This is a genomic window from Bradyrhizobium sp. OAE829 (assembly GCF_040546575.1).
GTDB lineage: Bacteria > Pseudomonadota > Alphaproteobacteria > Rhizobiales > Xanthobacteraceae > Bradyrhizobium.
In genome coordinates this window covers 7952552-8176374 of record NZ_JBEPOE010000001.1, presented here as the reverse complement: position 1 = coordinate 8176374, position 223823 = coordinate 7952552, and the positions used below count along the sequence as shown (strand labels likewise).

Genomic DNA, 223823 nt, shown 5'->3' with positions numbered 1-223823 from the left:
TGTCCTCCTGCGGAAAGAAGCCCTTCGGCACGATCATATAGAGGTAGACGGTGCCGCCCAGCGTCGCCAGCGTCACGGCCAGCATCAGCGCCTTGCGCGCCAGCACCCAGTCGAGCGTCCATTCATAGGCACGCAGCCAGGATTCGAACATCGCCTCGAAACCGCGAAGCACGATGTTCGGCTTCTTGTTCGGGTCGTGCGCCCGCAACACGCGCGCGCACAGCATCGGCGTCAAGGTCAGCGAAACGAATCCCGACACGATGATCGCGACCGATACCGTCACCGCGAATTCGCGGAATACCCGGCCGACGATGCCGCCCATCAGGAGCACCGGGATGAACACGGCGATCAGCGAGAAAGTGATCGAAATGATCGTGAATCCGATCTCGCGCGCGCCCTTCAGCGCCGCCTCGAACGGCCGCATCCCATGCTCGATATGGCGGACGATGTTCTCCAGCATGACGATGGCGTCGTCGACCACGAACCCGACTGACAGGGTCAGCGCCAGCAGCGTCATGTTGTTGATCGAATAGTCGAGCGCGTACATCACCGCGCAGGTGCCGAACAGCGAGATTGGAACCGCCAGCGCCGGAATGAAGGTCGCCGACGCCGAGCGCAGGAACAGGAAAATGACGAGGATGACCAGCACGATCGCGATCAGCAGCGTCTCCTCGACGTCGGCGACCGCCTGACGGATGGATACCGAGCGATCCATCAGCACGTTGATCGACACCGATGGCGGGATCTGGGCCCGCAGCACCGGCAATTTAGCCAGGATGCCATCGACCACCGCCACCGTGTTGGCGTCCGGCTGTTTCTGGATGCCGAGCACGATCGAGCGCTCGTCGTTCAGCCAGGTTGCGATCCGCTCGTTCTCGACGCTGTCGTAGATCTTTGCGACCTCGTCGAGCTTGACCGGCGAACCGTTGCGCCAGGCCACCACGATCTTGCTGTAGTCAGCCGCCTTGTCCATCTGGCCGGAGGCCTGCAGCGCCACGTCCTGCTTCGGGCCGTTCAGCGTGCCGACCGGGGTCGACGAATTGGCGGCCGAAACCGCGGCGCGGATGTCTTCGAGCGACAATCCGCGCGCCGCGGCGGCTTCCGGATCGGCCTGGACGCGAACGGCGAACTTCTGCGCGCCGTAGACACTGACCTGCGCGACGCCCGGTATCTGCGACAAGGTCTGGCCGATGGTGATTTCACCATATTCGTTGACCGCCGACAGCGGCAGCGTCGGTGAACCAAGCACCACGAACAGGATCGCGAAATCGGCCGGGTTCACTTTTCGGAAACTCGGCGGGATGCGCATCTCGATCGGCAACCGCCGTTGCGCGATGGTCAGCGCCGTCTGCACGTCGAGCGCAGCGGAATCGATGTTGCGGTTGAGATCGAACTGGATCGTGATCGAGCTGGTGCCCTGCGAGGAATTCGACGACATCGAAGAGATGCCGGCGATGGTCGAGAGCTGGCGCTCGATGACGCCGGCCACAGATGATGCCATCGTCTCCGCGCTCGCGCCCGGCAAGGTCGCGGTCACGGCAATGGTCGGGAAGTCGACCCGCGGCAGCGCCGATACCGGCAGCAGGCGGAAGCCGAAGATGCCGAATGCAATGATCGACGCCGTGATCAGCGTCGTCATGACCGGCCGGCGGATGCAGAGCTCCGAGAGCGTCATCGGCTACGCCCCCGCCTTCTTTGTCCGCGGTTCGACCCGCGTTCCGTCCGAGAGCAGCAATTGTCCGTCGACCACCACGCTTTCGTCGCCGGCGAGCCCTTCTGAGATCACCGACATGCCCTGCGAGGTACGATCGACCGTGACCGATTGAACCTTCGCTGTGCCGTCCTTGACGACGAAGACGAAATTGCCGCTCTGGCTGCGCTGCACGGCGACCGTCGGAACCACGATCGCATCTTCGCTGCGGATCGTCAGCCGGGTCGCGACCAGGGTGCCCGGCCACAAGGTCTCGTTCTCGTTGTTCATGATGCCGCGCACGGTGACCATGCCGGTGGTGGCATCCACCGTGTTCTCGACCATCGCAACCTTGCCGCTTTCCGAGCGCTGATGACCCGGGATCGTCGCGGTCACCCCGGATGCCCCCTTCGCCATCGACTCACGCAGATCGACCAGCACGCGCTGGGGGACGGCGAAAGTCACGTAGACCGGCGCCATCTGGTTGATGACGGCGAGCGCCGCGAGATCGGCCGGCCGCACGAAATTGCCGACCTTGACGTTGGCGGCACCGACCCGGCCCGAGAACGGTGCGCGGATCGTGGTGTAGCTTTTCTGGACCTTCAGATTGTCGAGCGCCGCCTGGTCGGCCTTGATGGTTCCGGCCAGGATGTCGGCCGTCGTCTTGGCGTTGTCGAGATTGACCTGCGTGGTGGCGCCCTTGCCGATCAGTTCGCTGTAGCGCCGGACATCGCGCAGCGCGCCTTCGAGCTGGGCCTGGTCCTTCGCCAGCACCCCCTCGGCCTGCTCGATCTGGGCGTCGATCTGGCGCGCATCGAGCGTGAACAGCAGGTCGCCTTCGTTGACCTTGGCGCCGTCCTGGAAATGGACCGATACGATGGTGGTTTCCAGCCGCGACTTCAGCGCCACGCTGGAGATCGGCGTGACGGTTCCGTTGGCGTCGACATCGACGGGCACGGACTTGCGCTCTGCCTTCGCCAATTCGACCGAGACCATCCGCGGGCGCTGCGGCCCCTGCGCGCTGGCATTGCTCCCCATCCACGAAGAGCGCGTTGTGTAGGCCGCGACGGCGACGATGCCGATAATGCCGGCAAAAAGTATCCAGTTACGCTTTTTCATAATTTTTCACGTCCGCCGGTCCGCAAAGGGCGGGACAGCTGCTCCCGACCCCCTTGACGGCGACTTTTACGCCTTATTTCTAGATAGTTATCACAGCCTCGCGGCACATGGTATGCCACTGCAGCGAAAATGTGTGATTACAATCCGGGCTTTTGCAATGCGTATTGCTACGTGGAACGTCAATTCGGTTCGGCAACGGATCGACCATCTGCTGACCTGGCTGAAGGACTGCGCGCCTGACGTCGTCTGCCTGCAGGAAATCAAATGCATCGATGACGCCTTTCCGCGGCTCGAGATCGAGGCGCTCGGCTACAACGTCGTCACCCACGGTCAGAAGACCTTCAACGGCGTCGCGCTGTTGTCGAAGCTGCCGTTCGAGGAGACCAAATCTGGCCTAGCCGGCGACGACGAGGACGCCCATGCCCGGTTCCTGGAAGGCGTGATTCCCCTGAAAAAGGGCGTGCTGCGCATCGCCTGTCTTTATTTACCCAACGGCAACCCGCCAGATACGGACAAATATCCCTACAAACTCAAATGGATGTCGCGGCTTCTTGAATACTCTAGGGAGCGACTTAAGGCGGAAGAGCCGCTGATCCTGGCGGGCGATTTTAACGTCATTCCGGCGGCAGCCGACGTCTACAATCCCTCCGCCTGGGCCAAGGACGCCTTGTTCTTGCCGGCGACCCGCGAGGCCTTTCAATCCCTCCTCGGCCTCGGCCTGACCGACGCGCTGCGCGCCGTGAACGACGCTCCCGGGCAATACACGTTCTGGGACTATCAGGCCGGGGCCTGGCAGAAGAACTGGGGCATTCGGATCGACCATTTGCTGCTGTCGCCGCAGGCCAGCGACCGGCTCACCAATGTCGGCGTCGATAGCTACGTGCGTGCCTGGGAGAAGCCGTCGGACCATGTCCCGGTCTGGGCCGATCTCGATCTCGAAACCGCCTGAGCGAATAAGCGCCGCCCAATGCAGGAAGCCGCGGGGAATCAGTCCCGGCGGCCCTGCACCCAGTGCTCGAGCATCTGCAGCGCCATGGCGCGGTCGTCGCCGGAGGCTTTCGACATCGCCCGGGTGTAGCTTTCCTTGATCCAGGCCTCGTCCGGCGTCGCACTCTCGCTCGCCAGGGTCAGCCACATCAGCCCCCGCGCGCGCTGCGGCGGCAGCCGGTCGCCGTTGAACAGCATCTGGCCGAGCAGCGCCTGCGCCTGATGCTGGCCTTTCTGGGCGGCCAGACCAAGCCAGCGGGCGCCATAGCGGAAATCTTCCCGCGAAGCATCCGGGGTCTTCAGATAGAGCCGCGCCAGGTCGTACTGGGCGTCGGCATTGCCGAAATAGGACGCGGCATAGGAGAACATCTCCCGCGCCCGCTCCCGGTCGACCTTGACCTTCGAATTGGGAATGCCGTTGAGGTAGTACCGCCCCAACGCCACGAACGCGTTCGCCACAATCGTCGCCTGAGGCGCCGACGGGCTATCCTCGGCGTGCTGGTTGGCAATGCGGCTGAAATATTCGAACGCCCGCAGGTCGTCCTGGGTGACGCCATCGCCGTTGGCATACATCCGGCCGAGCTTCCACTGGGCCACGGGATGACCGCCTTCAGCGGCGTATTGCAGGGAGGTGAGTGACGGCGCGGTGGCGGCAGCCGCCGCGGTTGCCGGCGGAATCGCCTTTTTTGCGCCTGGAATACCCAAGGCCTGGGCGTTCAACGCCTGGGCGGCGGGCTGGGAAACCACGGGAAGAGCGGCATCTTTGGGATTTACCGGCGCACCATCGAACGCGAATCCGGAGCCTGCCACCGGCGCGGCCCCTAACATCAACGCAAGAATGATACGCCTAGATGTCCGCATAACACTGTTTCTCGTGCGCACCGTCTGGATGGGAAACAGCGCCACCCATCGCCTGCCCGGTCCTTTGGGCGTCCTTCCACAGCGCAGCCGATTTGAGGTTAGTCGCTCGGGACTGCCGTTTGGTCTCATGTTCAGGGGCGTCGGCGCCGGTCAACTTTACGTTAAGACTCGCCGCGGCGTTCTCTTCGCGGTCCAAGCCGCGGACAGAACTTGAAAATTCAGAACCTGGAAATTTCGGCTTCGACATGCCCGCGACCTTCACGACCGCACCTTCCTGCGCAAAATCTTTTTGGCCAACGATACCGCCCCTGGCGGCCATCGGCTTTACGCTCTTGAGGTTTTCGGCGATCGTCCGGCCCGTGGCGGTAAGGCAATTCCCGCGCAGCTGGCCGTTGTCGAGCAGCGTCTTCATCAGAAGCGATATGCTCCCAATTTCCTGTATGTCTTTGGCAACATAACGGCCGCTCGGCTGCAAACCCGCGGCATACGGAGTCTTTTTGAAGATTTCCCCCGCGAAGATTTTGGCGCCGTCGATCAAGTCGAATCTGGTGCGGCAGTGATTGGCGATCACCGGCAGGTGCGGTGCAGCATTGCCGGCACCGAAGGAAGCCGCGATGACGGCGGCATAGGGTTGCGGCGCGCGCGCGGGACCCGCCGTCACATGACAGCTCGGCAGCCTGTCCTTGATGTTGCTCCTTGCGTCCATCGCGAACCTGTTTCCCCAGCCGACTCGTCTTGGCGAGCGCTGTGGCCATCAGCCTATGAAGGCATGATTTCATGCAGGGGTGTGGCTAAATAGCGGCGCAGGCAATAGCTGGCTGCTTTGACGGTTAAATGTTCAGGAACTGTTGCGGCCACGCAACAATCGTGGCAAGTGGGCAACGATCGACGGCACAACCCGCACAGGCTGTGGAGCAAAATTCTCGCTACCCTTGTTTGGCGCCACCCGGGCCGCTTGTTTGCCTGATCGCCACCACCGGCAGCCGATCGATCGCGCGCAGGCCGGGCCGCTTGCGCCATTTGATTTCGGATGGATCGACCGCCAGCGTCAGCTCGGGCCAGCGCCGGAACAGCGATTTGAGCGCGCATCGACCTTCGATCCGCGCCAGCTGATGGCCGAGGCAAAAATGGATTCCGGTGCCGAACGCGATGTGCCGGTTGGGTCTGCGCTGCAGGTCGAGCCGCTCGGGATGCGGATTGGCTTGCGGGTCCATGTTGGCGGCGGCGAGCATCGCCATGACCTTTTCGCCCTTCCTCACCTGCACGCCGCCAAGATCGACATTCCGGCGCACATAGCGCGGCTTGGTGAATTGCACCGGCGTGATGAAGCGCAGAAATTCCTCGACCGCCAGATCGAGCCGGCTTTCGTCCCCACGCAGCCAGTCGCGCAATCCGGGATTCTTCAGAAGCTCGAACGCCGATCCGCTGATCAGATGCGTCGTGGTCTCGTGGCCGGCGAACAGCAGCAGGAACACCATCGACACGATCTCCTCACGGCTGATCTTCCCGCCGTCCTTTTCGACGCGCACGATCTCGGCGATCAACCCCTGCCCGCCTTGCCGGCGAACGGTTTCGAGATGCTGCTCGACATAGCGTCGCATGGCAAAAATCTTCGGCATCATGCCGAGGAAGCCGAGCGCACCGGTGAAGCGGGTAAAGCCGCTGGCCCAGGCAGTGAATTTGGCGCGGTCGGCGAGCGGCAGCCCGAGCAGTTCGCAGATCACCGACAGCGGCAGCCGGCGCGCAAAACGTTCGACGAGATCAGCCGGACTGCCATCGGCGAACAGTTCATCGGCAAGCTGGTCGCCGATCGCCTGGATATGCGGCTCCATGTCGAGCACGGCACGGCGGCGGAACGCTTCATCGACGATGTCGCGCAACCGCTTGTGATCGGGCTCGTCCATCGACAGCATACTGTTGGCGAGCGTGCGCACGATGCCCGGCATCCACCATTGCAGCCCGGCGACATTGCCATCGTCGCGGCGGATGGTGAAGGTCCCGGTATCCTTGAGCACCTGATCGGCAAGCGCTTGCGTGGTCGTGGCCCACACCTTGCCGATGATCGGAAAGTGCACTTCCACCACAGGCCCGGTGGTGCGCAGCTTCTCGATCGCGGCGGCGGGATCGCGAAAGAACTCCTGGCTGGTGAAGTCGGCCTGTAAATTCATGCGCGTTTCCTTCGACGAAGTCCGACGTCGGATATGCGAGCTCGGCGTAATATTTCCAGACCCAATGAGTAACGTCATTGCGAGGAGCGATAGCGACGAAGCAATCCACTCTTTCTTCCCGCGGAACGACAGATTGCTTCGCTGCGCTCGCAATGACGGCGACGGAGCGGCTCCGCACAATGCTGTCATCCCCGTGCAGGCGGGGATCCAGTACGCCGCAGCCTCTCGGTTCAATCATTGGCGTCTCTGGGATACTGGGTCGCCCGGTCAAGGCCGGGCGATGACACCGAATATGGGTTAGCGATCTCGCGACGCATTGCGCCCGAGCTTTGCTGGAAATTTCCTTGCCCTCGAAAACAGAGGGCGCAGGGAAGACCGGGTGCGCGCTGCACCCGCGGTCCCGTGTGCGGTTTGCACTAAGTAGGCTGCACACGAGCATACAGGGCAGCGGAGAACACCCGGCCTTCCCTGCGCAATGGCTTTACGGCTTATGCCGTGATCTCCCCGGAGACGAGTTCTTGGTTGACTCCGTCACCGCCGGTTCAGCTCACGCTTAGCCGACGGCTTGACGCCGGCAACGGGCGCCAGGACCACACGGTTTTGCCGTACGCTTATCCACGCCATCGTCTCGGCGTAAATCAGCGTCCACCGCAACCCGTCCAACGTCCGTGACGACGGCCGACGCCCTTCTGAGTAGGACGGGATGGCCAAAGATGCGCACTGATTTGGGTCGGCTGACAACAGAAATATTTTTGATTTACGGAATTTTTCTACTTGACACAATTTCCGTAAATCAGAATTGATTTGCCCGTCGGGTTGATTTGTCGCACATCACCTGCCGTCAGCGCGATATGGCACAGCGCCACGCGTGGTAATGAACTTTCGAATGTTCAGCGCAGGCCGGATCATCCGGCACGCCACATCTGATCACAATTTGTGAAGCTCGGTCTCGCCCGAAAGGCGATCGCCCGCGATCCCCGTGGCGAGCGGGCCATCGGCCCATTTGGCCGCCTCCATCCTCAGCGGATCAAGTTTATCGCAGAACACGCATTTCAGTTCGACCCTGCCGCTCAAGCCGGAGGTGCGGACCATTCTTTTTCCGCAGCCCAAACACCGCGTCACCCGATCCATCTTCTGACTCCTGTTGCACGGTAATTGCACTGGGGAACTTTTGTTCCAATCGGAGGTTCCCTTTCTGGGGCGTATTGGAGAGTGCCATGCAAACGGCCATTGACCGCGTGATGAAGACCTACGGAATGATGGTCAATCTCACTTCGGAGCAGGAACGGCAGGCCAGGGACGAAGTCGCCAGATTTCTCGAAGGCAAGCGCTTCGATGAACGCACGCTGGCCGTTGAAGGCCTCAAATATCTGAAGGGCCGTCCCTCAAGGCGGCGGGAGCCGATCTAGTTCAGGACGGCATCGAGTAGCTCGTCCGGCAGATAGGGTTTCATCAGGAAGCGCGTATCCTGCGGAATGTAAGGTGGGCCGCGTCCGGACACCATCACCACGTTCAAAAGGGGGAACTTGCGTTTGGCGTACTGCGCCAGCGCGACGCCGGACATTTCGCCCGCGAGATTTACGTCCGTCACCAGCGCCCGCAGTTCAGTGCCGGTCGCAACCAGCACGAGTTCGGCAGCCTCCGCGCTCGCGCACTCGACCACTTCGAGGCCTTGCTCCTTCAGCAGGTCAGCCAAATACGCCCGCTGCAACGGGTCGTCTTCCACAACAAGAGCAATGAAGTTCATCATGGCGGCCTCCTGGATTACCCAATCCCGGAAAGCCGTTATTGTTCAACCGGCCCTCGCCTGGCCACGATCGTGCTGGCTTAAGGATTTCCCGATGTATCGCGGTTTTGTTCGACCGCCCTTATCGCCACGTTGGTAAGCCGCATGCGACTGCGCACACCTGCGCGCCAGGCGTCCGCGATGGCGTTTGCGGCCACGGCCTGCGTCTCCCGGAATTCGACGGCCTGCTCCGTGCGAATGAGATAGTCCATCGCGATGTTGAGCGCGTCGTCCATCACATTGTCGAATTCGCCAAACCGCCAAGGGTACATGGGACGCCCCTGAACCGGAGATGATCTCATCCTTGAAGGTCACCACGCGTCGTGCCGGACGCCGAGCGGTCGATCTTCTCCAGCCTCTCGGCGTCGGCGTCGTACTGTTTGGACAAGTCTTTCAATTTCACGGAGGCCTCAAGGTCGCTGATCGTCAGCGCGAGGCGGCCTGCTCGTCGGGCCTGTTCTCTGAGATCTTCGCTTTGCTTGCTCATCTGAGCTTACCCCGAGAGTCCGCTAACCGACACAAGTGTCATTCGTTCCGGGGCGGCCGCATCTTCTGCTTTGGGGAGCGAAAGCCGGTAAAGGAAGCGGCCCCAGTGGGAGGGGGCTAAATGGCTGGGGCCGCCATTCCGCATCGGACGCAAATCAGCGGTAATCGCCCGATGGACTAAACCAAGTTCCCAAGGAAATGTTGGTTCCAAATCACGGCGGCTTGTTCTGGTTCCGGGAACACCACCCGGCCCCATCCGGTTTTATTCGTGGGGCAGCAAGATTGGTGTGCTGCCATGTGGACCTCGCTCCTGGCGCTCTCCGTCGCCGCCATTGTCCTCGCGGCAATCGTGGTCGGTGGCCTGTTCCGCCTTGCGGCTTTGAAGCGGCCCGACGACCTGAAGGCCCCGTCCCAAGCGGACGAATGGGCCTCCTCGCACGAACTGCAGACGCCCAAATAGGTCAGCCGCGCTGCTGGATTCCAGCGATCTTCGGGTTCCATTTGGCGCGCGGTTTCCCGCGCGCTGTTGCACCGATGCGACAATTGATTAATCGATCTCATGCTACCTCTCGGACGGCTCGGGCCGCACGCGACGTGCGATTCTTGGTTTGTGACTCTTGGTTTGTGACTCATGGGGAGCACCATGGAATGAACCGTTGCTTGCGCTCACTGTCCTGTCTTCTCGCCGCAACAGCGCTCGCCCTGTTCGCGCCCGAGGCGACGGCGCGGACCAATCCCAAACAGCAACCCGCCAAAAAAACGCACGATGCGAAGAAGCCGCACGATGCAAAGAAAACGCTCGACGCGAAAAAGGATGCCGGTCCGCAACGCAACGCCGCGGTCGAAAAGCGCCGCCACGCGAAACTTGCGAAGAACGCGAAACATGCCGATGCGAAGAAGAAGTCAAAGCGTGCAAAGGACGCCCTTGCTCCCAATGAAACCAAAGAGGCAGCTCCGGCACTGACCGGCGATCTTGCGCTGGTGAAGGAAGCGATCAATCTCGCGCGCAAGGCCAAGACCGACGAGGCGACCGCGACGCGCAACAGGATCGCCGATCCGGCCGCCCAGAAGCTCGTCGAATGGTTCATCCTGCGCCACTCCGAGACCACGGCGAATTTCGGCCGCTATGCCGCCTTCATCGCCGCCAATCCGGAATGGCCGAGCGCGGCGCAGCTGCGCCGGCGGGCCGAAGCGCGGCTGTGGCAGGAGCGCGCCGACGGCGCCAAGGTTCGCGGCTTCACGGGTGAGGTGCCGATCAGCGCCAGGGGCAAACTGGCGCTCGCGCGCGTCAAGCTCAGTGAAGGCGATCGCGACGGCGCGGGCCGGCTGGTGCGCGACGCGTGGCGGTCGGACGAATTGTCGGAGCGCGTCGAACCCGACGTGCTGGAGCTGTTCCGCGACCTGCTCACCCGCGACGACCACCGCGCGCGCATGGACAAGCGCATCGGCGCCAAGGATCTCGCAGGCGCGAAGCGTGCCGCAAAACTCCTCGGCGACGACGACCTGGCGATCGTAAAGGCCTGTGCCGCGGTCAGGGGCAAATCGAACAAGGCCAAGGATGCGCTCGACGACGTCCCGGTCGAGGCGCGCGCCGATCTTGGCTACACGCTGTGCCGGATCCAGTGGATGCTCGCCGAGAAGCGCATCGACGACGCGGCCCGCCTGATGCTGGCGGCGCGGCCTGAGACGATGGCGCTGCAGGACACCGATCAATGGTGGCGCGAGCGGCGCTCGCTCGCCCGCAAGCTGCTCGACGAAGGCAAATTCCTGACCGCCTACCAGGTCATCCAGCCCGCGGCGCTGGCGGCCAACGAGTACTACCGGTCCGACTACCACTTCATGTGCGGCTGGATCGCCCTGCGCTATCTCGATGAACCCATTAGCGCACGCGAGCATTTCGCCCGCATCGACGAGGGCCAGGCCAATCCCACCGTGCTGTCGCGGGCGAATTACTGGCGCGGGCGGGCCGCCGAAACCCTTGGCAACAACGACATGATGCGCGCAAGCTATGAAGCAGCCGCACGCTACCCGACCGCCTATTACGGTCAGCTCGCGCACGCAAAACTTGGCCGCGACAAGATCGAATTGCGCCCGCCCTCGCCGGCTCTCGCCTCGGCCGACGCTTCGAGCATCGACGAACGCGTTCGCGCCGCCGACATGCTGTACGAAATCGGCGAGCGCGACGTCGTGCTCTATTTCGTCACCGATCTCGGCGAACAGAGCTCCGACGTCACCGTGCTCGAAGCGCTCGGCGAACTCACCGGCCGCCGCAACGATGCCCGCGCGATGTTGCAGATCGGAAAACCCTCGCTCGGCCGCGGGCTGGCGCTCGACCATTACGCGTTCCCGACCATCGGCATTCCGCCGCACAAGCAGATCGCGCCCGAGATCGAGCACGGCATGATCTATTCGGTGGCGCGCACCGAGAGCGCGTTCGACCAGCGCGACAAGTCTCACGCCAACGCGGTCGGACTGATGCAGATCACCCCGGAGGCCGGACGCGACACCGCCAAGCGCTTTGGCGTCAAATATGATTGGGACCGGATGGTTTCCGATCCCGTCTACAACACCCAAATGGGCGCCGGCGAGCTCAGCGCGCTGCTCAGCGAATACAAGGGCTCGCACATCATGACCTTCGCCGGCTACAACGCCGGTCGTGGCCGGGTCCGGGACTGGATCAAGGCGTATGGCGACCCGCGCGATCCCAAGGTCGATCCGGTCGACTGGGTCGAGCGCATTCCGTTTTCCGAGACGCGAAACTATGTCCAGCGCGTGATCGAGAATCTGGCGGTCTACCGCGTCCGCTTCGACAGCGGCACGGCGATGGCGACGAAGAGCGGCGAGCGCGTCGCGACGCAGGAGAGCAATGCGGCGCCGCTATCTCCGGCGCAATAAAACGATGACCGTCGTCCCGGCCTTGAGCACAGATGCGCAATTGCGCATCGGGGGACTCATACGCCGCGGCGATCATTTTGCGAAAGGTGCTAACGCCAGTGTCTCCACCGATGGGCCGCGGCGTATGGGTCCCGGCGTTCGCCGGGACGACAGCAAGCCTTAATCCACCTTCACATTCGCGGCCTTGATCATCGGCCACCACTTTTGGATTTCCGCCTTCTGCCACTCACCAAGCGCTTCGGGCGTCAGCTTGTCCTTCGGCGTCATCTGCAGGCCGAGGTTTTCGAGCTGTTTGCGTACCGACGGATCGTTCAGCGCCTCGACAGCGGCGGCGTTCAGCCTGGTGACGATTTCCTTCGGCGTACCCTTCGGCACCCACAGGCCCGACCACAGCGTCATGTGAAATCCGCCCAGGCCCGCCTCTTCTGCGGTCGGGATGTCGGAGGCGGATTCCGAGCGCTTGGTATCGGTGACGGCATAGCCGCGGATGTTTCCGGCGCGTACCTGGTTGATCGAATTGGAGAGCTGATCGACGATCATATCGATCTGTCCGGCCACGAGATCGTTCATGGCCGGCCCGGTGCCGCGATACGGCACATATTGCAGCTTGATGCCGGTGACGTTCTCGAAATAGAGCCCGGCGATGTGACTGCCCGATCCGGCGCCGGCGGTGCCGGTCGCCGCCGGCTCGGGCCTCGCCTTCAGCCACGCCAGCAATTCGCCCAGCGATTTAGCCGGCACCGCGTTCTTGCTGACGACGATCATCGTGTTGCTCGGCAGCAGCACCACCGGCTCGAGATCGGTGACGAGGTCGTAGCCGAGCTTGTTGTAGATCGCACCATTGGCCACGTGGGTGCCGAGATGGCCGAAGCTGATCGTGTAGCCGTCCGGCGGTGACCGCACTGCGCGGCCGACGCCGATCGATCCGGCGGCGCCGGTGACATTCTCGATCTGGACGACCTCGCCGAGCGTCGTCTTCATGCGCTCGGCCAGGATTCGCGCCATCACGTCCGACGGGCCGCCGGCGGAGAACGGCACGATGATGGTGATGGGACGCGAAGGAAAATTCTGCGCGACCGCGGCGCCGCCGAACGCCAATATTGCAAGTGCCGCCAGAAATAATCTTCGCATCATAAGGCTCCCATCAAAAATGGCGCCGCGCGATAATCAGAATTGCGCGTAGTCGATCGGCTGATGACGATCGAGCGTGCGCGTGACCGGCGGCAACGGATACTTAAGCCCTGTCGCACAATTGAACAGCATCACGCGATCATTTTTCGTGACGCGGCCGTCGGCAAGGCTTTGCTGGTAGGCAGCATAGGTCGCAGCACCCTCCGGACACAACAAAAAGCCTTCCTCGCGCGCGACTTCATTGAGTGCAGCAGAAATCTTCTCGTCATCGACCGCAATGGCGAAACCCTTGCTCTCGCGGACCGCGCGCAGGATCAGAAAATCTCCGACCGCCTGCGGCACGCGAATGCCGGACGCGATAGTGTGGGCATCCTCCCAGCGCGGCGCGTGCTCGGTGCCGTTCTCGAAGGCGCGCACCATCGGCGCACAGCCCGAGGCCTGCACCGCCACCATCCGCGGACGTTTTGAACCTATGAAGCCGATGGCCTCGAGCTCGGCAAACGCCTTCCACATCCCAATCAGGCCGGTGCCGCCGCCGGTCGGATAGAAGATCACGTCGGGCACCTCCCAGCCGAGCTGCTCGGCGAGCTCCAGCCCCATCGTCTTCTTGCCTTCGATCCGGTACGGCTCCTTCAGGGTCGATGTGTCGAACCAGCCCGCCTTGGCCTTGCCTTCACCGACGATCTTGCCGCAGTCATCGATCAGGCCGTTGACGCGGTAAACCGTCGCGCCCTGCAGTTCGATCTCGCTGACATTCACTTCCGGCGTATCGGCGGGGCAGAAGATCGTGGTCTTGATGCCGCTGGAGGTGGCGTAGGCGGCGAGCGCCGCGCCGGCATTGCCGTTGGTCGGCATCGCCATGTGCTTGATGCCGAGCGCCTTGCCCATCGACACCGCCATCACGAGGCCGCGGGCCTTGAACGAACCCGTGGGGAGACGGCCCTCATCCTTGACGATGATCTCGCCGCCGCCGAGCTTCTTGCCGAGCTTCGGCAGCCGGATCAGCGGCGTCGTCACCTCGCCGAGGCTGACGATATCGCTGACCTTGCGCACCGGGAGCATCTCGCGGTAGCGCCACATGTCCGCCGGCCGCTGCGCCAGCGCTTCCTTGGTCAGCGCCTTCTTCACGCCAGCAAGATCGTAGCGCACCAGCAGCGGCTTGTTCGCCTTGGAGAGATTGTGGATCTGGTCGGCGGGATAATGATCGCCCTCCATCGCGCATTCGAGATGGGTCACGAACGTCGGACGTTCGATGGTCAGGTTGTCGTTGTCTTTCACGGGCTTGTTCTTTCTTGTTTTTCGGCTGAATTCTTCTCATGCTTCAGTGAAATTGGCGATTGAGCCACGGCACACGCTGTCGTGCCTCGGTCTCGGCCGTATCTGCTGAGTCATAAATTCCGCAATCGGGGCCTGGCCGTCCCCACCCTTCTTCTACCTCGTCTGTATTTGACGAATCTCCGATTGGACCGTCGGGGTGTGGCGCATTCGAAGCTCGCAAAACAGCTAAGGCTGCGGAACGCCATTGCATCCGGAAGGTATAACGGCCGTCCGATCGCTGCGAAATCAGCACGCGCTCATTGCCGTCAGGGCTCTCGAGCGTTTTGATGCACATAGCGTTCTACATGTTCAATACGCGGCCATAGGCATCGAGCACCGCTTCCTTCATCATTTCAGACAGCGTCGGATGCGGGAAGATGGTGTGCATCAGCTCTTCTTCCGTCGTCTCCAGATTCATCGCCACGACGTAGCCCTGGATCAGTTCGGTGACCTCGGCGCCGATCATGTGAGCGCCGAGCAATTGGCCGGTCTTCTTGTCGAAGATCACCTTGACCAGGCCCTGGTCCTCGCCGAGCGCGATCGCCTTGCCGTTGCCGACGAACGGGAAACGCCCGATGCGGATTTCGCGGCCGCCCTCTTTCGCCTTGGCCTCGGTGAGGCCGACCGAGGCGACCTGCGGATGGCAATAGGTGCAGCCGGGAATGAGGTTCTTGTCCATGGCGTGCGGATGCAGGCCCTTGATCGCCTCGATGCAGACCACGCCCTCATGCTCGGCCTTGTGCGCCAGCATCGGGGGGCCGGCGACGTCGCCGATGGCGTAGATGCCGGGAACGTTGGTCTTGCCGTAACCGTCGATCACCACGCAGCCGCGATCGGTTTTGACGCCGAGTTTTTCCAGCCCGAGGTTTTCGATATTGCCGACGACGCCGACGGCTGAGATCACCCGGTCGACCTCGATGCTCTGCGTCTTGCCCTTGCCGTCGTCGATGGTGGCGATGACGCTGTCGCTCTTCTTCTCAAGTTTCGTCACTTTGGTATTGGTGAGGAGCTTGATGCCCTGCTTCTCGAACGCCTTGTGGGCGAACTTCGATATTTCGGCGTCTTCCACCGGCAGGATCTGCGGCAGCACTTCGACGACAGTCACTTCGGAGCCCATGGTGCGGAAGAACGAAGCGAACTCCATGCCGATCGCGCCGGAGCCGACCACCAGCAGCGACTTCGGCATCTTGTCCGGCACCATCGCCTCGAAATAGGTCCAGACCAGCTTCTTGTCGGGCTCAAGCCCCGGCAGCACGCGCGGCCGCGCGCCGGTGGCAAGGATGATGTGCTTGGCCTGATAGGCGCCCTCACCCAAGGTACCCTTCGGGGCCTCGACCGCGGATTTCTTCACCGTGACCTTGCCCGGCGCGTCGATCGAGGCGTCGCCCCAGATGATCGAAACCTCGTTCTTCTTCATCAGGAAACCGACGCCGTCATTGAGGCGCTTCGAGACCCCGCGCGAGCGCTGCACCACCGCCTTCGGGTCGTAGGACACTTTTTCCGCCGACAGCCCGTAATCCTTGGCGTGCTGCATGTAGTGGTAGATTTCCGCCGAACGTAAGAGCGCCTTGGTCGGGATGCAGCCCCAGTTCAGGCAGATGCCGCCGAGGTATGATTTCTCGACGATCGCGGTCTTGAAGCCGAGCTGCGCCGCGCGGATCGCGGTGACGTAGCCGCCGGGGCCGGAGCCGATGATGATGACGTCAAAGGAGGTGTCGGCCATGCGCTCATTCTCATCATTCAACCGGACTATTCGCTTCCGTCATTGCGAGGAGCACTTGCGACGAAGCAATCCATGTTTCCGGCGGTGAAATGGATTGTTTCGCTACGCTCGCAATGACAGCTGTCACACCATCATCATGACGGGGTTTTCGATCAGCCGCCTGAAGGCGCCGATCAACTCGGCGCCGAGCGCGCCGTCGATGGCGCGGTGGTCGCAGGACAGTGTCGCGCTCATCACGTGCGCGGCCTCGATCTTGCCGTTGCGCACCACCGCCCGCTCTTCGCTGGCGCCGACCGCGAGGATCGTCGACTGCGGCGGATTGATCACGGCCGTGAAATGACTGATGCCGAACATGCCGAGGTTGGAAACGGACGACGTACCGCCCTGATATTCCTGGGGCTTGAGTTTTCGCGTCCGCGCGCGGGCTGCGAGGTCCTTCATCTCGTTCGAAATGGTCGACAGCGACTTGCTCTCCGCATTGCGGATGATCGGCGTGATCAGGCCGCCGGGCATTGCCACGGCGACACCGACGTCGGAATGCTCGTGCTTGACCATGCCGGCTTCGGTCCAGCTGACATTGCAGTCCGGCACCTGCTGGAGCGCGACGGCGAGTGCCTTGATGACGAAGTCGTTGACCGAGAGCTTGTAGAGCGGCTTCTTCTCCTTGTCCTTGGGAGCAGCCGCATTGATCTGCTCGCGCGCCTCGAGCAGCCGTCCGATGTCGCAGTCGATGGTGAGGTAAAAGGTCGGAATGCTCTGCGTGGCCGCGGTCAGGCGCTGGGCAATGGTACGGCGCATGCCGTCATGCGGCACGATTTGGTAGGAGCCTTCCTCGAACAGCGCGAGGATCTGCTTGTCCGACATCGCGGGCGCGATGCTCGGAGCGACGCCAGGCGCAGCCGCTGGCGCCTTGAGGCCCTTGCCGGATTTGGCTCCTTCGACGTCGCGCGCGACGATGCGGCCGTGCGGGCCCGAGCCGTTGATGCGCCCGAGTTCGATGCCGGCTTCCTTGGCGAGGCGCCGGGCAAGCGGTGACGAGAACACGCGGGCGTGGCCATTGGCTTGAGGAGTTGCGGCTTGCGGGGCGGAAGCCGCCGCCTGCGGCGCGGCAGCCTGCGTCGGCCCGGCTGCGGCAGGCTTCGGCGCAGGCGCGGCGGCAGCAGGCGCCGGCGCGGCAGGTGCTGCGGCGGGCGCGGGTGCAGCTTTTGCAGCCGGTGTTGGCGCGGCTCCCGCCGCCTTCACGTCCTCGCCATCCCCGGCCAGGACCGCGATGATGTCATTGACGGGAACGTCCTGCGTGCCTTCAGGCACCAGGATCCTGGCGATCGTGCCCTCGTCGACGGCTTCGACTTCCATCGTCGCCTTGTCGGTCTCGATCTCAGCGATCACGTCGCCGGACTTGACCTTGTCGCCCTCTTTCTTGAGCCACTTGGCAAGGTTGCCCTTTTCCATCGTCGGCGACAGCGCGGGCATCAAAATGTTGATCGGCATTGTCAGTGACCCTGTTGCGACCGCAACGTGGTGTTACCCACGTCAGTCGGCCGATTTATCTCGGCTTCGAACATTTCGACGATACGCGCCAGCGCCTCGTCCTCGGTGTGGCCGCTTTCGCGCGCATAGGCCCTCGCCGCATGGCGCGCGATATCGACCAGCAGCAGGCCCCACATATCCGGCTCCTCGAACGCCCGCTGGAACGCGATCGAGAGCCCGCCATCGACCACGAAGGCGCGCAGCACCTCGATCGCGTCATCGCGACCGATGACATCGGGCGGTAAGGGTTGCTCCTTGGGACCGGCCATCGGAGTTTACCGGTATGAAACGGCTTTGGCGGCGGCGACCACCTCGGCGACATTGGGCAATGCGAGCTTTTCCAAATTCGCCGCATAGGGCATCGGCACGTCCTTGCCCGACACCCGCGCCACCGGCGCATCCAGATAGTCGAAGGCGTGCTCCATGATGCGGGCGGCGATCTCGGCGCCGACGCCGCTCTGCTGCCAGCCCTCCTCCACCGTGACCGCGCGGCCGGTCTTCTTGACCGAGGCGATGATGGTGTCGGTGTCCATCGGGCGCAGCGTGCGCAGGTCGATCACCTCGGCCTCGATGCCTTCTTTTGCCAACTCATCGGCGGCCTTGAGCGCGTAGCTCATGCCGTTCGACCAGGAAATCAGCGTGACGTGGCTGCCGGAGCGGACGATGCGCGCCTTGCCGATCGGGATCACGTAGTCGTCGAGTTTCGGGACTTCGCCGGTGTGGCCGTACAGCATCTCGTTTTCGAGGAAGATCACCGGGTTGGGATCGCGGATCGCAGCTTTCAGCAAGCCCTTGTAGTCAGCGGCCGAGAACGGCGCGACCACTTTCAATCCCGGAATCTGCGAGTACCAGGCCGAATAGTCCTGACTATGCTGGGCGGCGACGCGGGACGCGGCGCCGTTGGGGCCGCGGAACACGATCGAGCAGCCCATCTGGCCGCCGGACATGTACAGCGTCTTGGCCGCCGAATTGATGATCTGGTCGATCGCCTGCATCGCGAAGTTGAACGTCATGAATTCGACGATCGGCTTCAGGCCGGACATCGCCGCGCCAACGCCGACGCCGGCAAAACCATGCTCGGTGATCGGCGTATCGATCACGCGCTTGGCGCCGAATTCCTGCAGCAGGCCCTGCGTCACCTTGTAGGCGCCCTGATATTCGGCGACCTCCTCGCCCATGATGAACACGTCGGGGTCGCGCCGCATCTCTTCGGCCATGGCGTCACGCAGCGCTTCGCGGATGGTCTGGGAAATCATCTCGGTGCCCTCAGGCACTTCCGGATCGGGCTCGGCCACGGCAGCCGGTGCCGCGGTCGCCTTCGGCGCCGAGATCATCGGCTTGCCTTCGCCGACCGGCGAACGGGACTCCTCGACTTCCTTGGCGACACTCGGCGCGGGAGCCGGTGCTGCGGCCTTCCCGAGATCGGCGGCGCTTTCGCCGTCAGCCAAAATGGTCGCGATCGGCGTGTTGACCGCGACGTCGTTGGTACCTTCCGGGATCAATATCTTGCCGAGCGTGCCCTCATCGGTCGCCTCGACTTCCATCGTCGCCTTATCGGTTTCGATCTCGGCGATGACATCGCCCGACTTGATTGTCTCGCCTTCCTTCTTCAGCCATTTGGCAAGGTTGCCCTTCTCCATGGTTGGCGAAAGCGCAGGCATCAATACTTGAATGGGCATATCAGCTCCCGGGATCACTCTTTAGTTTTGTTCTGCGCTACGTCGTTGGACGCGTATCAACGATAGACGTCGGTCCAGAGTTCGGACGCATCGGGCTCGGGATCGCGCTGGGCGAAATCCGCCGACTCGTTGACGATCTCGCGCACTTCGGCGTCGATGGCCTTCAATTCCTGCTCGGTGACCTTGGCCGCCAGCAGGCGATTGCGCACCTGCTCGATCGGATCCTGGTCGTGGCGGACCTTTTCGACCTCCTCGCGGGTCCGGTACTTCGCCGGATCCGACATCGAATGGCCGCGGTAGCGGTAGGTCTGCATTTCCAGGATGAACGGCCCCTTGCCGGCGCGGCAATGCGCCACCGCCTTGTCGCCGGCGGCCTTCACCGCACGCACGTCCATGCCATCGACCTGCTCGCCGGGGATGTTGAAGGAAATGCCGCGCTTGGAGAAATCGGTCTGGGCGGACGAGCGCGTCACCGACGTTCCCATGGCGTAGCGGTTGTTCTCGATGATGTAGATCACCGGCAGCTTCCACAGCTCCGCCATGTTGAAGCTCTCATAGACCTGCCCCTGGTTGGAGGCGCCGTCGCCGAAATAAGCGAGGCTGACGAAATCATTGCCGCGGTAGCGGTTGGCGAAGGCCAAACCCGTCCCGAGCGAAACCTGGGCGCCGACGATGCCGTGGCCGCCGTAGAAATTCTGCTCCTTGCTGAACATGTGCATGGAGCCGCCCTTGCCCTTGGAATAGCCGCCCTGGCGTCCGGTCAGTTCGGCCATCACGCCCTTGGCTTCCATGCCGCAGGCCAGCATATGCCCGTGGTCGCGGTATCCAGTTATGACCTGATCGCCCTTTTTCAGGGCCATCTGCATGCCGACGACGATGGCTTCCTGGCCGATATAGAGATGGCAGAAGCCGCCGATCGCGCCCATGCCGTAGAGCTGGCCGGCCTTTTCCTCGAAACGGCGGATCAGCAGCATATCCCGAAGGGCTGCCAGTTCCTGCGCCTTGGTGAATTCCGGTGGGGCGCCGAAGCCCTTCTGTTGACCTTTCTCTTTCCCATTTTCCTGCCCTGCTTCCTTGGTGACGGTTTTTTTGGGTACGGCCATGGCAATTCCGGATGAGAGAGAAGATCAGCCTCTCTAACCCAACTCAAACCGCCGTGAAAGGATTGCGTGCGCTGGAGAAAATATTGCTATGCCGCAGTGCAACGCGGCGCGACATTTTTGTAATCGATATCGCGAGATTTTGAAATTTGCGGAATCCGGTCGGCCGTCATCCCGGCGTAACAGTCGGGGCGCGCGAGCGGCTGAAAGCTAATTCGGCTTGAGGACCTTGATCAGGTCGCGTGGGTTGGCGTAGTCGAGCTGGAAGCGTGCGCGCTCGTCCAGCATGTCAGGGTCGACCCGGTCTGAGCGGAGCAGCGAAACGCGCTGCTCGCCCTGGGCCCGTTCCCGCTTCAGCCGCGCCAATTCGGACGTCAGCGCGATGATCTCCTGATCGAGCTCCTGCCGCGCGTTGAGCCCGTATTTGCCGGTATAGGCGTTGACGCCGAAATAGCCGACCATCAGCGCCGCCATCGTGTAGAGGGCGAGCCCGGTCAGTATCGATTTCAGTCGGGTGCGGGAGACCATGACGCCAAGATGCGACGGTCAGGTTAATGGAATCCTAAAATGACGGACTCGGGGCACAAATCATGCCCCCGTCATGCCTGCGACAAACGCGCAGGGTTTACGCAAGGGAGCGAAAGCGACGAAGCAATCCATTCTTCCTTTTTGGGGCTATGGATTGCTTCGCTTCGCTCGCAATGACGGCGAAACCGCTTAGCGGTTCTGCTTCTCGATAAAGGCCGCGAATGCATCGATGTATTGCTGCAGCGTCTTCTGCAGCGTTTCCTTGGTGAGCGCGCCCTTGTCGTCGAAGGCATCGCCGACGCCATTCAGGTAGATCTCGGGCTGGCCCAGAATCGGACCCGTGATGCCCGGCAGGATGTTCTGCAGATGCTTGGCCGCGCTGACGCCGCCGAGCGCGCCCGGCGAGTTGCTGACGATGCCGACCGGCTTGCCGAGGAACGAACTCTTGCCATAGGGGCGCGAGCCGACGTCGATGGCGTTCTTCAGGACGCCCGGGATCGAACGGTTGTATTCCGGCGTCACGAACAGCACGCCGTTCGACTTCTGCAGTTTTTCGCGGAACGCCAGCCAATCGGCCGGCGGGGCGGCTTCCAGATCCTGGTTGAAGAAGGAAATCCCGTCCAGCGTCGTGACGTCGAGCTTCAGCGAGGCCGGCGCGAGCTTGGCCAGGGCATTGGCGATCTTGAGAGAAAAGCTCTCCTTGCGGAGCGAGCCGACGATGGTGACGATGGTGTGAGCCATTGGAATTCCCTTTTGAAGCTGAAGCGCCGGCGCTCACTTACGCCACATCGACACAAGGATGCAAGTGCATGAAATGAGCAATTCTGGAAACGCAGCGTTTGCGCAATGCTTGTGGATCAAGAAAAAGTGCTTGAGCCAACGCTGAAGAGCATCCGCCCGGGGCACACATCTTGCGGATCGGCGCGGAGGAACCAACTTGGCCGACGAGCCTTATGAATGGAATCTCAGCGCCGATGGCCCCGTCGGCTTCGGAGTAAATTCATGCCCTCGCGTTTTTTCCAGGCGGCTATCGTCGTCCTGATCGTGCTGCTCGCCGCTCTGGTCGGACAGCCTTATCTCGACCGGCTGCTGTTCGCGGCCACCACCCCGCGGCCCGTGACGGCGAGAAGTGATCTTGCGGAAGCCGAGCGTGCGACCGTCAGCCTGTTCGAGCGGGTATCGCCATCGGTCGTTCAAGTCGTCGGCGCCGCGCCCGGTGCCAGTTCGACGGATCTCGAGGGCGAAGCCGGACGCGAGCAGAGCGGCACCGGCTTCGTCTGGGACGGCGCCGGACATATCGTGACGAACAATCACGTGGTTGCCGGAACCAGGGATGTTGCGATCCGCTTCGCCAGCGGCGAAGTCGTCGGCGCCTCGATCGTGGGGACAGCGCCGAACTACGATCTTGCGGTCGTCAGGGTGCGGAGCACCCGCAACCTGCCCAGTCCGATCACGGTCGGCAGTTCGGCCGACCTGAAGGTCGGCCAAGCCGCCTTCGCCATCGGCAACCCGTTCGGCCTTGACCAGTCGCTCACGACGGGCGTGATCAGCGCCTTGAAGCGGCGGCTGCCGACAAGCGCGGGGCGGGAAATCGGCAACATGATTCAGACCGACGCCGCGGTTAATCCCGGCAATTCCGGTGGCCCGCTGCTCGATTCCGCAGGGCGCCTGATCGGCGTCACCACGGCAATCATTTCTCCGTCCGGCTCCAACGCCGGCATCGGATTCGCCATTCCGGTAGACACCGTGAATCGGGTCGTGCCTGAACTTATCCAGAAGGGACGCGTTCCGACTCCGGGCATCGGGATCGTCGCCGCCAACGAGGCCGTGGCAACCCGGCTCGGCATTGAAGGCGTCGTGGTGGTGCGGACAATGCCGGGCTCACCCGCCGCGACAGCCGGATTGCGCGGCATCGACCAGGTCGCGGGTGAACTCGGCGACATCATCACCAGCGCCAACGGAAAGCCGACCAGGCGGCTGTCCGATTTGATCGAGCAGCTCGAGGCCGTGGGCGTCGGGCGGGAAATCGAACTTTCGATCAAGCGCGGCGATCGAACGACGTCCGTTCGGGTCAAACTGGAAGACGTCGGACGTTCGGGCTAGGCCGCCAACAGGCGGCCTGCCCTGTGATTTTCCCGTGGCACGACGCCACCAGCTCGCGTCGTCAGCCCTTGCTCGGATTGATCAGGAATTTCTCACCGGTGGCGCGCTTGTTGTAGACGTCGATATTGGCGAGATCGAGCGTCTCCTGCAGCGACACCACCTTGGTGTAGTGACTGGCAAACGTGGTCTTGAGTTCGGAGGCGACGCGCTGGCGCAATTTGCCGATGTCGGCCGGGCCGATCTTCTGCAGGAACGGCGTCAGCAGCCAGCCACCGACCGCCCACGTCAAGCCGAACGCGCGGGTCAACTCGGTCGGGCCGGTGTTGAGGCTGCCGTAGATATAGACCTGCTTGAATACGTTCGAACCATAGCGGCTGTATTCCTTGGCGGTCTTGTTGGCCGCGACCTCCATGCTTGTGAGGATTTGGCTCGCCAGCTTGCCGCCGCCGATCGCATCGAAGGCGATCGTGGCGCCGGTCTCCACCAGCGCGTTGGTGAGATTGTCCATGAAGCCGTCGGCGGTGGAATCGACGACGTATTTGGCGCCGATCTTGTGCAGGATATCGGCCTGCTCCTTGCTGCGAACGATGTTGACGAGGCCGATGCCGTCCTTGATGCAGATCTTGTTGAGCATCTGGCCGAGGTTCGACGCGGCTGCCGTATGCACCAGCGCCTTGTGATTTTCGCGCCGCATGGTCTCGGTCATGCCGAGCGCGGTCAGCGGATTGACGAACCAGGACGCGCCGTCGGCAGCGGTGGTGCCGGCGGGCAGCTCCATCACGTCCCTCACCTTCATGGTGCGGAATTGCGAATACATCGCGCCGCCGATGATCGAGACCGTCTTGCCCATCAGCGCCTTGGCGGCATCGGATGATCCGCTCCGGATCACGGTGCCGGCGCCCTCATTGCCGACCGGCAGCGACTGGTCGAGCCGCGCCCCCATCATCCGCATCACGGCTTCCGGCATCTTCGCCGTGACCACGGGCTGCACCTTGGTGCCGGAGACCTTGGCCGTCGACATGTCGGCGGGGCCGATCAGAAGCCCGAGGTCGGACGGATTGATTGGCGAGGCCTCGACGCGGACCACGACTTCATCGTCGGCCGGTTCTGGAGTCGGGACGCTGGCCAGCGATAGCTCGAGTTCGCCGCTCTTCTTCAATAGCGAACGCAGTTGCAGCCCGGTCTTGCCGTCACTCATGCTTACTTCCTCCCTGCCGGCGGTTCGGCGTCGCCGATCCGCGCTTTGTGTCAGCGATATGGTCGCGGCCAGCGGTGATGTCCACCGGTATCAGCAATTTCAATCAAATTGCGCGCCCGAACCAGGGTCCGCCGACGCGTTGCACTCCGGCAACAGTTCCCGGAAACCGTGCTGTAACAACCCTTTCCGCCCTTGCACGCCCACATTGTGAGCCGAAACATTGGCGGTGTCGCGTGCTTAGCTGTGAACTGACTCGAGCCTTGGAGGCTGGAATCATGAACCCGCGTCGGCTTGCCACCGAGATGTGGCCCACGCTCGTTTTCACGGGCGGACTTGTGGTGTGGTTTGCCGTCGTCGGTTTGACCGGCAACCAGAACGTCAGCGCGGCGCGCGTCGTGGACCGCCTCGCACCATCTCTTGCCGCCAACGCCACCCTGGTGGCCGCACCGCGGGCATCCGCGATGGGTCATCCAGCCGTTACGGCAGGCAATCCGATCATCAAGAGTGCTGACGTGGCAAAGGCCGCCGAACTTCTGGCGGAGGTGGCGATCGACGCCGCAGTTGCCCCGGACAAACAGCAAACCATCGTCGTGGCCGCGCTGGGCGATCCGGCGGAAATTCTGTCGCCGATAGTCCCAACCGTCCAGCGACCAACCGCAAGCACGGCCAATCCGGAGGTGGCCGTCGCCGACACAGCCGCGCCGGACAAGCAGCAAACCATCGTCGTGGCCGCGCTGAGCGATCCGGCGGAAATTCTGCCGCCGGTAGTCCCAACCATCCAGGGGCCAGCCGCAAGCACGGCCAATCCGGAAGTGGCCATCGCAGCCACAGCCGCCCCGCAGCAAACCATCGTCGTCGCCGCGCTCAGCGATCCGGCGGAAATTCTGCCGCCGGAAATCTCAACCATCCCGGCGCCAACCGCAGGCATGGCCGCCGCCGCAACGACGCCCGGCCGCGTCGAGCTTGTCGGCGAATGCCAGGTGGCAGAGGCCTGCATCGACCAGTTTCTGTGGGCGCTTTACCAGCGGACGCCCAAGGAGGACACCACCAAGGAGCGTGAGCTCAGGAAAGTGACGATCAAGAGGAAGGGCAAACTGGTGACGGTCACCAGAAGCTTTACCAAGCTCGTCGACAACGATTTCACCTGGAAGGATCCCAAGGCGGCGGAACGAGTCGGCATGCCGATGATGGACTACGTGATCGGCGGCATGGATCGCAGCTTCAAGATGAAGCTGTTTCATACGCTTTACGCCGCCGAGGCCGCCGGACTGAAACCCGGTATCACCAGCGCCTTCCGCGACGACTACCGTCAATCGATCGCAAGCGGCCTGAAGGCGGCGGCCAACCGGTCGTTTCACGGCGGCAGTCTCCGCGGCGGCTATGGCCGCGGGCTTGCCGCCGATATCGTAAGCGTCAATGGCGTCAATCGCGCGCAGCGATGGGCGTCAACCGAAACGCTGTGGAAATGGGTCGATGCGAACGGAAAACAGTTCGGGATCGGCCGACCGTATCTCGCCTTCGATCCACCGCATGTCGGCCCGATCGACGGCCCGGAATATGCGTCCCGCCGCGGCGGAACGAAGGTAGCGGCCGCCAATGTGAAGAAGCGGCAGAAACAGGTCGTTCAGGCCAAGGCCAGCACGGCCAAGCGCCAGGTCGCCGCGAAACCGCCGAGCAGCAAGCCGGCCAGCCGGCTTGCTGCAGCGCGCTAGCTTACGCCAGCGCCTTCAGCGCCGCCCGCCCCGCGTATTTCGCCTGTGCGCCCAATTGCTGCTCGATGCGCAGCAACTGGTTGTACTTGGCGGTGCGGTCGGAGCGCGCCAGCGATCCGGTTTTGATCTGGCCGCAATTGGTGGCGACCGCGAGGTCGGCGATGGTGGAATCCTCGGTCTCGCCGGAACGGTGCGACATGACAGAGGTGTAGCCGTATTTGTGCGCCAGTTCGACGGCGGACAGCGTTTCGGTCAACGTGCCGATCTGGTTGACCTTGATCAGGATCGAATTGGCGCGGCCGTTCTTGATGCCGTCGGCGAGCCTTGTGACGTTGGTGACGAACAGGTCGTCGCCGACCAGCTGGCACTTCTTGCCGACGAGGTCGGTCAATTCCTTCCAACCGTCCATGTCGTCTTCCGACATGCCGTCCTCGATCGTGACGATCGGGTAGCGCGCGACGAGATCGGCGAGATATTTCGCCTGCTCGGAGCGCGAGCGGGTCTTGTTCTCGCCGCCATAGACGTAATTGCCGTCCTTGAAGAACTCGGTCGCGGCGCAATCGAGGCCGAGCATGACGTCGCTGCCCGCGCTATAGCCGGCCTTGCCGATCGCGCTGACGACGAATTCGAGCGCGGCATCCGCCGACGGCAGGTTCGGCGCGAAACCGCCCTCGTCGCCGACATTGGTGTTGTGGCCGGCCTTCTTCAGTTCGCCCTTCAGCGTGTGGAAGATTTCAGCGCCACAGCGCAGCGCCTCGGCGAAACTCGCCGCCCCAACCGGCAGGATCATGAATTCCTGGAAGTCGATCGGGTTGTCGGCGTGCACGCCGCCATTGATGATGTTCATCATCGGCACCGGCAGAGTGCGCGCCGAGGTGCCGCCGACATAGCGATAGAGCGGCATGTCGAAGGATTCCGCGGCCGCCTTGGCGCAGGCCAGGGAAACGCCGAGGATGGCGTTGGCACCTAACCGGCTCTTGTTGGGCGTGCCGTCGAGATCGATCATGATCTGGTCGATCTGGACCTGTTCCTCGACCGGACGGTCAGCGAGCGCCTCGAAGATTTCGCCGTTGATAGCCTCGACCGCCTTCTGCACGCCCTTGCCGAGATAGCGCTTCTTGTCGCCGTCCCGCAGTTCCACCGCCTCATGGGCGCCGGTGGAAGCACCAGAGGGCACTGCGGCGCGGCCGATCGAGCCGTCTTCCAGCACCACATCGACTTCAACGGTGGGATTGCCACGGCTATCGAGGATTTCGCGGCCGATGATGTCGATGATGGCGGTCATGTCTTGCACTTTCCTGGATGGTTCCGGGGCTGGATTTGGGCGCGTCTTACACGGCGCGCAAGCAAATGTGAACGCTTAGAGCCGGCTCTGTTCCGATTGAATCGGAACGGAGCCTAGCTTCTTGATTTGACGCGTTTTCTTCACGCGAACCGGCGTCCACTTCGCTGGAAAACGCTCTTCCAGCTTCGCCTGACGGGGCAATGTGGTAAGACTATGCTGATCCAGGGTTGATCTTCGCGTCCAAACCTTCTCGTTCAAGAACCGGGGTAACGCAATGAATCGCCGCCAGTTTCTCAAAACTTCCGCTGCCGGAATTTTAGCCACGCCTGCGCTTGCGCGCTTTGCGGATGCCCAGGAGAGCCCGTTCCGGGTCAAATATTATCCGGTCGCCGCAGGCATGGGCTCGCGCGACGTCACGCCGGCACCCGATGGCACGATGTGGTTCTGCGGCCAGCGCAACGGCACGCTGGGGCGGCTCGATCCGCGCGACGGCTCATACAAGCTGGTCGACCTCGGCAAGGGCGCCGCTCCCCATGGCGTCATCATCGGCCCCGATGGCGCGCCCTGGGTCACCGAAGGCGGGCAGAACGCGATCGCCCGCGTCGACCCCGGCGATCACAAGGTGACGCTGTTTCGCCTGCCCGAGAACGAGGCCTATGCCAACCTCAACACCGCCGTGTTCGACAAGAACGGCATCTACTGGTTCACCGGCCAGTCCGGCATCTATGGCCGGCTCGACCCGAAATCGGGCGACATGACGGTCTTCAAGTCGCCGCGCGGCCGCGGCACCTATGGCATGACCATCACGCCGAAAGGCGACATCTGGTACGCCTCGCTCGCCGGCAATCACATCGCGAAAATCGATCCCGCAACCGGCAACGCCACCGTGGTGGACCCGCCGACGCCGAACCAGGGCGCGCGCCGGGTGTGGTCGGATTCGAAGGGCCGGATCTGGGTCAGCGAATGGAACAGCGGCAACGTGTCGATGCACGATCCTTCTGATGGCTCCTGGAAAGCCTGGAAGCTGCCCGGCGACAACCCGCGCACCTATGCGGTGTATGTCGACGACAAGGACAAGGTGTGGCTCACCGATTTCGGCGCCAACGCGATCGTGCGCTTCGATCCCGTGACCGAGAAATTCAACGCGTTCCCGAGCGACAAGGCCGGCGCGAATGTGCGGCAGCTCGACGGCAAGCCCGGCGAGACCTGGGGCGGCGAGTCCGGCACCAACCGCCTGGTCGTGATCCAGACGGTCGCGCCTGCGTGAAATGGTTCGCGTTCCTGTTGCTGCTGCCGATGCTGGCCGCTGCCCCCGCCTCGGCGGACGAAAACGGCGCGCGGCTGTTCGCGCCATGCCGGGCCTGCCACAGCCTTGATCCCACCGAGCGCGGCCTGCCCGGCCCCAATCTTGCCGGCGTGGCCGGACGTGTTGTCGCCGGCGATCCGGCGTTCGACTATTCGCCGGTGCTGCGCAAGGCGCGCGATGATGGTTTGCGCTGGGATACGCCGCGTCTGGAAAGCTTCCTGGCCGATCCCGCCGAGATGTTTCCGGGGCTGTGGATGTCGATGCGCGGGATCGAGGATGCCGCCGAGCGAACGGCGCTGGCGCGCTTTCTCTCGGATCCCGCGTCGCGCTGACGGTTGACGGCCACGCCTGATGCGTCCATGTCAGCGGTCGCAACAGGACGATCATCATGGCGAAAAAATCATTGCAGCTCGGCCGCGCCGTGGAATGGCCCGACACCCCCGAAAAGGCGACGCTGGACCGGGTGCCCAATCCGCAAAAGGACACCAATTATCTGGTGCGGTTCACGGCGCCCGAATTCACTTCGCTCTGCCCGATCACCGGACAGCCGGATTTCGCCCATCTGATGATTGATTACGTGCCGGGCCAATGGCTGTTGGAGTCCAAGTCGCTAAAACTCTATGTCGCGAGCTTTCGCAATCACGGCGCGTTCCATGAGGACTGCACGGTTTCGATCGGCAAGCGGATCGCGACCGAGATCAAGCCGAAATGGCTGCGCATCGGCGGCTACTGGTATCCGCGCGGCGGCATCCCGATCGACGTGTTCTGGCAGACCGGCAAGCTACCCAAGGGCGTGTGGGTCCCCGACCAGGGCGTCACGCCCTATCGCGGCCGGGGTTGAACCTAACGGCCGGTTATCCCGACAACCGCCCATGCAAAAGCCATTCGCCGCCATCATCCGACTTGCCGCCGCTTCGTGCATGCTCGGGACCATTGCAAGCGCCAACGCCGCACCTGCCGCACCAGAGGACCGCTACATCGCGGCCCGCGACGCCGCGATCGCGAAAATCACGAAGATGTACGCGGACAAGAAGGACGACGAGGCCTTCAAGCTGACGGAATCGCTGCGCGCCGATCTCTTGGCAAAGCTCGCGCCGATCGTCGCCGAATCCGCTCGCAAGGGATTTGGAGCGGCCAAGCTTAATCTCGACGCATTATCCAAGGGCGACATGGGCTTTGGCCTGCTCGACGGCGTGCGTTTCGACTCCGAGTTGGGCGACAACGGCGAGAAGGCCGGCCAGAATGGCCGCGACGGCCAATATGTCGAGCCGAAGTCTCATATCATCGTAACGACGCAGCCGCTGTTCGAGCGCTGGCTGCGCGCGCACAAGGACTGGTGGGGCAACAAACTCAAGAACGTGCCGCAACAGATCGGCGCCGCGCTCAAGGACGAAAGCTTCTACACCCAGGCGATCTCGACGGATGCGGCGGTCGTGAACTTCAACGAATTGCCGATCGTCAAACCCGCCTCCGCCACGTCAGCCTTTGCGATGCTGGCCGGGCGCACCCAGGACGCCGTGCCTGAGGCCGCGGACGAAGTGTTCGTTTCAGCTCTGGCCAACGGCAAGGTCTATGTCGCCTATGGATCGATCAAGCCCAAGGTGGAGGTCCCGGCCTGCGTTGCGATCAAGGCGGATTACGACAAGAAGGCCGACAAGGCTGCCGACGATCTGCAGACCAAGCGGATCGACAGGAAGGCCTACGACAAGCTCGGCGATCTCAGGCAAAAGGGCGAAGACGCCTACAAGAAGTGCTTTACCGAGCGCGCGCCGCAGCAGCCGTCATTTGCCGAAGCGACCAGGCAGGCGCAGGCCTTGCTGGCCGAGGCGATGGGAAACTAGCGCGAGGCGACACAGCCAGGGCGTGAACCAATTGATCCTGAGCCGTCGCACGTGCACTCCGGCGTGCATTGCGCCCTCGAGTCAGACAGCAAGCCATGCACCTTGTGCAACAAGAGACGTTGCCTCGACACCTATCTCACTCACATCCATATGATGTAGCCTGCCTGCAGGAAGCGCCGCGCATCTCAGACGCTGGCCCTGTTGAGGAAACGACATCATGAAATATCTATTCCGCGCTCTTGCAGCGTTCGCGCTTCTGCTGAGCTGCGCAGGCGGCGCTGGGGCACAAGGCTGGCCGAACCGGTCGATCCGCATGGTCGTCCCCTACACGCCGGGCGGCTACACCGATCTGATGGCCCGCCTGGTCGGACAAAAAATCTCCGAGGCGCTCGGCCAGCCCATCGTCTTCGAGAACAAGCCCGGCGCCAACGCCATCATCGGCACCGACGTCGTCGCCAAGGCCGCGCCCGACGGCTACACGTTCGGCACCGTGATCGCGGCGCATGCGGCAAACGCCACGCTCAATCCAAAGCTGCCCTACGACACGCTGAAGGACTTCAGCTACGTCTCGCTGATGAGCGTCGCACCGCTGATCATGATCGCGCACCCTTCCGTGCCGGCGAACAATTTGAAAGAGCTGATCGCGCTCGCCAAGGCCAAGCCGGGCGAGCTCAATTTTGCGTCGAGCGGCATCGGCGCCGCGGCACATCTCACCATGGAGATGTTCATGAGCCGCACCGGCATCAAAATGCAGCACATTCCCTACAAGGGCACGGCCGGCGCACTGCAGGATACCGTCGGCGGGCAGATCAACGTGATGTTCGACATCGTTGGTCCTCTGATGCCGCAGGTGCGCTCCGGGAACGCCAAGGCGATCGTCGTCACCGCGAAAGAACGCATTCCGGCGGCGCCCGACGTGCCGACGATGGCGGAACAGGGCGTGCCGGATTTCGTGTCCGGCACCTGGGCCGGAATCATCGCGCCGGCGGGCACGCCAAAGGAGATCGTCGACCGCGTCTCCGCCGAGGCCAGGAAGGCGCTCGCCGACCCCGCATTGCAGGCAAAACTGGTCGAACAGGGGATTGTCCCGATGGGCACCAGCCCGGACGAATTCCGCGGCTTCGTCACTGAAGAGATCGCGCGCTGGCGCAAGGTGATCACCGACGCCGGAATCAAGATGGAATAGCGAGGGCCCGATACGAAGCTAGCCCGGCCGCGCGTCCGCCGGCCGGGTCTGCTTCAACAGCCGCGCGCAGGCAATTCCGAGCGCGACCATGATGGCCGCGGCGGTGAGCAAGGTCGGCACCTTGCCGGCGTGCTGGATGCCGAAGCCGTAGGCGATGGGGCCGAGCGTCTGGCCCATGAAAAAGAAGAACGAGTGCAGCGACAGCGCCGTCGCGCGCGCTTCCACCGACAGCTCGCTGGCAAATACCTGCAGGCAGCCGTGGATCATGTAGAAGCCCCAGCCCATCAACAGCAGGCTCAAGGCCTGGGCCGTTGCGCCCGGACCGAACGCCGCGACGGTGAGTTGTGACGCCACCAACGTCGCGCCCGCGATCATCATGCCGTTGACCCCAAGCCGCGGCAGGAATCGCGAAATCGTCAACGTGTAGATCAGCCCGCCGACCGCGAAGCCCGCGATCACGATGCCGGCGACCGACAGGCGGGTTTCCCCCAATTCAAACAGGAACGATGCAATGAAGGGGAACAGTCCCAGCACGCAGCAGCCTTCGATAAACACCGCCGCATAACAGAACGCGTTGGGATTGGAAAAGATGGTGCGGTAACCGTGCCTGAGTGCCGACAGGTTCGTCTTGGGGGGGCGCGTCAGCGCAGCGCCGCGAAACCCGGCAGCCACCGCAACCGAAGCCACGATGACCAGAATGCCGAGCACGGCAAGCACGCCGCGCCAGCCCAGGAAATCACCGATCAGGCCTGAAACGGATGCGCCCAAGAGGTTGCCGGTCATGGAGCCCATAAGCGTGCGGCCGATCGCAAGCTGCCTTTTCTCGGGGCCGACCAGATCGCTGGTCAGACTGAGCGCCACCGGAAATACGCCGCCGGAGCCGATGCCGGCGAGGATTCGCGAGGCGAACAGCAGCCAGAACGACGTCGCCAACGCGCCGAGGATGTTCGCAATGCCAAGCAGTACCAGACAGACGACCATCAAACGCGCCTTGCCAAACAGATCGGCTGCCGCGCCGAGCACCGGCTGGATGACTGCAAATGTGAAGGCGAACACGGCGGCAAAACCGGCGGCGGTAGCGATGCTGACGCTGAAATCCTCCGCGACATGCGGCAACACCGGATCGAGAGCTCGCGCCGACAGGCTGGCCGCAAAGGTCGCAAGCGTGATGATGTTGAGGGCCGGCGGCAGGCGGGTGGTTGCTGCGGTCACGGCATGGCCCGCGCCATCAGCGCGCCGTGCTGTTGGCAGTTAGGCTTTTGGCGAGCGCGTCGAACCCCATCAGGGTCTTCACCAGCGCTTCGAACTCGCGCAGCGGCACCATGTTGGGTCCGTCCGACGGCGCGTTGTCAGGGTCGGGATGGGTCTCGATGAACACGCCGGCCACCCCGACCGCGACCGCGGCGCGGGCCAGCACCGGCACGAATTCGCGCTCACCGCCGGATGAAGTGCCCTTCCCGCCCGGCTGCTGCACCGAATGGGTGGCGTCGAAAATCACGGGCGCGCCGGTGCTGCGCGCCATGATCGGCAGCGCGCGCATATCAGACACCAGGGTGTTGTAGCCAAAGGACGCGCCGCGTTCGGTGACCAGCACGTTCGGATTGCCGCCAGATGTGATCTTGCTGACGACGTTGGCCATGTCCCACGGCGCCAGAAACTGCCCCTTCTTGACGTTGACGATTTTGCCGGTCGCGGCCGCCGCCGTCAGCAAATCGGTCTGCCGGCACAGGAAGGCCGGGATCTGCAGCACGTCCACCGCCTGCGCCACCTCGGCGCATTGCGAGGCCTCGTGGACGTCTGTCAGCACGGGCAGTCCGAGCGAGGAACGTATCTCGGCGAAGATCGGCAGCGCCTGCGCAAGCCCGATGCCGCGCGCGGCCGAAACGCTGGTGCGGTTGGCCTTGTCGAACGAGGTCTTGTAGACGAGCCCGACGCCGAGGCGGCCCGCGATCTCCTTCAGCGCCGACGCCACCTCAAGCGCATGGCTGCGGCTTTCGAGCTGGCATGGCCCGGCGATGATCGAAATCGGCAAGTGGTTGCCGAATTTGACCGGACCAGCCGTCACCACCGGTGCTGCAGAGATGTTCGCGCTCAAGGGATTTTCCTTTGCTCAGCGCGGACCATGCCGGTCCGCGCCATCAGGATCAACCCTGTTTAACCCCGGAATATCAGGGTTGCACGCAAGGTTACTTCACCGAAGAGAACGCCGTCGGGACCAGCAATTGACTGACGATGTTGTCGATGATCTGGCCGTCCTCTTCGCTCTTGGCGCGGCCGGCGATCCAATCGGGATCGGACTGAAATGCCGTCCATTTCTTTTCGCGGTCCGCGAGCGAGTCCCAGGCGACGAAATAGGTCAGTTCCTGGTTGGAGGTTCCGATCAGCGTGGTGTAGAAGCCGGCCTGCTTGATGCCGTGCTTGTCCCACAATTTCAGCGTCAGCGTATCGAAGCGCTTCATCAGCGCCGGCAGACGGCCCGGCAAACAGCGATAGACACGCATTTCCATAATCATCGGCTTCACTCCCCTGATTGTTGTTCTTGCAGGTAACGGAAGCGGTTTGTCGCAACAATTGGCGCGTTCGTCAAAGGCTGGTGGCCACTACACCAGCCGCGACTGCACCACCGCGGCCTGAATGAACGACGCGAACAGGGGATGCGGCTCGAACGGGCGTGATTTCAGTTCGGGATGGAATTGCACGCCGATGAACCAGGGATGGTCCTCATATTCGACGATCTCCGGCAGCACGCCGTCGGGCGACAGGCCCGAAAAGCGGAGGCCGTGCTGTTCGAGGCGGTCCTTGTAGGCGGTGTTGACCTCGTAGCGGTGACGGTGGCGCTCCGAAATCTCGGTGGCCCCGCCATAGACTTCGGATACCCGGCTGCCGCGGGTAAGCGCCGCGGGATAGGCGCCGAGCCGCATGGTGCCGCCGAGATCACCCGCCTTCGACCGCTTCTCAAGTTCGTTGCCGCGCAGCCATTCCGTCATCAGGCCGACCAGCGGCTCCCTGGTCGGACCGAACTCGGTGGAGTTGGCGTCCTCGATGCCGACGAGATTGCGCGCGGCTTCGATCACAGCCATCTGCATGCCGAAGCAAATGCCGAAATACGGGACGTCGCGGACGCGAGCGAACTGCGCCGCGCGGATCTTGCCTTCGGCGCCGCGCTGGCCGAAGCCGCCGGGCACCAGGATGCCGTTGACGTGCTCGAGGAACGGCGCCGGATCCTCGTGCTCGAACACTTCGCTCTCGATCCAGTCGAGATTGACCTTCACCTTGTTGGCGATGCCGCCATGCGACAGCGCCTCGATCAGCGATTTATACGCATCCTTCATGCCGGTGTATTTGCCGACGATGGCGATGGTGACCGCGCCTTCGGGGTTGCGCACCCGCTCGTTGATGTCGTTCCAACTTTGCATCGCGGGAGGAATCTTCGGCGCGATGCCGAACGCAGCCAGCACTTCGTCGTCGAGGCCGGCCTCGTGGTAGGCTTGCGGCACCGCGTAGATGTTGTCGACGTCCCTCGCCTCGATCACGGCACTTTCGCGCACGTTGCAGAACAGACCGAGCTTGCGCCGCTCTTCCTTCGGAATCTCGCGGTCGGTGCGGCACAGCAGGATATCCGGCTGGATGCCGATCGAACGCAGTTCCTTCACCGAATGCTGGGTCGGTTTGGTCTTCAACTCGCCGGCGCTCGGGATGAACGGCAGCAGCGTCAGATGAATGTAAACCGCGTGCTCCCGCGGCAATTCGTTCTTGAGCTGACGGATGGCTTCAAAGAACGGCAGCCCCTCGATGTCACCGACGGTGCCGCCGATCTCCACCAGCACGAAATCATATTCGTCGTTGCCGGAGAGGACGAATTCCTTGATCGCGTTGGTGACGTGCGGCACCACCTGGATGGTCGCGCCCAGATAATCGCCGCGGCGTTCCTTGGTGATGATGTCCTGATAGATGCGCCCGGTGGTGATGTTGTCGGCCTTGGTGGCCGGACGCCCGGTGAAGCGCTCGTAATGGCCGAGATCGAGATCGGTCTCGGCGCCGTCGTCGGTCACGAACACTTCGCCGTGCTGATACGGCGACATCGTTCCGGGATCGAGGTTGAGATAGGGGTCGAGTTTGCGGAGACGGACCTTGTACCCGCGGGCCTGCAACAGCGCACCGAGTGCTGCTGAAGCCAGACCTTTGCCGAGCGAAGAAACCACGCCGCCGGTGATGAATATGTACCGCGCCATGGGACTCAACCTTTAAGGCCACTGCTCCGATTCGCCAAAACGAATCGCTCGCCAGAGCGAACATTTTGCTGGGCTGTGGGTGACGTGAAAATTAAAGCGATTTCAGAGCATTGATGGGAAGTTCTGATGCAGGACGCTAGTCGCCGTCCTGCATAGCCACCCTGCTTTATTGCGAACGCGGAGCTTGCGGGCCCGACGGCGCCGGCGGGCTCTGCTGTTCGTCGACCTTCTTCAGCGTATCCAGAACGCCGCCGCTGGTCGGCGGCGCGATCGGGGTCCCTCCGGGCTGGGACGGCGTCGCCGGGCCCGTGAGAATCGAGCTGGGCTTGCGATCGAGGCCTGCAGACCAGGCCAAATACAGGCTGGTGACAAAGAAGCCTGCCGCTAGAATCGCGGTCATCCGCGTCAACAGATTGGAGGTTCCGCGGCTCGACATGAAGCCGGCGCCGCCGCCCATGCCAAGGCCGCCGCCTTCGGATTTCTGCAGCAATACCGCGCCGATCAGCACGGCGACGATCATGAGGTGAACGACAATAACGACGGCCTGCATTTCTAACCTTCCGTCACAAGCGATGAGCGCCGGGCTTCGGCTGCACTATTGAGCTTGCGGGTTTTCCTGAAGTTGCGCGGTGTTACACGATCGGACGGGGCATTGTCACCCCCAACAGCTGCTCCGGAGATAATTGCCGCAGGCTTTCCAACAAGCTGCGAAGCAACACGAAGTCGCGACATTTCCAGCTTGCGAATGTCGACCCACTTCTCTTATAGTAGACATATGGATACTATTGTAGACGATTTGAGCAACCGGCTGGCGCAGCGCCTGCGTCTCGAGCGCGACAGCCGCGGCTGGTCGCTGGCCGATCTCGCCGAACGATCGGGGGTCTCCAAGGCCACTATCAGCAAGATCGAGCGTGCCGAAGTCAGCCCGACCGCCGTGGTGCTGGTCCGCCTCGCAAGCGCCTTCGACCTCACGCTTGCCGGCCTGATGTTGCGCGCCGAGGGCCAGGGCGAGCGCCTTTCACGTGCCAGCGAACAGCCGGTCTGGCGCGATCCCGAGACCGGCTACCTGCGCACACAGGTATTCAATCGCCCCGATCATCCGCTCGAAGTCATCAGGGTCGAATTGCCGGCACGGCAGCGCGTGACGCTGCCGGCCTCATCCTACGCCCATATCCGTCAGGTAGTCTGGGTGCAGGCCGGCGCACTCGTGATCATCGAGGCCGGCGAACGGTATCTCCTCGGCACCGGCGATTGCCTCGGATTCGGTCCCCCCGCGGAGACGACCTTCGCCAACGAGAGCGCCGCACCCTGCACCTATGTCGTAGCGCTGGCCCGGAGCTAGCAACGATGCCGGAGGTCGCCCTCAAAAGCACCGCGATCGAACAGGCACTCCCCGACAGCGATATCGCGGCCGGCCACAATGGCGGCCCACCACTCGAGGATGCGCACCGGCCGGAATGGGGTGATGGAGGAATCGGAAATTACTTCTACTGGAAGGCCGCGCACCGCAGGGCGTGGCACAACCCCTCACCCGGCATCGTCGCCTTTCGCATTCAAAAGGCCGAACGGCTCGGGCTCACTTATGAAGAGTACACGTTGGAAATTCTCGAACGCGGCCGACATCTCCAGATCGAGGACGTCGAGCGGATTGCAGAGATCAAGCAGGCCCGTGCGGCCAGGAAACGAGGCTGAACGACATGCCTGATATCGAAATCAAACCCCTGAGCCCATCGCCCGATATCCGCGCGAGCCTCAGCGAGATACTGATCGAGGCGGTGGCCCATGGCGGCTCGGTCAGCTTCATGCATCCGCTGCATCAGGAGGTCGCAAATGCCTTCTGGGGGAAATCGCTGGCTGCGGCGGCGCGCGGAGAACGGATCATTCTGGGCGCCTTTGACGGCGACCAACTGGTCGGAACGGTAACGCTGGTGCTTGACCTTGCGCTCAACCAGCCGCACCGGGCGGAAATCGTCAAGATGATCACGCGGGTCAGCCACCGCGGCCGCGGCGTCGCGAAGGCGCTGCTGTACGCTGCCGAACGCGTGGCGATCGATCACGGACGCTGGCTGCTGGTGCTCGACACCGCCGACGACGAAGGCGCGTCCGGATTATACGAGCGCGTCGGCTTCAAGTTGGCCGGGATCATTCCGGACTACGCCTACAAGCCCCTCGGCGGCATGACGGGCACGATGTTCTACTGGAAGCGCCTAAAGGACGCCGCGCCCATTTGAGCTCAGCACCCCGCGGCGATCGCCAAAAAGTCGGCCGCCTTCAGGCTGGCGCCGCCGACCAGTGCGCCGTTGACGTTGGCGACCGCCATCAGCTCGGCCGCATTCGATGGCTTGACCGAACCACCATAGAGAATCCGGATCTTGCTTCCCTCGGCCTTAAATCGGTCGGTGAGAACACCCCGGATAAACGCATGAACTTGCTCGACATCTTTTGCCGTCGGGGTCAGCCCGGTGCCGATCGCCCAGACCGGCTCATAGGCCACCACCAGATTGGCTGACGTCGATCCGTCCGGCAGCGAGCCTTTGAGCTGGCCACCGCAGACCTCCAGCGTCTGCCCGGCGTCGCGCTGGGCCTGGGTCTCGCCGATGCAGACGATGGCGGTAAGCCCCGCCCGCCAGGCGGCTTCCGCCTTCTGCCGGACCAGGGCATCGGTCTCGCCATGGTCGGCACGTCGCTCGGAATGGCCGACAATGATGGCGCTGGCGCCGGCATCGGCCAGCATTTCAGCCGAAAGGTCGCCGGTATGGGCGCCCGAGGCCTTCGGGTGGCAATCCTGGGCGCCGACGGCGAGTTTTGAGCCCTTTGCCTTGTCGGCCAGGGTGGCGATCAGGGAGGCCGGCGGGCAGACCAGCAGGTCGGCCTTGGCGGCCACCGCTGCGGCACCTTCGCGCATCGCTTCAAATTCAGCCAGGGAGGACTTGAGGCCGTTCATTTTCCAGTTGCCGGCGATCAGGTGCCGAATGGCGTCGGGCATGTCGATTTTCTCTCGAATATGGGGTCCCATCCGCTAGCAGAGGCGCGCGACCAGTTCCAGATACCGCTTCAAATGATCTCTGAGCCGTTAACCGCTTCAATAGGCCCGTGCAGAGATCCTTAAGCTGATTCCGAAATTTTTAATAAATGCGGACCAGCCTCCGTTCCCGACAGGAGGTGGGCCATGCGTGATCATGACTTCGTGTCCGGCGGATTCCTCGCGCTAATCATAACTGCCCTTGTGATGTTGTGCTCAAGTTGGCTCGTTCTTGCGTTCAGCTAGTCGGGCGGAGTGCCTCGTCGGATTCAACTGATCAGAGCGTCCGGCGGAATTTATGGCTGACCGTGGGCTTGCCACCATTGGAATGGGCGCCCGAGTTGAATGAGCGCGAAACAGCAGCGCGAAGCGGTGGGCCGATCTGACCTGGGTCTGTACCGGCATAGCGCACGCGTGCATCGGCCGGCCAGAGATGCCAAGAGCCGACATCATGATCTCGGGAAAGGCGTCGGTAATTACGACCTACTTGTAGTATCCGACCACGCATATGTAGCCAGCCACCTTCGTCACGAGGCCTACTTTCTCAACCGGTCTCTTATCCTCGCCGGGGCGCGGGTACATGTATGTTACCTCCGTGATCTTATCTTCAACGGCAGAGGCAAATTCCGCCCCGTAGGGTTTGCCCGCGACATCCTTGATGTCCTTCTGCACGAGGCCAATACGCGCGGGATCGGGATGGGCGATGTTCTTGCCGTCAGGGCCTGCGCAAGTCGGATAAAGGTCACGGTCGCGAAAGCCTCCTTCCCCCTTGTTGATTTGACCGACGGTTTTTGCCGGGTCGGCTTTCATGCCGATAACGACCTTCTCAAGCATGGCCTTCGCCTCGGCGGGCGTGCCGAAACTGGCGTTCTGAGCATACGCCGCCGTCGATGCGATTGCGGCTATTGTTATGATGCTGATCGTCCGCTGAAGAAGCATGGTTTCCTCCCATAGCGCTCACAGTCCGGCCTGTATGGTACGGAATTAGCCTGCTGCACTGGCTGCTTGGAGAATGACGCAGTTGCCAAAATCACCCGACGACGTCATCGGGTCTTGCAGGCAGCAGTATTCCCCCAACCCTAGCTCAATTTGACCGAGCTGTGAATCGTTTCAAAATCAACGTGAAGTGAAACTCCGCCAGACAATGGGTGAACCAAGCTCCCTCCAGTTCACGCCTGCCGTGGGTCAAGCCGACATCGCCGTGCGGGCGCCGCATATCCGCTCTCCGCAAAGAACAAGTTTGTTGTGTGACTCCTGACACATTCAAATTTGAACAGACGGCTAGCCTACCGACATGACAAGCGACCGCCACCATGGAGAGGGACCGTGCCTGAAATTCGCGAACTGAACATGGACGAGCTCGGGACCGTTAGCGGCGGCGGCGATGACTTCACAATGGCCGCGGCCCTTCAACTTGACGCAGCCGTAAAGGAAAGCGCAGCGCCGTCGAAGCCCGTGATTAGGCAAACATCGGGGGCCGCCGTCGCTAGAATTGTTCACCAGACCAGGATAGCGGATGCGGTTCTGCGGTAACAACGCCGCGTCTCGGCGCGATAAATGAAACCGTGAAGCGCGTATCAATCGAACTGCCTCTGCCGACGCAATTGACGGACCCTGCGCGAGCTCGCACCTCCCTACGCAGTTTGCGCCAGAACCGGCCGTGGTGCTCGGTACTATTACCAAATTTTCCCAATCCTCTTTTCCGCGACGGAGCTGGCTGTTAGCTTTCTGCCTAGCGCTCTCGCAGAGCGCCTGGGTTTGTTCGATCTTGCGCTAGGACTCAATGAAGAGACAGCAGCATGCCCGACGTCGATCGGTTGTGGGCAACCATTCCAATCAGTGAAGACAATGCAGAGGGCGCCACTGAGATTTGGATGCGCTATGAACTTGGGGCGCACGCAACAACGCATCACAAGTTGAACCGGTTAACCGCCGAGGGACGTATCAAGCGAATATCCCGCCTCATGCCAAACGGCGGCGAAGTGCATTTGTATTATCGAGCCGAATGATACGGATGCGGCTGCAGCCGGAAGTCTCAACGCAGGACTTGGTCACGACGTAGTCGCGGACCACCGCGTCGCCCCGACAATCAGGATCGATTCATAGCCGAGGCCGAATAGGCCCACCGGAGTTCGTGCGGCCTACCGGTGCGTCGAACCGTCATCTCGATCGACAAAGACCGGCATGCGAGTCGAGTTGCCGCTGCCGCAGCCGGAGCCTACGCTCGAGGCTGGCCCCACCGGCGCCATGGACCATGGGCGCGCCGGGGACCGAATTCGTGGCGTCGGCCAGACAGATCTGGCGGGTGAGGCCGGAAATCGGTTCACGGCATGCGCAAGGCCGCGGTGACCCTGGGCGGCCGGAAACGGGGCGACCGAGCGCGAACTGGAGGCCGTTTTTCGGCTGGTCTGGGGGACGGATGGCGACGCTGTACGCCAAAAGCGCAAACCGCGGCAGGCTTGCCGCGGGGGCCATCGGCAAGTTAGACCGTGCCGAGACCGAAAAAAGAACATCTATTCCCGCACCTATGGCTGAGGTGCGGGCGGGAAACCGAAAAATTTAATGAAATCAGCCTCTTAGTTTTAGATAGAAGACGGACCAATGCTTCGAGGAATACGCAAAGCCTCATCAAACTGGCTCGGCAAGGCCGTCATGAGCGTCGTGATGGGCGTGCTGATTCTCAGCTTTGCTGTTTGGGGCATCGCCGACATCTTCAAGGGCTTTGGGCAGTCGACGCTGGCCAAGATCGGCAAGACCGAAATCTCGACCGAGCAATTCCGCCAGATCTACACCGACAAGCTCCAGGCATTCGGCCGTCAGTTCGGCCGTCCGCTGACCCAGGAGCAAGCCCGTTTATTTGGGCTTGATCGTCAGGTGCTGCAGCAGACCATCGCGGAAGCCGCCCTCGACGAGGAGGCGCGGCGCATGGGCCTTGCACAGTCGGATGCCGAGGCCATGCGGATCATCTACAACGATCCCGCGTTCAAGGGAATCGGCGGCAATTTCGATCCGGCGCGCTTCCAGGCCACGATCCGCCAGTACGGGTACACCGAGCAGCGCTACCTCGCCGAGCGGCGGCGGCTGGGCTTGCGGCGCCAGATCGCGGACACCGTTACGGCCGGGCTCGAGCCGCCGAAGCTCATGATCGATGCCTTGACCCGGTACCAGAACGAGCAGCGCTCGGTCGACTACATCAAACTCGACGCCGCGCAGGCCGGCACCATCGACACGCCCTCGCCCGAGACGCTCGCCGCCTATTTCGAAGACCACAAGACCCAGTTCCGCGCACCCGAATTTCGCAAACTATCGTTCATCGTGGTCAGCCCCGAGGAACTCGGCAAATGGTCCGAAGTCTCCGACGAGGATGCGAAGAAGGTATTCGAGCAGAGCCGCAACCGGATCGGTACGCCCGAGAAGCGCGAAGTGCAGCAGATGGTGTTTCAAAACGCCGAGGAAGCCCTCACTGCGCGCAGCCGCATCACCTCCGGAATGTCGTTCGACGACGTCGCCAAGGAACACAACGCCAATCTCGTTGACCTCGGCATGACGGCAAAATCCGCCATCATCGATCCGGCCATCGCCGACGCGGCGTTCGCGCTGCCCTCCGGCGAGGTTAGCCAGCCGATAAAAGGCCAGTTCGTCGTGGCGCTGGTCAAGGTCGGCAAGATCGAACCGGCGACGACGCCTTCCTATGAAAGCGTCGCGGCGCAGATAAAAAAGGAAATCGCGACCGAGCGGGCGCGCAGCAAGGTCGCCGAACTCCACAACAAGATGGAAGACGAGCGTGGCGGCGGCGCCAGCGTGGTCGAAGCCGCCCAGAAGCTCGGACTGACGGCAGTCACCATCGAGGCCGTCGACCGCTCCGGCCGCGGCCCTGACGGCCAGCCGGTCGGCAATATTCCGCGCGGTCTCGAAGTGGTCTCGCAGGCCTTCGCAAGCAATGTCGGCGTCGACAACGATCCGATCCAGTTTGCCGGCGGTTATGTCTGGTACGACGTTCTCGGCGTTACGCCGTCGCGTGAACGCACTCTCGATGAGGTCCGCGCCCAGGTCGAAGCCAAATGGCGCGAAGACCAGATCTCGAGCAAGCTGCGTGCGAAGGCGACCGAGATGGTCGGCAAGCTCGAGCGTGGTGCCACCTTGGCCGAAGAAGCCGCGTCGATCGGCTCGAAGGTCGAAACCGCAACCGGCTTCCGGCGCGACGCCGCTCCATCCGGCGTGCCCTCGAGTCTCATCACCGCGGCGTTTCGCACCGCCAAGGATGGCGTCGGACAAACCGCCGGCGCGGGTGGCAGCGAGTGGATCGTGTACCGCGTCACCGATGTCAGCATGCCCTCGGTCAACGTCGCTGCCGACGAGGTCAAGAAAATGAAGGAGACGTTGCTGCGGGGCCTCACCGACGAACAGGTCGCGCAGTACGTCACGAAGATCGAGTCAGAGATCGGCACGACAATCAACCAGGCGGCCTTCGCACAGGTGACGGGCGCGAACAGCAACTGAGCATGATCCGGGACGTGGGCACCGGTTTTCCCTCGACAAACGCGTAGCGTTTGCTCGAAGGTCATGCTCAAGAGATAAAGACGTCCCAATCCTGAAAGCAACGCGATGGACGACCTCAAATCTATCATCGGAAAAGTCGCCACCGGTGCGACGCTGTCGCGTGAGGAGGCCGCCTCCGCCTTCGACAGCATGATGTCCGGCGAGGCCACGCCCTCGCAGATGGGCGGACTACTGATGGCGCTGCGGGTGCGCGGCGAGACGGTCGACGAGATCACCGGCGCGGTGTCGGCGATGCGCGGCAAGATGCTGCGGGTCAAGGCGCCGGCGGAGGCCGTCGACGTAGTCGGCACCGGCGGCGACGGGTCCGGGTCGGTGAACGTGTCGACCTGCGCCTCCTTCATCGTCGCGGGCGCCGGCGTGCCCGTCGCCAAACACGGCAACCGTGCGCTGTCTTCGCGGTCGGGAGCGGCCGACGTATTGGCCTCGCTCGGTGTCAGGATCGATCTTTCGCCCGACCAGGTCGGCCGTTGCGTGCGCGAAGCCGGCATCGGATTCATGTTCGCGCCCGCACACCATCCGGCCATGAAGAACGTCGGCCCGACCCGGGTCGAACTCGCCACTCGCACGATCTTCAACCTGCTCGGACCGCTGTCCAACCCGGCCGGCGTCAAGCGGCAAATGGTCGGCGTATTCTCGAGGCACTGGGTGCTGCCGCTGGCGCAGGTGCTGAAGAACCTCGGCTCCGAGTCGGTCTGGGTGGTGCACGGCTCCGACGGTCTCGACGAAATTACCCTCACCGGCCCGAGTTTTGTCGCGAGCCTCGAGAACGGCAATGTCCGCACCTTCGAGGTGACGCCGGAAGAGGCCGGCCTCGCCCGCGTCGGCGGCGAAGCGTTGAAGGGCGGCGATGCCGACGCCAACGCGGTGGCGCTGCAAGGCGTGCTCAACGGCAAGCCGAGCGCGTATCGCGACGTCGCTCTCCTGAACGCCGCGGCGGCGCTGATCGTCGCCGGCCGCGCCAGGGATTTGAAGGAAGGCGTCGCGCTGGGCACCAAATCGCTCGACGGCGGTGCTGCCGCTGCAAAACTCAAGCATTTGATCGCGGTGTCCAACGGCTGACCGCGGGAGCGCCTGACATGTCCGACATCCTGAGCAAGATCGAGACTTACAAGCGCGAGGAGATCGCCGCCGCCAAGCGGACGCATCCGCTGGCAAGCCTGGAAGCGCTGGCCAAAACCGCGCCGCCGCCGCGCGGCTTCTTGCATGCGATCCGTGAAAAGCTTGATCGCGGTGACTATGCGCTGATCGCGGAGGTGAAAAAGGCTTCGCCCTCCAAGGGGCTGATCCGAGCCGATTTCGATCCGCCGGCATTGGCAAAAGCCTATGAAGCCGGCGGTGCGGCGTGTCTGTCGATCCTGACCGATACGCCGTCGTTCCAGGGCCACCTCGATTTCATGGTCGCGGCGCGCGCGGCGACCAATTTGCCGGTGCTGCGCAAGGATTTCCTGTTCGACACCTATCAGGTGGTCGAGGCCCGCGCCCATGGCGCCGACTGCATCCTGATCATCATGGCCGCACTTGATGACGGCACGGCCAGAGATCTGGAAGATGCCGCCATCGCGCATGGCATGGACGTGCTGATCGAAATCCACGACCGCGCCGAGCTCGATCGCGCGCTAAAGCTTCGCTCGCCGATGATCGGCGTCAATAACCGCAATTTGCGTACCTTCGAGACCACGCTGGTGACCAGCGAGGCGCTCGCGCCGCTGATCCCTGGGGATCGCCTGATGGTCGGTGAAAGCGGCATCTTTACGCCGGCAGACCTTGCGCGCCTCGCGCGCGTCGGCATGGCGACCTTCCTGGTCGGCGAAAGCCTGATGCGCCAGGCCGACGTCACTGCGGCCACGCGGGCGTTACTGGCCCGTACCGACGTGCCGCGCGCCACCGGGACGCGCTAGGCGATGGCGCGGAAGGCTTCCAAAGGCGGCGCCCTCACCCACATCGATGCATCGGGCGAAGCGCGGATGGTCGACGTGTCGGCCAAGCCCGCCACCGAACGCGTAGCCGTTGCTGAAGGCCGCGTGATCATGAGCAAGGCGACGCTCGAACTGATCGTCTCCGGCAACGCCAAAAAGGGCGACGTGCTGGGCACCGCCCGCATTGCCGGCATCATGGCGGCCAAGCGTACGTCGGATTTGATTCCGCTGTGCCATCCGCTGGCGCTGTCGAAGGTCACGCTCGACATCACGCCCGACAAGAAATTGCCCGGCTGCGTCGTCCGCGCCACCGTGAAGGTCACCGGGCCGACCGGCGTCGAGATGGAAGCGCTGACGGCGGTGTCGGTCGCCTGCCTGACGATCTACGACATGATCAAGGCCGTCGAGCGCGGTGTACGGATCGAAGGCATTCATCTGGTCGAGAAAAAGGGCGGCAAGTCCGGACATTACCGCGCCGGGGACTGATCGGCGAGAGACACCGTTCAGTCCGCCGGTCGTGACCGAGTCACGGGTCACAGTGATTTATCCGGCGTTGCGTTGCCGCTCGCGATAGCTGCGTGTCTTCATCCGGTTCCCGCACAGCGATGACATGCACCAGCGCCGCGTCGATGGTTTCGAGCGGTCGAAGAACACCCGGCGGCATTCGTCAGACGCGCACATTTTAAGCCGATCCAGCGTTCCATTTCTGGAGCCGTCATAGAGTTCTGCGACAATCGGCGACAGTCCCGCGAGCGCATCTTCGCGCGCCGCCCGCAGCACCATGCCGTCATCCCCTGCGGCCACGACCAGCGGAAAATACTTCAGCGCTTTGCTCAGCGCGCGAACCGCATCCTTGTTTGCGTGCCGCTCCAGCGGATCGCACTGCAGATAGTCGCGCACCAACGTCCGCAGTTCGATCGCGGTTGCAAACATCGCCGGCGTGAGCTTCGCGCTGGTGGGCGCCAGCCCGCGTTGCGACATCCAGCTCGCGAGCTCTCGCGCGCTGGTCAGTTCATCGCCTTGCGGATGCGGCACGCCGTGATGCGTGAAGTGCCTGACGTCGAGCGTATTGGCGAAATCATAGAGATTGGCCAGCTCGTCCGGAACGCCGAACTTTTTTGATTCCCGCGACATAAACACCAGTAAAGCAGATTTACCGGTTGACAGCAATAGACACCAGTATAACTAATATACAGGTGTCGGACGCATGATCCGATTCCGACCGTATCGATGACGGAGACAGAGAATGGATGCCACCGCGGATTTGCATTACCTTGAGCTCACGCAGATTGCGGCGCGCATCAGGACGCGCCGGATTTCGTCGCTGGAAGTCACGCGCGCGCACCTCGACCGCATCGCCGCCTTGGACGGTGAACTCGCCAGCTACGTCCAGGTGATGGCCGATGCCGCGATGGCCCAAGCCGAAACGGCCGACGCCGAAATTGCTGCCGGACATTATCGCGGGCCGCTGCATGGCGTCCCGATTGCGCTCAAGGACCTGTTCTGGACCAAAGGTGTTCCGACGGCGGCCGGCACCGCCGTCCATCGCGATTTCCGTCCCGATCAAGACGCAAGCGTGGTGCGCCGCCTGAAGGAAGCCGGCGCGGTGGTGCTGGGCAAGCTGCAGCTTACCGAAGGTGCCTATTCCGACCACCACCCGTCAGTGACACCACCAAAGAATCCATGGAATGCCGATTACTGGCCGGGCATTTCGTCGAGCGGCTCGGCGGTCGCAACCGCGGCAGGGCTTTGTTACGGCTCGCTCGCCTCCGATACCGGTGGCTCGATCCGATGGCCGTGCGCCGCCAATGGCCTGACCGGGTTGAAGCCAAGCTGGGGACGCGTCAGCCGCCACGGCGTGTTCGAACTCGCAGCGACCCTGGACCATATCGGGACCATCACCCGGAGCGCGGCGGATGCCGGCGCGATGCTCGGCGTCATCGCCGGACCCGACCGCGCCGATCCAACGGCCGTCCCCGATCCCGTGCCCGACTATCTCGCCGCGGCCGAGCAGGATGTGCGCGGCCTGCGGATTGGGTTCGACGCGAAATGGAGCATCGACGGCGTGGACCTTGCAACCCAGCGGGTGCTGGGGGAAGCGATGGAGGTCATGCGTGCGCAGGGTGCTGGTATCGTCGACCTGCCGTTTCCCGACGTGAAGCAAGCCGTCGCCGATTGGGTTCCGAACTGCGCCGTGGAAGCCGCGGTCGCGCACGAAGCAACCTATCCGGCGCGCAAGCATGAATATGGTCCCGTTCTCGCCTCCGTCGTCGAGACAGGTCGCGCGCTATCTGGGCTGGAGTACCAGAAAATACTGCTGCGGCGACTGGAATTGCGCGGCCGGGTCACATCGCTGTTCGAGACCGTCGATGTGCTGCTAATTCCGGTGCACCCATTTCCGCCCCTGACCCTCGCCATGATCAAGACGCTCGGCGAGCAGCCGGACCTGATTGCCAGGCTGCAGGAATACACCTGCCCCTTCAACATGACCGGGCATCCCACCATCACGCTGCCCGGCGGCTTCTCCGCAAACGGATTGCCGATCGCATTTCAGCTTGTGGCGGCGCATCTGGACGAAGCCACGCTGATACGCGCCGGCGCAGCCTTCCAGAGGATCACATCCTGGCACCGTCGCCATCCCGCTCCGAGCCCGTGGAGGCAATCGTGACTATCCAATCCGCGCTGCCCAACTCCCGCATTTTCTACGGCTGGTTCGTCGTGGCCGCCGCGTTCGCCGTAACCCTTGTCGGCTTCGGCTGCGCCTATACGTTCAGCGCGTTCCTGGAATCGCTGCAGCGCGATTTCGGCGCCTCGCGCGGCTCGGTCTCACTGGTGTTTTCGCTCGCGGGCTTTCTCTATTTTGCCCTCGGCATCGTCAGCGGCCCCCTCGCCGACCGCTACGGCTCCCGCCGCCTCGCGCTGGCAGGCATGCTGCTGATCGGCTTCGGGCTCGCCGCGGCGGCTGCCGCACGCAATTTGCTCGAGGTCTATGCCGCTTACGGGCTCGGTGTCGGACTTGGCATCGGCTGCGCCTATGTGCCCGCGGTCGGGGCGGTGCAGCGGTGGTTCGTACGGCGGCGCGGCTTTGCCTCCGGTCTTGCCGTGAGCGGCATCGGCGTTGGCACACTGGTGATGCCGCCGCTGGCGACGCTCCTGATCGAGACGCTGGGATGGCGCGGCGCTTACCTGGCGCTCGGCGCCATCGCCGCTATCGTTGGCGGCGGGATGGCGCTGCTGCTGGAGAACGATCCTCGCGCACGGGGTCTCAACCCCGACGGCGATCCGGTCCTGCCGGGCGCGATCCCGGCGCAGGCGCAGGGCGCCACGGTCAGCGAGGCGATCCGCTCACCACACTTCGTTGCGCTTTATGCCGCCTGCCTGATCTGCTCGTTCGGCCTGTTCGTGCCGTTCGTGCACCTCGTTCCCTATGCCGGGGATCACGGCGTTGCGGCCTCCTCCGCGGTGCTGCTGCTCGGTGTCATCGGCATCGGTTCTACCGCCGGCCGCTTCTTCCTCGGCGGGCTCGCCGACCGGATCGGCCGCCCGACCGCCCTGCTGCTGCTCTTCATCGGCATGGCAGGCGCGCTGGCGATCTGGCTGGTCTCGACGAATTTCTGGCAGCTTGCCGGATTCGCCTTCGTCTACGGCATGATCTACGGCGCCTGGGTCGCAGTGCTTCCGGCCGTGGTGATGGATTATTTCGGCGGACGCAACGTCAGCGGCATCATCGGCATCCTCTACACCAGCGTCGCGTTCGGCACCCTGATCGGTCCCAGCACCGCCGGCTACGCATTCGATCTCACGGGCGATTACACGTTGCCGATCCTGGCCGGCGTCGCCGCCAACATCATCGCCGCCGCCATCGTCGCAATCATGTTCCGCCCGACCCGCGCACCCCTTTGGAACTAGGCCCTGCCGAGGTTGTCATGGGCCGCATTCGCTACCTGGCTAACGTTTCGTTAACCAGACTTGCTAACGTCAATTCCATATCGGCGCGGTAGCAAAGTCACGGGCCGGGAGTACGCAACACTGCTTCCGGGATTCATTCCTGGCAGCGATCTCGTTCAATGGGTTCAATCAACACCGCCTTATTCAAGATCAAGCCGATCTTTCGCGGCGGTCCGATCCGATGGCTGATCCTGGGCGGCGTGCTGCTGATCGCCGCGATCGCGATCGGCGCGACCATCATGGCCGGCAATTTCCGCGAACGCGCGCTGCGCAACAGCGAGCGCGAGCTGGAAAACACCGTGCTGCTGCTGGCCCGCCATTTCGACCAGCAACTCGAGGATTTGGAGGTGGTCCAGAAGGACCTGATCAGCTTCATCCGATCCAGCTTGATCACAACGACGGAACATTTCCGGCGCCGGATGTCGAGCGAGGAAATCCATCTGATGCTGAAGTCCAAGATCGAGGCGGTGTCCTATGTCGGCGGTGTCAACGTCTTCGACGTCGAGGGCAGACTGATCAATTCGTCGGCGGCCTGGCCCGCCCCGCCCGTCAACGTCGCGGACCGGGCCTATTTCAAGACCTTCAAGTCCGGGCCGGAATCGCCGACCGTGGTGATCGAGCCGGTCTACAGCCGTGTCACCGGCGTCTGGACCACAGTGATCGCGCGCAAGGTCACGGGGCCGAACGGCGAATTCCTCGGCGCCATCGGCCGCGGCATCGAACCCGCCAATTTCGAGAAATTCTTCGCTTCGGTGGCGCTCGGATCGGATGCCGCGATCGCCATGCACCACCGCGACGGCACGCTGCTCGCCCGTTATCCGCATGTCGCCGAGATGATCGGCAAGAACTTCAAGTCCGGCCCGGCCAGCCAGCGGCTTGTGTTCGAGCGCGCCAATACCACCTCCCGTCTGACCAGCCCGCTCGACGGCGAGCACCGGGTGATCTCCTCGCGCGCGCTGAGCAAATTTCCGATCGTGATCGTCGCAGCGACGACCACCGCGGCGGCGCTGGCCGACTGGCGCGCGCAAATCTCCATCCTGATCGCGGTGGCTGGATTGTCCGTGGCGGCGATCGCCATCCTGCTGTTCCTGGTTGTGCGCAAGCTCTTGCAGCAGCATCGCGCGTCGCAGCAGCGGCTGACGCTGGAAAAACAGCGGCTCGACACCGCCGTCAACAACATGACGCAAGGCCTGCTGCTGTTCGATTCCTCGCAGCGCCTCGTCATCTGCAACCAGCGCTATCTCGACATGTACGGCCTGTCGGCCGAGATCGTGAAGCCGGGCTGCAGTTTCCGCGACGTGATCGCGCATCGAAAGCAGACCGGATCGTTCACCGGCGACGTCGACCGCTATGTCGTGCGGGTGCTGCGCGACGTCGGGCAGCGCAACGCGATGATCATCACGACCCCGGACGGACGTTCGGTCCAGGTCGTCAACGAACCGCTGGCGGACGGCGGTTGGGTGGCGACCCATGAAGACGTTACCGAACAACGCCAGGCCGAGGAACGCATCACCCACCTCGCCCATTACGACGCGCTCACCGACCTGCCGAACCGCACCCTGTTCCACGAACAACTGAAGCAGGAATTGCCTCACGTCGCGGCCAACCGGCAGCTTGCCGTGCTGTATATCGACATCGACGAGTTCAAGAGCATCAACGACTCGCTCGGACACATGATCGGTGACGAGTTGCTCAAGGCCCTCGCGGTCAGCCTCCGTGCTTGCGTGCGCGAGACCGATTTCGTGGCGAGGCTCGGCGGCGACGAATTTGCCATCGTGCAGACCGGGGTGACGGGCGCCGACGAGGTCACCGAACTCGTCCACCGCATCTACGATGCGATCCGCGCTCCTTACGAATGCCTCGGCCATCACGTGACCACCGACGCCTCGATCGGCATCGCACTGGCGCCGCAGGACGGTTCCGACGTCGACCAGATCCTGAAGAACGCGGACCTGGCGATGTACGCCGCCAAGGCCGCCGGCCGCCGCACCCATCGTTTCTTCCGGCCGGAAATGGACGCCCAGGTGCGCGCCCGCCGTGTGCTGGAAATGGACCTGCGACAGGCCATCGTCGACGGCGGCTTCGAGGTCTATTACCAGCCGTGTCTGGACCTGCGGGACGGCAGGATCACCGGCTGCGAAGCGCTGGTGCGCTGGCGCCATCCGCAGCGCGGCATCATCTCGCCGGCCGACTTCGTGCCGATCGCCGAAGAGACCGGCCTGATCAATCAGCTCGGCGAGTGGGTGCTGACCACGGCGTGCGCCGAGGCCGCGACCTGGCCGGACGATGTCCGTCTTGCGGTCAACGTCTCGCCGGTACAGTTCAAGAGCGGCACGCTGGCGCTGAAGGTGATGGCAGCCCTTGGGGCGTCGGGCCTGGCCGCGGGCCGGCTGGAGCTCGAGATCACCGAAGCGGTGCTGATCCGCGACGACGAAGCGGCGCTTGCCATCCTGCACCAGCTTCGCGCCATCGGGGTCAGGATAGCGCTCGACGATTTCGGGACCGGCTATTCCTCGCTGAGCTATCTGAAGCGCTTCCCGTTCGACAAGATCAAGATCGACCGCTGCTTCGTCACCGATATCGGCGAGCCGGAAGGGTCGGCCAGCATTGTCGAGGCGGTGGTGAACATCGCCGCCGCGCGCCACATGACGACGACGGCGGAAGGCGTCGAGACCGAGCAGCAGCGTGAATTGCTGCGCGCGCTCGGCTGTTCGGAGATGCAGGGCTATCTGTTCAGCCCACCACGCCCCGGCGCCGACATCAAGCCCCTGCTGCTCGCGCACCGGCCGATGCCTGCAGCCGCGACCCCGGTGCGTTCCCGCAGGCGCAAGCCTGCGGCCTGAAAACTCAGTTCGGCACCGCCCGCTTCGACGACGCAACCGCCGGTGCATTGGCGTTAACGGTGACGCCGCGCAGCAGATTGTAGGCGGCACCGAGCGCCTTGTCGTCCTTTTCGGACGGCGGCACGTAGGATTGCGAACCGGTCTGCTCGGCGCCGTCGCCTGCCAAATGGCCGCGCATCGACGCTTCGCCCTTCAGTTCGGCACGGTTCTTCAATTCGTCCGGCACGTCCTGCAGCACCTCGATGTCAGGCGTGACACCCTGGGCCTGGATCGATTTTCCGGACGGCGTGAAATAGCGCGCGGTCGTCAGTGCCAGCGCGCCGTTGGACTTGCCGAGCGGAATAATCGTCTGCACCGAGCCCTTGCCGAACGAACGCGTGCCGATGATGGTGGCGCGCTTGTGGTCGCGCAAGGCGCCGGCCACGATCTCGGACGCCGATGCCGATCCGCCGTTGATCAACACGACGAGCGGTTTGCCTTTGGTCAGATCGCCGCCGCGCGCGACGAAACGCTGGGTTTCCTCCGGCGTGCGGCCGCGGGTCGAGACCACCTCGCCGCGCCCCATGAAGGCGCTCGACACCGACACCGCCTGGTCGAGCAAGCCGCCCGGATTGTTGCGCAGATCGATGACGTAGCCGACGAGCTTGTCGGACGGGATCGCCTTTGTGATATCCGCGATCGCCTTGCGCAGGCCGTCGGTGGTCTGCTCGTTGAAGCTGGTAATTCTGATATAGCCGATATCGCCGCCCTCGGTGCGGAAGCGCACCGGGCGCACCCGGATGATTTCGCGCACGATCGCGACCTCGACCGGCGTATCCGCGCCCTTGCGAACGATCTTCAGGCGGATCTTGCTGTTGGCCGGCCCCTTCATCTTGCTGACGGCCTGATCGAGCGTCATGCCCTGAATGGAATCATCGTCGATCTGCGTGATCAGATCGCCCGACATGATGCCGGCCTTGGCGGCGGGCGTGTCGTCGATCGGCGCCACCACCTTGACGAGGCCGTCATCCATCGTGACCTCGATGCCGAGCCCACCAAATTCGCCATGCGTGGTCTCCTGCATGTCGTTCCAGCCCTTCGCATTCATGTAGCGCGAATGCGGATCGAGCGAGGAGATCATGCCGTTGATGGCGCCCTCCATCAGCTTGGAATCGTCGGGCTTCTCGACATAGCTGGCGCGAATGCGCTCGAACACGTCACCGAACAGATTGAGCTGCGAATAGGTTCCGTCGGTGCGAGCCGCAGCCTTGGCGGCCGCAACCAGATGCGCCCCCTGCGGTCCGGCGACCAGAAAGGTCAAACAGGCGCCGGTGACCGTGCCGAGGAGAAAGGTGAGATTCCTGCGCATTTGCGATCCTTCTCGCTATCATCAGCCAAATTCAGGTGAATCGGCGTCCCGGGCTCCGGCACGGCCAACCAACAACGGCTTTTTGGTCGGATCAAGGCGGTTTCGGCCCGGGCCATTACGGGTTTGTTAAGTATGGGGTTTTGGGCGGAATCCGCCGGGTTTTAGGGGCAGTATCGCAGCCTCCTCCAATGTCATCCCCGCGCACCAGTACGCCGCGGCCTATCGGCTCAATCATGAGGGCCTCTGGAATACTGGATCACCCGCCTGCGCGGGTGATGACAGTTGAATGTGTGTTCGCGATCTCGCGGCGCATTGCGCCCGAGCTTTGCCAGAAACTTCCCGCCCTCTCGTAAGAGGGCGCAGGGAAGACCGGGTGCGCGCTGCACCCGCGGTCTCGTGTGCGGTTTGCACTAAGTAGGCTGCACACGAGCATACAGGGCAGCGGTGAACACCCGGCCTTCCCTGCGCAATGGCTTTACGGCTTATGCCGTGCTCTCCCCGGAGACGAGTTCTGGGTTGACTCCGTAACCGCCGGTTCAGCTTGCGCCTAGCCGACGGCTTGACGCCTGCAACGGGCGCCAGGACCACACGGTTTTGCCGTACGCTTATCCACGCCGTCGTCTCTGCGTAAACTAGCGTCCACCGCAACCCGTCCAACGTCCGTGACGACGGCCGACGCCCTTCTGAGTAGGACGGGATGGGCAAAGATATGCACCTGATTTGCGTTCTGTAAAAGCGAAATATTTTTTATTTCGGGGCTTGACATGACTTCCGTAAATCAGAAGTGATTTGCCCGTCGGGCTAGATGTAGTGGCCCGTACCCGGATGAGCGGAGCGATATCCGGGTCTGCCTCGCACAGATCCCGCATGTCGCTAAGCTCATGCGGGCTACTCGCTTGCTGCGACATTCGAGCGTTTGACGGGGCCGACAAGCGTTAGATCGAGAACACGCCTGGTATGTTCACTGGTATGATGCGCAAGTGCTGCCCTGCCACCGCACACACCTGCGGACAGCCCGGCGGGTCTGGCGGACGGTCGTCCGTGCCACGCATACGCCGCTGACTCTCGTTCTACCTGGCCCGCAGCCGACGGCAACTCGCGTTACCATAGCGTCCACCTGGGGAGGCGGCGCAGGTGTCATGGCTTGTACAGATGTTGCAACGAACAAGGCGAAGCCGGCCGTAGCGATCAATCTGAGCATTGTTGTTCTCCCTTAGGGTCCATGAATATACCGAGGCGGCTTAGGGCCGCCCCGGTTGCGTTCCGGAAACTCATTGGCAGACGTGCATGAGGCCGTCATCGAGCTTGACCATGGTACCGGGCGTGCAACTGATCGCGTCGTTTCATGGTCTTCTCCATGGTGCATGGAACACGGCAGCAAATGCATATCGTTGCGTTTCGGAGCGCCCGATCTTGATTCAGATCAAAGGTATTGGAACGGCAATGACTTCGGATTTTCCGTCCATCAGCGTCAATTGCCCGTGGGGACATTGACCATTGGGACAATAGTCCGGGCAGCGCGCTTGTCGTAAACATGTGACAATGATTTCTCCCTCAGGCAGGGGGCCAATGACTGATCAGTTGGAGTTTGACCTGCGCGCTACGCTATGCAGGCGGCTCGCCGAGCGAGAACCGGAAAATCGAATTCTTTGGATGGCCGAGGCCGAGAACTGGTCCCGGCTGTCGAAACAGAGAAGCCGCGGCGCTGCCGAAGAAAAACCGATCCCGGCATCACGGCGAGTTGGCGGGAGAAGTCGGACCCGACTTCTTGATTCCCGGCGTAGTTGAGAATCGTTCAATCGGAGATCCCGACGTTCCCGGCGATATCACACGCCAGTTGTACGATCCTCGCGCACCGCATTCCGATCGCTACCGAACTGAAGCATGGCGGGGAAATCTTGATCCAGAACAACGCACCCCATCCGGGCTCGTTGCTCGCGGATATCTGACCATCCCTGCCTTGGTGATGTTGGCCGTCATAAGGTTGGCGCGCCGCGCGGATGGACTTGGCAACGGCAGTGATCTTTGAGGTATTGCGCATGAGCTTGCTGGCGAGCGGCGATGCGGGAGCGCGCGAAGCGAGGATGGCCCCAAGTAGCGGCCACACACAACATTCGCACAATTGATCTATATCAAGCCGGCCGAATGGACCGTGGTCAGTCTTGCAGCGGCACTGGCTGCCCCTTGAGAGGGCTGCATCGAAGCTGGTGCCTCAGACTCAGGGAAAACACCATGAAACTCTCGATCACATTGTCGGCATTGCTGATTGCCGGCCTCATGGCTGCAACGACCAAACCGGCCAGCGCCGTCATATACTGCCAATACGTCGACTATCCAGCAGGCTGCACCGTAAGGGCAGGCGTCGTGCTGCGCCCGCGGCCGGTCGCGCGTGCGGTGGCGACGCCTGGCGTCGGCCGTGTCGGCACCCCCACCAACCGCGGCGGCCCGGTGGATCGCATTGGCCGGCGCTGATCGGACCTTTCCTGCCGCAACAGCACCTCGTTACGTCGCGGATTGCTCGACGTCGAGGTGAAGGCGGCTCTTGCCAACACACGACCGCACCCGAATCGGCCTCGAAGCGGACGCGGCGCCGTGGCGGAGTAGCTTATGCCCCTGGCGCGATACTTCCTGTATGTCGGCGGAGTATTGCTCACTCTGGTGTTCATTCTGGACGCATGCCTGACCAGACTGCCGGTCATGCAGAGTTCACACGTCGACGCGCCCGTTATCCGCATTCATTCCGACCGAAAATGGCCGGAGCGCATCGTCTTCGACACCAACCTTCCGACGATCGTTCCCGCACAGGCTGCGATCGCGGAACACGGCATCGCCAGTCCTGCGCCGGTCACCGACGTTTCATTAAAGGAGCGGGAACGCGAGGCGTTTGCGTTGATGCAGCCATCCGATGCGAAGCGGATACAACCGTCCGACCTGGGAAAGCGAGAACTGAGGCAGCAACGGCCACGCAAAATCGTGAAGCGGCACGCCCCGCCCCGCTCGCTCCTCGTCGCGCGGCAGCCGCAATTCGGCTGGTTTGGCAACACCGCCATCTGGTGACGGCAGCCGCAATCCTGTCGTGGGCTCGTACCTTATCCAGAGCGGTTTCTCGACGAAGGAGGTGCTCATGCGCTGGATCTACCTCGGCGTCATTATTCTGTTCGCCGCAGCGACGATCATTTTCGCGCTGCAGAATTTCGAGATCATCACAATGTCGGTGTTTGGCTTCGATGCTCGCGTACCGCTCGCGGTTTTGGTCGCTGTCGTCTACCTTCTTGGCGCAGCGACGGGCGGCAGCCTCTTCGCGCTGCTGCGCCGATCCTACCAAGGTTCAAGACGCAGGGTGGTGGGCGCGCCATAGCGTGCCGGCTGCCGAGGCGTGGGCTCGCAGCAAGGGCGCGACTGAGGCAGAAATTCAGACTGCTCGGCGTTGTATTAGGCCGTGTACCTATAAACCCGACGGCGTCATGTGACTGGTGACTACGTCCGCTTTGCTCCTATAGCGACCAAGTTCGTGCGAAAGCGCGGTATGTGGCGATGGGCCACTAGGCGACATCAATGACGAGCCGACAATATCTTAGAAGCGTCATGCGGAGCGTGGGAGGCGCAGCCGACCAACATCGGCTGACGATTTTTGCATGGGGCCCGAAGTTTCTCTGATTGGACTATTCGAGCGGCACGGTAAGTTTTTTAATTGTGGTCCTGGTGTCAGGACGGAGGCCACGCCACCACACAAACGCCTCCGCCGCCTGCTCGACCAGCATACCGACCCCGTCCGCAAGCCGCTTCACGCCGGCGTTCCGCGCCAGCCGGAGGAATGGCGTAAGGCCCTTTCCGTATAGCAACTCATAGGCAAGGCAGTCGTCGCCAAAGACCTCTGGGCTCATCGGCGGAAGCTCGCCGCGCAGGCTGGCAGAGGTTGCGTTCACGACTAGATCGAACCGGCCAAGTTTTTTGTCGGCGAGGGCCGAATAGCCGATGGCAGTAATCGGCCCATATTGCTTAAACTGACGCCCAAGCTCTTCCGCCTTAGTTGCGGTGCGGTTTACTATGACCAGCTCCGCCGGTCTCTGCTCGAGGAACGGCAGCACAACGCCGCGTGCTGCGCCTCCCGCGCCGAGCAGCGCCACCCGGCGCCCCTTCATCAAGCGGCCGAGATTGCGTGTGATATCGTTGGTAAGGCCGACGCCGTCGAAGTTCTCTCCGGTCACCCGATCTACCTCGAACTTCATCGCGTTGACGGCACCAGCGAGCCGGGCGCGCTCGTTAAGATCGGTGCAATACGCGAACGCGTCCAGTTTGAACGGCGCGGTGATGTTGAGACCTAGCCCCCCTGTGCGCCGAAACTTGGCCACCACTTCGTTGAAGCCGCCGATAGGAGCCTCAATCGCGACATAGTCGATATCCTGCCCCGTCTCTTTGGCGAAGCTGAGATGGATCAGCGGCGATTTGGTGTGGTCGATCGGATTGCCGACCACGGCATATTTGTCAGACATAAGTTGCTCCCTCACGCCTTTATCTCGTCGACGGCAGGCTCGGCGTACAGCACGCCTTCGCTGACCATTGTGTCGCTCTCCGCGCCTGCATACCTCTTCAAGTTCTACCGCCGCAATGTCCGCCTCGGGTCATTTTCGACGGTTTAAGCGGAGATTGTCGGCTGGCTGATTTCCGCTTCTAACCCATAAACGCTCAACTGGGACCTCGAATCATGCGGTACGAACTCGCCGATTATGAGTGGATTGTTATCAAGCCCATGCTGCCGAACAAGCCGCGTGGCATTCCTCGGGTTAATGACCATCGTGTCCTCAATGGCATCTTCTGGGTCTTGCGCTCTGCAGCACCTTGGCGTGATCTGCCCGAGATGTTTGGTCCGTACACCACATGCTACAACCGCTTCGTCCGTTGGCGGCGGGCTGGTGTTTGGGGCCGCATCATAGACGCACTTGCCGCTGCCCACGATGACGCTGTCCAAATGATCGACACCTCGATTGTCCGCGTGCATCAGCATGGAGCCTGCATCACTAGGAATCGGCGCCAATCGATGGGGAGATCCCGCGGCGGCTTGACGAGTAAAATCCACGCAGTGGTCGATAGGAATGGTTTGCCGGTACGGTTAGAGTTGAGTCCCGGCGAAGCACACGACGTTCGACTTGCTGGAAAACTGCTCTCGCGCCTGAAAGCCGGGTCAATGCTGCTTGCTGACCGTGGCTATGACGCCGACTGGATCAGAGAACTCGCTATGAAGAAGGGCGCCTGGGCCAACATCCCGCCAAAAAGCAATCGCACCGATCCGATCTGTTTCAGCCCCTATCTCTACCGGGCTCGCAACTAGGTCGAGCGGTTCTTCAACAGGATCAAACAATGTCGTCGTGTGGCGACGCGCTACGACAGGCTTGCGGGAAACTACCTTGCATTCGTCCAACTCGCATCTATTCGGCTCTGGCTAGCCGCGCGTTATGAGTCCACGTCCTAATCCTCAACAGACCGTCCGTCTTGGCCAGGCAGCCGCATAGCAAACAATGAGGAAAGTCAGTAGCCTCATTGGTCATTTCGTCAGCTTCGGGCCAAATGCACGAGGTGCGGACGCTACAAGCATGACAAATCAATCGTTCAAAGTAGCAGTAGTGTGGCGACGCAGAGGATGAGAATTGCCTGCCAGCCGGCCTTGACGGTTCGATTTGTCTTGCGAGAAGATCCGATACCAATTCTTGCCGGCGGGTGGTTGTCGTTGGCGGGAGGCCTGCCCGCTTGAAACAGTGCATAAGGGGTCTGAGGCGACCGACACATAGGCATGACGATGTCCTCCGGCGAGCATTCCGCTTTTGGAGTCTTGCCGTCAACCAGCCCCACGCCGATCCAGGGTGCGGTGATACAAATCAATTGGTAAGCAGCACTGATCAACTGTGTCGGGGCGGTTTGTTACCAGGCAGAATGAGCCGCCAACCAATTGTACAACGGTAACCGCTCGTTTCCTCACTTTGGGATGCAGAGCGTCCTAAGCGTCTCGTCAGAGCTTCGGGCCTTCGCGTACTCTATCAATGCCTGCCGGGCCGCGTCGCACCGCTCTGCACTGTTAAATTCCTGTGTCGTAATAACCGCGCCGTTCGCAACGCCAAGCCAACTAACGATGATTAGAACCTGGGGCATAGTATCCTCCTCACCGGGACAATGGATGCCGACGACGGACAGCAGATAGGCTATCCGGGCAGGACGCATCGTTGATGCGTCCGGCGCGTTGATCTGGGTCAAGCGCCGTTGACGGCCTTTTGTGGGACTCGCCAGGCAGCGGCAGCACCCATTCGCACTCAAAAAAAAGCCCCGGCAAGGTGCCGGGGCCAAGGCTTGCTGAAGACAAGCCCTTGATCAGTAGCGGGCCGCGACCGGCGCTCCGTAACCGCCGAAGCGGTAGTTGATGCGCAGGGTGACCATATCCACGTCCTGGGTGATCCGGTTGAGCGCTCCGGCAACAATCGGATTGGCGACCGAGAACGAATTGTTGGCATCGCCCATGAACAAATGGTCGTATTCAACACCGAACGACCAGTTCGGTGCGAAGCCATACTCGAGTCCAACACCCACGACGCCGCCCCACCGGGTCGCGCTGGCTGAGGCCAGTTCCGCGCCGGTAACCGTGCTCAGGATGCTGAAGCGGTTGCTCGTCACTGCCGCACCGCCCTTTACGTACAGCAGCGCGGCGTTCCAGGCGTAGCCGATCTGGCCGGTAAATAGGCCGATACCATCGGTCGAGGTACGGGTGGAGAACAGAGGATTGAGGATGCTGACGCGCTGGTTGCTGAGATCCGCCCAATCGCCCTGAGCTTCCAGGCCAAACACCCACTGATTGGCTTGCCAGCGATAGCCGATCTGGCCGCCGATCAGGCCCCCCGAGCGCTCGCGACAGCCATCGGCGAAGACGACGCCTGCCACATCAACGAAATCCCAACAATTGCGGCTCTGGCCCCAGCCGCCATTGGCGCCGATGTAAAAGCCGGTCCAGTCGTAAATCGGAACGATTACCGGCGCGGGTGGCCGTGCCTTGACGGCCATATCCGCAGCGGATGCGGGGGCGGCCATGCCGACCAAGGCTACAAGACCAACGGAAGCCAACAGAAAATTCTTCATTTTTCTCTCCATTTCCGTCGGCTTCTAATTTGTCCCCGCCAACGGTGGTTTGCTGCATTGATTCCAACTTGCACGTGAATCCTACGTACGTTGGGCCTAAGTGCCCGTGCCAAAATGGCAACACTCAAGGGCAATTGGCGCGCGGCACTTGACAGATTTTCGACTGGATTTCGCCGCAATTCATGTCGTGTGTTGATCATCGTGCATACGGCAAACGACATGAGTTCTGCTGGAGCTTGCGGTCATTCGATCTTCCCTGACTGCGTGTCAGGGGTTTGCGACGCGTCGCCGCTGCCTTGCTCCCGTCCTTCGTCAAGCCAGGACGGAATGTTTCCCGACGCGATAGCGCGTCTCGGCAAATGAGGAATGATCGTTCCGGCAGTCACGACCAAACCCTCGTCGAACTTGGCACGTGCGAAGCTCTTAGCTTCCATTTCGGTCTCGAATGTCTCCGTCGATCGAGACCGCCGGCTTCGGACCGCTGTACCTTTCCATGGGATTTCGAACGTCACATACCAAGCATGCTTCTTCATCTGGTAATTCCGACGAATCTGCCACCAAGCCTTCTCGAGGACAGAGCTTTTGCCGTCGACCTCGATCTTTCGTTTGCCCTCCTCGACCATGGCCGACGCCTGTCGGCGTTAGAGCGCCTCCCAGGCCACAGCCGCCAGCCCGAATGCGTTCCGCGAAGGCGAATAGTTTTCATTGCCGATGATGGAGAGCTCTGACTTTCTTTGCCTGACCAGTTCGTCCAGCAGGCGTTTCGGCGTCCTCACCCCCATGCCCCCACTGACCAACACGGTCGCGCCGTTGGGTATCCTCAGTTGTGCTTGCAGGCGCGTGACCGAGGGTAGAGCGGAGCCGGCATGAGGCCTTGATCTGTATCAAGCTTCCGCGTTGGGATAGGCATCGTCGCTTATTGGTCGTTGCGGCGTTCTACGCCAATCGACGACAGCATATCGTCCGACAGCTTGTGCACCTGCTCGTGGCGGCTCTCGACGGCCGAAGGTGTGACAGCGCCCGGGATACCGTTTCGAGCGGCAGTCGGGGCCGGGACTGCCCGAACAAGATGCATCGCAATCCGTTACGAACGCTGATCATCTTCCGAGTTGCTGCCAAACTCGCTACGAGCAAGTACGCCTCCGAGCGTTTAGCGGCACCTATCACGGGGTCATTGTTTAGCTGGTAAAGTGAACCCAACACCGGATTGAAGCGGGCCTCGAGCATTCGCAGTTTGAGGTTTGCTTCTCGCCCATCGGCGCGCGTCGCCCTGTTGATCCAGCACCAGACCTATCGAGTCAGGCTTGTGGCGGAGAACGAAGCTCAGGAATTTGCTGAGTTGGGTGGGATTAGAAGACATGGCGACGGGATATATCAAGCTGCCCGGATGAGCCAATGGTCGGCGCAGCGACGCTGATCAAGGGCTCCGCGAAATCCGCGCGCCGTTCCCGCATACTGCTGAACGCGCGGGCACAATGTCGAACTCATCCGATATTCGTCGAAGAAAGCTCTGGTACGGGTCTGCCAAATCCCGTCCCGACGGATGGAACGCAGGCAGGCTGGCGTTGACAGCCAAGATGCCGGACGGATGGATCGCTGCGAACAACGGCAAACACCTCAAGCGCATGATCGTAACCCTTGATCAGCTGCTTTCCGATCGAGGCCAGCGGGATGCGATCCCTCACCTGTTCGGTGATGACAGGGTCGACCAGTATCTCGGCGTCGTCAGCCAGACTGCAAAGCCGTGACGCCAGATTGACGACGTTTCCGATCGCCGTGTAGTCGAGGCGCCCGTGATAGCCGAGGGTGCCGACGGTCGCGGGTCCCATCGCGATGCCCACGCCGAAGCCCACGGTGCAGCCACCGGCGGACCAGTTGTTGGCAAGGGATTGCACCGCAGCCTGCATGTCGATCGCAAGCCTGATGCCGCAATGCGCCGGGTCCTCGCACCTGACCGGCGCGTTGACGAGAACCATCACGCCGTCACCGGCGAAGCGGATCAGCGTGGCGGCATGGCGGGCCGTGACGGCGCCAATGGCTTCATAATATTCCCTCAGCACGGCCAGAATGGCCTCGGGCTCGGCGCGGGCGGAAAACGCGGTGAAGCCGCGCAGATCGCCGAAAATCGCAACCACGTCACGGCGCTGTCCATCGAGCAGCCGCGGATCGGAGTGCTCCACCAGTTCGGCGACCTGTGGGGCAAGGAATTGCTTCAGGCGATTGATGCGCTCGGATTTCTGCTGTGATGCTCCCAGCTCTTCCGCCATCTGGTTGAATCGGACCGCCAATTGCTCAAGTTCGTCGCGGCTTTCGATCGCGATGCGATGATCGAGCTGTCCCATTCCGATCCGTTCCGCCCCCTCCTCGAGCTTGCGGATCGGCACCCACATCCGGGATGCACGCCAATAGGCGAGCACAAACGCAAAAACGGTTCCGACGGCGATGAACAGGAGGCAACGCCACAGCGTCGCGCGCATGGATTCAAACGCCTCTACGATCGGCTGCTGGGCAATCACGGTCCAACCCACATTCGCGGCAGGTACCGAGAGCGCGACAAAATCTCTTCCGTCATCGCCTGTGGTGACGACCGCCGATCCATTGGCAGCCGACACAACCGATTTGAGCCGGCTGAACTCGCCTGACCCCGCGCCACTGCGCAGCACCAGGCTGATGTCCGGGTGAGCAATCAGGCGCCCTGCGTCATCGACGACAAGGGCGTGGCCGGTGCTGCCGATCTTGATCGCCGCGATGACATCCCAGATCAGTTTCAAATTGATGTCGGCAACGACAACTCCGGCGGCCGCGCGGTTTCCCGCGACGGCGATCCGCATGTAGGGCTCTGAATCGCGCTGATATCGCACAGGACCGTACCAGACCCGGTTCGCGCGCGCCCCCACCACCGCGGGATCATCAGACATGTCCGTACCTCGACCGGTCCGGTTCAGACTCATCCTGGATACGAACACGCGTTCGGTGCCGGTCGGGTCAACCAGCGACACCGAAACGATCGCCGGCACCTGCTGCAGCAGCCGCAGCCCGTCGACCCTGCGCCGGTCGTCCTCGCCCTGGGTCCAGGGAAACTGCACGAGCCAGCCGAGCTGATCCCGTATGCCGTCGGTAAAGGTCTGGATCCGGTCGGCTGCAGCGCGGGCCTCGATCTGAAGCACTTCGTTGAGATGAAGGCGATGGTCGCGAAAGGCGAACCATGCCTGGATCACCGAGCCAAGTGTGAGCGGCACCACCACTGCGACAAACAGTGTGACGAAGTATTTGACGAACAGGGAGCGCCGCGGCCGGGTCACGCGGATGACGCCCGGCAACTGGAGCTCCACTTCACGATGCGATGTGCCGGCCTCATTCGATCACCTTGTTGGCGCGAAACAGGATGGAGGATTTGTCCAGGTCGATACCGAGCAGTTCAGCCGTCCGGAGATTGACGACCAGCTCGAATTTGGTGGGTTGCACAACAGGAAGCGTGGCGGGGCTTTCGCCGCGCAGGATCCGGTCGGCGTAGGTCGCAAGCGCGAAATAGGTCGCGCGCTGGTTCGCGCCATAGCTGATGAGCCCGCCAGCATCGCAATACTCGCTCCATCCGAACATCGAAGGCAGCCGATGCTTGATGGCGAGCTGGGCGATCTTGGCGCGGTGCACCAGCGTCAGAACATCCGGAAAAACAAGCAACCCATCCGGATGCGCGTCTCCCACCAGTCCAAGCGCGTGGTCCAGCTCGTTCGCGCCGGCAAAGGGAACATAGAGCAGCGTGATGCCGAGTTGCCGGGCGGCGTCCTGGGTCGCGCGCCACTCCGATTGTTCTCCCGGATGAAGACTGTTCGACAGGACCGCCAGGGTGCGCAGGGTCGGAAAGATTTCCTTCAGCAGCTCCACCCGCTTCCCCGCCACGTCAAGCGACAGGAAGGTCGAGCCGGTGAAATTGCCGCCGGGTTCTCCGAGGCTCTTGACGAGGCCGAGTGCCACCGGGTCGCCGCTCAGCGCAAACAGGACCGGAACATCCGTTACCTCCGTCAGCGCGCGGGTCGCCGGGCCGCTCGACACGGCAAGGTCGACGTTGCCGCGCCGGACGTTCGATACCACCTCGCGCAGTGCCTGCGGATTGCCGGGCGCGTAGTGTAATTCCAGGGCCACGTTCTTGCCCTCGACATAGCCCCGTGCGCGCAATCCTTCGCGGAACCCGTCGAGGAACGGGTCGGGCTGGGACCCGGTGGAAACCCAGAAAATGCGATAGACCCTTGTCGGATCATGAGCCAGTGCCGCGACCGGCCAAGCCATCGCAGCACCGACAAGCGTTATGAAATCTCTTCGTTTCATGCTGGCCACCATGGCCCAAACCGGCCTTCGAAGCTTCGAGCCGGCATTCAGATGAGCTGCAGATAACCTTGATTTTTCCCTTTTTTGGGCGGATCGGGGTACCGGGATGCGTCCTCGGCGAGCTTCCAAGCTGCGTCGTCCCTACTCCACGCCATAGTGCGTGAAGTGATCGCCGATGCTGGCCTGGATTGTCCTGGCCGCCGAGATATCGCCATCGCTGCCGGCCTTGTCGCCCTTCCTGAGCTTGGCAAGCCCGCGCCCATAGAGCGCGCTCGCCAGCTTCGGCTCGGTTCGCAGCGCAGAATCATAATCCACGATCGCCGCGTCGAGCTGGCCCATCTTCAGATGGACCAGCCCCCGCGAGTCGTACGTTTCGGCAATGTTGGGTCCCGCCTGAAGCGCCTTGTTGCAGTCCGCCAGCGCGGTTTCCAACGGCCCGAGGACAGCACGTGTCCAGCACCGCCCGCTCCATCCGGCCGCCAGATCGGGCTGAAGGCGAACCGCCTCGTCATAGTCCCGCGCCGCGCGATCGTACTCGTGCTTCTTCAGGTAGATTCCCGCACGGTTGACGAAGGCTCTGCCGTAGTTGGCATTGAGCTTGATCGCCTGATCGAGAGATTGGATGGCGAGGTCGTATTCGCCCTTTTTCAGGTACATTGCACCCCGGTTGTTGAACGGGCGGGCATCGCCTGGGTTGAGCTTGATCGCTTCATCGAAATTGGGGATGGCGCGGTCGTAGTCGCCCTTTGAGGCATAGGCATTGCCACGATTGTTGTGGGCGACAGCCAACGAGGCCGTCGTGAGTTGACCCGATCCGATAAGCGCCGTGCAAGCATTGATCCGGTGCTCAAGCGAGGCGCGGTGCGAACCGTTGCACAGCTCGAGATTCCCGAGATAGGTGTTGTTCTTCGGGTTCTGTGCCGCCGCCGGTGATCCGAACAGCAGCAAGGCGAGGATCGGCGCCAGGCCGAGGACAATGCGTCCGCTTGCGCTGGATTCCATGTCAGGCTTCCGGGTCCTGGAATAAGGGAATGTGCGGCCGACCGCCTAGCACCCCCGACAGATTTTCAGATTTGACCCGGGAGCCATTGGTTCGGATGGCGCCGCCGCCGGTCTCCCCGGGCTTTCGCACGACCTTGCTCTTGCCTTCTTCAATGAGTGTGGAAAACTTGAATGTCCCGTCGTCCGACATTTCGACGTGTGGCGTGGTGCCACGAATCCCCATTGTCGCGACCGGGGTATCGACCTTCATATCGCCGGTCTTCGCGACCTGGCCCGCAACAAACGTGAAGGTTCCCTTGGTCAGACTGAGCAAGGTCTTGTTGGACTTCCCGTTTGGGTCATACACGAACTCGCTCAAGGCCATGCGCGCGTTGCTCGACAGATTGAACGCGGTGCCATCCGTAAAGGTGATGCCGACCCGGCCGTCGGCGCCGGTCGCGACCACATCGCCCTCATAGACGATATCACCAACCTTCGCCTGACTGGCCAGGGCGTCGGCGCGAACCTGAATGACGGTCGCACCGGCGCGTTCGATGGTGACGGAACCTGTCGCGACGACGACTTTTCCAATCGGTTTGGATGCGACCTCCTGGACCGCGGGCGTCGCAGAACCGCGTTGCGCCTGAGCCGGGCCTGGGAAAGATCCGCCGATCGCCAGTGCGAAGCCCGTCAGCAAAACGGCAAGTGTGTGGTTGCACATGATCCGCCCTTCCCGAGCAAATTTCGTTCGTGTGGCCAACCGGTTCCTTGAACCGCTGGCCAGGGCAACAATGGATGCGATTAAATATTATGCCGGACCGGGTCGCTCCGCGCCACCTCCCCCAAAAGGAGTACCCCTTTTGCGCCGCGGGCCTTGTGCTGACTTTCCTAATCTCTCCAAAATGTTTGCGCTACTTTGGCACACAAGATTTCGACGGTCGGTCTTTGGCTGACCGCGCCAAATGTTTTCACCTGATTGCGCAACTGGTAGCGGCAGACCGGGGCGGAACTCATGCTCGCAGGGTCCCACGCCAAAACCGGGGACGATCGTGACGCGGCAGCGGAGCGGCTTCCCCGCGTCATCGGCAATGTTCAGACCGAAGCCCATGGCCGCCTCCCCGGCCAGGGGGCAACGAGCGATTGCCCGCATGCCGACAGGCCCTTTCCTGGCATTTCGGGCCGCACGCACGCCCGTTTCGGCATCCTGTGGCTCACAGCGCTGACCTTCTCCATGATGAAGGAAGCCGGAGCCGCGGACCCGAATGTCGTTTTCCTGGACGACGGCAACATAACCTACAAGGATCTGGAGCACGGAACCTTCGAGCTTGTGACCAAAGAGGCTATCCCGCGGCACTTCTTCGTTGAGGATCCCGGCGAAACAATCGTCCTGCGCCTCGAAGGATCCTCGCTCAATGTCAGCAAGGTCACAAATTCATCCTCGCGAATGGCGGAGTTGCAGGCAGCGCAGCAGGAAGCGCTCGCCACCCTTGCGAAAGGCATGGAGTCATCCGGGTCGAGCACACCTCCTTTGGTCGATCGGCTGCCGGTGCAACCGATCAACTTTATCGAGACTGACGTCCCCTCCCCCGCGGGGGGTTCGTTCCAGCCGCTGCCGGTGCCCAGCTTCCCTTCCACCCAAATTATTATCGCAGCCCGGCCGCCTGACCCACCGACGCTGAATGCCGTGACAGGGCCGACCGAAATCGACACCTCGGCGTTTGACACCTTCACTGCGACGAGCGGCACTTTCGTTGCCAGCAGTAGCAACGGCGCCACACTGACTTACGGCATCAGCGGCGGGACCGCCGGCAGCACGGTACTGGATGGGGAGACATTCGATGTCTCGCAGACGGGCCCTTTCGGCACGCTTTACGTCAACAGCACGACCGGCGATTACACTTTCGTTCCGGACAGTCACGCGATCAATGCGCTGACGCAGCCCACGACCACGAGCTTCACCGTCACGGTGTCTGAGGGCGCGCTCGCAGCCAGCCAGACCTTCACGATCAACATCAACGGCGCGAACGACGCGGCCATCATTTCAGGTGCCGCGACCGGTTCAACGGTCGAGGCCAGTGGCGTCGCCAACCGCGCGCTGGGCACGCCGACCGTGACCGGCACGCTCACCAACACCGACGTCGACAATCCACACGATACCTTCACGGCGATCGAGACGCCCACTGCAAGCGCGGGCGGCTACGGCAGCTTCGCCATAACGGCGAATGGCGAGTGGACCTACACGCTCGACGAGACCAACAGCGCGGTGCAGGCGCTGAATGTCGGCGGCACACTGACCGACACCTTCACCGTGACCACCGTCGACGGCACCGCCAAATTGGTCACGGTCACCATCCAGGGCGCCAACGACGCGGCCGTCATTTCCGGCGCCACGGCCGGCGCGGTCATCGAGGCGGGCAGCGCCGGGCGCGGCACGCCGAGCGCGACCGGCACGCTGACGGCCGCCGATGTCGACAACACGCCGAACAGCTTCACGCCGGTCGACTCGCCGACCGAGAGCACGGGCGGCCATGGCACCTACACATTGACCGCGGACGGCGTGTGGACCTACGCAGTCGACGATTGCGACCACGCGGTGCAGGCGCTCAACGTCGGGAAGACGCTGATCGACACTTTCACCGTGACCACCATCGACGGCACACCGCAGGTGGTGACGGTCGAGATCCAGGGAGCGAACGACGCGGCCGTCATCTACGGCACCACTACCGGGTCGGTGACCGAGGCCGGGCACCATGAACACGGGAAATCGACCGCGTGCGGCACACTCACCAACACCGACATCGACAATACGCCCAATACCTTTACGGCCGTCGGCGAGCCGACCGTGAGCGCGGGGGGCTATGGCACCTTCACCATGACGACGGATGGCAAGTGGACCTACACGGTCGACGACACCAACGGCGCGGTGCAGGCGCTCAATAGCTGCGACACGCTCTGCGACAGCTTCACGGTCACAACCATCGACGGTACCTCCCAGGTGGTGAAGGTCACCATCCAGGGCGCCAACGACCCGGCCGTCATTTCCGGCGCCACAGCCGGAAGCGTGGTCGAGGCTGCTTGTCATGACCACGGCACGCCGGTCGCCTGCGGCACGCTCACCAGCACCGACGTCGACAATACGCCCAATGCCTTCACGCCGGTTTGCTGGCCGGAGGCGAGCGCGGGCGGCTACGGCAGCTTCACCATGACGGCGGCAGGGGTGTGGACCTACACGCTCGACAATTCGAACTGTACCGTGCAGGCGCTCAACAGCTGCGACACCCTTTGCGACAGCTTTACCGTCACAACCATCGACGGTACCGCCCAGGTGGTGAAGGTCACCATCCAGGGCGCCAACGACCCGGCCGTCATCTACGGCACCACCGCCGGGTGTGTGGTCGAGGCTGCTTGTGATGATCAAGGCAAGCCGGTCGCCTGCGGCACGCTCGAGAACACCGACGTCGACAATGCGCCAAATGCCTTCACGCCGGTTTGCTGGCCGGAGGCGAGCGCTGGCGGCTATGGCAGCTTCACAATGACGGCGGCCGGCGTGTGGACCTACACGCTCGACAACGCCAACTGCACCGTGGACGCGCTCAATAGCTGCGACACCCTTTGCGACAGCTTCACGGTCACCACCATCGACGGCACCGCCCAGGTGGTGAAGATCACCATCCAGGGCGCCAACGACGGTTTCGAATTCAAGGCTTCGGCCGCCGGCGACTCATTCCAGTTCAACGACGGGATTTCCGGCGTCGGCGGCTCAAGCATCATCGATCCCTTTGATGTGGATTTTGCCCAAGCGGCAATCAGCCCGAGCGAAGATGTCGCAGGAACCAGCAGTTTCGCTCTCGAACCGTTGGCGAGCGCCGTCGCTTTTCATGCGCCGCACGACCTGATGGTGTGACGGCTTTCGAAACCGTGGCGCCCGAGGGCGCGAAACAAACAGTCAGCAAACACTTATCCCGTATATCGCTGCGCTGATGCAGGCAGCTCGCTGCGTGCGCCTTCCGAAGAAACCAACGTCTCCGAAAGGCGCTGCAGGACTTTTACTTGGTGACCTTGTCGACCACCGCATCGATGCCCATGCGGATCGCGGTGCCGGTGGCGAAGGCAACCACGACGACCGGGATCCAGATGAATCCGCCCGAGACGGAGTCGAGTTCGGCAGCATTCAGTTCGCGCGCTTCAGGGTTCAGCTTGGTCATATCAGTCGCTCCCGTTATCGGTGGAAGGACTGTCCCCGCCACTCGTAAGAGATTGATAATCCGCGGCGCGCCAGGCCGCTGTGTCGGACGTCACACTCAAGTCGGTGCGTGGAACGGGTGTCGGGCGCGGCCCGATCGAACCGGAATCCGTGATGCTGTTGCACCATCTTGATCCCGCGCAGGCCTTGGCACCAGCGAGGGACGCAATCTGTTTTGGCGCAAGCGCCACAGAATCGTGAAGCCGCTACGGATTGCGGCGGTGCGGCCCGCGCATTACCTGACGCAATACGGCTTGCTGGAGCAAATATAATGCGCGCTGTTTTGGCCTTGGGCCTCTTGATCGCCCTCTGTGCTTCTGCCAACGCAGCAAAGGTGCAGCACTCCAAACCGCATGCGGGCCAGTCACGCTCGACCCAACCCGTTGCTGCCACCAGGGGCTATGCTGTTCCCGGTTGGACCGACGCACAGACGCGGTATTGGATGGACAGCTTTCACGGCGGAACGGATTGACGCCAAGCGGCACTATATTTTTTCCCCGCCGGAGTCCGCGACCCCAAAAGCCGACTTGACTATCCGCGTATCACCGCATTGGCCTTCTCGGCGGCGGCGGTCATGGCAGCCTTCGCCGATTTCGCTCCCGAGACGACTTCATTCACGCCGATCATGAAGGCGTCCATGATGGGTCTCGATTGCGGATGGAAAAGTATAGCCTTCGCACGGTCGACGTCGGCATTTTGCAAGTTGGTCAGCGCCGCTGCGGCGGCCTGCGGGCCGAACGCCTTCTTGAAGTCCTCGCTCGACCAGGCCGACAGGCGTGTCGTCGCGAGCCCCGCCGCGGCGGTCTGCAGCGAGGTCGCCTTGCTTGTCGCCCACATCAGAAACAGGAAGGCGGCCCGCTTGTTTCGCGATTTGGAATTAATGCACGCCTGCCAGTGCGACATGAAGGGGACGGATGCGTGCCCGGCGGCATGCGGAAAGGCCGCAAACTCGGCCTGCTTCGTCACGCGGCTCTTGGCGGGATTGGAGATGTCGGTCGCGAAATTGCTGCTGTCGATGGCCATTGCCGTCCTTCCTTGAAGGAAGTCGTCCAGCACGTGGTACCATTCATAGCTGCCCACGCCCACCGGCCCGGCTTGACTGAGCAGCTGTCCGAACATCTCGACGGCCGCGATGGCCTCGGGGCTCGCGAAAGCGGCCTTGTTGTCCTTTACCATGTGTCCGCCGTAAGAGAACACGAAGCTCATGGCCGGCACCGACGAATTGCCGCCGGCCTGCGCGCGCATGGCAATCCCGGACATCGCGCTGGTCTTGACCGCCTTGGCGGTGGCAAGCAGCGCTTCGAAGGTCTGGGGAATCGGCAGGTTCCTGGCCGTTCGCGCATCGCTGTTGACGAACAAGGTCACCGCCTCGGAGGTGATCGGGACGGCGTAGCGTTCGCGGTCCGACCACAGCGGAAAGGCGCGGGCCGTCTTGAGAAGGTCGCTCTCGTCGTACCAGCCGAGATCGGTCAGCGACTTGTCGGAATAATAGGCGTTCAGCGGCTCGAGCCATCCTGCCGAGATGCCCTGACCATACGTCGTCCACATGAAGACGTCGGGGGTGCTGCTGCCACGGTTGAGCTGTATCGGCAGCGCGCCCAGATAGGCGGTCTCCAACCGGAAGTCGGTGGAGACGGTGATACCGGTGAGCTTGGTGAAGTCCCACAAAAGCGGAGTGATCGCGTTCGACCAGGGATGGATTGCGCCCGCGAGCGTGATCGTCTGCCCGGCAAATTGCTTCCAATCAATCGCAGCCTTGGCATAGCTCGCGGCGGCATCCTCCGCAAAACCCCACCGCGGCAGCATGGCGAGGGCCGGCAATGTCGCCCCCGCCGCGCCCAATCCTTTGACGAAGCTCCGCCGGCTGGCCGAGCTTGGTTGACTGCCCGGAAACTTTTCACCTGGACCCATGTGGTTTGGAGCCATGTGGTTGCTCCTGCCGGGGATCGGCCTTCACAACAAGCGGGCGGGCCTTACCCGTGACGTGCTGGCCCCTTGCGTGTAATCTGCACGGTGGAGCTTGCCGGTTCCCGTCGCATCCCGCGGACCGCGGCTATATTTTCATTATACTAGCAATGTTCTGTGTCAGCATCAGAAAATAATCGCTCACGCGAGCATCGAAGACCAGGCCAATGTCAGTCACTCTGAGCCAGTCCTCTCGGTGGTTTGCTCGTCCGCTGGCGCTGGTGGTCGCGGTTCTTCTAACTGTGGTTGTCGCGACCGGGTTTCTCGGCTTCAGATATTGGCAGGAACGACAAGCGGCAGATCTCCTGTTCGAGCGTGGTCGCCAGGTGCTCGAGACGCTGGATCGGCTGCGGACAGTCATCGCCGACGTGGAGGCCCAAAGGCGCGGGTATCTGCTAACCCTCGACCCGTCATATCTCAAGGCCTACGGCGTCTCCGACGAAAGCGTGCGCCGGGACGCCCAGTCGCTACAGGCTCTGGTAGCGAGCGATCCATTGCAGAACCATCGTGCCGGACATCTGGCGCTGACCGTTGCAGCCAAGCTCCGCGAGATCGACGACATCGTCAACACAGCCCGAACCAGCTCCGGGCCGGCGGCGCTGGCGATGATCCGCAGCCTGGACGAGATCCGGTCGCAAATCGACCAGATGGTGGACCACGAGCGATTCCTGCGCGTGGATCAGGAGAAGCGCGCCAAGGCACTCGAACAACGCAAAGCCTGGCTGATCGCGACCGCTGTCGTCGTTGTCGCGGTCCTGGCAGCGGCCGCGCTGGCGCTCGCACGGTTCGAAGCGAGACGGCGGCGAAAAGCGACCGAGGAGAATGTCCAGCTCCAGAGCGATATCGAAGAGCGCGACAGGAAGATCCGGCGTCTGGTCGACTCCAACATCATCGGGATCATCATCTGGGAAGTCGAGGGGCGCATCCTTGAGGCCAACGATGAGTTTCTCCGCATGGTGGGATACGACCGGGAGGATCTAATCTCGGGTCGCCTGCACCGGACAATGCTGACGCCGCTGGAATGGCGCGAGCGCGACGCGCGTACCGTTGCGGAGCTCAGTCGGATCGGGACTGCGCAACCCTTCGAGAAAGAGTACGTGCGCAAAGACGGAAGCCGCGTTCCGGTGCTGATCGGCGCGACGATGTTCGAGGGAGCTACAAATCAAGGTGTTGGCTTCGCCCTCGATTTGACCGAGCGCAAGCAGGCGGTCGAGGCGCTGCGGCAGAGCGAGGAGCGCTTTCGCACCCTCGTGCAATTCTCATTCGATGTGTACTGGGAGACCGACACGCAGCATCGCTTTACGCACCAGGAGTTCGCGGAGAGCCTTACCGATGCACCGGCGTGGGGCGCCGAGATCGGAAAGACGCGCTGGGAAGTGCCCTACCTGGAGCCCGACGCAGAGGCCTGGCGCAAGCACCGGCAGACGCTCGATGCCCACCTGCCGTTCCGTGATTTTGAACTCGCGCGCCCTGCCCCCGACGGCAGCAAGCGTTACGTATCCGTCTCGGGGCTGCCGATGTTTGACGAGTCTGGGCGCTTCGTCGGCTACCGCGGCGTCGGGCGGCACATCACCGAACGCAAGCGGGCCGAAGAGGCCTTGCGCTCCGCGCAGGCAGAACTCACCCACGCCAATCGCGTCGCCACGATGGGGCAGCTGACGGCCTCGGTCGCCCATGAAGTCAGCCAGCCGATCGCCGCGACCGTGCTCAACGCCCAGGCCGCCGTGCGCTGGCTAGCCACTCAGCCACCGAACCTCGGCGAGGTTCGGCAGATCCTCAGTCAGATCACGGAGGACGGCAAGCGTGCCGGCGACGTCATCGGCTGGATCCGGGCCCTCATCAAGAAAGCTCCCCCGCGGAAGGAGCGCCTGGAGATCAACCAGGCGATCCTCGAGGTCATAGCCCTGACCCGCGGCGAAGCGGTGCAGAACGGCGTCTGGGTGCGGACGCAACTCGCAGAGGGCCTGCCGCTCATTCAGGCCGATCGGGTCCAGCTGCAACAGGTGATACTCAACCTGATCATCAACGCCATCGAAGCGATGAACGGCGCCGGCGAAGGGACGCGGGAGTTGCTGATCAGCACCGCCGCAGATGCCCCGAACGGCGTGCTCGTCAGCTTGCAGGATACCGGTCCAGGACTGGATCCGGCGATCCTCGAGCACCTCTTCGACGCATTCTACACGACCAAGTCCAGTGGCCTCGGCATGGGACTAAGCATCTGCCGTTCGATCATCGAAGCGCAGGGCGGACGGATCTGGGCCGACGCCAACGAACCGCGCGGCGCCGCCTTTCATTTCACCCTGCCCTTGGAGCGCGAAGCGACCGCTGCTGCCGAGCACGCCGGCCCAATGCAGGCGGTATGAAGTGTTGGTCCGGGGAGCTGCCCGTCCTCGGCGGCGAATGCGCCTGATCGCGGGCGTTAGCGGAAGCAGCGCGTTTCCCTCGTCCGTTTCCTTACCGAGTTCTCATTCCGCATACCGCTGCGCTGGTGCGGGCTACTCGCTATCCTCGTTTGAACTCTATCTTGTTCGCTTTGATGGCTTCCATGCGCGTGTCGATGAAAACGCCATTGCCCATCGGCTTCTCCCATGGGAACGGACCGTTCCACCAAGGCAATTTGCGTTCGATACCCGTCGTAGTCGGCTGCCCCGTAATACCGAACGCATTGAGCGGCCAAACCCCGGCAGGGACGATCTCCAGCGTGGCGCGAACCAGCTTGGCATCTGCGCCGAAACGCTCCCCGATGTTGAGCGGACTGACTCGCTCCACTGTCATCGCATCGTTCAGATCGCGAAACCGGACTAGCATGGGAAGACTGTCCAGCGGCAGTTCGCGCTTGCCCGAGAGGCGCCGAAGCTGCTTCTGGCCTTCTTCGACGGACGGTCCCGGGAACGCGCCGCCGTCAAAATTGTACGCGCGCAGAATGATAGACTCCGGGATAGATCGGCTATCGGTGTCTGCCGCGAGCAACGCGAACAACATGCCGCGGGAGCCGAGATCGAGCACGACCGCTTCACCCCTGACGTCAATCGAGAGGTCCGTCGTGGCCCAGACCCGAACAACCTTGCTGTAGGTGACTTCGATAACACCCGATCCGATCCTGGGCTCGTCGCCAACCTGCGCCTCAAGCGTCAGTCGGTATCGCAGTGTCAGGCTCGGATAGGCCGTCACGTAGAACACGACTGCGCCGGCGATCAGAGCTAAGGCGATGCCGAGCCGCTTCATTCGGACAAACCCCATGAGACGAGCGCGAGCACTCACCCTTCAATGCCCTACATGGCGCAGCTTCATTGACAAATCGCTTCGCCCCAAAGTTGCATTCGCCCCCGCCCCGTTAACCCCACTTCTTAAGCGCCCGTCCACCATTGCCGGACGGACCCGGCGCTTAACCATTTCGATTAACATCCCCTCAATCCACTCCCGACAATTCTAACGACCGTACTGGGGAGAGATTGCCGTGGACGGGTTTTCGCTGAACCTCTTTGCCATCGAATTCATCGGGCTGATGATGGTAGCGCTCTGCCTCGTCGTGCTCGCTCTGCCCTCAGGGCGCCGGCCGTCGAAACACGCCCGCTACGAGTAATTCTTTCCGGCCGGCCGGGCTTCGAACCGGCATCCTAGGCCGGAACCAAGGTTTGCAGGGCACGTCCCAAGCGCGTCCTGCCGCAAAGCGCACGCAGAAAGCGGTGCTTTGCCTCCTTTCCAGGGCCAAATTTTGCCCGAAGACCCTTGACATACCTGCGCTTTCGGCAGAACGCCTGTCGGAAGCGTCATGGACTGTTCATGGATCTGATTACCACCACTTCCGACCTCGCGGCTGCCTGCGATCGCCTCTCCAAGCACCCGGTCATCACCGTCGACACGGAGTTCCTCCGCGAGACGACCTATTACCCCCTGCTCTGCGTCGTCCAAATGGCGAGCGCGGACGAAGCCGTCGTGATCGACACGCTGGCCGAGGGCATCGACCTCAAGCCGTTCTTCGAATTGATGGGCAATGAGGCGGTCCTGAAGGTGTTCCATGCCGCGCGGCAGGACATCGAGATCGTCTGGCACCAGTCCGGCACCATTCCGCACCCGATCTTCGACACCCAGGTGGCGGCGATGGTGCTCGGCTATGGCGACAGCATCGCCTACGACGCGCTGGTCGAGCGCATCACCGGCCACCGGCCGGACAAGACGCATCGCTTCACCGACTGGTCGCGCCGGCCGCTGACATCAGACCAGATGCATTACGCGGTCTCCGACGTCACCCATCTGCGCGACGTGTTCGCGGCGCTGGATGCCGATTTGAAGAAGCGCGGCCGCAACGAATGGGTCAGCGAGGAGATGGAAGTCCTGACCTCGCCGAAGACCTATGATTTTCATCCCGAGCGCGCCTGGGAGCGGCTGAAGACGCGGGTGCGCAAGCCCAAGGAATTGGCCGTGCTGATGGAAGTCGCAGCCTGGCGCGAACAGGAAGCGCAGAGCCGCGACGTGCCGCGCAGCCGCGTGATGAAGGACGACGCGGTCGGCGACATCGCCACCCATGCGCCGACCTCGCTGGAGCGTCTCGCCAATTTGCGCTCGCTGCCGAAGGGTTTCGACCGCTCCAAATGGGGTAGCGACATCGTCGCCGCCGTACAGCGCGGCATCGCGCGCGATCCTGCGACCTTGCCGAAGCTCGAAAAGCCGCGCGGCAACTCGAATGGCGCTGCGATCGTCGAGCTCCTGAAGGTGTTGCTGCGAATGACCTCGGAGCGTCATGCGGTGGCCAGCAAGGTGATCGCAACCGTCGACGACCTCGAACAGATCGCGGCCGACGACAAGGCCGACGTCGCCGCCCTGCACGGCTGGCGCCGCGAATTGTTCGGCGAGGCGGCACTGTCGCTGAAGCACGGCAGGCTGGCGCTCGCGATTGAAAAAGGCCGCGTGGTCAGGGTCGATCGGGATACGGCGGTTTGACGTAGCCCGTCTCTGACGCCGGTGGCCTCGTGGTTCGAGACGCCCGGCGTTGCCGTGCTCCTCACCATGAGGGTCTAAGATTTCATCCGACGCTCAAGCGTTCGCCTTGACGCCCTACCCTCATCCTGAGGAGCGGCGCCTTCGCCGCGTCTCGAAGGATGAAAGCCCCACTACCATTTCAACTCGAGGCCGAACGTGCCCTGGTGCGACTGCATCGCGGCGCGGAATTTGGCGTCGTAGTTGATGTAGAGGCGCGCGGTGTTGGTCAGGCTCAGCGAGGCCGAGGCGCCGGCATCCGCGCCGTACTGGCTTTCGCCGATGCCCTGGAAGGTCACGCTCTGGGCGCCGAGGCTGACCGTCGTGTCGGAGAAATTCTGCACGACGTTGTTGACGAACTTGCCGTAGGCCGACAGGTCCAAAATCTTCTGGTCGAAGATCCAGTAATGCCCGACCTCGGCACCAACCAGCACGCGGAAGCGCTGCACGCTCGCGCCCGTTGCCGTCACCGGATCGAGGCCACCGAACTCCTGGAACGCGCCGGTCTGGGCGCGGACATATTCCACCGCGCCCTTGGGCACGATGCGGTACTGGTCCTTGGACCAGTAATAGCTGATCTCGCTCAGCACGCCGTCGAGCCTGGCGTTGTAGCCGGCGGTCGCGAAACCCAAACCGGTATCGCGGCGCGAATTGATGTTGCCAAAACCGTGCACGATCACGCTGGCCCAGGTCCACGGCCCGGCATCCACGGAGGCGTTGAAGCCGAACTGGGTCAGGTCGATCCCGGCTGACTGGAGCGCCAGCGGCACATCGATGTCGGTGCGGCTCTGGTCGACGGAGAAGCCGACATTGACGCCGGTTGCGATGCGCGCGCCGATGCCGGCGACGCCGCCCCAGGTCTTGCGCTTGTCGCCGACGAAAAACCCGAGCGGACCGTTGTTGGCTGAAATGCCATAGCCCTCGAACCAGGTCCGGTAGCGCGGCGTTTCCGCAGCCTCGGAGGCGCCGCCGCCGCCGGGGTTGGTCCGCATCATGCGGCTGAAGCCGCTGGTGGTGCCGAACCGTTCCAGGAAACTGCTGCCGAGATTGGTGATGGTTGATGTCGACGACACCGCTGAGTTGATCATCTGCGGCGTCGGGGACGGTGTGGGCGTTGGCGTCGGCGAGGCCGTCGGTGTTGGCGTGGGGGTCGGTGTCGGCGTCAGCTGTGCCTGCGCGGAAGTCACGCCGAACGCCAGCACGAACACGATCGCCGCCAGTCGCGCCAAAGCGCGACCGCCCCCGATCCTCTCCGCTCGCGATGCGCAGCGCATCAATTTCAGTCCCGAAAAAAGCGCCCGCTCGAAAAATGCGCGACAAGCCGGTCGGCAAGCCCGGATTTGCGCCCAGTTCGTGCGGAGCGTCAATCGCTTACGGGCCTCACCGGGGACTGAATAGGAGCCGCTGTTGTTCGGCGGCCACAGCTCTTGGATTGGGTGGCACTGGCCTAGGGCCGATCGACATTCATTGCCCCCAAATCATTGCTGCGGCGAGGTGGATGAAGCCGGCAAAGTGGGAAGATCGTCTGTCGTAGCGTGTGGCCAAGCGCCGGAAGTGCTTGAGGCGACAGAAGCAGCGCTCGATGCGATTGCGCTGTTTGTAGGCCATGGTGTCGTGCGGGATGATGATCCTGCGGGTTCGGTTGGACGGGATGACCGCTGTTGCGCCCATATCAGCGATGATCGCGCGCATGGCGTTGCTGTCATAGGCTTTGTCGGCGAGCACGGCATCGCCGTTCTGACCGTGAAGTAAGGCAGGCGCCTGGGTGACGTCGCCAGTCTGGCCGGCCGTAATGACGAAGCGGAGCGGGCGACCGAGCGCGTCGGCCAGCATGTGGATCTTCGTCGTCAGTCCACCTCGGGAGCGCCCCAGCGCCTGATCTTTGGCCCCCCTTTTCCGCTCGCTGCCTGCTGATGGGCACGAACGATGGTGCTGTCGATCATCAGATACTGATTGTCACGGTCCGCCGTCAGGGCTGTGAACACACGTTCCCAGACGCCCGCATGGCACCAGCGGCTGAACCGCCGGTGCACCGATTTCCACTTGCCGTACCGCTCCGGCAGGTCGCACCAATGCGCCCCAGAGCGCAGAACCCACAAACATCCGTTCACGAACAGACGGTTATCCGCGGCCGTCCGGCCAGGGTCGCCACCCTTGCCCGGCAGCAGTGGTGAAATCTTTACCCACTGCGCCTCGTTCAGCTCGTATCTTCTCGTCGCCATCATCCGCTCCGTGCAAATCACGGAACCCTATGAATCAGCGATTACACCTCTTGGGAATCCTGAATGTCGATCGGCCCTAGTCCTGGAGGGGCCAAATCAGGGTTCCGTCCGGCGCGGCCTGCCCCGAAATCCGGCAGACGTCGCCTTCGAGGCGGACCTTGCCGCTGGCGAGCAGCCGCAGCGCCGCGGGATAGATGCGGTGCTCGATGCCGAGGATGCGCTGCGCCAGCGTCTCGGCGGTGTCGCCATCGGCGACCGCGACCGCGCCCTGCATCACGATCGGCCCGGCGTCGGTTTCCGGGATCACGAAATGCACGGTGGCGCCTGAAATCTTCACGCCGGTCGCGAGCGCCTGGCCGTGCGGATCGAGGCCCGGAAAGGACGGCAGCAGCGAGGGGTGGATGTTGAGCATCTTGCCGTACCAGCGTTTGACGAATTCGGCGGTGAACAGCCGCATGAACCCGCCAAGGCAAATCAGCTCGACATTCTTTTCATCGAGCGCCCGCTGCAGCACCGCCTCGAAGCCGGCGCGGTCCTTGCCGAACGGCTTGCTCTCGATGACAGTCGTGGGAATGCCGCTCGCAGCTGCCTTTTCCAGGCCGCCGGCATCGGCGCGGTTGGAAATCACGGTGACGATTTCCGCCGGGAAATCCGCAAGCTTCGCCGCGTCGATCAGCGCGGCCATGTTCGATCCGCGCCCGGAGATCAGAATGGCGACGCGGCGCTTCACGGCGTCACCGCGACAGGTCCAGATGACCGTTATAGACCACGCGATGCTCGCCTTGCGCCGCGATCACTTCGCCGAGCAGGGCGACAGTCTCGCCGCCCTCGGTGAAGATTTCGGTGACCCTGTCGATCGCATCCGGCTTGACGATCGCGACCATGCCGATGCCGCAGTTGAAGGTGCGCAACAATTCGAGTTCGGCGATGCCGCCCTGCTCGGCCAGCCACTTGAAGACCGGCAATACCGGCAGCCGCGCCAGATCGATGCCGACCCCGAGATGCTTGGGCAGCACGCGCGGAATGTTGTCGGTGAAGCCGCCGCCGGTGATGTGGGCGAGGCCCTTGATGGCGCCGGTTTCGCGGATCGCGCGCAGGCAGGATTTCACATAGAGCCGCGTCGGTATCAGCAGCGCGCCGCCGAGCGTCATGACGGGCGAGAACGGCGCCGGCGCGTCAAAGGCAAGGCCGGCGTTTTCGACGATTTTCCGAACCAGCGAGAAACCGTTGGAATGCACGCCCGAGGAGGCAAGACCGATCACGGCGTCGCCGATCGCAATGTCCGAACTCGGCAGCAGCGTGCCGCGCTCGGCAGCCCCGACCGCAAAGCCCGCGAGGTCGTAATCGCCGTCCTTGTAGAGGCCGGGCATTTCCGCGGTCTCGCCGCCGATCAGGGCGCAGCCGGACTCCCGGCAGCCCTCGGCGATGCCGGCCACGATAGCCGCCGTGGCTTCCGGATCGAGCTTGCCGCAGGCGAAATAGTCGAGGAAGAACAGCGGTTCGGCGCCCTGCACCACGAGGTCGTTGACCGACATCGCCACCAGGTCGATGCCGATGCCGCCATGCAGGCCGGTTTCGATCGCGATCTTGACCTTGGTGCCGACCCCGTCGGTCGCGGCCACCAGCACCGGGTCCGTGAAGCCTGCCGCCTTGAGGTCGAACAGCCCGCCAAAGCCGCCGATTTCGGCGTCGGCGCCGGCGCGGGCGGTGGCACGCACCATCGGCTTGATGAGATCGACGAGGCGATTGCCCGCATCGATATCGACGCCCGAATCGGCGTAAGTGAGCCCGTTTTTGCGGTCGATCATGCTCAATTCCCGTCAGAAGACGGCTGGTTACGAGGATTTCGGCCATCCTGCAATGGCTCGCAAGCGGCAGGTCGATATACTATGTAGATAACAACCGGCCTGCCCCGCAAAGGGCCGGATCTGTTACGTAATCAGGGCCGGTGGCCAGGTAGCCGGGAAGCGACCGAGTTGAATATTCCGAATATCATTACGCTGGGTCGCATCATCCTGGTGCCCATTATCGTCTGGGCGATCGCCTCAAGACAGATGGAGATAGCATTCGCGATCTTCGTGATTGCCGGTGTCAGCGACGCCGTCGACGGTTTCCTCGCCAAGCGCTTCAATATGACCAGCGAGCTCGGCGCCCTGCTCGACCCGCTCGCCGACAAGGCGCTTCTGGTCTCGATCTACGTCTCGCTCGGAATCTGGGGCGCGGTGCCGCTGTGGATCGTGATCCTGGTGGTGTCGCGCGACATCATGATCGTCACCGCCGTGATCGTGTCATGGTTGTTCGACAAGCCTATCCCGATGAAACCCTTGATGGTCTCGAAGCTCAACACGGTGGCGCAGGTGGCGTTCGCCGCCCTGGTGCTGGCGTCGCTCGGCTTCAACTTCAAGCCGACGCCATACGACCTGATCCTGATGGGTTTTGTTACGGTCTTTACTTTGGTTTCCGTCTCCCTCTATCTCGTGGAGTGGGTGCGGCACATGAGTACGATTGAGGCCAAATAGGCCGCCTTCCTGAAGCGTTTTGTTTGACGCGTTTTCTTCACGCGAACCGGTACCCGCTTCGCTTGAAAACGCTATGGTTCCGGAGATCTGCGTGGCAGTTCGCGTTCAACCCCGTCAACTTGCCTTTGCGCTGCCGCACGCAGAAAGCCTGACCCGCGACAATTTTCTGGAAGGGCCGGCCAATGAGGCGGGCCTGACGCTAATTGAAAGCTGGCCCGACTGGCCCAACCGCATCATGCTGCTGGTAGGCCCGGAAGGCTCCGGCAAGAGCCATCTCGCCGCGATCTGGGCCGAACAGGCCGGCGCCCGCTCGATATCTGCACACGCTCTGACGCCCACCGCCGTACCCGGCGCGCTTGCGACCGGGGCGCTGGTGGTCGAGGACCTGAAACCAGGGGATTTCGACGAGCGCGCGATGTTCCACCTGATGAATCTGGGGCGGGAAGACGAAGCCTCCATTCTGATGACGGCGCGGATTGCGCCATCGGCCTTCGAGGTCGAACTTCGCGATCTGCGGTCGCGGCTGCGCGCGGTGCCGACGGTGCCGCTATTGCCGCCCGACGATTTGCTGTTCCGCGGCCTGATCGTCAAATTTTGCGCCGACCGTCAGTTGAGCATCGACGAGACGGTCGTGAGCTATCTCGCCAGCCGGATCGAGCGGTCCTATGCGGCTGCGCGCCAGGCCATCGACCTCTTGGATAGCGAGGCGCTGCGGCTCGGCCGGCCGGTGACCCGGGCGCTGGCAGCCGAATTGCTGCGCAACGCCTGACGGGCGCGGCTGGCGCTGCGCGCCATGTCACGCCCCCGCCGCCTTGACGGCGGCGGCCGGCGGAACATCAATGTCATCGAAACGTCATCCAACTATCACATGGTGCGCACGGCATCCGCCTAGATTGGCGCTGCGCTCCAACTGAGATGGATCGAAACTTCATGGACTCGGCACAAGTTGTTGAAATAAAAGAAAAAGACGTAGTTGCCGAAGCGCCGCTGGCGATCGCCACCAGCCCGGAGCGGTTCATCAATCGCGAGCTGTCCTGGCTGCATTTCAATCGCCGGGTGCTTGAGGAAGCCGTCAATCCCGGCCATCCCACGCTGGAGCGGGTCCGGTTCCTGTCGATTTCAGCCAATAACCTTGATGAATTCTTCATGGTCCGTGTCGCCGGTATCAAGGCGCAGGTCCGCGAAGGTATTGCCGAACGCAGCCCGGATGGCCTGACCCCCTCCGAGCAGCTTGTCCGCATCAACCAGACGGTTTCGGAACTCGCCTCCGACCAGCAGGCGATCTGGAGCGATCTGCGCACCATTCTGTCCCAGACCGGCATCATTCTGGTCGACAGCCACGACGTCACCAAGGCCGAGCGGACCTGGATCGAGGATCACTTCCTCCACAACATCTTCCCGCTGCTGACGCCGCTCGCCATCGATCCGGCGCACCCCTTCCCGTTCATCCCGAGCCTTGGTTTCACGATCGCGCTGCATTTGTCGCGGGTCGCCGACGGCAAGCCGATGAACGCGCTGATCCGCATGCCCGGCAAGATCGACCGCTTTATCCGCATGCCCGCGGGCAAGGACGGCGCGGTACGCCTGATCACGCTGGAACAGGCCACCGGCCTGTTCATCGGCCGCCTGTTCCCCGGCTACACCGTCAAGGGCCAGGGTGCCTTCCGCATCATCCGCGACTCCGAACTGGAAATCGAGGAAGAGGCCGAGGATCTGGTGCGCCTGTTCGAGACCGCGCTGAAGCGGCGGCGACGCGGATCGGTGATCCGGCTCGAGATCGAAGCCAAGATGCCGGAAGAGCTTCGCGCCTTCGTGCAGCAGGCGCTGTCCACAGCCGACGATGAGATTTTCCTGGTCGACGGCGTGCTGGCGATGAACGAACTGTCGCAACTGACGCGGCTCGACCGGCCCGACCTCGAATTCGTGCCCTATGTGCCGCGCCATCCCGAGCGCGTGCGCGACCATGGCGGCGATATTTTCGCCGCTATCCGGCAGAAGGATCTGGTGGTCCATCACCCCTATGAATCCTTCGACGTCGTCGTGCAATTCCTGCAACAAGCCGCCCGCGACCCCGACGTGGTCGCCATCAAGCAGACGCTCTACCGCACCTCGAACAACTCGCCGATCGTGCGCGCGCTGGCCGAAGCCGCCGAAGCCGGCAAGTCGGTGACCGCCTTGATCGAACTGAAGGCGCGGTTCGACGAAGAAGCCAATATCCGCTGGGCGCGCGACCTCGAACGCGCCGGCGTGCAGGTGGTGTACGGGTTCATCGAACTGAAGACCCACGCCAAATTGTCGATGGTGGTGCGCCGCGAGGGCGGCAACCTCACCACCTATGTCCACACCGGCACCGGCAATTATCATCCGGTCACCGCGCGCATCTATACTGACCTGTCCTACTTCACCTCGGACCCGATCATCGGGCGCGATGCAGCGCGGGTGTTCAACTACATCACCGGCTACGCCGAACCCAGCGACATCGAGCGCATGGCGGTGTCGCCGCTGACGCTGCGCAACCGCATCATCGAACACATCAAGGGCGAATCCAATTACGCCCGCCACGGCAAGCCCGGCGCGATCTGGATGAAGATGAACTCGCTGGTCGATCCTGATATCATCGATGCGCTGTATGAGGCCTCGCAGGCCGGCGTTTCGATCGAGCTCGTGGTGCGCGGCATCTGCTGCCTGCGGCCCGGGCTGCCCGGACTTTCCGAGAACATCCGCGTCAAATCCATCATCGGCCGGTTCCTCGAACACGGCCGAATCTACTGCTTCGGCATGGGTCAAGGCCTGCCGAGCACAAAAGCTGCTGTGTATATCTCGTCCGCCGACATGATGCCGCGGAACCTGGACCGCCGCGTCGAGGTGCTCTGCCCGCTGCAAAATCCTACGGTGCATCAGCAGGTTCTCGAACAGATCATGGTCGCGAACCTGAAGGATACCGAGCAAAGCTGGCAATTGTTGCCGGACGGGTCTTCAACGCGTATGAAGGCCGCGAAAGGCGAAGAGCCGTTCAATCTGCACAATTACTTCATGACGAATCCGAGTCTGTCAGGCCGTGGAAAGTCTCTCAAGGAATCTTCGCCGCGCCGCCTCACGCGCCGTAATGAGCGTCAGCATTCGTCCTAGCGGGTTGCGTCATATGGGGGATTGGCGGTGAAGCGGCCGCGCAAGCGCTCGACCAGCGTCGCCGTCATCGATATCGGTTCGAACTCGGTTCGTCTCGTCGTCTATGAAACGATGGCGCGCAGCCTCGTCACGATCTTCAACGAGAAGGCGCTGTGCGGGCTCGGCCGCGAAGTCCAGACCACCGGGCTGCTGGCTACCGACGCCGTCGCCAAGGCGTTGACCGCGCTGCGGCGGTTTCGCGCGTTGTGCAAGATCCAGAAGGTCGGCCGCGTCTATGCGATCGCCACGGCGGCCTGCCGCGACGCCTCCAACGGCCCCGATTTCATCGCCAAGGCCGAGCGCATCTGCGGCGCCCGCATTCAAATCCTGTCGGGACCGCGCGAGGCCAAATTGTCGGCGCTCGGCGTCGTCTCCGGCGTGCATGATCCCGACGGCATCGTCGGCGATCTCGGCGGCGGATCGCTCGAACTGATCGACGTGCACCGCAACCGCGTCCGCAGCGGCGTCACGCTGCCGCTCGGAAGCCTGGCGCTGCAGGACCTGTCGGACAAATCGCTGAAACGCGCCGAGCGGATCGTCTCCGACGAACTGTCCGACGTCGCCCAGCTCAAGGCCGGCCGCGGCCGCACCTTCTATGCGGTCGGCGGCACCTGGCGCGCGCTGGCGCGCATCCACATCATCCAGAGCGACTACCCGCTGCGGGTGATGCACGGCTATTCGATCCCGGCGGCGGAAGCGCTCGACTTCGCGCAGCGGCTGAGGCGGCTGGCCGCGGCCAACATGCTGGCCAATATCGAGATGATCTCCGACGCGCGGCGGCCGCTGCTGACCTACGCGGCGCTGGTGCTCGAACACATCATTCGCGTTGCCAGGCCCAAGACCATCGTGTTCTCGACCTTCGGCGTGCGCGAGGGGTTATTGTACGAAAAGCTGCCGCCATCCGAACGCGCCCTCGATGGATTCATCTGCGCCGCGCAGACGCTGAACCAGCTGTTGTCGCGCTCCGCCCGCCATGCCGAAGAACTGGTCTCGTGGACCGATCGTCTGGTCAGGGTCGTCAAGCTGCGCGAAACGCCGGAGGAACGCCGGCTGCGCCACGCCGCATGCCTGCTGTCCGACATCGGCTGGCGGGTGCATCCGGACCATCGCGGCGAAGAGACGCTGAGCCTGATCACCAACGGCAATTTCGGCTCGATCAGCCACCAGGGCCGCGCCTTTGTCGCGCTGTCGGTGTTTTACCGCTACGCCGGTCTCAGCGAGGAAAACGAACCGCCGGCGCGGATCCGCGAGTTGGTGCCTCCGGCGATGGACGAACGCGCCAGAATGCTGGGCGCGGCGTTCCGCGTTGCGCATCTGATCTCGGCGGCGCGAACCGGCGTGCTGCCCGCGACGCATTTCCGCAGCCAGGGCCGCAAGCTGATGCTGGTGTTCGAGCACCGGATGGTCGATCTGGTTGCCGACCGTGTCGGCAGCCGTTTCAAGCAACTGGCCCGGCTGGTCGGACGCTCCGGATCGATCGTGCGGCGGTAAAGACAGAACTCATCCCTGTCTCATCGCACAACGGCCCCAAGCATGGATGCGAGGGGTCGCCGAGAACTCAAGCTCACACAAAAAACGCCCGGGAGATTCCCGGGCGTTACCGTTTCGCGATGCGAGCCGTTCGCTACGCAATCCGCTGTCTGAACACCTACGCCGCCTTGGCGGCGTGCTCGGCGGCGTGTTTCTGCTGCGCGGTCTTGCGCCACATCGAACCGATCACCAGCACGATCGCGATGCCGATCAGGCCGCAAACCACTTCGGCACCATGACCGCCATTGGCGAAGTGCAAGCCGATCGGGCTGAAAACGCGGTCGAGCGAAACGCCGATCGGCCCATCGGAAAGCGCACGCAAATACGGAACGACGGCAGGATCGGTGGCCATCACCTCGCCGGCGACCCAGCCGAGCAGGCCTGCACCGGCCCACACCAGAGCCGGCATGCGCGTCAGCAGCGCCATGATCAGCGCCGCACCGGCAACGATCAGGGGAACGCTGATCGCAAGGCCGATCACCAGCAACGGAATGCTGCCATTGGCGGCCGCTGCGCGCCAAGGCCGATCACCAGCAACGGAATGCTGCCATTGGCGGCCGCTGCGACCGCGATCACGTTGTCGAGGCTCATCACGATGTCTGCGATCGCCACGATCCGCACGGCCGCCCACAGATGCGCCGCCGCGTGAACGTCGCCCTCACCTTCATCTTCGGGCACCAGCAGCTTGGCCGCGATGTAGAGCAGCGCCAGGCCGCCGACCAGCTTGAGGAAAGGCAGCGCCATCAGCGACACGACGATGCCGGTGAAGATGATGCGCAGCCCGACGGCGACGCCGGCGCCGAGGATCATGCCCCAGAACCGCTGGCGCGGCGGCAGCCCGCGGCACGCCATCGCGATGACGAGCGCATTGTCGCCCGACAGCAGGATGTTGATCCACATGATCTTGCCGAGCGCGACCCAGAAGGCGGGCTGCTGCATTTCGGCCTGAAACTGCGTGAAGAAAGTCGAGATCGTCGCCGGATCGAAAATTTGCAGCACCCAGTTCACAGCATGCTCCCCCCGGCGCTCGGCCGTCCTGGGCGGCGCTCGCGCGCCGCTTGTTTTGAATTAACCGACGATTTCGTTGCCGGAAAAGAACTGCGCGATTTCGATCGCGGCCGTTTCCGTCGCGTCCGAACCATGCACCGAGTTCTCGCCGATCGACTTGGCGTGAACCTTGCGGATCGTGCCCTCGGCCGCCTTCGACGGATCGGTGGCGCCCATCACGTCGCGATATTTCAGTACCGCACCCTCGCCCTGCAACACCTGCACCACGACCGGGCCCGACGTCATGAAGTCGACCAGTTCGCCGAAGAACGGACGCGCCTTGTGGACCGCGTAAAAGGTTTCGGCCTGATCGCGCGTCATGCGAATGCGCTTCTGGGCCACGATCCGAAGACCCGCCTTCTCGATCAACGCGTTGACGGCGCCGGTCAGATTGCGCTCGGTCGCGTCGGGTTTGATGATCGAGAAAGTGCGTTCCATCGCCATAGTTACGTCCTTGCAAACACTGATTGGGAGTTGGGGGCTTATATCGGCGCAGTCCTGCGACGGCAAGCGACCCAATGCCGCGCTATCGCGCAGTTTTGACGCGTTTTCCTTGGCCGGACCGCTGCCGCTCCCGGATCGCGCCAAGGCGGGCTTTCGGCCGAAAACGCTTCGAGCCCTTGATTGCAGCCATTTCACGCCGGTCCGAAGGCGTTCAGCACGTTGGGCTTTCAGGCAGTCGGACGTCTTGTGGGCCGACCAGAAGCGACTTCACGGACGGCGCGTTTTCCGTGCCGAAACCACGAAGAGACGATCACGCTTCGCGATCGGATGATCGCGTTTCGCAATCGATCGCCTTGCATTGCCCGAGCTTTGCCGGGAATGGGCCCGCAACCGCTTCGGCGGGCCCCGCTATTGCCCCCGGCCATTCGGGGAACCTGCGGGACTGTGCCTTTCCGGCTCGCTTCAGACGCACGCATAGGAGTTCTGCAACCGGAAACAAATCGCAGCCTCGTGACTTGATCCTGCAGCAACTTACTCAGACTTACTCAAAAGCAATGCTGGAACTCGCCATGGATAGCCGAATCAATCCCGCTTTCGAGCAGATCGATCACCGGCCTTCGCGATCGATCTGCGATGCCGTCGGCGAACGGTTGCAGCAGTTTATGCGTCCGGAAACCGAACTCTCGCCCCGTTTGCAGCAATTGATCAATGAGCTCCGCCGGCGTGAAAACGAGCGGCATTAACCTGTATCGGGAGCCTCAGGAGCGCCTGTTCGTCACATAATTCGGTTGCGTTTGGCAGCCGGTCCGGTGACAAGGCCGCATGCTTTCAATCACAGATATCTCGATCCGGATTGCCGGACGGCTTTTGATCGAGGACAGCTCGGTACAGATCGTGCCCGGCGCGCGCGTCGGCTTCGTCGGCCGCAACGGCGTCGGCAAATCGACGCTGTTTCACGCGATTCGCGGTGATCTGCCGACCGAATCCGGCAGCATCTCGATACCTCCGCGCTGGCGCATCGGCAGCCTTGCGCAGGAAGCCCCCGACGGGCCGGAAAGCCTCATCAACGTCGTGCTGAAGGCCGACCTGGAACGCGACGCGTTGCTGCAGGAAGCCGAGACTGCCGACGATCCGCACCGGATCGCCGAGATTCAGACCCGGCTGGTCGATATCGATGCACATTCGGCGCCCGCTCGGGCTGCTGCGATCCTCTCGGGTCTCGGCTTCTCGACCGCGGATCAGGCCCGCCCCTGTTCGGAATTCTCCGGCGGCTGGCGCATGCGCGTCGCACTCGCCGCGACGCTGTTCGCGGCGCCCGATTTGCTGCTGCTCGACGAGCCCACCAACTATCTCGACCTCGAAGGCACGCTCTGGCTGGAAGAGCATCTGGCGAATTATCCGCGCACGGTGATCGTGATCAGCCATGACCGCGATTTGCTGGACACGTCGGTCGACCAGATCCTGCATCTCGATCGCGGCAAGCTGACGCTCTACAAGGGCACCTATTCGTCGTTCGAGGAGCAACGCGCCACGCGCGAGATGCTCGACGCCAAGCACGCCAAGCGGCAGATGGACGAGCGCAAGCGGCTGCAGGCGTTCGTCGACCGTTTCAAGGCGAAAGCGTCCAAGGCGCGTCAGGCCCAGTCGCGCGTGAAAATGCTGGAGCGGATGAAACCGGTCACGGCCCTGGTGACGCAGGACGTGCGCGAGATTTCATTCCCGACGCCTGAAAAAATGCTGTCGCCGCCAATCATCGCGGTCGATGACGTTTCGGTCGGCTACGATCCCAAAAAACCCGTGCTCAACCGCGTCACGCTGCGCATCGACACCGAGGACCGCATCGCGCTCCTGGGATCGAACGGCAACGGCAAATCGACACTTGTAAAACTGCTCGCGAACAAGCTGCCGCCATTCTCCGGGCGGATCACGCGCGCGGAAAAACTGTCGGTCGGCTATTTCGCGCAGCATCAGGTCGACGAACTCAACCTGGATGGCTCGCCCTACGACCATGTCCGCAAGCTGATGCCCGAGACGCCCGAGAGCAAGGTGCGGGCGCGGGTCGGCGCCATCGGATTTTCCGGCAAGGCCGGCGACACCCTGGTGAAAAGCCTGTCGGGCGGCGAGAAGGCGCGGCTGCTGCTCGGCCTCGCGACGTTCTACGGCCCCAACATGATCATCCTGGACGAGCCGACCAACCATCTGGACATCGACAGCCGCGCCGCCCTGGCCGAAGCGATCAATGAATTTCCGGGCGCCGTCATCATGGTCTCGCATGACCGCTATCTGATCGAAGCCTGCGCCGATCAATTATGGGTGGTCGCCAACCAGACCGTGACGACCTATGACGGCGATCTCGACGAGTACCGGCGGATGGTGCTGTCGATCCGCGATGTCAGACCCTCTTCGCGCGACCGTGGCAATGAGCGCGCGAAAGAAAACTCAAAACCCGAGCGCGGCAAGAGCGAAAAGCGCACGCCGCTGCGGCAGAAAATCGCCGAGGCCGAGGCCGAGATCGCGCGCATCAACGGCATCATCGCCAAGATCGACACCGCCCTCGCGCTGCCGGACCTGTTCACGCGCGATCCGAAGCAGGCCGCCCAGCTCAGCAAGGCCCGCGCCGGTGCCGCAACCGCACTGCAGCGCGCTGAGGAAGACTGGCTGGAAGCAAGTTCGCAATATGACGAGGCGACCGGCTGAAAGCGATCCTGGGCAAACCGCCCCGCACCTGCGGAGCCGAGAATGGCGCAGAATATCTACGACAATCCCGAGTTTTTTGCCGGCTACAGCAATTTGCGCCGCTCAGTGTACGGGCTCGACGGCGCCCCTGAATGGCCCGCGATACGCACGCGCCTTCCGAATTTGGGCGGCAAGCGGATCGTCGATCTCGGCTGCGGTTTCGGCTGGTTCGCCCGATGGGCGAAGATGCAAGGCGCAGCACATATCCTCGCGCTGGATATTTCCGAGAACATGATTGCTCGAGCCACAGCCGATACAAGCGATCCGGACATCGAATATGCGATCGCTGACCTCGATCATCTCGATCTACCCGAAGCCTCGTTCGATCTGGCTTATAGTTCGCTTGCGTTTCACTACGTACGGGATTTCGAAAGGCTGGTTCGGACGGTGCATCGCTCGCTCACGTCAGGCGCGCACCTCGTCTTCACTATCGAGCATCCAATATACATGGCGCCGACCCGTCCGGGCTGGTCGGTTGATGGTGATGGCCGCAGGACGTGGCCGGTCAATCAATATTCCGTCGAAGGTCCCGAAGGACAGATTGGCTCGCGAAAGACGTGCTGAAATATCACCGGACGATCGGCACAACGCTAAACACCCTGATCGGTGCCCACTTCACGATCCGACATGTTCAGGAGTGGAGTCCTGCAGACGATGAGATTGCCAGCAACCCTGATCTGGCCGAAGAACTGGAGCGGCCGATGATGTTGTTGGTGATCGCTCAACGCTGATCGGATGCTACCTCCCCGGCGGGTTGGTGATCCAAACTTCCACCGATCCGGCTTACGTCGCCGCCGGCTTTCGCTTCGGCTTGGCGCCCCTCGGCTGTTGCACCGGCTCGGGCCCGCGTTCGATCGACGACAGACGTCCGGCGGTGAAGGTGTAGATGCCGGCGCGCTGGCCGCGCGAATAGGTGACGACAGCAACGCGGTCGCCGCGGGGATTATTCGAGAAATTGACGCTGTCGGGCGGGCCGATGCCGCGGACCACGTCGCATTCGGTATGGCCGAGCGCGACGCTACCGGTCGTCGAGGGCGGCGTGCCGGCCTGCGCATTGGCGTCGGCCGCACCTGATGGCGGCGCCATTCCCGGACAGGCGCCGTCGGCGGAGACGATATCTTCCGCCGTGACCGGCTTGTCCGGGGTCAGCGGCGGCGTCTCGATCGAAATGTTTTTGACGAAGACGCGGCCGGGACGCGAGAACCAGTCGGCATCCTTCGAAAGCAGGTCGGGCGCGCCGCTGCAGCCCGCGATCACGGGACCGAGCAGAAGCAACGCCAGCAATGGCTTTCGATTGAACGTTCCGTCTCGCACGCTAGACCCAGGCTCCCCCGCCCTTGATATGTAACTACTTGTCCCAACATCACTTTGCGGCACGACCATGGCTACCCACAAGCCCGCCGGAAGAAAGTTCAAATTATCATTAATTGTCTTATATCGCTATTGCCGGCGCTGCCAGCGGCCCCGCTCGTCGGCCTGCCAATAGGTCACCTCGAAGCCGCGGGCCTTGCAATCGGTCCAGACGCCGCGCGCCGCGGTCAGCGCGTCGGAATCGTCGCCGTTGAAAACCAGCACCAGGCGCTCGTAGCTGTCGGAATCGGTAGGCAGCGCGGCATTGTCGATCAGGAACCTGACATTGGCGCGGTTCGGATTGCCCTCCTCAGTCGAAAGGATGATGGGCTGATCCGGCGCGTCGGCGGCGCGCCAGGTGGCGTGCGGCAGGAACGAATCGTCACTGTAGGTCCACAGATGCGCATCGAGCGCATCGGTGCGTTCCTGCGATGTCGATTGCACGACCACGCGCCAGCCGCGCTCCAGCGACTTTTCCAGGAGCGGCGGCAGGACGCTTTCGAGCGACATGTTCTGCAAATGGTAGAACAGGACTTCCGTCATGCAGTTCTCAGCTCTTCCGCTGCTATTGCGCTGCTATTTTTTGGCTTCGTAATATTCCGAGACCAGCCGGTCGAGCAGACGAACGCCGTAGCCGGAACCCCAGCTGTGATTGATCTCGGTTTTCGGCGCGCCCATCGCGGTTCCCGCGATGTCGAGATGCGCCCACGGCGTATCGTCGACGAAACGCTGCAGGAACTGGGCGGCGGTGATCGAGCCGCCGTACCGTGCACCGGCATTCTTCATGTCGGCAAACTGCGAATCCATAAGCTTGTCGTATTCCGGACCGAGCGGCAGACGCCAGACTTTCTCACCAGTCTCAAGGCCCGCCTTCCTCAGCCGTTCCGACAACTCGTCATTGTTGGAGAACAGGCCGGCATGCTCGGTGCCGAGCGCGACCATGATCGCGCCGGTCAGCGTGGCCAGGTCGACCATGAATTTCGGCTTGAACTTCTTGTTGACGTGCCAGAGCATGTCGGCCAGCACGAGCCGGCCTTCGGCATCGGTGTTGATGATCTCGATGGTCTGCCCCGACATCGAGGTCACGATGTCGCCGGGACGCTGGGCATTGCCGTCAGGCATGTTCTCGACGAGGCCGATGGCGCCGACGACGTTGATCTTGGCCTTGCGCGCCGCCAGCGCATGCATCAGGCCGACGACGCAGGCAGCTCCCCCCATGTCGCCTTTCATGTCTTCCATGCTGGCGGCGCCTTTGATGGAAATGCCGCCGGTGTCGAAACAGACGCCCTTGCCGATGAAGGCAACCGGCTGCTCGCCCTTTTTGCCGCCGTTCCAGCGCATGATCACGGTGCGGCTGGGCTGCGTCGAACCCTGGCCGACGCCGAGCAGCGCACCCATGCCGAGCTTGGTCATCGCCTTGACGTCGAGCACCTCGACATTGACGCCGACCTTCTTGAGCTGACTGGCTCGGCGCGCGAACTCGATCGGGAAAAGCACGTTCGGCGGCTCGTTGACGAGCTCGCGCGCGATGATCACGCCGTCGACGACGTGCGATTCCGGCGCGAAGGCTTTGCGAGCGGCGGCAACGTCAGCCACCGCAATCGAAACGTCTGATCGCAAGGCGCCGTTTTCGTCCTTTTTCTTGGTCTTGTAGCGGTCGAATTTATAGGCGCGCAGCCGGACGCCCGCCGCGACGGCGGCGGCCTGATCAGACTGCATCGCACCATCGGGCAGTTCGGCGATGATGGTGACGGCGTCGCTGGCGGCATTGAGCTTGCCGGCGGTAACGCCGCCGAATTTGAGAAAATCCTTCTCCTTCAGCGCCGACGGTTTGCCGAGACCGACGACGATCAGCCGCGGCGCCTTGATTCCCTCCGGCGCCAGAATATCCAGCGCCGCGCCGCTTTTGCCCTTGAACTGGTTGGCCGCCGCCGCCCGCTTGACGGTGTCGGCCGCCGACCCCAGCGCCTTGCGGGTCGCCGCGCCGAACTTCAGCGCATCGTCGCAAAACACCACCAGAATGCCGCGAACCGCCGCGGAAAACGGGACAAAGCCGACCTTGACGGCGTCGGACATAGGCAATTCCTCCAGAATTCAGGGCTGATTGCGGGACCGGAAACGGTCCCAAGGATACACGGAGCGGTATTCAGAATGGTCTCTTGGCGGCGGTCCCGATCAGCCGGGACCTTGATTTGCCACACTATGGCCTGTCAGCCGCGGCGCTGCCAAGCGCCTGCGTGGCCCCAAGGCCACAGGCGCCGAATAATTAACCATATCCTAAGGGTGCCACGGCCCGGCCATTTTGTTGACGGATCAAAGGGATGGTAGTGAGAGTGGAGACGGCTGAAAGGCTGGCGGCGCGACCTTGGGGATCCCGGTTTCGGGATTGGTCGCAAGCCGCTCTTTTGGCACGCTAGGTGGGATCGTGCGGTAAACGATGGGGTCTATCGACAAGTATATCTTCCGCACGACGCTTGCGTCGTTTGCGCTGGTCCTGGTCAGCCTGACGGGCGTGATCTGGATTACGCAGGCGTTGCGCGGAATCGACCTGATGACCAGCCAGGGTCAGACCATCATCACCTTCCTCGGCATCACCAGCCTGGTGATTCCCGCGCTGGTTCTGATCATCGCGCCGATCGCGCTGATGATCGCGGTCTCGCACACGCTGAACAAGCTCGCCACCGATTCCGAGATCATCGTGATGAACGCCGCCGGCTTCTCGCCGTTCCGGCTGTTCCGTCCCTTCTTCTACGCCACCTGCGTGGTGGCGCTGATGGTCGCCTTTATCGGCGCCTATCTCGCTCCCGACGGCATGCGCCGGATCAAGCAATGGGACGCCGAGATCACCGCGGACGTGCTGACCAACATCCTGCAGCCCGGTCGCTTCGCCCAGCTCGACCAGAACCTGACGATTCGCATCCGCGAACGCCTGCCGGGCGGCGTGCTCGCCGGCATCTTCGTCGACGATCGCCGCGATCCGAAAGAACGCGTCACCATCATCGCCGATCACGGCACGGTGCTGAAGAACGAGAACGGCTCCTACCTGGTGCTGGAAGACGGCAATCTCGAACGATTCGAGGCGGGCAAACGCGACCCCGCGCTGGTGGCGTTCGGGCGCTACGCATTCGACATGTCGAAATTCTCCAATCAGCGCGACGCGGTGCTGGGGATTCGCGAACGCTACCTCTGGGAACTGGTTTCGCCCGATGAAAACGATCCGGTGTTCAAGAGATTGGGCGGGCAATTCTACGCCGAATTGCACGACCGCTTGATGGCGCCGGTGTATCCGTTCGCGTTCGCGGTCCTGACGTTCGCGTTCCTGGGCACGCCACGCACCACGCGGCAGAGCCGCAACTTTTCGATCGGCGGTTCGATTATCGCGGTGTTCGGCCTGCGCATGGCCGGATTTGCCTGCTCCGTCATGGCGGTGAAAAATCCCACCGCCGCGCTGGTCCAGTACTTGATGCTGTTCGCATCGATCGGCGTCGGGTTGTGGATGATTGTCGGCGGCGTGGTGGTGGAACCGCCGGCCGCACTGATCGAGGCGATCAACAAATCGAATGCGCGCCTGGCGCGGCTCTTTGGACGGCCGGCCACAGCATGAGCATGTTGACCAATACGCTCGGGCGATACTTCGCCGGCCGCTTCCTGGTCGCGGCGGTGGGCGTGTTTGCGAGCATCTTCGTACTGCTGGTGCTGGTCGATTACATCGAGATGGTGCGCAAGACCTCGGGGCTGGCGTCGGCGTCGGCGATCACGGTCGCGCAGACGTCGCTGTACCGCGTGCCGCAGCTGCTCGAAAAGCTGATGCCGTTCTGCGTCCTGATCGGCGCGATGACCTGCTACCTCGCGCTGTCGCGGCGGCTCGAACTCGTGGTGGCGCGCGCCGCCGGCGTCTCCGCCTGGCAATTCATCGCCCCCGCGCTGGCCAGCGCGATCATCCTCGGGACCATCGCCACGGTCGCCTACAACCCGATGTCGGCCAACCTGCGCGAACTTTCCAAGCGGATGGAAGCGGAGCTGTTCGGCTCCGCACCCGGCGGCGGCATCCAGGACGCTGCCGGATTCTGGCTGAACCAGATCAACAGCGAGGGCCAGACCATCATCAACGCCGCCCGCAGCGAGCGTCAGGGCGTGCGGCTGACCGGTCTCACGGTGTTCCGGTTCGATACAAACCTGCAGTTCAAGGAACGAATCGAGGCCCGCGAGGCGGCTCTGGAAGAAGGCCGCTGGGCGTTCAAATCAGTGCGCCGATACTCCCTCGACAAGCCGCCGATCGAACAGGAAAACCTGTACATCACGACCACCCTGACGCCGGCCCAGATTCGCAACAGTTTCTCGACCCCGGAAACTGTGTCCTTTTGGCAACTCCCCGGCTATATCCGATCTTCGGAGAGCTCGGGATTTGCGACCGCCGGCTACCGTTTGCAGTATCACAAGCTCATCGCACAGCCGTTTTTGCTGGCTGCAATGGTGATGTTGGCGGCGTCGGTCAGTCTTCGCTTCTTCCGGATGGGCGGCGTGCAAAAGATGGTTTTGAGTGGCGTGGGTGCGGGCTTTCTGCTCTACGTTCTGTCGAAAGTAACTGAGGATTTGAGCAAGGCTGAGTTGATGCATCCCATCGCTGCGGCGTGGTTGCCCGTCTGCGTGGGCGGCCTCACCGGTTTTTTGGCCTTGCTGTACCAGGAGGACGGGTAGTGGCCGTTGTCGCCGCCCGCCAGTTGAGGTCGCCTGCGTTCAGGCGGCGCAGCCCGCTGCGCCGCTATCGGAGCCGCTTGGCCACCGTTGGCGTCCCAATGATCGCCCTGCTCGCCGGCTTGGCGCTCGCAGGCGTGATGGTGCTTGCCTGGACGGCACCCGCCTCGGCGCAAGGCTTCACCTACAATCCGCGGCCGCCCAAAGCGCCGCCCCGGCCCGCCAACAACAACGGGCAAATGCTCGTGCAGGCCGTCGAGGTCGATTACGACTACAACAACCAGCGTGTGTCCGCGGTCGGCAACGTGCAGATGTTCTACAACGGCACCAGCGTCGAGGCCGACAAGGTCATCTACGACCAGAAGACCAAGCGCCTGCACGCCGAGGGCAACATCCGCCTGACGGACGCCGAAGGCAAAGTCACCTACGCCAACATCATGGATCTGAGCGACGACTACCGTGACGGCTTCGTCGATTCGCTGCGCGTCGACACCGAGGATGCGACGCGGATGGCGGCAACCCGTGCCGACCGGACCAGCGGCAATTACACCGTGTTCGAAAACGGCGTGTATACCGCCTGCGCGCCCTGCAAGGACGATCCGAAGAAGCCGCCTTTGTGGCAGGTCAAGGGTGCACGCATCATCCACGACCAGACCGAGAAGATGCTGTATTTCGAGAACGCGCAGCTCGAATTCTTCGGTGTGCCGATGGCGTATCTGCCGTATTTTTCGACGCCCGATCCCACCGTAAAGCGCAAGACCGGCTTCCTGATGCCGTTCCTCAGCTCGTACACGCCCTACGGCTACGGCATGGAAACGCCGTTCTATTGGGCGATTGCGCCGGACTACGACGCGACCTTCAATCCGCGTATCACGACCCGGCAAGGCGTGCTGTTTCAGGGCGAATTCCGCCAGCGCCTGATGAACGGCTCGTACGCGATCCGCGCCTATGGCATCAACCAGCTCGATCGCAGCGCCTTCACTGGCCAGCCCGGCGACCGCGACCTCCGCGGCGGCGTCGAAACCAAGGGCCAGTTCGCCATCAACGACAAATGGACCTGGGGTTGGGACGGCGTGCTGCTGTCCGACTACTTCTTCATGTCCGACTACCGGCTGGCCCAGTACAGGGATACGTTGGGATCGTTCCTGAGCCTGCCGACCGAAGCGATCTCGCAGCTCTATCTGACCGGCGTCGGCAATCGCAGCTTCTTCGACGCGCGCACGATCTACTACCTCAGCTTCTCCGGCAGCCAGGAGAAGGTTCCGGTCATCCATCCGGTGGTCGACTATTCCAACGTGATCAACAGCCCGATCTTCGGCGGTGAGGTCAGCTACAAGACCAACTTCACCAGCCTGTCGCGCTCGACCGCGGCGTTCGACCCGATCACGACGCTGGCCAACACCAACGCGCTCTGCACCACCGCGTCCGCCGATCCGCTCGCGCGGCTACCTTCGCAATGCCTGCTGCGCGGCATCCCCGGCACCTACACAAGGTTCACCGCGGAAGCGCAGTGGCGGCGGTCGTACACCGACCCCTATGGCCAAATCTGGACGCCGTTCGCGATCGCCCGCGTCGACGCCGTCGATGCCTCGATTTCGAATCAGCCAGGCGTCTCGAATTTCCTGCCCGTCGGCGACACCACCGCGCTGCGCGTGATGCCGACCGTCGGCCTCGAATATCGCTATCCCTTCATCAACGTTCAGCCCTGGGGCACCACCACGATCGAGCCGATCGCGCAGGTCATCATCCGCCCCAACGAGACCTTTGCCGGCAGGCTGCCCAACGAAGACGCGCAGAGCATGGTGTTCGACGCCAGCAATTTGTTCGCGGTGGACAAGTTCTCGGGCTACGACCGCATCGAGGGCGGCGGCCGCGCCAATGTCGGCGTGCAGGCGACCACGCAATTCGACCGCGGTGGCAGCATCAACGTGCTGTTCGGACAATCCTATCAGCTGTTCGGCATGAACTCGTTCGCAGTCGCCGACCTGACCAATACCGGTGTCGATTCCGGCCTGCAGAACACACGTTCCGACTATGTCGCCCGCGTCAATTATTCGCCCAACCGGACCTATACGTTCAGCGTGCGTGGGCGCATGGACGAAGCGACGCTCAACCTCAACCGTTTCGAGGCTGAGGGCCGCGCGTCATTCGACCGCTGGTCGGTCAGCCTGCTGTACGGCAATTACGCGGAGCAGCCAGCCCTCGGATACCTGACCCGGCGCGAGGGCCTGCTCGGTAGCGCATCGGTCAAGCTGGCGACGAACTGGGTAGTGTCGGGTTCAGCACGGTGGGATCTTGAAGCCAACAAGCTCAATCAATACATCATCGGCGCAGGCTATGTGGATGACTGCTTCGTGCTCGCTGCCAATTATGTGACTTCCTATACCTATTCCGCCGGCACCACGCCGCCGGTCCTTAGCCACGGGTTCATGCTTCAGATCGGCCTGCGGACCATCGCGAATTCGTCCACGTCGGCCACCGGCGCCGGCGGCCTTCAGTAGCGTGGGCGAAGCCTTGAACGTGGGAAGCCTTGAACGTAGGAAGCCTTGCAGTTCCCGGCGTATTGCGGATCGAATTGGTTGATGCGCCTGACATGAGCATGAAGACCATCAAGCCTCGACATCATCGCCTCCGGTTCCGGATCGCAGGCTGCTCGGTTGCACTAGCCATGCTCACCAGCAGCGGCACTCACCTGCACGCGCAATCGATCGCCTGCATGGTCACGGGCGAGCCCATCACCAACCTCGATATCGAGCAGCGCACCAAGCTGAACTTCCTGACGACCCGCAAGCAGATGCCCCGCCAGGAAGTGATCGACCAGCTGATCGACGAAAAGGTGAAGATCCGGGAAGCCAAAAAATTCGGTGTCGACCCCACAGCCACTGATATCGATCAGTCCTACGCCCAGATGGGTTCGCGAATGCGGCTCTCGGCTGAGCAGCTGACAAAATCACTGGAAAGCCAGGGCATCCGGCCGGAGACCCTGAAGGCCCGCCTCAAGGCCGAGATGGTTTGGACCAGCCTGGTGCGCGGCCGCTACAAGGAGAGCCTCCAGGTCGGCGAAAAGGAAGTCAACGCCGCCGCCCAGGAAGGCGGCGAGGCAACGAAGGTCGAAGCCTTCGAATACAAGATGCAGCCGATCGTGCTGCTGGTGCCGCGGGGCGCCCCGGCGGGCGCGATCGAAGCGCGGAAAAAGGAAGCCGAAGTGCTGCGCGAGCGCGTCCAGAGCTGCGAGGCGGCCAATTCCTACTTCAAGGCGATGCAGAACGGCACGATCCGCGATTCGGTCACGAAAACATCGGCCGAGCTTGCTCCCCCGTTGCGCGAGATGCTCGACAAGACTCCGATCGGCCATCTGACCCCGCCTGAGATCACCAAACAGGGCGTGGAAATGGTCGCCCTGTGCAGCAGGAAGCCCACCACTGTCGATTCGCCGAAGAAGCGGGAAATCCGCGAAAAGATGTATACCGAGAAGTACGAGGCGAAGCAGAAAGCCTATCTGGCCGAGATCCGCAAAGCCGCAATGATCGAATGTCGTTGATGCATGGCAAAGCCCCTCGCGCTGACATCCGGCGAGCCTGCGGGCATCGGTCCCGACATCGCCATCGCAGCGTGGCTCCGGCGTAACGAACTGGGCCTCCCGCCGTTCTATCTGCTCGGCGATCGCACCTGCTTCGCCGAGCGGGCGAAGGTTCTCGGATTAAAAATCGAACTTGCGGACACCAGTCCGGAGGATGCGGCCACAGCTTTTGCGCGCGCATTGCCTGTCGTGGCGACCGGCGAAGCGGCAACCGCGCCGCCGGGCCAGCCGGATACCACCAGCGCAAGCGCCGCGCTCGCTTCCATCCGCCAGGCGGTTGACTATGTGCGGGCCGGACGGGCCAGCGCTGTGGTCACCAACCCGATCGCCAAGAGCGTGCTGTACCGCGCCGGCTTCCGGCATCCCGGCCATACCGAATTTCTCGCCGAGCTCGCCGCCAATGGCGGGGCGGCACCGCAGCCGGTGATGATGCTGTGGTCGCCGGCGCTCGCGGTGGTGCCGGTGACGATCCATCTATCGGTGCGCGACGCGCTCGCGCAACTCTCGACCGATCTGATCGTGACGACAGCCCGCATCGCGGTGGCCGACCTGAAGGCCCGCTTTGGCCTCGCCAGCCCGCGCCTGGCCGTATCAGGCCTCAATCCGCATGCCGGCGAAGATGGCTCGCTCGGCATGGAAGACATCGAGGTGGTGGCGCCGGCCGTCGACATCCTGCGGCGCGACGGCATCGAGGTCCGGGGGCCGTTGCCCGCCGACACCATGTTCCACGAAGCCGCGCGAAAAACCTACGACTGCGCGATCTGCATGTATCACGATCAGGCGCTGATCCCGATCAAGACCATCGCGTTCGAGGACGCCGTCAACGTCACGCTGGGATTGCCGTTCATCCGCACCTCACCCGATCACGGCACCGCGTTCGACCTCGCCGGCACCGGCCGCGCCAACCCGTCGAGCCTCGTCGCGGCGTTGCGGCTCGCCGCGCGCATGGCGGCGGCCACACCTGAATGAGCGCGATCGACGATCTGCCGCCGCTGCGCGACGTCATCCGCGAACACTCCCTGTCGGCCCGCAAATCACTCGGCCAAAATTTTCTGCTCGACCTCAACCTCACGGCACGGATCGCGCGCGCCGCAGGTCCGCTCGAGGGCGCAACCGTCATCGAGGTCGGCCCCGGCCCCGGCGGGCTGACGCGCGCGTTGCTGGCGCTGGGCGCGCGGCGCGTCATCGCCGTTGAGCGCGACGAACGCGCGCTGGCGCCGCTCGACTATATCGCCAAGCGCTACCCGGGACGGCTCGAGATCGTGCATGCCGACGCGCAGCATTTCGATCCCCGCCCCCTGCTCGGCGGCGAGCCTGCCAAGATCGTCGCCAACCTGCCCTACAACATCGCTACGCAATTATTGGTGGACTGGCTCTCGATCGAACCATGGCCGCCCTGGTACGACATGATGGTGCTGATGTTTCAGCGCGAGGTCGCCGAGCGGATCGTCGCGAAAGAAGACGACGAGGCCTATGGACGGCTCGCCGTGCTCGCCAACTGGCGCGCCGAGACCAAAATCCTGTTCGACATATCGCCGGCCGCCTTCGTGCCGCAGCCCAAGGTTACGTCGTCGGTGGTGCGGCTGGTGCCGCGCAGCGCGCCGGAGCCGTGTGACCGCCGCGCGCTCGAGCAGGTGGCGGCTGCAGCCTTCGGCCAGCGCCGGAAAATGCTGCGTCAGAGCCTCAAATCGCTGTCGGTCGATCCGGCCCGGCTGGCCGCCGCCGCCGGCGTCGATGCAACCCGGCGCGCCGAGACGATCCCGGTTTCCGGCTTTGTTGCCATGGCCCGTGAATTGACCAATATACGAACCACAAAATCAAACGTTCCCTGAGGAGAAAATGCCATGGCGCTGATGCGTCGCCAATCGCTGGTCAAATTCGATGCGCCCCTGTGCGAAACCATCGTCGACACGCCCAAGCCTCAAGGTAACGAAGTCCTGGTCCGCATCGAACGTTGCGGGCTGTGCCACTCCGACCTGCACATCCAGGACGGCTACGCCGATCTCGGCGGCGGCAAGAAGCTCGACACCACGCGCGGCATGACGCTGCCGTTCACGCTCGGCCATGAGATCGCGGGCGTGGTCGAGGAAGTCGGCCCCGATGCGCCGAAGGACCTGATCGGAAAGAAGCAGGCGGTATTCCCCTGGATCGGTTGCGGCCAGTGCCGCGACTGCGCGAACGGCGACGAGAACCTCTGCGTCAAGCAGCGCTTCCTCGGCGTCTCCATCGACGGCGGCTTCGCCAGCCACGTGCTGGTGCCCGACGCTAAATATTTGCTGGATTACGATCCGCTGCCGGTCAACCAGGCCGCGACGTTGATGTGCTCCGGCGTCACCGCCTATGGCGCGCTCAAGCGCCTGGTCGATCGTCCGCGGCAGCGCAATCTGCTGCTGATCGGGCTCGGCGGCGTCGGCATGATGGGGCTGTCATTCGCGCAGGCCATGTTCACGCAGAAGATCGCGGTGGCGGACCTAAGCCCGGCCGCGCGCGAGAGCGCCCTGAAGAACGGCGCCGCGGTTGCTTACGACCCGTCGGAGCCCGACGTGGTCAAGCGCATGATCAAGGAGACCGAGGGCGGCTTCGACGAGATCGTCGACTTTGCCGGCAACGAAAAATCGATGGCCTTTGCGGTCTCGGTCGTGGCGCGTGGCGGCAAGATCGTGGTCTCTGGCCTGATGGGCGGCAATTTCAGCCTGCCGATGGTGCAATGGGTCTACAAGCGCATGACCATCGAAGGCTTCATGGTGGGCACGCTGGCCGAGGCCAAGGAACTGATGGCGCTGGCGCGCGCCGGCAAGATCAAGCCGACGCCGATGAAGGAAGAACCGATGGCCGACGTCCAGAAATGGATCGACGAGTTGCGGGCCGGCAAGGTGGTCGGACGTATCGTGCTGAAGAACTGAGGCGATGCAGGCGCGCAGCGTTGCCATGAATTGCGGCAACAGCGACGCTGTCGCGTCTTCCGAGGCAATACCGGTAAGTTAGATGCACCGTCACCGTAGTTCCACGGAATCGTTGGCGGTGTTTGCTCCTGATCTTTCTTCCACTATTCAACCAGCCAAAGCGAATCTTGTCCGGTCGTTGAATAACAGGCTTGAGGTCAAGCAAGGTATCCTGGGCCGCTTGCGCTTGCCATCGCTTGAAGGTGCGGCGCGTTTTTCGAATCGAGATCGATCTTCTTGCAGCATGCTGCAGCCGAGCGACCCGCAGGTGCCTCGTCGATGTGCACGCGATGATGCGGTCGCGATACCGAAACGCAACAGGCGACCGCAATCAGATGTCGCGCGCGGAATTGTAATGAAGGAACCAAACAGACTCAGGTTAGATTCCATGCAGTTGGAATTTGGCAGGGGGATCTAATGCCATACTTCAATTTTGATCTCGTCGTCGGCGCTGAGTTTAAAAACCAGGGCGGCATGATCCTCGAGAACACAGATTACGCGATCGATAAAGCTGATAGCCTCGCGAACGAGCTTTGCATCGTTCGTCCCGAGCTGTGTTCGACAGGATGTGCCGTGCGCGTTACTGACGGGGACAGCAACGAGCTCTACCGCACTCCGCTCGAGACTATCGGCCGCGGATGAAATCGTCCGGTCCTGCACGATGAGCGCATGATCTTGCGAATTGCTGCTCAATTGAGTGGGGGTGGTGGCGCGCGACGGCAAGATGGTCGGGCGCATTGTTCTGAAGAACTGAAGCGAGCCTGCTCGACACAATACGGTGCGAAATGACGACTGACGGAGAAGCCGTCACGCGCCGGCGAGCTGAATCAACTTGCGGCCGATCGGTTTGGGTTGCTCGCTGCGCAGGACCAGCGACGTCGTTACAGAGCCGTGTTTGGCAACAGCGTCCACGATCGTTTCAAGCTGTTGCGGAGACGGCACGAAAACCTTGAGAATGAAACAATCCTCTCCGGTCAGTCGCAGCACCTCCAGGACGTGAGGCATTTCGGAGAACTGCTTCAGGCAGGATTGAATATGTTCGTGGGTGGTGCGCACGCGGATCACGGCCATCATTCGGAGGCCCAGCGCGGCAGGGTTAATTCGAGCGCCATAGCCGGTGATGACGCCTCGCTCCTCCAGTCGCTTGACCCGTTCGGACGTCGCGGGCTGAGAGAGTCCGATTTTCCGGCCAAGCTCTGACATCGCGATACGTCCATCCTCCTGCATGGCTTCGATGATCGCGATGTCTGTGGGATCGAGGGCTACGACGTTGTTTTCTCGGGATGACATGGGGTGAACCTTAAATCCATCGGTGCGCGCGCTTCTTTTCCGATCATTTCCCATTCCCGATCGCAACGGAAGACGTCAACTTTGGCCCGTCACAAGGGATAACGGAGCAGACATGGTTGAGATCATTATGGTGCCGGGGATCGGAGGATCGGGTGAGTTGCACTGGCAAACCCGCTGGGAAGACGCAAACCCGCAATGGCACCGCCTTCAACCCACGGACTGGAATCAGCCCGAACTCGATGACTGGATCGCGGCGCTTGATCGCGCGATCGGTGCAGCCCGGCAGGCGCCCCTCCTCGTCGCTCACAGCCTGGGGTGCCTCTTGGTGGCGCATTGGCAGCAAGTTTCGACGGCGCCAGTGGCTGGCGCATTCCTCGTGGCGGTTCCGAACCCGGAAGCTCGGGCCTTCCCCGTCGAGGCCGCCAGTTTTGCCAATCCGCCGCGGACGGAATTCAGGTTTCCTTCACTCATCGTCGCGAGCGCGGACGACCCCTATGGCACGGTCGAATATGCCCGAGAGAGGGCGAACCAGTGGGGAGGCGGTATCGTCGAGGTTGGAGAACTCGGACATATCAACGAGGCCAGCAAGCTTGAGAACTGGCCGCAGGGCAAGGCATTGTTCGCGGCTTTCGCCGCCGGAACCGCGAACTGATGGCGAGGCAGTTAGGGCACCCGCCTTCAGATCGGATCGAGATTTCTCGCTCGCCTCACCGCGCGCAGACGAAGCTGGCTGCGCTTTTCGAATCGCCCGCCTTGTATTGCGGCCAGGCCGGCCACTGGCACAGCGGCAGTGAGCGTTCGACGGTGATCGGCAGCGCGGGCTGCTGTTCGACTACGACGAGATCGCCAGGTGCGCGGCCTTTTTCGACCCAGTCGACGAGGACCGACAGCATGTCGACGCTCGACGGTGCGCCGCTGCCGACGTGGTCGACGCCGGGCGCGGCATAGAGGCGGGCGAATTCGGCGGTCGCCGCCTCGCCCATCCGCTTCTGCACCTGTTCGAAATAACCGATCCCCGCGTAGGGGCTCTGCGCATAGTCGGCCATGTATTCAAGCATGATGAGCTTGCCGCCACGGGCCTTGAACGCGCTGAGGTCAGGATTGGTCGAATCCATCAGCGCGGAAACCTCGCGCACCCGCTCGGCAAAATCCTCCACCCGGTATTTGCGGACGTCGAAATTCGGATCGCGCGCGAAGATATGCGCGATGCCGCCCGCACCGTAGACCCAGGCGATGCCGTTGGCGGGCAGCGGCGGCAGCGCCGGAGGTGCGGAGCCCAGCCACCACGCGCTCCATCCGCCGGTCGGACCAAAGGATTTCGTCCCCTCACCGGAAACGCCCCAGCCCGGATATTCGGTGACGCCGTTGGCGAGCGCGAACGGGAATTTATAGGGTGAAAGCAGCGTGCGAATGGCGTTGACCTGCGCTTCGCTGAGGCACGCGTCGCCGCTCGTGCCGCTGGCGCAGAGCAGTTTCGCCGGATCGAAGCGCGCCTTGCAGCCGACTGCATCTTCCACCAGGGCGTCGGCGACGCCGTCCTGCGCATCGCAGGCGGCGAGCACCGCATCGTGCACGAGCTTGACCTGCGCCGGGCGAATCCACCCCTCCCCCCAGGTCGCGAGGCCCGCACGGGTGCCGGCGTGCTGCAGACCGACCCAATTGATCACGGGGACGCGGGCGAAGATGCCATCGAAATCGGCAGGGTAACGCTGCGCCATGGTCAGGCCCTCGCGCCCGCCTTCCGAACTGCCGACGAAATACATCCGCTCGGGCTTCGCGCCGTAAGCGCGCTCCATCAGCATGGCGGCAGCGTCGCGCACTTTCTTGTAGGAGGCATGCGCAAAATTGACGAAGGCCTCGTCGTTCGCGGCAAACAGCTGCGGCGGTTCGCCCGGCTTGGTCTCGTGACCGGAGTCAGTGCCGTAGGTCGCAAAGCCCCGCGCCAGCGGCGAGGCGCTGTCGAAGGGGGCGGCCGGCGGCAGGCTGAGCCCTGTGATCAACACGCCGTTGAATCCGCCGCCGCCATACTGCACCGAGCGGCCATTCCACTGCAGCGGCAGATTGAGCTGAAAGCGGATCGGCGGCGCCTTCGGATCGATCGGATCGATATGACCCAGCACCCGGCAGAATTGCGGGGTCGCGGGACTGATGCGGGCGGCTGGGGTTGGTCCGCCCGGCGCGACGGTTAGCGGCTTCGGCTCGGTCAGCGCGGCCGTATCGACCTTGATCGCACCGCTGCCTGCACTGGACAATGCGGCGCATACCGCGACCGGGTCTGCACCGAGAGGCCGCTCGGCCGCAACGGCCAGGGCCGGCAGCGCGAACAGGCCGCATAGAAATACCGTCGTCGTGATTGCCCGCGATACGGCAAACTTCGTGCTCATGCGATCCTCCCGCGGACCGCTCTTTTTGGGTCCTGTCAGGCGAAAACTGCCACAAAGCCCGACCGGCGTCACGCCTCGGCCTTGCAGCGACGCACCGCACCGCGCAGCGAACTGTCGAAGCATTAGGCCGCACCGATCGGACATCCGGCCCGCTTTTCGCGGGCTGCGCAGGCTGGTATCCTGCCGCCATATTGCGGGGAATTATTGGAAATGCGCGGGGCTTTCAGCGGCAAGGTCTGGACGTTTGCAGCGTGGGCGTTGCTGCTGTCGCTGGTGTCGACCGCGCCCGCCGCCGCCGAGAAACGTATCGCGCTGGTGGTGGGCAACTCCGCCTATCAAAACGTTCCCCGGCTCGACAATCCCCGCAACGACGCGGCGCTGATGGCCAACACGCTCGCCGGCCTCGGTTTTACCCTGGTCGGCGGCCGCGCCCAGCTCGATCTCGACAAATCGGCCATGGACACCGCCGTGCAGAATTTCGGCCGCCAGGTCCAGGGCGCCGATGTCGCGCTGTTCTACTACGCCGGCCACGGCGTTCAGGTCGCGGGTTCGAACTATCTGGTTCCGGTCGGCGCCAATCCGACGCGCGAGGCCGATGTCGATTTCCAGATGGTGGACGTCAACCTCGTGCTGCGCCAGATGCAGGGCTCGGGCACGCGGCTCAACATGGTGATCCTCGATGCCTGCCGTAACAATCCGTTCGGCGCACGCGGCCTGCGCGCCTCCGACGGCGGCCTCGCGCAGATGCGCGCGCCGGAAGGCACGCTGATCTCCTACGCGACGCAGCCCGGCAACGTCGCGCAGGACGGCACCGGCGGCAACAGCCCCTACACCAAGGCGCTGGCGGCGACGATCAAGCAATCCGGGCTCGATATTTTCCAGACCTTCAACCAGGTCGGCCTCGCGGTGAAGCGCGAGACCGGCGGCGCGCAGCAGCCCTGGGTATCGTCTTCGCCGATCGACGGCACGTTCTACTTTGTCGCGCCGAGTTCGCCCGCCTCGCCGCAGGTCGCGGTCGCGCCGCAGCCGGCGCCGCAGCTCTCCAGCACGCTGCGCCCTGATCCCGACCGGATCCCGATCAAGGATGTCACGCTGCTCAGGGAATTGAGCGACCGGCTCTACGAGCACAATTTCGATCCGGAGCCGCTCGACAGCAAGAACGGCATGCGGCTGGCGATCAGCCAGTTCCAGGCCAAGAGCAGCATGACGCCGACCGGCGAGGCCACCGAGGGCGTGCTGACGCGGCTGCGCAAGATGGACGATCTCAAGCCCTGGGGCTCGATCGTCTACGGGCCCGACAGCAACAAATGGGGCATCTCCTGGAATCACGCTTCGCGGCGCGCGGCGGTCGACGATGCGCTCAAGAATTGCGGATCGAGCAAATGTCCGCTCGAGCTGAGCTTTTATGGATCGCGGTGCGGCGCGTTTGCGATCTCGGGGAATTCCTACTCGCTGGTTCAGCGCGACACGGTCCAGCGCGCCAAGGAGGCCGCGCTTGACGAGTGCAACAAGGCTGGCAAGTCCTGCCGCGTCATCGGTGCGGTCTGCGCCGACGGATCCGGCCGCTAGATTTTAGATTCGAGACATTGAAAGCACCGGTTTATGCAAAACGCTGTTCAACGTTCGATCAAGGTTGGTCTGCTCTGCCTTCTGATGTCGGTTGGGTTCGGAACGACCAGCTTCGCGCAATCCGGCAGCGCCGGCGGCAGCATCGGCAATGACGAGAAATCGCTGTCGGGATCGCGCACGACGCCGCGCGCGGTTGAGACCGAGAAGCCCGCACGACGCAGCAAGCCCAGGCCCGAGCCCGACGAACCTCGTCGCGCTTCGAGGAAGAGCGGCGGTGGTGGCGGCAATTTCGACGGCACGTGGGTTGCCCAATCCCAGGGCTGCGGCAACAGCACCGAGCGGTTCGTGATCAGCGGCGGCAGGATCTCGGGCGAATTGAGTTCCGGTCAGGTCAGTTCAAGTGGCTCTACGACGTCAGGCGGATCCGTCTCGGGTTTGAGTTGGAGCAGCTCCGGCCGTTTCTCGGGCCGCAGCGGCTCCGGAACGTTCAGGCGTTCGGACGGCTGTTCCGGAACGTGGACGGCGTCGAAACAGTAGCGCGTCGCAGATGAAGCCGACCTTACATTCGAGAAATTGAAGGCCCTGTTTATGCAAAACGCCGCTGTTCAACGCTCGCTCAGGATCGCTCTGTTCAGCCTGTTGATGTCAGCCGCATTCGGAGTAAGCGCCAGCTTGGCGCAATCCGGCAGCGCCGGCGGCAGCATCGGCAATGACGAGAAATCGCTGTCGGGATCTCGCGCCACGCCGCGCGCAATTGAGACGGAGAAGCCCGCACGGCGCAGCAGGCCCGAAGCCGAGAGCCCACGCCGCGCCTCGCGCAGTGGTGGCGGCGGCAATTTCGACGGCGCGTGGATGGTCACATCCGTCGGCTGCGGCGGCACCACGACTGGCGCGGTGGTCGTGACCAGCGGCAGGATCATCACCCAGGGCGTCAGTGGCAGCGTCAGCGGCAACGGTTCCGCCCGCACGGTCGGCAATTTCAACGGCGTCACGGTCACCAGTTCCGGCCGTCTCTCCGGCCGCAGCGGTTCCGGAACGTTCCGGCAATCGACCGGTTGCGGTGGAACGTGGACGGCCAGCAAACAGTAGCTTTCGTGCCTGTTTTCCAGAGCGTTATCCAGCCAAGTGGCTATCGGTTCGCGTCAAGAAAACGCGTCAAATCAAGAAGCTAGAGCCCCCGTTCCGATTCAATCGGAACGGAAAAGGCTCCAGGCTCCCGCCCGCCTCTCAGATGCGGCCGGCGAGCCCCAATTATGCCCTACCCGCTCCGAAATTGCGGCCCATTACGACCCAAGTCTTTAACGAAAACTTGAGACGTAAGTGTCGCGTATCATCATCGGGGATGGCCATGTCAAAGCGTTCAGCGAAATTCATCTCGGCGTTCTTCGCCAGTATTCTGGCGGGAACCAGTTTCGCTGCCGTTGCACAGGATGCCGCCAAAGAGAACAGCGCGAACAAGGAGAACAGCGCAAAAACGGCGGACACCTGCCTGACGCGTCCAAAAGGGGCTTTGCCGGCAGGTGGCCATTGGTATTACCGGATCGATCACGCCACCAAACGCAATTGCTGGTACATCGGCGAAGCGAAGAACAAGACCGCGCGCGCCGCACCGAAGGAATCTTCATCCACGCCTGCAGCATCGGATTCCGCATCGGCGGAGGCGACCAATGCCGTTTCGCCGCAGCAGAGCATCAATGCACGTAAATCGATCGCCAACGCGCGCGCCGAACTGACCGCGCCGCAGGCGCGCGTCGAGGATTTGATCGAGCCGCAGAGCACGGGTGCGGTGCCCGTTTCTAGAATCGCAAATAACCAAATTGCGGCCGCACCGGACTCGCAACCGCCATCGTCCATCGCATCGCGCTGGCCGGAATCTTCGGGCGTCAGCCCATCGAACGGTCCGCGCCTTGCCGCGGCCGAGCCAGCGCAGAGCCTGCAGACTCAAAACCCGCAGGCCCAAAGCCTTCAAGCCCAGAGCCTTCAAACCAATCCGACAGCGGCGCCGCAGCCCGCCATCCCCCCGGTTGCACTCGCTGCCGCTGACACATCGCAGGAAAGGCGGTCGGCATCGATGCAGATGCTGCTGCTGGTAATGGCTGGTGCACTGGCGCTGGCAGGAATTACCGCAAGTCTGGTTTACCGGTTCGGCCGCGCGCAGGCGATCCCGCTGGAAGCGCGCAGTGATCGCCGAGCGATCTGGGATGCGATCCCGACCGAACGGAACTCGCCATCGATGTTCCCGGACGAGACGCCGGTCTGGCGCAGCAATACTCCCCGCGATATTGCCCCCCGCGACGTTCCCCGCGATCCGCGCGCGCCCGACGATCCCGAGCGGCGGGTAACGGAGATGCTGGCGCGATTGGCGCGTAGTGCGCATACCTAAGGCTACGCGCAACGTACTGCGGGCATAGACTCGGCTTGCGACCGCCGTCGGGATTATTTTTCGAGCTGGCGCTGCAGGCCGCGAACGAATTCCGTCAGTCCGGTGCGGCGCTCGCGCTTGAGCCGCTCGGCCTTGAGGATCGACTGCACCTCGGCGAAGGCATGGTCGACGTCCTGGTTGATGACGATGTAGTCGTATTCCGCCCAATGGCTCAGTTCGTGGGTGGCGCGGTCCATCCTTCCGCGAATGACCTCGTCTGAATCCTGGGCGCGGGTGTGCAGGCGTTTTTCGAGGTCGGCGGCCGACGGCGGCAGGATGAACACGCTGACCACGTCGGCGCGGGCTTTCTCGCGCAATTGTTGCGTGCCCTGCCAGTCGATATCGAACAGTACGTCCTGCCCGGCCGACAGCGCGGCCTCGACCGGCGCGCGCGGCGTTCCATAGCGATTGTCGAACACGGTGGCCCATTCGAGCAATTCGCCCTTCTTGGCCATTGCTTCGAATTTCGGTTTGTCGACGAAGAAATAGTCGCGCCCGTCGACCTCTCCCGGCCGCATCGGCCGCGTGGTCGCCGACACCGACATCTTCAGGCCAGGCATCTTGTCGATCAGCATCCGCGACAGCGTGGTCTTGCCCGCGCCGGATGGCGAGGACAGCACGAACATCAGTCCGCGCCGCTCAACCCCGTCGAAACCACCAGCCGTCATCGCTCACTCCAGATTCTGGACCTGCTCGCGGAACTGCTCCACCACGTTTTTCATCTCGAGCCCGGTATTGGTCAACTCCAGATCGTTCGATTTCGAGCAGCAGGTGTTGACCTCGCGGTTGAACTCCTGGGCGAGAAAATCCAGCCGGCGCCCCACCGGACCACCCTTGCCGATCATCTCGCGGGCCTGGGCGATGTGGGAAGCGATGCGGTCGAGTTCCTCGCGGATGTCGGCCCTGGCCGCGATCATGATCGCTTCCTGATTGAGCCGGTCAGGATCGAAACGATCTGACGTTTCCAGCAGCGCTGCGACCTGTTCGGCCAAACGCGCCCTGATCGCCTCGGGCTTGCGGCCGGGCGCAGCCTCCGCCCTCTTCGCGAGCTTCTCGATCTCATCCATGCGCTGGTTGAGGATCTGTCCGAGCGTGCCCCCCTCGCGGCGGCGCATCTCGACCAGATTGGCCAGCGCCTGCTCGAAGGCCAGGGCCGCGGCGTCTTTCGCCGCCTTGTCTTCGGCCTCATCGCTTTCGGGCTCGACGACCTCGATGACGCCCTTGATGCCGAGCAGACCATCGATGCTGGGCGCCACCGCGTCGATCTTGCTGGCGAGCACGCCAGCCACCTTTACGATCGAGTTGAGCACGTCCTCATTGATGCGGATGGTCGAGACCGCGTTGGCGCGCTTGACGTTGAGATTGGCGTAGACCGTGCCCCGCGACAGCACCTCGCCGGCGCGCTTCTTGGCGAAAGCCTCGAGTTCGTCCCATCCGGGCGGCAGCCGCAACCGCAGGTCAAAGCCCTTGGCGTTGACCGACTTCAGTTCCCACTCGAACGTGTACGGACCGCTGGCGCCGTTGCTCCGGGCAAAACCGGTCATGCTCGATAGCGCCATCGCGTAAAACTTTCCGAAACAGGGAGGTGCGAGACTCGGGGTGCGGCGCGAGCTTAAAACGATTTCACGCCAAGTGGAATTGCGTTAGCGCTGAACCACCGGCGCCGTGGTGGTCGATTGCGCCGCGCCCTGGCGGGCGCCCGGGGCGGCCGCAGGCGCCGCCGGACGTGCAGGCTGCCTCTTCGTTCCCGTGGGCTTCGGAGTCGTCGCCGTCGGGTTGGTGTCGGCCGGCGCGCCTGCCGCCGCAGGTGGTGCGGCCTCTTCGGCCGGTTCGACGGTGTCGTTCTGGATCTGCTTTTCCAGCACCCGCAGCTTGGCGACGTTCTTTTGATGCTGGTCGTAGGTTTCGGTGAAGGTATGTCCGCCGCTGCCATCGGCGACGAAGAACAGGTCGCGGGTCCGCGCCGGGTTGGCGACCGCCTCGAGCGAGGCGCGGCCGGGATTGGCGATCGGGCCCGGCGGCAAGCCCTCGATCACATAGGTGTTGTAGGGCGACGGCTGAGTGATCTCGGAGCGCTTGATCGGGCGGCCCAGCGTACCCTTGCCGCCCACCAGCCCGTAGATGATGGTCGGATCGGACTGCAGCTTCATCTTCTGGCGCAGCCGGTTGGTGAAGACAGCGGCGACCCGGCTGCGCTCGTCGGCCCGGCCGGTCTCCTTCTCGACGATCGAAGCAAGCGTAATCAACGCCTCCGGCGACTTGACCGGAATGTCCGGATTGCGGCGTTCCCAGACTTCCGCAAGCATCCGCTTCTGGGTCTGCTGCATGCGCTGGACCACCTGCTCGCGGCTGGTGCCGCGCGGGAATTTATAGGTTTCCGGCAGCAGCGTGCCCTCGCGCGGCATTTCCTTCAGCGAGCCCGAGAACAGGTCGTTGTCGGTGAGGCGCGCCACGATCTGTTCGGAGGTCAGGCCTTCGGGAATGGTGACGCTGTGCTGCACCACCTTGCCTTCGACGATGGTGGCGATGACATCGCGCAGGCTGGCGCGCTTCTGGAACGAATATTCGCCGGGCTTGAGGTCGGAACTCGCCTTCAGCGCAAACACGCTGCCGATGAACAGCCACGGATTGACGTTGATCACGCCCTCGCGCTGCAGCGCGTCGGCGATGTCCCTTTTGCCGGCGCGCGCCGGAATGTTGACGATCTTGTCTTCCTGCAGCGGACCCGGCGTCTCCAAAAGCTGGCGGCCGTAATAATACGCAGTCCCCGCGCCGATCATCAAAATGATCAGAATGGTGATGATGGCGTTGCCGATCACGACAAACGGATTGCGGGCGCGCTCGGACCGCTTCGGCGGCGGCGGTACCTGCTCGGGCTCCAGCGCGGCGCGCGGGCTCCGGGGGGAAATGGGCGGCCTTTCACTCATCGATGCAACCTGAATCCTGCCGGTTCAATCGTGGCCTGACAAACCCCTGCCCGGCCAATAGCATACGCCCACGTCTAGGAGTCATCGCCGAATACGGCAAAACGGTGGAGTCGCTCTAAACACTTGCTAACTAACTACGCGCCGAACGATGACGGAGGCGTTGGTACCTCCGAAACCGAAAGAATTCGACAACGCGACGTTGATCTCGCGTTGGCGCGCCGTTTGAGGCACGAGATCGATCGCCGTCTCCACCGACGGATTTTCCAGATTGATGGTGGGCGGGGCGATGTTGTCGCGAATCGCAAGGATGCTGAAAATCGCCTCGATCGCGCCGGCCGCGCCGAGCAGATGCCCGGTCGACGACTTGGTCGACGACATCGACACCTTGGACGTTGCATTGCCGAGCAACCGCTCCACCGCGCCGAGCTCGATCTCGTCGCCGATCTGCGTCGAGGTGCCGTGCGCGTTGATGTAGTCGATATCGGAAGCGCTGATCCCAGCGCGCTTCAACGCCGCACTCATGCTGCGGAACGCACCATCGCCGTCCGGCGCCGGCGAGGTGATGTGATAGGCGTCACCGGACAGGCCGTAGCCGATCACCTCGGCGTAGATTTTCGCGCCGCGCTTTTTGGCGTGCTCATATTCCTCGAGCACCACGATGCCGGCGCCCTCGCCCATCACGAAGCCGTCGCGATCCTTGTCGTAGGGACGCGAAGCCCGTTCCGGCGTGTCGTTGAAGGCGGTCGAGAGCGCACGCGCCGCGCAGAAGCCTGCCATCGCCAGCCGGCAGATCGGCGATTCGGTTCCGCCCGCCACCATCACCTCGGCATCGCCGAGCGCGATCAGACGGCTGGCGTCGCCGATCGCGTGCGCGCCGGTCGAACACGCGGTGACGACGGAATGGTTGGGTCCCTTGAGGCCATGCTCGATCGAGACGTAACCGGAAGCGAGATTGATCAGCCGCCCTGGAATGAAGAACGGCGAGACCTTGCGCGGCCCGCGCTCCTTGAGCAGCAGCGCGGTATCGGCGATGCCGGACAGGCCGCCGATTCCGGACCCGATCAGGGTGCCGGTCGCGCACTTGTCTTCTTCGCTCTCGGGATGCCAATCGGCGTCGTCGAGCGCCTGGCGCGCGGCGGCCATCGCAAAGATGATGAAATCATCGACCTTGCGCTGGTCCTTTGGCTCCATCCACTGGTCCGGATTGAAAGTGCCGCCGCTGCCGTCGCCGCGTGGAATCACGCAGGCGATCTGGCTGGAGAGATCGGCAACTTCGAAGGTCTCGATTCGCCTGGCGCCGCTCCGGCCGGCGACGATACGCGTCCACGTTGCGTCAACGCCGCAGCCGAGTGGCGTAACCATGCCCAGCCCCGTGACGACAACCCGCCTCATATCAAAAACTCCGGCCCGTAACTGGCGGTCCATAACAAGAAACCGGGGGACCGTTCGACAACGGCCCGTCCGGCTCTATGCGCACCGCGCGGGGGCGTCAGCTTTTCGCGTTCTTTTCGAGAAATTTTGTCGCGTCGCCGACGGTCAGAATCGTTTCCGCGGCGTCATCAGGAATCTCGCAACCGAACTCTTCTTCAAATGCCATCACAAGCTCGACGGTGTCGAGGCTGTCAGCGCCAAGGTCATCGATGAAACTTGCCGCATCGACCACCTTCTCGGGTTCAACACCGAGGTGCTCGACCACAATCTTCTTAACCCGCTCGCCAATCTCACTCATCGTTCAACCTCGTGCTTGTTCCATTGGACCCGACCCCAAGATACCGCAAGACGATACGAGCCATCGTGGTCGTTAAACTTCCTTCGCAATCGCGCATAGTCTTGATTCGGCACGGTGGTAGCCGATAAAGGCCCGGCGAACGGCAGGCGTCGCCACGCCAATATACAGGGTTTCAAAATCCTGCAATGGCCTTGTTTGCCCATCCGTCCGTGGTTCGGTTATCATACTTCCCTACCGTTGACTACAAGCCCTCGGCCGGCCGCCCGAAACGGCCCTTCGCCGCATCGATCGGGCCGTAACCGGCTCAAATCATGGCCATTCCGCCGTTGACGTGGATGGTTTGCCCGGTGACGTAAGCCGCCTCGTTCGAACTGAGATAGACCGCCGCCGCGGCGATGTCCTCGGGCGTTCCCAGCCGTGCTGCAGGAACCTTCGACAGGATGGTCTCGCGCTGCTTGTCGTTCAGCGCATCCGTCATCGGCGTCTTGATGAATCCGGGCGCGATGCAATTGGCGGTCACGTTGCGCTTGGCGTATTCGCCGCCCAGCGTCTTGATCAGGCCAATGATTCCCGCCTTCGACGCGGTGTAATTGGCCTGTCCGGGATTGCCGGTCACGCCGACGATCGAGGTGATGGCAATGATGCGGCCGAAGCGCTTGCGCATCATCAATTTGGTCGCGGCGCGCGCCAGGCGGAAGGTCGCCGTCAGGTTGACGTTGATGACGTCGTCCCAATCCTCGTCGCGCAATTGCACGAACAAATTGTCGCGGGTGATGCCGGCGTTGGCGATCAGGATATCGACCTGCCCCATCGCCGCTTCCGCCGCGGGCACCAGGGCCTCGACTTCCGCGCTGTCGGAAAGATTGCACGGCAGCACGTGAACGCGCTCGCCGAGCTTGGTGGCGAAGGCATCCAGCACTTCGCGGCGCGTGCCCGAGATCGCCACCGTCGCGCCCTGCGCATGCAGTGCCTGCGCGATGGCGTTGCCAATGCCGCCGGTCGCGCCGGTCACCAGCGCCGTCCTGCCCGTCAAATCGAACATCGAAATCTCCTTGTTCGGCAAGCTTACTTCGAAGCCGCCAATGCATCCTTGGCGGCGGCAATATCGCCGGGCCCGCCGACGGAAACGCCAACCGCACCGTCGGCGATGCGCTTGACCAGCCCGCTCAGCACCTTGCCGGCGCCGATCTCGAAAAAGCGCGTCACGCCCTGGGACGCCATGTAGGCGACCGACTCGCGCCACCGCACGGTGCCGGTGACCTGCTCGATCAGGCGGCGCCTGATCTCATCGGGATCGGTGATCGGGGCGGCCAGCACGTTCGACACCAGCGGCGAGGCCAGCGCCTTGATCGTCACGTCGGCCAGCGCCTTCGCCATTGCGTCGGCCGCGGGCTGCATCAGCTTGCAATGGAACGGCGCGGACACCGGCAGCAGCATCGCGCGCTTGGCACCCTTGGTCTTGGCAATTTCAAGCGCGCGTTCGACCGCGGCCTTGTCGCCGGAGACCACCACCTGCCCGCCGCCATTGTCATTGGCGGCCTGGCAGACCTGGCCTTGCGCAGCTTCAGCCGCCACAGCCACCGCCGCCTCGTAGTCCAGACCAAGCAGCGCGGCCATGGCGCCGACGCCGACCGGCACGGCCTTTTGCATCGCAAGGCCGCGGGTGCGGAGCAGACGCGCGGTATCGCTGATACTGAGGCTGCCGGCCGCGGCCAGCGCCGAATATTCGCCGAGCGAGTGACCGGCCACGAAGGCAGCGTCCCGCCCGACCGAGAAGCCGGCCTCGGTCTCCAGCACGCGCAAGGTCGCGATCGACACTGCCATCAGCGCCGGCTGGGCATTTTCGGTGAGCTGGAGGGTTTCGGCAGGCCCCTCCCAGATGATCGCGGTCAGCTTTTCGCCGAGCGCCGCATCGACCTCGTCGAATACCGCCCGCGCGGCCGGAAAGGCGTCCGCCAGGGCCTTGCCCATGCCCACGGCCTGCGACCCCTGGCCCGGAAAGGTGAATGCTGCGGTCATTTTGACTGAAAACTCCTTCAAGTGCAGCCGTAAGACACCGGCTTTCGCCGCCCTGTCAAGCCGGACAGCGGGTGCATCGCACAAGCAATCGCTAGGCCTGGAACCTCGCCGCGGCGCTTGCCGGGATCATCGCAGATATCGATCAACCCAGCTATTCGGCACCGGAGCCGCTCCGGCTGTCTTGAGCGCCCTGCAACAAGCGTGTAACGGCGCGAGCGGAAACGGATACCGCGCCAGCCCCGCAATCGCCAAGCCCGGTCAAGTCTTACCCAGGTGATCTCTTGAGTCCTGAACCCTCTGCGAAACCCGTGGCGTCCAGCTCGTTCGCGGCCATGAAGTCGCGGCCCTATCGGGCCCAGTTCATCGCCTACGTACTGGCCATGATGGCCGACAATGTCGAGCACGTGATCAGCTATTGGGTGGTGTTTCAGAAATTCCATTCACCGGCACTGGCGGGCTTCGCGGTGCTGTCGCACTGGCTGCCGTTTCTGCTGTTTTCCGTCGCCGTCGGCGGGCTGGCCGACCGGTTCGATCCACGCCGCATCATCCAGTGCGGGATGCTGCTTTTCATCGTGGCTTCGGCGGGATGGGGCATTTGCTTCATCACCGACACGCTTCAGATGTGGCACGCGATGCTGCTCCTGGTCATCCACGGCTGCGCCGGCGTGCTGTGGCAGACGCCGAACCAGCTGCTGCTTTACGACATCGTCGGCCCCGCCGATCTGCCGAGCGCGGTACGGCTGAACGCGATGGCGCGCTATTTGGGAATCCTGGTCGGTCCGGCCGCGGGCGGCGTGATCATGCTGGCGCTCGGCCCCTCTTACGGCATCATTCTCAACACGGTGTTCTATCTGCCGATGCTGCTCTGGCTGTTCTGGGCGCCGATCAGCGCCCAGGGCGCCGTGGCAAAGCGCCTCGCCGTCCGCGGCCTTGCCGACATCGTGCAGACCATCCGCGTCATCGGCACCTATCCTGTCCTGATCTCGATGACGCTGCTCGCCGGGCTGACCTCCTTCATGATCGGCAACGCCTACCACGCCCAGATGCCGGGCTTTGCCGTTGATCTCGGCCACGGCGACCCCGGCGTGGCCTACAGCGTGCTGCTGGCGGCCGACGCCGCCGGCGCGCTGCTCGCGGGCATCGCGCTCGAAGCGTGGGGACGGCTCAGAGCAACGCCTCGGACGGCCATCGTCCTTGCCATTCTATGGGCGCTGTCGCTACTCGCGTTCGCATCGGTCGGGATCTACTCGCTTGCGATCGCGCTGCTGTTCGCCGCGGGATTCTTCGAGTTGTCGTTCAACACGATGGCGCAGACCATGGTCCAGTTGAATGCCCCCGCCGACATTCGCGGCCGCGTCGTCGGCCTGTTCAACATGGCCGGGCTCGGCATGCGCGCCTTCAGCGGCATCACCGTGGGCCTGTTCGGCGCAGCGATCGGCATTCACTGGTCGCTCGCCCTGTCGGCCGCGGTGCTATTGGCGTTTCTGTTCGTGCTGCTTCGCCGCGCCAATGAACAAGCCGGCCGAACACGCGTTAGCGGCGGCTAAAGCGGGATGGGGTTAGGTTGAATCGATTTGGGATTCCCAAATCAGTGGGTTTCTGATTCACCATGATGGCTGGACGGAGGCCAGCATGGATGGGCAAGCCTTATTCTCTGGATCTTCGCAAGCGTGTCGTGTCCGCGATCGAGGGCGGGATGTCCCGCAATCAGGCAGCCAAGCAGTTTGGGGTCGCGATCAGCACAGCGATCGGTTGGATGCAGCGGGTCGAGGATACTGGCAGCGTTGCTCCGGGCCAGATGGGTGGTCATAAGCCGAAGGCAGTTTCGGGAGACCATGCGGTTTGGCTGTCGCAACGGATCAAAGACGGCGATTTCACCATACGAGGGCTCGTTGCCGAGCTTGCCGGACGCGGCCTGAAGGTCGACTACCACTCGGTGTGGGACTTCGTGCATGCCGAGAAGCTCAGCTTCAAAAAAAAGCGTGGCGGCTGACGAACGCGATCGACCCGACGTGGCGCGGCGGCGCCTCCAATGGACAAAGTATCAAGGTCGCGTCGAAGCTGAGCGACTGGTCTTCATCGACGAGACCTGGACGCGGACCGATATGGCTCCCTTGCGGGGATGGGCGCCGCGCGGGCGCAGGCTTCACGCCAAGGTTCCCCACGGCCGCTGGAAGACCATGACCTTCCTGGCGGCCCTGCGCCATGACCGGATCGATGCGCCATGGTTTATCGAGGGGCCGATCGATGGCGTGAGCTTTCGCACCTATGTCGAGAAGGTTCTTCTGCCCATCCTTCGACCCGGCGATATCGTCGTTTTGGATAACCTCGGCAGCCACAAGAGCAAAGCAGTTCGCCAGCTCATCCGTTCGGTCGGCGCCAAACTCTTCTTCCTGCCAAAATACTCGCCTGACCTGAACCCGATCGAGCAGGTCTTTGCCAAGCTCAAGCATCTGGTCCGCAAAGCTGCCGCGCGAACCGTCGACGCGGTCTGCGCCGCAATCGGCTACGCACTCGATGCCTTCACCTCAGAGGAATGTGCCAACTACCTCAAAAATTCAGGCTATCGAACTTAATGCCATCACGCTTTAGAAACCACCGGCTTTCTGATCGCCGCCGACCTCGGCCCCGGCCCGCGCACGGCGCGCGCTGCTCACGAGCTGGCCCGGGCGATCCTGCTGGTTGGGCTTTGCGGTCGCAAGGCGCAGTACGGCAGCATAGTTCAGCTGCACCTCCATGCGGTCGGCATGCCGGCTTTGGCTGAGAATGCGGTGAACGCGCGGCAGGTTGTAGCAGGGCACGTAGAACAGCAGATGATGCTCGAGGTGATAGTTCACGTAATAGGGCGCGATGAACAGCCGCTCGAGGAAACCGGCATGGGTGGTGCGGGTGTTGCGCAAGGGATCGCTGCTGTCCGGCACCACGGCATGCTCGGCGATGTTGCGGATGCGGGTGATCACCATCTGCCAGGTGAAGAGCGGCAGCAGCCATAACAGCGGATAGGCCCACCACACGCCGGCAGCGGCAAGGCTAGCGAACATCACCACGTTGACCGCGAATTGCGGACCGAGCTTTTCCCAGAAATGGGCTGATCGCTTCGACAGCGGCCAATCCGCCGGGCCGAGCGCGTTGAGCAATTGCGCCTTGCGCTGCTGATAGCCAGTCTGCCCGGTGATATCGCGCAGGAATTTGCGGCGATAGCTCACCTTCGTGATCGGAAACGGCGCCGACAGAATAAGGTCGGGATCATCCTCCTGCTGGGTGCGCGCATGATGCTGCAGATGATAGCGGCGATAGGCGCGGGTCTCGGCAAACACCGGATAGGCGCAGAACCACTGGCTCAGGGTCAGATTGGTTTTCTCGTCGGCCGACAGGCAGCCATGCGCGCCGTCATGCATCAGGATCGCAAGCCCGAGCTGTCGCGAGCCGATGATGCCGACGGCCAGCAGAAACGTCAGCGGATTGGGCCACCACGCCACCAGCGCGATCGAGCCAATGATCAATGCCCAGGCATGAGCGATCAGGGCAACGCCTTTCCATGTCGAGCGCCGGCGCACGGCGATCAATTCATCCTCGGACAGGAAATCACGGGCACGCATGCGAAGCGCGGTCATGACGACGTCTCCCCTTCGGATGAATCGGAAGCTGATGCGGGATTTCCGACGAGGCGCAGGCGGGTGCTGTCGCCGGCCGAAGTCGTCGCCTGCTCGCCGAGCGAGCGCAGCAACTCGCCGCGCATCTGCTCGGCCGCGCGGCCCATGGCGTAGCCCTCCACGATCACGCCGATCGCAACGGCCCAGAACCTGCGCGAGCTTTCTTCCGGCGCGCGCAGCGATCGCCAGCCGTGCCGCTCGACCTGGCTGGCATAGGCCCGTGCGCCTTCGCTGTGCAGCCGCTCGATGGTGCGCTCGACCAGCGGCGCGAGATCCTGGCGGCGGCGTGTCAGCGTCAACGCTTCGGCGAAGAAGGCTACCGAGTCCGTTGCCGTCACCGTCTCGGCCAGCGCGTGGGTGTAGTCGCGCGGTGTATGCGCCTGCAGCGCCGCCTGCTCGGTCGCGCGCGCCAGATAGAGCATGTCGCGGCAGGCGGTTTCGACGAACAGCGCTTCCTTGGTGCGGAAGTAATAGGTGATCTGGCTCGGAAACGCGTCGGCAGCGGCGGCGATATCCGAAATCGAGGTGCCGGAAAGGCCACGTTCCTTGAACAGGCGGCTGGCGCCATCCAGCAGGCGGGAGCGCATCTGGCGTCCGGCCGAACGCGTGGCGCGGACGGCGTGCTTGGGGTCGCCGGCCAGTGCCTGAGCGGTTTCGGCGGACTCGGAAACCATTTTGGGAGCCATTTTGCCCTCTCGTCCGTTATTTGTATGATATACAAACAAATATGTCAATTTGGCCCTTGGAGGCGGCGGTCGGCCAGGGCATCAACCGGCCAAATCCCCGCATCAACGCTTGCCAGCGGGCTCAAAATCTCTATAAACCGCGCATCCGTGGATCCCGGCCGGGAGCTGAACGGACGGTCTCAGCAATCTCACCTTTCGGCGATTTTGATGTGGCAGGGCCAGTTGGCCCGTCGTCCCGTGCTTCCGCCTTCTGAGCATTATCGAGTCCTTTCCGAAGGTCTCGAAGGGCTTGCCGCCGGGAACCGCGCCAACACAGGAAAGGACACCCATGCCTCTTTATGAGCATGTTTTTCTCGCGCGTCAGGATGCGAGCACCCAGCAGGTCGAAGAGCTGACCACCCAGATGACGGGCATCGTCGAAGGGCTCGGCGGCAAGATCACCAAGACCGAGAACTGGGGCGTACGCTCCCTCACCTATCGCATGAACAAGAATCGCAAAGCACATTTCGTGCTGATGAACATCGATGCGCCCTCCGCTGCGGTCACCGAGATCGAGCGCCAGGAGCGGATCTCTGAAGACGTCATCCGCTATCTCACCGTCCGCGTCGAAGAGCACGAGGAAGGTCCGTCAGCCATGATGCGCAAGGCCGATCGCGATCGCGAACGCGACGACCGTGGTGGTGGTTTCCGTGGTGACCGCGAAGGCGGCTTCCGTGGCGACCGTGAAGGCGGCGGCTTCCGTGGCGACCGTGGCCCGCGCCGTCCGCGCGATGAAGACGCAGCGGTTGAGGAGTAAGAATCATGGCTGAAGCTGGTGCACGCCGTCCGTTTTTCCGTCGCCGCAAGACCTGCCCGTTCACGGGTCCGAATGCGCCGAAGATCGACTACAAGGATTCCAAGCTGCTGATGCGTTACGTTTCCGAGCGCGGCAAGATCGTGCCGAGCCGCATCACCGCCGTCTCCGCCAAGAAGCAGCGTGAACTCGCCCGCGCCATCAAGCGCTCGCGGTTCCTCGGCTTGCTGCCCTACGTTATTCGCTAAGACGATTTCGGTCGGTGGCATCCGTGCCGCCGACCAGCGACTTTTCATAAGGCTTCCGGGTCGTCCGGTCGCCGATGGTTGGGGTCGAAAGACCTCTAACCGCTCGAAAGGGGCGGGACAGCTGATGATCGTGATCATACTCATTGCGCTTGCGGCCGGCTCTGCGTCGGCGCTGATGTTCGCCTCGATCATCTCGGGCGCGCTGATCTCATTGCTGCTGTTCTATCTGGCCCCGCTGCCGCTGATGGTGGCCGCCCTTGGATGGGGACCGCTTGCGGCGACGATCGGCGGCATCGCCGCGGCTTCGGGCCTCGGGCTGATGTTCGGCCTGCCCTACTGCATCGCCTTTGTCGTCACCGTCGCCCTGCCCGCCTGGTGGCTCGGCCATCTCGCGCTGCTCGGACGGCCGCTGCCCGCCGAGGAAGCAGGCAACGGCGCCCCGCCTGCCGCGCCTGCCATGGAATGGTATCCGGTCGGCCGCATCCTGCTGTGGATTGCAGGCTTTGCGATGCTGACCACGATCACCGCCATGCTGACGCTCGGCAGCGACGCCGAGGCGATTACGGCGTCACTGAAACGCGGCCTGATGCGAATCCTGACACCTCGCAATGCTGCGCCATCAGGCGACACCGAGCGGTGGGTCAGCGCGCTCGCAATCATCGCGCCGCCGGCCGCCGCGATCGTCGCCATGATGACGCTGACCCTCAATCTCTGGCTCGCCGGCAAGATCACCGCGACCTCCGGCCGCCTGCACCGGCCGTGGCCGGACCTGAAGAGCGCGGAGCTGCCGCCGATGACGCTGGTCGCGTTGTCGGTCGCACTGGCGTTCTGTTTCGTCGGCGGGCTTCCCGCATTGTTCGCGCAGATCACAGCGACGGCACTGCTGATGGCTTACGCCATCATCGGCTTTGCCGTGCTCCATACGTTGACACTGGCGCTGAACGGCCGCGCATTCTGGCTGTCCTGCGCCTATGCCGTCGTCGTGGTGTTCGGCTGGCCGGTATTGGCGATGGTCGTGCTTGGCCTCGCCGACGCGGTATTCGGATTTCGCCAACGCTTCATGCGCGGCAGACCGCCGCCGGTGCCTGCAGCCTAACCATTCCACCCATCCACTCAATCGGATCATCACCACTTCAAAAGGAGAACGAATATGGAAGTCATTTTGCTGGAACGCGTCGCCAAGCTCGGTCAGATGGGCGAAGTCGTCAAAGTCAGGGACGGATTTGCCCGCAACTTTCTGCTCAAGCGCGGCAAGGCGCTGCGCGCAACGTCGGACAATCGCGCCAAGTTCGACGGCATGAAGGCCGAGCTCGAGGCCAACAACCTCAAGGCCAAGGGCGAAGCCACCAAGGTCGCGGAGAAGATCAACGACCGCAACGTCGTCGTGCTGCGCCAGGCCTCCGAAACCGGCCAATTGTTCGGTTCGGTCAGCGTGCGCGACATCATCGCTTCCTTCGAGGCCGACGGCGTCATCATCAGCCGCAGCCAGGTCATGCTGGACGCGCCGATCAAGACCATCGGCAAGCACTCGATCGCCATCGCCGTGCACCCCGAAGTCGAAGTCAGCGTCAGCGTCACAGTTGCACGCAGCGCCGATGAAGCCGAGCGCATCAACCGCGGCGAAGACATCTCGAGCCGTCAGGAAGATCAGGACGCCGCCGCCGAGGCGCTGGCCGCCGCCGGCGAGTTCTTCGATCCGGAAGCCCACCACGACGACGAAGCGCCGGCCCCGGCTGCGACCGAGAAGTAACGCGCGGCCTCTCTTTATCGCGCGTCTGTTTATGTGAGAACCAAGCCCGGCCGATCAGGCCGGGCTTGGGATTCGTGCCGCCGCTTTCTCGTCGAGCATCGCGATCGAGGCGAGCGCCGTTGCGGTGTGCTTTTCGACGCCGTCGGTGAGGCAATAGACATCGGCCGCGACCACCGCGACCTGACGTCCGGGCTTGATCACCCGCGCCCGGCAGATTAGCCGCTCGCCCACCGCCGGCGACAGCAAGTTCAATTTATATTCCGCCGTGAGCGCCGGCTGGCCGCGCGAGGTCGCCGCCGCGATGGTGGTTGCGTTGTCGACCAGGAACGCCGTGACACCGCCGTGGAACAGGCCGTGCTGCTGCAACAGCTCCGGCCGGCGGTCGACTGCAAGCGTGCACCCGCCGCGCGTCAGTTCGGACAGTTCGGCGCCGATATGGTTCATAAAACCCTGGCGGCCGACATTGTCGCGGATGCGGGTCGCGATCGGCGCGAACTCCGGATCGGTATTGGCGATCATGGGGTCTCTCCTGTTCTGTGGCCGGCATCAATGGCGACCACCGCACGGGTGGCGCAGGCGATCAGGATGTCGGTCTGTTCCCTGGGATCGGCGCGGTCGCGGCCGGACAGCCAGGCGCGACAGAAGATCTGCGCAGGTCCGATGATCTGGCTGAAGAACAAGGTCGCCGTCATCGGCAGCAATTCGCCTCGCGCGATCAGCGGCGCGCGCCAGCGCTCGACGGCCTCGGCGAGACGCGAATTCTGCGCGCGCTGCGCACCACGGATTTCTTCGGTCCATTCGCTGCGCGAAATCTCGAACAGATAGCGCGCCTCGCGCCGGTTGTTCACGACCCAGTCAAGATGCGTATGGATCAAGCGCGCCACGCCTTGCCGGGCGCCGCAGGATTCGTCGATCGCAGCGAGTACCGCGGCGTGATAGCGGCCGAGGATTTCCAGGAACAGCGTGCCGGCCAGCTCCTTCTTCGATCCGAAGAAATGGAAGAAGCTGCCGTTGGACGCCCGCGCCCGGGTTCGAATGGCGGCCACGGTTGCGCCCTCGAAGCCGTCGCGGTCGAACACCGCCAATCCCGCCGCCAGTAGATCCTCTCGCGCCGTGGTCACCACGCCAAACCTCGCCGGTTAGATCATTGCTCTAGAGTAACACTCTAGAGGCGATTGAGCAAGTCCGCTCGCGAGCCTTCCGTCGCGAACGTTACCGGCGTGCGTTGTTGGAACGCGGCGTTACTGGGAGATGGGCGGTGCGGGCGGCCCCGCCGGCGCAACCGGCGCTGGAGGCGGCGCAGATGCCGTCACCTCGGACGGAGTGGCCGGCGCAGTTGCTGCGGCGGGCGCCGACAGACTCGGGATGGCGGCTGGCTCTCTCGGGATCGCGGCTGATTCTGATGTACCGCTGGGGGGCGGTGCGGCGGCCGCCGGCGCGGGCGTGACCGGCGGGACTGGATCAGGCCGCAGCGGCGTTGGTTCGCTGCCGCCGGTTTCCCTGGGCGCATCGACCTTGGCGGTCTCGGACTTGGCTGATTCAGGCTTTCCTGCTTCAGATTTGCCTGTTTCAGACTTGCCTGTTTCAGACTTGCTCGAGTCAGAGGTCCCCTCTCCGGCCGGCTTGGCGGCTTCAGGCTTTTCGCCGGCATCCACCTTGGCGGTTTCGCGCTTGGCTTCTTCCTTGGCCGCCTCGTCCGGTTTCGGCGGCTCTTCCGTAGGCTTGCCGCGCTTGCCGAGCTTCTGCTTGGCGCCCGTTTTGCTGTCGGTCGCGGCCTGCGGCGTCTGGCCATCGGCGGGCCTTGCGGCATCGGGCGGCTGGCCCGGCCGCCGCTTGCCGTCGCGTCCAGGGCCTTGCGGCGTGAGCCCGTCGGCGTCGGGCCGGGACGCCTCTTGCGTGGCGGCGGGATGTTGCCGACGGCCGAATCGGTCGGGCTGATCCGGCCTGGCAGCCTCTTGCTTGGCGCCCTTTGCCGCATCGGTCTTCGGCTGATCCTTGCTCTGAAATCGTGCGTCGGCCGCGCCGTTCGAGATCAGGAACGAGGCCAGCACCCCGGCCATCTCGCTGCTGGTGGTGTAGTGCTGGCGCAGGAAGCCGGGCAGCGACGACGGCGACACGCTCTTCAAAAGGCCGCGAGGGCTCTTGTGGCAGGCGTTGCAGGTACCCGAGAAGATCTGGGAAGGGGTCTTGCCGGCCTCCAGGTTTTCAGCCCGGGCCGTGAGACAGCCAACCAGAAGCATCACCGTCGCCAGACTGAGCGCTCGGCTCAACATTCCCTGCTTCTCCAATTGGAATCGCTTCCAGCGTCGCGCAACACGGCCGACGGCGGTCACCTTTTAGCCGATTATCCTGCGAATGGAAGCTCACTTGTGACGCAACTGCGTGATCTCCACATTTGGGAATATCCGCTTTGACTACAACGCCCTAGCCCGTCGGGCTGATGAGGATTATGATCTGCTTGACGCACATTGGAACCTTCGTTCCCGTGCGTCGGTTGTAACGGGCCGGTCGTTCCATTGGTGCTTTGATGGATCGTTTGTTGCGTTATTTCCTGGGACAGTTCATCCGCCGCGGCACGATGACATTCACGGCCGCGAGCGGGACCACTTTTACCTGCGGCGACGGCACCGGGCGGCCGGTATCGGCCAGGTTCCTGAGCCCGCGCACCGAACGGCGGATCCTGCTCAATCCCGAACTGGCGCTGGGCGAAGCCTTTATGGACGGCACGTTCGTGGTCGAAAGCGGTTCGATCGCCGACGCGCTGGCGATCCTGCTCGATCAACCGGCCATGGTGCCGCAATGGGCCCGGCTGCAATGGTGGATGCGCTATCTCGCCCGGCACATCAGTCAGTTCAACTGGCGCGGCCGGTCACGAAACAATGTCGCGCATCATTATGACCTCGACGGGCGGCTCTATTCGCTCTTCCTGGACGCCGACAAGCAATATAGCTGCGCCTATTTCGAGACGCCGGATGCCACGCTCGATGATGCCCAGTTGGCCAAGAAGCGCCACCTCGCCGCCAAGCTCCGAATCGGGCGCGGCGACCGCGTGCTCGACATCGGCTCGGGCTGGGGCGGGCTTGGGCTCTATCTGGCCGAGATGACCGGCGCCGATGTTACCGGCATTACGCTCTCGACCGAGCAATTACAGGTCGCGAACGCCCGTGCCGGGGAGAAAAAGCTGGGCCATCAGGCGAAATTCCTGCTCAGCGACTACCGCGACATTCCCGGTCCGTTCGACCGGATCGTGTCGGTCGGGATGTTCGAGCATGTCGGCGTCGGGTTTTATGAAACCTTCTTCAAGCGATGCGCCGAGTTGCTCAGCGACGACGGGATCATGGTGCTGCATTCCATCGGCCGCTCGACGGGCCCCGACGTAACCAGCCCCTGGATCACCAAGTATATTTTCCCGGGTGGTTACATCCCCGCGATGTCCGAAGTGGCGCCGGCGATCGAGAGTGCCGGGCTTCTGGTCTGCGACATCGAAATCCTTCGGCTGCACTATGCGGAGACGCTGAAAGCCTGGCGCGAGCGTTTCATGGCGCGGCGCGAAGAGGCCGTGCGGCTTTACGACGAACGATTCGCCCGAATGTGGGAATTCTACCTGGCGGCGTCGGAGATGTCGTTCCGCAAGCAGAACCTGATGAATTTCCAGATCCAGCTCGCCAAGCGCCAGGGCATCGTCCCGATGACGCGCGACTACATCGCGCGTGAAGAGGCGCGGCTGCGCGGGATCGAAACGGGCAAGCCGCCGCGGCTGCAAATCGCGGGCGAGTAGTCGGATTTTGAGCTGAATGTCTTAGTTTCGGAAGCTGTAGTCCGAGCCGTAGGCTATTCCGGCAGTTGCCGGGCGAGCGAGTTGCGCGCGCAGAGCATCCAATACCTTTATATCGCAGGGCACCGCACGCGATTCCGGGCGCGCGACGAGTTCCATGGTGTCGATCAGCATCGACAACCAAGCGCGCTGGTCGCCTCCTGATCGCCATGTACCGAGCTGCTGACCCATCGTCTTTTCCTTGATCCCGTCTCTTAACCAACCCGAAAGCCTAAAACCCGTTCCCGAATTCCTCGACCAGGATGCCGGCCAGAACCCCCCTCGGATGTGATCTGGTTCACAGAGTTCGCCGGCTGATTGCCGTAAAACTACTGAATGGCCCAGAAAACCTACTCAACCTCGCTCGTTCCTCGCGCCGATCTCATCGTCGATTACGCCTTGATCGCGACTGGCATCGGCTCGGCCTTGATCGCGTTGATCTTTCTCATCCTGGCTTGATCAATCGCTAACATCGCGGCCGGATGACCTCCGCAACCTGGTTAGGTCTGTCCAACTGGCGAGAAGGTTCAGGCGGCCCTAACAGCTTTCCAAACATTTTCGTGAATGCGGCGGTACCGAGCGGCCGTCGCACGGCTTTGGCCAAAATCCGTCAAGTGCAACGCCGCAACGACCGACGGGGATTCACATCTCGCTTGTGTGAATCGGGCATAAGGCATGTAGGTACTTCCGCTCGGCACAAGGGGAGCGCTTTATCGCCACCCCAAATCCGGCATCCCAAATACCGACCCAAATCCGAAGAACAATTCCGAGCATGGCGCTGACTGATTCGAACGTTCTGAAACTTGCCCCCGACGCGGGAACTCCGGCCTATCGGAGTGCGCCGCACAATATCGAAGCCGAACAGAGTCTGCTGGGCGCGATCCTGGTGAACAACGACGCGTTCTATCGGGTTTCGGACTTCCTCGAGCCAAAACACTTCTTCGAACCGATCCATCAGGCGATCTACGAGACCGCCAGCAGCCTGATCCGGATGGGCAAGGTTGCGACGCCCGTCACGTTGAAAACCTTCCTGCCTGCCGAGACCGACATTGGCGGCATGACGGTTGGACAATACCTCGCCCGTGTCGCGGCCGAGGCCACCACCATCATCAACGCGCAGGACTACGGCCGAACGATCTATGACATGTCTCTGCGCCGCGATCTGATCCGGATCGGCGAGGACATGGTCAACGTCGCGTTCGATGCGCCGGTGGATTTTGCCCCGCGCGCGCAGATCGAGGACGCCGAACGCCAGCTTTACGAGCTGGCGGAGTCCGGCCGCTACGACGGTGGCTTCCAGCGTTTCGCGCAGGCGATGAAGACCGCGCTCGATATGGCGGCCAACGCCTATCAGCGCGACGGAAAATTGTCCGGCATTTCAACTGGCCTCCGCGATCTCGACTCCAAGATGGGCGGCCTGCAGCGGTCGGACTTGATCATCGTCGCCGGACGTCCCGGCATGGGCAAGACCGCGCTTGCCACCAATATCGCCTACAACATCGCCGAGGCGTACCAGCCGGAAGTCCAGGCCGACGGCACCATGAAGGCGGTCAATGGCGGCGTTGTCGGCTTCTTCTCCTGCGAAATGTCCGCCGAGCAGCTCGCCACCCGTATTCTGGCCGAGCAAACCGGCATTGCGTCCAGCATGATCCGCCGCGGCGGGATCAAACAGGACGAATTCGACAGGATCCGCGACTACACCATCAAGCTCGAGCACTTGCCGCTGTTCGTCGACGAAACGGGCGGCCTTTCGATCTCGCAATTGACGGCCCGCGCGCGGCGGCTGAAGCGGCAGAAGGGCCTCGACATCATCGTGGTCGACTACATCCAGCTGCTGCAGGGTTCCGGCAAGAAAGGCAATGACAACCGCGTCCAGGAAGTCACGGAAATCACCACCAGCCTGAAGGCGCTCGCCAAGGAGCTCAATATCCCTGTGATCGCGCTGTCGCAGCTGTCGCGCCAGGTCGAAAGCCGCGACGACAAGCACCCGCAATTGGCCGACTTGCGCGAATCCGGCTCGATCGAACAGGACGCCGACGTCGTGATTTTCGTGTACCGCGAAGAATACTATTTGCAGAACAAGGAACCCAAGATCGGTACGCCCGAGCACGAGAAATGGAAGCTCGACATGGAGCTCGCTCACGGCAAGGCCGAGGTCATCATCGCCAAGCAGCGCCACGGACCGACGGGTACGGTCCAACTGCAATTCGAGGGGCAGTTCACGCGGTTCAGCGATTTCGCCGAAGGGGATAATCTACCCTACCGCGGGCCCTAAGCGCGGTTTCCAGCGAAGCATCGGACTTGATCCGGGGTGCTGCCAGGTTCGCGTGAAGGAAACACGTCAAAACAAAAATCTGGAGCGCGATCGGTTCTGATCAATCAGGACCGACCAGTGCCCCAGTCCTGCCTTCTGCGCGGTTGAACCATGGCGTTGGCCCGCGTAAAATGCGGCATGAACATCGCATCCGACCCCAAATCCATCCCGACCAGCACCCTGCTCTCGGCCGAGGCGAACCAGGCCGCCGCGCTGGCGAGTGCCACCGGCGTGCTGACCGTCGATCTCGACGCCATCGTCGCCAACTGGCGCAAGCTCGAAAAGACCGCCGTGCCGGCCGAATGCGCCGGCGTGGTGAAAGCGGACGCCTATGGCTGCGGCGCTGAACAGGTCGGGCGCGCGTTGGCCAACGCCGGCTGCAAGACATTCTTCGTCGCAACCCTCGAAGAAGCGCGCGTGCTCCGCGGGGCTCTGCCGACGGCCACGATCTATACGCTCGACGGCTTCTTCCAGAACACCGGCGACGCCTACGCCAAGCTCGATTGCAAGCCCGTGATCGGCGATCTCAACGAACTCGCTGAATGGGACGTATTCTGCCGCCGCTCCGGCTGGTCCGGCGGGGCGGCCATTCACATCGACACCGGCATGAACCGGCTCGGCCTGACAGTGACCGAGGCGCAAGGTATCATTCCGCGCATCAATGCCGGCGATCACGGCATCACGCTTGTGATGAGCCACCTCGCCTCCGCCGAACTCCTCAACAACCCGCTCAACGCCAAGCAGCTCACGACCTTCCGCGAAATCGCGAGCCTTTTTGCCGGTGTGCCGGCGTCGCTGGCGAATTCGTCAGGCGTTTTCTTGGGCCCCCAGTTCCAGTTCGAACTGGTGCGGCCGGGCGCCGCCGTCTACGGCATCAACCCGACACCGGAAGCCGACAACCCGATGCAGCCGGTGGTCGAATTGAAGGCGCGCATCGTGCAGATCCGCAATCTGGAAAAGGGCGAGACCGTCGGTTATGGCGGCACCTGGACCGCGCGGCGGCCGACGCGGGTCGCGATCGTCTCCGCAGGCTATGCCGACGGATATTTCCGCGCCGCCAGTTCGAATGACGGCAGCCGCGGCGCCGAGGTGGTGGTCGCCGGCAAGCGCTGCCCGATCGCGGGTCGCGTCTCGATGGACCTGATGGCGGTCGATGTCACCGATCTGGAAAAGAACGCGGTGCGGCGTGGCCACATGGTGACGCTGCTCGGCGAAGGCATCACGGTCGATGAACTCGCCCACCATTTCGGCACCATCGGCTATGAAGTGCTGACCAGCCTCGGCAAGCGTTACGCGCGAGTTTACAAGGGCGGCGACGCAAAGGCGGAGCCGCCGCCGGTAACGGCGTCAACACCACCGGCAATCGAACCAGTGCCCGCGACCGCAGAACCCGCCGCGGCGCCAGCTCAGGCCCCGCCTCCACTGCCGACCTGACAATTCCTGTCAGGCATGAAGATCGCGACCTTCAACATCAACAACGTCAATCGCCGCCTGCCCAATTTGCTGCGCTGGCTGCGTTCGGCAAAACCCGATGTCGTCGCGTTGCAGGAGTTGAAATCGGCCGACGCCGATTTTCCGGCTGCTGCAATCGAGAAGGCCGGCTATGGCGCGGTGTGGCGCGGCCAGAAGACCTGGAACGGTGTCGCCATCCTGGCGCGCAACGCCGAGCCGGTGCTGACGCGGACCGCCCTGCCCGGCGGCCCCGGGGATGACGAGGCGCGCTACATCGAAGCCGCCGTCAGCGGCATCATCGTCACCAGTCTCTACCTGCCGAACGGCAATCCGCAGCCCGGGCCAAAATTCGACTACAAGCTCGACTGGTTCAAACGGTTGCGCTCGCATGCCGCGAAATTCATCAAGCAGGACATCCCCGTGGTGCTGGCCGGCGACTACAATGTCGCGCCGACCGAACTGGATATCTATCCGACCAAATCGTGGGACAAGGACGCGCTGATCCAGCCGAAAAGCCGCGCGGCGTTCAAGACGCTGACGGCGCAAGGCTGGACCGACGCGATCCGCACCCTGCACCCGTCAAGTCAGATGTTCACGTTCTGGGACTACAAGCGTAACCGCTGGCCGCGCGACGCCGGGCTGCGGCTCGATCATCTCCTGCTGAGCCCCGTGCTCGCGCCGCGCTTGATGAAAGCCGGTGTCGACCGCCAGATCCGAGGCGAAGAAGGCGCCAGCGATCATGCGCCAGCGTGGATCGTGCTGAAGTAGACGGCCAACGCCGCATTGCTTCCATTTGAAGCCAAGTTTCCTAAACTTCATTAGGGCTTTGCGGCTAGGCTCTCGCGGAGGTCGTGATTGCCATGCCGCCTGCCCAGACCGGTCCGGATTATCCCTATGGGTCGATGCCGCTGCGGCCGCAGTGGCGCAACCGCTGGGCGCAGGCCCTCTCATTCGTGGTCGTGGTGTGTGCCGGCAGTTCACTGCTGATCAATCAGCATGCCTGGCCGCTTGAGCGGATGGCGCTGACGGTCCTCTTTCCAGCGCTGCTCGGCATTACATTGGCCTTCGCGCCAGACCCTCCCGCCTTGATCTCGCGGCTGGCCAAGCGATTGACGGTGGCCGGCTGCGCCATCGGCACCTTTTCGGGCCCGTGGCTCGCGCCGATGATCCTTGCCGTACCGGCTTTGCTGGCCTCATCGGTCGCGATCGGCTGGCTTTACGGGGAACGCCGCCGTGGCTGACAGCTCGGGATTCGTCGCGCTGGCAAGAACCGCCCTCCTCATCGGGCCAGCCCTCGCGGCCATGCTGATGCTGGTGTTGGTCCGATGCTCGCCGCGGCAGGCGACCGCGGCGATGCTGGGCGGCCTCTGGCAATTGCCGGCGCTTCTGTTGCTCAATTGGTTCGCCCAGCAAGCGGGCTGGTGGCGGTTTCAACCGGATGCCGCATCCGTCCTCGGTCTGCCGGTCGATCTCTGGATCGGGTGGGCGATCTGGTGGGGACCGATCGCGGTGCTCGCCTCACGCAAATTGCCGATGCCACTCGTGATCGCCGGTCTGGTCGCCGCCGACATCATATCCATGCCGCTTCTCAAGCCTCTGGTGGTGCTCGGTGACAACTGGCTGATTGGCGAAATCGTCGCCGTCGTCTTCGCGCTGCTTCCGGCGCTGATGCTTGCCCGCTTGACGGAAGCCGACCGCTTTCCCGTGTTGCGGACCTGTTTCCATGCGCTCGGTTGGGGCGGCTACATGCTGCTCGTGCTCCCGGCGTGTGTGCTCGCATGGGAGGGGCGCGACTACATCGACGCGCTTGCGCAGGCCACACCGTGGCGATGGATCGTGGCGCTCCTGATCGGACTGCCATCGCTGCTGATCGGCTGGGCCGCCGCGCATGAATTCGCGTTGGTCGGCCGGGGAACGCCGATCCCCTACGATCCACCGAAACGCGTCGTGACCAGTGGCCCCTACGCATCGATTGCCAATCCGATGCAGCTGACGTCGGCACTGGTGATGGCGGCGCTCGCGATCCTGGTGGCTTCGAGCGAGGCATGGTCGCTGCCGATCATGTTTCTGGTGTTCGACGGCATTTTCGCCGCCTGGTACAACCGCGCCCATATCGCACTCGCCATGCCGGAAGACTGGGAGCGTTATCGTGCCGAGGTCCGCGACTGGCGCTTTCGGCGCCGTCCCTATATCGCGCGCACGGCGACGCTGCATTTTCCTGACTCCGGTCGCGACGCCAAGGCGTGGGCCTGGCTGATGCGGCGCGCCGCCGACGGGCTGACGATCGAGGTAGCACCCGCGCGTCCAAGCCTCGAGCGCCAGCGCATCGTTTATGTCAGCAGCGATCCCGATCTCGATGCCGTCGGCATCGCCGCGTTCGGGCGCGCGCTCGAGCATCTCGGCGGCATCCCGGCCTTCATCGGCTGGATGTTTCGCCTGCCGGGCGCCAATCATTTCGTCGAACTCGTCACCTTCCTCGTGCCATTGCGACGCCTGAACACGCGGCTCGCGCTCTGGTCCAGGTCTTGACGGCTACCTGCGGCGTTACCCGCCCAATCTCTTGTGCAGCATGACGCCGAGAATATTGGAATAATCGTCGGTCCACAGCGCGCTCGACCGGTCCGGCTGCAACGGCGTCCAGCTTGCGGCAATGCTGCCGGTGGCGACCGCATCGCGCGCCAGGACGACGAGGCGCGCATTGGCTTTCATCGTGGTCAGCAGATCGCCGGCGCTGGTGTCTTCCCGCAGGTAGGCGACAAGCCCAAGCGATTGCGCGACGTTACCCACAACGGGCGCGAGATCGAAGTACCGGTTGGAGATATGCACCACGATCACACCATGCGGCGTGAGCTTTGAAAGATAACCCGCAACCGCTTCGCGCGTCAGCAGATGCACCGGAATCGCATCCGACGAGAACGCATCGAGCACGATCAGATCATAGCGGTCGGTCGATGCCTCCAGCGTCAGGCGCGCGTCGCCGGCGACAATAGGCGCATCGGGGGCGCATTTCGACAGGAACTCGAAACGACGCGGATCGCGCGCGATCCGGATCACTTCGGGATCGATCTCGAAGAAGGTCCAGCGCTCCCTGCCCTTGCGATGACAGGCCAGCGTGCCGGTACCGAGGCCCACGACGGCCACATGGTCGAGGCTGCCCCGCGCGGCACGGCGCGGCGCCGATGGCCTCCGCGTACGGACCGCCCGGATAGTAATAGGTCTGTGGCAAGAGCGGGCCGGTGACCGGCGTGCCATCATCGTTGCGCAACCGCTGCGCGCCATGAATTGTGGTGCCGTGGTAGAGCAAGCGGGCACTGCCGCCGTTGATCTCCGCGACCTTGTGGACGCCGAAGAAACTGCGCGCGGTTTCGATCGGCGCAATGCCGGGCCGCCACATGGCGGTCACCGCAAAACTCAGGATCACGAGCCCGACGAAGCGCATCGGCCGTTGCCGCTGAAACAGCATCGCCGCGGCCAGCAGCGCCAGCAGAACCTGGAAAGCCAGTTCCCATGTCGCCGGCGGCTGATAGCGCGTGACGTACCAGACCAGCGCCAGCGCTGCGCTGATCGCAAGCCATGGCAACGCGCCGGTCAGCGCCTTGCGGAAGCCTCCGGTAAAAATGCCGGGCGTGCACAACAGCGCGAGCGCGATCAGGATCGGATATTCGTAATTGCCATTGAAGATCTGCGGCGCGACGAGTCCCGCAAAGGCGCCACCGATCACCCCGCCAAGGGACGTGCAGAGATAGAACTCCGTCAACCGCCGCGGGCTCGGCCGCCGCGCGTAAAGTTCGCCGTGGCACATCAGCGTCAGCAGCGCGAAGACCACGAGGTTGAGGGCGATGGTCGTCAGCCAGAACACCTTCTCACCGCCGATCAGGCTGACCGCGAGCGGCGCCACCGCGAACGGAACGAAGCGCACCACCTTGGCGTGGGCGATCCATGGCCGCTCACGGAACACGGCGACGAAGGTCAGCAGGTAAATCGCAAGCGGCACCACCCACAGGAATGGTGCGGCGGCGATATCGGTCGTCAGATAGGCAGTGACCGCGATGACGAGCCCCGATGGCACGGCGGCGAGAGCGATCCACCGCATCCGCTCGCCGGTACTCGCGCCGATATCGTCGGAAACCTCGACCTTTGCGGCGACAGGCTTCGCGCGCGACGTCAACACCGCGACCAGGCTCAGGAGCATGGCGAGCAGCGCAAAGCCGATCGACCACGCCGCAGCTTGCGTCTTTAGAGTGAGAAACGGTTCGATGACGACGGGATAGGCGAACAGTGCCGCGAACGAACCAAGGTTGGACGCGGCGTAGAGAACGTAGGGATTGCCGGCCCGGCTGTGCCCGCTGCCTGCGAACCAGCTTTGCAGCAGCGGCGCGCTGGCCGACAGCGTGAAGAATGGCAGGCCTATCGAGACCGCGAACAGGCCGAACAGCCAGAGCGCCGTCCCATCCGATGGCGGAAGACCCCATCCAGAGGCGATCGCGATCGGCAGCATGGTCGCGGTGGCGCCGAGCAGCGCAAGGTGGAACATTGCAGCCCAACGCGGCGCAAGCACATGGTTCAGCAGATGCGCGTAGGCATAGCCGCTGAGCAGCACGGTCTGGAAAAACACCATCGCCACCGACCACACCGCGGGCGCGCCGCCGAGTTTCGGCAGCACCATCTTGGCGAACATCGGCTGGATCGAGAACAAGAGCAGCGCCGAGACGAACAGCGTCGCGACATACAGCAGCGGCGTCAGCCGGACCACCATCGCCTGCCGATCGCAGTCGGGCGAAATCCGATCGGAAGCATTGAAAAGCGACATAGTCCCCCTGGCACACCGGCAATTTGTGGTTGCACGGTAGCCAATCAGTCCTGAGCAAAGTCTTAACCCGGCTGCCGGGAACCGCTGACCTGCGCCATGGTAAAGGCCGCCTTGACGGTCGCCGCGGCGGAACCCACACATGGCGCGGTTCCCGCTCTCAACTAAAATATCGAAAACAACCCCATGCAAAGAAAGCAACGGTCGCCAGCATGGAGGCCCCGAGCGTGCCTGCAAAAACCTTTTGACACGTCGGGCAAATCACCGGCACGTATCCATCATCCCGCATCCTGCAGAATGCTTTTGGCCTATCCAGCCAGCGCTATCAGGCGCTATTGCAGGCAAAAAATCCTTTCGACAATTGAAGTTGCACCGGCTCGCGCGGCGGACGACCGCCCGGGCATTGCCAAACCGCGCGCGTCTAATGCGCGTGCTCGAGGAGACATCGACGTGGACACACCTCCAGAACTCAACAAGCCCACGGCAATGCCCGCATCCTGTCAACCCAAGTCTGCCGCAGGCCCACGGCTAATAATCTCGACAAGCGGAGTGTCCATCGACCATCCCGATCCCGAATTTGCCGAACGGCTGATGGCAGACGCGTTGGGGGTCGCCGATCGCGACGCGATGCATGGCATCCTGCAACAATTGCTGAAAGCCAGCGTGAACGGGCGGCAGCCCGACCCGGCCAAGCTCGCCTTCATGATTTCAATGATGGAAAGTATCAAGCCGAGGGATTCCATCGAAGCCATGCTGGTAGCGCAGATGGTGTCCGTCCATGTGCTGGCGATGCGAAGTGCCTATCACCTCGCAAACGCGGAAGACATCGTCCAGCAAGACAGCGCCGTGCGCGCATTGGGCAGGCTGGCCCGCACGTTCCCCGCCCAGATCGAGGCGCTCACCCGCTATCGCAACAAGGGCGAGCCTGCCGTCACCGTGCAGAACGTGTCGGTCGGAGATGGTGGCAAGGCGATCGTCGGCAACGTCACGCAGCACGCGAGCGTGATCGTTTCGGAGAAGAGTCCCGCGTCCGTGAAGGACTCGACGCCCCATCGTCGAACACGGGAGCACGATTGCCTCAACGCCAAACGCCGACCGTAGGCGTGAGCAATAGCTGCCCCAACACCCGCCCAATGCTGGCGAGCCCGCGTTGCGGGGCAAAAATCCGTTCCGGCGGATCATGCCGCTCGCCGGCGGTGCGCGGCAAAAGGCGCTGCCGCATGCATGGCGGTGCGCCGGAATCCGGCGCGCCAAGGGGAAACCAGAACGCGCGCAAGCACGGCCTCTTCACAAAGGCCGCAACTGCCGAGCGCAAGGAGATTGAGGCCTTGCTGGCTGATGCACGCAAGCTGCTGCAAGAGATGAAATGATTTCGCGCCGCCGGACCCTGAGTGCTGCGGTGTGAGCGGCGCCCTGGCCGGATCTCAGCCCTTCTTCGTATGACCCCAGATCTGGTCCCAGTCCTCGCCCGCGGCGTCGACGACGCGGCCGTCGGCCTCGAAGAACTTGTTCGGGACCTGGAAGATCGCAAGCATCAGCCCGCCCTCGGGGCACCAGGCGACGTGACGGCTGCCCTGCTCGCGCCAGATGTATTCGCCGGCCTTGCATACGATGCCCTTTGCCGGCCCCTCCTTGTCGACCAGGCTGCCTTCGAGCACGTAGGTCTGCTCGATGTTGACATGTTCGTGGTCGGGCAGCACCGCGCCGGGTTGAAACCGCATCAGCGCGGTCATCAGGCCGGTCTTGCGATCGAACAGCAGCGTCTTGGCTTCGCAACCGGGGAAACGGGTCTTCTGCCACTCCATGTCGGCCGGGCGAACGAGATGCGAATGCGTGTCTGCGGTCTCTGAATGTTTCGGCGTCACGGCGTCCATGGCGATCCTCCGTTTTGTTGATTTGAGGCGATCCTAGAGCCTTTCCCGTTCCGATGAAATCGGAACGGGGCTCTAGATTCTCGATTTGACACGTTTTCTTGACGCGAACCGGTTGCCCACTTCGCTGGAAAACGCTTTGCCCGCAACCGCCAGCCGGGTCCGGCACGCGCGAAACCCGCATCCTGCCTTGCTGGTGTCCGCCCCCAACTGTAGGATCAACAGACCTGCCCACTTCCACGACGCATGGTGAAGGATGGCGGCGCTGCAACATTCGCGCTTCTGCAAGGGCTGCTGGGAGCAGATGCACATGCCCGTGCCGCTCCGCGGGGTAATCTCGGTGCCGTTCCGGGCATTTGGCGTTCGCCCGAGCCGAATGAACCCCAACACCTGCACCATCTGCGAGCTGATGTTCACGAAGGTGATGCGAGCCCGCAAGATCACCATCGACGCGACCGTGATGTTTGCCGATCTGCGCGGCTATACCAGCCTGTCCCAGTCGAAATCACCGGAGGCCGTGTCGGGCCTGCTCGATGCCTTCTACGATGAATGCGCCGACGCGATCTGGCGGCATGAGGGGCTCCTCAACAAGACGATCGGCGACGCCGTCATGGCCGTCTTCAATTTTCCGTTGCGGCGCGACGACCACGTTCGCAATGCCCTGCTCGCGGCGCGCGATATCCAGAACAACTGGCGCGAACGGCGCGACGGCCTTGCAGCCGCGCTCGGCCTGAACGCCGGCGACCTCGGGATCGGCATCGGCATTCACGCCGGCGAACTCAGTTTTGGCGAATTCGGCCGGTCACACCGCGACCTCACCGCCATCGGCACCGTCGTCAACACCGCCTCCCGCGCGCAGTCGGTCGCCGAAGCCGACCAGATTCTCGTGACGCAGGAGGTCTATCAGCGCGCCCGGCCGGATTTGCAGGCGAGTCATTCGAAGACGTTTCAGCTCAAGGGATTCGATGCCCCGATCGAGCTTTACGCGGCATAGCCCCGCCTCGCTTCCAGAGGTCGTCGTCGCTCACCAGAGGTTCTTGCCGTCGATGACCGTCACCGGCACCGCGTCGAGGTCGACATCATCGAACAGCCGGGCATTGACGCCGACCTTGGGATTTTCGAAGTCCGGCTTGCCGGTCGACCAATCCGGCGATTCCCCATAGGTCCCGCAGCCGCAATTGGCGCAGAAATGATGTTTGATGGTTCGGCTGCCCCACTGGTAAGTGGCGACATTCTCCGGCGGCGAGGTCAGGCGAAATTGCGCGGGTGTGTAATAGGCCCACAGCGCGCCGCGCTTCGAACACAGCGAACAGGTGCAGCGGGTCACGTCGGCCGGCATCTCGTCCACCTCGAATTGCGTCTGGCCGCAATGGCAGCTTCCCTTGATTGGCACGATCTGTTCCCATCCGAATGATCTGGCGCGAAGTTCATAACCGCTGGCTGCTGCCAGCATTGTGTCAGCAGCAAGCACGCCGATGCCTTCCGGCAAGGCGCCGCCAAACGTGATCGGGGTGCGTTGCCGCTGCGTTGCGAAAGTTGCTAGCGTTCCGGTCCCGCCCGAGTCGCGGAGCAAGTCTTCGGAGCGAGTCTTGGGAGCAAGTCTTGGGAGCAAGTCTTGGGTTTCCTCTTCGTCCTCACGGTCGGGCTTCTCGCCGGCACCATCAGCGGCATCGTCGGCACTGGCTCCTCGATCATGCTGATGCCGGTGCTGATCTATCAATACGGGCCGAAGGAAGCCGTGCCGATCATGGCGGTGGCGGCCGTGATGGCGAACCTGTCGCGTATCCTGGCATGGTGGCGTGAGGTCGACTGGCGCGCCTGCCTCGCTTATTCGGTCACCGGCATTCCGGCTGCGGCACTCGGCGCCCGGACGCTGCTGGCTTTGCCGTCGCACGCCGTCGATATCGCGATCGGGCTGTTTCTGATCGCGATGGTGCCTGTGCGGCATTGGCTTGACCGCCACCAGCTTAAAGCGCGGCTCTGGCATCTGGCCGTCGGCGGCGCCGTGATCGGCTATCTCACGGGCATCGTGGTATCGACCGGCCCGCTCAGCGTGCCGCTGTTTCTGTTTTACGGGCTGAACAAGGGCGCGTTCCTCGCCACCGAAGCTGCAAGTTCGCTCGGACTCTACTTGAGCAAATCAGTCACCTTCGAACGCTTCGGCGCGCTGACATCAGATGTTGCGCTGAAAGGCCTGGTTGCCGGCTCCTCGCTGATGTTCGGCGCCTTCATCGCCAAGCGCTTCGTGCTGCACCTGCAGCCCCAGATGTTTCGCCTGCTGATGGACGGCATTATGCTGGTGGCCGGGCTTTCCATGTTCTGGAATGCGTTGTGGAATAGCCCGCCCGGGCCGTGAACCCTCAAATCACCGAGCGGACGGCTTGTGGGGTCCGCCATGCGCTAATCGCGGAGCAAATTCCGCGTCGTAGCGAAATGAAGCTAAGTGCCCAAAAAGCAGACATCGCAACGGCTTCAAGTGAGCGGTCAGCGTTCTCCTGGCCGAGTCATCGGCAGATATTTCTTCAACCCTCGGTAGCGCAATTCGGAATGTATGGTACCGTGCACATATCGGGACGATGTCCGTCCCGGATTTGGAAGGACACGTCATGAGATTGTCGTCAGGCTGTGTCGCGCCCTCAGCTGTCGCTATCCTGTCAACTGTATTGTTGCTCGGCCCGAGCAGTACGGCAATGTCGCAAACCGCAGGCCCCGCCACCCCGCTTCCTAGCATCACGGTCGAAGCGCCGAAGCAGGTGGCAAGGCCAAGGCCGACGCAGCTGCCGAGGCAGGCAGCAGGTGCATCTCGCCGGACATCGCCAACCGCTCATACGCTAACCGCTCGCACGCCATCGGCTGCGCCAGATTCAGTATTAGGGAAGATTGCCAAGCTTGAGAGAGCCAGCAGCAGTTGCAACGGTGGTTGCGAAACAAGCTTCAAATCCGGTAACGCCCCCTGGGTTGGATGCAGCTATTCGGCGGGGATATTTGGAACTTACTCGCCAACGTGCACGGACACACTCACCTACAAAACCTACGCGGAGTGCAAGGACACCAGACAGTTTTTGGGCATGGTAGAACGAGAAGCCCGCTGGCTTTGCAGCGGCCTGCTCGCCGGGGGGAAGCTGGCCGGGGAGAAGCGTCAGGTCGCCGAACTAAAACGAGCAGGACGTCGCTAGTCCATACCGCCCGCCGGCTGCGCCCGAGACGTAGGATGGCATGTTTCAATCAACGGACTTGGAGCCATGCGACTCCGGGTCATGCGCGACCGGGGCCAACCATTGGCTAGCCCAACACGTCCGCAGTTCCGCCGAAAGCGGAGGTACGCGACCTGATACGACAAGCCCGCAATCAACAAATTGGCATTCGTCAAACTCGCATCAATTCGAATCTTGCTACGCGATATTGCGTCCACGCCCTCGCGTTCTGGGTGCCGCCGACGCCGACGAGGCTGGTCGATCCCAGGCCCAATGTCGCACTCGCCGCCTGGCTCGCCTGTGGTCGGCCCTCGCCTGCCAAATCCTCCTTTCCGATCTGAACCAACCCTGCGCTCCGGGAGACGAAGTGACGTGCATCACATCCAATTCCGGATGAGGCCTTAGACGTTGCGTGGTTTGAACACTCATGTTCAGCCACAGGAGATTTAGAAATGTACAGGGGCATTATCGGCGCCGTTGCTGCCGTCATCGTCGTCGGCCTGATTGCAGCCGGAAGCTGGTACACCGTCGATCAGACCGAGCGCGGCGTGCTGCTGCGCTATGGCGCGGTCATCGGCACCGCACAGCCGGGCCTCGGCTTCAAGATCCCGCTGATTGACAGCGTCGAGAAGGTCAGCGTCAAGACCACGACCTTCTCCTGGGACAAGATGAATTCCTATTCCTACGACCAGCAGCCCGCCGATCTCAAGATCAGCGTCACGCTGCGGGCATCGCCGGAAAAAGTAACCGACCTCTACGCCAAATTCGGCCGGCTGCAGGCGGCGGTCAATCAGGTGGTCAGCCCTGCCGTCAACCAGCAGGTCAAGATCGTATTCGGCCGCTATACCGCGGTGAAAGCCATTCAGGAGCGCGGCGCCCTCAACAACGCGATCAGGGACGCCATTACCGCTTCGCTCAAGGATGATCCGATGATCATCGTCGAGAGCGTGCAGCTCGAGAACATCGAGTTCAGCTCGACCTATCTGCATTCGATCGAGCAGCGCATGCTGGCCGAAGTCGAGGTTCAGAAGCTGCAGCAGAACGCCGAGCGCGAGAAGGTTCAGGCTCAGATCACCGTCACGCAAGCCAACGCCAAGGCCAACGCCGTCCGCGCCGAAGCCCAGGCCTCCGCCGACGCGCTGCGGCTGAACGGCGAAGCCCGCGCCACCAACATCAAGCTGACCGGTGAAGCCGAAGCCGCCGCGATCGAAGCCCGCGCCAAGGCGCTCGGCACCAACCCGAACCTCGTCACCCTGGTGCAGGCCGAGCGCTGGAACGGCGTGCTGCCGACCACGATGGTGCCCGGCTCCGCGGTGCCGTTCGTCTCGGTCAAATAATCTTCGAAAACATCCGGAAGCTGTGATGCCAGGGATCGCGATCTCAGGCATCATCGTCTTGGGGAACAGGTCCCATGCGGAATGTCATCACCATGGCGGGCATCGCGCTCGCTTTCGCCCTTGTCACCCCGGCGTCGCAAGCTGCGACGCCTGCGTCGCAAGCCGCGGCGAATTTTGATGGGCTCTGGGCCAGGACGGCGAAGGACTGCCGCAACAAGGAAGGCCCCGACAGCAAGACGCTCATCGACATGAGCAAACCGATCGGCAGCAAGCCCGCGCCGATGGTCGACCAATATGAAAATCACTGCCGGATCGACCGCAAGACCGTGGTCGGAGACGGCATCAATCTCTCGGTCACCTGCTTTGAATTCTGGGATTATTTCAACAAGGGCGTCGAGCCGCGGAAAACCACCGTCAAGCTCGCCCCCGGCCCGAACGGCACCATCAAGATCGACGGCAAGCCGTATCTGCGCTGCAAGGCCGGGAGCGGTGCCGCCAAGCGCTAGGCGCGGCCCACTGCCCGAGCCTCCGGTGATACACACGGCAACAGAAAGTGTTCGACTGCTTCCGGTCACCTCAGTCCAATTCATGCGGGACCGCATGCTAACCTGCGAATCTCGATCCCTTCCTGGAATTGATAATCGTGGGCGCATTGATTTTCGACTTTGACGGCGTCATCGCTGACAGCGAGGCGATCGCCAATACCGTTCTGGCGGAAACGGTCACCAGCCTCGGTCATTCAACAACGCTCGACCAGGCGCTTGCGCGCTATTCCGGCCGGAGGTGGGATGAAGCCGTGGCTGAGATCGAAGCGGCAATTGGAAAACCGCTACCTGCGGATTTCTCCAACCAGCTCAAGCTTGCCACCTTCGAGCGGTTCCGGACAGATTTGAAGGAAGTGAGTGGCGCGTCGGATTTCATCCGGCGTTTTTCCCACCTGCCCCGGTGCATCGCCTCGTCCAGTTCGATGGATCGGCTGCAGCTATGCCTTTCAGTATTGGCGCTGGAAGCGGAATTCGGCAGTCATGTTTTCAGTGCCGATATGGTCGCGCGAGGAAAGCCGCATCCGGACATCTTTCTGTTCACTGCCGACAAATTGGGCGTGAGTCCGGAGCAATGTCTTGTGATCGAGGACAGCGCCAGCGGGATCAGGGCGGCGGTTGCCGCTGGCATGACCGTCGTGGGGCTATGCGCGGCCAGTCATATTCGCGAAGGCCATGATCTCAAGCTGCGCGATGCCGGCGCCGTCCACCTGGCGCATTCGTGGTCGGACGTCGAGCACGTCGCCCTTGAGTTTTTCAAAAGTTAGGATGCCTGCGGAGCATCGCGAACCGTTGAAAAACGCGGCCGGATGACATCATCCTGACGCCAAGAATGCACGGTACCGTGGCATAGTGCACGATCCGATCAATTCGGCTTTGAGGGCGATGTCTTGAGCGCAATAGCTGACGTAGTTGATATTACCGATCCCGGGAACGAGCCGGCCAAACGGGGCGATGCCCAGCAAGACACCCTGAGATTCGCTGAGGCCGCGCTTACCGACAGCAAGCGCGAGGGTTTGCTGCTCGCTGTTCGCGCCCGCTGGGTTGCGCTGGCGGTGACGGCCGCCACCCTGCCGATCATCAATCCGGAGTGGGAGGTCCTCTATTACGTCGTGATGCTCGGCCTGTTTGCGCTGATCGGCTGGGCCCAGCTCAAGGTCGGCAAGGCCGAGCGGTCCGTGCCGGAGCTTGTTCTGATATTCTGCGATCTGCTGCTGATGACCTTTCTGACCGTTGTGCCCAATCCCTGGAGCACGGTCGATTGGCCGGTTGCCATGCAGTACAGGTTCGACAGCTTCATCTACTTCTTTGTTTTCCTGGCCACCGCGACGCTGGCCTATTCCTGGCGCACCGTCGTGGCGATGGGGTTCTGGACTTCGGCGCTGTGGGCGATCGGCGTCGGCTGGGTTTACCTGCAGCCGCAAACCCACGCCGCGCTGTCGGAACGGGTGCGGGCCGCCGTCGGCTCCGACGTCAGGCTGTTCGATATCATCGATCCCTCGTCGATCGGTTTTGGCGCCCGGTTCCAGCAGATCACCGTCTTCCTGATCGTCGCCATGACGCTGGCGCTGGCGGCGCGCCGCTCGAACGCCCTCTTGATCAGCCACGCAGGCATCGAGCGCGAACGCACCAATCTTGCGCGCTATTTCTCTCCCAATGTCGTCGAACAGCTTTCCAAGAACGACGATCCGCTCAAACAGGTGCGGACGCAGAATGTCGCGGTGCTGTTCGCCGACATCGTCGATTTCACTGCCTATGCAGACGGCCGCAGCCCGATGGAAGTGATCGGGACGCTGCGCCAGTTCCACGAACGGATGGAACGGGAAGTATTCCGGCACGCCGGCACACTGGACAAGTATCTCGGTGACGGATTGATGGCGACGTTCGGCACGCCCTTCACCAGCGATTCCGACGCCGGCAACGCGCTGCGCTGCGCGCAGGCCATGATCGGCTCGATCGCTGAACTCAACCGCGAGCGAAAAGCCCGTAACGAACCTCCGATCCAGCTCAGCGTCGGACTGCACTTCGGTCAGGTCGTGCTCGGCGACATCGGCCTGAACCGGCTCGAATACGCCGTGATCGGCACGGCGGTGAACGCCGCAAGCCGCCTTGAAGCACTCACCCGCGAATACGGCTGCGCTCTAGTGGCCAGCGACGAACTGGTGCAGCGGGCGCGGGCGGAGGCCGGCAGCTCAGACGCCGACTTTTTGCACCTTGTCAAAAAGCCGCCCCGCGCCATTCGCGGCCTTGAGCAACCGGTGGGGATATGGACGCGGGACTACGATGCGTCCTGACAGGCGAAGCCACGGTTGACCACGCACCATGTCAGGGCGCATAGGCCGTCGCAGAAGTGAACTCACCTATGGCTGACCCAATGCCCCAATCCAAACCTCACGACTCCTTCTACCTCGAACCGCGCAGCGGCGAGCGTTATCCGCTGGATGTTCCGCGCTGGTGTGCCGACGGACAAAAGCCGCTGCTGATCAACCCGCAGCCCGGAATCACCAGAGATGACATCGATCGCGGCACGCGGTCGCTGTGGCGGTATCGGGCCTCGCTGCCGGTCGAGATTGCAAAGCCGATTTCGCTCGGTGAAGGCTGCACGCCGCTGGTGCAAAAGGAATGGGACGATTTTCGGCCGTTCTTCAAGCTGGAATGGTTCAACCCGACCTGCAGCTTCAAGGACCGCGGCACCACCGTGATGCTGTCCTATGTGCGGCAGCTCGGCATCGATGCGGTGCTCGAAGACTCCTCCGGCAATGGCGGCGCTTCGGTCGCGGCCTATGGCGCGGCCGGCGGCATGCGGGTGAAGATCCTCGCACCCGCCTACACGTCGCCGGCCAAGGTCGCGCAGGTTCGCGCCTATGGCGCCGAGGTGCAGCTGGTCGAAGGGCCGCGCGAAGAATCGCAAGCCGAGGCGATCCGTCAGTCCAGCGAGATCTTCTACTCCAGCCACAACTGGCAGCCGTTCTTCCTGCAGGGGACCAAATCGGTCGCCTATGAGATCTGGGAGGATTTCAACTTCACGGCGCCCGACAACATCATCATCCCCGTCGGCGCGGGCAGCAATCTGCTCGGCTGCCACATCGGCTTCTCCGAACTGCTCGCCGCAGGCCAGATAAAAAAACTCCCAAGACTGTTTGCCGCGCAGCCGCTCAACTGTTCGCCGCTGGACGCGAGCTTCCAGGCCGGCGTCGACACGCCGGTCGACCGCGCCGTTCACAAGACGATCGCCGAAGGCACCGCGATCGCGCATCCGCTGCGGCTCAAGGAAATGATCCACGCCTTGAAAGACAGCGGTGGCGAATCGGTCGCGGTTTCCGAGGACGAGATCGTCGCAGCCCTGAGGCGGCTGGCGCGGCTGGGCCTGTTCGTCGAGCCCACATCGGCCAGCGTCGCGGCGGCGTTCGCAAAGCTTACGGCGCGAGGCGTCATCAAGAAGCGCGAAACCACGGTGGTGTTGATTTCGGGGACCGGCATCAAGACGGCATCCACGATTGCCGAGCTGTTTTGATTCCGGCTTCGGCCCTCCCAGCCTTTGACTTGGCTCTGGAACCGCTATAGAACAAAATAAGAACGAGCGCCTCACCGGGACTTCATGGCCAAATCCACCCTCTCCTTTGTCTGCCAGAACTGTGGCGCGGCGTTTAATCGCTGGCAGGGCAAGTGCGAGGCCTGCGGCGAGTGGAACACGCTGTCCGAGGAGGACACGACGGGCGCGACCTCGATGCCGGTCTCGATCCGCTCCAAACGCCGGGGCCGGACGTTTGCGCTGGAATCGCTGACCGGCAAGAGCCAGGACGCGCCCCGCCTCTCCTCCGGCATGGTCGAGCTTGATCGCGTCACCGGCGGCGGCTTCGTCCGCGGCTCGGTGCTGCTGGTCGGTGGCGATCCCGGCATCGGCAAATCGACGCTGCTGACGCAGGCCACCAGCATGATGGCGCGTGCGGGGCATCGCGCGGTCTACATTTCAGGCGAAGAAGCCGTCGCCCAGGTGCGGCTGCGCGCCGAGCGGCTCGGCCTTGCCGACGCGCCGGTGCAGCTTGCGGCCGAGACCTCCGTCGAAGACATCGTCTCGACGCTGTCCGAGGGCGCGGTGCCGCGCCTGATCGTGATCGACTCGATCCAGACCATGTGGACCGATACGGTGGAATCAGCCCCCGGCACGGTCACCCAGGTCCGCGCCTCGGCGCAGGCGCTGATCAGGTTTGCCAAGAAATCGGGCGCCACGATCATCCTGGTCGGGCACCTGACCAAGGACGGCCAGATCGCCGGCCCCCGCGTGGTCGAGCACATGGTCGACGCGGTGCTGTCGTTCGAGGGCGAAGGCTCGCAGCAGTTCCGCATCCTGCGCGCGGCGAAGAACCGCTTCGGCCCGACCGATGAAATCGGCGTGTTCGAGATGACGGGCCTCGGCCTGCGCGAGGTCTCGAACCCCTCCGAATTGTTCCTGTCGGAGCGCGACCTCGGCAGTCCCGGCACCGCTGTGTTCGCCGGCATCGAGGGCACCCGCCCGGTGCTGGTGGAATTGCAGGCGCTGGTGGCGCCAACTACCCTCGGCACCCCCCGCCGCGCCGTGGTCGGCTGGGACCCGAGCCGGCTGTCAATGGTGCTGGCGGTGCTGGAGGCCCATTGCGGGGTCAAACTCTCGGGCTACGACGTCTATCTGAACGTGGCCGGCGGCTTGCGGATCCAGGAGCCCGCGGCCGACGTGGCGGCGGCCGCCGCGCTGGTGTCGTCGCTGGTCAACGCCCCACTGCCGACGGATGCGGTCTATTTCGGCGAGATTTCGCTGTCCGGCGCGGTCCGGCCGGTGGCACAAACCTCGGCCCGGCTGAAGGAAGCGGCAAAACTCGGCTTCGGCCGTGCGATACTGCCCGAATCGGCACGTGGTGAGGCCGGCGGCGACGCGGGCCTGGTGCTGAACAGCGTCGGTGGATTGACCAGCCTGGTCGCTGAAATTGCCGCGCGAGGCACGCCCAGAGCCAATCGAGAGGGTAACCGGGAGGCCAATCGCGAAGGCCCAGCGGAGAAAAATGCCACACCGGCGCGATTCCGTCGCGAGAACGGCTAAAGCGGCGTGACGTTACGCCCCCTCGCCGCTATACAACGCGCGCGGAAGGCGCGTGGGATGGCGTGATATCCGGCCTTGCGGGACACGCCATATGACCGTCACCTAGAACGGCACCGACACGCCGATTCGCCAGACTTTGAGCATTTACGAGCGGACCTGACCAGCCGATGCCGATAACGATACTCGATCTCGTCCTGCTTGGTGTGATGCTGATTTCGGGGCTGCTCGCCATGGTGCGCGGCTTCATGCGCGAGATTCTGTCGATCGCGGCCTGGGGCGCGGCGGCTCTGGTCACGCTGTATGCTTTCTCCAAGCTGCTGCCGACCGCCAAAACTTATTTCAATAACGACACGGTGGCGGCCGTGGTGGTCGTAGCCGGCACCTTCATCGCGACCCTGGTCGTGGTGTCGATCATTACGGTGCGGATTTCGGACATGATCCTGGATTCCCGAATCGGCGCGCTGGATCGCACCCTCGGCTTCCTGTTCGGTCTGGCCCGCGGCCTGCTGATCGTGGTTGTCGCCTTCCTGTTCTTCAGCTGGCTGGTTCCGGACAAGCAGCGGCCCGACTGGATCACCGGCGCGAAGTCCCGGATGGTGCTGCAGGGAACCGGAGATTGGTTAATGGCGCTCTTGCCTGACGACCCTGAGAACACCATCTTAAAGAGATTCAAGAAGAATAAACCCGACGACGATTCAACTGACGCCGAGCCGGCAGCCCCGGCGTCCGGCGATGGCTACAGCAAACCTGCCCGCGACGGCCTTAAAAAGCTGATCGAGAAACCTGCGAGCAAGTAACTCTTGGCCAAAAGAGAGGCGATGGACGCGATGCAAAACCCTTCCGATCCCGCCGAGCAACTTGACCGAAACTCCGGTCCGATCGATTTGCAGGATGATCTCGAAGGCGACACGCTACGCGAGGAATGCGGCGTGTTCGGCATCTTCGGCCACCCCGAGGCCGCCGCCATCACCGCACTCGGACTACACGCCCTTCAACACCGCGGCCAGGAAGCCGCCGGCATCGTCTCCTTCGACGGCAGCCGCTTCCACAGTGAACGCCGGCTCGGCCTCGTCGGCGACACCTTCTCCCGCCGCGAAGTGATCGAGCGCCTGCCCGGCAACGCCGCCGTCGGCCATGTCCGCTATGCCACGACAGGCGCCACCATCCTGCGCAATGTGCAGCCGCTGTTCGCCGAGCTCAATGCCGGCGGTTTCGCGGTCGGCCATAACGGCAATCTCACCAACGGCCTGACGCTGCGCCGCGAACTCGTGCTCCACGGCGCCATGATGCAGTCGACCACCGACACCGAAGTGATCCTGCATCTGGTCGCGCAGTCGAAGCGCACCCGCTTCGTCGACCGGTTTATCGAGGCGCTGCGCACGATCGAGGGCGCCTATTCGCTGACGGCCTTGACCAACAAGAAACTGATCGGCGCCCGCGATCCGCTTGGCATCCGTCCCCTGGTGCTCGGCGACCTCGACGGTCACCCGATCCTGACGTCGGAGACCTGCGCGCTCGACATGATCGGCGCAAAGTATATCCGCGACGTCGAACCCGGCGAAATCGTCGTATTCGACGAAAAGGGCGCGCACAGCCACAAGCCGTTCCCGCCGAAACCGCCACGGCCCTGCATCTTCGAATACATCTATTTCTCGCGGCCGGATTCCATCGTCGGCGGCCGTTCGGTCTATGAGGTTCGAAAAGCCTTCGGCGCGCAGCTCGCGCGCGAGAGCCGTGTCGAGGTCGACGTCGTGGTGCCGGTGCCGGATTCCGGCGTGCCCGCCGCGATCGGTTACGCCCAGCATTCCGGCGTGCCGTTCGAGCTCGGCATCATCAGAAACCACTATGTCGGCCGGACCTTCATTCAGCCGACCCAGAGCGTGCGCGAACTCGGCGTGCGCATGAAGCATTCGGCCAACCGCGCCGCGATCGAAGGCAAGCGTATCATCCTGATCGACGACTCGCTGGTTCGCGGCACCACCTCCAAGAAGATTGTGCGCATGATGCGCGACGCCGGCGCCCGGGAAGTGCATTTCCGCCTCGCCTCGCCGCCGATCCTCTACCCCGACTATTACGGCATCGACCTGCCGGACCGCGGCGGACTTCTTGCCGCCACGCATACCCTTGAGGAGATGCGTGAGATCATCGGCGCCGATTCACTGGCGTTCCTGTCGATCGACGGCATGTACCGCGCGATGGGCGAGCCCGGCCGCGATCCCGCCAATCCGAAATTCTCGGACCACTGCTTCACGGGCGCCTATCCGACCCACCTCACCGACCAGAGCGAAACCGAGCCGTCGCCGCGGCAATTGTCGTTGCTGGCGGAGGCGAGCTAGCCGTCGTCCCGGCGAACGCCGGGACCCATAACCACAGGCTTTCGTTTTTCGGACGCCATTAGACACGAACACCTATCGCCATCATAACCGACACGGCGTATGGGTCCCGGCGTTCGCCGGGACGACGATGATAGAGCCTTTTCGATGACCTCCTCCCTCGCCTCCCGTATCGCTCTCGTCACCGGCGCCTCGCGCGGCATCGGCTATGCGACCGCGCGCGCACTCGCAAAGGCCGGCGCGCATGTCGTAGCGGTGGCACGAACGCAAGGCGGGCTGGAAGAGCTCGACGACGAGATCCGCAAAGACGGCGGCAGCGCCACGCTGGTGCCGCTCAACCTCTCCGACTCCGACGGCGTCGCGCGGCTTGGCGCGGCGCTGCACGAGCGTCACGGCAAGCTCGACATCCTCGTCGGCAATGCCGGCGTCGCCGGCCCCTCCTCGCCGCTCGGCCATATCGAGCTGAAGCCGTGGAACGACGTGATGGCGGTCAACGTCACCGCCAACTTCCAGTTGATCCGCTGCATGGAGCCGCTGCTGAGGCAGTCCGACGCCGGCCGCGCCGTGTTCGTCACCTCCGGCGCCGCCAACAAGGCCAGCGCCTATGTCGGCCCGTATGCCGCCTCGAAAGCCGCCCTCGAAGCGCTGGCGCGCGCCTGGGCGCAGGAGACCGCGAGCACCAATCTGCGTGTCAACCTTTTCAGCCCCGGCCCGGTCCGCACAAAGATGCGCGCTATCGTATTCCCCGGCGAAGACCCGGCGACGCTCGATACGCCGGAACAGGTCGCGGAATTCATCGTGCCGATGTGCGCGCCCGACTGGAACGAAACCGGCAAGCTCTACGATTACAAAACCCGGACGCTGATGGACTTTCGCGCGCCGGCTTGAACTCTCTCCCCGTCATTGCGAGCGAAGCGAAGCAATCCATTCTTCCTTTGCTCGGATGGATAGATTGCTTCGTCGCTACGCTCCTCGCAATGACGGTGTCAAACCGTTGACACCTTCCCTTCCCCGCGATTGACTGCCCGCGCAAGCGGGAGCAACCCGCCAAGAAGATCAAGGGAGAACGCCTCATGCCGATGCATCATCGCGCGCGCTCGATACCTGCCGTCCAACGTCTCAGCAAAACGATTCTTGCAAGCCTGACCGTCGCGACACTGATTGGCATCGCAGCGATGCCGCTTCCCGCGCTCGCCGGCGATGTTCCGACCTTCGCGGTCGATGCCTCCTGGCCGAAGCCGCTGCCGAACAACTGGATCCTCGGCCAGGTCGGCGGCATCGCCGTCGATTCCAAGGACCACATCTGGGTCATCCATCGTCCGCGCTCGCTGACCGACGATGAAAAGGGTGCTGCTCTGACCCCGCCACGATCGAAATGCTGCGTCTCGGCGCCGCCGGTGCTGGAGTTCGACGCCGAGGGCAATCTGCTGCGCTCCTGGGGCGGTGCCGGCGAAGGCTATGAATGGGTCGGCCGTGAACATGGCATCGAAGTCGACGAGAAGGGTTTTGTCTGGGTCGGCGGCAACGCCGACAATGACAACGCGGTTCTCAAATTCACCCTCGACGGCAAGTTCGTGATGCAGATCGGCAAGATCGCGCCGAGCAAGGGCTCCAACGACACCACCCAACTCGGTAAACCCGCCGAGACCGCGGTCGACAAGGATGCCAACGAGATCTACATCGCCGACGGCTACGGCAACCGCCGCGTCATCGTGTTCGACGCCACGTCAGGCGCCTACAAGCGGCACTGGGGCGCCTATGGCAAGCCGCCGAACGACGACAAGCAGCCGCCCTATGATCCCAAGGCGCCGGCTGCCCAGCAATTCGCCAATCCCGTGCACTGCGTGAAGCTCACCAATGACGGGATGGTTTATGTCTGCGACCGCATCAACAACCGCATCCAGGTTTTCAGGAAGGATGGCACTTTCGTGAAGGAGTGGTTCTTCGAGAAGAACACACTCGGCAATGGCGCGGTGTGGGACATCGCCGTCTGGCCCGATCCGAAACAGAGCTATTTGTTGAGCGCTGATGGCGAAAACAACGAAATCCGGGTGCTGAAACGCGACGACGGTACCGTGGTCGGGAGTTTTGGACGCAGCGGCCGCAATGCCGGGCAGTTCCACTGGATTCATGCCATGGCCGTGGATTCCAAGGGCAACGTCTATACCGCCGAAGTCGATACCGGAAAGCGCATCCAGAAATTCAAGCTGACCTCGGACGCGCTACGATAGGTGGATTGCCCAAGGCTTCCGGAACCACTACCACCATCTCAGTCATATGCCGGGTTGGACCTCTCAAAGAAGGCCACCCGGCGACCATAGATGGAGGAAATACATGACTGCACTAAGCGCGCGGCGCCTCGCCGCGTTGATCACCGTTGCCGGCGTCAGCTTTGCTGCGCCCGCGTATGCCCAGGACAAGACCGTCAAGATCGGCGTGTTGAACGACATGTCGAGCCTTTACGCCGATATCGGCGGCCCCAATTCGGTGGTCGCGGTCAAGATGGCGATCGAGGATTCCGGGCTGCTCAAGAAGGGCTGGAAGATCGACGTCGTCAGCGGCGATCATCAGAACAAGCCCGACGTCGGCGTTAACATCGCGCGGCAGTGGATCGACAACGACAAGGTCGATGCGATCGCCGATACGCCGAACTCCGGCGTCGCTCTCGCCGTCAGCAACCTCGTCAAGGAGAAGAACATCGCGCTGCTCAATTCGGGCGCCGCGACCGCCGATCTCACCGGCAAGGCCTGCACGCCGAACACGATCTCCTTCACCTACGACACCTACATGCTGGCCAACGGCACCGGCAAGGCACTCACCAAATCCGGCGGCGACACCTGGTACTTCCTGACCGCCGATTACGCCTTCGGCCACGCGCTGGAGCGCGATACGTCCGCTGTCGTCACCGCCAATGGCGGCAAGGTGCTCGGCGGCGTCAAGCACCCGATCAACACCTCGGATTTCTCCTCGTTCCTGCTGCAGGCGCAGGCTTCCAAGGCCAAGGTTGTGGGCCTCGCCAACGCCGGCGGCGACACCACCAACGCCATCAAGCAGGCTTCCGAATTCGGCATCGTCGCCGGCGGCCAGAAGCTGGCCGCACTGCTGCTGTTTATCAACGACGTGCATTCGCTGGGGCTGAAGACGGCGCAAGGCCTGACCTTCACGGAATCCTTCTACTGGGACCTGAACGACCAGACCCGCGCCTTCTCGAAGCGGTTTGCCGCATTGGCGAGCAAGAATGCGATGCCGTCGATGACGCAAGCCGGCAACTACGCCATGGTGCTGCATTATCTCAAGGCGATGGAAGCGCTCGGTGGCAATCCGCGTGACGGCGCCAAGGTGATCGCCAAGATGAAGGAATTGCCGACCGACGATCCCTTGTTCGGCAAGGGCCCGCTGCGCGCCGACGGCCGCCGTCTCATTCCGGCCTACCTGTTCGAAGTGAAGAAGCCGGAAGAGTCGAAGGGTCCGTGGGACTATTACAAGCAGATCGCCACGATCGCCCCGGAAGACGCCGCCAAGCCGCTCGAGGCCAGCGACTGTCCGCTGGTGAAGAAGTGACCGCGTAGCGGTCATTCCGGGATGGTCCGAAGGACCAGACCTCAGGTGCGCAATTGCGCACCGGGGAATCTCGAGATTCCGGGTTCGCGCTTTGCGCGTCCCGGAATGACTCGGGTTTGTTACGCGCTACTTTTCTTTGCCATGGTCCGCCACGCAACCAACAGCGCCAGCGCCAATAGCGCAGCGGCCAGGAGGAACGGCGCGCCCGGCATTTTCACCGGCGCGGAATCGCTGATGAAATAGGCAAAGATCAGTGTAAACAAGAACGGTCCCACCATCTGGGCAACGCTGTTGACGCTGTTGGTGGCGCCCTGCAACTGGCCCTGCTGTTCGGGCGCGACCAGTTGCGTGGTCAGCGACTGGACCGCGGCTCCGGCGATGCCCCACAACGCCATCACGGGAATGCCGACCCAGAACAGCGGACCGGTCGGCGCTGCGCCATAGATCAGGAAACCGAGCGCACCGCAGCCGAGCCCGAGCAACAGCGCGCGGCGTTCCCCGAGGCGCGCGACGATCGGTCCGACGCCCGCGCCCTGCACCACCATGGCGCAGATGCCAACGAGGGCCAGCGTCAGCCCGACGGTCTTGGTGTCCCACCCATAGCGATAGGTCGCATAGAGCACGAAGGTCGAGGGCAGCACGACATGCGCGACCTGGCCGAAGAAATTCGCGAGCGACAGACCTGCGAGAATCCGGTTGGAACGCAGCAGATGCAGCGCGCCGAGCGGGTTGGCGCTTTTCCATTGGAACGGCGCGCGCCGTTCCGGCGGCAACGACTCCGGCAGGATAAGCCAGCCGTAGAGCGTGTTGGCAAAACTCAGGCCCGCCGCGACCCAGAACGGCAGCCGCGGATCCATGTCACCGAGCAGGCCGCCGACGGCGGGGCCAAGAATAAATCCGGCGCCGAACGCCGCGCCGATCTTGCCGAACACGGCGGCGCGTCGTTCCGGCGGCGTCACGTCGGCGATGTAGGCAAAAGCCGTGGAGATACTGGCCGAGGTGATCCCCGAGATCACGCGGCCGATGAACAGCCACAGCAGCGATGGCGCCAGCGCCATCAGCACGTAGTCCAGCGCCAGTCCGAAATTGGACAGCAGCACCACCGGCCGGCGGCCGAACCGGTCGGACAAGGCGCCGAGGATCGGCGAGAAGATGAACTGCATCACCGCCCAGGCGGTGCCGAACAGTCCAAAGATCCGCGCGGCGGTCGCGGTATCGTTGTCGACGAAGCTTTCGACCAGCTTGGGCAGGATCGGAAGGATCAGGCCGAGCGCGAACATGTCGAGCAGGATGGTAACGAAAATGAAGATGGCGGCGCCGCTGCGCACCGGCGGCATCCCGGCCGCGCGTTCCGAGGCCGCCTCGTTCACGACGGCCGTTTGCGCTTGTGGGCAAACGGATTCGCCTTCTCGCGCAGCATAATGCGGATCGGAGTGCCCGGCAGATCGAAGGCTTCACGCATGCTGTTGGTGAGATAGCGCAAGTAAGATGTCGGCACCGCATCGGCGCGCGAGCAGAACAGGATGAAACTCGGCGGCCGCGCCTTGGCTTGCGTGATGTAATTCAACTTCAGCCGGCGGCCCGACACCGAGGGCGGCGGATTGGCGTCGACCGCCTGTTCGAACCAGCGATTGAGGGCCGCCGTCGGCACGCGCTTGTTCCAGACCGCATAGGCTTGCTCGATCGCGCTCATCAGCCGATCGATGCCCTCGCCCATCAGGCCCGACACGGCAACAACCGGCGTGCCCTTGATCTGCGGCAGCAAATGATCGGCATCGGTGCGCAGCCCCGAAACGAGGCTGCCTTTCTTCTCCATCAAATCCCATTTGTTGACGGCCAGCACGACCGCGCGCCCCTCGCGCTCGATCAGGTCGGCGATGCGCAGATCCTGTTCCTCGAACCGGTTCTGCGCGTCCATCATCATGACCACGACTTCAGCAAAGCGCACCGCGCGCAGCGCGTCCGCCACCGAGAGCTTCTCCAGTTTCTCGTCGATCCGCGCCCGCCGCCGCAAGCCGGCGGTATCGAACACCCGGAAGTCGCGCCCCTGCCAGGTCACCTCGACAGAGATGGAATCCCGGGTGGTGCCGGCCTCGGCGCTGGTCAGCAGCCGCTCCTCGCCGAGCAGATGATTGATCAGCGTCGATTTGCCGGCGTTGGGACGGCCGACGATCGCGACGCGGATCGGGCGCTTGGCGAGATCCTCGTCGGATACGATGATGTCGTCATCGTCGAACTCCTCCGCCTCCTCGGTGGGATCGGGCATCAGCACCCGCAGCGAATCGTAGAGGTCGCTGAGGCCTTCGCCATGTTCGGCGGAAATCTGCACGGGATCTCCGAGCCCGAGCGCGTAGGATTCCATCGCGCCGACTTCGCCGTGCCTGCCCTCGCTCTTGTTGGCGACCAGCACCACGGGCTTGTTGGCGCGGCGGGCGAAATCGGCAAAGGCACGGTCGTTCGGCGTAAGCCCGGCCCGCGCGTCGATCACGAACATCAGCGCGTCGGCAAGCGCAATCGCGGTTTCGGTCTGTTCCTGCATCCGCGCCGTGAGCGAGCCCCTGGCGCCTTCATCGAGCCCGGCGGTATCGATCACGGTGAATTCGAGGTCGCCAAGGCGCCCGTTGCCCTCGCGGCGGTCGCGGGTGACGCCGGGTTCGTCGTCGACCAGCGCGAGCTTCTGCCCGACCAGCCGGTTGAACAGCGTCGACTTTCCGACATTGGGCCGGCCGATGATGGCAATCGTAAAGGGCATAAATAAATCCAAACGCCCCTTTTGAAGGACGGGTCAATCGAACGAAACGATAGAGCACGGTTCTGTCGCAACCGCGCTCTGATTTTGTTTTGACGCGTTTGCTCTACGCGAACCGGCGCCGACTTCGCGCGAAAACGCTATGCAATTAACGCGTGAAGCTGCCGCTGGGCATCGGCGCCGGGAACGGCGCGGCGGATTGTTGGGTGGACTGCGCGGGCGCCGCCGATTGGGCTGCCGGCTGGTCGGGCGGCGGCGCGGTGGTGCGCTTGCGCACGATCTTCTTCGGCTTCGGCGCCGGCGGCGCTGCGTTGGTGCCGCCCTCTTCCACCGGCGCGGCATCGGGGTCTGCGGCGGCGGGCTCGGTCGCGGGCGCCGCTGCAACGGGTGCCTGCTTGCCTCTGGATTTCGCGGATCCCCTGGATTGCGGCTCCTGCGGCGACGGTGCGACCGCGGCCTGGGCATTCGGGTCTTCGATCTGCTGCTGGCGCGCGCCTTTGTAGAGATCCTTCGGCACGCCCTGCTCGAGACCGGGCACACCGTCGGGGAAGACCGGCTTGCGCTCACCGGGCAGCTTCTTTTTGGTGTCGAGGAAGTCGAGCATGTCGCTCGGATCGAAATTGCCCATGCTGCTACAGCCCGCCAGCGCGCTGGAAAACGCGATGAGGACGGTGGCTGCGATCAGACGGTGCGGGCGGCGCATGCTCGGTGCTCGTTTATCTCGTTGGCCGGCTCAGCTCTTTGCGACAGGCGGAAGCAACGCCTGCAGCGCTTCGGCGCGTGAGCGCAGGCTCGGTGGCGTCCCGCCGTCATTGGCAATCACGTCCAGCCATTGCCGTGTCGCTGTCGCGTCGTTGGCGCGCCAGGCCGACAGCGCCAGCAATTCGCGCGCAGTATGGCGAAAGGTAGCAGCCGGTCCGGCTGCCGCCTCCAGGCGAGACTTCATGTCGGGATAGGAGATGCTCTCCAGCAGCAGCTGGGCGGCGCGAATCCGGGCCAGATCCTGTTCCGCCACGCCGACGCTGCGGTCGGCGGCAATCTCGTCGAACATCTTGGCAGCAGCCTGCTGGTCGCGGCTTGCGACCTCCGCGGCCGTACGCAGGCGCGCCAGCACGCGGTATCCCGCCGGCGCCTTCGCGGCCAGCGCGGCAAACGCCGCCTCGGCCTCTGCGTGCTTGTTGGCTTCCGATAGCTCCGCCGCCTTGTCGAAGGCCGCTCCGGCCTCAACGGCCTTCTGGGCTTCCAGATATTGGTAGCCACGCCAGCCACCCACGGAGGCGATGATCAGCAGCGCTCCTGCAATGATATAGAGAGAATATCGGTCCCACAGCTTCTTGAGCTGATCGCGACGGACCTCCTCGTCGACTTCATTAAATAATTCAGACACTTAAGGCTATCCCATCCCCGCTGAGCCGCTGGACGCGCGGCGGCGCCCTGCGCCCGATCCCCGCATGGCGGCGGCGATACCCTAACGATATGGCGGTGGCAAGGCAAAGCGAGGCGGATCAAAGCGTTAACGCTGGAGAGGCAGCCAGAAGCAAGTTGTCCCACGCCGCGAGCGTCCGGGAATATTGACTTCGCGGTTCAAAGCTTGGCGTAATCCGTTCGATTTTCGTCGGTTATTCGTCTGATTTTGCAGGTGCTTCATGGTTTGCCGCGCCCTGGTCGTCACGCTTGCCATCGGGGCCGCCGCCCTGCCCGCCGCGACCCAAGCCTACGACATCAAGGCGAAGACGCCGGAGACGGCATTTTCCGGCAAGCAGCGCCCCGACATTTTGGGCATCTCGGCGGATTCCACCGCTGATTCCGCGCGTGCCACGCTAGAATCGTTCTTCAAGGGACGCCCCAACACCACGACCGACGTCCAGCAGCAGAAATTCGGCAGCACTGCGATCAGCTTCACCTCGGCACTGACTTTCAGCCTTGCCCCTGGGGCCGGCCAGAACGGTGAGGTGCTGTCGAGCAGCTTCTCGTCGCCGGCGAGCGGAAATCGCATTTATTTCCTCGCCCGCAACCTCACCTTTGCGAAGGACCAGCAGCCGGCGAAGGCCGACATGGTCAGGGAGGTGATGGGCAAATACGGCGCGCCCACCATCGTCGGCGATCAGCACCTCTATTACATCTATCGCGCCGGCTCGATCGTATCGGTCGGCACGAAATACAAGGAAGCGGCCGCGGTCGAGGCCATCGGCAAGCCGCTCGATCCCAAGGCCGCGCTCAAGCTCAACGGCGAAACCATCCGCGGCAGCTGCGTGGCTGTCGTCAAGCGTGCGCAGGCAAAGGAGAAAGCGCTGGCCGCGATGCTCAGCGAAGCCAAGGGCGCCAATTGCGACGGCGTGCTGAGCGTGCAGCTGATACCGGGCACGGCGCCGGACCGGGTTGGGATCGCGCAGTTTTCGCTTTTGGACGTCAAACGCGTGATCAGCGCGGCGGCGATCGACAATGATGCGCTTGCCGCGGAACAAAGCGAACGCAATGCGATGCCAAAAGGCAGCGCGCCGAAGCTCTAGCTTGATCTCCTGTAGCCCGGATAGAGCGCAGCGCAATCCGAGGTCTGGATCCGCGACGTAGATTGGCCCCGGATTGCGCTTCGCTTCATCCGGGCTTCTGTAACGGGCCTCGATTAGTCAATCCCTTTTGCGTCATCCGCTCGCCGGGAACTTGCTTCTGTACGGGATCGGCGCAAGGGCCGTCGCCTGATGGGGTTCGTAAGAGGATAGGTCGGCCAATCTACGGAAGCGTGATCACATCGTTCGATGTGTCGACATCCCGGATGTCGGCCTGACCTGATCCATCGTCCCGGCGAAGGGACTTCGCTTCGGGAAGGCTGGTGTCGTGACCCGCCCGAAAACCTGTCGTTTTTGCTCCTAAGCCGTTGCAGCGTTAGCCTTGGTGGCCGGATTGAAGGGCGCACCGTCCTTGAGTATGCGATGCATGATCACGGCGAGCTTGCGGGCCAGCGCGACCTTAGCCTTGTTCATGCCGGCCCGTTTGGCGATCCGCATCGCCCAGCTCTTGAGCTGCGAACATCCCTTGATCGGCTTCGTCAGCATGATGTGAGCGGCCTGGTAGAGCGCCTCGCGCACGGAAGCGTCGCCGATCTTGCTGATCCGGCCCGATCGGTCGGTCTCGCCGGACTGGTGCTTCTTCGGCGTCAACCCAAAATGCGACCCGGCTTGCTTGGAGGATGTGAACCGCGCGGGATCATCGATCGCTGCGGCATAGGTCAGTGAGATGATTGGCCCCACCGCAGGCGTCGACATCAACAACCTGGCCTTGGCATTCATCAGCGACATCCTGCCTGCCCGCTTCTCGAAGGCCTTGAACTCGCTCAGCAGGACGGTCCGCACCTTGAGCAGCGCTTCTGCGATCACTTCCAGGTTGGGATGCCCCTTCACCAACTCGTTGATCCGTCCAGCAAAATCTGTTCCCGTCGTTTTGCCGACCTTCAGCCCAAAGCCGCGCAAGATCCCGCGCAGGCTGTTCTCGACGTCCAGAAGCTTGCTCTGAACCAGCTTGCGCGCCGTCAGCATGGCTCTCACTTCCTGCGCCGCCACCGACTTGCAGTGAACCGGCCGGAACCAGCCCAGCCGCATCAGTTGCGCGATCCCCCGTGCGTCATTGCGGTCCGACTTCACTGGCATCGCCTTGAACGCGTCGTGCACGTGCCGCGTCTCCAACAGCTCAACTGCGAGCCCAGCCTGCTTCATCACCGCGTACAGCCATTGCGACAGCGGCCCAGCTTCCAGCCCGATCCGGCCCAGCCCGATCCCGAGCGAGGTGAACCAACCGATCAGCGCCGCCGGCTCGCTTGCCACCTTGCTCTCGCGGAAAATCTTGCCGTTCCCATCAACAACGCACACGCTTGAGCATTCCAATGACACGTCGATTCCTGCATAATACTCCATGGTCGTCTCTCCTTGATGCTTGGAGCGAGGTCCATCCTCGACTCCGTAAACACCATCCATGTGAGGGACGACCGCCCGCCTTCCAAGCAAGCCGCGCGAAGCGCGCACCCAACAGCGCCGTAGCAAGCGCGGCTTGCTTGGAAGGCAGACCGGGGCCCGTTACCCCATCTACGGGGCTACGTCGCTGCTATCTCCCGCAACTGGCGTTTGAGTACCTTGCCGTTGGCGTTGCGCGGCAGCGGATCGGCGGTCAGGTCGATGGTTTCTGGCACCTTGTAATCCGAAAGCCGCTCGGCACACCACGCACGCAAGGTCTCAACGCTTGCCCCGCCTTTGACCACGACCACGGCGTGGACGCGCTCGCCGAGCACCGGGCACGGTTTGGCGATGATCGCGCTTTCGAGCACGTCGGGGTGGCCTGACAGGACAGACTCGACCTCGGCGGAATAGATCTTCAGGCCGCCGCGGTTGATCATGTCCTTCTGGCGATCGAACACGCGCACGAAGTTTGCCTCATCGATCGAGCCGAGATCGCCGGAATGCCAGAAGCCGGCGGTAAAACTTTCAGCCGTTGCCTTTGGATTGTTCCAGTAGCCCTTGATGACCGAGCCGCCGTGGATCCAGATTTCACCGATCTCGCCGCGCGGCAGTTCGTGGCCGTCGGGATCGACGACGATGATCTGCGCGCCGGGACAGGGCAATCCGACGCTGTCGATGTACCGCGCGGTCAATTCGCCGGGCATCATGGTCGACGGCGACGTCGTCTCGGTGGCGCCGTAGCAATTTGCCAGCTTCAGGCCTGGAATCCTGGCGGCCAACCGTTCGATCGTCGCAATCGGCATCGGTGCCCCGCCAAAGCCGCCGATCCGCCAGCTCGACAGATCGTAGCTGTCGAAATCCGGCTGCAGCAGGCAGAGATTATACATCGCCGGCACCATCACGGTGTAGGTGACGCGTTCTCGTGCCGCCAGCTTCAGATATTCCGCGGCCTTGAACTCCGGCATCACGATCAGCGAGCCCGCGCAGCGAGCCATGGTCGTGATATTGGCGACCACGCCGGTGACGTGCCCGAGGGGCACCGCGGCGATCGAGCGGTCCGACGCGGTCAACTGCAGGCACGACACGAACACCATCGACGAATGGATGATGTTGCAATGCGCGAGCATTGCGCCCTTTGGCTTGCCCGTGGTGCCCGACGTGTAGAGGATCATCGCGGTGTCTTCTTCGCCGACCTCCGCAGGCGTCGCCGAGGCCGCATGATCCAGCAGACCGGAGAATTGCGAGGTGCTGCCGTCATCGACGGAAACCCGATGCAGGAGGGCAGGCACATCGCGCGCATCCGGCACGCGCTCGACCAGGGTCGCTTCGTGGATCAGAAGTTTTGCGCCGGAATCGGTCAGCACATAGGCGATCTCCGGCTTTTGCTGGCGGATCGACAGCAGCACGGTCACCAGGCCGGCATGAGCGGCGGCGAACATCGTCAGCACGAACTCGACGCGATTGCCGAGCAGCACGGCGATGCGATCGCCGCGGTTCAATCCGAGCCGCTGAAACCCTGCCGCAATCCGTGCCGATTGGGAGGCGACGTCGCGCCAACTCATCCGGCGATCACCGCAGACCAACGCTTCGCCATCCGGATTTCGTTCTGCAGCCTCGGCAATCATCGCCCAGACGGAGCCCGGCCGCTCACTAAACGCCGGCACCACGCGATCGCCGAAGCGCGTCTCGAGCCGCATCGCCGGAATAGGATGTTGCGACCAGTCCATTTTGGCCTCGTCAGTTCTTTGCCTTCATGTCGTAGACGTGTTCGGGGCCGGGAAACGCGCGGGAACGGACGTCCGCAGCGTAGCCTTCAATGGCGGCCTCGATCGCGGGCCCGAGATTACCATAGCGGCGCACGAATTTCGGCGTCCGCGGCGACAGGCCGAGCATGTCCTCCAGCACCAGCACCTGGCCGTCGCAGGCGGCACTGGCGCCGATGCCGATGGTGGGAATGGCGATGCTTTCGGTGATCTTGCGGGCCAGCGGTTCGGCGACCGCCTCGATCACGACCGAGAAGGCACCCGCCTCGGCAATGGCCTTGGCGTCGTTCTCGATCGGCTCCCAGCTGCCCTCCTCGCGGCCCTGCGCGCGAAACGAGCCGAGCGTGTTGATCGATTGCGGCGTCAGGCCGATATGGCCCATCACGGGAATGCCGCGCTCGCTGAGAAATGCCACCGTCTCCGCCATCCGCACGCCGCCTTCGAGCTTGACGGCGCCGCAATGGGTCTCCTTCAATATCCGCACCGCGGCATGGAACGCCTGCTCTTTCGAGGCCTCATACGAGCCGAAGGGCATGTCGACCACGACCAGCGCGTGTTGCGAACCGCGCATCACCGCACGCCCCTGCAGGATCATCATATCGAGTGTCACCGGCACCGTGGTCTCGAACCCGTGCATGACGTTGCCGAGGGAATCGCCGACCAGGATAACGTCGCAATAGCGGTCGACCAATGCCGCCGTATGCGCGTGATAGGACGTCAGCATCACGATCGGATCGCCGTTCTTACGCGCGCGAATGTCCGGCGCGGTCTTGCGCCTGATGGCCGACTGGACTGACATGCTAGACTCCGACCACGGGGACACCGATCACGACCGGATGGAAGGCAAATGCCAGCGCCAGATAGGCGATGACCCCGACCGCGATTGCGATCAGGTCGTTGCCGGGACCGCCGACCGGTATCGGCGGCCCGCCGGCGTCGGTGCGGCGTTTCAGCGAGATGCGATCGAACACCGCCCACGCCAGGAACGAGCCGAACAGGATGATCGAGCCGAGATCGCCATTGGCGAGCAAATGCGCGGCCGCCCACAGCTTGACGCCGGTCAGCATCGGATGCTTCAGCGTCGTATAGATCCGGCCGCGGATGTAGGAAGCGACCACCAGAATGATCGCGGGCAGCATCAGGGCCACGGTGATGTGCTTGAACGCCGTCGGCGGGTTCCAGACGTTGATCCAGCCCGTCGCGCGATAATTGGCGAAGCCCCAGATGATCAGCGCCAGACCCGCGACCGAGGCCAGCGCATAGCCGATCTTGTAGCCGCCCTCGCCCATCGAGCCGATGACCCGTGCGCGCAATTCGCGCTGCGTGGTCAGCGTGTGGACGCCGAGAAACAGGACCAGCCCCAGGATCATCACCAGCAGTCCCATGATGTCCCCTCTCCCCGCGCCCCTTCGTTACCCTCGCCTATCATTGATGGGGCTTGGAGCGCAATGCGCTACACCGCCATCCGCCTCACGGCTTCTCCGCTTGCTTCCTCAGATCGCGGTTATCGACATAGCGGATCGCGATCGGCCGCCCCGCTAGCGCGCCACCGAGCCCATCGGTGAATTTCAGCGGTTTGCAGGCCTCGAGCGAGGCATTGATCGCCTTCAGATAGGTGGAGCGCGTATCCGCCGGGACACCGGCGGTGGAGAAGGTCAGCTGGGGCGCGGCAATGATCTCGCCGGAGCGCTTGAAGCTGAAGCGCACCGACATCTGCATGCCCTCGCGCGCGCTATCGGCCGGCGGCGGGGTCCAGCAGGATCGCAGCGCCGCAAACAGGTCGCCGATGCTGTCGAGATCGTGGTCCGGCTTCCGGTATTTCGCCGCCTGGTCCTTTGGCGGTACGCTTTCGATCGTCAGTTGCAGGTTCTGGCCGTAGGGATAATCGATCTCGGGAATGCAGGGGCCATCGTTGAACACGCTGCAGAATGACGGCGTGCAGGGCTGGCCGTCGAGCACGCTGCATGGCGCGTGCGAAAACGGCGTGGCATCGATCTGACGCCGCGACTGGGCGTCGGCGGCGCCGATACCGGCAACCGCAACGATCATGCAGATGATGACGCGCCGGAGCATGCGGCGATCCTTCAATGGCGATCCAATCAAGTTGGTCCGCGCCTTGGTCGGGTTCAAGCCGGCCGGCGTTCACATCCCCGCGTTCATTTCCCTGATATCATCGCGGAAAGTTCCGCGATCAGCGCCTTTTCGCTGGGCTGGTCGAGGATACCGGTCGCATAGAGCGAGATGCCGCCATAGAGCGTGATGTAGACCTTCATCACGGCCCGGCGCCGCGCGGCAGGCGCAAGGATATCCTGACAGAAGATCCGCATCGCCTGGGTGATTACGCCGTGGACGGCGGACTGCAGCGGCGGATTGTGCTTCATCGTCGCGTGCGGGCGGCTGGTCATCAGCGCATAGAGCGCGCGGTTGGCGAGCGCAAAGCGGACATATTTCGCGGTGTAATCCTCTGGCGTGGTCGCTTTGACCAGGATCGCGGCTAGCCGGTTATAGGAGCCGGCGGCGACCGCATCGAGCAGCGCTTCGCGGTCCCTGAAATGATTGTACAGCGAGCGATGCGCGACGCCGACGGCATCAGCCACCTCGCGCAAACTCAATTGCTCATGGCCGGCCTTGGCCACCAGACGGGTGGCGGCCTTCAGCGCGGCTGATTTCAGATTGCCGTGGCGATAGGTCGTCCGGCGCGGCGATGCGGTCATGCCCCCTTCATACAAAGGCACCGGCCGGAGCGCCACTCCCTCAGGCCGACGCACGGTTCTTGACGCGGTCCTCGCCATATTGCGGCGTAATGTCCTCGTCGATCATGCCGCGGATCATCTTGATGACCGCGCCACGCGCCCGCGCCTTGGTGGCGGCGTGCGCCGCCATGTCGAGCGTGCTCAGCTTCCCGGCGACCTCCTCCGCGCTGCGATCGAGGGCGTCAGCCGCCACCACGCGATCGAAGAAGCCGGCGGTGACGGCTTCCGCCGGACCGAACATTTCGGCCGTCACGACCACCCGGCTGAAATAGGCCGGCGTCAGCCGCTGCCTGGCGATCTCGATCGCGAACCGCGGCACCGTGAGCCCGATCGCAACTTCGTTCATCCCGATCAGGTAATTGCCCTCGGCGGCGAGACGGTGGTCGCTGGACATGATCAGGAACGCCCCCATCGGATAGGCGTTGCCATGGCAGGCCGCGACGACCGGGGTCGGAAACGACAGAACGCGCAGCGCCAGTTCGGCGCCCGCTTTCAGCATCAAGTACTGATCCTCGGCGCTGCCTTTGGCGAAGACGTTGAGGTCGAAACCGCCGGAAAAGTGCCTCCCGCGCGCCTTCAGGATCACGACGGCTTTGTCTTTTTCCGCCTGGTCGAACGCCGCATGCAGCGCGCTCAGCATCGCCAGCGACATCACATTGGCCTTGCCGTCGTCCATCACAATGGAGCCGGTGCGGGAATAGGTCGCAAGATCACTCACGTTCGCCTCGCTGTTCTGTAAGCATCCATTGGATACTTTCGGAAAGCGGACTGACCTGCAAGGCCGGTTCCGAACCGGCCAGCGCATGCAGGCATCCACTGGATGCATACGTGCCAATCACAGAACAGCTGTCGTCACCCGCCCGAGTGCGCAATTGCGCACGGGGGGCGTGTGACCCAGTATTCCAGAGACGGTTGTGATGGGGTCGGGAGGCCGCGGCGTACTGGGTCCCCCGCTTTCGCGGAGGACGACAGCGGTGGGAGACGCCGAACTGCGCCCTTACCCCTTCTTCTTCACATCCTTGATGTGGGAAAACACGATGCCCTCGGCGCGTTCCTTGGTATAGCCCAAATAGAACTCGTTCTTGGCGAGGAACACCGGGTCGCCGTCGACGTCATCGGCAACACCCGATCCATTGGCCGAGATGAATGCTTCGAGCTTCTTGCGGTCGTCGGACGAGATCCAGCGTGCCAGCTGGAATTCCGAGACTTCGAATTCGACCGGCAGCGAATATTCCGCGTCAAGCCGCGCTTTGAGCACGTCGAGCTGCAGCGGACCGACCACGCCGACCAGCGCCGGTGCGCCATCGCGCGGGCGGAACACCTGTACGACGCCCTCCTCCGACATCTGCTGCAGCGCTTCCTTCAGCTTCTTGGCCTTCATTGCGTCGGTCAGGCGCACGCGGCGGACGATTTCCGGTGCAAAGCTGGGCACGCCGACAAAGGTGAGGTCTTCGCCTTCGGTGAGCGTGTCGCCGATCCGCAACGTACCGTGGTTGGGTATGCCGACGACGTCGCCGGCAAAGGCTTCATCCGCCACCGAGCGGTCCTGGGCAAAGAAGAATTGCGGCGAGGACAGCGACATGTTCTTGCCGGTGCGCACCAGCTTGGCCTTCATGCCGCGGCTGAGCTTGCCGGAGCACAGCCGCGCGAACGCGATGCGGTCGCGGTGGTTCGGATCCATGTTGGCCTGGATCTTGAACACGAAGGCACTCATGCGCGGCTCGGCTGCCTCGACCTTGCGCAGATTGCTCTCCTGCGCGCGCGGCGCCGGTGCAAAGCGCCCGAGACCTTCCAGCAAATCGCCGACGCCGAAATTGCGTAGCGCGCTGCCGAAATAGACCGGCGTCAGATGGCCCTCGCGGAACGCCTCGAGTTCGAACGGCTTGCAGGCTTCCGAGACCAGCGCGAGTTCGTCCTTGACCTCGGCGACGTCGAGATTGGCGCTGCGGCCGGCGAGATCGGCGATGTCGATCTGCTGCGCGGCGCCGGTCTTGGCGCCGCCGCCTTCGAGCAGGCGCACGCCGCCGGTGGCGATGTCGTAGGTGCCGAGGAAGTCACGGCCGCGGCCGACCGGCCAGGTCATCGGCGTGGTGTCGAGCGCCAGCGTCTTCTCGATTTCATCGAGCAGTTCGAACGTGTCGCGGCTCTCGCGGTCCATCTTGTTGATGAAGGTGATGATCGGGATGTCGCGCAACCGGCACACCTCGAACAACTTTCGGGTCCGCGCCTCGATGCCCTTGGCGGCGTCGATCACCATGACCGCGGAATCGACCGCCGTCAGCGTGCGGTAGGTGTCTTCCGAAAAGTCTTCATGGCCCGGCGTATCCAGCAGGTTGAAGACGAGGCCATCGAACTCGAAGGTCATCACCGAGGTCACGACCGAGATGCCGCGCTCGCGCTCGATCTTCATCCAGTCGGAGCGGGTGTTGCGGCGTTCGCCCTTGGCCTTGACCTGACCGGCAAGGTTGATGGCGCCGCCGAACAGCAGCAGCTTTTCGGTCAGCGTGGTCTTGCCGGCGTCGGGGTGGGAAATGATGGCAAAGGTCCGCCGCCGCGCCACTTCATCTGCAAGCGGCGAGCGGGACGGCGATTCGGCTGAAACGGCAATGTCAGACATGAATCGAGCGTTTGGCAGGGAAAACGGGCGCAATCAAGGGCGATTTGGCAATTGCCGACGGTGGATACAACCCCCATATCGAGCAGGGAAGGACGACCTTCCCATCACCATCATCATCCGCGGGGACGACCCTGCCTGATCTGGAGGGTTTGTCATGGCTTGGGCTGTGTTGTTCGTCGCCGGTCTCCTGGAAATCGGCTGGGCCATCGGGCTCAAATACACCGAAGGTTTCACGCGACTGGTTCCGTCGGTCTTGACGCTGGCGGCGATGGCCGGCAGCATCCTGCTGCTGGGACTGGCGCTTAAATCACTGCCGATCGGAACGGCCTATGCGGTATGGACCGGGATCGGCGCCGTGGGCACGGCAATCCTCGGGATCGCCTTGTTCGGCGAACCGGCCACCGCCGCCCGCCTCGCCAGCATCGGACTGATCGTGTCCGGCATTGTCGGGCTCAAGCTGGTCACCTGATTAGCGCAGCAGCACCACCGCCCAATAGGTCAGCGCCGCCACGATTCCCGAGGCCGGGATGGTGATGACCCAGGCGTAAACGATCGAACTGGCCACGTTCCAGCGCACCGCCGAGACCCGGCGCGCCGCGCCGACGCCGACGATGGCGCCGGTGATGGTGTGGGTGGTGGAAACGGGAACCCCGAGCCAGGTCGCCATGAACAGGGTTGCGGCCCCGCCGGTTTCCGCGCAAAAGCCCTGCATCGGCGTCAGTTTTGTGATCCGCAGCCCCATGGTGCGGACGATCCGCCAGCCGCCCATCAGCGTGCCGAGCCCCATCGCCGCCTGGCACGAGATCACCACCCAGAACGGGATGGAAAATTCAGTGCCGAGATGGCCCTGCGAATAGAGCAGCACCGCGATGATGCCCATTGTCTTCTGCGCGTCGTTGCCGCCATGGCCGAGCGAATACAGCGAGGCCGAGACGAATTGCAGGATGCGGAAGGCGCGGTCGACCGCAAACGGCGTCGAGCGCACCGAGAGCCAGGACACGATCGCCACCAGCACCAGCGCCAGCAGGAAGCCGACCAGCGGCGACAGCACGATCGCCAGCAGCGTCTTGGAGAGTCCGCTCCAGACCGCCGCGGACAGGCCTGCCTTGGCGATCCCGCCACCGAGCAAGCCGCCGATCAGCGCGTGCGAACTGGACGAAGGAATGCCAAGCCCCCAGGTGATCAGGTTCCAGACGATGGCGCCGACAAGCGCGGCAAAGATCACCGTCGCGTCGACGATGCTGGGCTCGATGATGCCGGTGCCAATGGTGTTGGCGACGTGAAGACCGAACACCAGAAAGGCGATAAAGTTGAAGAAGGCGGCCCAAAACACCGCGTATTGCGGCCGCAATACCCGCGTCGACACGATCGTGGCGATCGAATTGGCGGCGTCGTGCAACCCGTTGAGGAAGTCGAACAGCAGCGCAACCGCAATCAATGCGATCAGGATTGGGAGACCAAGCGAAGCATCCACTTGTTGGCCCTGCCCTATACTTGTTCGATTACGATGCTGTTGATCTCATTGGCGACGTCGTCGAAGCGGTCTGAAACCTTTTCAAGATGCTTGTAGATCTCGGCGCCCACGATGAAATCCATGGTGTTGGCGTCGCGATGCTTGAGAAACAGCTCCTTCAGGCCAATATCGTGGAGGTCGTCGATGCGCCCCTCCAGCTTGCCGATCTCCTCGGTGATCGCGGTCAGCATCGCGACGTTGTCGCCGATCGACTGCATCAGCGGCAATGCGCGCCCGACCAGATTGGCGCACTCGACAATCAGCGTTCCGATTTCGCGCATCGGCGGCTCGAAGGCGCGGACCTCGAACAGAATGACGGCCTTGGCGGTCTGCTGCATCTGGTCGATGGCATCGTCCATCGAGGTGATCAGGTTTTTGATATCGCCACGGTCGAACGGGGTGATGAAGGTGCGCCGGACCGCGGTCAGCACCTCGCGCGTGATATTGTCGGCATCGTTTTCGAACTGATTGACGCGCTGGCAGAACACCGGCGTCTCGTCGCCGCCGCGCAGCATGTCCTGCAGGGCCAGCGCCCCCTGCACGACGGTCTGGGAATGGCGGGCAAAGAGGTCGAAAAACCGCTCTTCCTTGGGCAGGAAATAGCGAAACCAGCGCAACATCGGTCTTATCCATCGTTCTGGAACGGCTGCCCGAGGCAGCCTGTCACAAAACTGTCATAGACCATTCGCAGGCAAAGCGCGCGACGACGGACCCGGGAATAGTGGTCATCCACCGCTTTGTAGGCCGTAAAAATGCTCCCAAACGGCCAATTTACAGCGAACGGCGGAAGAAATGCGCGATCTCGCCAATCACGCCGCGGCGGAAAGTCAGCACGCAGGCGACGAAGATGACGCCCTGGATCACCGTCACCCACTGGCCGAAACCGGCCAGATATTGCTGCATGGCGATGATCACGAAGGCGCCGACCACGGGACCGAATACGGTTCCGAGACCGCCGACCAGCGTCATCAGCACGATCTCGCCCGACATCGTCCAGTGCACGTCGGTGAGCGAGGCGTTCTGCGCCACGAAGACCTTTAGCGAACCTGCGAAACCGGCGATCGTTCCGGAAAGAATGAAGGCCAGTAGTTTGTAGTGATCGGTCTTGTAGCCCAGCGAGATCGCACGCGGTTCGTTTTCGCGGATCGCCTTCAAGACCTCACCGAACGGCGAGTTGATGGTGCGATAGATCAAGAGGAAACCGCCGAGGAACCCAACGAGGATGACGTAATAGAGCACCGTCGGCTTGGCGAGATTGAAGATGCCGAACAGATAGCCCTGCGGGATGCCCTGGATGCCGTCCTCACCATGGGTGAAGGGCGTCTGCAGGTAGATGAAGTACAGAAGCTGCGACAGCGCCAGCGTGATCATCGAGAAGTAGATGCCCTGACGGCGAATGGCGACGACGCCGGTAATGACGCCAAGCCCGGCGGCACCGAGGGTGCCGACCAGAATTCCGAGCTCCGGCGACAGCCCCCAGACCTTCAGCGCATGCGCGGTGAAGTAACCGGCCGTGCCCAGAAACATCGCGTGGCCGAACGACAACAGCCCGCCATAGCCGATCAGGAGGTTGAACGCGCAGGCCAGCAGCGCAAAGCACAGCGCCTGCATCACGAAGAACGGATAGATCCCGGTCAGCGGCACGATCGCCAGCAGCGCCGCCATCAGGACGAATACGATCATCTCGTCGCGCACGGCACGCGGTGACACCGGCAGTGTATCGTCAGTCAATGCGCTCATATCAGGCCGCCCGTCCGGTCAGACCCGTTGGCTTCACCAGCAACACCAGCACCATCAGGACGAAAACCACGGTGTTTGAAGCTTCGGGATAGAAATATTTGGTCAGTCCTTCGATCACGCCCAGCGAAAAGCCGGTGATGATCGATCCCATGATGGAGCCCATGCCGCCGATCACCACCACCGCGAACACGACGATGATCAGGTCGGCGCCCATCAGCGGCCGGACCTGGTTGATCGGGGCGGACAATACGCCGGCCAGCGCCGCAAGGCCGACGCCAAGCCCATAGGTGAGCGTGATCATCCTGGGCACGTTGATGCCGAACGCGCGCACCAGTGTCGGGTTCTCAGTCGCGGCGCGCAGATTGGCGCCAAGCCGCGTCTTTTCGATCAGGTACCAGGTGGCGAGGCAAACGATGAGCGAGAACACGACTACCCAGCCGCGGTAGATCGGCAGGAACATGAAGCCGAGGTTCATGCCGCCCTTCAGTTCATCGGGGATCGCATAGGGAAGGCCCGAGGAGCCGAAATAATTCTGGAACACGCCCTGCACGATCAACGCAATGCCGAACGTCAGCAGCAGCCCGTAGAGATGGTCGAGGCCCGAAAGCCACTGCAGCATGGTCCGTTCCAGGATCATGCCGAAGATGCCGACCACGATCGGCGCGATGATCAACGCCGGCCAGTATCCGATGCCCGCCAGGTTGAGCAGGAAATAGGCGCAGAACGCCCCCATCATATAGAGCGCGCCATGGGCGAAATTGATGATGTTGAGCATGCCGAAAATCACGGCCAGCCCCAGACTGAGCAGCGCGTAGAACGAGCCGTTGATCAATCCCACTAAAAGCTGTGCGTAGAGAGCTTGCATCGGTTTCGCACTCGATTTCGTTGTGACGCTATTTCGCGCGGTGCCGCGAAGATATCGCGCGGTGCCACGAAGGGAAGCCCGCCGGCACGGTGCCGGCGGGCGATCTTTGTTACTTCTTTACCAGCGGACAGGCGCTTTCCGAAAGCGGCCGGAAGGCCTGGTCGCCAGGGGTGGTCCCGATCAGCTTGTAATAGTCCCACGGTCCCTTGGATTCGGCCGGCTTCTTCACCTCGAACAGATAGGCCGGATGAAGCTTGCGGCCGTCGGCGCGGATCGTGCCCTTGCCGAACAGCGGGTCGTCGGTCGGCGCCGCCTTCATTTTCTCGACGACCTTGATGCCGTCATGCGGATTGCCGCCCATCGCATCGACCGTCTTGAAATAGTGGATCAAGCCCGAATAGACGCCGGCCTGCACCATGGACGGCATCGCCTTGTTCTTCATGCGCTCGGAGAAGCGCTTGGAAAACGCGCGGGTGTCGTCGTTGAGATCCCAGTAGAAGGTTTCGGTGAAGTTCAGGCCCTGGGCAACCTTCAGACCGAGCGAATGAACGTCGGTAATGAAGAGCAGAAGACCGGCCAGCTTCTGGCCGCCGGCGACGATGCCGAATTCCGACGCCTGCTTGATGGTGTTGGTGGTGTCGCCGCCGGCATTGGCCATGCCGACGATCTTGGCCTTGGAAGCCTGCGCCTGCAGCAGGAACGAGGAGAAGTCCGACGAGTTCAGGGGATGCCTGACGTTGCCGATAACCTTGCCTCCCGATTTGACCACGACCGCGGCGGTATCGCGCTCCAGCGCGTGGCCGAACGCGTAGTCCGCGGTCAGGAAGTACCAGGTGTCGCCACCCGATTTCACCAGCGCCTGGCCCGTGCTGTTCGCCAGCATGTAAGTGTCGTAAACCCAGTGGATCGTGTTCGGCGAGCACTGAGCGTTGGTGAGGTCCGACGTCGCCGCGCCGGTATTGATCATGACGGCGTTCTTTTCCTTCACCAGATTGTTGACCGCCAGCGCCACGCCGGAGTTCAGCACGTCCATGAAGATGTCGACCTTCTCGACGTCGATCCATTGGCGCGCGATGGTCGTGGCGATGTCGGGCTTGTTCTGATGATCGGCCGAAATCACGTCGATCTTCCAGCCCTTGGCGGCAAGCCCGGAATCCTCGATCGCCATCTGGGCGGCGAGCGTGGAGCCGGCGCCGCCGAGGTCGGAATAGAGACCGGAATTGTCGGTGAGGACGCCGACCTTGACGGTTTTATCCTGCGCCAGCGCGCCGCTCGCGGCGAGTGTCAGCGCGGTGCCGAAAAGAAGTGCCGAAATTTTCTGTTTCATATTTTCTCCCTGAATTTTGCTTGCCGAACTAAACCGATCAGACGCCAAGATAAGTGTGGAGCTTGTCCATATTGGCCTGCAGTTCCGAATTCGCGAACCCGTCGATGACCTTGCCGTGCTCGACGATGTAGTAGCGATCCGCGACCGTCGCGGCGAAGCGGAAATTCTGCTCGACCAGCAGGATGGTGAAGCCTTCTGACTTCAGCCGCGCGATGGTGTGCCCGATCTGCTGGATGATGACGGGTGCCAGGCCTTCGGTCGGCTCGTCCAGCATCAGGAACCGCGCGCCGGTACGCAGGATTCGGGCGATCGCGAGCATCTGCTGCTCGCCGCCTGAAAGTTTGGTGCCCTGGCTGTTGAGGCGCTCCTTCAGGTTGGGAAACAGCTCGAAGATCTGATCGAGCGACAGGCCGCCGGGGCGCACGATCGGCGGCAGCAACAGGTTTTCCCGCACGTCGAGGCTTGCGAAAATGCCGCGCTCCTCCGGGCAGAAGGCGACGCCCATCCGCGCGATCTTGTCGGACGCGGCGCGGGTAATGTCCTGATCGTTGAAGCGGATCGAACCGGTGCGCTTGCCGATGATCCCCATCACCGATTTCAGCGTGGTGGTCTTGCCGGCACCGTTGCGTCCGAGCAGCGTCACCACCTCGCCGGCGTTCACATTGAAATTGATGCCGTGAAGGATGTGGGATTCGCCGTACCAGGCCTCCAGGTTTTGAACCGAGAGAACCGGCGTGCCGATCGTCTTTGCAGGGGCTTCCGCCATCTTTACCTCAGCCATGACCGGCCCCCAGATAGGCTTCCTTGACGCGCTCGTCCTTGGACAGATCGGCATAATTGCCTTCCGCCAGCACCTGACCGCGCGTCAGTACCGTGATGATATCCGAAAGGTTCGCCACCACGGAGAGATTATGTTCGACCATCAGGATCGTGTGTTTCGCCGAGATGCTCTTGATCAGCGCCGCGATCTTGTCGATGTCCTCGTGGCCCATGCCGGCCATCGGTTCGTCGAGCAGCATCATCTCCGGATCGAGCGCCAGCGTCGTCGCGATTTCGAGCGCGCGCTTGCGCCCATAGGGCATCTCGACCGCCGGTGTCGTGGCGAATTCGCTCAGGCCGACGTCGTTCAACAGCTCATGGGCACGATTGTTGAAGCGATCGAGCACGCTCTTGGAGCGCCAGAAATCGAATGAAGAGCCATGCTGGCGCTGCAACGCGACCCGAACATTCTCCAGCGCCGTGAGGTGCGGAAACACCGCCGAGATCTGGAACGAGCGCACCAGCCCGAGGCGGGCCACATCGGCCGGCGCCATCGCAGTGATGTCCTGCCCCTTGTACAGAATCTGGCCCGCCGAGGGCTTCAGAAACTTGGTCAGGAGGTTGAAGCATGTCGTCTTGCCGGCGCCGTTCGGCCCGATCAACGCATGGATACTGCCGCGACGCACCTTGAGAGCAACGTCGCGAACGGCGAAGAAACCCGCGAATTCCTTGGTCAATCCGTGGGTTTCGAGAATGATCTCATCGGCCAAACAAACTTCCCCCATCAGCCCGCTGCGAAGTCCCCTCGCGCGCGGCCAATTTTTCCCTTGTCGGGCAGGCTCTCCCGGACGCCTTGGAAACCGTCCCGGACCTGCCGCCTCCGGGCGGAATATGCCGTCAACGGCACGGATTAGGCAAGGCGGAAAGCTTGGCCAGGCCAAAGCATTAGTGCCGGTTCCAAATCCGCCCTTAGTCGAATTGCACGGCTCGCGCGAATGGCAGGGGGCCGGGCGTCTTGCCGCCATACCCGCGCACCGGAAAGCCGCCGTTAACGGTGTTTTGCTGCAATCGGGCCGTTTCATAGAATATTACCGCCCGCGGCGGATCATCTCGCGATTTAGTCAGGCAGGGATCGCGGCCGTGGATTTCGCAAGCGCCGACCCATCAATCGTCAAATCGATCAAGCAGCGCGATTTGCTGAACACCTGGCTGCGGCTTTTTGCCCGCGATCAGGCCTTGCCGCGCATGGACGAATTTCAACCGGAGCGGATCGAGGATGAACTTCCCGACCTTGTTTTCTTGGATGTCGATAGCGGCGCTCAGCCGCCGCGCCTGGTGATCCAGAGCGACGGCACGCGGATGTCGAGCGCGTATGGCAATACCGGCAAGGGCCGCTATCTGGACGAGTATCTTGGCGCAAGGCTCGCACCGATCGTGATGCCGGTCTATTACGAAAGCATCGCCCGCCGCCTTCCCGCCTACACCATCGCCAATATCGATGACATCTACGGGCGAATCGTTGCCTATGAGCGGCTGCTGCTGCCGTTCTCCGACGACGGCAACGTCACCCACATCATCGCATCGCTAAAGACCATCAGCGAGGATGGCGGTTTCGAGATCAGGAATCTGATGCGCGGAAGCGACAAGCTGCCGGTGCCCAAGCTTCGCACCATCATCGACCGCGATCTTTTCCATCGCGCGCCCGGCCGCATTCCGTCCGGCGACGTGCTCGAATTCGGCTAGGCCAATGGAATTCGCAAGTGCCGATCCTTCGGTCGTAAGGTCGATCAAGCAGCGCGAGCTCCTGAACGCGTGGCTGCGCGCCGCAACCAGGCACCGGCCGCTTCCCCTCGTCGATGATTTCCAGCCCAACCGCGTCAGCGACGAACTGGCCGACATGATGGGATTTGACGTCGAAGGCGAAGGCGACGGCGCGCGATTCCTGATTACCCAGGCAGGCGCCACACTAAGCACCACTTATGGCAGCGATCACCTCAGCCCGGCTGAGCGGATCAATCGCTATCTCGACGACGCGCTCGGGCCGGAACGGTATGCCCGCGTGATTGCCCTGTATCGCGTTTGCCTGAAGCACAGGCGGCCGGTCTATTCGATTTCAACGGTGCAGGATGCCGACGACAAGGACGTGTCCTATGAGCGGCTCCTGATGCCGTTCGGCCGGGGCGATGCCGTCGAACAGATCGTGGGCTCGTACAAGAGCATCAGCATCGAGGGCGGCTTCAAGATCAACAATCTGATGGGACTGAGGCCCAAGGCCGTTCCTGTCATCCTGGTCCGGGCCATCATCGATCGTGATTTCGTTCCTCGTCAACCGAGCCGACAACTGTCCGACGAAGTGGTCGAACTCGACTAGCCCTTGCGCTTGCCCTTTGACGCCACTTCCTTGACGTAGACGTCCGGCTTGAACCCGACCAGCAATTTGCCGCCGAGATCGAGCACGGGACGCTTGATCATCGACGGCTGCGCCAGCATCAGCGCCAGCGCCTTGCGCTCGTTCAGCCCTTCCTTGTCGCTATCCGGCAGCTTGCGGAAGGTCGTGCCGGCGCGGTTGAGCAGGGTTTCCCAACCGAGTTCATCGGACCATTGCTTGAGCGTGTCCTTGGCGATGCCCGTAGTCTTGTAGTCGTGGAAGTCATAGGCCACGCCGTGGCTGTCGAGCCAGGTGCGGGCCTTCTTCATGGTGTCGCAATTCTTGATGCCGTAGATGGTGATGGGCATTTCAATACATTCCAGATTTGGCGCCATTCGCTGCTGGCGGAGCGTCCGCAGGTTTTTATACAATGCAGATCAGCGAATCCATCATAGACTGACGTGTTACCCGCAGGTGGGGCCCCGCATGGAATTCACCCTTTTGTTTCTGGCAGCAAGCATCGTGATGCTGGTTGCCTGGCGCGGTTCGCGCGCCGTTGCGCTCGGCCTGTACGCGGTGGCGATGATCGCCTGCGTCGCGACCTATCTGCACCATGCGAGCGATACGCTGAAACTGTCGTTCTGAGCCGCCCATGACCCAGACCCGCGCCATCACCCTGAATGCGCTCAGCCTCTACGCCGTCGCGCTGGTGCTGGCGGCGGCGTTCGCGGCGCAGCTGGTGCTGCACGAATTGCCTTGCCCGCTGTGCCTGCTGCAGCGCATCCTGTTTGCGATGCTGGCGATCGGCCCGATCCTGAACATCCGCTTCGGGCCGCGCCCCAGCCATTATGCGATGTCGCTATTGGCAGCGGTTGCCGGCGCGGTCGCATCGACGCGGCAGGTGCTGCTGCACATCATGCCGGGAGACCCGGGCTACGGTTCGGCGTTGCTCGGCTATCACTATTACACCTGGGTTCTGATCGGCTTCATCGCAGCCATCGTGCTCCTCGCGGCGGTGCTGCTGTTCGACCGGCAGTTCGAAGATGATGGCGCTGCATTGCCGCCGACCGGCGGCCTGTTCGCGCAGGCCGCCGTCTGGCTCGTGATCGGGCTGACGGCGGCGAACGTGGTGACTACGCTTTTGGAATGCGGCTTCGGGGCATGCGCCGATAACCCGGTTGTATATGAATTGCTCAAACGGGGAGTTTAGCGGTTTGCCGACCTTGAAGCAGAACCGCCGCCATCAGGATCAGTTTTTGGCGTAAGACTCCAGGTACTCGGCTGATGGTGCAATCGGCGTGATCACATCGATCAATACGCCGTTGGGATCTTCAGTGATGAAGTGCCGCTGACCGAAGGGCTCATCGCGGAGCGGAAGCAGGATAGGCAGCCCGGCTGCACGAAGCCTGCCATAGACCTCATCGACGTCTTGAACTTCAAAATTGATCAGAACACCGCGCGCAGAGCCGCGCGCTTTCGCGGGGATCGTGTCGTGATCGCCTGCCAGGATCGCGAGGGCAACGTTCTCTTGCACTTTCGATTGCAGATGGACGTACCAGTCCGCCTCGAACGCCGGCTCGAAATCAAAGTGGGTTCGATAAAATGCCGAGGTCGCGGCGACATTGTCGACCATCAGTACCGGATAATAGCTCGTGATCTGCATCCTTGTTCTCCGCGGCTAAAAAACATACAGTGTGTACGCAAACATAAACATACAGGCTGCATGCATGCAAGTGATAAAAGGACGCAGGAGCAACGTCGACCGCAGCGCAACCACTCGTGGGAGAGTGCTTGAAGCGGCCAAAACACTTTTTATCGCAAAGGGATATGCGGCCACGGGAACGCCCGAGATTGCCACGCAAGCGGGAGTGACCCGGGGTGCGCTCTACCATCATTTCGAGGACAAAAGGGCACTCTATCTCGCCCTGGTCGAGGCCGAGTCCGCCGCTGTTGCCGCCGAGATCGAGGACGCTGCTTCGCCTGCAGACGCTCCGATGCACATGCTCCATACAGGCGCTTCAGCGTACTTGCGCGCGATGCAGAAGGAAGGACGAACACGTCTGATCCTGATCGAGGCGCCCGCCGTTCTGGGTTTCGAAACCGTGGATGCCATCGATGCCAAACATGGCCGCCGAACTTTGTTGAATGGTCTGGAAGCGGCGATGCGCCCCTCGCCTGAAATCTCGCTCATCGCCGTGGCCAATATCCTATCTGCGGCCTTCGACCGGGCAGCTATCGCCATCGCTGCAGGCGGTAACTTTTCCGAATACGACTCGGCGCTGAAGCAACTGATGGATGGCCTTGTCGCCGAGAGATTGACTTCGACCAGCCATCGGCCCGCGTGAAAGGCATTTCACTCGAAGGCTCTTGAGCGATGTTAACCGCCCGCTTTTGGAAAGCGTTGCGAAACATCCAGTTGCTTACGGCCGCTTCGGAATGTTCAGGCCGCGCTCCACGGCAGGCCGCGCGAGGCCGCGCTCCAGCCATGCCGGTACGTGTTTAAAACTATCGAACGCGACGAGTTCACGCGCACCGTAAAAGCCGATCAGGTTGCGCACCCAGCCGAGCATCGAAATATCGGCGATGGTATATTCATCGTCCATCACCCACTGCCGGCCGCCCAGATGGGTCTCGAGCACGTCGAGCAGGCGCTTTGACTCCGCGACATAGCGCTCGAGCGGCCGCTTGTCGGCAAATTCCTTGCCGGCGAATTTATGGTAGAAGCCGACCTGGCCGAACATCGGTCCGATCCCGCCCATCTGGAAGTGTACCCATTGAATGGTCTGCCAGCGGCGCGCGGCGTCCGCCGGCAGCAGCTTGCCGGTCTTCTCGGCGAGGTATTGCAGGATCGCGCCGGACTCGAACAGGCCGAGCGGCTTGCCGCCGGGCCCATCAGGATCGAGAATCGCAGGGATCTTGCCGTTCGGATTCAGTGACAGGAATTCCGGCGTCTTCTGGTCGTCCTTGCCAAAGTCGACGAGATGCACTTCGTAAGGCAGCCCGATCTCTTCGAGCATGATCGAGACCTTGACGCCGTTCGGTGTCGGGAGCGAATAAAGCTGAAGGCGGTCGAGATGTTTGGCGGGCCAACGTTTTGTAATTGCGAAGGCGGAAAGATCGGACATTGAAACTCGTTCTTTTCGTGGTTGTTGTTACGCCGGTAATGTACGAACCTTGCCGCGCATAACAAGGGTCGGCATTGCCAATGACGGATCATGCAACACCTGAGACGCTCGGCATGACCGACGCGGAACTCGCGGTTCATCCGACAGTGTTCGCGGCCGATGCGCTGAAGGATCAGGTCGTGCTGGTGTCCGGCGGCGCCGGCGGCATCGGCCGCGCGATCGTCTGGCTGTTTGCGCGGCTCGGCGCGCATGTCGCCGTGGTCGGGCGCGATCAGGGCAAGCTCGATGTGCTTGTCGCCGAAATGGCCGGACGCGGCCTGAAGGCATCGGCCTACACCGCCGACATCAGGGAGCCCGACGCGGTCGGCGCCCTGTTCGGCGCGGTGTGGGACGTCCATAGCCGGCTCGACATTCTCGTCAACAGCGCCGGCGGGCAATTTCCGCAAGCCGCGATCGATTTTTCGGTGAAGGGCTGGAATACAGTCATCAACACCAATCTGAACGGCACCTGGTACATGATGCAGGCCGCCGCGCAGCGCTGGCGCGATCGCAAGCATCCCGGCAGCATCGTCAACATCGTGGTGGTGACGACACATGGCCTCTACGGCATCGCACATTCGGTCGCGGCGCGGTCCGGCGTGATCGGGCTGTCGCGCGCCGTTGCGGTCGAATGGGCGCCGCTGAACATCCGCGTCAACTGCGTGGCGCCCGGCGCGATCGAGACCGAGGGCTGGAACGTCTACACGCCGGAAGCCCGCGCAGCCTATCCGCGCTCGAACCCGATGATGCGCGCGGGCTCGCCATGGGACATCGCGGAAGCCAGCGTCTACCTCACCGCCGCATCCGGCAAATTCGTCACCGGTGAAACGCTGACGGTCGACGGCGGCGGCCAGCTGTGGGGAGAAACCTGGACCACGGGCAAGCCGGACTATTTCGGCGGCGACAGGTGATGTGCTAGTCGATCCCGCATGCCCCGCTATCGCCTCGCCATTTTCGATTTCGACGGCACGCTCGCCGACTCGCTTCCCTGGTTTCGAACCGTTTTTCAGGACCTGATCGCGAAGTTCGACCTCGCGCCCGTCAGCGCCGAGGAACTGGAGGGATTGCGCGGACGGTCGGGCCGCGAAATCATCGCCCGCCTCAACATGCCGATGTGGAAGCTGCCGGCCATCTCGCGCGACATGCGGCGGCGCAAGCTCGCGGCCGCAAACCAGATCTCGCTATTCGACGGCGTCCCGCAACTATTGACCGATCTGCGGAGCCTCGGCATCCACACCGCGATCGTCAGCTCCGACAGCGAAGGATCGGTACGCCGGGTCCTCGGTCCTTCCGCGGCGCTGATCGAACGTTTCGACTGCGGCGCCTCGCTCTTCGGCAAGCACCATAAATTCAAGCGCGTTGCGCGGCAGCTCGGAGCGAGTCCTTCCGAGGTCCTCTGCATTGGCGACGAACTCCGCGATATCGAAGCCGCCAGAGCCGCCGGCATGGCCTCCGGCGCGGTCGCCTGGGGCTACGCCCTGCCCGCCGCGCTGCAGGCAGCCGGGCCGACGCATTTCTTCCAGACGCTCGACGAGATCAAACAAAAGCTCACGATCGCCTGATTGAACCGTCACGCCTTCTGCAGCACCGTCACATGCAGGCGACGACGGATCTCCATTCCCTGCCTTTGATAGAGCGCGATCGCTGAGGTGTTGCTGGTAAACACATGCAGGAACGGAATCTCGCCTCGATCAACGATCCCACGGGCGACCGCGCCAAGCAACGCCTGCGCGTAGCCGCGGCCGCGGTGATCCGGGTGCACGCAAACCGCCGTCATCTCGGTGTAATTGCCGGGTTTCATACGCTCGCCGGTCATCGCGACGAGCTGGCCATCGATCCTGATCCCGAGAAACGTTCCGAGTTCATGGGTTCGCGTACTGAACGGACCGGGCTTGGTCAGCTCGACCAGCGCGATCATCTCGGGCACATCGGCCACGCCGAGCGTGACGGTCTCAACGCCGGGCAGCGAACTATGCGCTGGTGTGCCGACCATCTGCTCTCCGGTTTCGGCGAGCAGCGTCTTGAATTGATCCGGCGCGGTGACTGCGCCTGATGTAAACAGCACGGCGATTTCGGTTCCCGACGTCAGCGCGCCAAGGGCGGCAAAACTCTCGGGCGACATATCGACCATGTCGGCGAACGGCGCGATCGCAAGCGGGAAGCGCCGCGCCACGGCGCCGCCCTCCGCCAGCGCCCGCTGCCGGGTCGTCAGAGCGCTCCAGATGGGCTGATCGAGCGGATGGGTCATGGTTCTGCCGGCGCAAGTCCTCTCAAAGCACGCAGCCGTAATGCGCCGACGACACCAGACGGATGTATTTGTCGTGCACCGAGCCGCGCCGCACCCGCCCCGCATCCGGCGCATGCCAGTCGGCCATGCGCCGGGCGATCTCCTCGGGCGACACGTCGAGGGTGACGGTGCGAGCACCGGGATCGATCACGATGATATCGCCGTCGCGGACCGCCGCGATCGGCCCGCCACGCGCCGCTTCCGGCGAGACATGGCCGATCAGGATGCCGTGCGAGACGCCGGAGAAGCGGCCGTCGGTGATGAGCGCAACATCCTCACCGAGGCCCTGCCCCTGCAACTGGATCGTCAGCATTACCATTTCGGGCATGCCAGGCCCGCCGACCGGACCGACATTGCGCACCACGATCACATTCCCGGCCACGATCTCGCCGGCGCGGATCGCAGCCATCGTGGCGGCCTCGGATTCGAACACCCGCGCCGTGCCGCGGAACTGCCCGTTGTCGAGCGTCTTACCGGAGAGTTTGAGCAGGCAGCTCTCCGGCGCGAGATTGCCCTTCAGCACGCTGATGTGGTTGTTCGGCGGCGCGACGGGACGTGCCACCGGCGAAACGATCTTCTGCGGGCCGATCTGCTCCAGCGTCGGCACATCAGCGAGGTTTTCCGCCAGCGTCTTGCCGGTCACCGTCATCACGTCGCCGTGCAGCAGGCCGTTGCGCAGCAGCTCCTTCATCACGACAGGCACGCCGCCGATCGCATGCAGGCTTCCCATCGCAAAGGGTCCATGCGGCTGCAGGTCGGCCAGCAGCGGCACCCGTTCGCCGACCGCCTGGATGCGCTCGATGCCGACCGGCACCTGGGCCTCGCGCGCGACCGCGAGCAGGTGCAGATACATATTGGTCGAACCGCCCATCGCGTAGACGGTGGTGATCGCGTTCTCGAACGCGCGCTCGGTCATGATGTCGCGCGGCCGGATGCCGGCCTCGATCAGCCGGTACAGTGCGTCGACCGAGGCACGGGCCTGCGCGCGGACGTCGGCATGGATATCGCTGCCGGCGTGGTAGTCGGCGGGATGCGAGGCGCCGCGCGGCAGCATCATGCCGATCGCTTCCGCAATCGTGCTCATCGTGTTGGCGGTGAACATCGCGCCGCAGGTGCCGCTGCCGGGCATCACGTTGCGCTCGATCTCAGTCAACTCTTCCGACGAGATGCGACCGGAATCGTTGGCCGCGCGCGCCTCGGCGTAATCCATGATGGTCAGATTGTTGCCCTTGGCGGCCCACGCCCCGAACGACACCCGGCCCGGCGAACTGGTGCCGGGATAGAGCACGAGCCCGAAGGCATTGGTCCGCGCCAGCGGCATCAAGGCGGCAGCCCCTGTCTTGTCGCAGCCGGAGATCACGATCATGGCGTCGCCATGGTGCGCGTAGTGACCGATCTCGAAGCAATCGGCGACGACGTCGCGCGACGCCAGGCTGTAGCCTGCCGTCGGCGTGCCCTGCGTCAGCGCGTCCGACACCGCAGGCGCCCCCACGATCAGCCCCTGCCCGCCTCGTTCGGCGAGAAGTTCGACGAGCAAATCCGTGATCGTACGCACGCGATTGTTGCAGCGATGCGCATTGGTATAGGCGCTCGCAATCGTCACGACGGCGCTGGTCTTCGCGGCGCGGTCCGGCTCGAAGCCGGCGGCACGCAGTTCGACGCGGGCTTTCTTCCAGTAGGTGCTGCTGTCTTCAACCATTATTGTTTATTTGCCCCTTGCATGCTGATCGAACGCGCTGAGCACCGCGAGCGTCAGCGCCGTGATGCCGGTTTGAATGGTCGGCTTCGGCACCGGTGCGAACAACGGTGAATGATTGCCAGGCAGCGGCGTCCCGGCCTTGTTTGCCGCCATCCACCGTTCCGGCTCGTAGACGCCGATATTGAACATCATCGACGGCACCCCGGCTCCGGCGAATTCGGAAAAATCCTCGCTTGTCGTGTTCGCGGGGGTCAGCCTCAGCTTTTCGCCGAACGCCGCCTTCAGCACCTTCTCGGCGGTCGCTACCACGGCGGGATCGTTGATCACGGCCTTGGTGCCCTCCGCGATCCTGATCTCCGGTGGCGGCGCATCCGACATCTCCGCGGCGGCCTTCGCCACCCGTTCGATACCCGCGACCAGTTTGTTGCGCACCGCGGGCTTGAAGGTGCGAATCGTCCCCAGCAGCGTTGCCTCGTCCGGGATGATATTCCCGACCGTGCCGCTATGGATCGATCCAATGGTGACGACTGCGAATTCGGTCGGATCCTTTTCGCGACTGATCACACTCTGCACATCGACGATGAAGCGCGCGGCCATCATTACGGGATCTATGGTCAGCTGCGGCATCGCACCGTGACCGCCGCGGCCACGGAACTTGATGTAGAGGCCGTCGACAGTGGATGAGCCGACGCCGACGCGATAGTTGACATTGCCGTAGGGAACGCCGCCGGCATGCAGGGCAAAGGCGAAATCGGGCTTCGGAAATCGCGTGAACAGGCCGTCATCCAGCATGGCCTTCGCGCCTTGCACGATTTCCTCGGCCGGCTGCGCGATGAACATCAAGGTGCCCTTCCACTGGTCCTTCAGGCCTACCAGTGTCTTCGCCGTGCCGACCCAGTTCGCCATGTGAATGTCATGGCCGCAGCTATGCGCGATGAACGTCTCCCGGCCGCCCCAGGTGGTCTTTTCACGGCTCGCATAGTCGAGGCCGGTCTTCTCCTCCATCGGCAGCGCATCGAGCTCGGTGCGCACCAGGATGGTGGGCCCGTCACCATTTTTGTAGATCGCGACCAGCCCGGTCCTGCCGACCTTCTCGGTGACCTCAAAACCAAGCGCGCGCATCTCGGCGGCGAGTTTTGCCGCGGTCTTTACCTCCTGAAAGGCGAGTTCCGGATGGGCATGGAGGTCCTTGTAGAGCGCATCGAGTTTTGGATAGTCGGCTTCGAACGATTTTTCGATCGCGGCCTTGAGCGCGGGAACGTCCAACTCGGCATGTGCGGGCCAGAGCGTGGATGCACAGAGCGCCGATGACAAAAGCAAGGATTTGACCAAGTGCTTCATGGCGGCGGCGCTCCCTTGTTTCCCCGGTGTTGCTCTTATCGGCAGCTTGGACGACAGCTTGTTGGGTGTCTACCCGGTTTTGCCATCGTCAAAGCTCACGATCACGGCAGCGTTGGCGATCAGGATAGGATCGTTGCCCAGATCGGACGGGATCTCGAGCCCGCCCGCGATCGCCTTCACGGTCTTGGTGCCATATGGCAATTCCTTGGCGACCGCCGCGGTATCCACCGCCTCGGGGTTCGGCACGGCGATGGTGACATCGACGTACATATCGTTGGCGGTCTTGCCCAGCATCCGGAAGAAGCCGAGGCTGGAGTGGCGGATTGCGTCCGAGACCGCGCGCTTCGCGGCCTTGGTGGCGTCGCGGCCATGAACATCAACGCCCATGCCCATTTCGGTAATACAGCGCACGCGTGCCATCAGGTTTTTGCTTTCGTTGGAGTGCGGGGGATCGGTCTCGGCGCAGTTTCGCGCCATGGCGGCCCGAAGGCAAGCGGCCGGCTGAAAGCAACGAAGCGATCCGCTCCTTCTTGACGCGGCGAGATGCGCAACCCGATCACTGGCGATCTCTGAGCTTCCGAACAGCGGTCGTCAGACGATCGATTTCGTTCTCCGTATTATAATAGTGAGGCGAGGCGCGCACGATCGAAGGCAATGCACGCCGATTCGCGTCGAGCAACGTGCTCGCAGGATCCGACGTGCTGACATTGATTCCTGCGCCGGCCAGATGCGTCTTCACCGCATCGGCCTCAAAGCCAGGGACGGAGAATGTGACGATCGCTGCCGGATGCAGCCCGAGGTCATGGATCGTTACATCCGGAATCTGGCCAAGCCCGGTGCGCAGCAGGCCGGCCAGGGTCCGGCAACGCGCGGCAATCGGCTGGATTCCGATCGCCCGCGCGTAATCCACCGCGACACCGAGCCCCAATCTTGCGGCGTAGTTGTTCTCCCAGGTCTCGAAGCGACGGGCGTCGGCCCGCAGCTGGTAGCGATCAGGCGCCACCCACGGCGCGCCGAAATGGTCGATCATCGGTGGCTCGAGCTTGCCGAGCAGATCGCGACGCACATACAGGAATCCGGTCCCGCGCGGACCACGCAAGAACTTGCGTCCCGTCGCTGAAAGCATGTCGCAGCCAAGCGCCGCAACATTGACTGGCATCTGTCCGACGGCCTGACAAGCATCGAGCAGATAGGGAATCCCGTGCGCCCGTGCGATGCGGCCGACGGCCGCCGCAGGATTCACCAGGCCGCCATTGGTGGGCACCCAGGTGATCGCGATCAGACGCACGCGATCGTCGAGCATCCGCTCCAGCGCCTCTGCATCCAGCACGCCGCTTGCGTCATCGGGGATGATCTCGATCACCGCCCCCGTGCGCTTGGCGACCTGCAGAAACGCAACATAGTTCGCCGCGTACTCGGCCCGCGCGGTCAGGATGCGGTCGCCGGCGCACAGTGGCAGCGCGTAAAAGGCCATTTGCCACGCCACAGTGGCATTTTCGGTCAGCGCAATCTCATCCCTGGCGGCGCCGATCAGACCGGCAACACTGTCGTAAACGCCGTCAAGGCGTGCTGCCGCCTCTGCGGCCGCCTCATAGCCCCCGATCTCGGCCTCTCGCCTGAGGTAGTCTGTCATCGCCTGCAGCACCGGCAAGGGCATCAGCCCGGCGCCGGCATTGTTGAGGTGGACACGGCTGACAACACCGGGTGTCTCAGCGCGAAGGCGTTCAAGATCAATGGACATGAGCAATCCGGTTTCAGACGAACCGAGGAAGCCTACCAGACCAGCCGTGTCCCCGGAGCGGTGGATTTGGCATAGCGAAAAAAAGAAACAGACCGTGTCGGAATCCCGTCCCCTCGTTCGTCCACCCGATGAGCCCACGCCGACGACGGCCCATTAATCCTCGCTGATCTGCCTGTCGACCCCGCCCGGACCACCTTTTCCCCAGAAAGCACCGAGCCTGCCGATTCACCCCAACCGACAAGGACATCCGTCATGACTTCCATTACGCCGTTCCTCTGGTTCGACAACAACGTTCCCGCGGCCGTCGACTTCTACAAATCGGTGTTTCCCAATGCCAAGGTCGAGGTCGTCAACGATTTCATGGCGAGTTTCGAACTCGAGGGGCAGAAGTTCAACGCCCTCAACGGCGGCCCCAAGTACAAATTCACCGAGGCGGTCTCCTTCTTCATCAGCGTCGAGACCCAGGAAGAGGTGGACTATTTCTGGAGCAGACTGACTGCCGACGGCGGCGAGGAATCGCAATGCGGATGGCTCAAGGACAAATTCGGCCTGTCCTGGCAGGTTGTGCCCACGACGCTGGGCCGCTACCTCGGCGATCCCGATCGCCAAAAGGCCGATCGCGCAATGCAGGCCATGCTGAAGATGCGAAAGATCGTAATTGCCGATCTCGACAAGGCGTTTGCCGGCTGATCCCCGAAAAGCTGCAGCGAGCACATTAGCAGCGCTGCAGCCATGCAGTTCCAGGGAATATCCGGCGCCATGATGTCGGCCAGTTCCGCAACGGTCCCGGCAAATCGTGGGTCGCCGTCGGACTACGTCTCAGGGGAGTTTCGGTATCCCTGCCAAACCTCCCCTGAGGCCATGGCACCTTGGTCAATGATCCTGGTTCAGGGCCTGCTGAACCTGATGCGTATCGACAAATTGCGTCATGCTCACGATCTTGCCGTCCCCCACCCGGTAGAGGTGCGCGAAGGCGGCACGCATGGATTTGCCCGTCGCCTTGTAGGTGCCGGAGTAAACGCCGAAGGCAGCGACGCGGTCGCCGTCTTCGAGATAGGTGTGAACGTCGGCGCTGTAGTCGGTCCACTCGGTGGCGAGGCGCCGAAAGACGCCCGCAACGATCGCTTCCGGCCCCACATAGGTGCCAGCATAAGGGAAACCCTCCGCTTCGGTCCACTCGGCATCGGGAGCGAGAACGGCCAGCAGGTTGCGGCCGTTCTCATCCGATGACCCTTCGTAGGTGGCGCGGATCAGATCGAGATTGGCTCCCATCTCAACCCCACTTCATCTCGCCGGTGGCGACCTTGGAGCCGATGTCGAGCGCAATCCCCATACCGAGGCCGGGGAAGCGGGTTTCCATCGCGGCCTTGAGCGCAGCCGCGTCCTTGGCCTTGGTCAGTTCTTGCTCGAACGCGACGAGATAGGCTTTGGTATGCTCGACGCCCGAAATGTCGGTGGGAGACGTCGGCGTCATGTGGCCTGGCACGACGACCGCCGGCTTCCGGACTGCGATTTTTTCAAGGTTGGCGATCCAGGCGGCGCGCTGTTCCTTGGTCTGCGTATCCGCGGTCCAGACATGCACGCCAGCAAAGAGCATCACCCCGCCGAACACGGCGTTGAGCGACGGCACGAACAGATAGCGCCGGTTGGCCAGCCCTTCCGCATTGACGATCTCGATGGTCTCGCCATCGACGGTGAGCGACCTGCCGTCGAACACTTCGGGGATGACGACATCGGCGATCGTTTGCGGGCCATTCTCCTTGAGCTGCGGGCCCCAGACCGCGAGCTTCTTTTCCACACTGCCCTTGATAGCGACCACCGTCTCGGAGGCGGCGATCACCCGGGCTCCGGGGAAGGCGTCCTTGATCGGCTTGAGGCTGAAGTAATAGTCCGGGTCCGATTGGCTCACATAGATGGTGGTGAGCTTCTTGCCTGTTGCCTTGATCGCGTCGACCACGGCTCTGCCGTCGGGGTAAGTAAAGCCGCCGTCGATCAAGAGTGCTTCGGAAGCGCCCGTGATCAGCACGGGGGCGCGAAAGAAGCCCTTCTCCCCGGCGGGGAGATGTTTCCAGGAAAGCGCTGCGGCTGCGTGGCCAAATCCGGCGGGAGCAAAAAAGACGGCTGCCGCACCGACGGCGATGGTCGTTTTCATGATGGCTCTCCTCGTAAACATGAATTCTCCTACTGCTGGCAAATAGCCGAAGCGGCCCGCGCTCGACGTCGAGGCGACGTATGGCACGCACCAAGCGATCGGATAAGGCAAACAAACTAGATAAAATGTATGTCATAAGTTGACAATACGATCCGATCAGCGATGATTGGGGTCATGAACCTTAACCGACTGGCCTATTTCGCAGCGGTCGTTGACACCGGATCCTTCACGCGGGCGGCCGAGCGCCTGGGCATCACCAAGGCGGTGGTGAGTCAGCAAGTGTCGCAGCTCGAACAGGATCTCCGGACGAGCCTTCTGGTCCGGAGCACGCGACGCGTCCATCCAACCGACGCGGGCCGCACATTTCACGCGCGTTGCGTGGTGATCCTCCGCGAAGCGGAGGATGCCTTCGACGAACTTGCCGAGGCAGCCGCTGAACCGATCGGCACCCTGCGGATCACCGCGCCCAACGACTATGGCACTGCCGTCGTCGTCCCGGTCATCACGGCCTTCGCGGCACGCCATCCCGCCTGTCAGGTACAATTGACACTCAGCGATGAAACGGTCGACCTCGTCTCAGCCCGGATCGACATGGCGATCCGTGTCGGCTGGCTCGCGGATTCCAGCCTGCAGGCGCGCAAGATCGGTTCGTTCCGACAGCTCCTTGTCGGCGCGCCGGCGTTCGCGGACCGGATTGCAGCGGCGCGCAAGCCAGAAGACCTCGCAACGTTACCGTTCATCGCCAACATGGCGCTACGCGAGCCGCTGCTGTGGGAATTCGCGCGCGGTGACCTCGACCGGTGCACCGTGCGCATGCAGGCGAGCATTGCCATCGACACGACGCCGGGGGTGCTCGCCGCGGTGCAGGCTGGTGGCGGCCTTTCGGTGCTGCCGGATTTCCTGGTGGCCGACGATTTGGCATCGGCGCGGCTGAACCACGCGCTCCCGGAATGGCGGCTGCCTGCCGGCGGCATCTACACCGTCTACCCCGCGGCGCGGTTTCGGCCGCGCAAGGTGACTGCCTTCGTCGAAATGCTCGTTGCGGCTGAGCAGCAGAAGGAATCCGTTCAGGATCGGGACCCGCGTAGCAAAACAGTATCACGCCGGAGTCGTCGCGGCTCTCGTGCGCGTGAATGATAGCGGCCGGGGCGCGCGCCAACACGCGCCCGGCTTTGCTTGTTGGGCTATGCCGAAGCCGGCACCGGCGCCGCCTGCGCGTTCGCATTCGCCTTGGGGAACGGCTTGAAGGTCATCGCGATCAGGAACGCGCCAAGTCCCATGGCCCAGGAGCCGACATAAAGCCACGTGTAGCTGCCAAGGGTATCGTAGATCAGACCGCCGGCCACCGGCCCCGTGGCCATGCCGAGGCTGCCGGCCATCGCGGTGCCGCCGATCACGGTGCCCATCATCTTCAACGGGAAATTCTCGCGCGCGATCGCAGCATATAGTGGCATCGTGCCGGCATAGATGAAGCCGAACACCGCCGCCACGGCATAGAAGCCGGCAAGGTCGCGGACGAACACATAGGCCAGCGCGCCGAAGGCCTGCACCAGCAATCCCGCCACCAGAACGCGCTTGGCGCCCAACCTGTCGCCGAGGATGCCGAACGCGATGCGGCCGCCGAGCCCCGTGAGCCCTTCGAGGCTATAGATCGAAACCGCCGCGATCAGCGGAATGCCACAGCTGACGGCATAGCTGACGGTGTGGATGATCGGTCCCGAATGGGTGGCGCAGCAGAAGAAATTCGTCAGCAGCAGGATCGCGAACTGGGGCGACCGCACCGCCTCGCCTACCGACATTTCGGTTTGCTGCTCGCCGTTTGCCGGGACACTGGCGTTGGCGGCTGCGAGCGCCGGCGGGCGTCGCACCAGGAGCGATACCGGAATCATGATGACGGCAACGATGGCGGCGACGATCTGCAGCGTCGTTCGCCAGTCATGGACCGAGACCAGCCAGGCCACCAGCGGCGCCATGGTCATGGGCGCGATCCCCATGCCGGCCGACACCAATGAGACCGCTAGGCTGCGATTTGTATCGAACCAGCCGGTGACGCAGGCCATCATCGGCGCAAAGATCGCAGCAATCGCGCCGCCGACCAGAACGCCGAAGACGAACTGGAACGCGAGCAGCGACGTCGCGAGGCTAGCGAGCAAGAGGCTTGCCGCCAACACCAATGATCCCGTCAGCACCACCGGCAACGGTCCGAAGCGGTCGGACAGCGAGCCCCAGAGCATGCTGCAGCACGCCATCGCCAGGAAGCCGACCGTCATCGCGCTCGAGACGCCGGCGACCGACCAGCCGGTATCCCGCGTGATCGATTGCAGCAGCACCGGCAGCGAAAACATCGCGCCGATCGCGACGCAGCCGAGCGTGCCGCCGGCCGCGACGATCACCCAACGATAGCGAGAATGGTCCATTACAAATCTCCGTTTTGGCGCTTCTCAACTCAGGACGAATGGGAAGCGCCAAAGGCGACATGCGCCGGATAATTTTTTTAGGGCCCCTGGCCGGTTCAGGAACTGGCAGCAGGTGGCATCTTGTCGAATTTCGGCAAACCCGGATCGAGATCATCCCAGGCGTGGCCGCGCATCGCGTAGGTGACGACTTGCGGCTTGAAGCGGGCGGGATCATCGAGGCTTGCCGCGTGCACGGTGAAGAGATCCGGCATCGCCGCAAAGGTCAGATAGACCGGCGACCCGCAGGCGGGGCAGAAGCCGTGCGTCTTCACATTGCCGCTGTCGCCGACGACGTCGCAATGCGCCGCCTTGCCTTCGAGTTTCACGCTGTTGCTGCCCATGAAGGTAAGATAGGAGCCGTGCCCGGTGCCACTCCTGTGCTGACAATCCTGGCACTGGCAATGGTTCATAAACACGGGTTCGCCGGAAATTTCATAACGGATCGCGGCGCAGGCGCAGCCGCCGGAAAAAGCTTTGCTCATGTTATTCCTTTCGGTGGGGGGTGATGCGGGGAAATCTGAATTGCGAAGGCGGGATCAGCACCGGCGGATAGCGTTTCGCCGGTGAGAGATCAGCTTCAACCAGGGCGCCAAATGAAAGGCGCTCATCAGCAAATACATCGGGACCATTCCGCTCAGCGGCGAGGCGCCGCACAACGCATCGAGCGATCCGCCGCCAAGGACAGCAGTCAGCAGCGCCATGATCGCGAACGTCGGCGCGGCCGCGAGATATAGAAAATCGGCGGCGCCGATCATGGTCGCGTTGCCGTTTTCATGGAGCGCGCGGGGGCCGCGTGGGATGGCGTCGGTGTCACACATGTTTCTTCTCCCGCGCAAAACGCATTTACGCCGCAACTAACTCGCCGTCCCGCTCGCGCGGCATTCTCCGCGCGAGCGACGCCGCCGCTGAACTAGCTGTGCTGCTTACGCATGGCGGCCTCGCCGGCGTCCGACACCTCGACCCATTTCTTGTCGGGCGCCGCGTCGGGGACGTAGCTGTCGTGCCAGTTCCACCATTTGTAGGTTGGCGTCTGCAGAGTGCCTTCCGGAGAGTCCTCCCAGACCTCCTGGCGGCCGAACGGCGTGATGTCGAGGTAGTTCCAGGTGCTGCCCATCTGCTCGTCGCCGCGGTTGTTGATGAAGTAGGTCCGGAAAACCTTGTTGCCGTCGCGGACGAACACGTTGGTGCCGTGCCATTCGTCGACGCCGAAGTCTTTGTCGAAGCTGTCGGTGATGGTGTACCAGGGCATCTTCCATTCCATCCGCTTCTTCAGCCGCGCGATGTCCGCCTGGGGCGCGCGCGAGACAAATGCAAGCGTGGTATCGCGGGCGTTCAGATGAGCGAGGTGGGCGACCTGGTCGGCCCCCATGGAGCAGCCGCGGCAGGCCTGTTCGGGCCAGCCGTGCACGCCGGGCTCGAAGAAGGCGCGGTAGACGATCAATTGGCGGCGGCCATCGAACAGATCGACCAGGCTCGCTTTGCCGCCGGGTCCTTCGAACGTGTAACTCTTCTCCACGGCCACCCACGGCATCCGCCGACGCTCCGCGGCCAGCGCATCACGCGCGCGGGTATTGGCCTTCTCCTTCACCAGCATCTGCTGACGTGCGGCTTCCCACTCCTGTGCCGAAACGACATGAGTCTTCATTGCTAGAGTCATAGCTAGCCTCCTGTTGGTTGCGATTCTTGTTGCGTTACGCGTTGTGCTGCAGCGTCAGGCCGGAAGCCGCCGGTCGTATTCGTCTCGCAGGCTGCTCCAGCCTTCCCAGAACGGCGCCGGCTCCTTGCCGGATGCGCGGGCGACTAGGACATCGAGATGCATATGCCAGCCGGCACCGACCTTGAGCAGGGTCGAGCGATCGGGCAGGCGGCGATGGATCACCGTCAGCAGCACGCCCTGCCCCTTCGGCTCCAGTTCAAACGTCACGTCGCCGCTGTTGTTCCAGGCGATGGAAAGCTTGCGCATCGGATCGAGTTCGGTGATCCGGCTTTGCATGCGGTGCTCTTCGGGAAAATCGGCCAGCCGCGGGCTTGGCGGATCGTTGAGCTCGCCGTTGCGCCAAACCAATTCGACCGGCGCGCCAACCTTCATCTCCATCACGCCTGCCGCCAGCCATTTGCGGCGCAGGTCGCTGTCGGTGAGATAGGCCCAGATGCGCTCGATCGGACCGGGCAACAGCCGCTGGATCTTCAGCGTGGTGGGTTCGATCAGCGTGCCGTAGGCATCGGGTGTCTTCGCATCCATCGTTCTACTCCTTCACGTCTTGCTTTTCTTTGCCGCCGCTTCGTCTTCGGCGCGCAACAGGGATTCCAGCGTGTCGAGTTTTTCATTCCAGAAGCGCTCATAACGCCGCAGCCACTCATTGGCTTCTGCAAGCCGCGCCGCTTGCAAACGGCAGAGATGCGTCCGGCCCTGGATCGTGCGCGTCACGAGGCCCGCGTTCTCGAGCACGCGCACGTGTTTCGAGGCGCCCGCGAAACTCATGCTGAAGGGGGTCGCCAGTTCCCCGATCGTGAGTTCGCGTTCCGCGAGCTGGCCGAGCATCGCCCGCCGGGTCGGGTCGGCCAGCGCGTGAAAGACGGCATTAAGATGGGCGTGTTGCTCAACCATATGGTTTAACATAGTCGCCCGAGATGGATTGTCAACCGATCGGTTTAACTTCTTTGTGATCGAGTTCTAAGGTTCCGAGGCTAACCGTCCGGCACGGCGTAGACGTCGCAGGGAGCGGCGATGCCGCGCAGCGGATGCGTTCCGAGCGCGATCAATTTTGCGGTGGTCTCGGCAGCGACCGCACCGGAAATCAAAACCGTCCGGCCGAGCGGCCGGCAAAGCCCTTCGAGCCGGCTGACCAGATTGACGGCGGGACCGATCGCGGTGAAATCCAGCCGGTCCGCCGCGCCGACATTGCCCCAAAGGATTTCGCCGAGATGCAGCGCCGCGCCAAACGCCAGCGATGGCAACCCCTGCTCTCGCCTGATCACATCAAGATGCGCCATGCCGGCTTGCGCCGATGTGACCGCACGAAGCGCCGCGTTGCAGGCTTCGCCGGGATTGTCCCCGGCGACCGGAAAGATCGCGAGCATGCCATCTCCAATAAACTTCAGCACTTCACCGCCAAAGGCGTGGACCGCGCCGGCCATGCAATCGAACCAGGCATCCAGCGCGGTGATGACGGAAGCCGGCGGCGAAGTCTCGGACAGCGCGGTGAAGTTGCGCAGGTCCGCAAAGAGCAGCGCGGCGCGGATGGTTTCACCGACATCGCGCCGCAATGGTCCCGCCATAACGCGCGCCGCGCTGCGCCGGCCGAGATACGCCTCGAGCGCTGCGGTCAGCGTCGCGCGCGCTGAAAGTGCTGCGAGTGGTGCTGTGGCAAAACGAGCGACCTCACGCAGCCGGGCGATCTCTGTTTCCGTGAACTGACGCGGCCCGATCCATGAGAGCACAGGTCTATCCGGTCCCGCGCCGACGACGTCTTCATGCACCATTCCGTCCGCGAGCCCGGCTAGCCAACGCCTGCCGGCATCGCCAACGGAATCCTCCTGTCCTGCATCCGCCGGCGCAAAACCCACCGCCTCGATCACCTCGCCATTCTCGGCCCGCCACAACCAGGTGCGGCGGGCAATGATCGGATGCGGAACCGCGAGCGTCAGGGCGCCGCCGGCGAGCGGCGCACCATCCCCAATCAGATGCGCACCGAGTTCGGCAAGGAACCGGTCCGCACCCGGTGAAGCGCCCGCCGCATCCACCAGCCATGTCAGCGTCGAATTGAGTTGCATGGGCCGATCATGTGGCAGCGGCGCGTCATTGTCATCAACCGCCCTTGGTAAATCCGCGCGCGGGCATATGTTCGCATCGGTTGCACCTTCTTCATGCCAACGAGCAACGAGGTTTTCGATGACTGAAGCGTTCGTCGTCCAGCGCGAGACCCACATTGCGGCACCACGCGCCAGCGTGTTCGCCTTCCTGACCGATCCCGACAAGATCGTGCAGTGGATGGGCACCGAGGCGACGACGGAGATGCATCCGGGCGGGCTCTATCTGTTGAAAGGCGTCGGCAGCGCCACGGCGCGCGGCGCGTTTCGCGAAGTCGTGCCGGTGCACCGCCTCGCCTACAGTTTTGGCTGGGAAACCAACGACGAGGTGCCGCCGGGATCGAGCCTGATCGAAATCGATCTGATCGAGAAGGATGGCGGCACGCTGCTGCGCATGACCCATAGCGGCCTTCCCAACGAGGCGACCCGCGCAAGCCATGACAAGGGTTGGGCGCATTACCTCGGCCGGCTGACATCAGTCGCCGCCGGTCGCGATCCCGGTCCCGATCGGGGGCCGAACGGCACGCGGGGTGCGGCGTGACGCTTGGCGTGATGCCTCCGCACTCACCGATCCGCCAGTTTGCATCCCGGCTGCGGCGCAATCTGGCCCAGCGCGCGGACCGTGACGAGTTCGTTCCCCTGCGTCCTGGCGATGAGCATGTTCATCGTCGCATAGTGGTTCTGGTCGATCGTCACCGGCCCGGTCGGCGATGCGAAGACCAGCCCCGCCATCGCGTCGATAATCGCTTCCCTGTCAACCTTGCCGGCCTTCTCGATCGCCGCCTTGAGCGCGATCAGCGTATTGTAATGCGTCATGACATAGTTCGACACCAGCACGTCGGCGCCGCCCTGGGCGCGGACCTTGCCGACGAAGGCCTTCATGGCGGGATCGTCGCTGGTCGCAATTGAAGGCACCGCCGTGTGCATGTTCTGGCCTTTGCCACGGAAAATGCCGAGATCGATTTCGGACAAGCCGAGGAACGCGACTGTCGTTTCCTTGAACAATCCCTTCTCGTCGGCCTGCCGGATGAAATCGATGCCGTCGCCTTTCAATGCGAACAGCAGCACCTTCGGCTTGGCCGCCGCCACCTGCGCGATCAGCGGGCTGAAATCCGTCTCCGTGCCCAGCGTATATTGGGTGCCGACGATTTTGCCGCCGAGCTTCTCAATCAGCGGCTTTGCAATATCGAACATCTGGTGCGGCCAGACCCGGTCGGCACCGAGCAGGAAATAGGTGTTGCCGAAAGCATGGTTCATGTAGGGCAGCAATTGGCCCATGTCCTGGTTGGGCACCGTCGAGAACGAGAAGACATAACGGCTGCACTTGCCGCCCTCGTAATTGGTGGCGTAGAGCAGCGGAGTTTTCGAGCTCTCGGCGATTGGCACGACCGCATTCAGGTTCGCCGAGGTGATCGGGCCGACTACCGCCACAACGCCATCGCCGATCAACTTGCGCATCGCGGCCTCGGCAGAGGGCGGCCTCGTTTTGTCGTCGGCGTAAATCACTTCAACCGGTCTGCCGAGAACGCCACCCGCCGCATTGATTTCCTTGGCCGCGAGATCAAGCCCGAGCTTGGCCTGCTGGCCGTAAAGCTCGACGCCGCCGGAAAACGGCAGCACCGCGCCGACGCGGATCGGCTCGGCGGCATCGACGCTGCTGAAGCCTACACCACATACCAGCAGCGCGAGCGCCATGCGTTTGATCGATTGTAACGCCATACGCGTCCCTTCCGCGACCGAGAATCGGTTGCGACGAGCCTACTAGGGATTCGTTAGGCGTGCAGCCGCACGAACTCAGGCAGCGGCGAGCGACCGGCGTGTAAATTCGCTTTCCTTCAGGCGGCCAACAAGCGCCGACAGTTCCTCGACCTCTGATGCTGTCAGATCGGTCAGCGGCGCTCGCACCGGGCCGGAATCACGGCCAATCACTTTCATCCCGGCCTTGATCATCGATACGGCATAACCGCGCTTGCGGTTGCGGATCGCGAGCAGCGGCATGATGAAGTCGCGCAAGCCCGCCTGGACGGTCTCGCGGTCGCGCCGCCGCACCGCCGCGTAGAATTTTGTAGAGAAATCCGGCACGAAGTTGAACACGGCGGAGGAATAGGTCGTGACGCCCATTTCGAGATAAGGCAGCGCGAAGGTCTCGGCGGTGGGCAATCCGCCGACATAGGTCAACCGGTCGCCTATGCGCAGATAGATCCGCGTCATCTGTTCGATGTCGCCGACGCCATCCTTGAACCCGACGAGGTTCGGGCAGCGTTCGCAAAGTGTTGCGATCGTGTCCTCGGTGAGGATGGCGTTGTCGCGGTTGTAGACAATGACGCCGAGGCTGGTCGCCTTGCACACCGCTTCGACGTGCGCCGCCAACCCTGCTTGCTCGGAGAACACCAAGTAAGGCGGCAGCAGCAGGATGCCGTCCGCGCCGGCGCGTTCGACGGCGCTAGCCAGTTCCGTCGCCATCGCGGTGCCATAACCGACGCCGGCGAGGACCGGCACGCGGCCGGCGGTCTGCTGCACGGCGGTTGTAACGACATCGACGACTTCCGCCGGCGTCAGCGAGAAGAATTCACCGGTGCCGCCGGCTGCGAACAGACCGGCCACCTCATAGCTGCACAGCCAGTCGAGATTGGAGCGATAGCGCGCGGCGTCGAATTTGTTGGCTGCGTCGAACGGCGTAACGGGAAACGACAGCAGCCCGTTGCCGATCGTCAGTGCCATTTCCTTCGGGGTCATTCTGCTCATCGCTGCGGTCCTCGCTGTGAAGAGCTCAGGAGTAGACCGGGACTGATGCCGCCGCAGACCAATTGCTGGATCGAATGATCCATTGATTGGATTGGTGAGAGTCTGACTACGAAATGCAGCCCGGCAAATGAAGTCGTCATGCCCGGCCTTGTGCCGGGCATCCACGTCTTATCGGTGCTGCTGCGAAGAAGGCGTGGATGGCCGGGACAAGCCCGGCCATGACGAAGCGACTCGGCTCAGGCGCCGCCGGCCAGATCGCGGGCGATCGCCGCGATCACCGGCAACAGCGGATTGTCATTGTCGTCCCGCCAGACGAAGTAGAGTTCGGCCGCCCGCTGCTGGTCGTCCGCCAGCGGCCGCAGCGCGACGCCCCTGAACTGCAATTTCTCCGCCGCTTCCGGCACCAGGGCGACGCCGACACCGGCCTGCACGATGGCCAGGATCGAATGGATCTGCGCGAGGTGCTGGACATAGACCGGCGCCAATGCTGCGCGCGAGAAAAGCTCCACCAGCAGGTCGTGGAAGTAACGGGCCTCATACGGGGCGTAGGTGATGAACGGTTCGGCCGCGAGATCGGCCAGATCAATCGTCGCCGCCCCGGCGAGCTTGTGCCCGGCCGGCACCGCCGCGATCATCCGTTCGGCCTTGACCCGGAAGAACTGCAGGCCGGTGCGTGGGATCGGCGGCCGCAACAGACCGATATCGATTTCGCCGGCACCGAGGCGCTTGAGCTGGTCGCCGCTGACCATTTCCTTGAGGATCAGCTCGACATCAGGCAATTGCTGGCGGCAGGCCGCGACCAGCTCCGGGACATAACTATAGGAAGATGCGGCGGTGAAGCCGATATTGACCGAGCCGGCCTTGCCTTCCGCCACGCGCCTCGCCAACAAGGCCGCGCTCTCCGTCAGCTTCAGGATCAGCCGCGCCTCAGTCAGGAAGCTTTGTCCGGCCGGTGTCAGCCGGACCAAGCGATTGCCGCGCTGAAGCAGTTTTACTCCCAGGATCCGTTCGAGAATCTGGATCTGCCGGCTCAGCGGTGGTTGCGTCATGTTCAGCCGGGCAGCGGCGCGGCCGAAATGCAGTTCCTCCGCCACGGCCACGAAGCAGCGCACCTGACTCAGTTCGAACATCCCACTCCCTTTATTCATTGCCGCATACCGGCTCCCAGCTCGCTAGCCTAGCGCATGTCCGCGATTTGATCCAAAATTGGTATCGGACCATCCTCATTCTGGTTCGCTATTGGATCGGTCATCGCCTATCGTGCCATCAGCGCGGCCTAAGACCGCGATGCGCGACGCCGTAGAGCGCCTGCGCGAATTCGACCGGAGGAGAAACCAATGCTTCCACGTTTCGGGCGCCGTGCCGCCCTCGCCGCCGCCGCAGCCATCCTGTTCAGCCAACTGCCGGGCACAGCTTCCGCCCAAAACTTCGACCGGCCGGTGCGCATCATCGTGCCGTTCGCGCCCGGCGGAACCTCCGACATCCTGGCGCGACTGATCAGCCCAAAACTGTCGGCGGCGATCGGCCAGAGCGTGGTGATCGAGAACAAGCCCGGCGCGTCCGGCAATCTCGGCGCCGACACCGTCGCCAAGGCGACGCCTGACGGCACGACCCTGCTGCTGACGGATCTCGGTTCGCTCACGACGGCGCCCAGCCTGTTTTCGAACCTGACCTATAGTCTCGAAAAGGACCTCGCGCCGGTCACGATGGTGATGTTCGGCCCCTATGTGCTGGCCGTCCACGAATCGATCCCGGTCAAGACGGCGGCGGAACTGGTTGCCTATGCCAAGGCCAATCCCGGCAAACTCGCCGTTGCCAATTCCGGCGTCGGCGGCGCCAATCACATCACCGCCGTGGTGATGCAGAAGGAACTCGGCATCCAGTTCAAGCACGTGCCCTACAAGGGCGGTGCTGCGGCCACCCGCGCCGTGGTCGCCGGCGAGAGCGGCGCCCTCATCAACGGCGCGTCGGCAACCCTTCCCTTCGTGAACAACAAGCAGTTGATCGGTCTGGCTGTCACCGGCGAGAACCGCGTCCCTTCCGCGCCCGACGTGCCGACGTTCAAGGAAGCCAAGCTGCCCGGCGGCGAGTTCGGCACCTGGCAAGGCATTGTGGTGGCCAGCGGTACGCCGCCGGCAGTGATTGCACGACTCAATGCCGAGATCGGCAAGATTCTGGAGACACCCGAGATCAAGGCCAAGATCGCCGAACAGGGCGGCGAAGTCCGCGCCGGCAGCACGGATGCGATGGCGACCTGGCTGAAGGATTCAACAAAGCGTTGGGGCGACATCATTCGCGAAGCCGGCATCAAGGGCGAATGACGCGATCGAGACTGGCGAAGCGAGGCTTGCGATGAACGCCCGCCGAACGGACTGGCAGGACCTGCTCTTCGGGCTGTTCCTGATCGCTGTCGCTGCAATCGCGCTGGCGGCGACGCGCACCTTGTCGGGCGGCAATGCCGCCGACATGGGGCCGGGCTACATGCCGCGCGCCATCGCCATCATGCTGCTGGGGTTCGGGCTCTGGTTCAGCGTCCGCGGCATCCGCCGCCCCTTTGTCGGGATCGCGCCGGTCCGGCTGCAGCCCCTGCTCGCGATCACGGCATCCGTTGCCGTGTTCGCACTGACAGCCACGCGCTTCGGCCTTGCGCTGTCGTCCTTTGCCGCCATCCTGATCGCAAGCCTGGCAACGCGGGAAGCGCGGCCGATCGAAACCCTGCTGTTCGCGCTGGGGCTTTCGGCGGCCGCGGTGCTGCTCTTCGTCAAGGCGCTGGCCTTGCCGGTGCCGATCTGGCCTGGAGCATGGTTCTGACATGGAGCTCTTCGACAATCTGCTGATGGGGCTTTCGACCGCCCTGCAGCTGAACAATCTGCTGTTCTGCCTGATCGGCGTCGTCATCGGCACCGCGATCGGCGTGCTGCCCGGCATCGGGCCGATCCCCGCGGTCGCGCTGCTGCTGCCGTTCACCTTCGGCCTGTCGCCACCATCAGCCATGATCATGCTGGCCGGCATCTTCTACGGCGCGCAATATGGCGGCTCGACCACCGCCATCCTCGTCAACGTGCCCGGCGAAACGTCGTCGGTCGTTACCTGCCTCGACGGCCACGAGATGGCCAAACAGGGCAAGGCCGGGACCGCGCTCGCCATCGCCGCGATCTCGTCGTTCTTCGCCGGCACGGTAGCAACTGTCGTCATCGCCGTGCTCAGCCTGCCGCTGGCGGCGCTGGCGCTGAAATTCACCGCGGTCGAATATTTCAGCCTGCTGGTGCTCGGATTGATCGCGGCCGTCGTGCTCGCGCACGGCTCCGTCGCCAAGTCACTCGCGATGGTGCTGCTCGGCATCCTGCTCGGCCTCGTCGGCATCGACGTCAATTCGGGCGCGCCGCGGATGACCTTTGGTGTTCCTGAAATCTCCGACGGGCTCGACTTCGTCCCGGTCGCGATGGGCTTGTTCGGCCTCGGCGAGATCATCGCCAACCTCGAGCGCCCGGCGACGATGCGCGTCGTCAGCCAGTCGATCCGCAGCCTGATCCCGAGCCGGGCCGACCTTCGCGCGGCCTTCCCGGCGATGGTCCGCGGCACGATGCTGGGTTCCGTCCTCGGCGTGTTGCCGGGCGGCGGGGCGGCGCTGCCGCCGTTTTCTTCGTATGCGCTGGAGAAAAAGCTGGCGCGCGATCCGTCGCGCTTTGGCAAGGGCGCGATCGAAGGCGTCGCGGGGCCCGAGGCCGCCAACAATGCCGGCGCGCAGACCAGCTTCATCCCGCTATTGACGCTCGGCATCCCCGCCAATGCCCTGATGGCGCTGATGATCGGCGCGCTGATGATGCAGGGCATCCAGCCCGGCCCGCAGATCATGCGCGAGCAACCCCAACTGGTCTGGGGCGTCATCGCCAGCATGTGGGTCGGCAATCTGATGCTGCTCGTGATCAACCTGCCCCTGATCGGCGTGTGGGTCTCGATGCTGAAGATTCCCTATCGGTTGCTGTTCCCGGCAATCGTGCTGTTCTGCTGCATCGGCACCTTCGGCATCGCCAACAATCTGTTCAACGTCTGGCTGATGCTCGGCTGCGCGGTGATCGGCTACTTCTTCATCAAGGTCGGCGTCGAGCCCGCGCCACTGCTGCTTGGGCTCGTGCTCGGCCCGCAGCTGGAGGAAAATTTCCGGCGCGCGATGCTGCTGGCGGACGGCGATTTTTCGGTCTTCCTGCGCCGCCCGATCAGCGCCACGCTGCTCGCCCTGGTCGCGATATTGTTCCTGCTGATGGTATTCCCGAAAATCCGGCGCAGCCGCCAGGAGGCGCTGGCGGAGTGACCGCAACACCACTCAATTTCTCGCCTCATTTCTTTCCTTGCGGATAGATCGTCTCGCCGCGCTTGAGCATCGCGACGAACGTTTCGACCTTCTTCTTCCGTCCGGCTTCGGTTTTCATGTTGTGAGTCCGAAACGCCAGCGCGAAGCGGTTCTGCGCGCTGAGTTTCGCCAGCATTGCCTTTGCCTTGGGCTCGGCATCGATCGCGGCTTGCAGATCATCGGGGATCTTCATGTCCTTGCTGTTATAGGCGCGCGCCCAACGTCCATCGGACTTTGCCGCCTCGACTTCCTTCAAGCCGTGACCGGTCATCCGGCCTTCGTCGATCAGCCGCGCGACGTTGTCGACGTTGATCTTACTCCAGATGCTTTTCTTCGTGCGCGGCGAATAGCGCTGCATATAGCTCTTGTCGTCAAAACCCTTGCGCTGGCCATCGATCCAGCCCCAGCACAGCACGACATCGATGGCTTGCTTCGGCGTAATCGATTTGAATCCCGAATCCACCTTGTGGATCTTGATCCAGATCTCGGCTTCCTTGTCGTGGTGCTTGCCAAGCCATTTGTAGAAGCTCTCGGCGTCCTTGAATTCGCGGATCTTGTCGGGATTGATTTTGACGGGTGCCACCAGCGGACCTTTGATCGGAGAATCATTCGTAGTTGAACGCTTCTATCATCGCGCACATCCACCAAGCCTCATGAACGGTGCAGCGCGCAGCCGGCCTTACCCCCTCGGCGATGTCGTCCAAATTGCCCCAGCCAGCACTGGCGCAAGCCACCGCCAACCTACACATCTCCCGGCATTTCCGGCATGCCGCGCCGCTTCTCGTTTGAATTGTCTGGGGAATCGGCCCTGACGACCGTCTTTCACCGTAGCCGGCGCCCGCCTGCCGGACACGAACACGTGAATAATATATCGCATACGATTAAATCGGACACATTGACTTCCGGTGCTTTCGAGCCTTTATAGCGCGTACGCAAATAGATCGCATCCGATCTAATTCACAAAGGGAGAAGGACTATGACAAATGCAAGCAAGACCGCGACGACCGCCATGAAGCTCGAGGTCGTCGTTATCCCGGTTTCCGACGTCGATCGCGCCAAGGCGTTCTACGGCAGCCTCGGCTGGCGGCTCGATGCCGACTTCGCCGACGGCAAGGACTATCGCGTTATCCAGTTCACCCCGCCCGGTTCCGACGCTTCTGTGATCTTCGGCAAGAACGTCACCTCGGCAGCCCCCGGCTCCGCAAAGGGACTCTATCTGGTCGTCTCCGACATCGAAGCCGCGCGCAAGGAATTGCAGGGTCGCGGCGTCGACGTGAGCGAAGTGTTCCACGCCGCCGACGGCGTGTTCACCGCCAAACATGAACCCTTCCTGCTCGGGCGTGATCGCGCCAGCGGCCCGGATCCGGAGCGTCGCACTTACCAGTCGTATGCTTCCTTTAGCGATCCTGATGGCAATGGCTGGCTGTTCCAGGAAGTCACCGCCCGCGCCCCCGGACGCGTCGAAGGCAACACGAATTTCTCGTCGTCGACCGAAATCGCCAGCGCGCTTCGCCGCGCGGCGGCAGCCCATGGCGAGCACGAGAAGCGGAACGGCGGCCGGCACGATGTGAACTGGCCGGACTGGTACGCCGAGTACATCGCCAAGGAACAGGCCGGCGAGCCGCTGCCGCTCTAAGTCAAACAACCTCAAGTCTGCCTTGCGTACCGACCGGGCTTGGGCCCGGTACGGGCGGCGCTGTGAAATTCCCAAACACGAAGGAGAATCGATATGAGCAACCATCTGTTGAAGACGATGCGAGTTGTAGCGAGCGTGGCGTTGATCGCGGCAAGCGTTCTGGCGCTGCCTGCGGCGCAAGCACAGCCGTCCGGCATCACGCGAACCGACCTGCAGCGGCATGATCTCAGCATCCCCGGGCGCGAGGTCGTCCAGGTGCGCGTCGATTTCGCGCCGGGCGCGGCGTTCGGCAGGCATAGCCATCCCGGCGAAGAGATCGTCAATGTGCTGGAGGGCACGCTCGAATACGAGATCGAGGGCAAGCCACCGGTCACCCTCAAGGCGGGCGATGTTCTGTTCATTCCGGCCGGTACCGTTCACGCGGCCAAAAATGTCGGCAGCGTCACCGGCAGCGAGCTCGCCACCTACATCGTCGAAAAGGGCAAGCCGCTTCTGACATTGAAGAAGTGACGGCGACCGCTTCCCACGAGGAATACTGCGATGATCGACATAGCCCTCGCCCTGGCGGCAGGACTGCTGACGGCGGCAGCGCCGTGCATCCTGCCGCTGCTTCCGATCCTGCTTGGCACGTCGATCGGCCAGCACGGCCGGTTGCGGCCATTGTTCATCGTGGGCGGTTTCGTCATCGCCTTCTCCGGCTTCGCCTTGCTGTTCAGCGCGTTCCCAACGGTGTTGGGTCTGTCGCATGACAGCTTGCGCAAGATTTCCATCGTGCTGCTCGGCGGCTTCGGCGTGCTGATGCTCTGGCCGCAGCCCTACGAATGGCTGGTGGCGCGGTTGAGCGGTCTCCTCGCGCACGCGGATGGCGCCGTGCGGGCTGCCTTACCGGGCAATTTCGGCGGCCTCGTTCTCGGCCTCTCGCTCGGCGTGTTGTGGACGCCCTGCGCCGGGCCGGTGCTCGGCTCCATACTCACGCTGATCGCGACGTCGGAAGACCTCGCACGCGCCGGCGTGCTGCTCGTCACCTACGCAATCGGCGCGGCCCTCCCGATATTGCTGATCGCCTATGGCGGGCAATACGCCACCACCCAGATGCGCAGGCTCGTGCCCTACACACCCGCCCTGCAACGCAGCTTCGGCGCGGCAGTACTGCTCGTCGCGTTCGCTTTCTACACGCAATACGACACCATCATCACGGTGTGGCTCTCCGACTTCTACCCGAACCACCAAACAGGATTATGACCATGCGCAAGCTTCTCACCGTCATTGTGCTTCTGATCACAGGCTTCCTCGTCGTCGTGCAGTTCAGCCCGTCGCTGACCCGCGGCGAGCAAACTACATCGAGCGAGCGCCGCACCGCGCCTGAATTTGCGGGCATCTCGGCCTGGCTGAATTCTCCGCCGCTGACGCTGGAAAGCCTGCGCGGCAAGGTCGTGCTGGTGCAGTTCTGGACCTATTCCTGCATCAACTGCGTGCGCACTCTGCCCTATGTGACGAAGTGGTACGACACCTACAAGGACAAGGGGTTCGTCGTGGTCGGCGTGCACACGCCTGAATTCGCCTTCGAGAGGGAGACGTCGAATGTCGAGATCGCCATCAAGCGCTTCGGCATCAAATACGCTGTCGCGCAGGACAATCAGTACCGCACCTGGCGCGCCTTCGGTAACCAGTATTGGCCGGCCGGATATCTGATCGACAAGTCCGGCACCATCGTCGCGACCCAGTTCGGCGAAGGTAACTACCAGCAGATGGAGAACACGATCGCCCGCCTCGTCGGCGAAGCCACGCCGGCGGCGCAGGCCAGCGATCCGGATCTCGCCGGCATCGACACGCCCGAACTCTATCTCGGGTCGGAGAAGAACGACGGCGCCATCGTGGCCTCGCAGGATTCCGCGGCAGGTGAGCGATCCTACGCGCTGCCGGACAGCGTGCCGCAAGGTCGCTTCGCGCTCGGTGGCGGTTGGAAGCTGGTTGGCGACAGCGCCACCGCCTCGGCAGACGGTAGCGAGATCGTGCTCCGCTTCAACGCGCCCAAGGTCAACCTGGTCGCGGGCAGCGCGTTGCCGCAAGCGGTCTCCGTCACCGTGGACGGCACGCCGCAACCGCCGGTCACCATCGACGGAAGCCGGCTTTATCCCATCTACAGCGGCAGCAGCGGCGAGCATGTGTTGCGCCTGAAGGTGCCCAAGGCCGGCCTGAGCGCTTACAGCTTTACGTTCGGTTGATCCGCAAGCCTTGATTAACAAGGCTCCCTAGGCAAGGTTTGGCCGCGCGCCGCTGGCGCAGGCCTGTTCGACGCAGCGGCTGGCGCGGAGGATTTTCTCCTCGCTGAACATCGGCCCCACGATCTGCAGGCCGATCGGCAAGCCTTCGACAAAACCGCACGGCACCGAGGCCGCGGGCTGGCGGGTGAGATTGAACGGCCACGTCAATGGCGTCCAATCGAACCACTGGGGAAAGCGCGCCGCATCCGGCGTGTCGATGCCGGCGGCGAAGGCGGTGATGGGAATGGTCGGCGTTAGCAACAGATCGTAGTGCTGATGGAAGTGATGCATCTGCTGGCTGAGCGTGCGCATGTCGGCATAGGCCGCCTGCAATTCGCTCGCCGAAATATCCTGGGCTGATATCACCAGCCGCAGCAGGCCTGGATCGAGCGCCGCCAGTTGCGCGCCGTCGAAATCCCGAACCACAGCGGCGTGCGATGCGCCCCAAATCACTTCCAGCGCGGGCTGCGCCGCGGACAGATCCAGATCGACGCTCTTCACATCGGCGCCGGCCTTCACCAGCGCATCAATGGCCGGCTGCATGCCATCAGCGACATCCGGCTCGGTGACCGGAAAGCCCAGATCTGGCGACCATGCGATTTTCATTCCCGCCACCCCCTCGTCGAGGCCATCGAGATAGTCGATGCCGCGATAGGGAACGGCGAAGGAATCCCGCGCGTCCGGCCGCGTCAGCACGTTCAGCAGCAGCGCACTGTCGGCGACATCGCGCGATAGTCCGCCATACACCGCGAGCGTTCCCATCGGCCCCAGCAAATTCGGCACCACGCCGTAGCTCGCCTTCAACCCGAACACACCGCTGAACGCCGCGGGGATGCGGATCGAGCCGCCGCCATCGCCGCCGGTGGCCAGCGGGACGACGCCCGCCGCGACCAGGGCGGCCGAACCGCCGCTGGAGCCACCGGGCGTGCGGGAAGTATCCCAGGGGTTGCGGGTGATGCCGGTCAGCGGGCCGTGCGTAATCCCCTTCCAGCCGAACTCCGGAGTCGTTGTCTTGCAGAAGAACACCGCGCCGGCCTCACGCAGGCGCGCGACACCCGGCGTATCCTCGGTGCTTGGTGCCGTTGCCGTTGAGTGCGAGCCGATGCGCATCGGCCAACCCTTGACATGTCCGGTGTCCTTGATCGCGACCGGCACGCCGTCGAGTGGTCCCATGGGTTCACCGCGACGCCAGCGTTCCGCCGACTCCGCAGCTAGTCGCCTCCCCTGCGGCTCATCCAGTAGGCACGTGGCATTGAGAGCCGGATTGACCGCGCGCAGTCGCGCCAGCGTCGCTTCCAATACATCGACCGGCGACAGGTCGCCCTTGGCGAAGCGCCGGGTCATCTCGCGGGCGGAAAGCCAGTTCAAATCATCGGACATCGCGCGGCCTACTCGGCCGCTTCACGCGCGGGGACGCTCGGCTCGATATCGCATTGCAGGATATCGGTAAAGCGGTTGAATGCGCCACACAGCGAGATGCGCCAGGTCAGTTCGACAATCTGGGCTTCGGAGAAGTGCTCTCGCAGCCGGGAAAAGATTTCGTCGCGAGTCTTGCTCCAGTTATTGTTCACCGCAACGGAATATTCGACGACGAGCCTGTCGACGTCGTCGAGTTCCGGATGATCCTTGTAGTCCAGCAGCCGTTCGGCGCCCGCTTCCGATACGCCCTGGATCGCCAGTTTCGGCGCGTGGTGCGAGACGCAATAGTCGCACTGGTTCAACAGGGACACCGCGACCAGCGCGATCTCCAGATGGCGCTTCGACAAGGTGCCGCTCTCGGCGAGATCGACCAGCAGCGACCAGGTATGCTCAAAGATCGGCGGCCGGTGCGCCATCACGCCCGCCTGGTTCTCGAACGCGCCATAGGTCGTCATCTTGTCCCACAGCGGCTGCAGCTCGGCCGGCCAGATCGTTCTTCGTTTTGATCGATACACGTGACATCGGATTATCCTTAGCCGAGGATGGGAATAGCGGGATGTTGCCACAGACAGGAATCTTTGGCGCGGGTCAGTCAAGAATAGCAGCTCTGTCCGTGGCGGGTATTGTCAAACAGGACTCCGCCCATGCGTCGTTCCGGCGAACGCAGATGCGCAATTACGCATCGGGGAATGAAGACCCACGGATCGGCTTGACCTCTCACCCTATCATGTAATATCAATAGTTACATGAGAAGAGACAGCCGATTATCCGGCGTGCTGCACGTGCTGCTGCACATGGCCGAACAGGATGAGCTCGTCACGTCAGAGGCGCTGGCGAAAGCTATGGACACCAACCCGGTGGTGATCCGCCGCGTCATGGCGGGCTTGCGCGATCAGGGCTATGTGCGATCGGAGAAAGGCCATGGCGGCGGATGGACGCTCGCGCGTGACCTGGCTGATATCTCCTTGCGCGACATTTATGAGGCGCTCGGCGAACCTTCGTTGCTGGCGATCGGCAACAGAACTGAAAAGCCCGGCTGCCTTGTCGAGCAGGCCGTCAATGCCGCCCTCACCCGCGCATTCGACGATGCGGAAGCGCTGCTGTTGTCGCGCCTGGCTGACGTGACGCTCGCGCAGCTGAGCACCGATTTTCACAAGCGCCTCGTTGGCCGCGGCAAGGGTCATCGCTTGGAGATCGCACATGCGAAATGATGCCGCCGTTCAGGCAATGCTGGATCATTTCTTCGATCCCGAGGCGGTGAAGAATTATGCGGAGGGACCGCCGCGCTTTGTGCCCGGCTTTGCCGACCTTCACCGCATGACCAGCATCCTGCTGGCGGAACGGGCGCCGCAAGACGCGCGTGTGCTGGTGCTCGGCGCCGGCGGCGGCCTGGAGTTGAAGTCGTTGGCGGAGACCGCGGCCGGCTGGACCTTCGTCGGAGTCGATCCGGCGGCGGAGATGCTGAAACTGGCGGAGCGGATACTGGGTCCGCTCAGCGCGCGCGTGCAGCTCCAGCAAGGCTATATCGATGTTGCCCCCGACGGCCCGTTCGATGCCGCGACGTGCCTGCTCACGCTGCATTTTCTAGATGCGGGTGAACGGCGGCGGACGGCCGGCGAAATCCATCGCCGTCTCAAGCCCGGCGCGCCCTTTGTGGCCGCCCACTCCAGCTTTCCGCAAGGGGCGCGTGCGCAATGGCTGTCGCGGTACGCTGCCTTTGGCATCGCTTCCGGCGCCGATCCCGACAAGGCCAACGGCGCCCGCGCGGCGGTCGATAAAAATCTGAACCTGTTCAACCCGGAACAGGATGCGCAGATCCTGCGCGAAGCCGGCTTCAAGGGCGTCGAGCTGTTCTACGCCGCCTTCACCTGGCGCGGCTGGATCGCGTACGCCTGACAGAACGCTCATGACCATCCGTCCCATCGTCCGCTATCCCGACCCGCGCCTTGCACTCACCGCGCAGGCGGTGACCGTGTTCGACCGCGCGCTGCGCGAGCTTGCGACGGACCTGCTGGAGACCATGCACGCCGTACCCGGCATCGGCATCACCGCGCCGCATATCGGAGTCGCACTTCGCGTCGTCGTGCTCGATCTCGACCCGGTCGATGGCGCGCGGACCTATGTCAATCCAGAGATCATCTGGGCTTCGCCCGAGATGATCATGCACCAGGAAGGCAGCGTCTCGATGCCCGGCGTCAATGACGACATCGAGCGCCATGCGCGGTTGCGGATCAGCTATCACGACGTCGACGGCCATGCCCGAACCGAGGAATCGCAAGGCCTCCGCGCGGTCTGCCATCAGCATGAGATCGATCAGCTCAACGGGATTTTCTGGATCAGGCGGCTGTCCCGGCTGAAGCGCGAGCGGCTGATCAAGCGGTTTGAGAAGGTCTCGCGAGTGAAATGACGGTGGGATCGCCGCCTTCGACGCTCCCGCCAGCCGATCACTGCGGAACGCGCGCGATCACCTTGATCTCGAAATCAAAGCCCGCCAGCCAGTTCACGCCCACCGCGGTCCAGTTCGGGTAAGGCGCCTCGCCGATCGCCTTCAGCCTGATGGGGCCGATCGTCTCCCACTGCTTGGCCGGGTCGGTGTGGAAGGTGGTGACGTCGACGACGTCGTCGAAGGTGCAACCGGCGGCCTTCAGCACGGCGGCGAGATTGTCGAAGGCAAGCTGGACCTGCTTTGCAAAGTCAGGCTCGGGCGAGCCGTCATCGCGGCTGCCGACCTGGCCGGAGACGAACAGCAGATCGCCGGAGCGGATCGCCGCCGAATAGCGGTTGATTTCGTACAGCGCCTGCCGGCCGGCAGGGAAAATTGCGTCGCGTTTTGACATTGTTTCACTCCGTTTGAACGAGGCAAGCCCGACCGTAACGGCCGCAGCCGGCGGGAGCATTGATATACGCCCCGTATGCTGCTATATTGTTCATACGCACCGTATGTCAATGGCATACGCGGCGTATGTTTTTTGGAGTTTGGCTTTGGTCGCAAGGCGGCGGGCGCAGATGGTGGAGAAGACCCGGGCCAAGCTCATCAGGGCCGCCCGCAAGGCGTTTGCGGCGGAGGGTTATGCGGCGGCGTCGATGGACGAACTCACCGCCAAGGCCGGCCTGACGCGCGGCGCGCTCTACCACAATTTCGGCGACAAGAAGGGCCTGCTGCAGGCGGTGATCGACCAGATCGACGCCGAAATGGTGGCGCGGATGCGCATGGTCCAGGACCGGGCCAAGACCGCCTGGCTCGGCTTTCTCGACGCCAACATCGCCTTTATCGAGATGGCGCTCGAGCCGGAGATCCAGCGCATCATGCTGCTGGACGGGCCGGCCGTGCTCGGCGATCCCTCGCGATGGCCGAACCAGAACGAGTGCCTGCGCACCACGACGCAAACCATCCAGGCGCTGATCGATGCGAAAACGGTCAGGCCGGTGGATGCGGAAGCGGCCGCCCGGCTGCTCAATGGCGCAGCGCTCAGCGCCGCGCTGTGGATTGCGGCAGCCGACGATCCCCGCGCCGTCCTTGCCAAGGCGGTCGCGGCGTTCCGGCATCTTGCGGTCGGGTTGCTGCAGATCGAGGAATGACGCGGCGACCAACCGGGAAACTGCGATGCACCGGCGCCCTAAAAAACTTCCCGGGGATGTCGGATCGGGCAGAGTTGCTGCGTCCTTGGCACAGATGATCAAGCTTCGTTCAAGGAGACCAGCGATGAACACACCAGCGATGCTCTGGACCGGTCGTATTCTGACGGGGCTTTTCGCCCTGTTCATGCTCGGCGCCTCGGTTGCGCCAAAACTGCTCCAGCTTCCGGTGGCGGAACAGACGATGGCGCAGCTTGGCTGGCCTTCCGGCTTTGCATTTACGATCGGAATCATCGAGCTGGTCTGCCTCGTGCTCTACCTGATCCCGCGCACCAGCGTGCTTGGCGCGGTGCTGATGATGGGGCTGCTTGGCGGCGCGATGGCGACCCAGATCAGGGTGGGCAGCCCGCTGTTCAGCCACATCCTGTTCAGCCTCTATCTCGGGCTGTTTATGTGGGGCGGGCTGTGGCTCCGCGACCCGCGCGTTCGGGCGCTGTTTCCGATTGCGCGGGAGTCCGCCGACGCCGCGCGCTGATTCACCGGCACGTCAGCAATTTCTCATAACGCCAGATTTCGAGATCGAACGGGCCGTCAACGGTATCCAGGCGGTTGACCATCGTCCGGGCGAGATGCCATCCGCTCTTCTCGTAAAATTTTGCGGCGCGCGAATTGCCGATCGCGCAGGCGAGCCAGGCCGTCTCGACGCCGCGCTGCGACATCTGCACCTCCGCGTCCGCGATCAGCGTGGCCGCGACACCCGTGCCGCGCGCTGCCGATGTGACGTAGAACTGATTGAGTTCATCGCCCTTCGGCATCGCAAAACCCAATGGCGCACCTTGCGGGCCGATCACCCGCACATCGGCGAGCGCGGCGGACATCCGTTCGGCAAAGTCTTCAAACGTGCGCGCACGCGCCAGCGCCGGCGGCAGGATCGCCGCGTGGGCATCCTGCCAGCCGTCATACCACAGGCGCGTCAGCACGCTGGCTTCGGAGGGGTCGGCGGGTCTTGGCTTCATCGCGTCTACGTTATCCTCAGCCATATCGATTGGAAACCTCATCGATCCAACGGCGAAGTTGACTCCACCGGCGACAAAAGCAATACTTCGCTACATGGTGAAGTATCAAGCCTCCCGAATGGACCGCACGTTCTCCGCGCTCGCCGACCCTACGCGGCGGGCCGTGCTGCTGCGGCTGAAGGAAAAACCCGGGCTTTCGGTGAGCGAACTCGCCCGGCCGTTTTCGCTAAAACTGCCCGGAATGATGAAGCATCTGGATGTGCTGTCCGATGCGGGGTTGATCAAGCGCACCAAAACCGGTCGCACCGTGTCGGTCCATCTGTCGGTCCGACCGATGCGCGAGGCCATGGAGTGGCTCAAACGATATGAGCGGCTCTGGACGGTCAGCCTCGATCGCCTTGTTGCGCTCGTGGAAGAGGATGGCGAGCGATGACCAAGAGCCTGCCGAGCGTGACCATCGTGCGCAGGATCAAGGCCTCGCCTGCCAGGGTGTGGGCGGCGATCACAGAGCCCAAACTGATGATGCAGTGGTGGGGTCCCGATGCCGGACCGACGCTGCGCGCCGAGGCGGACGTGCGGCCGGGAGGCCGCTTCAGCGTCGTCTTCCGGTTGCTGAACGGCGAGGAGCACAATCCCACCGGAATTTATCAGGAAGTGATTCCGGAAAAGAAGCTGGTGTTCACCTGGGACTTGCCGGGAACGAGGGAACGCGAGTCGCTGGTCACGTTTCTGCTCGAGCCTGATGACGGCGGCACCAGGCTGACGCTGCGGCACGAGCATCTTCCCGACGAAGAGACGCGCAACAGTCACGAGCATGGCTGGAGCGGCCTGCTCGACAAGCTACCCTTGTTCCTTGGAGTTGCCGAATGAACGACTTGATCCTCACCACCTTCGATTGGGTTCCCGAACCGCCACGCGGCTATGTGCGCGACATCCGCGTGCGTTGGGCGCTGGAAGAGGCAGGCCTGCCCTATCGTGTCGAGAGCGTGCCGTTTCGGAAACGGAGCGCCGAGCATTTCGCCCACCAGCCGTTCGGCCAGGTGCCATGGTTGACCGATGGCGACATCTCGATCTTCGAGAGCGGCGCGATGCTGCTGCATCTCGGCGAACGCAGCGACGCGCTGATGCCCAGCGATCCGCGCGCTCGCAGCGATACGAAGGAATGGCTGTTCGCGGCGCTCAACTCCGTCGAGATGGCCAGCCTGCCCTGGTCCTTGCTGATCTTTTCCGGCGCGACCGGCGACACGCCGGCCTGGAAACTCTTTGACGGGTTCCTCCACCAGCACCGGCTCAAGCACCTGGAGGCGGTGCTGGCAGGACGCGAATGGCTCGCCGGGACATTCTCCGTCGCCGACATCCTCATGGCGGATGTGCTGCGCCTCGTGGCCCGGTTCGACGGCCTGGCGACATATCCCGCCTGTCACGACTATGTCGCGCGCGCCACGGCCCGACCGTCCTTCGTGAAGGCACACGCTGACCAGATGGCGCATTTTGCTGCGGCAGATGCGGCTTGAGATTTCTTCACGGCGTTTTCGAACCTCGTCGGCCCCCGAGCGACTCCGTGTGACGTCCGTCACAGCGACGCGCGGCGTCCTGCGGCATTGATCTGCCCATCGACGGCGGAATGGTCCGCCCGACCTGACAAGGAGTGGACGGCAATGCAGAACATGGAACAGAAGAACTCGGAAGTCCGCGAGTTGAACGATGCAGAGCTCGAGGCGATCAGCGGCGGCTTCTTCTTGGTGGACGCTGGGCGCTGGATCATTCGCCGTTTGAAAGGTGATGGCGACCTTCGCCGTGCGACCGACCGCCCGAACTGAACTCATCTTCCGGACTGCCCCCCCGCGGCGCAAGCGGCGTTCGCGGGGGTCTCGCGTCCGATCTGTCGCACTCAGCGCCCCGCCTTCTCTCACCCTCCCGCCATCAAATCCTTCGCCAGCGCCATGTAGGCCGGCAGCGTGACGGGGTCGTTGGCGGCGTTTCCGGCGGCGGGGTGCGAGGCGTAGCGCGCGATCACCATCTCGGCTTTCGGATCGATATAGATGCCCTGGCCGTGAACGCCGCGCGCCATGTAGGCGCCGTGCGCGTTGTGCGTCACCCACCACTGGTTCCGGTAGGACGCGCCGGGCAGCGTAGTGTAACCGGCCGGCTTGAATTTCTCGGGATCGCCGCCGCGCGCGATGTCTTCCACCACCGTTGACGGCACGATCTGGCGGCCGTTGAAGCGGCCGTGATTGCGGATCGTCTCGCCGAAGCGGGCGAGATCGCGCAGCGTCGTCGAAAGCCCGCCGCCGCCGCTTTCGGTGCCGATGCGGTCAACATGATAATGCGCGTCTTCTTCGGCTCCCATCGGCGCCCAGATCCGTTCGGAGAGCAGATCGGCCAGCGTCATGCCGCTCGCGCGCCTGATGATCCAGGCCAGCACGTCGGAATTGACGGTCTTGTAAGCAAAAGCCTTGCCGTGTTCGCCCTGCTTGCGCTGCGTGCACAGGAAATCGAAAATATTGGTCGCGCCCTCATAGCCCGGCTCGATCGGCGCCATGCCGTTGGCGCGCCGCAACCCGAACACGCCGGAATTCCTGTCGGTATAGACTTCGGTGTATTCGAGGCCCGTAGTCATATCCATCGCCTCGCGCACCCGCGCGTCGCCAAACGCGCTGGCCTTCAGCTCCGGCACATAGTCCGTGACCGGCGCCTGCGGATCGATCTTGCCCTCCGCAATCAAAATGCCGGCGAGCGTGCCGGTGAACGATTTTGTGACCGACATCGCGATATGCGGCTTGTGCGGCTTCAGCGCGCCGAAATAACGCTCGTAGATCAGCTTGCCCCGGTGCAGCACCGCGATCCCGTCGGCATAGGTTTCCTCGAGCATGCGCTCGAACGTTATCGGCCGACCATCCATCGTGACCGACTTGGACGCGCCGATATCGTGCTCCGCACGCGGCAGCACGGACGCGGGCCCTGCCCCGCGCCAGACGTTTACGGTCGGCACCAGTTGGCGGATATTGCTCCAGGCCCAGCGCAGTTCGGGGAAGCTGCGGAACGAACCGTTGTGGAAGGTGATAGTCTTGTCGGGCGACGGCGGGAAGCCTTGCATCCAGCCGAGGGTTTGAGGGTCGGTCTCGGCGGCGTTGGGTGTCGATTGATTGGCGGCGGTTGCGACGGACATGAGGACTGGCTCCGCAGGGGCGATAGAGGATTCGTAGCACGGGGCCGCGCGGGAGGCAGCCCGCGTTTGAGGCTGAGGGTTATGCGTTCGCATGCTCGCGGCACCCCTCTCCGTCGTTCCCCCGATGCGCAATTGCGCATCGGGGAATGACGGAGGCTACTCGTTGATCTCGGGCTCGACCAACTTCGCCAGGTTTCGCAGCGACTCCTGCCAACCGAGATAGCAAGCCTCGGCTGGAATGACATCAGGCACGCCGGCCTGCTCGATATTCACCTCGGTGCCGACCGACACCTTCGTCAGCGTCACGGTCACCTGCATCTCGCCGGGCAGGTTCGGATCATCGAACGTATCGGTGTAGCGCAGGCGTTCGCCAGGCACGAGTTCGACATATTTACCGCCGAACGCGTGGCTTTTGTCCGTCGTGAAATTCCGGAAGGACATCCTGAACGTACCGCCGACCTTCGGTTCCAGATGGTGCACGGTGCAGGCAAAGCCGTTCGGCGGAAGCCATTTCGCAAGCGCATCCGCTTCAAGGAACGCGCGATAGACTTTCTGTGGGCTGGTTGTCAGGACACGGTGCAAGCGGATGGTGCTGGGCATGCTGATGGACCTTCTTGGATTGCAGGTTGGTGCCCTCAGGACGAACGAGGCTTGATCGAGCCGACATGGGATCTGGGATTTTTTTGTAAAGGGATCTCATGCTTGTTCGGCCTACGGTAGCACGGGTCCGCATTCTCGCGGCACGACATGCCCGAGCTATTGCTTTGGTTTCGCCCCCTGATGACAGAGGGCGCAGGGAAGGCCGGGTGCGCGCTGCACCCGCGGTCTCGTGTGCGATTGTGCAACAAGATGGTGCACACGAGCATACAGGGCAGCGGGGAACACCCAGCCTTCCCTGCGCAATGGCTTTACGGCTTATGACGCGCTCTCCCCGGTGAGACGGCCTCTATTGCCACCGTCGCCTCTGGTCAGCGTTAGCCTCCCAAAAGCTTGACGCCGTTACGGGCGCCAGGACCACACGCTTTTGCCGTACGCCTCTGCCGCGCCCGTCAAGCGCAACATCGGCGTCCATCGCAACCCGCCCAACGTTCGTGACGATGGCCGACGCCCCTCTTGGCAGGACGGGATGGGCAAATATGTGCCGGTGATTTGGGGTGCATGGAAAGGGAAATATTTTTGATTTTCGCAATTTTTCGGCTTGACACGAATTCCGCTAATCCGAAGTTATTTGCCCGTCGGGTTGTTTTGTCGCAAGAGCCGGCGCAACTTCGTTGTTGCGTGCGAAGCGACGCAGTTCGTAGGGCGGGTTAGCGAAAGCGTAACCCCGACCACGAGTTCATCGGGTGCTCAAATCATCACCTTTCGCGCCACAACGAACGGCCGCGCGTCCTTACCGCGCGAGGCGTGGCGCGCAAGTTCGATGATTTCAAATCCCGCCGACGCGATTTCGCGCTCCAGGTCCTCCGCGGACAGGAACGTCACATGGGGCGCCTTGCCGATGAGTTGCGCCAAGGGCACCGCGATCCGCAGCAGCGGATTCATTTCCTTCAGGCATGGCGTCTTCGAAAGGAACAGCCCGCCAGGCCGCAGCAGCCGATGGATGCCTCTCAAGACCGCGGCGCGGTCGGCCACCAGATGCAGGACATTGAAGCCGAACGCGACGTCAAAACTTCCGCCGGGCCACCGCGCCGCCTCGGGCCGCGCCACCTCGAACGTGATATTGCCGCAGCCTTCGGCGTGAGCCTTCTCACGCGCGATCGCGATCATTTCGCCGGACAGGTCCGTCGCCATGATGCGCCCGACCGATGGCGCAAGTCTAAGCGCCGTCGTTCCCGTCCCGCATCCGAACTCGAAAGCCGCCTCATTGCCGTTGAGATAATGTCGCGTTCGCTCCAGCGTGCGCTCATAGCCCGGCATATCGGCGATCGGATCGGCGGCATATTTGCGCGCGATACGGTCCCAGAACTGCGCATCATTTGCGGTACGAAACATGGCGTCCCCTGTGCGGAGGCTTCTAGCATATACGGAGGAATTGGGAACTTCGGATGGCAGTCCGTAAGATGGCAGCCCGTAGGCGGATTGGCGTAAGCGTAATCCGCCGCTCGGTCTGTTACAAAGGCAGCGGATCACGCCTTCCGCCTTCGCTCTGCGAGCTACGGCGGACAAGTCGGCTAATCCACCCTACGAGCTGTCCCCGCTCCCTGCTCGCCGAGCGCGGCGATCGCCACGCTGGGCGGCAGCCCGAACACGCTGCTGAACACGCGCGAGAGATGCGCCGTATCGGCGAAACCGGCATCGATCGCAGCCGTCCGCACCAGTTCGCGCCCGGCCATGCTCACCGCCGCATGCTGAAGCGCCGACCACAGCTTGAACCGGCGAAATGTCAGCCCCGTCGACGCCTTGAAGCAGCGCAGCGCCCGCGTACGCTCCATGCCGAGATATCGGACCAATTCGCCCTGCGTCACGCGCCGCATCGGATCAGCCTGCATCGTCCGCACGATCTCGACAATTTTCGGCGGCAGCGGCGCGGTCGCAAAGGCGAGCCTTGCCCGCAACTCCTCCGTCGCGCCGGGATCGCCGCCAAGTGAACGGCGCGCCAGCCTTTCGAGGCTGCCCTTCAGCACGACCGCCAGCGGGGCATCGAAGGGAAATACCAGTCCGTTGAGGAAGATGACGTCGGCCCCCCGTTCCGAGACCCGAACACTGTGCACGATCCCTGGCCGAACCAGCAGGACGTCGCCGGTAACGCTCACGTCCTCATGTTCCAGTGTAATCGGATCCGTCCGTCCCACCAGCACCGCAGTCACGACGTTTGGATGCGCCGCGAGGCGTGGGACCCCGATGGGCAAGATCGTGCTGGTGAACGGCGATTGCGCTGACGGCATGGTTCACATCATCGGCGACTTTGTGGTTTGGCGCAAATCCCCGATCAGCTAGACGATCCTTGAGCCTTCCTTGCCCCAGTAGGAATCGCGAACCAGGCGCTTGTACAGCTTGCCGTTCGGGTGGCGCGGTAACTCCGGCACGAAGTCGAACAGGCGCGGCGACTTCACGTGGCTGAGGTTTTTGCGGCAGAAGGCGGCGAGCTCCGCCTTCAGCTCGTCATTGGCGTCCGCCCAGTCGGCGGGCTGGATCACCGCGACCACCTTCTCTCCCATTTCCTCGTCGGGCGCGCCCACCACCGCGGCGTCGACGACCCTCGGGTGGGTGATCAAGAGGTTCTCAATCTCCTGCGGATAAATGTTCACGCCGCCGGAGATAATCATGAAGCTCTTGCGATCGGTGAGGTACAGAAAACCTTCTTCGTCGACCCAGCCGACGTCGCCGAGCGTCGACCAGCCGTATTTGTTGGTGTTCTCGGCGATCTTCTCCGGCGCGTTATGATAGGTGAGCGGCGCGCCGCCGCCGAAATAGACCGTGCCCTCGGTCCGCGGCGGAACCTCCTCGCCGTCCTCGCCGACAATGTGCAGTTCACCGAACACCGCCTTGCCGACGGTGCCTTTGTTGGTCAGCCAGTCCTGCGGGCTGACATAGCTGGCGCCGTTGCCCTCACTCCCGGCGTAGTATTCGTGGATCACGGGTCCCCACCAGGACAGCATCTGTTCCTTGACCGGGACCGGGCAAGGTGCCGCGACGTGGACCGCCGACTTCATCGACGAGACGTCGTACTTCGCCCTCACCTCGGGCGGCAGCTTCGTCATCCGCACGAAGTGGGTCGGCACGAACTGGCCGGCGTCGATCTTGTGCTTTTCGATCAGTGCAAGGGCCTGCTCCGGGTTGAACTTCTCCATCTGAACGACAGTGCCGCCCATGCGATGGACGCTCATGCACAGACGCAGCGGTGCGGCGTGGTAGAGCGGCGCCGGAGAGAGATAAATGCAGTCCTGATGGAAGCCGAACAGGCTTTGGGCCATCATGGTCAGGACGTCGGGTCCGTCGATCGGCGCACCCGTCAGCGGGGGCTTGATCCCCTTGGGCCGGCCGGTGGTGCCGGAGGAGTAGAGCATGTCCGAGCCCGCGCTCTCGCCGGCGATCGGCGTGGTCGGCATGGCAGCGCGGGCAGCCTCGAAGCGCTCGAAGGGCGTGCGGGTTTCGCCCACCATGAAGTGCCCAACCCCCGGCAGCAGGGCCGGCATCTGGTCAGCCACCGGGCCGACGCCCGGCGAGGAGATCAGCAGTTTTGCTTCGCAATCCCTTGCGATGTACTCCACCTCGCCCGCGGTCAACGCCGAGGAGATACAGGCATAATAGAGGCCGGCTCGCTGGGCAGCCCAGGCGATCTCGAAAAACCGCGGGTGATTGTCCATGAAGATAGCGATGACGTCGCCAGTCTTCAGACCGAGCGACCGGAACAGATGCGCGCCCTGGTTGGAGCGCTCATCGAGCTGCTGGTAGGTCACCGTCTCGCCGCTGCCCGCCATGATGTAGGCGGCACGGGCTGGGCGGGATTTGGCGTGGACGGTCGGATGCATCTGGCGCTTTCCCTAGCGCTGGATGCCGGCGCGGGCGAACGCCGCCTGCGCTTCGCCGCCGTTCATGTAGACATCCTTGCGCGTCACCTCGCCGCGCGAATTGACCGTCACCACGTCGAGCATCTCGACCCCGGCCGTGAACGGCGCGCCGCCAGGCTCCTTGAGCGCAAGCACCATAGTCCATTCGAACACCCAGTGCTCATCGCCATAAAACCTGCGGCCCATCTCGAACGAGAAGTCGAATTTTGCGAACGTATCGATGCAGCGTTGCCGCAAGGCCTCGCGCCCATGGACGGCGGCGGAACCGTCATGGACATGGAAGACCGTATCTTCCGAATGGAGCGAGGCAATCAGATCGGGGCTCTTGGTCTCCCAGCCGACGTGGTAGCGTTCGAACACTTCCTGAAGCGGGGTTTTGTGTTTGTTTGCAAGTGCAGTCATTGCCATGGCTTCCTCCCTTTGGTTTGGAGGAAGCTAGCGCGGGTTGCGCGTTTTCGCGTTGAACAAACGTGCGCCCCGTTGCGGAACGCACCGAGCCACTAATGCGTCATGGTGGAACGACGCGGTGGATTACGCCTTCGGCTAATCCACCCCTATGGGCTCTTTACTCAACAGCCGTGTCGCATAGGATATGACGCTTGTCGACGCGAATGGCTGTGTTCGACGTCTGGGGGACGATCTTTGGCATTTGGCGTCTTCATCCATCGGTCGAATTCTATCTACGAAGATACTCCCGCTGAGCAATACCAGTTTCCTAGTCAATATCTTGCCCGCGTAGAGTCCTGCATTGGCGACTGGATCATCTATTACGAGCCAACGAAAGCGCAGGAATCACGGGGCTATTTTGCTATCGCCAGGGTGCAGCAGGTCATTCCCGACCCAAGTACGCCGGGCATGTATATCGCGGTCATTGAACCAAACAGCTACCTGGATTTCGCCAATCCGGTTCCGTTCCGTGACATTGACGGACTCCTTGAGCGGGGCCTCCTGAACGAACAAGGTAAAATTTCCGGGCGCGCTCAGTCCGCCGTACGACCCATTTCACCTGCGGACTTCAACCGGATCACCGAACTTGGCCTGGCCGAGGAGACGGCATTGCTGCCGCGCATCGATGCGCCACCCGCGTCCCCGGGCATGCAGGAGACGCAGTCGTCCTTCCAATACGAGCAAGAACGGAGTCGCGTCGCTTTTTTGACTTCCCGTATAGTCAGAGATCGCGTGTTCCGCCGCGTTGTGCTTCGCGCCTATGATGCCCGCTGTGCGATCACTTCATTGAAGCTTATCAACGGCCACGGTCGAGCCGAGGTCGAAGCCGCCCACATCAGGCCGGTCGAAGCCAACGGCCCGGATATTGTAAGTAACGGACTTGCGCTTTCTGGAACCGCGCACTGGATGTTTGACCGCGGCTTGATCACCATCTCGGACGATCACGAAATACTCGTCTCGCGTCACGTGAACGATGAAGCCGGGGCGCGCGCCATCATTAACAAGACGGGGCGCATTCTCGAGCCGGCCCGCGCGGCGGACCACCCTCACCCGCACTTCCTGCGGTGGCATCGCGAAAACCGCTTCAAGACTTGAGCGGGATCACTCCCACTCAATCGTCCCCGGCGGCTTGCTCGTCACGTCATACACCACCCGGTTCACCCCCTTCACCTCGTTGATGATCCGGGTCGCGGTTTCGCCCAGGAATTTCATCTCGAAGGGATAGAAGTCCGCGGTCATGCCGTCGGTGGAGGTGACGGCGCGGAGGCCGACGACGTATTCGTAGGTGCGGCCGTCGCCCATCACGCCGACGGTTTTGACCGGCAGCAGCACGGCGAAGGCCTGCCAGATCGCATCGTAGAGGCCGTGTTTTCTGATCTGGTCGATATAGACCGCATCCGCGTTGCGGAGGATGTCGAGCTTTTCCTTGGTGATGTCGCCGGGGCAGCGGATGGCGAGGCCGGGGCCCGGGAACGGATGGCGGCCGACGAAAATTTCGGGGAGGCCCAGTTCGCGCCCGAGCACGCGGACTTCGTCCTTGAACAACTCGCGCAGGGGTTCGACCAGCTTCATGTTCATGCGATCAGGAAGGCCACCGACATTGTGGTGGCTCTTGATCGTCACCGACGGGCCGCCGGTGAAGGAGACGCTCTCGATCACGTCGGGGTAGAGCGTGCCCTGCGCCAAAAAGTCCGCGCCGCCGATCTTTTTGGCCTCGGCATCGAACACGTCGATGAACAGGCGGCCGATGGTCTTGCGTTTTACTTCGGGGTCGGTGACGCCTTCAAGCTCGCCCAAAAATTGCTTGGAGGCATCCACGTGCACCAGCGGAATGTTGTAGTGGTGCCGGAACAGGTTGACGACGGTCTTGGCTTCGTCGAGCCGCAGCATGCCGTGATCGACGAACACGCAGGTGAGCTGGTCGCCGACCGCCTCGTGGATCAGCACCGCCGCCACCGCCGAGTCGACGCCTCCGGAGAGGCCGCAGATCACCCTGCCCTTGCCGACCTGGGCTCTAATTTTTTCGATCGCCTCCTCGCGGAAGGCGCGCATGGTCCAGTCGCCGGTGAGGCCGGAAACTTTCCGGACGAAGTTGCGGATCAGTTTGGCGCCATCCGGCGTGTGCACCACTTCGGGGTGGAACATCAGGCCGTAATATTTGCGCTTCTCGTCCTGGATGACCGCGAACGGCGCGTTGGCGCTGACGCCCGCGACCGAAAAGCCCGGCGGCATTTTTGTGATGCGGTCGCCATGGCTCATCCAGACCTGGTGCTTTTCGCCCATGCCCCAGGTCGATTCGAACAGCTGGCTCGCCGCCTTGACCTCGACATCGGCGCGGCCGAATTCGCGGTGATGGCCGCCCTCGACCTCGCCGCCGAGCTGGGCGGCCATGGTCATCTGGCCGTAGCAGATGCCGAGCACGGGAACGCCGGAATCGAAGATCAGCTGCGGCGCGCGGGGCGAGCCGGCTTCATGCACCGATTCCGGGCCGCCGGAGAGGATCACCGCTTTCGGCTTCATCTCTT

219 protein-coding genes and 7 pseudogenes (2 of these 226 running past the window's edge) are annotated in these 223823 nt (G+C 63.1%); 106 read left to right on the top strand and 120 right to left on the bottom strand.

Translation table 11 applies throughout. The features are described 5' to 3' along the window. Together ABIE49_RS38770 and ABIE49_RS38765 are read right to left on the bottom strand one after the other, a co-directional pair. Nucleotides 1-1675, bottom strand: partial view of an efflux RND transporter permease subunit gene (locus tag ABIE49_RS38770; RefSeq protein WP_192739522.1) — the 5' portion only. The gene continues 1454 nt to the left of window position 1, outside the view; 1675 of the gene's 3129 nt are visible here — the first part of the coding sequence; the start codon lies at nucleotides 1673-1675; its stop codon lies off the left edge, out of view. Between the two features lie 3 nt (nucleotides 1676-1678). After that, nucleotides 1679-2809 (bottom strand): efflux RND transporter periplasmic adaptor subunit, encoded by a 1131-nt coding sequence (locus ABIE49_RS38765; protein WP_192739523.1) that lies wholly within the window; start codon nucleotides 2807-2809, stop codon nucleotides 1679-1681. Between the two features lie 157 nt (nucleotides 2810-2966). Here ABIE49_RS38765 and xth point away from each other — a divergent pair, with 157 nt between their 5' ends. Beyond that, nucleotides 2967-3758, top strand: a complete 792-nt coding sequence (gene xth, locus ABIE49_RS38760; protein WP_192739524.1) for an exodeoxyribonuclease III — start codon at nucleotides 2967-2969, stop codon at nucleotides 3756-3758. 38 nt (nucleotides 3759-3796) lie between these two features. On the opposite strand, the gene ABIE49_RS38755 is transcribed toward xth, so the two are convergent. From ABIE49_RS38755 to ABIE49_RS38740, 4 genes and pseudogenes are all read right to left on the bottom strand, one after another. Next, the gene (locus ABIE49_RS38755; RefSeq protein WP_192739525.1) at nucleotides 3797-4657 is read right to left on the bottom strand and encodes a tetratricopeptide repeat protein; all 861 of its coding nucleotides are present in this window, start codon (nucleotides 4655-4657) and stop codon (nucleotides 3797-3799) included. Beyond that, nucleotides 4644-5282 (bottom strand): annotated as a pseudogene (locus ABIE49_RS38750) (dihydroxy-acid dehydratase domain-containing protein); the annotation flags it as partial. The pseudogene ABIE49_RS38750 and the gene ABIE49_RS38755, both read right to left, overlap by 14 nt. Nucleotides 5283-5583: 301 nt before the next feature. Next, the gene (locus tag ABIE49_RS38745) at nucleotides 5584-6825 is read right to left on the bottom strand and encodes a cytochrome P450 (RefSeq protein ID WP_192739527.1); all 1242 of its coding nucleotides are present in this window, start codon (nucleotides 6823-6825) and stop codon (nucleotides 5584-5586) included. Between the two features lie 927 nt (nucleotides 6826-7752). Then, a complete protein-coding gene (locus ABIE49_RS38740) occupies nucleotides 7753-7917 on the bottom strand; it encodes a hypothetical protein (RefSeq protein ID WP_192739528.1) in 165 nt (54 codons plus the stop codon). Between the two features lie 125 nt (nucleotides 7918-8042). Here ABIE49_RS38740 and ABIE49_RS38735 point away from each other — a divergent pair, with 125 nt between their 5' ends. Then, on the top strand, nucleotides 8043-8234 hold the full coding sequence (locus tag ABIE49_RS38735; protein ID WP_192739529.1) for a hypothetical protein: 192 nt from the start codon (nucleotides 8043-8045) through the stop codon (nucleotides 8232-8234). On the opposite strand, the gene ABIE49_RS38730 is transcribed toward ABIE49_RS38735, so the two are convergent. The 3 genes from ABIE49_RS38730 to ABIE49_RS38720 all read right to left on the bottom strand — a co-directional run bounded on the left by ABIE49_RS38730 (nucleotide 8231) and on the right by ABIE49_RS38720 (nucleotide 9098). Next, nucleotides 8231-8575, bottom strand: coding sequence for a response regulator (locus ABIE49_RS38730; RefSeq protein WP_192739530.1), 345 nt, complete (start codon nucleotides 8573-8575; stop codon nucleotides 8231-8233). The two genes, ABIE49_RS38735 and ABIE49_RS38730, sit on opposite strands and share 4 nt — an antisense overlap. A gap of 77 nt (nucleotides 8576-8652) precedes the next feature. Continuing rightward, nucleotides 8653-8847 carry a hypothetical protein gene (locus tag ABIE49_RS38725; protein ID WP_192739531.1) on the bottom strand — a complete coding sequence of 65 codons (195 nt, stop codon included), beginning with the start codon at nucleotides 8845-8847 and terminating at the stop codon, nucleotides 8653-8655. 62 nt (nucleotides 8848-8909) lie between these two features. Next, nucleotides 8910-9098, bottom strand: a complete 189-nt coding sequence (locus ABIE49_RS38720; RefSeq protein WP_192739532.1) for a hypothetical protein — start codon at nucleotides 9096-9098, stop codon at nucleotides 8910-8912. Between the two features lie 294 nt (nucleotides 9099-9392). Here ABIE49_RS38720 and ABIE49_RS38715 point away from each other — a divergent pair, with 294 nt between their 5' ends. Together ABIE49_RS38715 and ABIE49_RS38710 are read left to right on the top strand one after the other, a co-directional pair. Next, the gene (locus ABIE49_RS38715; protein WP_192739533.1) at nucleotides 9393-9557 is read left to right on the top strand and encodes a hypothetical protein; all 165 of its coding nucleotides are present in this window, start codon (nucleotides 9393-9395) and stop codon (nucleotides 9555-9557) included. A gap of 188 nt (nucleotides 9558-9745) precedes the next feature. Next, nucleotides 9746-11992: a lytic transglycosylase domain-containing protein gene (locus ABIE49_RS38710; protein WP_192739534.1), complete on the top strand. Its 2247-nt coding sequence runs from the start codon at nucleotides 9746-9748 to the stop codon at nucleotides 11990-11992. A 159-nt stretch (nucleotides 11993-12151) separates the two neighbouring features. On the opposite strand, the gene ABIE49_RS38705 is transcribed toward ABIE49_RS38710, so the two are convergent. The 9 genes from ABIE49_RS38705 to ABIE49_RS38665 form a co-directional block, all read right to left on the bottom strand. After that, nucleotides 12152-13123 carry a tripartite tricarboxylate transporter substrate binding protein BugD gene (locus tag ABIE49_RS38705; protein WP_192739535.1) on the bottom strand — a complete coding sequence of 324 codons (972 nt, stop codon included), beginning with the start codon at nucleotides 13121-13123 and terminating at the stop codon, nucleotides 12152-12154. Between the two features lie 36 nt (nucleotides 13124-13159). After that, nucleotides 13160-14401, bottom strand: a complete 1242-nt coding sequence (locus ABIE49_RS38700) for a threonine synthase (protein ID WP_192739536.1) — start codon at nucleotides 14399-14401, stop codon at nucleotides 13160-13162. A 340-nt stretch (nucleotides 14402-14741) separates the two neighbouring features. After that, nucleotides 14742-16163 (bottom strand): dihydrolipoyl dehydrogenase, encoded by a 1422-nt coding sequence (gene lpdA / locus ABIE49_RS38695; RefSeq protein ID WP_192739537.1) that lies wholly within the window; start codon nucleotides 16161-16163, stop codon nucleotides 14742-14744. 123 nt (nucleotides 16164-16286) lie between these two features. Further along, the gene (locus ABIE49_RS38690; RefSeq protein WP_192739538.1) at nucleotides 16287-17654 is read right to left on the bottom strand and encodes a pyruvate dehydrogenase complex dihydrolipoamide acetyltransferase; all 1368 of its coding nucleotides are present in this window, start codon (nucleotides 17652-17654) and stop codon (nucleotides 16287-16289) included. Nucleotides 17655-17656: 2 nt separating this feature from the next. Further along, a complete protein-coding gene (locus tag ABIE49_RS38685) occupies nucleotides 17657-17962 on the bottom strand; it encodes a DUF5076 domain-containing protein (RefSeq protein WP_192739539.1) in 306 nt (101 codons plus the stop codon). Nucleotides 17963-17968: 6 nt separating this feature from the next. After that, entirely contained in the window at nucleotides 17969-19372 is a 1404-nt protein-coding gene (locus tag ABIE49_RS38680; protein ID WP_192739540.1) for a pyruvate dehydrogenase complex E1 component subunit beta, read from the bottom strand. Nucleotides 19373-19428: 56 nt separating this feature from the next. Beyond that, nucleotides 19429-20475, bottom strand: coding sequence for a pyruvate dehydrogenase (acetyl-transferring) E1 component subunit alpha (gene pdhA, locus ABIE49_RS38675; protein ID WP_192739541.1), 1047 nt, complete (start codon nucleotides 20473-20475; stop codon nucleotides 19429-19431). A gap of 207 nt (nucleotides 20476-20682) precedes the next feature. Continuing rightward, the gene (locus tag ABIE49_RS38670) at nucleotides 20683-21000 is read right to left on the bottom strand and encodes an FtsB family cell division protein (protein WP_192739542.1); all 318 of its coding nucleotides are present in this window, start codon (nucleotides 20998-21000) and stop codon (nucleotides 20683-20685) included. A 189-nt stretch (nucleotides 21001-21189) separates the two neighbouring features. Beyond that, nucleotides 21190-21741 (bottom strand): NADPH-dependent FMN reductase, encoded by a 552-nt coding sequence (locus ABIE49_RS38665; RefSeq protein ID WP_192739543.1) that lies wholly within the window; start codon nucleotides 21739-21741, stop codon nucleotides 21190-21192. Between the two features lie 261 nt (nucleotides 21742-22002). On the opposite strand from ABIE49_RS38665, the gene ABIE49_RS38660 reads away from it, so the two are divergent. Beyond that, nucleotides 22003-23103 (top strand): S1C family serine protease, encoded by a 1101-nt coding sequence (locus tag ABIE49_RS38660; protein WP_192739544.1) that lies wholly within the window; start codon nucleotides 22003-22005, stop codon nucleotides 23101-23103. Nucleotides 23104-23164: 61 nt separating this feature from the next. Here the strand turns inward: ABIE49_RS38660 and ABIE49_RS38655 are convergent, their stop codons facing one another. Next, nucleotides 23165-24301: a zinc-binding dehydrogenase gene (locus ABIE49_RS38655; protein WP_192739545.1), complete on the bottom strand. Its 1137-nt coding sequence runs from the start codon at nucleotides 24299-24301 to the stop codon at nucleotides 23165-23167. Nucleotides 24302-25020: 719 nt separating this feature from the next. Here ABIE49_RS38655 and ABIE49_RS38650 point away from each other — a divergent pair. Further along, on the top strand, nucleotides 25021-26013 hold the full coding sequence (locus ABIE49_RS38650) for a hypothetical protein (protein WP_502916014.1): 993 nt from the start codon (nucleotides 25021-25023) through the stop codon (nucleotides 26011-26013). Nucleotide 26014: 1 nt separating this feature from the next. Here the strand turns inward: ABIE49_RS38650 and eno are convergent, their stop codons facing one another. After that, nucleotides 26015-27298, bottom strand: coding sequence for a phosphopyruvate hydratase (eno, locus tag ABIE49_RS38645; RefSeq protein ID WP_192739546.1), 1284 nt, complete (start codon nucleotides 27296-27298; stop codon nucleotides 26015-26017). 274 nt (nucleotides 27299-27572) lie between these two features. Between eno and ABIE49_RS38640 the strand changes: the two genes are divergently transcribed. The 5 genes from ABIE49_RS38640 to ABIE49_RS38620 all read left to right on the top strand — a co-directional run bounded on the left by ABIE49_RS38640 (nucleotide 27573) and on the right by ABIE49_RS38620 (nucleotide 31631). Next, nucleotides 27573-28565, top strand: a complete 993-nt coding sequence (locus tag ABIE49_RS38640; protein ID WP_192739547.1) for a Vgb family protein — start codon at nucleotides 27573-27575, stop codon at nucleotides 28563-28565. After that, nucleotides 28562-28936 carry a c-type cytochrome gene (locus ABIE49_RS38635; RefSeq protein WP_192739548.1) on the top strand — a complete coding sequence of 125 codons (375 nt, stop codon included), beginning with the start codon at nucleotides 28562-28564 and terminating at the stop codon, nucleotides 28934-28936. Before ABIE49_RS38640 ends, ABIE49_RS38635 begins: the two co-directional genes overlap by 4 nt. Before the next feature lie 56 nt (nucleotides 28937-28992). Then, nucleotides 28993-29445: a preQ(1) synthase gene (queF, locus tag ABIE49_RS38630; protein ID WP_192739549.1), complete on the top strand. Its 453-nt coding sequence runs from the start codon at nucleotides 28993-28995 to the stop codon at nucleotides 29443-29445. A gap of 31 nt (nucleotides 29446-29476) precedes the next feature. Next, the gene (locus tag ABIE49_RS38625) at nucleotides 29477-30445 is read left to right on the top strand and encodes a hypothetical protein (RefSeq protein ID WP_192739550.1); all 969 of its coding nucleotides are present in this window, start codon (nucleotides 29477-29479) and stop codon (nucleotides 30443-30445) included. 217 nt (nucleotides 30446-30662) lie between these two features. Further along, complete coding sequence (locus ABIE49_RS38620; protein ID WP_192739551.1) at nucleotides 30663-31631, top strand: tripartite tricarboxylate transporter substrate binding protein; 969 nt, start codon at nucleotides 30663-30665, stop codon at nucleotides 31629-31631. 18 nt (nucleotides 31632-31649) lie between these two features. On the opposite strand, the gene ABIE49_RS38615 is transcribed toward ABIE49_RS38620, so the two are convergent. The 5 genes from ABIE49_RS38615 to secG all read right to left on the bottom strand — a co-directional run bounded on the left by ABIE49_RS38615 (nucleotide 31650) and on the right by secG (nucleotide 36413). Beyond that, complete coding sequence (locus ABIE49_RS38615) at nucleotides 31650-32843, bottom strand: MFS transporter (RefSeq protein WP_192739552.1); 1194 nt, start codon at nucleotides 32841-32843, stop codon at nucleotides 31650-31652. Nucleotides 32844-32859: 16 nt separating this feature from the next. Continuing rightward, a complete protein-coding gene (kdsA, locus tag ABIE49_RS38610) occupies nucleotides 32860-33726 on the bottom strand; it encodes a 3-deoxy-8-phosphooctulonate synthase (protein WP_192739553.1) in 867 nt (288 codons plus the stop codon). Nucleotides 33727-33817: 91 nt separating this feature from the next. Further along, a complete protein-coding gene (locus ABIE49_RS38605; RefSeq protein ID WP_192739554.1) occupies nucleotides 33818-34144 on the bottom strand; it encodes an NIPSNAP family protein in 327 nt (108 codons plus the stop codon). 87 nt (nucleotides 34145-34231) lie between these two features. Continuing rightward, nucleotides 34232-35863 (bottom strand): CTP synthase, encoded by a 1632-nt coding sequence (gene pyrG / locus ABIE49_RS38600; protein WP_192739555.1) that lies wholly within the window; start codon nucleotides 35861-35863, stop codon nucleotides 34232-34234. Nucleotides 35864-36029: 166 nt separating this feature from the next. Then, the gene (gene secG / locus ABIE49_RS38595; protein WP_192739556.1) at nucleotides 36030-36413 is read right to left on the bottom strand and encodes a preprotein translocase subunit SecG; all 384 of its coding nucleotides are present in this window, start codon (nucleotides 36411-36413) and stop codon (nucleotides 36030-36032) included. Nucleotides 36414-36638: 225 nt separating this feature from the next. On the opposite strand from secG, the gene ABIE49_RS38590 reads away from it, so the two are divergent. The 3 genes from ABIE49_RS38590 to ABIE49_RS38580 are packed head-to-tail and all read left to right on the top strand — an operon-like array spanning nucleotide 36639 to nucleotide 38094. Beyond that, nucleotides 36639-37205 carry a helix-turn-helix domain-containing protein gene (locus ABIE49_RS38590; RefSeq protein ID WP_192739557.1) on the top strand — a complete coding sequence of 189 codons (567 nt, stop codon included), beginning with the start codon at nucleotides 36639-36641 and terminating at the stop codon, nucleotides 37203-37205. 5 nt (nucleotides 37206-37210) lie between these two features. Continuing rightward, nucleotides 37211-37555 carry a hypothetical protein gene (locus tag ABIE49_RS38585; protein WP_354067257.1) on the top strand — a complete coding sequence of 115 codons (345 nt, stop codon included), beginning with the start codon at nucleotides 37211-37213 and terminating at the stop codon, nucleotides 37553-37555. Nucleotides 37556-37560: 5 nt separating this feature from the next. Then, a complete protein-coding gene (locus ABIE49_RS38580; protein ID WP_192739558.1) occupies nucleotides 37561-38094 on the top strand; it encodes a GNAT family N-acetyltransferase in 534 nt (177 codons plus the stop codon). Nucleotides 38095-38096: 2 nt separating this feature from the next. Here ABIE49_RS38580 and tpiA read toward each other — a convergent pair whose 3' ends face one another. Both tpiA and ABIE49_RS38570 read right to left on the bottom strand, forming a co-directional pair. Further along, entirely contained in the window at nucleotides 38097-38849 is a 753-nt protein-coding gene (gene tpiA / locus ABIE49_RS38575; protein ID WP_192739559.1) for a triose-phosphate isomerase, read from the bottom strand. A gap of 519 nt (nucleotides 38850-39368) precedes the next feature. Continuing rightward, nucleotides 39369-39824 carry a cache domain-containing protein gene (locus ABIE49_RS38570; RefSeq protein ID WP_192739560.1) on the bottom strand — a complete coding sequence of 152 codons (456 nt, stop codon included), beginning with the start codon at nucleotides 39822-39824 and terminating at the stop codon, nucleotides 39369-39371. Nucleotides 39825-40684: 860 nt separating this feature from the next. Here ABIE49_RS38570 and ABIE49_RS38565 point away from each other — a divergent pair. The 5 genes from ABIE49_RS38565 (at nucleotide 40685) to moaC (ending at nucleotide 45847) form a co-directional block, all read left to right on the top strand. Then, the gene (locus tag ABIE49_RS38565) at nucleotides 40685-40894 is read left to right on the top strand and encodes a hypothetical protein (RefSeq protein ID WP_192739561.1); all 210 of its coding nucleotides are present in this window, start codon (nucleotides 40685-40687) and stop codon (nucleotides 40892-40894) included. 592 nt (nucleotides 40895-41486) lie between these two features. Beyond that, the gene (locus tag ABIE49_RS38560) at nucleotides 41487-43385 is read left to right on the top strand and encodes a peptidylprolyl isomerase (RefSeq protein WP_192739562.1); all 1899 of its coding nucleotides are present in this window, start codon (nucleotides 41487-41489) and stop codon (nucleotides 43383-43385) included. A 105-nt stretch (nucleotides 43386-43490) separates the two neighbouring features. After that, complete coding sequence (gene trpD, locus ABIE49_RS38555) at nucleotides 43491-44504, top strand: anthranilate phosphoribosyltransferase (protein ID WP_192739563.1); 1014 nt, start codon at nucleotides 43491-43493, stop codon at nucleotides 44502-44504. Nucleotides 44505-44521: 17 nt separating this feature from the next. After that, nucleotides 44522-45343 carry an indole-3-glycerol phosphate synthase TrpC gene (trpC, locus tag ABIE49_RS38550; RefSeq protein WP_192739564.1) on the top strand — a complete coding sequence of 274 codons (822 nt, stop codon included), beginning with the start codon at nucleotides 44522-44524 and terminating at the stop codon, nucleotides 45341-45343. Nucleotides 45344-45346: 3 nt separating this feature from the next. Further along, complete coding sequence (gene moaC / locus ABIE49_RS38545; RefSeq protein WP_192739565.1) at nucleotides 45347-45847, top strand: cyclic pyranopterin monophosphate synthase MoaC; 501 nt, start codon at nucleotides 45347-45349, stop codon at nucleotides 45845-45847. Between the two features lie 57 nt (nucleotides 45848-45904). Here moaC and ABIE49_RS38540 read toward each other — a convergent pair whose 3' ends face one another. After that, nucleotides 45905-46495, bottom strand: a complete 591-nt coding sequence (locus ABIE49_RS38540; protein WP_192739566.1) for a CGNR zinc finger domain-containing protein — start codon at nucleotides 46493-46495, stop codon at nucleotides 45905-45907. A gap of 112 nt (nucleotides 46496-46607) precedes the next feature. Here ABIE49_RS38540 and ABIE49_RS38535 point away from each other — a divergent pair, with 112 nt between their 5' ends. From ABIE49_RS38535 to ABIE49_RS38525, 3 genes are all read left to right on the top strand, one after another. Further along, nucleotides 46608-48029: an amidase gene (locus tag ABIE49_RS38535; protein WP_192739567.1), complete on the top strand. Its 1422-nt coding sequence runs from the start codon at nucleotides 46608-46610 to the stop codon at nucleotides 48027-48029. Then, complete coding sequence (locus ABIE49_RS38530) at nucleotides 48026-49270, top strand: MCT family MFS transporter (protein ID WP_192739568.1); 1245 nt, start codon at nucleotides 48026-48028, stop codon at nucleotides 49268-49270. Before ABIE49_RS38535 ends, ABIE49_RS38530 begins: the two co-directional genes overlap by 4 nt. 158 nt (nucleotides 49271-49428) lie before the next feature. Beyond that, nucleotides 49429-52152 (top strand): bifunctional diguanylate cyclase/phosphodiesterase, encoded by a 2724-nt coding sequence (locus ABIE49_RS38525; RefSeq protein WP_192739569.1) that lies wholly within the window; start codon nucleotides 49429-49431, stop codon nucleotides 52150-52152. 4 nt (nucleotides 52153-52156) lie between these two features. Here ABIE49_RS38525 and ABIE49_RS38520 read toward each other — a convergent pair whose 3' ends face one another. Next, the gene (locus tag ABIE49_RS38520; RefSeq protein ID WP_192739570.1) at nucleotides 52157-53500 is read right to left on the bottom strand and encodes a S41 family peptidase; all 1344 of its coding nucleotides are present in this window, start codon (nucleotides 53498-53500) and stop codon (nucleotides 52157-52159) included. 2232 nt (nucleotides 53501-55732) lie between these two features. Between ABIE49_RS38520 and ABIE49_RS38515 the strand changes: the two genes are divergently transcribed. From ABIE49_RS38515 to ABIE49_RS38505, 3 genes are all read left to right on the top strand, one after another. Continuing rightward, a complete protein-coding gene (locus tag ABIE49_RS38515; RefSeq protein WP_192739571.1) occupies nucleotides 55733-55972 on the top strand; it encodes a hypothetical protein in 240 nt (79 codons plus the stop codon). Between the two features lie 135 nt (nucleotides 55973-56107). Beyond that, on the top strand, nucleotides 56108-56557 hold the full coding sequence (locus ABIE49_RS38510) for a hypothetical protein (protein ID WP_192739572.1): 450 nt from the start codon (nucleotides 56108-56110) through the stop codon (nucleotides 56555-56557). A 67-nt stretch (nucleotides 56558-56624) separates the two neighbouring features. Then, entirely contained in the window at nucleotides 56625-56858 is a 234-nt protein-coding gene (locus tag ABIE49_RS38505) for a LapA family protein (protein WP_192739573.1), read from the top strand. A 304-nt stretch (nucleotides 56859-57162) separates the two neighbouring features. On the opposite strand, the gene aroE is transcribed toward ABIE49_RS38505, so the two are convergent. Next, the gene (gene aroE, locus ABIE49_RS38500) at nucleotides 57163-57993 is read right to left on the bottom strand and encodes a shikimate dehydrogenase (protein ID WP_192739574.1); all 831 of its coding nucleotides are present in this window, start codon (nucleotides 57991-57993) and stop codon (nucleotides 57163-57165) included. A 212-nt stretch (nucleotides 57994-58205) separates the two neighbouring features. On the opposite strand from aroE, the pseudogene ABIE49_RS38495 reads away from it, so the two are divergent. Next, nucleotides 58206-58970, top strand: a pseudogene (locus ABIE49_RS38495) (IS5 family transposase). Between the two features lie 890 nt (nucleotides 58971-59860). Here the strand turns inward: ABIE49_RS38495 and ABIE49_RS38490 are convergent. The 7 genes and pseudogenes from ABIE49_RS38490 to ABIE49_RS38465 form a co-directional block, all read right to left on the bottom strand. After that, the gene (locus ABIE49_RS38490; RefSeq protein WP_192739575.1) at nucleotides 59861-60619 is read right to left on the bottom strand and encodes an outer membrane protein; all 759 of its coding nucleotides are present in this window, start codon (nucleotides 60617-60619) and stop codon (nucleotides 59861-59863) included. 560 nt (nucleotides 60620-61179) lie between these two features. Next, nucleotides 61180-61455, bottom strand: a pseudogene (locus ABIE49_RS38485) (CoA-transferase); the annotation flags it as partial. A gap of 431 nt (nucleotides 61456-61886) precedes the next feature. Then, a pseudogene (locus ABIE49_RS40145) lies at nucleotides 61887-61979 on the bottom strand (RNA 2'-phosphotransferase); the annotation flags it as partial. A 124-nt stretch (nucleotides 61980-62103) separates the two neighbouring features. Then, nucleotides 62104-63939, bottom strand: a complete 1836-nt coding sequence (locus ABIE49_RS38480; protein WP_210337505.1) for a cache domain-containing protein — start codon at nucleotides 63937-63939, stop codon at nucleotides 62104-62106. 34 nt (nucleotides 63940-63973) lie between these two features. After that, entirely contained in the window at nucleotides 63974-64945 is a 972-nt protein-coding gene (locus ABIE49_RS38475) for an ABC transporter substrate-binding protein (protein ID WP_192739576.1), read from the bottom strand. A gap of 141 nt (nucleotides 64946-65086) precedes the next feature. Beyond that, nucleotides 65087-65947, bottom strand: coding sequence for a tetratricopeptide repeat protein (locus ABIE49_RS38470; RefSeq protein WP_192739577.1), 861 nt, complete (start codon nucleotides 65945-65947; stop codon nucleotides 65087-65089). Between the two features lies 1 nt (nucleotide 65948). Then, nucleotides 65949-66647, bottom strand: coding sequence for a FecR family protein (locus tag ABIE49_RS38465; protein WP_354067249.1), 699 nt, complete (start codon nucleotides 66645-66647; stop codon nucleotides 65949-65951). A 291-nt stretch (nucleotides 66648-66938) separates the two neighbouring features. On the opposite strand from ABIE49_RS38465, the gene ABIE49_RS38460 reads away from it, so the two are divergent. Continuing rightward, the gene (locus ABIE49_RS38460; protein ID WP_192739578.1) at nucleotides 66939-69830 is read left to right on the top strand and encodes a VCBS domain-containing protein; all 2892 of its coding nucleotides are present in this window, start codon (nucleotides 66939-66941) and stop codon (nucleotides 69828-69830) included. A gap of 142 nt (nucleotides 69831-69972) precedes the next feature. On the opposite strand, the gene ABIE49_RS38455 is transcribed toward ABIE49_RS38460, so the two are convergent. After that, entirely contained in the window at nucleotides 69973-70131 is a 159-nt protein-coding gene (locus ABIE49_RS38455; RefSeq protein WP_192739579.1) for a hypothetical protein, read from the bottom strand. Nucleotides 70132-70700: 569 nt separating this feature from the next. Then, nucleotides 70701-71990 carry an ABC transporter substrate-binding protein gene (locus ABIE49_RS38450; RefSeq protein ID WP_354067246.1) on the bottom strand — a complete coding sequence of 430 codons (1290 nt, stop codon included), beginning with the start codon at nucleotides 71988-71990 and terminating at the stop codon, nucleotides 70701-70703. Nucleotides 71991-72301: 311 nt separating this feature from the next. On the opposite strand from ABIE49_RS38450, the gene ABIE49_RS38445 reads away from it, so the two are divergent. Beyond that, nucleotides 72302-74497 (top strand): PAS domain S-box protein, encoded by a 2196-nt coding sequence (locus ABIE49_RS38445; protein WP_192739580.1) that lies wholly within the window; start codon nucleotides 72302-72304, stop codon nucleotides 74495-74497. Nucleotides 74498-74636: 139 nt separating this feature from the next. Here ABIE49_RS38445 and ABIE49_RS38440 read toward each other — a convergent pair whose 3' ends face one another. After that, on the bottom strand, nucleotides 74637-75359 hold the full coding sequence (locus ABIE49_RS38440) for a hypothetical protein (RefSeq protein WP_192739581.1): 723 nt from the start codon (nucleotides 75357-75359) through the stop codon (nucleotides 74637-74639). Nucleotides 75360-75591: 232 nt separating this feature from the next. Here ABIE49_RS38440 and ABIE49_RS38435 point away from each other — a divergent pair, with 232 nt between their 5' ends. Together ABIE49_RS38435 and rnd are read left to right on the top strand one after the other, a co-directional pair. Continuing rightward, nucleotides 75592-75717: a hypothetical protein gene (locus tag ABIE49_RS38435; protein ID WP_283815164.1), complete on the top strand. Its 126-nt coding sequence runs from the start codon at nucleotides 75592-75594 to the stop codon at nucleotides 75715-75717. Nucleotides 75718-75917: 200 nt separating this feature from the next. Next, nucleotides 75918-77075 carry a ribonuclease D gene (gene rnd, locus ABIE49_RS38430; RefSeq protein WP_192739582.1) on the top strand — a complete coding sequence of 386 codons (1158 nt, stop codon included), beginning with the start codon at nucleotides 75918-75920 and terminating at the stop codon, nucleotides 77073-77075. 170 nt (nucleotides 77076-77245) lie between these two features. On the opposite strand, the gene ABIE49_RS38425 is transcribed toward rnd, so the two are convergent. The 4 genes and pseudogenes from ABIE49_RS38425 to purM all read right to left on the bottom strand — a co-directional run bounded on the left by ABIE49_RS38425 (nucleotide 77246) and on the right by purM (nucleotide 81141). After that, complete coding sequence (locus ABIE49_RS38425; RefSeq protein WP_192739583.1) at nucleotides 77246-78385, bottom strand: autotransporter outer membrane beta-barrel domain-containing protein; 1140 nt, start codon at nucleotides 78383-78385, stop codon at nucleotides 77246-77248. Between the two features lie 190 nt (nucleotides 78386-78575). Continuing rightward, a pseudogene (locus ABIE49_RS38420) lies at nucleotides 78576-79333 on the bottom strand (IS5 family transposase). A gap of 76 nt (nucleotides 79334-79409) precedes the next feature. Then, nucleotides 79410-80063, bottom strand: coding sequence for a phosphoribosylglycinamide formyltransferase (gene purN / locus ABIE49_RS38415; protein WP_192740700.1), 654 nt, complete (start codon nucleotides 80061-80063; stop codon nucleotides 79410-79412). A gap of 4 nt (nucleotides 80064-80067) precedes the next feature. Further along, a complete protein-coding gene (gene purM, locus ABIE49_RS38410; protein ID WP_192740701.1) occupies nucleotides 80068-81141 on the bottom strand; it encodes a phosphoribosylformylglycinamidine cyclo-ligase in 1074 nt (357 codons plus the stop codon). Between the two features lie 168 nt (nucleotides 81142-81309). On the opposite strand from purM, the gene ABIE49_RS38405 reads away from it, so the two are divergent. The 4 genes from ABIE49_RS38405 (at nucleotide 81310) to ppx (ending at nucleotide 86511) form a co-directional block, all read left to right on the top strand. After that, on the top strand, nucleotides 81310-81852 hold the full coding sequence (locus tag ABIE49_RS38405) for a CDP-alcohol phosphatidyltransferase family protein (RefSeq protein ID WP_192740702.1): 543 nt from the start codon (nucleotides 81310-81312) through the stop codon (nucleotides 81850-81852). Nucleotides 81853-81943: 91 nt separating this feature from the next. Further along, a complete protein-coding gene (locus tag ABIE49_RS38400; RefSeq protein ID WP_192740703.1) occupies nucleotides 81944-82621 on the top strand; it encodes a P-loop NTPase family protein in 678 nt (225 codons plus the stop codon). 161 nt (nucleotides 82622-82782) lie between these two features. Then, nucleotides 82783-84981 (top strand): RNA degradosome polyphosphate kinase, encoded by a 2199-nt coding sequence (locus ABIE49_RS38395; RefSeq protein ID WP_192740704.1) that lies wholly within the window; start codon nucleotides 82783-82785, stop codon nucleotides 84979-84981. A gap of 27 nt (nucleotides 84982-85008) precedes the next feature. Further along, on the top strand, nucleotides 85009-86511 hold the full coding sequence (gene ppx, locus ABIE49_RS38390; RefSeq protein ID WP_192740705.1) for an exopolyphosphatase: 1503 nt from the start codon (nucleotides 85009-85011) through the stop codon (nucleotides 86509-86511). Nucleotides 86512-86668: 157 nt separating this feature from the next. Here the strand turns inward: ppx and ABIE49_RS38385 are convergent. Continuing rightward, nucleotides 86669-87558: pseudogene (locus ABIE49_RS38385) on the bottom strand (TerC family protein). 60 nt (nucleotides 87559-87618) lie between these two features. Beyond that, nucleotides 87619-88041: a nucleoside-diphosphate kinase gene (ndk, locus tag ABIE49_RS38380; protein ID WP_192740707.1), complete on the bottom strand. Its 423-nt coding sequence runs from the start codon at nucleotides 88039-88041 to the stop codon at nucleotides 87619-87621. 515 nt (nucleotides 88042-88556) lie between these two features. Here ndk and ABIE49_RS38375 point away from each other — a divergent pair. The 3 genes and pseudogenes from ABIE49_RS38375 (at nucleotide 88557) to ABIE49_RS38365 (ending at nucleotide 91508) form a co-directional block, all read left to right on the top strand. After that, nucleotides 88557-88784, top strand: coding sequence for a hypothetical protein (locus tag ABIE49_RS38375; RefSeq protein ID WP_192740734.1), 228 nt, complete (start codon nucleotides 88557-88559; stop codon nucleotides 88782-88784). Nucleotides 88785-88863: 79 nt separating this feature from the next. Beyond that, nucleotides 88864-90738 carry a ribosomal protection-like ABC-F family protein gene (abc-f, locus tag ABIE49_RS38370; protein ID WP_192740708.1) on the top strand — a complete coding sequence of 625 codons (1875 nt, stop codon included), beginning with the start codon at nucleotides 88864-88866 and terminating at the stop codon, nucleotides 90736-90738. Between the two features lie 42 nt (nucleotides 90739-90780). After that, nucleotides 90781-91508: pseudogene (locus tag ABIE49_RS38365) on the top strand (class I SAM-dependent methyltransferase). Nucleotides 91509-91560: 52 nt separating this feature from the next. Here the strand turns inward: ABIE49_RS38365 and ABIE49_RS38360 are convergent. The 3 genes from ABIE49_RS38360 to ABIE49_RS38350 all read right to left on the bottom strand — a co-directional run bounded on the left by ABIE49_RS38360 (nucleotide 91561) and on the right by ABIE49_RS38350 (nucleotide 94203). Next, on the bottom strand, nucleotides 91561-92091 hold the full coding sequence (locus tag ABIE49_RS38360) for a hypothetical protein (RefSeq protein WP_192740709.1): 531 nt from the start codon (nucleotides 92089-92091) through the stop codon (nucleotides 91561-91563). Nucleotides 92092-92217: 126 nt separating this feature from the next. Continuing rightward, nucleotides 92218-92670, bottom strand: coding sequence for a DNA polymerase III subunit chi (locus ABIE49_RS38355; protein WP_192740710.1), 453 nt, complete (start codon nucleotides 92668-92670; stop codon nucleotides 92218-92220). Between the two features lie 33 nt (nucleotides 92671-92703). Continuing rightward, a complete protein-coding gene (locus ABIE49_RS38350) occupies nucleotides 92704-94203 on the bottom strand; it encodes a leucyl aminopeptidase (RefSeq protein ID WP_192740711.1) in 1500 nt (499 codons plus the stop codon). 361 nt (nucleotides 94204-94564) lie between these two features. Between ABIE49_RS38350 and lptF the strand changes: the two genes are divergently transcribed. The 8 genes from lptF (at nucleotide 94565) to ABIE49_RS38310 (ending at nucleotide 103986) form a co-directional block, all read left to right on the top strand. After that, nucleotides 94565-95731, top strand: a complete 1167-nt coding sequence (gene lptF / locus ABIE49_RS38345; RefSeq protein WP_192740712.1) for an LPS export ABC transporter permease LptF — start codon at nucleotides 94565-94567, stop codon at nucleotides 95729-95731. Then, nucleotides 95728-96825: an LPS export ABC transporter permease LptG gene (gene lptG, locus ABIE49_RS38340; protein WP_192740713.1), complete on the top strand. Its 1098-nt coding sequence runs from the start codon at nucleotides 95728-95730 to the stop codon at nucleotides 96823-96825. Before lptF ends, lptG begins: the two co-directional genes overlap by 4 nt. Before the next feature lie 98 nt (nucleotides 96826-96923). Then, on the top strand, nucleotides 96924-99323 hold the full coding sequence (locus ABIE49_RS38335; protein WP_192740714.1) for an LPS-assembly protein LptD: 2400 nt from the start codon (nucleotides 96924-96926) through the stop codon (nucleotides 99321-99323). Between the two features lie 92 nt (nucleotides 99324-99415). Next, complete coding sequence (locus ABIE49_RS38330) at nucleotides 99416-100363, top strand: SurA N-terminal domain-containing protein (RefSeq protein ID WP_502915965.1); 948 nt, start codon at nucleotides 99416-99418, stop codon at nucleotides 100361-100363. 3 nt (nucleotides 100364-100366) lie between these two features. Then, nucleotides 100367-101371 (top strand): 4-hydroxythreonine-4-phosphate dehydrogenase PdxA, encoded by a 1005-nt coding sequence (gene pdxA / locus ABIE49_RS38325; protein ID WP_192740715.1) that lies wholly within the window; start codon nucleotides 100367-100369, stop codon nucleotides 101369-101371. Beyond that, the gene (gene rsmA / locus ABIE49_RS38320) at nucleotides 101368-102234 is read left to right on the top strand and encodes a 16S rRNA (adenine(1518)-N(6)/adenine(1519)-N(6))-dimethyltransferase RsmA (RefSeq protein ID WP_192740716.1); all 867 of its coding nucleotides are present in this window, start codon (nucleotides 101368-101370) and stop codon (nucleotides 102232-102234) included. Before pdxA ends, rsmA begins: the two co-directional genes overlap by 4 nt. 12 nt (nucleotides 102235-102246) lie before the next feature. Continuing rightward, complete coding sequence (locus tag ABIE49_RS38315; RefSeq protein WP_192740717.1) at nucleotides 102247-103305, top strand: alcohol dehydrogenase; 1059 nt, start codon at nucleotides 102247-102249, stop codon at nucleotides 103303-103305. Nucleotides 103306-103761: 456 nt separating this feature from the next. Further along, complete coding sequence (locus tag ABIE49_RS38310) at nucleotides 103762-103986, top strand: hypothetical protein (RefSeq protein ID WP_192740718.1); 225 nt, start codon at nucleotides 103762-103764, stop codon at nucleotides 103984-103986. Between the two features lie 165 nt (nucleotides 103987-104151). On the opposite strand, the gene ABIE49_RS38305 is transcribed toward ABIE49_RS38310, so the two are convergent. After that, nucleotides 104152-104634: an Lrp/AsnC family transcriptional regulator gene (locus ABIE49_RS38305; protein ID WP_192740719.1), complete on the bottom strand. Its 483-nt coding sequence runs from the start codon at nucleotides 104632-104634 to the stop codon at nucleotides 104152-104154. 112 nt (nucleotides 104635-104746) lie between these two features. Here ABIE49_RS38305 and ABIE49_RS38300 point away from each other — a divergent pair, with 112 nt between their 5' ends. Further along, on the top strand, nucleotides 104747-105286 hold the full coding sequence (locus ABIE49_RS38300) for an RBBP9/YdeN family alpha/beta hydrolase (RefSeq protein ID WP_192740720.1): 540 nt from the start codon (nucleotides 104747-104749) through the stop codon (nucleotides 105284-105286). A 55-nt stretch (nucleotides 105287-105341) separates the two neighbouring features. Here the strand turns inward: ABIE49_RS38300 and ABIE49_RS38295 are convergent, their stop codons facing one another. Beyond that, nucleotides 105342-107018, bottom strand: coding sequence for a tannase/feruloyl esterase family alpha/beta hydrolase (locus ABIE49_RS38295; protein ID WP_192740721.1), 1677 nt, complete (start codon nucleotides 107016-107018; stop codon nucleotides 105342-105344). Between the two features lie 210 nt (nucleotides 107019-107228). On the opposite strand from ABIE49_RS38295, the gene ABIE49_RS38290 reads away from it, so the two are divergent. Next, entirely contained in the window at nucleotides 107229-108587 is a 1359-nt protein-coding gene (locus ABIE49_RS38290; protein WP_192740722.1) for a caspase family protein, read from the top strand. A 33-nt stretch (nucleotides 108588-108620) separates the two neighbouring features. Then, nucleotides 108621-109124 (top strand): hypothetical protein, encoded by a 504-nt coding sequence (locus ABIE49_RS38285; RefSeq protein ID WP_192740723.1) that lies wholly within the window; start codon nucleotides 108621-108623, stop codon nucleotides 109122-109124. Between the two features lie 68 nt (nucleotides 109125-109192). On the opposite strand, the gene ABIE49_RS38280 is transcribed toward ABIE49_RS38285, so the two are convergent. Then, nucleotides 109193-109579, bottom strand: coding sequence for a hypothetical protein (locus ABIE49_RS38280; protein ID WP_192740724.1), 387 nt, complete (start codon nucleotides 109577-109579; stop codon nucleotides 109193-109195). Between the two features lie 281 nt (nucleotides 109580-109860). Between ABIE49_RS38280 and ABIE49_RS38275 the strand changes: the two genes are divergently transcribed. Next, the gene (locus ABIE49_RS38275) at nucleotides 109861-110970 is read left to right on the top strand and encodes a hypothetical protein (protein WP_192740725.1); all 1110 of its coding nucleotides are present in this window, start codon (nucleotides 109861-109863) and stop codon (nucleotides 110968-110970) included. 53 nt (nucleotides 110971-111023) lie between these two features. On the opposite strand, the gene gmk is transcribed toward ABIE49_RS38275, so the two are convergent. The 7 genes from gmk to fabD form a co-directional block, all read right to left on the bottom strand. Beyond that, the gene (gene gmk / locus ABIE49_RS38270) at nucleotides 111024-111677 is read right to left on the bottom strand and encodes a guanylate kinase (RefSeq protein WP_192740726.1); all 654 of its coding nucleotides are present in this window, start codon (nucleotides 111675-111677) and stop codon (nucleotides 111024-111026) included. 3 nt (nucleotides 111678-111680) lie between these two features. Then, nucleotides 111681-112568, bottom strand: coding sequence for a YicC/YloC family endoribonuclease (locus ABIE49_RS38265; protein WP_192740727.1), 888 nt, complete (start codon nucleotides 112566-112568; stop codon nucleotides 111681-111683). An 84-nt stretch (nucleotides 112569-112652) separates the two neighbouring features. Further along, nucleotides 112653-113936 (bottom strand): endolytic transglycosylase MltG, encoded by a 1284-nt coding sequence (gene mltG, locus ABIE49_RS38260; RefSeq protein ID WP_192740728.1) that lies wholly within the window; start codon nucleotides 113934-113936, stop codon nucleotides 112653-112655. A 126-nt stretch (nucleotides 113937-114062) separates the two neighbouring features. Continuing rightward, on the bottom strand, nucleotides 114063-115328 hold the full coding sequence (fabF, locus tag ABIE49_RS38255; RefSeq protein WP_192740729.1) for a beta-ketoacyl-ACP synthase II: 1266 nt from the start codon (nucleotides 115326-115328) through the stop codon (nucleotides 114063-114065). A gap of 97 nt (nucleotides 115329-115425) precedes the next feature. Then, the gene (locus ABIE49_RS38250; protein WP_006020277.1) at nucleotides 115426-115665 is read right to left on the bottom strand and encodes an acyl carrier protein; all 240 of its coding nucleotides are present in this window, start codon (nucleotides 115663-115665) and stop codon (nucleotides 115426-115428) included. Nucleotides 115666-115969: 304 nt separating this feature from the next. Continuing rightward, nucleotides 115970-116707 carry a 3-oxoacyl-[acyl-carrier-protein] reductase gene (fabG, locus tag ABIE49_RS38245; protein ID WP_192740730.1) on the bottom strand — a complete coding sequence of 246 codons (738 nt, stop codon included), beginning with the start codon at nucleotides 116705-116707 and terminating at the stop codon, nucleotides 115970-115972. Nucleotides 116708-116730: 23 nt separating this feature from the next. Further along, nucleotides 116731-117684 (bottom strand): ACP S-malonyltransferase, encoded by a 954-nt coding sequence (fabD, locus tag ABIE49_RS38240; RefSeq protein ID WP_192740731.1) that lies wholly within the window; start codon nucleotides 117682-117684, stop codon nucleotides 116731-116733. A gap of 308 nt (nucleotides 117685-117992) precedes the next feature. Here fabD and ABIE49_RS38235 point away from each other — a divergent pair, with 308 nt between their 5' ends. Both ABIE49_RS38235 and ABIE49_RS38230 read left to right on the top strand, forming a co-directional pair. Next, nucleotides 117993-119231 (top strand): MFS transporter, encoded by a 1239-nt coding sequence (locus ABIE49_RS38235; protein ID WP_354067232.1) that lies wholly within the window; start codon nucleotides 117993-117995, stop codon nucleotides 119229-119231. A gap of 89 nt (nucleotides 119232-119320) precedes the next feature. Further along, nucleotides 119321-120260 (top strand): IS630 family transposase gene (locus ABIE49_RS38230; RefSeq protein ID WP_502915856.1). Its coding sequence is split into 2 segments (ribosomal slippage): nucleotides 119321-119656 and nucleotides 119658-120260, totalling 939 coding nucleotides; the frame shifts between segments, so codons are not numbered across the junction. A 12-nt stretch (nucleotides 120261-120272) separates the two neighbouring features. On the opposite strand, the gene ABIE49_RS38225 is transcribed toward ABIE49_RS38230, so the two are convergent. Continuing rightward, nucleotides 120273-121298: a fatty acid desaturase family protein gene (locus ABIE49_RS38225; RefSeq protein ID WP_192740694.1), complete on the bottom strand. Its 1026-nt coding sequence runs from the start codon at nucleotides 121296-121298 to the stop codon at nucleotides 120273-120275. Then, nucleotides 121295-122023 carry a TetR/AcrR family transcriptional regulator C-terminal domain-containing protein gene (locus tag ABIE49_RS38220; RefSeq protein WP_354067230.1) on the bottom strand — a complete coding sequence of 243 codons (729 nt, stop codon included), beginning with the start codon at nucleotides 122021-122023 and terminating at the stop codon, nucleotides 121295-121297. Before ABIE49_RS38220 ends, ABIE49_RS38225 begins: the two co-directional genes overlap by 4 nt. Before the next feature lie 328 nt (nucleotides 122024-122351). Between ABIE49_RS38220 and rpsF the strand changes: the two genes are divergently transcribed. The 4 genes from rpsF to rplI all read left to right on the top strand — a co-directional run bounded on the left by rpsF (nucleotide 122352) and on the right by rplI (nucleotide 124814). Continuing rightward, nucleotides 122352-122819: a 30S ribosomal protein S6 gene (gene rpsF, locus ABIE49_RS38215; RefSeq protein WP_192740693.1), complete on the top strand. Its 468-nt coding sequence runs from the start codon at nucleotides 122352-122354 to the stop codon at nucleotides 122817-122819. A gap of 5 nt (nucleotides 122820-122824) precedes the next feature. Beyond that, nucleotides 122825-123064 (top strand): 30S ribosomal protein S18, encoded by a 240-nt coding sequence (gene rpsR / locus ABIE49_RS38210; RefSeq protein WP_002711478.1) that lies wholly within the window; start codon nucleotides 122825-122827, stop codon nucleotides 123062-123064. Between the two features lie 124 nt (nucleotides 123065-123188). Continuing rightward, on the top strand, nucleotides 123189-124160 hold the full coding sequence (locus tag ABIE49_RS38205) for a hypothetical protein (protein WP_192740692.1): 972 nt from the start codon (nucleotides 123189-123191) through the stop codon (nucleotides 124158-124160). A 54-nt stretch (nucleotides 124161-124214) separates the two neighbouring features. Next, complete coding sequence (gene rplI / locus ABIE49_RS38200; protein ID WP_192740691.1) at nucleotides 124215-124814, top strand: 50S ribosomal protein L9; 600 nt, start codon at nucleotides 124215-124217, stop codon at nucleotides 124812-124814. A gap of 54 nt (nucleotides 124815-124868) precedes the next feature. On the opposite strand, the gene ABIE49_RS38195 is transcribed toward rplI, so the two are convergent. The 3 genes from ABIE49_RS38195 to ABIE49_RS38185 form a co-directional block, all read right to left on the bottom strand. Then, on the bottom strand, nucleotides 124869-125333 hold the full coding sequence (locus ABIE49_RS38195; RefSeq protein ID WP_192740690.1) for a PaaI family thioesterase: 465 nt from the start codon (nucleotides 125331-125333) through the stop codon (nucleotides 124869-124871). Continuing rightward, nucleotides 125330-125935: a TetR/AcrR family transcriptional regulator gene (locus ABIE49_RS38190; RefSeq protein ID WP_192740689.1), complete on the bottom strand. Its 606-nt coding sequence runs from the start codon at nucleotides 125933-125935 to the stop codon at nucleotides 125330-125332. The genes ABIE49_RS38195 and ABIE49_RS38190 overlap by 4 nt, the downstream gene beginning before the upstream one ends. A gap of 120 nt (nucleotides 125936-126055) precedes the next feature. Next, on the bottom strand, nucleotides 126056-127087 hold the full coding sequence (locus ABIE49_RS38185) for a prolipoprotein diacylglyceryl transferase (protein ID WP_192740688.1): 1032 nt from the start codon (nucleotides 127085-127087) through the stop codon (nucleotides 126056-126058). A gap of 254 nt (nucleotides 127088-127341) precedes the next feature. Between ABIE49_RS38185 and ABIE49_RS38180 the strand changes: the two genes are divergently transcribed. Then, nucleotides 127342-128592 (top strand): cyclopropane fatty acid synthase, encoded by a 1251-nt coding sequence (locus ABIE49_RS38180; protein ID WP_192740687.1) that lies wholly within the window; start codon nucleotides 127342-127344, stop codon nucleotides 128590-128592. A 21-nt stretch (nucleotides 128593-128613) separates the two neighbouring features. Here the strand turns inward: ABIE49_RS38180 and ABIE49_RS38175 are convergent, their stop codons facing one another. Beyond that, the gene (locus ABIE49_RS38175) at nucleotides 128614-128820 is read right to left on the bottom strand and encodes a transcriptional regulator (RefSeq protein ID WP_192740686.1); all 207 of its coding nucleotides are present in this window, start codon (nucleotides 128818-128820) and stop codon (nucleotides 128614-128616) included. Nucleotides 128821-128964: 144 nt separating this feature from the next. Here ABIE49_RS38175 and ABIE49_RS38170 point away from each other — a divergent pair, with 144 nt between their 5' ends. The 6 genes from ABIE49_RS38170 to ABIE49_RS38145 all read left to right on the top strand — a co-directional run bounded on the left by ABIE49_RS38170 (nucleotide 128965) and on the right by ABIE49_RS38145 (nucleotide 134923). Beyond that, the gene (locus ABIE49_RS38170) at nucleotides 128965-129087 is read left to right on the top strand and encodes a hypothetical protein (protein WP_283813416.1); all 123 of its coding nucleotides are present in this window, start codon (nucleotides 128965-128967) and stop codon (nucleotides 129085-129087) included. A gap of 313 nt (nucleotides 129088-129400) precedes the next feature. Next, nucleotides 129401-130903: a replicative DNA helicase gene (locus ABIE49_RS38165; protein ID WP_192740685.1), complete on the top strand. Its 1503-nt coding sequence runs from the start codon at nucleotides 129401-129403 to the stop codon at nucleotides 130901-130903. A gap of 177 nt (nucleotides 130904-131080) precedes the next feature. Next, nucleotides 131081-132376 carry an alanine racemase gene (gene alr, locus ABIE49_RS38160; protein WP_192740684.1) on the top strand — a complete coding sequence of 432 codons (1296 nt, stop codon included), beginning with the start codon at nucleotides 131081-131083 and terminating at the stop codon, nucleotides 132374-132376. Nucleotides 132377-132391: 15 nt separating this feature from the next. Then, the gene (locus tag ABIE49_RS38155; protein ID WP_192740683.1) at nucleotides 132392-133162 is read left to right on the top strand and encodes an exodeoxyribonuclease III; all 771 of its coding nucleotides are present in this window, start codon (nucleotides 132392-132394) and stop codon (nucleotides 133160-133162) included. 92 nt (nucleotides 133163-133254) lie between these two features. Further along, nucleotides 133255-133635: a hypothetical protein gene (locus tag ABIE49_RS38150; protein WP_192740682.1), complete on the top strand. Its 381-nt coding sequence runs from the start codon at nucleotides 133255-133257 to the stop codon at nucleotides 133633-133635. Then, nucleotides 133628-134923 (top strand): methyltransferase family protein, encoded by a 1296-nt coding sequence (locus ABIE49_RS38145; protein WP_192740681.1) that lies wholly within the window; start codon nucleotides 133628-133630, stop codon nucleotides 134921-134923. The genes ABIE49_RS38150 and ABIE49_RS38145 overlap by 8 nt, the downstream gene beginning before the upstream one ends. Before the next feature lie 15 nt (nucleotides 134924-134938). On the opposite strand, the gene ABIE49_RS38140 is transcribed toward ABIE49_RS38145, so the two are convergent. Together ABIE49_RS38140 and ABIE49_RS38135 are read right to left on the bottom strand one after the other, a co-directional pair. Further along, nucleotides 134939-135448, bottom strand: coding sequence for a fused MFS/spermidine synthase (locus ABIE49_RS38140; protein ID WP_354067222.1), 510 nt, complete (start codon nucleotides 135446-135448; stop codon nucleotides 134939-134941). Beyond that, nucleotides 135330-137204 carry a class I SAM-dependent methyltransferase gene (locus ABIE49_RS38135; RefSeq protein ID WP_354067220.1) on the bottom strand — a complete coding sequence of 625 codons (1875 nt, stop codon included), beginning with the start codon at nucleotides 137202-137204 and terminating at the stop codon, nucleotides 135330-135332. Before ABIE49_RS38135 ends, ABIE49_RS38140 begins: the two co-directional genes overlap by 119 nt. Nucleotides 137205-137498: 294 nt before the next feature. Here ABIE49_RS38135 and ABIE49_RS38130 point away from each other — a divergent pair, with 294 nt between their 5' ends. Both ABIE49_RS38130 and ABIE49_RS38125 read left to right on the top strand, forming a co-directional pair. Further along, the gene (locus tag ABIE49_RS38130; protein WP_354067218.1) at nucleotides 137499-138302 is read left to right on the top strand and encodes a hypothetical protein; all 804 of its coding nucleotides are present in this window, start codon (nucleotides 137499-137501) and stop codon (nucleotides 138300-138302) included. A gap of 32 nt (nucleotides 138303-138334) precedes the next feature. Further along, a complete protein-coding gene (locus ABIE49_RS38125; RefSeq protein ID WP_192740698.1) occupies nucleotides 138335-138571 on the top strand; it encodes an HGGxSTG domain-containing protein in 237 nt (78 codons plus the stop codon). Between the two features lie 54 nt (nucleotides 138572-138625). Here the strand turns inward: ABIE49_RS38125 and ABIE49_RS38120 are convergent, their stop codons facing one another. Further along, nucleotides 138626-139075, bottom strand: a complete 450-nt coding sequence (locus ABIE49_RS38120; RefSeq protein ID WP_192740679.1) for a cupin domain-containing protein — start codon at nucleotides 139073-139075, stop codon at nucleotides 138626-138628. 262 nt (nucleotides 139076-139337) lie between these two features. Here ABIE49_RS38120 and ABIE49_RS38115 point away from each other — a divergent pair, with 262 nt between their 5' ends. Further along, a complete protein-coding gene (locus ABIE49_RS38115) occupies nucleotides 139338-140066 on the top strand; it encodes an adenylate/guanylate cyclase domain-containing protein (protein WP_192740697.1) in 729 nt (242 codons plus the stop codon). Between the two features lie 30 nt (nucleotides 140067-140096). On the opposite strand, the gene ABIE49_RS38110 is transcribed toward ABIE49_RS38115, so the two are convergent. Then, a complete protein-coding gene (locus ABIE49_RS38110) occupies nucleotides 140097-140465 on the bottom strand; it encodes a GFA family protein (RefSeq protein WP_192740678.1) in 369 nt (122 codons plus the stop codon). 222 nt (nucleotides 140466-140687) lie between these two features. On the opposite strand from ABIE49_RS38110, the gene ABIE49_RS38105 reads away from it, so the two are divergent. The 12 genes from ABIE49_RS38105 to ABIE49_RS38050 all read left to right on the top strand — a co-directional run bounded on the left by ABIE49_RS38105 (nucleotide 140688) and on the right by ABIE49_RS38050 (nucleotide 155113). After that, nucleotides 140688-141428, top strand: a complete 741-nt coding sequence (locus ABIE49_RS38105) for a sulfite exporter TauE/SafE family protein (RefSeq protein WP_192740677.1) — start codon at nucleotides 140688-140690, stop codon at nucleotides 141426-141428. Nucleotides 141429-142718: 1290 nt separating this feature from the next. Further along, nucleotides 142719-143603 carry a prohibitin family protein gene (locus ABIE49_RS38100; protein WP_192740676.1) on the top strand — a complete coding sequence of 295 codons (885 nt, stop codon included), beginning with the start codon at nucleotides 142719-142721 and terminating at the stop codon, nucleotides 143601-143603. A 74-nt stretch (nucleotides 143604-143677) separates the two neighbouring features. Then, nucleotides 143678-144109 carry a hypothetical protein gene (locus ABIE49_RS38095; RefSeq protein WP_192740675.1) on the top strand — a complete coding sequence of 144 codons (432 nt, stop codon included), beginning with the start codon at nucleotides 143678-143680 and terminating at the stop codon, nucleotides 144107-144109. Between the two features lie 137 nt (nucleotides 144110-144246). Then, nucleotides 144247-144912: an HAD family hydrolase gene (locus tag ABIE49_RS38090; RefSeq protein WP_192740674.1), complete on the top strand. Its 666-nt coding sequence runs from the start codon at nucleotides 144247-144249 to the stop codon at nucleotides 144910-144912. 123 nt (nucleotides 144913-145035) lie between these two features. After that, nucleotides 145036-146439 carry an adenylate/guanylate cyclase domain-containing protein gene (locus ABIE49_RS38085; protein ID WP_192740673.1) on the top strand — a complete coding sequence of 468 codons (1404 nt, stop codon included), beginning with the start codon at nucleotides 145036-145038 and terminating at the stop codon, nucleotides 146437-146439. Between the two features lie 80 nt (nucleotides 146440-146519). After that, the gene (locus ABIE49_RS38080) at nucleotides 146520-147659 is read left to right on the top strand and encodes a threonine synthase (protein ID WP_192740672.1); all 1140 of its coding nucleotides are present in this window, start codon (nucleotides 146520-146522) and stop codon (nucleotides 147657-147659) included. 84 nt (nucleotides 147660-147743) lie between these two features. Beyond that, entirely contained in the window at nucleotides 147744-149219 is a 1476-nt protein-coding gene (radA, locus tag ABIE49_RS38075) for a DNA repair protein RadA (protein WP_192740671.1), read from the top strand. A gap of 167 nt (nucleotides 149220-149386) precedes the next feature. Beyond that, nucleotides 149387-150016 (top strand): CvpA family protein, encoded by a 630-nt coding sequence (locus ABIE49_RS38070; RefSeq protein ID WP_192740670.1) that lies wholly within the window; start codon nucleotides 149387-149389, stop codon nucleotides 150014-150016. Nucleotides 150017-150046: 30 nt separating this feature from the next. Beyond that, complete coding sequence (gene purF, locus ABIE49_RS38065) at nucleotides 150047-151555, top strand: amidophosphoribosyltransferase (RefSeq protein WP_192740696.1); 1509 nt, start codon at nucleotides 150047-150049, stop codon at nucleotides 151553-151555. Between the two features lie 144 nt (nucleotides 151556-151699). After that, complete coding sequence (locus ABIE49_RS38060; RefSeq protein ID WP_192740669.1) at nucleotides 151700-152440, top strand: SDR family NAD(P)-dependent oxidoreductase; 741 nt, start codon at nucleotides 151700-151702, stop codon at nucleotides 152438-152440. Nucleotides 152441-152727: 287 nt separating this feature from the next. Further along, nucleotides 152728-153783, top strand: coding sequence for an NHL repeat-containing protein (locus ABIE49_RS38055; protein ID WP_354067717.1), 1056 nt, complete (start codon nucleotides 152728-152730; stop codon nucleotides 153781-153783). Nucleotides 153784-153886: 103 nt separating this feature from the next. Beyond that, on the top strand, nucleotides 153887-155113 hold the full coding sequence (locus ABIE49_RS38050) for an ABC transporter substrate-binding protein (RefSeq protein ID WP_192740667.1): 1227 nt from the start codon (nucleotides 153887-153889) through the stop codon (nucleotides 155111-155113). 119 nt (nucleotides 155114-155232) lie between these two features. Here ABIE49_RS38050 and ABIE49_RS38045 read toward each other — a convergent pair whose 3' ends face one another. From ABIE49_RS38045 to ABIE49_RS38030, 4 genes are all read right to left on the bottom strand, one after another. Further along, on the bottom strand, nucleotides 155233-156450 hold the full coding sequence (locus ABIE49_RS38045) for a TCR/Tet family MFS transporter (protein WP_192740695.1): 1218 nt from the start codon (nucleotides 156448-156450) through the stop codon (nucleotides 155233-155235). A gap of 29 nt (nucleotides 156451-156479) precedes the next feature. Continuing rightward, nucleotides 156480-157865: a ribosome biogenesis GTPase Der gene (der, locus tag ABIE49_RS38040; RefSeq protein WP_192740666.1), complete on the bottom strand. Its 1386-nt coding sequence runs from the start codon at nucleotides 157863-157865 to the stop codon at nucleotides 156480-156482. A gap of 145 nt (nucleotides 157866-158010) precedes the next feature. After that, nucleotides 158011-158565 (bottom strand): hypothetical protein, encoded by a 555-nt coding sequence (locus ABIE49_RS38035; RefSeq protein ID WP_192740665.1) that lies wholly within the window; start codon nucleotides 158563-158565, stop codon nucleotides 158011-158013. Between the two features lie 30 nt (nucleotides 158566-158595). Then, complete coding sequence (locus ABIE49_RS38030) at nucleotides 158596-159249, bottom strand: tetratricopeptide repeat protein (RefSeq protein ID WP_192740664.1); 654 nt, start codon at nucleotides 159247-159249, stop codon at nucleotides 158596-158598. Nucleotides 159250-159508: 259 nt separating this feature from the next. Here ABIE49_RS38030 and ABIE49_RS38025 point away from each other — a divergent pair, with 259 nt between their 5' ends. Continuing rightward, complete coding sequence (locus ABIE49_RS38025; RefSeq protein ID WP_192740663.1) at nucleotides 159509-160372, top strand: hypothetical protein; 864 nt, start codon at nucleotides 159509-159511, stop codon at nucleotides 160370-160372. Between the two features lie 357 nt (nucleotides 160373-160729). Here ABIE49_RS38025 and ABIE49_RS38020 read toward each other — a convergent pair whose 3' ends face one another. From ABIE49_RS38020 to ABIE49_RS37985, 8 genes are all read right to left on the bottom strand, one after another. Beyond that, nucleotides 160730-161770 (bottom strand): IS110 family RNA-guided transposase, encoded by a 1041-nt coding sequence (locus tag ABIE49_RS38020; RefSeq protein WP_354066976.1) that lies wholly within the window; start codon nucleotides 161768-161770, stop codon nucleotides 160730-160732. A 176-nt stretch (nucleotides 161771-161946) separates the two neighbouring features. After that, nucleotides 161947-163536, bottom strand: a complete 1590-nt coding sequence (locus ABIE49_RS38015) for a class I adenylate-forming enzyme family protein (RefSeq protein ID WP_192739593.1) — start codon at nucleotides 163534-163536, stop codon at nucleotides 161947-161949. A gap of 10 nt (nucleotides 163537-163546) precedes the next feature. After that, nucleotides 163547-164371 carry a 3-methyl-2-oxobutanoate hydroxymethyltransferase gene (gene panB, locus ABIE49_RS38010; RefSeq protein WP_192739594.1) on the bottom strand — a complete coding sequence of 275 codons (825 nt, stop codon included), beginning with the start codon at nucleotides 164369-164371 and terminating at the stop codon, nucleotides 163547-163549. A 1-nt stretch (nucleotide 164372) separates the two neighbouring features. Further along, nucleotides 164373-164957 (bottom strand): NnrU family protein, encoded by a 585-nt coding sequence (locus ABIE49_RS38005; RefSeq protein ID WP_192739595.1) that lies wholly within the window; start codon nucleotides 164955-164957, stop codon nucleotides 164373-164375. An 85-nt stretch (nucleotides 164958-165042) separates the two neighbouring features. Then, entirely contained in the window at nucleotides 165043-165645 is a 603-nt protein-coding gene (locus ABIE49_RS38000; RefSeq protein WP_192739596.1) for a UCP034077 family protein, read from the bottom strand. Between the two features lie 83 nt (nucleotides 165646-165728). Next, complete coding sequence (locus tag ABIE49_RS37995) at nucleotides 165729-166286, bottom strand: TetR/AcrR family transcriptional regulator (RefSeq protein ID WP_192739597.1); 558 nt, start codon at nucleotides 166284-166286, stop codon at nucleotides 165729-165731. 40 nt (nucleotides 166287-166326) lie between these two features. Continuing rightward, nucleotides 166327-167043, bottom strand: a complete 717-nt coding sequence (locus ABIE49_RS37990) for a crotonase/enoyl-CoA hydratase family protein (protein ID WP_192739598.1) — start codon at nucleotides 167041-167043, stop codon at nucleotides 166327-166329. A 279-nt stretch (nucleotides 167044-167322) separates the two neighbouring features. Continuing rightward, the gene (locus ABIE49_RS37985; RefSeq protein WP_192739599.1) at nucleotides 167323-168942 is read right to left on the bottom strand and encodes a peptide chain release factor 3; all 1620 of its coding nucleotides are present in this window, start codon (nucleotides 168940-168942) and stop codon (nucleotides 167323-167325) included. A 154-nt stretch (nucleotides 168943-169096) separates the two neighbouring features. Here ABIE49_RS37985 and sugE point away from each other — a divergent pair, with 154 nt between their 5' ends. Further along, nucleotides 169097-169411: a quaternary ammonium compound efflux SMR transporter SugE gene (gene sugE / locus ABIE49_RS37980; RefSeq protein WP_192739600.1), complete on the top strand. Its 315-nt coding sequence runs from the start codon at nucleotides 169097-169099 to the stop codon at nucleotides 169409-169411. Here sugE and ABIE49_RS37975 read toward each other — a convergent pair whose 3' ends face one another. The 7 genes from ABIE49_RS37975 to ABIE49_RS37945 form a co-directional block, all read right to left on the bottom strand. Next, a complete protein-coding gene (locus ABIE49_RS37975) occupies nucleotides 169412-170416 on the bottom strand; it encodes an inorganic phosphate transporter (protein WP_192739601.1) in 1005 nt (334 codons plus the stop codon). Between the two features lie 14 nt (nucleotides 170417-170430). Next, nucleotides 170431-171075, bottom strand: coding sequence for a DUF47 domain-containing protein (locus ABIE49_RS37970; RefSeq protein ID WP_192739602.1), 645 nt, complete (start codon nucleotides 171073-171075; stop codon nucleotides 170431-170433). 151 nt (nucleotides 171076-171226) lie between these two features. Further along, the gene (locus tag ABIE49_RS37965) at nucleotides 171227-172195 is read right to left on the bottom strand and encodes a branched-chain amino acid ABC transporter permease (RefSeq protein WP_192739603.1); all 969 of its coding nucleotides are present in this window, start codon (nucleotides 172193-172195) and stop codon (nucleotides 171227-171229) included. A 1-nt stretch (nucleotide 172196) separates the two neighbouring features. Continuing rightward, nucleotides 172197-173060 (bottom strand): branched-chain amino acid ABC transporter permease, encoded by an 864-nt coding sequence (locus ABIE49_RS37960; protein WP_192739604.1) that lies wholly within the window; start codon nucleotides 173058-173060, stop codon nucleotides 172197-172199. Nucleotides 173061-173169: 109 nt separating this feature from the next. Then, nucleotides 173170-174387, bottom strand: a complete 1218-nt coding sequence (locus tag ABIE49_RS37955; RefSeq protein WP_192739605.1) for an ABC transporter substrate-binding protein — start codon at nucleotides 174385-174387, stop codon at nucleotides 173170-173172. A gap of 37 nt (nucleotides 174388-174424) precedes the next feature. Continuing rightward, complete coding sequence (locus ABIE49_RS37950; RefSeq protein ID WP_192739606.1) at nucleotides 174425-175168, bottom strand: ABC transporter ATP-binding protein; 744 nt, start codon at nucleotides 175166-175168, stop codon at nucleotides 174425-174427. Beyond that, nucleotides 175161-175916, bottom strand: a complete 756-nt coding sequence (locus tag ABIE49_RS37945) for an ABC transporter ATP-binding protein (RefSeq protein ID WP_192739607.1) — start codon at nucleotides 175914-175916, stop codon at nucleotides 175161-175163. Before ABIE49_RS37945 ends, ABIE49_RS37950 begins: the two co-directional genes overlap by 8 nt. Before the next feature lie 370 nt (nucleotides 175917-176286). Between ABIE49_RS37945 and ABIE49_RS37940 the strand changes: the two genes are divergently transcribed. Together ABIE49_RS37940 and ABIE49_RS37935 are read left to right on the top strand one after the other, a co-directional pair. Beyond that, nucleotides 176287-176889 carry a PAS domain-containing protein gene (locus ABIE49_RS37940; protein WP_354067206.1) on the top strand — a complete coding sequence of 201 codons (603 nt, stop codon included), beginning with the start codon at nucleotides 176287-176289 and terminating at the stop codon, nucleotides 176887-176889. 4 nt (nucleotides 176890-176893) lie between these two features. After that, on the top strand, nucleotides 176894-177517 hold the full coding sequence (locus ABIE49_RS37935; protein WP_192739609.1) for a hypothetical protein: 624 nt from the start codon (nucleotides 176894-176896) through the stop codon (nucleotides 177515-177517). Here ABIE49_RS37935 and ABIE49_RS37930 read toward each other — a convergent pair. Continuing rightward, a complete protein-coding gene (locus tag ABIE49_RS37930; protein ID WP_192739610.1) occupies nucleotides 177514-177882 on the bottom strand; it encodes an ArsC family reductase in 369 nt (122 codons plus the stop codon). The genes ABIE49_RS37935 and ABIE49_RS37930 overlap by 4 nt on opposite strands. 118 nt (nucleotides 177883-178000) lie before the next feature. Between ABIE49_RS37930 and ABIE49_RS37925 the strand changes: the two genes are divergently transcribed. Both ABIE49_RS37925 and ABIE49_RS37920 read left to right on the top strand, forming a co-directional pair. Continuing rightward, entirely contained in the window at nucleotides 178001-178159 is a 159-nt protein-coding gene (locus ABIE49_RS37925) for a DUF5993 family protein (protein ID WP_192739611.1), read from the top strand. Nucleotides 178160-178166: 7 nt separating this feature from the next. Continuing rightward, nucleotides 178167-178724 carry a disulfide bond formation protein B gene (locus tag ABIE49_RS37920; protein ID WP_192739612.1) on the top strand — a complete coding sequence of 186 codons (558 nt, stop codon included), beginning with the start codon at nucleotides 178167-178169 and terminating at the stop codon, nucleotides 178722-178724. Nucleotides 178725-178763: 39 nt separating this feature from the next. Here ABIE49_RS37920 and ABIE49_RS37915 read toward each other — a convergent pair whose 3' ends face one another. Further along, nucleotides 178764-179177: a VOC family protein gene (locus ABIE49_RS37915; RefSeq protein ID WP_192739613.1), complete on the bottom strand. Its 414-nt coding sequence runs from the start codon at nucleotides 179175-179177 to the stop codon at nucleotides 178764-178766. Between the two features lie 64 nt (nucleotides 179178-179241). Between ABIE49_RS37915 and ABIE49_RS37910 the strand changes: the two genes are divergently transcribed. Continuing rightward, entirely contained in the window at nucleotides 179242-179859 is a 618-nt protein-coding gene (locus tag ABIE49_RS37910; protein ID WP_192739614.1) for a TetR/AcrR family transcriptional regulator, read from the top strand. A 75-nt stretch (nucleotides 179860-179934) separates the two neighbouring features. Here ABIE49_RS37910 and ABIE49_RS37905 read toward each other — a convergent pair whose 3' ends face one another. Continuing rightward, nucleotides 179935-180639, bottom strand: coding sequence for a glutathione S-transferase family protein (locus ABIE49_RS37905; protein ID WP_192739615.1), 705 nt, complete (start codon nucleotides 180637-180639; stop codon nucleotides 179935-179937). A gap of 80 nt (nucleotides 180640-180719) precedes the next feature. Here ABIE49_RS37905 and ABIE49_RS37900 point away from each other — a divergent pair, with 80 nt between their 5' ends. Next, a complete protein-coding gene (locus tag ABIE49_RS37900; protein ID WP_192739616.1) occupies nucleotides 180720-181589 on the top strand; it encodes an SDR family oxidoreductase in 870 nt (289 codons plus the stop codon). A gap of 18 nt (nucleotides 181590-181607) precedes the next feature. Next, nucleotides 181608-182240 carry an HAD-IA family hydrolase gene (locus ABIE49_RS37895; protein WP_192739617.1) on the top strand — a complete coding sequence of 211 codons (633 nt, stop codon included), beginning with the start codon at nucleotides 181608-181610 and terminating at the stop codon, nucleotides 182238-182240. 8 nt (nucleotides 182241-182248) lie between these two features. Here ABIE49_RS37895 and ABIE49_RS37890 read toward each other — a convergent pair whose 3' ends face one another. The 5 genes from ABIE49_RS37890 to ABIE49_RS37870 all read right to left on the bottom strand — a co-directional run bounded on the left by ABIE49_RS37890 (nucleotide 182249) and on the right by ABIE49_RS37870 (nucleotide 187746). Continuing rightward, a complete protein-coding gene (locus ABIE49_RS37890) occupies nucleotides 182249-182926 on the bottom strand; it encodes a GNAT family N-acetyltransferase (RefSeq protein ID WP_192739618.1) in 678 nt (225 codons plus the stop codon). Between the two features lie 22 nt (nucleotides 182927-182948). Then, nucleotides 182949-184664, bottom strand: coding sequence for a dihydroxy-acid dehydratase (gene ilvD, locus ABIE49_RS37885; protein WP_192739619.1), 1716 nt, complete (start codon nucleotides 184662-184664; stop codon nucleotides 182949-182951). A 6-nt stretch (nucleotides 184665-184670) separates the two neighbouring features. Then, nucleotides 184671-186005 (bottom strand): amidohydrolase, encoded by a 1335-nt coding sequence (locus ABIE49_RS37880; protein ID WP_192739620.1) that lies wholly within the window; start codon nucleotides 186003-186005, stop codon nucleotides 184671-184673. Between the two features lie 69 nt (nucleotides 186006-186074). Beyond that, nucleotides 186075-186425 carry a Lin0512 family protein gene (locus ABIE49_RS37875; protein WP_192739734.1) on the bottom strand — a complete coding sequence of 117 codons (351 nt, stop codon included), beginning with the start codon at nucleotides 186423-186425 and terminating at the stop codon, nucleotides 186075-186077. Nucleotides 186426-186561: 136 nt separating this feature from the next. After that, a complete protein-coding gene (locus tag ABIE49_RS37870) occupies nucleotides 186562-187746 on the bottom strand; it encodes an aminotransferase class V-fold PLP-dependent enzyme (RefSeq protein WP_192739735.1) in 1185 nt (394 codons plus the stop codon). A gap of 252 nt (nucleotides 187747-187998) precedes the next feature. Between ABIE49_RS37870 and ABIE49_RS37865 the strand changes: the two genes are divergently transcribed. Further along, entirely contained in the window at nucleotides 187999-188436 is a 438-nt protein-coding gene (locus tag ABIE49_RS37865; protein ID WP_192739621.1) for a VOC family protein, read from the top strand. 183 nt (nucleotides 188437-188619) lie between these two features. Here ABIE49_RS37865 and ABIE49_RS37860 read toward each other — a convergent pair whose 3' ends face one another. Next, nucleotides 188620-189018, bottom strand: a complete 399-nt coding sequence (locus tag ABIE49_RS37860) for a nuclear transport factor 2 family protein (RefSeq protein ID WP_192739622.1) — start codon at nucleotides 189016-189018, stop codon at nucleotides 188620-188622. A gap of 1 nt (nucleotide 189019) precedes the next feature. Then, complete coding sequence (locus tag ABIE49_RS37855) at nucleotides 189020-189919, bottom strand: MBL fold metallo-hydrolase (RefSeq protein WP_192739623.1); 900 nt, start codon at nucleotides 189917-189919, stop codon at nucleotides 189020-189022. Between the two features lie 153 nt (nucleotides 189920-190072). On the opposite strand from ABIE49_RS37855, the gene ABIE49_RS37850 reads away from it, so the two are divergent. After that, nucleotides 190073-191035 carry a LysR family transcriptional regulator gene (locus ABIE49_RS37850; RefSeq protein ID WP_192739624.1) on the top strand — a complete coding sequence of 321 codons (963 nt, stop codon included), beginning with the start codon at nucleotides 190073-190075 and terminating at the stop codon, nucleotides 191033-191035. A gap of 47 nt (nucleotides 191036-191082) precedes the next feature. On the opposite strand, the gene ABIE49_RS37845 is transcribed toward ABIE49_RS37850, so the two are convergent. The 7 genes from ABIE49_RS37845 to ABIE49_RS37815 all read right to left on the bottom strand — a co-directional run bounded on the left by ABIE49_RS37845 (nucleotide 191083) and on the right by ABIE49_RS37815 (nucleotide 196128). Beyond that, nucleotides 191083-192315, bottom strand: coding sequence for an MFS transporter (locus tag ABIE49_RS37845; RefSeq protein ID WP_192739625.1), 1233 nt, complete (start codon nucleotides 192313-192315; stop codon nucleotides 191083-191085). Between the two features lie 95 nt (nucleotides 192316-192410). Continuing rightward, nucleotides 192411-192836 carry a GFA family protein gene (locus tag ABIE49_RS37840; protein WP_192739626.1) on the bottom strand — a complete coding sequence of 142 codons (426 nt, stop codon included), beginning with the start codon at nucleotides 192834-192836 and terminating at the stop codon, nucleotides 192411-192413. Between the two features lie 54 nt (nucleotides 192837-192890). After that, nucleotides 192891-193109 carry a hypothetical protein gene (locus tag ABIE49_RS37835; protein ID WP_192739736.1) on the bottom strand — a complete coding sequence of 73 codons (219 nt, stop codon included), beginning with the start codon at nucleotides 193107-193109 and terminating at the stop codon, nucleotides 192891-192893. 155 nt (nucleotides 193110-193264) lie between these two features. Continuing rightward, a complete protein-coding gene (locus ABIE49_RS37830; protein ID WP_210337512.1) occupies nucleotides 193265-194011 on the bottom strand; it encodes a DUF899 domain-containing protein in 747 nt (248 codons plus the stop codon). Nucleotides 194012-194065: 54 nt separating this feature from the next. Continuing rightward, the gene (locus ABIE49_RS37825; protein ID WP_192739627.1) at nucleotides 194066-194596 is read right to left on the bottom strand and encodes an SRPBCC family protein; all 531 of its coding nucleotides are present in this window, start codon (nucleotides 194594-194596) and stop codon (nucleotides 194066-194068) included. 12 nt (nucleotides 194597-194608) lie between these two features. After that, complete coding sequence (locus tag ABIE49_RS37820) at nucleotides 194609-194962, bottom strand: ArsR/SmtB family transcription factor (RefSeq protein ID WP_192739628.1); 354 nt, start codon at nucleotides 194960-194962, stop codon at nucleotides 194609-194611. Nucleotides 194963-195042: 80 nt separating this feature from the next. After that, on the bottom strand, nucleotides 195043-196128 hold the full coding sequence (locus ABIE49_RS37815) for an adenylate/guanylate cyclase domain-containing protein (protein WP_192739629.1): 1086 nt from the start codon (nucleotides 196126-196128) through the stop codon (nucleotides 195043-195045). Nucleotides 196129-196246: 118 nt separating this feature from the next. Here ABIE49_RS37815 and ABIE49_RS37810 point away from each other — a divergent pair, with 118 nt between their 5' ends. Then, entirely contained in the window at nucleotides 196247-196705 is a 459-nt protein-coding gene (locus tag ABIE49_RS37810) for an SRPBCC family protein (RefSeq protein WP_192739630.1), read from the top strand. A gap of 23 nt (nucleotides 196706-196728) precedes the next feature. Here the strand turns inward: ABIE49_RS37810 and ABIE49_RS37805 are convergent, their stop codons facing one another. The 3 genes from ABIE49_RS37805 to ABIE49_RS37795 form a co-directional block, all read right to left on the bottom strand. Further along, complete coding sequence (locus ABIE49_RS37805; RefSeq protein ID WP_192739631.1) at nucleotides 196729-197883, bottom strand: substrate-binding protein; 1155 nt, start codon at nucleotides 197881-197883, stop codon at nucleotides 196729-196731. Nucleotides 197884-197958: 75 nt separating this feature from the next. Next, nucleotides 197959-198909 (bottom strand): 5-dehydro-4-deoxyglucarate dehydratase, encoded by a 951-nt coding sequence (gene kdgD, locus ABIE49_RS37800; protein WP_192739632.1) that lies wholly within the window; start codon nucleotides 198907-198909, stop codon nucleotides 197959-197961. Between the two features lie 236 nt (nucleotides 198910-199145). Then, complete coding sequence (locus tag ABIE49_RS37795) at nucleotides 199146-200039, bottom strand: LysR family transcriptional regulator (RefSeq protein ID WP_192739633.1); 894 nt, start codon at nucleotides 200037-200039, stop codon at nucleotides 199146-199148. A 207-nt stretch (nucleotides 200040-200246) separates the two neighbouring features. Here ABIE49_RS37795 and ABIE49_RS37790 point away from each other — a divergent pair, with 207 nt between their 5' ends. The 3 genes from ABIE49_RS37790 to ABIE49_RS37780 are packed head-to-tail and all read left to right on the top strand — an operon-like array spanning nucleotide 200247 to nucleotide 203221. Then, nucleotides 200247-201230: a Bug family tripartite tricarboxylate transporter substrate binding protein gene (locus ABIE49_RS37790; RefSeq protein WP_192739634.1), complete on the top strand. Its 984-nt coding sequence runs from the start codon at nucleotides 200247-200249 to the stop codon at nucleotides 201228-201230. Nucleotides 201231-201261: 31 nt separating this feature from the next. Further along, entirely contained in the window at nucleotides 201262-201720 is a 459-nt protein-coding gene (locus tag ABIE49_RS37785) for a tripartite tricarboxylate transporter TctB family protein (protein WP_192739635.1), read from the top strand. Between the two features lies 1 nt (nucleotide 201721). Continuing rightward, entirely contained in the window at nucleotides 201722-203221 is a 1500-nt protein-coding gene (locus ABIE49_RS37780) for a tripartite tricarboxylate transporter permease (RefSeq protein WP_192739636.1), read from the top strand. Nucleotides 203222-203246: 25 nt separating this feature from the next. Here the strand turns inward: ABIE49_RS37780 and ABIE49_RS37775 are convergent, their stop codons facing one another. After that, entirely contained in the window at nucleotides 203247-203843 is a 597-nt protein-coding gene (locus ABIE49_RS37775) for a YdeI/OmpD-associated family protein (RefSeq protein ID WP_192739637.1), read from the bottom strand. 393 nt (nucleotides 203844-204236) lie between these two features. Here ABIE49_RS37775 and ABIE49_RS37770 point away from each other — a divergent pair, with 393 nt between their 5' ends. From ABIE49_RS37770 to ABIE49_RS37755, 4 genes are all read left to right on the top strand, one after another. Next, nucleotides 204237-204896, top strand: coding sequence for a VOC family protein (locus tag ABIE49_RS37770; protein WP_192739638.1), 660 nt, complete (start codon nucleotides 204237-204239; stop codon nucleotides 204894-204896). A 93-nt stretch (nucleotides 204897-204989) separates the two neighbouring features. Beyond that, the gene (locus ABIE49_RS37765; protein ID WP_192739639.1) at nucleotides 204990-205406 is read left to right on the top strand and encodes a cupin domain-containing protein; all 417 of its coding nucleotides are present in this window, start codon (nucleotides 204990-204992) and stop codon (nucleotides 205404-205406) included. A 30-nt stretch (nucleotides 205407-205436) separates the two neighbouring features. Beyond that, nucleotides 205437-206138 (top strand): cytochrome c biogenesis CcdA family protein, encoded by a 702-nt coding sequence (locus tag ABIE49_RS37760; RefSeq protein ID WP_192739640.1) that lies wholly within the window; start codon nucleotides 205437-205439, stop codon nucleotides 206136-206138. 2 nt (nucleotides 206139-206140) lie between these two features. Further along, nucleotides 206141-207121, top strand: a complete 981-nt coding sequence (locus tag ABIE49_RS37755; RefSeq protein WP_192739641.1) for a thioredoxin family protein — start codon at nucleotides 206141-206143, stop codon at nucleotides 207119-207121. Between the two features lie 27 nt (nucleotides 207122-207148). Here the strand turns inward: ABIE49_RS37755 and ABIE49_RS37750 are convergent, their stop codons facing one another. Beyond that, complete coding sequence (locus tag ABIE49_RS37750; protein WP_192739642.1) at nucleotides 207149-208540, bottom strand: amidase; 1392 nt, start codon at nucleotides 208538-208540, stop codon at nucleotides 207149-207151. Nucleotides 208541-208548: 8 nt separating this feature from the next. After that, complete coding sequence (locus ABIE49_RS37745; RefSeq protein ID WP_354067192.1) at nucleotides 208549-209094, bottom strand: carboxymuconolactone decarboxylase family protein; 546 nt, start codon at nucleotides 209092-209094, stop codon at nucleotides 208549-208551. Nucleotides 209095-209325: 231 nt separating this feature from the next. On the opposite strand from ABIE49_RS37745, the gene ABIE49_RS37740 reads away from it, so the two are divergent. Genes ABIE49_RS37740 through ABIE49_RS37730 form a run of 3 tightly spaced genes read left to right on the top strand, consistent with a single transcriptional unit; the run spans nucleotide 209326 to nucleotide 210986 of the window. After that, nucleotides 209326-209790, top strand: coding sequence for an Rrf2 family transcriptional regulator (locus ABIE49_RS37740; RefSeq protein ID WP_192739644.1), 465 nt, complete (start codon nucleotides 209326-209328; stop codon nucleotides 209788-209790). After that, nucleotides 209780-210475, top strand: a complete 696-nt coding sequence (locus ABIE49_RS37735) for a class I SAM-dependent methyltransferase (protein ID WP_192739645.1) — start codon at nucleotides 209780-209782, stop codon at nucleotides 210473-210475. Before ABIE49_RS37740 ends, ABIE49_RS37735 begins: the two co-directional genes overlap by 11 nt. 10 nt (nucleotides 210476-210485) lie before the next feature. Then, on the top strand, nucleotides 210486-210986 hold the full coding sequence (locus ABIE49_RS37730; RefSeq protein ID WP_192739646.1) for a peptide deformylase: 501 nt from the start codon (nucleotides 210486-210488) through the stop codon (nucleotides 210984-210986). Between the two features lie 37 nt (nucleotides 210987-211023). On the opposite strand, the gene ABIE49_RS37725 is transcribed toward ABIE49_RS37730, so the two are convergent. Further along, the gene (locus ABIE49_RS37725; RefSeq protein ID WP_192739647.1) at nucleotides 211024-211416 is read right to left on the bottom strand and encodes a RidA family protein; all 393 of its coding nucleotides are present in this window, start codon (nucleotides 211414-211416) and stop codon (nucleotides 211024-211026) included. A 169-nt stretch (nucleotides 211417-211585) separates the two neighbouring features. Here ABIE49_RS37725 and ABIE49_RS37720 point away from each other — a divergent pair, with 169 nt between their 5' ends. Together ABIE49_RS37720 and ABIE49_RS37715 are read left to right on the top strand one after the other, a co-directional pair. After that, nucleotides 211586-212158 (top strand): TetR/AcrR family transcriptional regulator, encoded by a 573-nt coding sequence (locus ABIE49_RS37720; protein WP_192739648.1) that lies wholly within the window; start codon nucleotides 211586-211588, stop codon nucleotides 212156-212158. A gap of 124 nt (nucleotides 212159-212282) precedes the next feature. Beyond that, the gene (locus tag ABIE49_RS37715) at nucleotides 212283-212690 is read left to right on the top strand and encodes a DoxX family protein (protein WP_192739649.1); all 408 of its coding nucleotides are present in this window, start codon (nucleotides 212283-212285) and stop codon (nucleotides 212688-212690) included. A 1-nt stretch (nucleotide 212691) separates the two neighbouring features. Here the strand turns inward: ABIE49_RS37715 and ABIE49_RS37710 are convergent, their stop codons facing one another. Continuing rightward, nucleotides 212692-213171, bottom strand: a complete 480-nt coding sequence (locus tag ABIE49_RS37710) for a GNAT family N-acetyltransferase (protein ID WP_192739650.1) — start codon at nucleotides 213169-213171, stop codon at nucleotides 212692-212694. Nucleotides 213172-213289: 118 nt separating this feature from the next. On the opposite strand from ABIE49_RS37710, the gene ABIE49_RS37705 reads away from it, so the two are divergent. From ABIE49_RS37705 to ABIE49_RS37690, 4 genes are all read left to right on the top strand, one after another. Then, nucleotides 213290-213604, top strand: a complete 315-nt coding sequence (locus ABIE49_RS37705) for an ArsR/SmtB family transcription factor (RefSeq protein ID WP_249119179.1) — start codon at nucleotides 213290-213292, stop codon at nucleotides 213602-213604. Next, nucleotides 213601-214041 (top strand): SRPBCC family protein, encoded by a 441-nt coding sequence (locus ABIE49_RS37700; protein WP_192739652.1) that lies wholly within the window; start codon nucleotides 213601-213603, stop codon nucleotides 214039-214041. The genes ABIE49_RS37705 and ABIE49_RS37700 overlap by 4 nt, the downstream gene beginning before the upstream one ends. Then, nucleotides 214038-214685: a glutathione S-transferase family protein gene (locus ABIE49_RS37695; RefSeq protein WP_192739653.1), complete on the top strand. Its 648-nt coding sequence runs from the start codon at nucleotides 214038-214040 to the stop codon at nucleotides 214683-214685. The genes ABIE49_RS37700 and ABIE49_RS37695 overlap by 4 nt, the downstream gene beginning before the upstream one ends. Nucleotides 214686-214829: 144 nt before the next feature. Then, complete coding sequence (locus tag ABIE49_RS37690) at nucleotides 214830-214991, top strand: hypothetical protein (protein WP_192739654.1); 162 nt, start codon at nucleotides 214830-214832, stop codon at nucleotides 214989-214991. An 89-nt stretch (nucleotides 214992-215080) separates the two neighbouring features. Here ABIE49_RS37690 and ABIE49_RS37685 read toward each other — a convergent pair whose 3' ends face one another. From ABIE49_RS37685 to ABIE49_RS37660, 6 genes are all read right to left on the bottom strand, one after another. Then, a complete protein-coding gene (locus ABIE49_RS37685) occupies nucleotides 215081-216340 on the bottom strand; it encodes a serine hydrolase domain-containing protein (RefSeq protein WP_192739655.1) in 1260 nt (419 codons plus the stop codon). Between the two features lie 156 nt (nucleotides 216341-216496). Then, nucleotides 216497-216940 carry an SRPBCC family protein gene (locus ABIE49_RS37680; protein ID WP_192739656.1) on the bottom strand — a complete coding sequence of 148 codons (444 nt, stop codon included), beginning with the start codon at nucleotides 216938-216940 and terminating at the stop codon, nucleotides 216497-216499. 747 nt (nucleotides 216941-217687) lie between these two features. Continuing rightward, the gene (locus ABIE49_RS37675; protein ID WP_192739657.1) at nucleotides 217688-218332 is read right to left on the bottom strand and encodes a class I SAM-dependent methyltransferase; all 645 of its coding nucleotides are present in this window, start codon (nucleotides 218330-218332) and stop codon (nucleotides 217688-217690) included. Between the two features lie 179 nt (nucleotides 218333-218511). Next, nucleotides 218512-219225, bottom strand: a complete 714-nt coding sequence (locus ABIE49_RS37670; protein ID WP_192739658.1) for a helix-turn-helix domain-containing protein — start codon at nucleotides 219223-219225, stop codon at nucleotides 218512-218514. Between the two features lie 48 nt (nucleotides 219226-219273). Then, nucleotides 219274-220812 carry an acyl-CoA synthetase gene (locus ABIE49_RS37665; RefSeq protein WP_192739659.1) on the bottom strand — a complete coding sequence of 513 codons (1539 nt, stop codon included), beginning with the start codon at nucleotides 220810-220812 and terminating at the stop codon, nucleotides 219274-219276. Nucleotides 220813-220824: 12 nt separating this feature from the next. Further along, on the bottom strand, nucleotides 220825-221259 hold the full coding sequence (locus tag ABIE49_RS37660; RefSeq protein WP_192739660.1) for a nuclear transport factor 2 family protein: 435 nt from the start codon (nucleotides 221257-221259) through the stop codon (nucleotides 220825-220827). Nucleotides 221260-221493: 234 nt separating this feature from the next. Between ABIE49_RS37660 and ABIE49_RS37655 the strand changes: the two genes are divergently transcribed. Continuing rightward, nucleotides 221494-222393 carry an HNH endonuclease gene (locus ABIE49_RS37655; protein WP_192739661.1) on the top strand — a complete coding sequence of 300 codons (900 nt, stop codon included), beginning with the start codon at nucleotides 221494-221496 and terminating at the stop codon, nucleotides 222391-222393. Between the two features lie 6 nt (nucleotides 222394-222399). Here the strand turns inward: ABIE49_RS37655 and guaA are convergent, their stop codons facing one another. After that, on the bottom strand, nucleotides 222400-223823 hold the 3' portion of the coding sequence (gene guaA, locus ABIE49_RS37650) for a glutamine-hydrolyzing GMP synthase (protein WP_192739662.1). 172 nt of this gene lie beyond the right edge of the window; the window shows 1424 of its 1596 coding nt (coding positions 173-1596); the start codon falls outside the window, past its right edge; its stop codon occupies nucleotides 222400-222402.

What these genes read in the sequence shown, in the direction of transcription:
- ABIE49_RS38765 (WP_192739523.1), bottom strand. Translation starts at nt 2,809, where the DNA reads ATGAAAAAGCGTAACTGGATACTTTTTGCCGGCATTATCGGCATCGTC.
- xth (WP_192739524.1), top strand. Translation starts at nt 2,967, where the DNA reads ATGCGTATTGCTACGTGGAACGTCAATTCGGTTCGGCAACGGATCGAC.
- ABIE49_RS38755 (WP_192739525.1), bottom strand. Translation starts at nt 4,657, where the DNA reads ATGCGGACATCTAGGCGTATCATTCTTGCGTTGATGTTAGGGGCCGCG.
- ABIE49_RS38745 (WP_192739527.1), bottom strand. Translation starts at nt 6,825, where the DNA reads ATGAATTTACAGGCCGACTTCACCAGCCAGGAGTTCTTTCGCGATCCC.
- ABIE49_RS38740 (WP_192739528.1), bottom strand. Translation starts at nt 7,917, where the DNA reads ATGGTCCGCACCTCCGGCTTGAGCGGCAGGGTCGAACTGAAATGCGTG.
- ABIE49_RS38735 (WP_192739529.1), top strand. Translation starts at nt 8,043, where the DNA reads ATGCAAACGGCCATTGACCGCGTGATGAAGACCTACGGAATGATGGTC.
- ABIE49_RS38730 (WP_192739530.1), bottom strand. Translation starts at nt 8,575, where the DNA reads ATGATGAACTTCATTGCTCTTGTTGTGGAAGACGACCCGTTGCAGCGG.
- ABIE49_RS38725 (WP_192739531.1), bottom strand. Translation starts at nt 8,847, where the DNA reads ATGGACGACGCGCTCAACATCGCGATGGACTATCTCATTCGCACGGAG.
- ABIE49_RS38720 (WP_192739532.1), bottom strand. Translation starts at nt 9,098, where the DNA reads ATGAGCAAGCAAAGCGAAGATCTCAGAGAACAGGCCCGACGAGCAGGC.
- ABIE49_RS38715 (WP_192739533.1), top strand. Translation starts at nt 9,393, where the DNA reads ATGTGGACCTCGCTCCTGGCGCTCTCCGTCGCCGCCATTGTCCTCGCG.
- ABIE49_RS38710 (WP_192739534.1), top strand. Translation starts at nt 9,746, where the DNA reads ATGAACCGTTGCTTGCGCTCACTGTCCTGTCTTCTCGCCGCAACAGCG.
- ABIE49_RS38705 (WP_192739535.1), bottom strand. Translation starts at nt 13,123, where the DNA reads ATGCGAAGATTATTTCTGGCGGCACTTGCAATATTGGCGTTCGGCGGC.
- lpdA (WP_192739537.1), bottom strand. Translation starts at nt 16,163, where the DNA reads ATGGCCGACACCTCCTTTGACGTCATCATCATCGGCTCCGGCCCCGGC.
- ABIE49_RS38690 (WP_192739538.1), bottom strand. Translation starts at nt 17,654, where the DNA reads ATGCCGATCAACATTTTGATGCCCGCGCTGTCGCCGACGATGGAAAAG.
- ABIE49_RS38685 (WP_192739539.1), bottom strand. Translation starts at nt 17,962, where the DNA reads ATGGCCGGTCCCAAGGAGCAACCCTTACCGCCCGATGTCATCGGTCGC.
- ABIE49_RS38680 (WP_192739540.1), bottom strand. Translation starts at nt 19,372, where the DNA reads ATGCCCATTCAAGTATTGATGCCTGCGCTTTCGCCAACCATGGAGAAG.
- pdhA (WP_192739541.1), bottom strand. Translation starts at nt 20,475, where the DNA reads ATGGCCGTACCCAAAAAAACCGTCACCAAGGAAGCAGGGCAGGAAAAT.
- ABIE49_RS38670 (WP_192739542.1), bottom strand. Translation starts at nt 21,000, where the DNA reads ATGGTCTCCCGCACCCGACTGAAATCGATACTGACCGGGCTCGCCCTC.
- ABIE49_RS38665 (WP_192739543.1), bottom strand. Translation starts at nt 21,741, where the DNA reads ATGGCTCACACCATCGTCACCATCGTCGGCTCGCTCCGCAAGGAGAGC.
- ABIE49_RS38660 (WP_192739544.1), top strand. Translation starts at nt 22,003, where the DNA reads ATGCCCTCGCGTTTTTTCCAGGCGGCTATCGTCGTCCTGATCGTGCTG.
- ABIE49_RS38655 (WP_192739545.1), bottom strand. Translation starts at nt 24,301, where the DNA reads ATGAGTGACGGCAAGACCGGGCTGCAACTGCGTTCGCTATTGAAGAAG.
- eno (WP_192739546.1), bottom strand. Translation starts at nt 27,298, where the DNA reads ATGACCGCCATCATCGACATCATCGGCCGCGAAATCCTCGATAGCCGT.
- ABIE49_RS38640 (WP_192739547.1), top strand. Translation starts at nt 27,573, where the DNA reads ATGAATCGCCGCCAGTTTCTCAAAACTTCCGCTGCCGGAATTTTAGCC.
- queF (WP_192739549.1), top strand. Translation starts at nt 28,993, where the DNA reads ATGGCGAAAAAATCATTGCAGCTCGGCCGCGCCGTGGAATGGCCCGAC.
- ABIE49_RS38625 (WP_192739550.1), top strand. Translation starts at nt 29,477, where the DNA reads ATGCAAAAGCCATTCGCCGCCATCATCCGACTTGCCGCCGCTTCGTGC.
- ABIE49_RS38620 (WP_192739551.1), top strand. Translation starts at nt 30,663, where the DNA reads ATGAAATATCTATTCCGCGCTCTTGCAGCGTTCGCGCTTCTGCTGAGC.
- ABIE49_RS38605 (WP_192739554.1), bottom strand. Translation starts at nt 34,144, where the DNA reads ATGATTATGGAAATGCGTGTCTATCGCTGTTTGCCGGGCCGTCTGCCG.
- pyrG (WP_192739555.1), bottom strand. Translation starts at nt 35,863, where the DNA reads ATGGCGCGGTACATATTCATCACCGGCGGCGTGGTTTCTTCGCTCGGC.
- secG (WP_192739556.1), bottom strand. Translation starts at nt 36,413, where the DNA reads ATGCAGGCCGTCGTTATTGTCGTTCACCTCATGATCGTCGCCGTGCTG.
- ABIE49_RS38590 (WP_192739557.1), top strand. Translation starts at nt 36,639, where the DNA reads ATGGATACTATTGTAGACGATTTGAGCAACCGGCTGGCGCAGCGCCTG.
- ABIE49_RS38585 (WP_354067257.1), top strand. Translation starts at nt 37,211, where the DNA reads ATGCCGGAGGTCGCCCTCAAAAGCACCGCGATCGAACAGGCACTCCCC.
- ABIE49_RS38580 (WP_192739558.1), top strand. Translation starts at nt 37,561, where the DNA reads ATGCCTGATATCGAAATCAAACCCCTGAGCCCATCGCCCGATATCCGC.
- tpiA (WP_192739559.1), bottom strand. Translation starts at nt 38,849, where the DNA reads ATGCCCGACGCCATTCGGCACCTGATCGCCGGCAACTGGAAAATGAAC.
- ABIE49_RS38570 (WP_192739560.1), bottom strand. Translation starts at nt 39,824, where the DNA reads ATGCTTCTTCAGCGGACGATCAGCATCATAACAATAGCCGCAATCGCA.
- ABIE49_RS38565 (WP_192739561.1), top strand. Translation starts at nt 40,685, where the DNA reads ATGCCCGACGTCGATCGGTTGTGGGCAACCATTCCAATCAGTGAAGAC.
- ABIE49_RS38560 (WP_192739562.1), top strand. Translation starts at nt 41,487, where the DNA reads ATGCTTCGAGGAATACGCAAAGCCTCATCAAACTGGCTCGGCAAGGCC.
- trpD (WP_192739563.1), top strand. Translation starts at nt 43,491, where the DNA reads ATGGACGACCTCAAATCTATCATCGGAAAAGTCGCCACCGGTGCGACG.
- trpC (WP_192739564.1), top strand. Translation starts at nt 44,522, where the DNA reads ATGTCCGACATCCTGAGCAAGATCGAGACTTACAAGCGCGAGGAGATC.
- moaC (WP_192739565.1), top strand. Translation starts at nt 45,347, where the DNA reads ATGGCGCGGAAGGCTTCCAAAGGCGGCGCCCTCACCCACATCGATGCA.
- ABIE49_RS38540 (WP_192739566.1), bottom strand. Translation starts at nt 46,495, where the DNA reads ATGTCGCGGGAATCAAAAAAGTTCGGCGTTCCGGACGAGCTGGCCAAT.
- ABIE49_RS38535 (WP_192739567.1), top strand. Translation starts at nt 46,608, where the DNA reads ATGGATGCCACCGCGGATTTGCATTACCTTGAGCTCACGCAGATTGCG.
- ABIE49_RS38525 (WP_192739569.1), top strand. Translation starts at nt 49,429, where the DNA reads ATGGGTTCAATCAACACCGCCTTATTCAAGATCAAGCCGATCTTTCGC.
- ABIE49_RS38520 (WP_192739570.1), bottom strand. Translation starts at nt 53,500, where the DNA reads ATGCGCAGGAATCTCACCTTTCTCCTCGGCACGGTCACCGGCGCCTGT.
- ABIE49_RS38515 (WP_192739571.1), top strand. Translation starts at nt 55,733, where the DNA reads ATGAAACTCTCGATCACATTGTCGGCATTGCTGATTGCCGGCCTCATG.
- ABIE49_RS38510 (WP_192739572.1), top strand. Translation starts at nt 56,108, where the DNA reads ATGCCCCTGGCGCGATACTTCCTGTATGTCGGCGGAGTATTGCTCACT.
- ABIE49_RS38505 (WP_192739573.1), top strand. Translation starts at nt 56,625, where the DNA reads ATGCGCTGGATCTACCTCGGCGTCATTATTCTGTTCGCCGCAGCGACG.
- aroE (WP_192739574.1), bottom strand. Translation starts at nt 57,993, where the DNA reads ATGTCTGACAAATATGCCGTGGTCGGCAATCCGATCGACCACACCAAA.
- ABIE49_RS38490 (WP_192739575.1), bottom strand. Translation starts at nt 60,619, where the DNA reads ATGAAGAATTTTCTGTTGGCTTCCGTTGGTCTTGTAGCCTTGGTCGGC.
- ABIE49_RS38475 (WP_192739576.1), bottom strand. Translation starts at nt 64,945, where the DNA reads ATGAAACGAAGAGATTTCATAACGCTTGTCGGTGCTGCGATGGCTTGG.
- ABIE49_RS38470 (WP_192739577.1), bottom strand. Translation starts at nt 65,947, where the DNA reads ATGGAATCCAGCGCAAGCGGACGCATTGTCCTCGGCCTGGCGCCGATC.
- ABIE49_RS38465 (WP_354067249.1), bottom strand. Translation starts at nt 66,647, where the DNA reads ATGTGCAACCACACACTTGCCGTTTTGCTGACGGGCTTCGCACTGGCG.
- ABIE49_RS38460 (WP_192739578.1), top strand. Translation starts at nt 66,939, where the DNA reads ATGCTCGCAGGGTCCCACGCCAAAACCGGGGACGATCGTGACGCGGCA.
- ABIE49_RS38455 (WP_192739579.1), bottom strand. Translation starts at nt 70,131, where the DNA reads ATGACCAAGCTGAACCCTGAAGCGCGCGAACTGAATGCTGCCGAACTC.
- ABIE49_RS38445 (WP_192739580.1), top strand. Translation starts at nt 72,302, where the DNA reads ATGTCAGTCACTCTGAGCCAGTCCTCTCGGTGGTTTGCTCGTCCGCTG.
- ABIE49_RS38440 (WP_192739581.1), bottom strand. Translation starts at nt 75,359, where the DNA reads ATGAAGCGGCTCGGCATCGCCTTAGCTCTGATCGCCGGCGCAGTCGTG.
- rnd (WP_192739582.1), top strand. Translation starts at nt 75,918, where the DNA reads ATGGATCTGATTACCACCACTTCCGACCTCGCGGCTGCCTGCGATCGC.
- ABIE49_RS38425 (WP_192739583.1), bottom strand. Translation starts at nt 78,385, where the DNA reads ATGCGCTGCGCATCGCGAGCGGAGAGGATCGGGGGCGGTCGCGCTTTG.
- purM (WP_192740701.1), bottom strand. Translation starts at nt 81,141, where the DNA reads ATGATCGACCGCAAAAACGGGCTCACTTACGCCGATTCGGGCGTCGAT.
- ABIE49_RS38395 (WP_192740704.1), top strand. Translation starts at nt 82,783, where the DNA reads ATGGACTCGGCACAAGTTGTTGAAATAAAAGAAAAAGACGTAGTTGCC.
- ndk (WP_192740707.1), bottom strand. Translation starts at nt 88,041, where the DNA reads ATGGCGATGGAACGCACTTTCTCGATCATCAAACCCGACGCGACCGAG.
- abc-f (WP_192740708.1), top strand. Translation starts at nt 88,864, where the DNA reads ATGCTTTCAATCACAGATATCTCGATCCGGATTGCCGGACGGCTTTTG.
- ABIE49_RS38355 (WP_192740710.1), bottom strand. Translation starts at nt 92,670, where the DNA reads ATGACGGAAGTCCTGTTCTACCATTTGCAGAACATGTCGCTCGAAAGC.
- ABIE49_RS38350 (WP_192740711.1), bottom strand. Translation starts at nt 94,203, where the DNA reads ATGTCCGACGCCGTCAAGGTCGGCTTTGTCCCGTTTTCCGCGGCGGTT.
- lptF (WP_192740712.1), top strand. Translation starts at nt 94,565, where the DNA reads ATGGGGTCTATCGACAAGTATATCTTCCGCACGACGCTTGCGTCGTTT.
- lptG (WP_192740713.1), top strand. Translation starts at nt 95,728, where the DNA reads ATGAGCATGTTGACCAATACGCTCGGGCGATACTTCGCCGGCCGCTTC.
- ABIE49_RS38335 (WP_192740714.1), top strand. Translation starts at nt 96,924, where the DNA reads ATGATCGCCCTGCTCGCCGGCTTGGCGCTCGCAGGCGTGATGGTGCTT.
- ABIE49_RS38330 (WP_502915965.1), top strand. Translation starts at nt 99,416, where the DNA reads ATGAGCATGAAGACCATCAAGCCTCGACATCATCGCCTCCGGTTCCGG.
- pdxA (WP_192740715.1), top strand. Translation starts at nt 100,367, where the DNA reads ATGGCAAAGCCCCTCGCGCTGACATCCGGCGAGCCTGCGGGCATCGGT.
- rsmA (WP_192740716.1), top strand. Translation starts at nt 101,368, where the DNA reads ATGAGCGCGATCGACGATCTGCCGCCGCTGCGCGACGTCATCCGCGAA.
- ABIE49_RS38315 (WP_192740717.1), top strand. Translation starts at nt 102,247, where the DNA reads ATGGCGCTGATGCGTCGCCAATCGCTGGTCAAATTCGATGCGCCCCTG.
- ABIE49_RS38310 (WP_192740718.1), top strand. Translation starts at nt 103,762, where the DNA reads ATGCCATACTTCAATTTTGATCTCGTCGTCGGCGCTGAGTTTAAAAAC.
- ABIE49_RS38305 (WP_192740719.1), bottom strand. Translation starts at nt 104,634, where the DNA reads ATGTCATCCCGAGAAAACAACGTCGTAGCCCTCGATCCCACAGACATC.
- ABIE49_RS38300 (WP_192740720.1), top strand. Translation starts at nt 104,747, where the DNA reads ATGGTTGAGATCATTATGGTGCCGGGGATCGGAGGATCGGGTGAGTTG.
- ABIE49_RS38295 (WP_192740721.1), bottom strand. Translation starts at nt 107,018, where the DNA reads ATGAGCACGAAGTTTGCCGTATCGCGGGCAATCACGACGACGGTATTT.
- ABIE49_RS38290 (WP_192740722.1), top strand. Translation starts at nt 107,229, where the DNA reads ATGCGCGGGGCTTTCAGCGGCAAGGTCTGGACGTTTGCAGCGTGGGCG.
- ABIE49_RS38285 (WP_192740723.1), top strand. Translation starts at nt 108,621, where the DNA reads ATGCAAAACGCTGTTCAACGTTCGATCAAGGTTGGTCTGCTCTGCCTT.
- gmk (WP_192740726.1), bottom strand. Translation starts at nt 111,677, where the DNA reads ATGACGGCTGGTGGTTTCGACGGGGTTGAGCGGCGCGGACTGATGTTC.
- ABIE49_RS38265 (WP_192740727.1), bottom strand. Translation starts at nt 112,568, where the DNA reads ATGGCGCTATCGAGCATGACCGGTTTTGCCCGGAGCAACGGCGCCAGC.
- mltG (WP_192740728.1), bottom strand. Translation starts at nt 113,936, where the DNA reads ATGAGTGAAAGGCCGCCCATTTCCCCCCGGAGCCCGCGCGCCGCGCTG.
- fabF (WP_192740729.1), bottom strand. Translation starts at nt 115,328, where the DNA reads ATGAGGCGGGTTGTCGTCACGGGGCTGGGCATGGTTACGCCACTCGGC.
- ABIE49_RS38250 (WP_006020277.1), bottom strand. Translation starts at nt 115,665, where the DNA reads ATGAGTGAGATTGGCGAGCGGGTTAAGAAGATTGTGGTCGAGCACCTC.
- fabG (WP_192740730.1), bottom strand. Translation starts at nt 116,707, where the DNA reads ATGTTCGATTTGACGGGCAGGACGGCGCTGGTGACCGGCGCGACCGGC.
- fabD (WP_192740731.1), bottom strand. Translation starts at nt 117,684, where the DNA reads ATGACCGCAGCATTCACCTTTCCGGGCCAGGGGTCGCAGGCCGTGGGC.
- ABIE49_RS38225 (WP_192740694.1), bottom strand. Translation starts at nt 121,298, where the DNA reads ATGACCGCGCTTCGCATGCGTGCCCGTGATTTCCTGTCCGAGGATGAA.
- ABIE49_RS38220 (WP_354067230.1), bottom strand. Translation starts at nt 122,023, where the DNA reads ATGGCTCCCAAAATGGTTTCCGAGTCCGCCGAAACCGCTCAGGCACTG.
- rpsF (WP_192740693.1), top strand. Translation starts at nt 122,352, where the DNA reads ATGCCTCTTTATGAGCATGTTTTTCTCGCGCGTCAGGATGCGAGCACC.
- rpsR (WP_002711478.1), top strand. Translation starts at nt 122,825, where the DNA reads ATGGCTGAAGCTGGTGCACGCCGTCCGTTTTTCCGTCGCCGCAAGACC.
- ABIE49_RS38205 (WP_192740692.1), top strand. Translation starts at nt 123,189, where the DNA reads ATGATCGTGATCATACTCATTGCGCTTGCGGCCGGCTCTGCGTCGGCG.
- rplI (WP_192740691.1), top strand. Translation starts at nt 124,215, where the DNA reads ATGGAAGTCATTTTGCTGGAACGCGTCGCCAAGCTCGGTCAGATGGGC.
- ABIE49_RS38195 (WP_192740690.1), bottom strand. Translation starts at nt 125,333, where the DNA reads ATGATCGCCAATACCGATCCGGAGTTCGCGCCGATCGCGACCCGCATC.
- ABIE49_RS38185 (WP_192740688.1), bottom strand. Translation starts at nt 127,087, where the DNA reads ATGTTGAGCCGAGCGCTCAGTCTGGCGACGGTGATGCTTCTGGTTGGC.
- ABIE49_RS38180 (WP_192740687.1), top strand. Translation starts at nt 127,342, where the DNA reads ATGGATCGTTTGTTGCGTTATTTCCTGGGACAGTTCATCCGCCGCGGC.
- ABIE49_RS38175 (WP_192740686.1), bottom strand. Translation starts at nt 128,820, where the DNA reads ATGGGTCAGCAGCTCGGTACATGGCGATCAGGAGGCGACCAGCGCGCT.
- ABIE49_RS38170 (WP_283813416.1), top strand. Translation starts at nt 128,965, where the DNA reads ATGGCCCAGAAAACCTACTCAACCTCGCTCGTTCCTCGCGCCGATCTC.
- ABIE49_RS38165 (WP_192740685.1), top strand. Translation starts at nt 129,401, where the DNA reads ATGGCGCTGACTGATTCGAACGTTCTGAAACTTGCCCCCGACGCGGGA.
- alr (WP_192740684.1), top strand. Translation starts at nt 131,081, where the DNA reads ATGAACATCGCATCCGACCCCAAATCCATCCCGACCAGCACCCTGCTC.
- ABIE49_RS38155 (WP_192740683.1), top strand. Translation starts at nt 132,392, where the DNA reads ATGAAGATCGCGACCTTCAACATCAACAACGTCAATCGCCGCCTGCCC.
- ABIE49_RS38150 (WP_192740682.1), top strand. Translation starts at nt 133,255, where the DNA reads ATGCCGCCTGCCCAGACCGGTCCGGATTATCCCTATGGGTCGATGCCG.
- ABIE49_RS38135 (WP_354067220.1), bottom strand. Translation starts at nt 137,204, where the DNA reads ATGTCGCTTTTCAATGCTTCCGATCGGATTTCGCCCGACTGCGATCGG.
- ABIE49_RS38130 (WP_354067218.1), top strand. Translation starts at nt 137,499, where the DNA reads ATGCTTTTGGCCTATCCAGCCAGCGCTATCAGGCGCTATTGCAGGCAA.
- ABIE49_RS38125 (WP_192740698.1), top strand. Translation starts at nt 138,335, where the DNA reads ATGCTGGCGAGCCCGCGTTGCGGGGCAAAAATCCGTTCCGGCGGATCA.
- ABIE49_RS38120 (WP_192740679.1), bottom strand. Translation starts at nt 139,075, where the DNA reads ATGGACGCCGTGACGCCGAAACATTCAGAGACCGCAGACACGCATTCG.
- ABIE49_RS38100 (WP_192740676.1), top strand. Translation starts at nt 142,719, where the DNA reads ATGTACAGGGGCATTATCGGCGCCGTTGCTGCCGTCATCGTCGTCGGC.
- ABIE49_RS38095 (WP_192740675.1), top strand. Translation starts at nt 143,678, where the DNA reads ATGCGGAATGTCATCACCATGGCGGGCATCGCGCTCGCTTTCGCCCTT.
- ABIE49_RS38080 (WP_192740672.1), top strand. Translation starts at nt 146,520, where the DNA reads ATGCCCCAATCCAAACCTCACGACTCCTTCTACCTCGAACCGCGCAGC.
- radA (WP_192740671.1), top strand. Translation starts at nt 147,744, where the DNA reads ATGGCCAAATCCACCCTCTCCTTTGTCTGCCAGAACTGTGGCGCGGCG.
- ABIE49_RS38070 (WP_192740670.1), top strand. Translation starts at nt 149,387, where the DNA reads ATGCCGATAACGATACTCGATCTCGTCCTGCTTGGTGTGATGCTGATT.
- purF (WP_192740696.1), top strand. Translation starts at nt 150,047, where the DNA reads ATGCAAAACCCTTCCGATCCCGCCGAGCAACTTGACCGAAACTCCGGT.
- ABIE49_RS38060 (WP_192740669.1), top strand. Translation starts at nt 151,700, where the DNA reads ATGACCTCCTCCCTCGCCTCCCGTATCGCTCTCGTCACCGGCGCCTCG.
- ABIE49_RS38055 (WP_354067717.1), top strand. Translation starts at nt 152,728, where the DNA reads ATGCCGCTTCCCGCGCTCGCCGGCGATGTTCCGACCTTCGCGGTCGAT.
- ABIE49_RS38050 (WP_192740667.1), top strand. Translation starts at nt 153,887, where the DNA reads ATGACTGCACTAAGCGCGCGGCGCCTCGCCGCGTTGATCACCGTTGCC.
- ABIE49_RS38045 (WP_192740695.1), bottom strand. Translation starts at nt 156,450, where the DNA reads ATGCCGCCGGTGCGCAGCGGCGCCGCCATCTTCATTTTCGTTACCATC.
- der (WP_192740666.1), bottom strand. Translation starts at nt 157,865, where the DNA reads ATGCCCTTTACGATTGCCATCATCGGCCGGCCCAATGTCGGAAAGTCG.
- ABIE49_RS38035 (WP_192740665.1), bottom strand. Translation starts at nt 158,565, where the DNA reads ATGCGCCGCCCGCACCGTCTGATCGCAGCCACCGTCCTCATCGCGTTT.
- ABIE49_RS38025 (WP_192740663.1), top strand. Translation starts at nt 159,509, where the DNA reads ATGGTTTGCCGCGCCCTGGTCGTCACGCTTGCCATCGGGGCCGCCGCC.
- ABIE49_RS38020 (WP_354066976.1), bottom strand. Translation starts at nt 161,770, where the DNA reads ATGGAGTATTATGCAGGAATCGACGTGTCATTGGAATGCTCAAGCGTG.
- ABIE49_RS38015 (WP_192739593.1), bottom strand. Translation starts at nt 163,536, where the DNA reads ATGGACTGGTCGCAACATCCTATTCCGGCGATGCGGCTCGAGACGCGC.
- panB (WP_192739594.1), bottom strand. Translation starts at nt 164,371, where the DNA reads ATGTCAGTCCAGTCGGCCATCAGGCGCAAGACCGCGCCGGACATTCGC.
- ABIE49_RS38005 (WP_192739595.1), bottom strand. Translation starts at nt 164,957, where the DNA reads ATGGGACTGCTGGTGATGATCCTGGGGCTGGTCCTGTTTCTCGGCGTC.
- ABIE49_RS38000 (WP_192739596.1), bottom strand. Translation starts at nt 165,645, where the DNA reads ATGCTCCGGCGCGTCATCATCTGCATGATCGTTGCGGTTGCCGGTATC.
- ABIE49_RS37995 (WP_192739597.1), bottom strand. Translation starts at nt 166,286, where the DNA reads ATGACCGCATCGCCGCGCCGGACGACCTATCGCCACGGCAATCTGAAA.
- ABIE49_RS37985 (WP_192739599.1), bottom strand. Translation starts at nt 168,942, where the DNA reads ATGTCTGACATTGCCGTTTCAGCCGAATCGCCGTCCCGCTCGCCGCTT.
- sugE (WP_192739600.1), top strand. Translation starts at nt 169,097, where the DNA reads ATGGCTTGGGCTGTGTTGTTCGTCGCCGGTCTCCTGGAAATCGGCTGG.
- ABIE49_RS37970 (WP_192739602.1), bottom strand. Translation starts at nt 171,075, where the DNA reads ATGTTGCGCTGGTTTCGCTATTTCCTGCCCAAGGAAGAGCGGTTTTTC.
- ABIE49_RS37965 (WP_192739603.1), bottom strand. Translation starts at nt 172,195, where the DNA reads ATGAGCGCATTGACTGACGATACACTGCCGGTGTCACCGCGTGCCGTG.
- ABIE49_RS37960 (WP_192739604.1), bottom strand. Translation starts at nt 173,060, where the DNA reads ATGCAAGCTCTCTACGCACAGCTTTTAGTGGGATTGATCAACGGCTCG.
- ABIE49_RS37955 (WP_192739605.1), bottom strand. Translation starts at nt 174,387, where the DNA reads ATGAAACAGAAAATTTCGGCACTTCTTTTCGGCACCGCGCTGACACTC.
- ABIE49_RS37950 (WP_192739606.1), bottom strand. Translation starts at nt 175,168, where the DNA reads ATGGCTGAGGTAAAGATGGCGGAAGCCCCTGCAAAGACGATCGGCACG.
- ABIE49_RS37935 (WP_192739609.1), top strand. Translation starts at nt 176,894, where the DNA reads ATGGAATTCGCAAGTGCCGATCCTTCGGTCGTAAGGTCGATCAAGCAG.
- ABIE49_RS37930 (WP_192739610.1), bottom strand. Translation starts at nt 177,882, where the DNA reads ATGCCCATCACCATCTACGGCATCAAGAATTGCGACACCATGAAGAAG.
- ABIE49_RS37925 (WP_192739611.1), top strand. Translation starts at nt 178,001, where the DNA reads ATGGAATTCACCCTTTTGTTTCTGGCAGCAAGCATCGTGATGCTGGTT.
- ABIE49_RS37920 (WP_192739612.1), top strand. Translation starts at nt 178,167, where the DNA reads ATGACCCAGACCCGCGCCATCACCCTGAATGCGCTCAGCCTCTACGCC.
- ABIE49_RS37915 (WP_192739613.1), bottom strand. Translation starts at nt 179,177, where the DNA reads ATGCAGATCACGAGCTATTATCCGGTACTGATGGTCGACAATGTCGCC.
- ABIE49_RS37910 (WP_192739614.1), top strand. Translation starts at nt 179,242, where the DNA reads ATGCAAGTGATAAAAGGACGCAGGAGCAACGTCGACCGCAGCGCAACC.
- ABIE49_RS37905 (WP_192739615.1), bottom strand. Translation starts at nt 180,639, where the DNA reads ATGTCCGATCTTTCCGCCTTCGCAATTACAAAACGTTGGCCCGCCAAA.
- ABIE49_RS37900 (WP_192739616.1), top strand. Translation starts at nt 180,720, where the DNA reads ATGACGGATCATGCAACACCTGAGACGCTCGGCATGACCGACGCGGAA.
- ABIE49_RS37895 (WP_192739617.1), top strand. Translation starts at nt 181,608, where the DNA reads ATGCCCCGCTATCGCCTCGCCATTTTCGATTTCGACGGCACGCTCGCC.
- ABIE49_RS37890 (WP_192739618.1), bottom strand. Translation starts at nt 182,926, where the DNA reads ATGACCCATCCGCTCGATCAGCCCATCTGGAGCGCTCTGACGACCCGG.
- ilvD (WP_192739619.1), bottom strand. Translation starts at nt 184,664, where the DNA reads ATGGTTGAAGACAGCAGCACCTACTGGAAGAAAGCCCGCGTCGAACTG.
- ABIE49_RS37880 (WP_192739620.1), bottom strand. Translation starts at nt 186,005, where the DNA reads ATGAAGCACTTGGTCAAATCCTTGCTTTTGTCATCGGCGCTCTGTGCA.
- ABIE49_RS37875 (WP_192739734.1), bottom strand. Translation starts at nt 186,425, where the DNA reads ATGGCACGCGTGCGCTGTATTACCGAAATGGGCATGGGCGTTGATGTT.
- ABIE49_RS37870 (WP_192739735.1), bottom strand. Translation starts at nt 187,746, where the DNA reads ATGTCCATTGATCTTGAACGCCTTCGCGCTGAGACACCCGGTGTTGTC.
- ABIE49_RS37865 (WP_192739621.1), top strand. Translation starts at nt 187,999, where the DNA reads ATGACTTCCATTACGCCGTTCCTCTGGTTCGACAACAACGTTCCCGCG.
- ABIE49_RS37860 (WP_192739622.1), bottom strand. Translation starts at nt 189,018, where the DNA reads ATGGGAGCCAATCTCGATCTGATCCGCGCCACCTACGAAGGGTCATCG.
- ABIE49_RS37855 (WP_192739623.1), bottom strand. Translation starts at nt 189,919, where the DNA reads ATGTTTACGAGGAGAGCCATCATGAAAACGACCATCGCCGTCGGTGCG.
- ABIE49_RS37850 (WP_192739624.1), top strand. Translation starts at nt 190,073, where the DNA reads ATGAACCTTAACCGACTGGCCTATTTCGCAGCGGTCGTTGACACCGGA.
- ABIE49_RS37845 (WP_192739625.1), bottom strand. Translation starts at nt 192,315, where the DNA reads ATGGACCATTCTCGCTATCGTTGGGTGATCGTCGCGGCCGGCGGCACG.
- ABIE49_RS37840 (WP_192739626.1), bottom strand. Translation starts at nt 192,836, where the DNA reads ATGAGCAAAGCTTTTTCCGGCGGCTGCGCCTGCGCCGCGATCCGTTAT.
- ABIE49_RS37835 (WP_192739736.1), bottom strand. Translation starts at nt 193,109, where the DNA reads ATGATCGGCGCCGCCGATTTTCTATATCTCGCGGCCGCGCCGACGTTC.
- ABIE49_RS37830 (WP_210337512.1), bottom strand. Translation starts at nt 194,011, where the DNA reads ATGACTCTAGCAATGAAGACTCATGTCGTTTCGGCACAGGAGTGGGAA.
- ABIE49_RS37825 (WP_192739627.1), bottom strand. Translation starts at nt 194,596, where the DNA reads ATGGATGCGAAGACACCCGATGCCTACGGCACGCTGATCGAACCCACC.
- ABIE49_RS37820 (WP_192739628.1), bottom strand. Translation starts at nt 194,962, where the DNA reads ATGGTTGAGCAACACGCCCATCTTAATGCCGTCTTTCACGCGCTGGCC.
- ABIE49_RS37815 (WP_192739629.1), bottom strand. Translation starts at nt 196,128, where the DNA reads ATGCAACTCAATTCGACGCTGACATGGCTGGTGGATGCGGCGGGCGCT.
- ABIE49_RS37810 (WP_192739630.1), top strand. Translation starts at nt 196,247, where the DNA reads ATGACTGAAGCGTTCGTCGTCCAGCGCGAGACCCACATTGCGGCACCA.
- ABIE49_RS37805 (WP_192739631.1), bottom strand. Translation starts at nt 197,883, where the DNA reads ATGGCGTTACAATCGATCAAACGCATGGCGCTCGCGCTGCTGGTATGT.
- kdgD (WP_192739632.1), bottom strand. Translation starts at nt 198,909, where the DNA reads ATGAGCAGAATGACCCCGAAGGAAATGGCACTGACGATCGGCAACGGG.
- ABIE49_RS37795 (WP_192739633.1), bottom strand. Translation starts at nt 200,039, where the DNA reads ATGTTCGAACTGAGTCAGGTGCGCTGCTTCGTGGCCGTGGCGGAGGAA.
- ABIE49_RS37790 (WP_192739634.1), top strand. Translation starts at nt 200,247, where the DNA reads ATGCTTCCACGTTTCGGGCGCCGTGCCGCCCTCGCCGCCGCCGCAGCC.
- ABIE49_RS37785 (WP_192739635.1), top strand. Translation starts at nt 201,262, where the DNA reads ATGAACGCCCGCCGAACGGACTGGCAGGACCTGCTCTTCGGGCTGTTC.
- ABIE49_RS37780 (WP_192739636.1), top strand. Translation starts at nt 201,722, where the DNA reads ATGGAGCTCTTCGACAATCTGCTGATGGGGCTTTCGACCGCCCTGCAG.
- ABIE49_RS37770 (WP_192739638.1), top strand. Translation starts at nt 204,237, where the DNA reads ATGACAAATGCAAGCAAGACCGCGACGACCGCCATGAAGCTCGAGGTC.
- ABIE49_RS37765 (WP_192739639.1), top strand. Translation starts at nt 204,990, where the DNA reads ATGAGCAACCATCTGTTGAAGACGATGCGAGTTGTAGCGAGCGTGGCG.
- ABIE49_RS37760 (WP_192739640.1), top strand. Translation starts at nt 205,437, where the DNA reads ATGATCGACATAGCCCTCGCCCTGGCGGCAGGACTGCTGACGGCGGCA.
- ABIE49_RS37755 (WP_192739641.1), top strand. Translation starts at nt 206,141, where the DNA reads ATGCGCAAGCTTCTCACCGTCATTGTGCTTCTGATCACAGGCTTCCTC.
- ABIE49_RS37750 (WP_192739642.1), bottom strand. Translation starts at nt 208,540, where the DNA reads ATGTCCGATGATTTGAACTGGCTTTCCGCCCGCGAGATGACCCGGCGC.
- ABIE49_RS37740 (WP_192739644.1), top strand. Translation starts at nt 209,326, where the DNA reads ATGAGAAGAGACAGCCGATTATCCGGCGTGCTGCACGTGCTGCTGCAC.
- ABIE49_RS37735 (WP_192739645.1), top strand. Translation starts at nt 209,780, where the DNA reads ATGCGAAATGATGCCGCCGTTCAGGCAATGCTGGATCATTTCTTCGAT.
- ABIE49_RS37730 (WP_192739646.1), top strand. Translation starts at nt 210,486, where the DNA reads ATGACCATCCGTCCCATCGTCCGCTATCCCGACCCGCGCCTTGCACTC.
- ABIE49_RS37725 (WP_192739647.1), bottom strand. Translation starts at nt 211,416, where the DNA reads ATGTCAAAACGCGACGCAATTTTCCCTGCCGGCCGGCAGGCGCTGTAC.
- ABIE49_RS37720 (WP_192739648.1), top strand. Translation starts at nt 211,586, where the DNA reads ATGGTGGAGAAGACCCGGGCCAAGCTCATCAGGGCCGCCCGCAAGGCG.
- ABIE49_RS37715 (WP_192739649.1), top strand. Translation starts at nt 212,283, where the DNA reads ATGAACACACCAGCGATGCTCTGGACCGGTCGTATTCTGACGGGGCTT.
- ABIE49_RS37710 (WP_192739650.1), bottom strand. Translation starts at nt 213,171, where the DNA reads ATGAAGCCAAGACCCGCCGACCCCTCCGAAGCCAGCGTGCTGACGCGC.
- ABIE49_RS37705 (WP_249119179.1), top strand. Translation starts at nt 213,290, where the DNA reads ATGGACCGCACGTTCTCCGCGCTCGCCGACCCTACGCGGCGGGCCGTG.
- ABIE49_RS37700 (WP_192739652.1), top strand. Translation starts at nt 213,601, where the DNA reads ATGACCAAGAGCCTGCCGAGCGTGACCATCGTGCGCAGGATCAAGGCC.
- ABIE49_RS37695 (WP_192739653.1), top strand. Translation starts at nt 214,038, where the DNA reads ATGAACGACTTGATCCTCACCACCTTCGATTGGGTTCCCGAACCGCCA.
- ABIE49_RS37690 (WP_192739654.1), top strand. Translation starts at nt 214,830, where the DNA reads ATGCAGAACATGGAACAGAAGAACTCGGAAGTCCGCGAGTTGAACGAT.
- ABIE49_RS37685 (WP_192739655.1), bottom strand. Translation starts at nt 216,340, where the DNA reads ATGTCCGTCGCAACCGCCGCCAATCAATCGACACCCAACGCCGCCGAG.
- ABIE49_RS37680 (WP_192739656.1), bottom strand. Translation starts at nt 216,940, where the DNA reads ATGCCCAGCACCATCCGCTTGCACCGTGTCCTGACAACCAGCCCACAG.
- ABIE49_RS37675 (WP_192739657.1), bottom strand. Translation starts at nt 218,332, where the DNA reads ATGTTTCGTACCGCAAATGATGCGCAGTTCTGGGACCGTATCGCGCGC.
- ABIE49_RS37670 (WP_192739658.1), bottom strand. Translation starts at nt 219,225, where the DNA reads ATGCCGTCAGCGCAATCGCCGTTCACCAGCACGATCTTGCCCATCGGG.
- ABIE49_RS37665 (WP_192739659.1), bottom strand. Translation starts at nt 220,812, where the DNA reads ATGCATCCGACCGTCCACGCCAAATCCCGCCCAGCCCGTGCCGCCTAC.
- ABIE49_RS37660 (WP_192739660.1), bottom strand. Translation starts at nt 221,259, where the DNA reads ATGGCAATGACTGCACTTGCAAACAAACACAAAACCCCGCTTCAGGAA.